Origin of the sequence: Streptomyces sp. SS7 (assembly GCF_037993025.1) — a bacterium.
GTDB lineage: Bacteria > Actinomycetota > Actinomycetes > Streptomycetales > Streptomycetaceae > Streptomyces.
The window spans coordinates 2440172-2670857 of the sequence record NZ_CP141223.1; the positions used below are offsets into that span (position 1 = coordinate 2440172).

Here is a 230686-nt window from a genome sequence, read left to right on the forward strand (position 1 = left end):
CCGCCGTAGCCGAAGGTGTCGCTGCCGCCCGGCCGGACCGGGGTGACCTCGGTCCAGGTGCCGGTCGTCGTCGCCAGCTTGTGCACGCTGCCGTCGGACTGACCGTTGGGGCCGGGCGCGTCGGCGTACGTCACGTACAGCTCGCGGGCGTGGCGGTCGTACGCGGCGCGGACCGGGACCTTGGCGGAGGTGCCGGCCGGCTGCCCGGGGACGGCCTCCCAGGTGCTGCCGTCGGTGGTGCGGTAGAGGTTCGTGGACCCGGCGGTGCCGTCGGAGTCGCCCCAGCCCGCGTAGAGGGTGCGGCCGGCGGCGACCAGGAGGGTGACGCCCTGGCCGGTGGCGGTGGGGGTACCGGGGAAGCCGCCCGCGGCTGTCCAGCCGGCCCCCCGGTCGGTCGAGACGAGGAGCCCGTCGTGCCGGGTGCCCAGCCACAGGGTGTCGCTGTCCCGCGGGTCCACCAGCAGCCGCTCCCCCGCGCCCCGGCCGTCCTCGTTGGCGCCGAGCTTCACGGTGAGGTCGGTGCGCGTCCAGGTGGCGCCGCGGTCCTCGGAGCGCAGGAGCGCGCCGTTGCCGGCCCAGGACTGGGTGTAGGCGCCGAGGGCCAGGTAGAGGCGGTCCGGGTGAGCGGGGTCCACGGCGAGGGCCTCCACCCCGAGGAGGTTCCAGTCGTCCCAGCCGAGGTGGTCGGTGAGCGGCGTCCAGCGGGCGGCCCGGTCGTCCCAGCGGTAGGCGCCGCCGATGTCCGTACGGGCGTAGGCGAGGCCCCGGACGGAAGGGTGGAAAAGGACACCGGTGATGAATCCGGTGCCGCCGATGACGGCGTTGCGCCAGCGGTAGGCGCAGCCGGCTTCGGGGACCGCGGCCGCCTGACCGGCGGGAAGGGCGGCGAGGGCCGCGGCGGCTGCGGTACCGGCGAGGACGGTGCGGCGGGTGACGGGCATGGGGGGGACCTCGGGGGAGTCGGAGGGGTGGATGTGGGGTGCTGTGGGGTGCTGTGGGGGTGCACTCGCCTGCGCCGGCGGGGTGCGCGGGGTCTCTCGGGGGGCGCGGGGAACCACGCGATCAGCCCCCGCGCACCCGGACCCGCACCTGCACCCGCACCCGCACCCGGGGCTCAGCCCTTGACCGCCCCCGTCAGCATCCCCTTCTTGAAGTGCTTCTGGACGAACGGGGACAGGACGGCCACCGGCAGCAACGCCATCACCATCACCGCCATCTGCACGGCCAGTCCCGACAGCTCACCGGTCTTGATGGCCTGTCCCAGCCCGACCGGCGCCTCCTGCTTCTGCACCAGCTGGATCATGACGTTCTGCAGCGGCATCATGTCCTGGTCGTTGAGGTACAGGGACGCGTTGAACCAGGCGCTCCAGTACCCCACCGCGTAGAACAGCGTGATGACGGCCAGCACCGCCCGCGACAGCGGCATGACGATCTGCCAGAGGATCCGGACGTCCCCGGCCCCGTCGATCCGGGCGCTGTCGATCAGTTCCTGCGAGATGCCCATGAAGAAGCCCCGCAGCACGAGGATGTTGAAGACGCTGACCGCGCTGGGCAGGATCAGCGCCAGATAGGTGTCGGTCAGCCCGAGCGACTGGACCAGCAGGTAGGTCGGGATCAGACCGGCGCTGAAGAACATCGTGGCCAGCAGGAGCAGCAGCAGCCAGCGGTGTCCCAGTGAGCCCGAGCGCGAGAGGCCGTAGGCGCACAGGACGGACACCGCCATCGAGAACAGGGTGCCGACCAGGGTGATGAGGACGCTGATCACCGCGGCCCGTGTCACCTGCCCGCCGCTCAGCAGCTCCCGGTAGGCGACGAAGGTGACGCCCTTGGGGATCATCACCAGGCCGCCCGCCCGGTCGATGGTCCGGCGGGAGGACAGGCTGGTGACGACGACGATCCAGATCGGGAAGAGGATCCCGAGGCAAGCCAGCGCGAGGACCAGCCCCTTGCCCGCCACCCCCGCCCTGCTGGGCTCCTCCTCCCAGGCCGGCCGGGGCGGGGCGGACCACGGACGGGTCTTCTTCTCCAGCACCGTGCTCATTTCTTGTACACCCCCTGCTCGCCCATGAGATGGGCCACCTTGTTCGCGGCGAGGACCAGCCCGAGGCTGACGACGCCCTTGACCAGCCCGGCGGCGGCCGCGTAGCCGAAGTCCTGGTTGCGCACGCCGTTCCACCAGACGAAGGTGTCGAGGACCTCCGAGGCGCCCGGTCCCACGGCGTCGCGCTGGAGCAGGATCTGTTCGAAGCCCACGGTCAGCGCGTCGCCGACGCGCAGCACCAGCAGTAGCGCGATCACCGGGCGCAGCGCCGGGAGCGTCACGTGCCACATGCGGCGCCGGCGTCCGGCGCCGTCCATCGCGGCGGCCTCGTACAGGTCCGTCGGGACGGAGGACAACGCGGCGAGGAAGACGATGATCCCCCAGCCGGCGTCCTTCCACACGCTCTGTGCGGTGATCAGGTACTTGAAGGTCTCGGGGTCGGTCATGATGTCGAGACCGTCGTAGCCGTGCTGGCGCAGCAGCTGGGAGAGGATGCCCGCGCCGCCGAAGAGCTGTTGGAACACCGCGATGACCAGCACCCACGAGAAGAAGTGCGGCAGGTACAGGATCGCCTGCGACAGCGCCCGCACCCGCGGCCTGACCACGCTGTTGATGAGCAGCGCGAGGAGGATGGGGATCGGGAAGTACAGCACCAGTTGCAGGAAGAACAGCACGAGGGTGTTGGTGACCGCGCCGCGGAACGCGGAGTCCTCGAAGATGCGCCGGAAGTTCTCCAGGCCCACCCAGGGGCTGTGCAGCATGGAGACGATGCCGTTGTCGCTGATGTACGGGTCGTAGTCCTGGAACGCGACGACGTTGCCCAGGATCGGTACGTAGTTGAAGAGCAGCACCAGCGCGACGGCCGGCAGGGTCATCAGGAGCAGGACGCGGTCGCGTCGGAACCGCAGGCGCAGACCCGGTCTTCCCGCGGAGGGCTTCTCCCGGGAGCCGGTGACGCCGTCCGACGCCACCGCGGTCCTCGCCGTCTCGTCTGCCTCGGTCCCGCTGCGAGGCACCGTGCTGTGGGACACGGCCGTTCTCCTTGCCTCGGTGCCGGATTTCAGCTCGTCGCCGTGCCGTTGTCGTCGAGCAGCTTCTTGTACCAGTCGCGCAGGGCGTCGCCGCCCTTGCTCTTCCAGTCGGAGACGGCCTGCTGCATGTCGCTGATCTTCTTGCGGCCGCGGGTGATGTCGTCCTCGAGCTGCTCGAAGTCGTTGGAGAGGTTGGTGTAGCGGGCGGGCTCGGTGATCTGCATGCCGTAGAAGGAGGACTTCCTGGTGAAGCCGCCCATCCGCTGCTGCCACTCGACCTGCGCCTTGGCGACCTCGGGGAAGTCGGGGTGCGCCAGGGTGGCCGCGGGGCTCGCGACCATGACGTAGGCGTTCAGGACCTCGTTGTTGCCCTTGTCGGTCTTGACCGGGACGCCGTCCTTGACGGTGTAGTGGGTGCCCTCCACGCCGTAGTTGGTCATCATGTACTCCTTGGTGCCGTACGGCGCGGCGGTGACGTTGGCGACGGCCAGCACGTCACGGACGACCGACTCGGACGCCTTCTTGTTGACGAAGGCGAAGATGCCGGCGGGCTGTTCGGCCCACAGGGAGGGGTCGCCGCCGTCGTGCCCGTAGACGTCCATGCCCCAGATCTTGAACTCCGGGTTCTGGGTGGCCTGTTCTGCGGTGCGGCCCCACCACTGGCTGATGTTGTTGGAGTAGATGAGGAACTCGCCGGCCGCGAACTTGGGGCCGGGATCGGGCGCCGTCTTGCCGAGCTTGCCGTCGGGGTGCACCACGCCCGCGGCGAAGAGCTTGCGGGTCCACTCCAGGGCCTCGAGGTACTCGTCGGTCTCGATGCGGTTGATCAGCTTGCCGTCGACGAGGTTCCAGCCGAGCGGCTTCTCGCTGCCGGAGAACACGCCGAACATCTGCCAGGCGGTCCACTTCATGTCCAGACAGGCCCACCGCTTGGCCTTGGCGTTGGTGATGTCCTTGGCCAGGGCCAGGAACTCGTCCGCCGAGCGCGGTGTTGCGTACCCCTCCTTGTCGAAGATGTCCTTGCGGTACAGGGGCACGATGCCGGTGACGTACGACTGGGGCATCGGCAGGCCGCGCAGTTTGCCGCCGAAGATGGAGCGCTGCCAGGCGTCCGTGGGGATGGCGGCGAGGTTCGGGTAGTCCTTGACCGCGTCGCCGGAGAGGTAGGGGCCGAGGTCGGCGAACTTGCTGATGATCGCGCTGGGTATCTTGCCGTTCATGTTCCAGCCGGGGACGACCACCACGTCCGGTACGTCGCTGGAGGCGAGGACCGCGCCGAGCTTCTGGTCGTAGGTGTTGCCGTCCTGGTTCTGCCAGACCACGTCCACGCCGATGAGGTCGTTCATCCCGGTGTAGTAGGCGTTGTCGCCCTTGGGAGGGGAGCCCCAGAACGGCGACATGACGGTGACCTTGCCGCCCTTGCCGAGCTTCTTCGGCACCGAGGTCTTCAAGGTCGCCAGATCCAGCTTGCTGGTGAAGCCGACCGGGGAACCGTTCTTGGAGGGGATGTCGGGCGTCACCACGTTGCCGGCGACGTACGTCGGCAGGATCTTCTTGGCGTCCTTGCCGGAGGTGGTGCCGTCGCGCGAGCCGCTGTCCGAGCCGCCGCAGGCGGAGAGCAGCGGCAGCCCTCCCGCCACCGCTGCGGTGGCGACCGCCGTGGAGGCGAGGAAGCTTCTCCGGCTCGGGCCGGAGGAGCCGGAAGAGGCGGAAGCGGCGTTCGGCGTCATTGCGTCAACCCTTCGTGGCGCACCAGGACACCCGGCGGTGGCCGTCGGCTGTGGTGTCTCGAGTGGAACTGGCTGAGCTGAAGCGGATCCTCCGACCCCTGCAACGGAGATTTCCAGTCGAAGCGCTTCGATGTTGCTGCGAGGTTAAGTGAACACCCGGGGGCGCACAAGGGTCGCTCCCAACATTCCTCGGAGGCATCCGAGGCGACCTGTTCTCATGTGCTGCTTGAAATCAGCGTGAGGTCCCCTTGACACTCGGCGGTCCGCCGAATGAGCATCGAAGCGCTTCGAAAGCGTCTCCTCCGCTCCATCGCAAAGGGATTCCACGTGACCGCACCCGCGCCCCCCACGCCGCCTTTCCGCGATCCCCGGCTGCCGTTCGCGAAGCGCATCGACGATCTGCTGGCGCGTCTCGCCCCGGACGAGAAGGTCGCCTTCCTGCACCAGTTCGGGCCCGCCGTGGAGCGGCTCGGCGTCGCCGCGTTCCGCACCGGCCAGGAGGCCCTGCACGGCGTGGCGTGGATGGGACCGGCCACGGTGTTCCCGCAGGCCGTCGGACTGGGGGCGACCTGGAACACGGATCTGGTACGGCGGGTCGGCGAGGCGGTGTCCAGGGAGGTCCGGGCGATGCGCGCCCGCGACGACCGGGTGGGCCTGAACGTGTGGTCGCCCACGGTGAACCTGCTGCGCCACCCCCTGTGGGGCCGCAACGAGGAGGGCTACTCCGAGGACCCGAAGCTGACCTCGGCGATCGCCACCGCGTACACCCGGGGTCTGCGCGGCGACCACCCGACGTACTGGCGCACGGCCCCGGTCCTCAAGCACTGGCTGGCCCACAACAACGAGACGGGCCGGGACGTCACCTCCTCCTCGGTCCGCCCGCGCGTCCTGTACGAGTACGATCTGCGCGCCTTCAAGGAGACCGTCGAGGCGGGCGCGGTGGCCGGGGTGATGCCGGCCTACAACCTGGTCAACGGCCGCCCCAACCATGTCTCCCCGTATCTGCGCGAGGAGCTGCGCACGTGGACGGCCGAGGAGCTGCTGGTCTGCTCGGACGCGGGAGCCCCCTCCAACCTGGTCGACTCCGAGCACTACTTCGACACCCACGAGGAAGCGACGGCGGCCGCCCTCCGGGCGGGCGTGGACAGCTTCACCGACCACGGCACCGACCGTACGGAGATCGTCGCGCGGATCCGGGGGGCACTGGAGCGGGGCCTGCTGACGGAGGCGGACCTCGACACCGCGGTCCGCCGTCAGCTCTCGGTGCGTTTCCGGCTGGGCGAGTTCGACCCGGACCACGACCCGCACGCGGGCACCGGGGAGTTCGACACCCCGGCCCATCGCGCACTCGCCCTGGAGGCCGCCGAGCAGGCGATCGTCCTGCTGCGCAACGACGGGGTCCTGCCGCTGGCGGCCGGCACCCGGATCGCGGTCGTGGGCCTGCTCGCCGACGAGTGCAAGCTCGACTGGTACAGCGGCACCCTGATCCACCGCTCCACCCCGCTGGAGGGACTGTACGAGCGGTTCGGCGCGGAGCGCGTGGAGTTCGCGGAGGGGGTGGACCGGGTCCTGCTGAGGACCTCCGCGGGAACGTTCCTGAAGGTCCCGGCCGCGCCCGAGGCCGCCGACGCGGTGCGCGGCGCCGCGGGCGCCCTGGACCCGGCGCTGCTCGCGGGCCGCACCGACCTGCCGCCGCTGACCGTGGACGACACCGGCACGGAACTCGCGCTCGTCGACTGGGGCGCGGGGGTGCTGACCCTGCGCGCTCCCGACGGCCGGTACCTCTCGGTCGCCGCGGACGGTCTGCTGCGTGCCTCCGCCGACCAGCCGGGCGGCTGGATCGTGCAGGAGGCGTTCCGGCTGGAGCCCCACGCGCACGGTCACCTCCTGCGGCACCTGGGAACGGATCGCCCGGTGGGTGTCGCCGCCGACGGCGTCCGGGTTGCCGGGGACGGCGCCGAGGCCGCGGTCTTCGAGGTGGTGATGGTCGAGCGCGGCGAGGAGGCGGTGGCGCGGGCCGCGGGCCGGGCGGACGTCGTGGTGGTCGTGGCGGGCAACGACCCGCATGTGGGCGGCCGTGAGACCGAGGACCGTACGACCCTGGCGCTGCCCGCGCACCAGGAGCGGATCCTGGCTGCCGCCCGGGCCTCGGGCGTGCGGACGGTGCTGGCACTGGTGTCGTCGTACCCGTACGCGGTGGAGCCGGGCCGGCTCGGCGCGGTGCTGTGGACGGCGCACGGCGGACAGGCCGGCGGCACCGCCCTCGCCCGGGTGCTGGCCGGTGACGTCTCCCCCGCCGGCCGGCTCCCCCAGACCTGGTACGCCGACGACGCCGATCTCCCCGACCTGCTGGACTACGACGTGATCGGGTCCCGCCAGACCTATCTGTACTTCGAGGGCAGACCGCTCTTCCCGTTCGGGCACGGGCTGTCGTACGCCTCCTTCTCCTACGCCGACCTGAAGGTGGAGCCGGACGAGGAGGGGGAACGGGCGCGGATCGCCTTCTCGGTGACCAACACCGGGGACATGACCGCCGACGAGGTGGCCCAGCTCTACACCCGGGCCGTGGACCCGTCGGTGCCCCGGCCGCGCCGCGAGCTGCTCGACCACCGCCGGATCACGCTCGCGCCCGGCGCGACGGCGGCCGTGGCCTTCGACGTGCCGCTCTCCGCGTTCGCGTTCTGGGACGTGGCGCGGCGGGCCTGGCGGGTGGAGCCGGGCCCGTACGACCTGCTGGTCGGCGGCTCCAGCGAGGACGTCCGGCTGCGCGGGACGCTCGTGCTCGACGGTGAGGCGGCCGTGGCCCGTCCGGCCCGTCGGCTCGGGGTGCCGGCCGCCGACTTCGACGAGCAGAGCGGTACCGAGATCGTCGATCTGACCCGGGTGGCGGGCGACGCGGTGACGCCGGTCGGCGGGGGCTCGGCCGAACTGGTCTACCGGGCCTGCGACTTCGGGACCGGGACGACGGGGGCGACGGTGACGGTGGCCGGGGCGGGCGCGGTCGAGCTGTCGCTGGGAGGCGGGGGGTCCACCGCCGTGCTGACGCTCGGGACGCCCACGGCGGGGCCGTACGACTACGTCACCGTCGAGGCGCCGTTCGCCGCCGACGGCGTGCACGATCTGCACCTCAGGCTGCGCGGCCCGCTGCGGCTCGCGCACGTCGGCTTCTCCGGTTGAGGGTCCGGAACAGGCCGACGGCAGGAAGGGGTCCGGCACCGGAAGGCAGCGGTGCCGGACCCCTTCGGGGAGCCTATATGAAAATGATTCCCGTTAGCTAGGGAGAGTCGGGCGCGTGGCCGGGGGCCGCTACAGCGCGAGGCCCGTCAGGACCAGGACGCGCTCGTAGGTGTAGTCGTCCATCGCGAACTTCACGCCCTCACGGCCGACGCCGGACTGCTTGGCACCGCCGTACGGCATCTGGTCGGCGCGGTAGGAGGGGACGTCACCAATGACGACGCCGCCGACCTCCAGCGCGCGGTGGGCGCGGAAGGCGGCCTGCAGGTCGTGGGTGAACACGCCCGCCTGGAGGCCGTACTTGGAGGAGTTGACCGCCGCGAAGGCCGCGGCCTCGCCGTCCGCCTTCTGCACGGTGAGGACCGGCCCGAAGACCTCCTCGCAGGCGATCTTGGTGTCGGCCGGTACGTCGGTGAGGACGGTCGGCGCATAGGAGGCACCGTCGCGCTTGCCGCCGGCGAGCAGGGAGGCGCCCGCGGCGACGGCCTCGTCCACCCAGGTCTCCACCCGCTTGGCCGCGTCCTCGCTCACCAGCGGGCCGACGTCGGTCGTGGGGTCGGAGGGGTCGCCGGTGACCTGGGCCTCCACGGCCGCGACGATCCGCGGGAGGAGGCGGTCGTAGACGGAGGCGTCGGCGATGACCCGCTGCACCGAGATGCAGGACTGGCCGCCCTGGTAGTTGGAGAAGGTGGCGATCCGGGTCGCGGCCCAGTCCAGGTCGGCGTCGGAGGCGTAGTCGCCGAGGACGACCGCCGCGCCGTTGCCGCCCAGCTCCAGGGTGCAGTGCTTGCGCGGCACCGAGTCCATGATCGCGTAACCGACGGTCTCGGAGCCCGTGAAGGAGATGACCGGCAGTCGCTCGTCCTGGACGAGGGCGGGCATGCGGTCGTTGGAGACCGGCAGGATCGACCAGGAGCCGGCCGGCAGGTCCGTCTCGGCCAGCAGCTCACCGATGACCAGGCCGGACAGCGGGGTCGCGGGGGCCGGCTTGAGGATGATCGGCGCACCGGCCGCGATCGCCGGGGCGACCTTGTGGGCGCACAGGTTCAGCGGGAAGTTGAACGGCGCGATGCCGAGCACGACACCCTTCGGGAAACGGCGGGTGAGCGCCAGCCGGCCCTGGCCGCCGAGGTCGGTGTCGAGCCGCTGGGCCTCGCCGCTGTTGAAGCGGCGGGCCTCCTCGGCCGCGAACCGGAACACGGAGACGGCCCGGCCGACCTCGCCCCGGGCCCACTTGATCGGCTTGCCGTTCTCGGCGGAGATCAGCCGGGCGATCTCCTCGGTGCGCTCGGCGAGCCGCTTGCTGACGTGGTCGAGGGCGGCGGCGCGGACGTGGGCGGGGGTGGCGGCGTACTCCTCGCGCACCGCGTAGGCGGCGGCCACGGCCTCCTCGACCTGGGCGTCCGTCGGCACGCCGACCCTGGCGACGAGCCGTCCGTCCCACGGGGAGGTGACGTCGAAGCTGTCCTCGCCGTGGGCCTGGCGGCCGGCGAGCCAGAAGGCGTGGGTGGCAGTCATAGTGGCGTTACCGGCCCTTCCGCATGGGGGTGAGCTGTGTGCTGGGGTCTGCGCCCTCCACGGTAGGCGCGCCGGGCCACGGGAGCGCTTGTCCGAGTCGTACGGGTGGACGGTCGGCGTACTACGGTTTGGCACGGTCGGGACGAGCGACACGGCCGGGCTCGGCGGAGCGGGCAGGACGATCGGGACCGATGACGCGCTCGGGCCTGGCGGAGCGGGCAGGACCCGCGGAGCGGTCGGGACGGGCGGGGTCGGTGGCGGGGCCGGGACCGGGGGCACGCTCGGGCCCGGCAGCGCGGTCGGAATCGGCGGCACGGGCCGGACCCGCCGCGCCGTCGGAATCGGCGACGCAGGCCGAACCAGGGGCACGCTCGGGCCCGACGGAGCGGTCGGGACGGGCGGGGTCGGCAGCGCCGTCGGAACCGGGGCCACGCGCGGGACCAGCAGCGCGGTCGGAATCGGCGGCAGGGGCCGGACCAGCGGCACCCTCGCAACCGGCGGAGCTGGCGGAACCGGTGGCAGGGTCGGGATCGGCGACATGGGCCGGACCCGCCGCGCCGTCGGAATCGGCGACGCAGGCCGAACCAGGGGCACGCTCGGGCCCGACGGAGCGGTCGGGACGGGCGGGGTCGGCAGCGCCGTCGGAACCGGGGCCACGCGCGGGACCAGCAGCGCGCTCGGAACCGGCGGCACGGGCCGGACCAGCGGCACCCTCGCAACCGGCGGAGCTGGCGGAACCGGTGGCAGGGTCGGGATCGGCGACATGGGCCGGACCCGCCGCGCCGTCGGAATCGGCGGCACGGGCCGGACCAGCGAGATTCTCGGGACCGACGGAGCGGGCAGGACCGGCAGCACAGGTCGGACCGGCCGCGCGCGCCGGACCCGCCGCGCCGTCGGCATCGGCAGCACAGGCCGGACCCGCCGCGCGGGCGGAAGCGACGGCGCGGGCCGGGCCAGGGGCGCCCTCGGAAGTGGCGGCGCGGGCCGGACCAGCCGCACCCGCGGCGGCGTCGGCCGTGCGGGGTGGGTATGCCGCGTGGTCGGCGGAGGGCGCCGTGCGCAGGAAGAGTCCGAGCGTGGTGAGCAGTGTCGTGCACAGGCACCAGCTCGCCAGTACGTCCAGCGGCCAGTGGTAGCCGTGCCGGACCAGCCCGTAGGAGACGGCGAGGACGAGCAGGGCGGCCGTGGCGACCGCCAGGCGGCGGGCCAGGGCCGTACGCAGCCACGGGAGCAGGATCATCACCGCGCTGCCGTAGGCGACGGCGGCCGTGGCCGTGTGTCCCGACGGGTAGTAGCCGGTGGCGGGCGGCACGGCGGGGGTGCCGGGGCGCGCGGTCCACTCCTTCAGGGGGACGACGATCAGCGGCACCAGCGTCAGCACGACCAGGGCGGCCACCGGCGGCAGCCACCAGCGCGGCCGGCCCTCCCACTGGCCGTGCAGGGCGACGTACACCGCCACCAGCACCAGCACGGGCACCGCGACCTGCACGTTCCCCAGGTCGGACAGCAGCTCGGAGAAGCGGTCCGGGTGGCGCAGGGCGTCGCTGAGACGGGCGTCGAGGGCGAGGAGGGGGCCTTCGGCGATCACCTGCCAGGTGATCAGGGCGAGGAGCAGCGCGGGGAGGGCGAGGAGGAGGCCCCACAGGCCGAAAGGCCCTCTCGGGGCGGTGGCGGGGGCCGTGGGACTGCCGTCCTCGGTCTGCTGGTGAGGGCTGATGGCCATGGGGTACAGCCTCTCAGCACGAACTGCTGCGGGCTGCGAAACGCTGCGGCGACCGGCGGAAAGGAGGTCGGCCACCCCGGAACAGGGGGGATGGTTCCGAGGTGGCCGTCCGGATCGGAGTGCCGGCCGCCCCGGGGGGTTTGGGGCGGGCGACCGTCCGATCGGTGAGGAGATGCGGAGCCCTGGGGCTCCTGTTGTGTGCGCGAGGGCACGACCAGGTCGAAGCTGGGGAGGCCCCGGCCTGGAGTCCGCCCGCAGTCACCTGCGGGCGGGTGTATCTCTCATCTGGGAAGAACGTACGGCAGTGACGGGCGGTACGACAGCCCGATGCACGACCCGCCATGCTCCCCGCACACCTTCTTCACACCGCCTGCCGTCCCTGGGGAACGGCTGTGCGTCAGAGCCCGGCCAGGCCCTGCTCGATGATGTCGAGGCCCTCGTTCAGCAGGTCCTCGCCGATGACCAGCGGCGGCAGGAAGCGCAGGACGTTGCCGTAGGTGCCGCAGGTCAGGACCAGCAGGCCCGCCTGGTGGCAGGCCTTGGCGAGGGCGCCCGTGGCCTCGGGGTTCGGCTCCTTCGTGGCCCGGTCCTTGACCAGCTCGATGGCGATCATCGCGCCGCGGCCGCGGATGTCACCGATGACCTCGTACTTCTCGGCCATGGCCGACAGCCGGGCCTTCATCGTCGCCTCGATCGCCTTCGCCCGGGCGTTGAGGTCGAGCTCCTTCATCGTCTCGATGGAGCCGAGCGCGCCCGCGCAGGCGACCGGGTTGCCGCCGTAGGTGCCGCCCAGGCCGCCCGCGTGCGCGGCGTCCATGATCTCGGCGCGGCCGGTGACGGCGGCGAGCGGCAGACCGCCCGCGATGCCCTTGGCGGTGGTGATCAGGTCCGGGACGATGCCCTCGTCCTCGCAGGCGAACCACTGGCCGGTGCGGCAGAAGCCGGACTGGATCTCGTCGGCGACGAAGACGATGCCGTTGTCGGCGGCGAACTGGCGGATCGCCGGCAGGAAGCCCTTCGCGGGCTCGATGAAGCCGCCCTCGCCGAGGACCGGCTCGATGATGATCGCGGCCACGTTGTCCGGACCGACCTGCTTGGTGATCTGGTCGATGGCCTGCGCGGCGGCCTCGGGACCGGCGTTCTCCGGGCCGGTCGGCCAGCGGTAGCCGTAGGCGACGGGGACCCGGTAGACCTCGGGCGCGAAGGGACCGAAGCCGTGCTTGTACGGCATGTTCTTCGCCGTCAGCGCCATGGTGAGGTTGGTGCGGCCGTGGTAGCCGTGGTCGAAGACGACGACCGCCTGGCGCTTGGTGTAGGCGCGGGCGATCTTGACGGCGTTCTCGACGGCCTCGGCGCCGCTGTTGAAGAGGGCCGACTTCTTGGCGTGGTCGCCGGGGGTCAGCTCGGCCAGCGCCTCGGCGACCTCCACGTACCCCTCGTACGGGGTCACCATGAAACAGGTGTGGGTGAAGTCGGCGAGCTGCGCGGACGCGCGGCGTACGACGGCCTCTGCGGAGGCACCGACGCTGGTCACGGCGATGCCGGAGCCGAAGTCGATCAGCCGGTTGCCGTCGACGTCCTCGATGATGCCGCCGCCCGCGCGCGCCGTGAAGACCGGCAGCACGGAGCCGACGCCCTGAGCGACCGCGGCGAGGCGGCGGGACTGCAGCTCCTGCGACTTCGGGCCGGGGATGGCGGTGACGATCCGGCGCTCCTGCGGAAGGGCGGTCATGTCGGGCTCCTGGGGGTTTTCACGCACGCGGTGCGCGGACGCGGTCCTTCGTCGTTTCCTTTCTCGCAGGCTAGGGCGGGGAACGGAGGGTCGGCATGCTCCATGTGGGCGTTGTCGGCGGGGCCGGTTGTCCGCCGTGGACAGTGGCGGCTGTGCGGCGATCCGTGCGGTCCGGCCCCGTATGCGGTGAACTCCCCTTGCGGGAGCGTTAGATTGACCGCTGATGGTGGACGGAGCGGCTGGTCAGGGGGCAAGGGCGATGGACAGCGACGGGATGCGGGACGCGCGCGGCACGCATGCGAATCCTGTGCCGCGCCCGGCGGGACCTCCGGCGGTGCCGCCGCGGCCCGTGGCCCCGCCGTCCGCGTCGGCCGTGGGGAGCTGGCTGGACGAGCCCCGGCCGGCCGCGAAGCCCGGCATCTGGCGGTTCGGGTACCGGCCCCCGAAGGGGGATCGGGCGGTGGAGCGGCTGGCGCCGGTGACGGTGATCGGGATGCTGGTGCCGCTGGTGGTGGCGCTGGTGCTGTGGTCGCTGTGGCGGCGCGGCAGCCTGCCGTACCAGTTCACGCTGCTGCGGCTGTTCACGCCGGGCGACTGGTGGTGGGGCGGCACGATCGCCTCGCCGAAGACCAACGAGGGCGCCGAGGCCCGGGTGGTCTACGACGGCGTCTTCCTCGCGGTCCTGCTGTTCACCATGGGCCGGCTGGGCGGCTGGCCGCAGGCGCTGCGGCACTTCGTGGGCCGGCGCCCGCAGCCCGCGCGCGCCCTGCTCGCGCTGCTCTGCGCGCTGGCCGCCCTCAGTTTCGTGTTCCCCGGCGCCTTCGGGGTCGGCTGGGACGCGCTGCCGGTCGTCGACCCGCTGTTCTCGCTGATCGTCCTGATCAGCGGGAGCTACGAGCTGTTCGCCTCCGTCCTGTTCACGGACACCCTGTACGCGGTGATCACGCTGCTCGTGGTGTGGCCGTTCGCGCTGGCCGGCGGCTGGTGGCCGTACCTGAAGGAACGACTCGCCGCCCGCGGGAACCCGAAGGCCGCCGCGCCCACCGCCGTCCGGCCGCCCGCCCAGTGGCCCGAGCTGCGGGACGCCGGGCAGGTCGAGGCCGCCGAGCTGCTGACCGGTGAGGTGGCCGCCGGACGGATGAACGACGTGGACTGCGCCCGGGTGCGGCGGGCGTGGACGGTAAGGCTGCCGGAGTTCCGGGAGACCGTGCTGCGCCAGGGCGGGGCCGCCTGGGTCCACCCCTCCGGCGCCCGTGACCTGCCCCGCCGCGCCGCCCGCCACGACCTGCTCGCCGGTCAGGTGCGCATCGGCCGCTGGGTGGCCGGCGAGCGCGCCCCGGCCGCCTACCACGACGCGGGCGCCGCGCTCGGCCCGGACGTGCTGGGCACCTCGCTGCTCGCGATCGGCCCGTCCGGCTCCGGCAAGACCCGCACCCTGGTCGAACCGCTGACGGAGTCCCTGGCCCTCCAGGCGCTGACCGGCGGCTGCGCGGTCGTCGCGGTCTCCTCCCCCGGCGGCGGCCCGCTGGGCGCCGACTCCTCCTACGACGTGATCGTCCGGATCGGCGACCCGTCCTCGGTGTACGACCTGGACCCCTACGCCGAGTCCGACGACCCCGACGAGGCGGCCGCGATCCTCGCCGAGGCGCTGGTCGGCGACCTGGACACGGTGGGCGGGCAGAGCGCGGCGACCGCGCTCGCCCAGTTGCTGGGCCCCTACCGGGCCGCGCACGGCCGCTTCCCGGCCCTCGCCGACCTGCGCGAACTGCTGGAGGGCGAGCCGGGTGCGCTGGGCGCGCTGCGGGACGCGGTGGCCGGGGACGAGGTGATGCGCCGGGAACTTCAGGCGCGGATCCGCCAGACGGGGACACCGGGTGACCCGGGCCGCGTCCTGGCCGACCGGCTCGCGCTGCTGAACCGGCCCGTGTTCGCCGGGTTCTTCGGCGGCGGCTACGGCGACGACGACGGCCACCGCGCGTTCTCGCTGCGCGCGGTCGCCCACCATCCGCTGCGGGTCCGCGTCGACCTGCCCGAGCGGGGCCACGAGGAGGCGGGCCGGCTGCTCACCCGGCTGCTCCTCGCCCAGTTCCGGACCGTCGTACGGGAGGGGCGGCGGGCGCACTTCGCCTGTCTGGTCCTGGACGACGCCACCGGCACGGTGACCGCCGGCTCGGTGCGCGGCATCCAGCGGCTGCGCTCGCAGAACGCGGGCGTGGTCCTCGCGCTGCGCTCGGTGGCGGACGTGCCGGAGGCGCTGCACGGGCCGCTGTACGCGGCGGTGGGCTGCCGGATGGCGTTCTCCGGGATCACCACCTGGGACGGCGGCCGGTTCGCGCAGACCTGGGGCACCGAGTGGGTGGAGACCACGGAGGTCGCCCGGCACACCGTCTTCGCCGACCAGCCGATGACCCGGGCCATCCACGCCCTGCGCAAGCTGGTGACCGGCAAGGCGGTGACCACGGACGCGGTGACCGTGCGCCAGGTCGAGCGGGAGCGCTGGTCGGCGTCCCAGCTGGCGCACGAGGTGCCGCCTGGCCACGCGGTGCTGTCCCTGACGAGCGTCGGCGGCGAGCACACGCCACCGCTGCTGGTCGATCTGAGGGGCTGAAGGGACGTACGGGGGACCGTACAGTGAGGCAGAATCGGCACAGGCCCCTCATACGAAGCGGCCAAGGATCACTTCTCCGTCGCCCCCGGTCCCTCCCCGTCTGAAGGCCCCCATGCCTCCCACGCTCGCCTCGCTCGTCCACCATTCCGCGCTGAAGCTGACCGTGCGGGCGGGCGGGGACCGTCTGGACGTGCCGGTGCGCTGGGCGCACGTCAGCGAACTGGCCGACCCCGTGCCGTACATGGAGGGCGGGGAGCTGCTGCTGATCACCGCCGTGAAGCTGGACGCGGAGGACCCCGAGGCCATGCGGCGCTATGTGAAGCGTCTGGTCGGGGCCGGGGTGGTGGGGCTCGGCTTCGCGGTCGGCGTCACCTACGACGAGGTGCCCGAGGCGCTCGTGGACGCGGCCGAGGAGGCGGGCCTGCCGCTGCTGGAGGTGCCGCGCCGCACCCCGTTCCTCGCGATCAGCAAGGCGGTGTCGGCGGCCATCGCGGCCGATCAGTACCGGGCGGTGACGGACGGGTTCGCCGCGCAGCGGGAGCTGACGAAGCAGGCGCTGACGGACGGCCCGGAGGGGCTGCTGTCCGCGCTCGCCGCACAGGTCGACGGCTGGGCGGCGCTCTACGACGCCTCGGGCGCCGTCGCCGCCGCCGCCCCCGAGTGGGCGGGCCGGCGGGCCGCGCGGCTCACGGCGGACGTGGAGCGGCTGCGCGAGCGCCCGGCGCCCGCCTCGGCGGTGGTCGGCGGGGCCGGTCCGGCCGACGGCGGCGAGGGCGCCGAGAACACCGACCGGATCGAGCTGCACACCCTGGGCACCGGCCGCCGCCCGCGCGCCGTGCTGGCCGTCGGCACGGCGGCCGCCCTCGGCACGGCGGAGCGGTACGCCGTGCACTCGGCGATCGCCCTGCTCACCCTCACCACGGAGCGCTCCCGGTCCCTCCAGGCGGCCGAGCAGCGCATCGGCACGGCGGTGCTGCGGATGCTCCTGGCGGGCGAGCCGGACCACGCCCGGGCGGTCGCCGGCGATCTGTACGGCGCGCTGCTGGACGCCCCGTTCCGGGTGATCGTGGCGGAACCCGGTCCGGCCGGGCCCTCGGGGGCCGAGACGGACGGGGACCCTCTCGGCGGTCTCACCGAGGTGGTCGAGTCCGCCGCCGCCCGGTCCGGCGAGGCCGTGCTGGTGGTGCCCGAGGGCGGGCGGCTCGTGGTGCTCGCGGCCGACGGGGGCGGCGCGGTCGCGGCGGTCGACCGGTACGCGGCGGCGCTGGAGGCGGACCGCGCCGAGGGCGGGGAGCGCGCGGACGAGGAACCGGTCGTCGGCCTGTCGGCGCCCGCCGGTCCGATCGCTGCGGCAGCGGCCTACCGCCAGGCCGACCAGGCGCTGTCGGTGGCCCGGCGCCGCGGCCGGGTCCTCGTCGAGCACGAGCGGCTGGCGGCGGGGTCGGTGCTGCCGCTGCTCGCGGACGACGCGGTGAAGGCGTTCGCGGACGGGCTGCTGCGGGCGCTGCGCGAGCACGACGCGACCGGCCGCGGCGACCTCGTGGCCTCCCTGCGCGCCTGGCTGTCCCGGCACGGGCAGTGGGACGCGGCGGCGGCCGACCTGGGCGTCCACCGGCACACGCTGCGCTACCGCATGCGGCGGGTCGAGGAGATCCTCGGGCGTTCTCTGGACGACCCGGACGTGCGGATGGAGCTGTGGCTGGCGTTGAAGGCGACGTCTGGGGAGTAAGCGGTCCGGTGTTTCGGTGCCGCGCCGTCGTGGCTGGTCGCGCAGGTCCCCGCGCCCCTTCAGGGCGCTCCTCCCGCCGGCCCCGCCGCCGCCTCGTGCATGGCCAGTTCCAGCAGGGCCGGGTCCGTCAGCGTGCCCGTGCCGTCCGGGGGGACGAGCCAGCGGACCGTGCCGGTGCAGCGGCCCGGGTGGGGGACGACGACCCAGGTACCCGCGCCCGCCGTGCGGATGCCGGTGCCGAGCCAGTTGGCGGCCGTGCCGGGCGGTACGAAGAAACCGATGCGGTCGTCCCCGACGTCGACCAGCACCGGTCCGGGCCGGTCGAGGATGCGGGTGAGCACATCGAGCGTGGGGCAGCCGAGCGCGCCCGGCAGGATGAGCACGTCCCAGGCCCTGCCCGCCGGCAGCAGCGCGACCCCCAAGGGGCCCCGCTCCCACTCCCAGCGGCAGGCCCCGGGATCGGGTGCGACGGATGCCAGCCACTCGGCCGCCGACTTCGCCCCAGCCATGAGAAGACCTCCCTCTCTCGTCGACGCGGTCGCGTCAGGAGGGAGAGGGAGGTCCCGGCCGGGCATTACGCGGGTTCTCGTCACCCGTCGGAGTGAAGCAGGTCACCCTGTCCACCGCCGCGGGGGCGGGGTCAGCTGTCGAAGCCGAGGCCCAGCCGGTCCATGGTCCGCAGCCACAGGTTGCGCCGCCCGCCGTGCGCGTCGGCCCGGGCCAGCGACCACTTGGTGAGGGCGATGCCGGTCCAGGCGAACGGTTCGGGCGGGAAGGGCAGCGGCTTCTTGCGGACCATCTCCAGCCGGGTCCGCTCGGTGTCCTCCCCCGCCAGCAGGTCCAGCATCACCTCGGCACCGAACCGGGTGGCCCCGACGCCCAGGCCGGTGTACCCGGCGGCGTAGGCGACCTTCCCGTGGTGGGCCGTGCCGAAGAACGCGGAGAAACGGGAACAGGTGTCGATCGCGCCGCCCCAGGCGTGCGTGAAGCGGACGCCCTCCAGCTGCGGGAAGCAGGTGAAGAAGTGGCCGGCGAGCTTGGCGTACGTCTCGGGCCGGTCGTCGTACTCGGCGCGCACCCGGCCGCCGTACGGGTAGATCGCGTCGTACCCGCCCCACAGGATCCGGTTGTCCGCGGACAGCCGGAAGTAGTGGAACTGGTTGGCGGAGTCGCCGAGGCCCTGCCGGTTCTTCCAGCCGATCGCGCCGAGCTGCTCCGGGGTGAGCGGCTCGGTCATCAGGGCGTAGTCGTAGACCGGGACGGTGTACGCCCGCACCCGTTTGACCAGGCTCGGGAAGATGTTGGTGCCGAGGGCGACCTGCCGGGCCCGGATCCGGCCGTACGGCGTGCGGACGCTCATCCCGGCGCCGTACGGCTTCAGGTCCAGCGCGGGGGTGTGCTCGTGGACGCGGACACCGAGCCGGACGCACGCCTCTTTCAGGCCCCAGGCCAGTTTGGCGGGGTGGAGCATCGCCACGCCCCGCCGGTCGTACAGGCCCGCCTCGAAGGTGGGTGAGGCGACCTGCTCGCGGACCTCGTCGGCGTCGAGGAACTCCAGGCCGTCGGCGAGGCCCTTGCGTTCGAGTTCCTCGTACCAGTCGTGCAGTTGCCACGCCTGGTACGTCTCGGTGGCGACGTCGATCTCGCCGGTGCGCTCGAAGTCGCAGTCGATGCCGTGCCGGGTGAGGGCCGCCTCGATCTCGTCGAGGTTGCGGGCGCCCAGCTCCTGGAGGGTGCGGATCTCGTCCGGCCAGCGGGCGAGGCCGTTGGGCAGCCCGTGAGTGAGGGAGGCCGCGCAGAAGCCTCCGTTGCGGCCCGAGGCGGCCCAGCCCACCTCGCGGCCCTCCAGCAGCACCACGTCCCGGCGCGGATCGCGCTCCTTGGCGACGAGCGCGGTCCACAGTCCGCTGTAGCCGCCGCCGACGACCAGCAGGTCGCAGCTGTCGGCGCCGGTGAGCGCGGGTTCGGGGCGGGGCCTGCCGGGGTCTTCCAGCCAGTACGGCGACGGCTGGGCGTCGGAAAGAGAAGTGATCCACCGGTTCATGGCGCTCGGGGCCATGATTTCAACTCCCTACGCTTTTTGTCGGTTGCGGCGGTTGCCGATGACCATCGAGGTCAGGACGAGGAGGACGGCGATCAGGAACATGGCCGTACCGATGACGTTGATCTGGACGGGCGTGCCGCGCTGGGCCGATCCCCACACGAACATGGGGAAGGTGACGGTCGAGCCGGCGTTGAAGTTGGTGATGATGAAGTCGTCGAAGGAGAGCGCGAAGGCGAGCATCGCGCCGGCCGCGATCCCGGGGGCCGCGATGGGCAGGGTGACCCGCAGGAAGGTCTGCGCCGGTCCGGCGTAGAGGTCCTGGGCGGCCTGTTCGAGGCGCGGGTCCATGGAGAGCACGCGTGCCTTGACGGCGACCACGACGAAGCTGAGGCAGAACATGATGTGCGCGATCAGGATCGTGTAGAAGCCCAGCTGCGCGCCCAGGTTGAGGAAAAGGGTGAGCAGCGAGGCGGCCATGACGACCTCGGGCATCGCCATCGGCAGGAAGATCAGCGAGTTGACGGAGCCTCGCGCGCGGAAGCGGTAGCGGACCAGCGCGAAGGCGATCATCGTGCCGAGCAGGGTGGCGCCGATGGTCGCCCAGATCGCGATCTGGAGGCTGAGCGACAGCGAGCCGCACATTCCGGCGACGCCGCAGGGGTCCTTCCAGGCGTCGAGGGAGAACTGCTGCCATTCGTAGTTGAAGCGTCCCTTCGGTTTGTTGAAGGAGAACACCGTGACCACGACGTTGGGCAGCAGGAGATAGCCGAGGGTCAGCAGTCCCGCGATGACGACGAGATGGCGCTTGAACCAGTTGAGGACAGGCATCAGACGAGATCCTCCGTCCCGGCCCGGCGGATGTAGAGGGTGACCATGAGGAGGATCGCGGCCATCAGGATGAAGGAGAGGGCCGCGGCCGTCGGATAGTCCAGCACGCGCAGGAACTGCGTCTGGATCACGTTGCCGATCATGCGGGTGTCGGTGGAGCCGAGGAGTTCGGCGTTGACGTAGTCGCCGGCCGCCGGGATGAAGGTGAGCAGCGTGCCGGAGACGACTCCGGGCATCGACAGCGGGAAGGTCACCTTGCGGAAGGTGGTGAGCGGCGTGGCGTACAGGTCGCCGGCCGCCTCGTGCAGGCGGGCGTCGATGCGTTCCAGCGAGGTGTAGAGCGGCAGGATCATGAACGGCAGGAAGTTGTACGTCAGTCCGCAGACCACCGCGAGCGGGGTGGCGAGGACCCTGTCGCCGGAGGTCCAGCCGAGCCAGTCGGTGACGTCGAGGACGTGCACGGTGTTGAGGAACGACACGACCGGTCCGCTGTCCGCGAGGATCGTCTTCCAGGCGAGGGTGCGGATCAGGAAGCTGGTGAAGAAGGGCGCGATCACCAGGATCATGATCAGGTTCCGCCAGCGTCCGGCGCGGAAGGCGATCAGGTACGCCAGGGGGTAGCCGAGGATCAGGCACAGGATCGTCGCGGCGGTCGCGTAGAGGACCGAGCGGAGGAACTGCGGCCAGTACTCGCTCAGCGCGTCCCAGTAGGTCGCCAGGTGCCAGGTGACCTTGTAGCCCTCCTCCAGGGAGCCCGTCTGCACGGACGTGGAGGCCTGGTAGATCATCGGCAGGGCGAAGAACACGACCAGCCAGAGCAGGCCGGGCAGCAGCAGCCAGTACGGCGTCAGCCGGCCCCGCTTGCGCGGCGGCTTCTTCTGGGGCTCCGCCGGGGAGAGCGGCGGGGGTGCCTCGGTCAGTGTGGCCATCTCAGACCGCCGCCTGTTCGTCGATGCCGGCGTCGATGTCCTGGGCGGCGTCCAGCCCGAAGGTGTGGCCGGGGCTCCAGTGCAGGACGACGTCGGCGCCGGGGGCGAGTCGGGCGTCGCGGTCGATGTTCTGGGCGTAGACCTCGAACTCGGGGCAGACCGCGCTGTCGATGACGTACTGGGTGGAGACGCCGATGAAGGAGGAGTGGGCGATCTTCCCGGTGATGCGGTTGCGGCCCTCGGGGATCTCGCCCGCGTCGTCGGCGTGGGTGAGGGAGATCTTCTCCGGGCGGACGCCGACCAGGACCTTGCCGCCCGCCGTCGTGGGCGCCGAACAGCGCGCCTCGGGCAGGACGAGCTTGCCGCCGCCGGCCCGGAGCACGATGTCGTCGCCGTTCTTGGTGTCGACCTCGGCCTCGATGAGGTTGGAGGTGCCGAGGAAGTTGGCGACGAACGTGGTCTGCGGGTTCTCGTAGAGGTCGGTGGGCGAGCCGAGCTGCTCGACACGGCCCGCGTTCATCACGGCGACCGTGTCGGCCATGGTCATGGCCTCCTCCTGGTCGTGCGTGACATGCACGAAGGTGATGCCGACCTCGGTCTGGATGCGCTTGAGCTCCAGCTGCATCTGGCGGCGCAGCTTGAGGTCGAGGGCGCCGAGGGGCTCGTCGAGGAGGAGCACCTTGGGGTGGTTGATGAGGGCGCGGGCGACGGCGACGCGCTGCTGCTGGCCGCCGGAGAGCTGGTGGGGCTTCTTGCGGGCCTGCTCGCCGAGCTGGACCAGTTCCAGCATGTCCTCGACCTGCTTCTTCACCGACTTGATGCCGCGTCGGCGCAGGCCGAAGGCGACGTTCTCGAAGATGTCGAGGTGCGGGAAGAGGGCGTAGGACTGGAAGACGGTGTTCACCGGGCGCTTGTACGGCGGCAGGGCGGTGACGTCCTGGTCGCCGAGGTGGACGGTGCCGCTGGTGGGCTCCTCCAGGCCGGCGATCATGCGCAGGGTGGTGGTCTTGCCGCAGCCGGAGGCGCCGAGCAGGGCGAAGAACGAGCCCTGCGGGACGGTCAGGTCGAGCGGGTGCACGGCGGTGAAGGCGCCGTAGGTCTTGCCGATGCCGGAGAGGCGGACGTCGCCGCTGCTGTCCTTGGTCATGATCGTCACGCCCCTGTGAGCTTCGCGAACTTCTGCTGGTAGGCCGTCTCTTCCTTCGAGCTCAGGGAGCGGAAGGCGTGGGACTTGGCCTGCGTGGCCTTGTCGGGAAGGATCAGCGGGTTGTCCGCCGCCGACTTGTCGATCCGGGCGAGGTACGGCCTCACGTCCGCGACCGGACTGACGTAGTTGATGTACGCGGCGAGTTCGGCGGCCGGCTCGGGCTCGTAGTAGTAGTCGATGAGCCGCTCGGCGTTGGTCTTGTGGCGCGCCTTGTTGGGGATCAGCATGTTGTCGGTGGACGTCATGTAGCCGCTGTCCGGGATGACGTAGGCGACGTCCGGGTTGTCGGCCTGGAGCTGCACGATGTCGCCGCCCCAGGCGACGCAGGCCGCCAGGTCGCCCTTGCTGAGGTCGGACGTGTAGTCGTTGCCGGTGAAGCGGCGGATCTGGCCCTTGTCGACGGCCTTCTGGAGGCGGGCGATCACCGCGTCGTAGTCGTCGTCGGTGAACTTCCCCGGGTCCAGGCCCATGTCGAGCATGGTCATGCCGACGGTGTCGCGCATCTCGGTCAGCAGGCCGACCCGGCCCTTGAGCGCCGGGTTGTCGAGCAGGTCGGAGACCGACTTCACCTCGACGCCGTCGAGCGCCTTCCTGTTGAAGGCGACAACCGTCGAGATGCCCTGCCAGGGGTAGGAGTAGGCGCGCCCCGGGTCCCAGTCGGGGCTCCTGAACTGCTCCGAGAGGTTGGCGAAGGCGTGCGGCAGGTGGGACGCGTCGAGCTTCTGGACGTACCCGAGCCGGATCATGCGGGCGGCCAGCCAGTCCGTGAGGACGATGAGGTCGCGTCCGGTGTCCTGGCCGGCGGCGAGCTGCGGCTGGATCTTGCCGAAGAACTCGTCGTTGTCGTTGATGTCCTCGGTGTACTTGACGGAGATGCCGGTCCGTTTGCGGAACGCGTCCAGCGTCGGGTGCCGCTTGCCGCTGTCGTCGACGTCGATGTACTCGGGCCAGTTGGAGAAGTTGACGACCTTCTCCTGCGCGGAGTGGTCGTCGGCGGAGACGCCTCCCTGGCTCTTGCCGGCCGCGGGGATGCCGCAGGCGCTCAGCGCTCCGACGCCGCCCAACGCGAGCGCGCCGCCCATCAGCGACCGGCGAGTCATGGCGGCCCTGCCACTGCGGAGACTGCGCCGCACGGCGGCCAGTTCGACCGGGGTCGGGCGGTCGGGCTCGTACTGCCTCATGCGCTTGATGCCCTTTCGGGAAGCCGGCCGCGGTGGGCGGCCGGGGCTGTGACTATCGGTCCCCGAAGATCGTGCGGTGCCAGGGCTTCCGGGCGACCGCCGTGTTATCGAACATAACGTGCTTGATCTGTGTGTACTCGTCGAACGAATACGCTGACATGTCCTTGCCGAAGCCGGAGGCCTTGTAGCCGCCGTGGGGCATCTCGCTGATGATCGGGATGTGGTCGTTGATCCACACGCACCCGGCCTGGATCTCGCGTGTCGCGCGGCCCGCCCGGAAGACGTCCCGGGTCCACGCGGAGGCGGCGAGCCCGTACGGGGTGTCGTTGGCCAGCCGGATGCCCTCGTCGTCGGTGTCGAACGGCAGGACCACCAGCACCGGGCCGAAGATCTCGGACTGGACGACCTCACTGTCCTGGGCGGCGTCCGCGACGAGCGTGGGACGGTAGTACGCGCCGTCCTTCAGCTCTCCCCGGTCGCCCTGCGGGGCCTCGCCGCCGGTCACCACGCGCGCGTAGGCACGGGCCCGCTCCACGATCGCGGCGACGCGGTCGCGCTGGACGTGGGAGACGAGCGGGCCGATGTCCGTGCCGGCCGCGAACGGGTCGCCGACCCGGACGCCCGCCATGAGGGCGGAGGTCGCCTCGACGAAGGCCTCGTACAGGGGCCGCTGCACGTACGCGCGCGTGGCGGCCGTGCAGTCCTGCCCGGTGTTGATGAGGGCGCCCGCCACGGCGCCGTGCACGGAGGCCTCCAGGTCGGCGTCGTCGAAGACCACGAAGGGCGCCTTGCCGCCGAGCTCCAGGTGGAGGCGCTTGACGGTGGCCGTGGCGAGCTCGGCGACGCGCCTGCCGACGGCGGTGGAGCCGGTGAAGGAGGTCATCGCCACGTCGGGGTGGCCCACGAGGTGCTCACCGGCCTCCCTGCCGGTCCCCGTGACGATGTTGATCACCCCGTCGGGGATGCCGGCGTCGGTCGCCGCCTGCGCGAAGAGCAGCGAGGTCAGCGGGGTCAGCTCGGCGGGCTTCAGGACGATCGTGTTGCCCGCGGCGATCGCCGGGAGGATCTTCCAGGCCGCCATCTGGAGGGGGTAGTTCCAGGGGGCGACGGAGCCGACGACCCCGATGGGCTCACGGCGGACGTACGAGGTGTGGTCACCGGAGTACTCCCCGGCGGCCTGGCCCTGGAGATGACGGGCGGCGCCCGCGAAGAAGGCCGTGTTGTCGATCGTCCCCGGCACGTCGAACTCACGCGTCAGCTTCAGCGGCTTGCCGCACTGGAGGGACTCCGCGCGGGCGAACTCCTCGGCGCGGTCGGCGAGGACGGCGGCGAGGCGGTGCAGGGCGTCCGAACGCTCGCCGGGCGTGGCGCCCGACCAGCCGGGGAAGGCCGCGCGGGCGGCGGCGACGGCCGCGTCCACGTCGGCGGCGGACGCCAGCTCGTACGTGTACACCTCCTCGCCGGTGGCCGGGTCGATCACGGCGTGGGTGCGGCCCGAGGTGCCCCGGGTGAGGCGGCCCGCGATGTACTGAGCGCCTTCCGTGAAGCGTTCCCGCGCGGGGAACCGGTCGGGGGTGTCCGGGGTGGCGGTGCCCGGGTTCTGCATGTCGCTCTCCTCCGCCTTCGCCCCGCCTTGCGCGGGGGCCGGTGGCGTAGCTCCAGCCTGATTTGAGTGCCGATCCTGACAGAGCAATGCCACTCCAACAAGTGATTCCGTTGTTGCCTTTTGGTTACGCGACGGAATCTGTCGACCAGGTGTCGAGTCGGGACGGAAAAGGCAGGACGCAGTGTCAGTGGTGCCTGCCATGCTGGCGTGCATGGAGACGATCGATGGTCTGGACACCCTGGTCAGGGAGGTCCGGGCGGGGGCGAGGATCAAGTACCTGCACTTCTGGGGACACCGGCCGCGACCGGACGGCCGGCTGGGTCCGGGCTGCCTGAGCCAGTGGTGGCCGTCACCGTTCGTGGTGGACGGGGTGACCTATGCGACGGCCGAGCACTGGATGATGGCGGAGAAGGCCCGTCTCTTCGGTGACCCGGAGGCGGAGCGGCAGGCCCTGGCCGCCTCGCACCCGTCCCGGGCGAAGAAGACGGGCCGCCTGGTGCGCGGGTTCGACGAGGAGACCTGGCAGCGGGAGCGGTTCCGGATCGTCGTGGAGGGCAGCGTCCACAAGTTCCGCTCCACCCCCGAACTGACCGGCTTCCTCCTCGGCACCGGCGACCGCGTGCTGGTCGAGGCGAGCCCCGTGGACCGCGTCTGGGGCATAGGTCTGGCAGCCGCCGACGAGGCGGCGGCCGACCCGGAGCGCTGGCGGGGGCCGAACCTGCTGGGCTTCGCGCTGATGGCGGCGCGGGCGCGGCTGCGGGAGGGGTGACCCGGCCTCAGACCGGGATCAGGAAGACCAGGGTGCCCAGGCCCGCTCCGAGGAGGACGCCCGCGATGCCCAGGATGATGCCGGCCAGGGCCTGCCCCGGGTTGGTGGCCTCGCCCCGGCTCGCCTTCCGGCGGCCGATCGCGCCGAAGACCACGCCCATGAGGCCGACCACGATCGCCGCCGGCCATATGCAGAAGAACACGGCCGAGGCGATGCCCAGCACCATGCCGGTGACACCGATCCCGTTGCTCTCGACGGGAGGCATACCGGGCCAGTGGTAGCCGGCCTGGGCGAGGGCGGGGTGGCCGTAGGTTTCGGGGTGGCCGTACGGCACCCGGCCGGGACCGTCCGGCGAGATCGGCGGCGGGGGCACCACGCCGGTGGGGGCGAGGGGCGGCGCAAAGGGGTGGGGGGGCGGTCCGGCCGCCAGCGTCGCCGGGTCCGGCGGCGGGAAGGACGCGAAGGCACCGTGGGGCTGCGGGGCGACGGGGGCGACCCAGGGGCCGGGCAGCGTGGCGCCGTCGGTGGGGGGAGGGGGCACGGGCGCGGGGTCGGGGGCGGAGCCCTCCGCGAGGGGCAGGTCGTCGGGCCGCACGTCGTCGCACCGCACGTCGTCGGACCGCGCTCCGCCCGAGGAGGCAACGTCCGACGGGGCAACGTCCGACGGGGCCGCGTCCGAGGGTGTCGCGTCCGAGGGTGTCGCGTCGGCCCCGCTCCCTTCCGCCGCCTTGCCCAGCGGCACCCCGGGGACAGCGTCCCCAAGACCGGCCGGCTCGGCGGGAGCGGGGGCGGGCCATGTCTCGCGACCGGCGTCACCGGCCGGAGTCGGCGCGTCGTCGGACATGCACGGGATCCCCTCTGTCGAACGTTCCGTCATGCTAAGGCCCGAGCAACGGCCCCGAAGGCCGGGCCGCAGAGCCGGCAGCGCGCAGGCCACGCCCACCCGTGACCGTCCGGCCTCCCCCGCACGCGGTCGACCGGGCCGCCTACGATGATCCTGACTCACCGATCAGCCGATCACCCGCGTCCCGTCCGGCCCCTCTCACGGCCGGGGACGCCGTCCCAGGGGAGGACCCCTTGACCGACCGCCTCGACGCCTCCGCCGCGTCCGGCACGCCCGCCGGCCCCACCGCGTACGCCGGAGCCCGCGATCTGCACGCGTTCATCGCCGGGCTGCCCAAGGCCGAACTGCACGTCCACCACGTCGGCTCCGCCTCCCCCCGGATCGTCGCCGAGCTGGCCGCCCGGCACCCCGACTCCAAGGTGCCCACCGACCCCGAGGCCCTCGCCGACTACTTCACCTTCACGGACTTCGCGCACTTCATCGACGTGTACCTGTCCGTCGTGGACCTCATCCGCACCCCGGAGGACGTCCGGCTCCTGACGTACGAGGTGGCCCGGGACCTGGCCCGCCAGCAGGTGCGGTACGCCGAGCTGACCATCACGCCGTACTCCTCGACCCGGCGCGGCATCGACGAGCGGGCCTTCATGGACGCGATCGAGGACGCCCGCAAGGCCGCCGAGGCGGAGTTCGGGACGGTGCTGCGGTGGTGCTTCGACATTCCCGGTGAGGCGGGGCTCGAGTCCGCCGAGGTGACCGCGCGGCTGGCCACCGACGACCGGCTGCGGCCCGAGGGGCTGATCTCCTTCGGTCTCGGCGGCCCCGAGATCGGTGTACCGCGCCCGCAGTTCAAGCCCCACTTCGACCGGGCGATCGCCGCGGGCCTGAGGTCCGTGCCGCACGCCGGCGAGACGACCGGCCCGCAGACCGTGTGGGACGCGCTCACCCACCTGCGCGCCGAGCGGATCGGGCACGGCACCAGCTCGGCCCGGGACGAGAGGCTCCTCGCGCATCTCGCGGAGCACCGCATCGCGCTGGAGGTGTGCCCCACCTCCAACATCGCCACGCGCGCGGTCCGCACCCTCGACGAGCACCCCATCAAGGAGTTCGTGCGGGCGGGCGTGCTGGTCACGATCAACTCCGACGACCCGCCGATGTTCGGCACCGACCTGAACAACGAGTACGCGGTCGCCGCCCGGCTCCTCGGCCTCGACGAGCGGGGCGTGGCGGAGCTGGCGAAGAACGCGGTCGAGGCGTCCTTCCTGGACGCGCCCGGCAAGGTGCGGATCGAGGCCGAGATCGACACGTACACCGCCGGGTGGCTGTCCGCCTGATCGGCGGACTCCCGCCCCGGACACAATGGGCCCATGCAGACGCTGACTGCCGTGGCCCATCGCGGCGCCCCCTACCGCTTCCGTGAGAACACGCTCGACTCCCTGCGTTCCGCGCTCGCCCAGGGCGCGGACGCCGTCGAGTTCGACGTACGCCTCACCCGGGACGGTGTGCCCGTGCTGTTGCACGACGAGACGCTCAAGCGGCTGTGGGGTGCGGACCGGCCGCTGCGGTCGCTGTCGGCGGCCGAGGTGCGCGGGCTCACGGACGGCGGGGTACCCACGCTCGCGGAGGCGCTCGCGGCGACCGGGGAGAGCCGGGTGATGATCGACCTGCCGGGCACCCGGGACGTACGGCAGGCACGGCGGGTCGTGGACGCCGTGCGCGAGGCGGGGGCGGCCGACCGCGCCTACTACTGCGCCGGTGCCGAGGAGATGCTCGCCGTCCGCGCGGCCGACCCGGCCGCCGAGATCGCACTGACCCGCACCAGCCTGGCGCCCACGCGTCCGGTCCTGCTCGACGCGGTCAAGCCGCGCTGGCTGAACTACCGTTTCTCCCTGGTCGACCGGGCCCTGGCCGACCGGGTCCACCGGGGCGGCCATCTGCTGTCGGTGTGGACCCCGGACACCCGCCGCGCGATGCGCCGGCTGATCGCCCTGGGCGTCGACTCGATCACCACCAACCGCATCGACGTCCTGACCGTCCTCAGGGACACCCGTCAGCCCCGTCGGTCCTCCGGCTGCACGGAGACGCGGGAGGCCTGAGGGACCGTCGCCGGGTCGGCCGGGGTGTCCCGGGTGGCGTACTGCGGGACGGGGGTGTCGTCGCCGCCGGTGTCGCGGACCAGTCCGTAGCGCCCCGCGCCCTCGGGCGGGCCGGTGACGATGTCCTTCTCCACGGCGTCCCAGGTGCTGGGGAAGACGCTCACGCCGTAGTCGGCGCCGCGCTCGTTCACGGTGAGGGTGACGCTGCCGTCGACGTAGAAGTACTCGTTCTGCCACATCTGCTGGGTGCCGGGGGGCAGGACGGCGTAGCCGGTGGCGGCGCTGCCCATGCCGGTGGCGGTGGGGTCGGTGGCGCTCGTCCGGTCGTCCATGCGGCGGCCGCCGCCCGAGGCCACGTGGAACAGCCGGCCCTTCAGGCCCGTCCAGGCGGGCGGGACGAGGCTGCCGGCCCGGTACTGCGGCGAGATCTGCCAGCGCACCAGGACATAGCCCTGGCCGGTGAGGGTGACCGCGTCCCCGCGGTGGTTCAGGACGGCGTGGGCACCGCCGGTGCTGGTGACGCCGGACGCGGGCCGGTGCGGCAGGGCGCCGGGCGCGGTGCCGGGGGCCGGCGCGGTGTCCACGGCGTCGACGACACTGCCGTACACCGCCTTCTCCGTCTTCTCCGTCTTCTCCGTCTTCTTCGTCTTCTTCGTCGCCGAGGGGGACGGGGAGGGCGAGGGGGACGCCGACGGTGAGGCGGACGGGGTGGCCGGGCCCGGCGGCCGCCCGGTGGTGCTCGCCGCCGTGGGCAGGGTGGCGGTGCGCGGGGGCGGGTCGTCGGGCGTCTGTACGGCGACGTAGACGCCGCCCGCCGCGAGGGTGGCGCCGGCCGTCATCGCGACGGCGGGTTTGGTGAGCGCGCCCAGCACCTTCGCGGACCAGCCGAGGGAGGCGGAGCCCGCCGCGGCGGCCGCGGTCTTGCCGCCGAGGCCGAGGGCGAGCGTGAAGCCGACCGGGACGGGGACCAGCGCGATGCCGACGAGCAGCCGCTCCGCCGGTACGACGCTCTCGCGGGTGTCCCCGCAGTAGCCGCAGCCGCGGATGTGCCGGGCGAGCCGTTTGCGCCAGACGGAGTCGGGGCGGCCGTTCCAGCGGGCGGTGACCTCGCGCAGGTCGGGGCAGGCGCCGTCGAGGGCGCGCACGATGCCCCGGGAGACCTCCAGGCGCTCCTTCACCCGCTGGACGCGCACGGCGGCGTGCTGCCGGCTGATGCCGACGGCGGCGGCGAGCTCACGGCGGGTGAGTTCACCGGCGACCTCCAGCCACCAGAGGGACAGCAACTGCCGGTCCTCGTCGTCCAGCCAGCGCACCGCCTCCGCGACCTCGCGTCGCTGGCCCTCCAACTGGAGCCTGAGCACGGTGAGTTCGGCGAAGTCGGCGGCGCCTTCGGGGGCCGTGCTCTCGTCGAGGCGGGTGGCGGTCCGGCGGCGCGCCCGGTCGCGGATCTGGCGCATGGCGATGGCCACCAGCCAGGAGCGGAAGCTGTCGGGGTCGCGCAGGGAGGCGAGGTTGTCGACGGCGCGCAGCATGGTCTCCTGGACGACGTCGTCGACGTCGGCGTGGCCGTTCAGGGCCCGGCCGACGATGTTGTAGACCAGCGGCAGCCAGCCCGCGACCAGTTCGTCCAGCGCCTGCCGGTCACCGGCCTGCGCGGCGGCGACGGTGGCCCGCCAGTGCCGCCCGGCCTCGGCGTCGGCGTACGTCCTCATGTCCGCACCCTCTCAGCCGCGACCCCGCTGTTGGCAATGTCGCAGATCACACCGAGGGGACGGCCGAGCCGGCCACGGGATAACAGTTTTTCGCCACCCGTAGGGGACGGCCCGCACAACTCCCCCATTCAGCAGCCGAGTTGACCCAGGGACCGATCAGGGCCGACGCCCTCCCCGCTGAGGATCCGCTCTCGCCCGGTCTGCCCGAAGCTCATCACGCGCCCCTGTCGATCACCGATGCACCCCACCCCCAGGAGTTCCCGTATGCGCGCCCGACGCCGCACGACCGTCCTCGCCACCGCAGTCGTCCTGGCCCTCGCGACGGCCGGACCGCTGGCCGCGGGCCCCGCCTTCGCCGCACCCGTGACCCGGCCGGCGAGCACGCTCGACGAACAGGCCCTCGCCGCCGCGATCACCGGCCTCCCCGACGCCGACGCGACCGCCGCCCTCGTCCGCGTCGGCGGCACGGACGGCACCTGGCGCGGCAGCTCGGGCGTGCACGACCTGGAGAGCGGTACGGCGGCGGACCCGGACGGCCGGTTCCGGGCCGGGTCGACGACGAAGGTGGTGACGGCGGCGGCCGTGCTGCGGCTGGCGGCCGAGGGGAGAATCGACCTCGACCGGCCGATCCAGCGCTATCTGCCGGGCCTGCTCGGCAGGCAGTTCCGGCCGGTCACGGTGCGGCAGCTGCTCAACCACACCAGCGGCATCCCGGCCGGGGACGGCCTCGGCGAGACCTTCGAGGAGCTGTACGCCCACCGCTTCGACACGCTCACCCCGCAGCAGGTGGCGGCGTCGGCGGGGGCGAAGCAGCCCGAGTTCTGCCCCGGGAGGAAGCAGCACTACCTCAACATCAACTACACGTTCCTCGGGCTGCTGATCGAGAAGGTGACCGGGCGGTCGTACGCCTCCGAGGCGACACGGCTGGTGCTGGCGCCGGCCGGGATGCGGGACACGTACTTCCCGGGCGCCGATCCACGCATCCTCGGCCCGCACAACCTCGGCTACCAGGCGGTGGAGAGGGCCGACGGGACGACGGAGTTCCTGGACGTCACCGAGTGGAACCAGGCGGACCGGTTCGCGGCCGGGGACATGATCTCCACGACCGCCGACCTGGAACGGCTGCTCGTCGTCCTCTTCAAGGGCCGGATCGTGCCGGAGCCGCAGCTCCGGGAGATGTTCACGGTCCCGGCGGACATCCCCGGCGCCGCCTACAGCGCGGGGCTCACACGGTTCGAACTCGGCGGGCGGGTCTACTGGTTCAAGTCGGGCGGCCGCTACGGCTACAACGCGGCGATCGCCGCCACCCGCGACCTCGGCCGCACCCTCGTCTACTCGGTCAACGCGACGGACGCGAAGAGCGAGGACGCGAACCCGGTCGTCGGGCGGATCATCGCTGCCGCCCTCCGGTGAGCGACGGGGCGGGATGACCGGATACCGACGATCAGGTACCCCCAGGGGGTATATTCTCCTTCACAGGATACCCCCCTGAGGTACCCAGCGACGACGGGAGCCCGCCATGACACCCCTCCGGACGATCGGCTCGTTCTCCGCCGCGCTCGCCGTGGTCTTCGGCGCCGCCTACGGCATCGGGGCGGCGGTCGGGCCGGGCTCGGCGGCGGCCGGGCCCTCCGGCCACGGTCACGCGCGCTCCGAGGCGGCGGAGTCCGTCGACCCCACCCCCGCCGGGCTCCAGGTCTCCCAGGGCGGCTACACGCTCGACCTGGAGACCCGAAGCCTCACCGCCGACCGCCCCGGCATCCTGCGCCTCACCGTCCGGGACGCGCACGGGCAACCGGTCACCGCCTACGCGACCGAGCACACCAAGCGGCTCCATCTGATCGTCGCCTCCCGCGAGCTCACCGCCTACCGCCACCTCCACCCCACTCTGGCCGCGGAAGGCACCTGGAGCACCCCGGTCGACCTCCCGGCGGCGGGCTCCTACCGCGTCTTCGCCGACTTCCGTCCGGCCGGGGCGGAGGAAGGCCTCACCCTGGGCGCCGACCTCACCGTCACCGGGCGGTACACAGCGACCGCGCCGCCCGCGCTCTCCGCCACCACCAGCGTCGACGGCTACACCGTCACCCTCGACGGCGGTCTGAAGGCCGGGGCGGAGAGCGACCTCACCTTCACCGTCGAGCGCGGCGGCCGGCCGGTCACCGCCCTCCAGCCGTACCTCGGCGCCTACGGCCACCTGGTCGCGCTGCGCGCGGGCGACCTCGCCTATCTGCATGTGCACCCGCACGACGAGGCGACGGCGGGCCGGACCTCGGGCCCGGACGTCTCCTTCGCCGCGACCACGCCCGGCGCGGGCACCTACCGCCTCTTCCTGGACTTCGAGGCGGCCGGGACCGTGCACACCGCGGCCTTCACCGTGCGTACCCCGCACTAGGCCGGGTCCCGGGCCTCACCTCAGCGGCTCCTCGGGTGCCACGTTCCGGACCCCCGGAAGATGGCCGTCCAGCTCCCCCGGCTCGAACCGGCACATGCCGACCGCGTGCCAGAACTCGCCGGTGACGTCACCCTCGTACTTGTAGCCGCCGGAGGGTGCCAGCGCGGCCCAGCCGCCCGGCAGGCCGACCAGGGTGGCGCGCAGGGCCGCCGGGCCGTCGGCCGGGACCTCCCACAGCCTGACCGTGCCGTCCTCGCCGCCACCGGCCAGCAGGGAGCCGTCGGGGCTGAAGGCGACCGCCAGGACCCGGCCGGTGTGGCCGCGCAGCACCGCCTTCTCCCGGCCGGTGTGGGCGTCCCAGAGCCGGACCGTGCGGTTGTCGCCCGCCGTCGCCAGCAGCGGGCGCAGCGGATGCGCGGCGGCCGTCCACAGCTTGCCGGTGTGCCCGGACAGCCGGTGCACGGCCACCCCGTCCCGCCAGATCACGGCGTCCCCGTCCCAGGAGGCGCTCGCGAGCCAGGAGCCGTCGGCGGCGAACGCCACCGCGTACACCCGGTCGGTGTGTCCGTCGAGGACGGCGGTGATCCGGCGCTCGTCCAGCTGCCACAGGCGCACCCGGCGGTCGTCGCAGCCGGTGGCGAGGACCTGCCCGTCGGGCCGGAAGGCGATGGAGCGGACCCGGCCGAAGTGCTCGCCGATGGTGACGACATGGGCGCCGGTGGCCCGGTACCAGAGCCGGACGGTGTCGTCGTCGTTGGCGGTGGCGAGGAGTTCGCCGTCGGGGCTGAACGCCTCGGCCCAGACGTGGTCGGTCTCGACGTCCATCTCGCGCTGGTACTCGCCCGTCGAGGCGTTCCACAGGTACATGTCGCCGTCGCTGCTCGCGGTGGCGAGGAGGCTGCCGCCCGGGCTGAACACGGCCGAAACCAGCCGGTCGCTCTGACCGGTCAGCTCGCGCAGCCGCTGCCCGCTGCGGGGGTCCCACAGCCGGATCACGCCGTCGTTGCCGCCCGCCGCCAGTATCGAGCCGTCGGAGCTGAAGGAGAGCGTGCCGATCCGCCGCCCGTGGCCGCGCAGGATGCGCCGGCCCTGGCTGGTGGCGGGGTCGTGCAGCCGTACGACCCCGTCGTTGCCGCCGGTCACGAGGAGGGCGCCGGCGTCCGGGGCGGAGCCCTCGCCGTGCGGGCGGAACTTGCAGACCCAGACCGACCCGCGGTGCTCGGCGGGCTGGCGGGTGAGCGGCACCGCCACCGGGTCGGCGCCCGGCTCGACCCGCCAGAGCCGGACCACGCCCTGGCTGTCCCCGGCGGCGAGCAGGGTCCCGTCCGGGGCGAAGAGCACCTGGTAGACGGCGCCCCGGCAGCCGCCCAGCAGCCCGGCGCCGGCCCCTTCGGCCAGATCCCACAGCCGCACCTCCCCCTCGGTGTCGCCGCTCACCAGGTAGCGGCCGCCGGGGTGGAAGTCGAGGGTGTAGACCCGGCCGGCGTGCCCGGTGAACTCGTGCCGCAGGCTGCGGTCGGCGGTGTCCCAGATCCGTACCGTGCCGCCCTGCCGCTCGTCGCCGCGGTCGCCGGTGGCGAGCAGCGTGCCGTCCGGGCTGAACCGCGCCCGGTACACCGCCTCGTGATGGCCCGGCAGTTCCCCGGTCCACCGCCCGGTCGCCAGGTCCCACAGCCGTACGGAGGTGGAGGCGTCCCCGGTGACCAGGGTGGCGCCTCGGGGGTCGAAGGCCACGGTGTAGACGGGTGCGGCGTGGCCGGGCAGCCGGTGCAGCGGGGTGCCGGTGGCGGTGTCCCAGACGGTGACCACGCCGTCGGCGTCCCCGGTGGCCAGCAGGGAGCCGTCGGCGTCCAGCACGACGGGCCACACCCCGCGCGGATGGATGTCCAGCAGCCGCAGACAGCGCCCGGAGACCGGGTCCCACAGGCGGACGGTCCCGTCGGCGCTGCCGGTGGCGAGGACCCGCGCGCGGAACTTGACGGCGTAGACGCGGTCGGTGTGGCCCTCCAGGGTGCGCAGGGCGGTGCCGGTGGCGGCGTCGCAGACCAGCACCCCGCCGTCCTCGGCGCCGACGGCGAGGAGTTCGCCGTCGGGGCTGTACGAGATCGGTTCGGGCAGTCTGCTGGTGCGCATGTCGAAGCCGTACGGCACGCCCACCGCGGAGGGCCGGAAGCCCGAGTCGACGGCCATGCCGGGGGCCAGGGCGGCGGCGGCCAGTTCCGGCGCGCGCAGCAGCCGCTGGTCGGCGGTGGCGGCGACGAGGGCGGCGCGCTGCCAGCGGCCGCCCTCGACCCGGGCGCCGGTCAGGTCGGTGCGGATCAGCCGGGCCCGGCGCAGGTCGGCGCCGCGCAGATCGGCGTCGGAGAGGTCGGCGCCGTCGAGCCGGGCGCCGGTCAGCCGGGCGTCGCGCAGGACGGCGCCGGCCAGGTTGGCGCCGACCAGCCGGGCGTCGGTGAGGTCGGCGCGGGTGAGGTCGACGCCGGAGAAGTCGCGGTAGGAGAGGTCCTCCCCGGCGAGCGCGGCGCCGCGCAGATCGGTGTGGGCGGGCACCCGCAGCCGGGAGAGGATCTTCACGGCGTTGGCGCGGGCCACCTCGTCCTCGTCGTCGGCGAGGGTGCGCTCGGCCCACTCCTGGCAGGCGCGGTGGTCGGCGAGGTCGCACAGGAACTCCACGGCGAGCTGGCTGAGCCGGCGCCGGGTGAGCAGGGCGCTGTCGCCGCCGATCAGCCTGTTCGCGCACTCGCGGGCGATGAGCCACTCCACCACCGAGCCGTGGATGAACCGGAACACCCCGTCCTCGCTGCGCACCAGCAGACTGCCGGAGCCGACGGCGTGCGCGGCCTGCCCCGGGGAGAGCCGGCTCGCGGCGAGTCCGGTGAGGGTCTCGGCCACATCGGTCAGCTCGTCGAGCCGCAGCGACTCCTGGCCGGTCTGCCACAGGCGCAGGGCGAGGGCGGTGACCGCGCTCCACAGCTGGTCGACGCCGAGTCCGGGGGCGCGCCCCGGGCCGCCGGTGGCGCGCTGTTCCTCGAAGGTCAGCCAGGCGGTGAGGACCTCCTGGTAGAGCCCGGCGGGGCTGAGGGCGCGGCCGGCCCCGGCGACGGCGCGCAGCTGGTCGTCGTCGAGGTCGGCGACGAAGCCGAGGAGGCGGGGGTTGCGGCACAGGGCGAGCAGATCGGGGATGGCGTCGAGCAGCCGGATCCGGCGGTCGGCGGCGCGCTCGTCGCCGTCGTAGCGGTTGACCAGGAAGGCGCGGATCTGCTGCGGGGTGAACTCCTGGACGGCGAGCACCCGTCGGTGCGGCAGCATCCCGACCCGCTCGCCCAGCGCGGTGAGCACCTGGCCCTGGGAACGGAAGTGCTGGGTGCGGCTGCTGACGACGATCTTGGCGCTGTCCACGGCGGAGTCCAGCAGCACCTGGAGCCGCTCGGCGGCCCGGTCGTAGGTGACGCGGGTGACGAGTTCGTCGAAGCCGTCGAAGAGCAGCACGATCCGGCCCTGCTGGAGCATGTACCGGAAGGCCCGCAGGTCGATGTTGTCGACGCCGTGCGCGGCGAGGTGGGCGGCGACCAGGCCCTCGAAGGAGTAGGCGCGGTCGAGTGTGTTCAGCTCCACCAGCACCGGGACGAGGTGCGGCAGTTCGGCGGGGACCCGGCGGGCCAGCTCGCGCAGGGCGAAGGTCTTGCCGTGGCCGAAGTCGCCGAGCAGCAGCAGGAAGCGGCCCTGGTCGGAGTCGAGGAGGCGGAGCATGGCGTCGACGAGTCCGTCCCGGTCCTCCGCGTCGAGCCGCTCGATCTCGCGGTAGCGCTGCGGGAGGTACATGCCCGGGGGGTAGCGGGGGTCGGTGCGCAGCCGTTCGCTCTGGGCGTCGACGTAGGCGCGCAGGTCGAGCAGGCCCTGGAACTCGGTGAAGCTGCGCACCCGGACGCCTCTGCGGCGGGCCAGGTCCCTGAGGTCGCGGGCGGGCGGGGGGCCGTCGTGGACGAGTTCGGCCTCGGTCTCGGAGTCGGCGGCGTGCACCAGGGCGACGACCCGGTCGACGTCCTGGGCGGTGGGAGTGCCGGTGTGGACCGCGACGCGCTGCTGGCGGACGAAGCCCGACTGGGTCCAGGTGACGAGGAGCTGGGGCACGGGCCCGTCGACCGGGCGGATCTGGGCGCCCTCGTGCCGGGTGCGGCAGACCTCGGCGACCCGGGCGAGCAGCACCTCGGCCGGGGACTGCACGGCGCGCGGCTCGGGGTCCGGGGCGCGGGCGGCCTCCGGGTCGGCGGCGGTGGCGTCGGCGGGGCCGAAGGCGCGGTGGGCGCGGTGCCATTCGACCCGGTCCTGCCGGGGTTCGCCGGGGCCGGGCCAGGTCGCGAGTCCGTCGCGGCCGATGCGCAGCAGCCGGTGCCGGCCGGGTGCGGCGGTGCCGAGCAGGGGCAGTTCGCCGGTGGAGGTGGTCAGCAGCGGGCGGGTGCCGGGGCCGGCCGGGCCGTGCAGCAGCAGATGGAGGCGGGGTGCGGTGAGGCGGGCGAGGACGTCGGTGTCGCGCAGCGGGCCGGAGCCGTCCCGGGCGGCGGTGCGCAGGACGCCCTGCGGGGTGGTGCCGGGGGCGTGGCGCAGGGCGCCGATCCGCAGCCAGCCCTCCTGTTCGTACGGTCTGAGGGCCTGGGCGAACCAGGCGGCCTGCTCGCGGCCGACCATGCCGTACTGGTCGTCGAGCCGGTGGCTGTACGCCATGGAGGAGTTGAGGCCGGCGACGACGGTGTGCAGTTCGGGCACCGGGAAGAGGGTCCAGGGCTGGTCGCTGTCGAAGACGACGTCGAGCCCCTGGTAGACCTCCTGGAAGATGCGGGCGAAGTGGCGCCACTTGGGCCAGTAGGGCGGCCGGGGCGGCATCTCGTCGGCCTCGCAGGTGCTGAAGTAGGCGCGGCAGGCGGCCTGGTTGACGTCGTGGCCGCCGGGGACGAGGGCGACGCGGTGCGGTTCGAGGCCGAGCAGGGCGCGCAGTCCGGTGAGGAAGGCGAGCGCCTGGTCGAACTCGCGGGGGCTGCCGGAGGCGGTGAGGTCGCCGGTGACGACCAGCAGGTCCGGGGAGGGTGCCCCGGCGTCGGTGTGTTCGACGAGGTCGCCCCAGATCGCCGCCTGGAGTTCGGCCGGGTCCTGGCCGCGTCCGAAGACGGGTCCGGCCAGGTGCATGACGGTGACCGCCTCGCGGACGGCGGGGTTGGTGCCGGTGCGCGGGTAGGCGGGCGGGGCGGGGGGTCTGCGGCGGCCGGCCCAGCCGAGACCGCCGAGCGGGCGGGGCGGCGGGGGTGCGACGGGCACGGCCGGTGCGGGCGGCACGGGCTGTCCCTCGCCGGGGTAGCCGGGCCGCAGACTGGGGCGGGCCCGGCCGTCGAGGGCCTGCCGGACCCGGGTGAGCAGCAGGTCGCGGGCGGCGGCCTGATCGGTCACCGGGACGAGGTCGACGTAGGTGATGGTGGCGAGGAGCCCCTCGACGGGGATGTCCTCGACGCGGACGGTGATCAGCCGCCGCTCGGGCACGTCCGGGTCGGCGCGCAGGGCGGCCTGCCACTCCATCCGGCCGTACCGCGACCGCTCGTAGTTCCGCGACAGTACGGCGATGACGGCCGCGGACTCGCTCACCCCGCGGTCCATGAAGTCGACGAAGTTGGTGCCCGGCACGAAGTCCCAGGCCTGCAGGACGGTCCGGTAGCCGGCCTCCTCCAGGGTCCAGGCGATCCAGGACGCCCAGCGCTCGTCGGCGGGCGAGTAACTGACGAAGAAGTCCAACGGCCCGGTGCTACCGGTCATCTGACGGTCCCCCATGTATTCATGATGCAATGGACGAGCGTCGTTTTGGACTGATTTCGCGCCAACCCCCTGGTCCCGCGGGAGCACAACTGTGCGACCCTTCCCCCGTGTCTGTCATACGGCGTCTGCATGTACTGGACCGGGTGGCGGTCGCCCTGCTCACGACCGGACTGCTGTGCGTGGCCTCGGGGCTGCTGCCGGCCGCGGACGCGGGGGACGCGATGCGCCGGATCGCGCCGCTGCTGGCGTTCCTCGCCACGGTGATCGTGCTGGCCGAACTGACCAGCCGGGCCGAGGTGTTCGACGTGGTGGCGGCGCGGGTGGCACGGGCGGGCCGGGGCAGCTACCCCCTGCTCTTCCTCCTCTGCGTGGCCTTCGCGTCGATCACGACGATCTCGCTGAACCTGGACACCACGGCGGTGCTCCTGACGCCCGTGATGCTGGCAATGGCCGGCCGGGTCGGCATCGCGGCGGTGCCGCTGGCGATGACGACGGTGTGGCTGGCCAACACGGCGAGTCTGCTGCTGCCCGTCTCCAATCTGACGAACCTGCTGGCGGCGGACCGGGTGGCGCTGTCCTCCCTGGGCCTGGCCGGCCGGATGTGGGCCCCGCAGCTGGCGGCGATCACCGTGACGATGGCCTGCCTGTGGGGCTTCTACTGGCGCCGGGACAGCCGGACGCCACCGGCACCGGCACCGGCACCGGCCGACGCGGCGCGAGTCGACGTGGAGGGGGGCGCGGACGGGGGCGCGGAGAGCGGCCGGCGCTATGTGCCGCCCGGGGTGCACCGGCCCGGTGATCCCGTCGTGTTCCGGGCCTGTGCGCTGGCGTGCGCGGGTTTTCTGCTGGCCATCCTGGTCGCGGACGTGGAGCTGTGGGTGGCGTCGGCGACGGCCGCCGCGGTGGCCGTCGTGGCGTTCGCGGCGCGGGAGCGGAAGGCGTTGCGCTGGTCGCTGGTGCCGTGGCGGCTGCTGGTGATGGTGCCGGGGATGTTCCTGGTGGTGGAGACGGTCAACGCGCACGGGCTGCACGCGCTGCTGTCCTCCGCGGTCGGCCACGACGGCGGCGCCCTGGGCCAGTTCCGTGCCGCGGCGGTCGGCGCCGGACTGTCCAACGTCCTGAACAACCTGCCCGTCTACCTGGCGGGCGAGGGCGCGGTCCCGGTGGGCAACCACGACCAGCTCCTGGCCCTGCTGATCGGCACCAACGCGGGCCCGGTCATCACTCCGTGGGCTTCCCTGGCGACCCTGCTCTGGTACGAGCGGTGCGTCGCGTACGGCGTACGGGTGCCGGTGGCCCGGCTGATGGGCACGGGCGCGGTGCTGGCGGTCAGCGCGGTCGCGGCGTCGGTGGCAGCGCTGGCGCTGACCCGCTGACCGCGGCGGCCGCGGCGTCGGTGGCCACCAGGTCCAGCAGCCGGGGCAGCAGCTCGGGGCGGGCGGCGACGAAGGAGCGGTCCGTGTCGGGGCCGGTGAAGGACGCCGGGAAGTCACGGCCGTCCAGGTGGCACAGGGTCACCCCGGCCTCGCGGGCGAGCAGCGCGCCGGCCGGGAGGTCGATCGCCTCGGCGCGGTAGCCGACGAAGCCGTCGATGTCACCGCGGGCGAGCATGGCCCAGGCGACCAGGGGCGCCCAGAGCTGGAGCAGTCGGCGCGAGCGCAGTTCGAGGGTGTGGCGCAGGGCGCGGGCGGCGGGGTCGTCGCGGCGGACCGCGTGCCCCTGGGTCCAGGCGAGGAGCGGTCCGGCGGGTGCGGCCGGGCGGCGGAGGGGGGCGAGCCTGCCGTCCGGGCCGTGGGTGCCGGCCCCGTGCACGGCCGACCAGGTGCGGCCGGTGACCGGTTCGTGCACCACGCCGACCACCGGCAGCGCGTCGACGCAGAGCGCGATGCCGACGACGTAGACGGGCAGCCCGATCACCACGTTGTTGCTGCCGTCGAGGGGGTCCACGAGCCAGGTCCGGCCGCCGCCGTCCGCGGCCCCCGTCCCACCGGACTCCTCCGCGAGGATCCGGTCGTGCGGGAAGTCCTCCCGGATCCGGTCCGTCACCAGCCGTTCGGCCAGCAGGTCCAGGTCGGTGACGACGTCACCGCTGCCGCCCTTGGGCCGGGCGGTGAAGCCGTCCGGGAAGCGCGAGCGCAGCAGGGCGCCCGCGGCCTCGGCGGCCGCCACCGCCGTACGGCACTCCGGGCCGAGGTCAGCCGGCACAGGGGGGTTCGGACTCATGGATCCTCCTGAGCGCGGCCTGGGCGATCCGGGCGGTCTGGGCCGCGTCGCACATCCTGCGGACCACCCGGTGCCCCGGTGCCCGCAGCGGGCCCAGGGAGAGGTCCGCCCGGCCGGGCAGGGTCCGGCCCAGCACCAGCGTGGCGGTCGGACGGCCGTCCGGGACCACGGTGGTGTGGAACTCCCCCGCCGGGAGGGCGTAGGTCTCGACCCCGGGAGCTGGTCTGGCCGGGGCCCGGCACACAGCGCACCAGCCGTCTGGTGGGCCGCAGTTCGTCCACGCCGGTGGGACGGCTGAGCACCTCGAAGACCCGGTGGGTGGGTTCCGCGACCCCCTCGGCCACCCCCATCCGCCGGTTGTCCAGGCGGCCGTACAGCACCGTGCTGATCAAGTCCCAGCTGTGCGAGTGCACCTGATGATCGGTCAGGATCGGGTCCGTCGGTCCGAAGACGTGGACGCAGACGCCGTCGGCCCCGTCCCGCAGGACGGGCAGACAGACGAACCCCAGGGGATGGCGCACCGCGCGCAGCACGCGGTGGCCGTTCACGACCTGTCGCAGTTCCGATGCGGCGTGCCGCACCAGCTCGGCGGACTCACCCCGCCGGGCGGCCCGTTCCAGGGCCGGGTAGTCCATGGTCGCCCCCCAGGGCCGGAGTCGGACGCGCTCAGCTGCGGTAGGGGTCCTCGGCGTGCAGTGCCTTGTCGACGATCTCGCCGACGTCGCGGTCGGTGAAGCTGGTCGGCAGGGGCACCCCGAGCCGGTCCATCAGGCGTCTGACCTCGTCGACGGTGGGCTCGTCGCTCAGCTCGCAGGCCTCGCGCAGATCGAGCTTGAGGCCCTGCTCGCGGCTCTGGTGCAACTCGGTGACGTAGTAGTCGTACAGCGGCCGGTCCCGTTGCACACAGAGGCTGACGCGGCGCGGGTCGTCCTGGGTGATGATCAGGCAGCTGTCGGAGAGGTCGAACCGCAGGGCGGGGGCCACCGAGTTCAGGTGCACGTCGATCTCCAGGGTGTCCAGCCGCTGCCGGTGCCAGACGGCGGCCAGGACGGTGGCGTACGACTCCTTGCGGGTGCGTTCGGTGGTCCAGCCGCCCGCGTCGTCGTGGCCGAAGGTGCGGCGGAAGCGGGCGTAGGCCTCGCAGACCCGGGCGTCGGCCGGATTGACGATGTCGATCTTCATGCTGAGGGCGCGGCGCTGCCGCTGGGCCTCCAGGACGCACTGGGGCAGGGTGACGGCCCGCAGATAGGTGCCGGTGCCGCCCTTGAACACCCAGCGGGTGGTGGAGCGGCGGGCCTGTTCGTGGGCGAGGGTGACCTCGGGTCCGGCCAGCGAGCGCACCATGGCCAGGTCCTCGATGGCCCGGCCGGTCGCGGCGGTGGCGGCCCGGATGTCGGCCATCCGCCGCCGGCGCTCGGTCAGCGAGCCGTACACGAGGGCGGCCAGCACGAGCAGGATGGACCCGGTGACGACGTTGTTGTCGCGGTCGAAGGCCTGGCCGGTGATGTCCAGCAGACCGACGGTCAGGGCGACCCCGATGGCGACGACCCCGTCCGCGTTGCGGACGGCCCAGGCGATCGAGTCCTCCAGCCGGCGTCCCGGCGGCTGCGGTTGGCTGCGCGACACGTCCCTCACCCTCCCCCGACGGCGACTTCCAGGGTAGGAGCAGGGACCGGTCCACGGCTACGGCGTACGAATCGGCCTCAACGGCGCGTACTCGCCGCCGAGGGCGCGCCGGACGGCGCGGCGGCGCGGGTCCGGCGGTCGGTTCCGGCGACGGAGGGGGCGTCGTGGGCCTCGCGGGGGGTGGAGCTGCGGGACGCCTTGGACGGGGTGGGGGTGTCCGGGCGTTCGGTGGCCGAGGTGTCCGGGACGACGGAGGGGAGCGGGCTGGCCGACGGGTCCGGTCCGGTGGAGGGGCTGACCCTCGGGGCCGGGGCCAGCGGGGCGACGGGGCGGGCGGGGGCGCCGGGCGTGGCCGGCCGCAGCGGCAGCAGGACGGCGAGCGCGGCGACGGCGCAGGTGGCGGCGGCCCCTGCGGCGGTGCGCAGCAGCCGGCGGCGGGACGCGCCGCGGCGGATCTCCTGGTAGCGGCCGGGCGGTGGCGCGAGATGGCCCGCGGCGGGGCGCAGGATGACGGTGAGCGGATCGTCGGGGTCGGGGCGGTCGAGGTCCGGGCCGTCGTCGAAGTCGTCAGCGGGTGTGATCAAGGCTTCTCCTCAAGTGGGCGCGGAGCAGTTCACGGGCCGCGTGCAGGTCGGCCTTGACGGTCCCTTCCTTGCGCCCGGTCAGCACGGACACCTCCCGGATCGGCATGTCAGCGTAGTAGTGCAGCAGGAGCGGCACGCGCAGCCGGTCCGGAAGCGACTGCACGAGCAGCCGGACCGAGGGGTCGTCCGGTTCGGCGGGTGGGATCACCGCGGCCTCGGCGGTGGCCCGGCGCACGGCGCGGCGTTCCCGCTCCAGCTTGCGCCAGTGGTCGCGGACCAGGTTGGCGGCGGTGACGTAGAGGAAGCCCTGGGGTTCCGCGACGGACGTCCAGCGGGCCCAGAGCCGGGTGAAGGCCTCCGAGGCGATCTCGTGGGCGGTCCCGTCGTCGTCGACGAGCCGGCGGCACCAGCCGGCGAGGCGGGGGTAGAGGGCGGCGAACAGGTCGGACGCCGCCCTCTCGCGCTCCCGGGAGCGGGCGGGCCGTTTCAACGTTCTCCCGCAGAGGTGTGGGTGGAGTCCGAGGTCAGCGCGGCGAAGACGATCACGTTGTCTCGGTAGCCGTCCCCGCTGCGGGGACCGCCGCAGGTGATGAGACGCAACTCCGGCCGGTCCACGTTCCCGTAGACGTCCTCGGTCGGGAACCGTGCCTTGTCGACGGTCCGTACCTCGGTGACGGCGAACGCGGCCGTCGTGCCGTTCCCCAGGCGCGCCGCGATCCGGTCGCCCCGGTGCAGCCGGTCCAGGTGCCGGAAGACACCGTCGCCGTACTCGCCGACCGTGACGTGGCCGAGGATCACCGACGGCCCGGTCTGGCCCGGCGTCGGCGAGTGCCCGTACCAGCCCGCCCGGTCGTGCGCCTCGACCGGCGGTACCTCCACGGTGCCGTCGGCCCGCAGTCCCAGCCGCATCAGCGGGGTGTCGACCCCGATGGCCGGGATGCGCAGCGCGACCGGCACCGAGCGCGCCAGGGGGCGCGCGGCCTGGGCGGTGCGGGTCGGGGACGCCGCGGGCGTGCGGGGGGCGGCGGAGGTGCCGGCCCCGTCGGTGGTGCGGCCGGCCGGACCGCCGCAGCCCGTCAGCACGACGGTGAGGGCCGCGGCGGCCAGGGCGCGCCTGGAGAGCGGGCTCATGCGCCGGTCGCCCTCCGGCGCCGTACGACGAGGAGGCCCGCGCCGGCCGCGGCGAACACGGCGGCGGCCGCACCGCCGCCGATGAGCGTGCCGTGGCCCTCGGAGTCCTCCGCGACACCGGTGTCGGCGGCGCCCCTCGGCACGACGCCGACCTGGCCGGGCGCGGCGGAGGGGGCCTTGGCGGCGTCCCGGGCGTCACTGCCGACACCGGAGTCACGGGTCTCCTCGGCCGGCGAGGGGACGACGCTGGCCTCGGTCGCCACGGAGCGGGGGACGGCGGACGGCGCCGCGTCGGCGAAGGCCGGGGAGGCGCCCGCCAGGAAGGCGGTGCCGAGGGCCAGGGCGGCGACGCCCGTTCGGGAGATGAGTCGCATCTGTCGCTCTCTTTCGTCGGTGCGTGGTTCGTCGGTGCGCGGTGGTTCGCTGCGCGGTTCTTCCGTGCGGTGACGGATCGAGCGGAGAGACGAGGCGGCCCGGACCCGGGTTGTAAAGAACTGGCAAAGCGAGAAATGCTGTCCTCTTCCGAGGGATGAGAGGGAAGTTCGATGAACGCTCGTTCGGTACGCGGTGCGGTGGCGGTCGCCGCCTCCCTGAGCGCGCTGGTCGCGCTCTCCGCGTGCACCGTCCGGCCCGACACCGGCGCCGAGGACGTGAGCGGGGCGCCCGCGCAGGCGAGGAACCTGAAGGTCGGCTGGTCGACGACCTCGCTGACGACCGCGTGGATGCGCCAGACGCTGACGACGCTCCAGGGGGACGTCGACCGGCTGCGATCGGCGGGCAAGGTGGGCTCGTTCCAGGCCTTCGACGCGGACGGCGACACCGCACGCCAGATCGCGCAGATCCGGGCCATGATCCGGCAGACGTACGACGTGATCCTGGTCGACGCCGGTTCACCGACCGCGCTCGACCCGGTGCTGGAGGAGGCCGTCGCCTCCGGTATCACCGTGGTCGCCTTCGACGCGCTGCCGACCAGCCCCGTGGTCCTCAAGGTGGGCACCGACCGCCGGGCCTGGGGCTCGATGCTGGCCGAGTGGCTGGTGGACGCGGTCGGCGGCCGGGGCGACATCATCGCGATGACCGGCCCCGCCGCGACCGCGGGCGAGGACGAGCGGTGGGCGGGGGCCGCCGCCGTCTTCGCGCGCCACCCGGGGATCAGGGTCGTGAAGACCGTGCACAGCCCGTACTCGACGGCCCCCGCCGCCAAGGCCTTCGCCTCGGCGTACGCCGAACACCCGGACGTCCGGGGCGTCTTCGCCCTGGGCGGGACGCTGTCGGCGGCCGCGCTGCGGACGCTGGCCGAGGAGGGCGGCAGGCTCGTCCCGGTCGCCGGCGAGAACTACAACGGCTTCCTGAAGCTGTGGCAGAGCAAGCGGCCGGAAGGATTCTCCGCACGGGCCACGGCCCAGCCCGCCTCCCTCTCGGTGGTCGCCCTGGAGGCGGCCGTCGCCCAGCGCGAGGGGGTCAAGGTGCCCGCGGCCATCGACGTCCCGCTCCCCGAGATCACCGACGACAACCTCGACGCGTACGCGGAGCCCGGCGCGCCCGACGACACCTACCCCGTCGACGCCCTCCCGCAGGCCCGGATCGACCAGCTGATCGGCCGGTCGACGGGGCCGGCCCAGGGGTGAGTTGCGGGGGGATCGGGGGCGGGCCGAGCGGGTCGTGGCGAACCTGTAAGCGTTTTCTGAAGCACCTTGCGGCAGCCTCCCCCGTGCCGTAAGCACGTGCATCATGAACCTGTTCAACCGTGCTGCGTCCCGGCGCCGCCCGGCACCCCCCACGCCTCCCCAACTCCCGCACCAGTTAACGCCGTTGCCCCGGAACGACAGACCGGCCCCGGACCCCCGGCTGGCCGCGCTGACCGGCGAGTGGATGATCGACCCGGCGCACAGCCGGATCGGTTTCTCCGTGCGCCACGCCCTGGTGACGACGGTGCGCGGCGCCTTCACCGAGTACCGCAGCCGCCTCTGGTTCGACGGACGCGACCCGGCCCGCTCCCGCGCGGAGATCGTGCTGGCCACGGCGTCCGTCCGGACCGGTGTGGACCAGCGCGACGCCCATCTGACCGGGCGGGACTTCCTGGACGCCGCGGCCCATCCGCGGATGCGCTTCGTCAGTACGGCGGTCCGGCTCACGGGTGCCGACGTCTACCGCATGAGCGGCGACCTCACCATCAAGGGCACCACCGGCCCCGTCGAGCTGGAGCTGGCCTACCTGGGCCATGTCGTCGACGCCTTCGGGGACGAGCGGGTCGGCTTCGACGGGACGACCACCATCAACCGGTCCGAGTGGGGACTGACGTACAACCAGCGGCTGGCGCAGGGCGGTGCGATGGTGAGCGAGAAGGTGCGGCTCCAGTTCGACATCGCCGCCCTCCGCACGCTCCCCGGCGACTGAGGGACGCACCGGGGGCGACGGCGTGGAGGCGGCCCGAGGAACCGGCCGCCGGGGCCGGGCCGCTCAGGGGCCGTCGACGGACCGGGCCAGCGCGTCGGCCGCCGCCGTGAGCTCCGCGTGGATCGCGCGCTCGTGCGGAAGCAGGTCCTGCTGTCTGCCGACCACGGACACCGCGGCCCGGATGTGTCCGCCGCCGTCCCGCACCGGCACCGCGTACTCGGTGACGCCGTGCTCGAACTCGCCGTGGGCCGCGACGACCCCCCGCAGCCGGTCGCGGTCGCCCGCGGCGACGAGTTCGGCGACCGAGCGGGCGGCGTTGGGGCCGCCGACGCCGATCAGCTCGTAGTCGTCGAGGAGCGCGGCGAGGTCCTCGGCGGTGTGGTCGAGGAGGAGCGCGCGTCCCGCCCCGGTGCACCAGCACGGGGTGACCAGACTCGCCCGGCCGAGCCAGTCCGGGGCGGTGCCCGCGGCGGACTCCGACCGCAGCAGCCGTACCTGCACCCCGTCGCGGACCGACAGCCGCGCGCCGGCGCCGTACGCGACCGCGAGCCGGCGCAGGACGGGACGGCTGCGCCGCAGCAGCCCCGGGTGCAGGGACGCGGCCACCGCGAAGAACGACTCGCCGGCCCGCAGCGTCGCGTCCTCACGGCGCTCCAGGAAGCCCCGGTCGCAGAGGTCCTGGGTGGTCCGGGAGGCCTTGCTGCGCTCGACGCCGACCTCGTCGGCGAGCCGGCTGACGTTGAACCCGCCGCGGCCGGACGTCTCCCGGTCCAGCACCGCGCTCACCATCCGCAGGGCCATGCGCAGGGAGGAGGCCGTGGTCGGGCCCGGGGGCCGACCGGGCGCGGGGCCGTTCGTCGTCACCTCGGCACTATAGCCAGCGGCCCCCGCACGGCGACGGGCCGAGGCCGCAGGACGAACGCCCGGCGGCCCGAGCACATCGGCAGCCCTCCCGGGCGGATCGGCAGGGCCGCACTGACGCCCCGCGGCCCGAGGCTGAGCGTGTCCCCGCCGGTGGCCCGACACCGGCGGACACGAGAGGGAGAGGAAGGTGACGTCCCGATGGCCCGTTACGACATCGCGCTCATCGGATTCGGCGGGGTGAACCGCGCGCTCGCCGAGCTGATCGCCGCACGCTCGGACGCCCTGGAGGCCGAACTCGGCTTCGCCCTGCGGGTGGTGGCCATCACCGACCTGCGGGCCGGATCGCTGGTACGGACCGAGGGCGACGGCATCGCGCTGGCCCCGCTGCTCGCGGCCGCCCCGGGCGAGCTGGACTTCTCCGGCATGCCCGGGGGCAGCCCGGAGCCGCGCAACGAGTGGGTGATCCGCGAGGTGCCCGCCGACATCGTCGCGGAGGCCACCTTCACCAACCCCACCGACGGCGAGCCCGCTCTGTCCCATGTGCGCTGGGCCATCGAGGCCGGCAAACACGTGTGCACCACCAACAAGGGGCCCGTCGCGCTGCACGGTCCCGCGCTGAAGGAGCTGGCGCGGCAGGCCGGGGTGTCCTTCGAGTTCGAGGGGACGGTGATGTCGGGGACGCCGGTCCTGCGCACCGCGCGCCGGATGTTCGGCGGCCTCGCCGTGAACGGCTTCGAGGGCATCATGAACGGCACCTCCAACTACGTCCTCGGCCGGCTGGAGTCCGGTCTGTCCTTCGCGGACGCCGTCGCCGAGGCCCAGACGCTGGGGTACGCCGAGGCCGACCCGACGGCCGACGTCGAGGGGTACGACGTCCAGCTGAAGGTGATGATCCTCGCCAACGAGGTGCTCGGCGCCGAGCTGACCCGCGCGGACGTGCCGTGCGCCGGGATCTCCGCCCTCTCCGCCGAGGACGTCCGGCGGGCCGCCGCCGAGGGCCTGCGCTGGAAGCTGATCGGTTCCGCCGAGCGGCACGCCGACGGCACGGTCACCGCCCGGGTCGCCCCGGCCGCGCTGCCCGCCGAGCACCCGCTGGCCGGGGTCTCGGGCCCCACCAACGCCCTCGCCTTCCACACCGACCTGCTGGGCACCGTCACGGTCGGCGGCCCCGGCGCCGGACGCACCGAGACGGCGTACGCCCTGCTCTCCGACGTCATCGGCATCCACGACCGGGCCGTCTCCGGCACCGGCGTCCTCCAGGAGGCCCACCGTGGCTGAGACCACCGTGTACACGGCCCCGCTGCCGGTCGGCGAGGGCATGTCCCCCGTGCGCAGCCCCTACAACGGCGAGACCATCGGCTCCGTCTGCCTCACCGCGGCGGACGCCGTGGACGAGGTCCTGCGGCGGGCCCGGACGGGCCGCACGACGGCCCGGACGCTGTCACGCGCCGCCCGGGCCGCCGTCCTGGACGGCGCCGCCCGCCTCATCGAGGAGCGCGCGGAGTCCTTCGCCCGGCTGATCGTCTCCGAGGCCGGCAAGACGATCGTCCAGGCCCGCAAGGAGACCGGGCGCGCGGTGAACACCCTGCGCCTGTCGGCGGCCGAGGCGCGGCGCAACGCCGGCGAGGTCGTGCCGTTCGACGCGTACGCCGGTTCGGAGGGCCGCTCGGGCTGGTTCACCCGCGAGCCGCTCGGGATCATCGCGGCCGTCACGCCGTACAACGACCCGCTGAACCTGGTCGCGCACAAGCTCGGGCCGGCGATCGCGGGCGGCAACGCGGTGGTGCTGAAACCGTCCCTGCTGACCCCGCTGTCCGCGCTGCGGCTGGTCGACACGCTCGTCGAGGCCGGGCTGCCGGAGGAGGTGGTGACCGTCGTCAACGGCGGCGCCGAGCTGGGGGCGGCCCTGGTCGCCGCGCCGGACGTGCGCATGGTCTCGTTCACCGGCGGCTTCCGCACCGGCGAGGCGATCGCGCGCTCGGCCGGGCTGAAGAAGCTCGCCATGGACCTCGGCGGCAACGCGCCGGTCGTCGTCCTGGCCGACGCCGACCTGGACGCAGCCGTGGAGGCCTGCGTCTCCGGGGCGTTCTGGGCGGCCGGGCAGAACTGCATCGGCACCCAGCGCATCCTGGTCGAGCGGGGCGTGTACGCGGGCTTCCGGGACGCGTTCGTCGCCCGGACCCGGCTGCTGCGCACCGGTGACCCGGCGGACGAGCGCACCGATGTCGGCCCGCTGATCAGCGAGCGGGCGGCGGTCGCGGCCGAGACCACGGTCGCCGCGGCGCTGGCGGACGGGGCGCGGCTGCTGTGCGGGCACGAGCGGGACGGCGCCCTGTACCCGCCGACCGTGCTGGAGGACGTGCCGGGCACGGCGGCCGTCTGGCGGGACGAGGCGTTCGCGCCCGTCGTCGTGCTCCAGGCCGTCGACTCCTTCGAGGAGGCGGTCGAGCGGGCCAACGAGATCGACTTCAGCCTGCACGCGGGGATCTTCACGTCGTCCCTGGACCGTGCCATGGCGGCGGCGCGCCGGCTGGAGGCGGGGGGCGTGATGGTCAACGACTCCTCCGACTACCGCTTCGACGCGATGCCGTTCGGCGGTTTCAAGTACGGCAGCATGGGCCGCGAGGGCGTGCGCTTCGCGTACGAGGAGATGACCCAGCCGAAGGTCGTCTGCCTCAACGGGGCGGGGACGTGAGCGGATCCGGCGCCTTCCGGACCGAGTCCGACTCCCTGGGGGAGGTGCGCGTGCCGGCCGAGGCGTACTGGGGCGCGCACACCGCCCGCGCCCTGGAGAACTTCCGGGTCAGCGGGGTGCCCGTCGCCGCCCATCCGCACCTCGTCCGCGCCCTGGCCCAGGTGAAGCACGCCGCGGCCCTGGCCAACGGCGAGCTGGGCGTGCTCGCGCCGCCCAAGGTGGCGGCCATCTCGGCGGCCTGCCGGGCGATCGCCGGGGGCCGGCACCATGAGCAGTTCCGGGTGGACGTCGTCCAGGGCGGCGCGGGCACCAGCACCAACATGAACGCCAACGAGGTGATCGCGAACCTCGCGCTGGAGCACCTCGGCCGGCGGCGCGGGCAGTACGAGCACCTGGACCCGCTCGACGACGTCAACCGCTGCCAGTCCACCAACGACACCTACCCCACGGCCCTGCGCATCGCGGTCGCCGCGTCGCTCGACGAACTGCGCGCCGAACTCACCCTGCTCTCGGGGGCGTTCGCCGCGAAGGGCGAGGAGTTCGCGACCGTCGTCAAGGTCGGGCGCACCCAGTTGCAGGACGCGGTGCCGATGACCCTGGGCCGGGAGTTCACCGCGTTCGGCGTGACCGTCGCCGAGGACGTCGAGCGGCTCGGCGAGACCCTGCCGCTGCTGGCCGAGACGAGCCTCGGCGCGACCGCCATCGGCACCGGCATCGCCGCCGAACCGGGCTACGCCGAGGCCGTCGTACGGCATCTGCGGGCGCTGACCGGCATGCCGCTCACGCCCGCCGCCGACCTGGTGGAGGCCACCTCGGACACCGGGGTGTTCCTGCTGGTGTCGGGGGTGCTGAAACGTACGGCGGTGAAGCTGTCGAAGGTGTGCAGCGATCTGCGGCTGCTCGCCAGCGGACCCCGGGCGGGGCTCGCGGAGATCCGCCTGCCCGCACGGCAGGCCGGCTCGTCGGTCATGCCGGGCAAGGTGAACCCGGTGATTCCGGAGATGGTCAACCAGATCGCGTTCGCCACGGCCGGCGCGGACGTCGCGATCACCATGGCCGCCGACAACGGTCAGCTCCAGCTCAACGCCTTCGAGCCGCTGATCGGGCATCTGCTGCTCCAGCACATCGCCTGGCTGACCCGCGGCTGCGAGGCCCTGCGCACCCTGTGCGTGGAGGGCGTCACCGCCGACGAGGACCGCCTCGCGCACTCGGCGGACGCGGCGGTCGGCGCGGTGACCGCGCTGGCCCCGCGCATCGGGCACGAGGCCGCGTCGGCGGTGGCGCGGGAGGCCCTGGCGACCGGGGCCGGCGTGCTGGAGGTCGTCACCCGGCGCGGGCTGCTCGACCCCGGGACCGCGCGGGCCCTCATGGCCGCCGCCGGCTGACCACCCGGGACAGCGCCAGCGCTGTCACCGTGTCCCGTACACCGGGCATCTGGGCGATCTGCTCCCAGATGCCCTGTACGCGTTCCAGGGACGCCGCCTCCACGCTGACCAGCAGGTCGAACTGGCCGCTGAGGACGTCGCAGGAGACCACCTCGGGGATGCGCCGGAGCGCGGCGAGGACGTCTCCGCCGCGCATCCGGTCCTGGCGGTAGACCAGGACGTGCGCGGTCACCGTCGCACGGTCCGGGCCGTCCGACGGACGGACGATCGTGTAGCCGCAGATGTGTCCCTGCCGTTCCAGCCGCTCGACACGCTGGCGCACGGCGTTGCGGGAGAGGCTCACCCGCTGGCCCAGTTCCGCGTGCGAGATACGGGCGTTGCGGGTGAGTTCGCTGATGATCTGCTCGTCGATGGTGTCCATGGTGCTGTCGGTCTCCTGACGGGGTGTCTCCTGACGGGCGAAAGCTCCGGCGGCCGGATCAGGACTGCCGCCGGAGCTGGTGCGGGGAGGAGCCTCAGTCCGCGGGGTGCAGGGCGAAGACCCGGGCCGGGAAGCCCGAACCGCCCTGCGGCTTGGGCCAGGTGGCGACGATCAGCGCGCCGGCCTCGGGCACCCGGTCGAGGTGGGCCATCAGCTCGATCTGCCAGCGGTCCCGCTCCAGGACGTAGCTCTCCAGGCTGAAGTCACCGGCGGAGGTGGCGAGTCCGGGGTCAGTGTCGGTCTGCTCATGGCCGATCGCGGTGACCCCGGCCTCCTCGAAGAGGTACCGCAGGACCTCGGCCGACCAGCCGGGGTAGTGGCTGACGCCCTGCTCGTCCTTGTTGGCCATCGCGGCCGGGTCGGGCCAGCGCCGGCCCCAGCCGGTGCGCAGCGCCACGAACGCCCCTTCCGGGACGCGTCCGTGGCGCGCCTCCCAGGCGGCCACGTCCTCCAGGGTCGGTACGGCGTCCGGGTCGGCGGCGACGCGCTCGGTGATGTCGAGGACCACCAGAGGCAGGATCATCTCGTCGACGGGTATCTCGTCGAGGGGACGGGCCCCGGCCACGAAGTGCACGGGCGGGTCGACGTGGGTGCCCCACTGGCCGACGATCGTGTACAGGTGCACGTTGAAGCCGTCACCGCGGGACATGTCGAAGGGCATCTCGCGCTTCTCGTCCGGGAAAGCGGGGAAGTGCGGCTGGCCCGGGTGGAAGGCGTGGGTGAGGTCCGTCCGGACCGTCTTCGCGATCAGGTCCCGGTGCAGGGCCCACAGCGGGGGCTCGGTGGTGGTGAAGGTCATGGCTGTCCGTCCTCTTCGGGTCTACTCGGCTCGGTCGTGCGCGACGCTGTCCAGCAGGTCGATCAGGTGGGCGGGTGCGGTGACGGAGGCGACCGCGCCGGCCGACTCCGCCGGGCCGCCGTACCCCCACCGCACATGTACGGCGGGGATGCCCTCGGCGGCGGCGCTCTCGATGTCGTAGGCACGGTCGCCGACCATGAGCGGCCGGCGGACGTCCGCGCCGCGCGCCCGCAGCCGGGCCACGCACTCGCGGATGACCCGCCGTTTCGTCGTCCGGCCGGCCGCGTCGGAGACCCCGCAGACGGCCTGGAGCCGGGGCGCGAGGCCGAACCGGCGGGTCATCAGCTCGGCCTGGTCCTCCACCTTGGAGGTCGCGACGCCCATCGGGAGTCCGCGCCGGGCCAGGGCGTCGAGCAGGTCGGGAATCCCGGCGTACGGCGCGGCGGCCGACGCCCCGCTGCGGGCGTACTCGGCGCGGTAGGCCGTGAGGGCCGCGCGTGCCGTGGGTTCGTCGAGGCCGACCACGTCACGGAAGCTGTCGTACATCGGCGGGCCGACGAGGGAGCGCAGGGCGCTCGCGTCGGGGACCGGGGCCCCCACGGACCGCAGCGCGTGGGCCGCGCTCGCGATCACGCCGGGGGCCGAGTCCAGCAGGGTGCCGTCGAGGTCGAGGAGCACGCAGGTGGGCGGCTTCACGCGGTGGCCCCCGGGGTGCGGTGCCGGCCGAACCGCAGCCAGTGGTACAGGTAGCAGCCCGCCACGAACGGGACGCCGAAGTACAGGGCCGTGGCCTGGGCCGGGTCCAGCGCGATGCCGATGAGCGAGGCCAGGCACAGGGTGAGGGCGAGGAGCGGGACGACCGGGTGGAACGGGGTGCGGTAGGCGAGGGTCCGCGGATCGCCGCCCGTGCGCAGGAAGGCCCGGCGGTGCATGAGCTGGGAGGCGGCGATGGACATCCACACGCCGACCGCGGCGAACCCGGCGATCGACACCAGGACGAGGTAGACCGTCTCGGGCGCGGTCACGCTGCTCACCAGGGAGGCCAGGCCGCCGAGCATGCTCAGCGAGAGCGCGGTCAGCGGGATGCCGCGGCGGCTGAGCCTGCGCAGCGCCTGCGGGGCCTGCTTCTCCTCCGCGAGGGAGAACAGCATGCGGGCGCAGGAGTACAGGCCGCTGTTGCCGGCCGAGAGCAGCGCCGTGATGATCACGAAGTTCATGACGTCGGCGGCGTACGGGATGCCGACGGAGGAGAAGACGGTGACGAAGGGGCTCTCGTCCAGGCCGACCTCGTCGTACGGGATGGTGGCGGCGATCACCGTGATCGCGCCGACGAAGAAGACGAGCAGCCGGACGACGGTGACCCGCAGCGCCTTGGGGACGGCGGTGGCCGGGTCCTCGGTCTCACCGGCGGCGACGCCGATCAGTTCGGAGCCGGAGAAGGCGTAGAAGGCGGCCAGCACGGTGACGAGGACGCCGGAGAAGCCGTTGGGGAAGAGGCCGTCCGGGGTGTGGAAGTTCTCCAGCAGGAAGGGGTGCGAGCCGTCCGGGGCCATCGGGTGGAAGCCGAACAGGGCCGCGCCGCCGAGCACGATGAGGGCGACCACGGCGACCACCTTCACCAGGGAGAACCAGTACTCGGTCTCACCGAAGACGCGGGCCGAGAAGGCGTTCACCGCGAAGACGACGGCGGCGAAGACCACGCACCACACCCAGACGCCGACGGAGGGGAACCAGCGCTGCATCAGCAGCCCGCACGCGGTGAACTCGGAGCCGAGGGCGACGGCCCAGGTCAGCCAGTACAGCCAGGCGGTGGTGAAGCCGGTGGCGGGGCCGATCGAGCGGGAGGCGTAGATGTGGAAGGCGCCGGAGACGGGGTAGGCGACGGCGAGTTCGCCGAGGCAGGCCATCACCAGCCAGACGACGAAGGCACCCACCAGATAGGCGAGGACGGCGCCGAGGGGGCCGGCCTGGGAGACGGTGAACCCGGAGCTGAGGAAGAGTCCGGAGCCGATGACGCCGCCCATCGCGATCATCACGAGGTGCCGCGAGCGCATCGTACGGCGCAGTCCCTCGTCGGGCGGCCGGGGAGCGGAGTCGGCGGCGGCCGGTGGGTTCTCCGGTACGGCTGAGACGGACATGACGGTCTCCTCTGCGGAGCGGGGACGGGGGTGCGGAGTGGGGTGTGGGGGGTGATCGGGAGGTCATGGCTGGGGGGTGGGGCCACTTTCGACGGGGGTGTGGAGCCGCGGTCGGCGGCCTGGGGTCACGGGGCGCGGGGCGCGGGGCGCGGGGCACGTGGTGGGTGGGCGCGCGGGGGCCGTGGCCGGGGAGGGGGTGAGGCGAGGGGCGGGTGCTGCGGGGTGCGGGGGGGGGCGCGTCGGCGGGGTGTGCCGGAGGGGCGTGCCGGGTCGGTCAGGCGGGGGTGACCAGGTCCAGGGGGGCGGACAGTTCGATGACCGGGATCTCCCAGGGGTGGGCGTCGATGAGGCGGGCGAGGATCCGGGACAGCGCGTCGTCGTCCGTCGCGGCGTCGACGTGCGTCGTCACGGCGAGGGTCGAGGAGAGGAAGCGTCCGCCGACCGAGCCGAGGGCGGGCCGGGCGCCGGGCCGGACGGTGAAGCCCTCCGCGCCGAGGGCGACCTCGAAGACATCGCCGTAGACCCCGAAGTCACCCAGCTCGGGCGTGGTCTCCAGGACCCGCAGCAGCGAGGCGAAGGACTCGTCCGCGCGCAGGACGTCGAGGTCGCCCCGCCCGCACGCGGCCAGCGTCGCCGCCGCGACCGGCCAGTAGACCTTGACCGTCCGGACCGTCCGGCGCCGGACGCCCTCGCGGGCCCCGCCCCCGGCGGAGCCCCGGTCGGGTCCGGCGGCTTCCGGCGTGATCGTCGTCGTAGCCATGCGTATGCGTCCCTCGGTGTTCGGCGGCGGCTGATGCAAGGATGCTAAGCGTGCATTAAATGCACGGCAAGATGCAGATGCTGCACGATTCATGATCTCGAGCGACGGGAGCGGTACAGTGCGCACGTGGACTCGACCGTGGTGAAGGGCCTGGAGGCCTTGTCGGCGCTCGCCCGGGGAACGGCCGAGGGCCTGCGGCACGGCTCCGCCGCCTCCGTCGCGGAACTGGCTCGCCGGATGGGCCGCGACCGCAGTCAGCTCTCCCGTACCGTCACCGCGATGACCGCGGAGGAGTTCGTCACCCGTGACGACGTCTCGGGCGGCGTCACCCCGCACTGGCGGCTCTACGCGGCGGCCCGCGATCTCACCGCACACCGGCTGCGCACCGACGGGCTCACCGCCCTGGAGGGCATGGCCACGGAGACCGGCGAGAGCTGCTACCTGGGCGTCCTGGTCGGCGACACCACCGTGACCGTCGCCGAACGGGTGCCCCCGGGCAGCCGGCAGCTCGGCTCGTGGATCGGCCGCCCCTACCCGGCCTACTGCAGCGACTGCGGCCAGGCACTGCTGAGCGACGCCGACGACGACGAGGTCGCCGCGGTCTTCGCGCGCACCGAGTTCGCGCCGCACGGCCCGAACACCCCGACGGGCCTGGACGACTTCCTGCACCGGCTGGCCGTGACCCGGGAACGCGGCTACTCGATCGTCGACGAGGAGGCCGAACCGGGCCTGTACTCGGTCGCCGTGCCGGTCCGCGACTTCACCGACGAGATCGTCGCCGCCGTCCAGGTCGTCGGGCCGCGCCACCGCCTGGAACCGAGGACGCAGGAGTGCGTGACGGCGGCCCTGCGCTGGGGCCGCCGGCTGGAGGCGGCGCTGCGCGGCGCCTGAGCGCCCGGCCCGGGGCGCGAGAGACCACCGGACCGTCACAGGCCGACGGTCACAGGCCCACGATCGCGTTCCAGCGCCGGGTGAACTCCAGCCGTTCCGTGGAGGTGATGTCGCGGGCGACGGCGAGGCGGGCGCGCATCTCCCGGTCGGGGAAGATCAGCGGGTTGGCGGCGAGGGCCGCCGTCTCCTCGTCGTCGGAGTCGGCGAGGACCGCCTGGGCGGCGGGGACGGGGCAGACGTAGTTGACCCAGGCCGCGAGTTCGGCGGCGGCATCGGGCTCGTAGTAGTGGTCGACGAGCCGCTCGGCGTTGGTCTTGTGGCGGGCGAGGTCGGGGATCATCAGGGAGTCCGACCACAGCTCGCCGCCCTCCTCGGGGACGACGAAGCGGATGTCGGGGTTGTCCGCCTGGAGCTGGATGACATCGCCCGAGTACGCCTGGCAGGCCAGGACGTCACCGCTGACCAGGTCCTTGGTGTAGTCGTTGCCGGTGAAACGGCGGATGTGGCCGTTCCCGACCTGCTTCTCCACCTGCGCGCACACCGTGCGGAAGTCGTCGGCCGTCCACCGGGTGATGTCGACGCCGTTGCCCTGCATCAGCAGCGCGAAGGCCTCGTCCAGCCCGGAGAGCAGGGTGACCCGGCCCTTGAGGTCGCTCGCCCACAGGTCGGCGACGGCCCGGATGTCGCGGCCCAGCGCACGCCGGTTGTAGGCGATGCCGGTGATGCCCGACTGATAGGGGACGCTGTACCTGCGGCCCGGGTCGAAGGCGGGCGAACGCAGCAGCGGGTCCAGGTACTCGGCCACGTGCGGCTGGCGGTCGCGGTCCATCTCCTGGACCCAGCCCAGCCGTACGAACCTCGCGCACATCCAGTCGCTGATGACGATCAGGTCCCGGCCGGTCTGCTGACGGTTCATCAGCGAGGGGCTGATCTTGCCGAAGAACTCGTCGTTGTCGTTGATCTCCTCGACGTAGTCGACGGCGATGCCGGTGCGCTTCGTGAAGGCGTCCAGGGTCGGCCGCCGGGTGGGGTCGTCGTCGTCCGTGTCGATGTACAACGGCCAGTTGGCCCAGGTCAGCCGCCGGTCGCTGGCGGACACGTCGGCTCCGGCCCGGTCGCCGGGCCGCACATAGGCGGCCCGCACCCCGCAGCCGGCGAGGGCGCCGAGCGCGGCGGTGGAGCCGAGGGAACGCAGCACGGAGCGGCGGGAGGGGAGGGGCGTGCGCGCGGCACGCCCCTCCCGGCGGTCGCCCGCCAACTACGCGTCCAGCGAGGTCATCACGTGCTTGATGCGCGTGTAGTCGTCGAAGCCGTATCCCGAGAGGTCCTTGCCGTAGCCGGACTTCTTGAAGCCGCCGTGCGGCATCTCCGCGACCAGCGGGATGTGGGTGTTGATCCACACACAGCCGAAGTCGAGCTTCTTGGACATGCGCATCGCACGGCCGTGGTCCCTGGTCCACACCGAGGAGGCGAGGGCGTACTCGACGCCGTTGGCCCAGGTCACCGCCTGCTCCTCGTCCGTGAAGGACTGGACGGTGATGACCGGCCCGAAGACCTCCTTCTGGATGATCTCGTCGTCCTGCTTCAGCCCGGAGACCACGGTCGGCGCGTAGAAGTAGCCCTTGTCGCCGACCTGGTGGCCGCCGGCCTCGACCTTGGCGTGCGCGGGCAGCCGCTCGATGAACCCGGAGACCTGCCGGAGCTGGTTGGGGTTGTTCAGGGGGCCGAACAGCACGTCCTCGTCGTCCGGCTGCCCGGTCTTCGTCTCGGCCGCGGCCTTGGCGAGCGCGGCGACGAACTCGTCGTGGATCGACTCGTGGACGAGGACGCGGGTGGCCGCCGTGCAGTCCTGGCCGGCGTTGAAGAAGCCCGCCACCGAGATGTCCTCGACGGCCTTCGGGATGTCGGTGTCCTCGAAGACGACGACCGGCGCCTTGCCGCCCAGCTCCAGGTGGACGCGCTTGACGTCCTTGGCCGCGGACTCGGCGACCGACATGCCGGCGCGCACCGATCCGGTGATGGAGGCCATCGCCGGGGTGGGGTGCTCGACCATCAGCCGGCCGGTGTCCCGGTCGCCCGTGATGACGTTGAAGACGCCCTTGGGCAGGATCGAGCCGAGGATCTCGGCGATCAGGACCGTGGAGGCGGGCGTGGTGTCCGAGGGCTTCAGGACGACCGTGTTGCCGGCCGCGATCGCCGGGGCGAACTTCCACACGGCCATCATCATCGGGTAGTTCCAGGGCGCGACCTGGGCACAGACGCCGACCGGCTCACGGCGGACGATCGAGGTCATCCCGTCCATGTACTCGCCGGCGCTGCGGCCCTCCAGCATCCGGGCCGCGCCCGCGAAGAAGCGGATCTGGTCGACCATCGGCGGGATCTCCTCGGAGCGGGTCAGCCCGACGGGCTTGCCCGTGTTCTCCACCTCGGCCGCGATCAGTTCCTCGGCGCGCTCCTCGAACGCGTCCGCGATCTTCAGCAGGGCCTTCTGCCGCTCCGACGGGGTGGTGTCGCGCCAGCCCGGGAAGGCCGCGGCCGCGGCGGCCATCGCGGCGTCCACGTCCGCGGCACCGGACAGCGGTGCGGTCGCGTACGCCTCGCCCGTCGCCGGGTTGACCACCTCGGTGGTCCGCCCGTCGGCGGCGTCCCGGAACTCACCGTCGATGTAGTTGCGCAGACGACGCAGCTCGGTGCTCACTGACCGGCCCTCCAGGGTTCGGGTGTCCATTGACTGAGACACCCACAGTAATCCGCGCGCCCACGTTTTCAACACCCCTGGTCCGGCAATGACTGCGGAATCCGCAGATCTCGATGGCGTAAACAACGAATTTCATCGCCACGACCTTGCGGAACTGTCGATACGTCGTGCACAGTGAGGCCGTGGCCAGTCGAAGCGCAGAGCACAGGGACGGCGGGAGCTCCCGCGAGTCCAGGAACGGCACCCCGCATCTGGATGCCGTCAGCCTCGGCATCATCGAGCAGCTCCAGGAGGACGGCCGCCGGCCGTACGCCGCCATCGGCAAGGCCGTCGGCCTGTCCGAGGCGGCCGTGCGCCAGCGCGTGCAGAAGCTGCTCGACCAGGGCGTGATGCAGATCGTCGCCGTCACGGACCCGCTCACCGTGGGCTTCCGCCGGCAGGCGATGGTCGGAGTGCACGTCGAGGGTGACGTGGAGTCCGTCGCGGAAGCGCTCACCGAGATGGCCGAGGTCGAGTACGTGGTGATGACCGCGGGCTCGTTCGACATCCTCGCCGAGATCGTCTGCGAGGACGACGACCACCTGCTGGACGTCATCAACAAACGCATCCGTGCCCTGCCCGGAGTGCGCTCCACCGAGAGCTTCGTCTACCTGAAGCTGAAGAAGCAGACCTACATGTGGGGAACCCGATAACCGTGACCGAGAAGGACCTCAGCCGCACCGCGTACGACCACTTGTGGATGCACTTCACCCGCATGTCCTCGTACGAGCACTCCCCCGTCCCGACCATCGTCCGGGGCGAGGGCACCCACATCTACGACGACAAGGGCAAGCGCTACCTGGACGGGCTCGCCGGCCTGTTCGTGGTCCAGGCCGGCCACGGCCGCACGGAGCTCGCCGAGACCGCCTTCAAGCAGGCGCAGGAACTGGCGTTCTTCCCGGTCTGGTCCTACGCCCACCCGAAGGCCGTCGAGCTGGCGGAGCGCCTCGCCCACCACGCGCCGGGCGACCTGAACAAGGTCTTCTTCACCACCGGGGGCGGCGAGGCCGTCGAGACCGCGTGGAAGCTGGCCAAGCAGTACTTCAAGCTCACGGGCAAGCCGACCAAGCACAAGGTCATCTCCCGCGCGGTCGCCTACCACGGCACGCCGCAGGGCGCCCTGTCCATCACCGGCCTGCCGGCCCTGAAGGCGCCCTTCGAGCCGCTCGTGCCCGGCGCCCACAAGGTGCCCAACACCAACATCTACCGCGCCCCGTTCTTCGGCGACGACCCCGAGGCGTTCGGCCGCTGGGCCGCCGACCAGATCGAGCAGCAGATCCTCTTCGAGGGCCCGGACACCGTCGCCGCGGTCTTCCTGGAGCCGGTGCAGAACGCGGGCGGCTGCTTCCCGCCCCCGCCCGGCTACTTCCAGCGGGTCCGCGAGATCTGCGACCAGTACGACGTGCTGCTCGTCTCCGACGAGGTCATCTGCGCCTTCGGCCGCCTCGGCACGATGTTCGCCTGCGACAAGTTCGGCTACGTACCGGACATGATCACCTGCGCCAAGGGCATGACCTCCGGATACTCCCCCATCGGCGCGTGCATCGTCTCCGACCGGCTCGCCGAGCCGTTCTACAAGGGCGACAACACCTTCCTGCACGGCTACACCTTCGGCGGCCACCCGGTGTCGGCGGCGGTCGGCCTCGCCAACCTCGACCTGTTCGAGCGCGAGGGGCTGAACCAGCACGTCCTCGACAACGAGTCCGCGTTCCGCGCCACCCTGGAGAAGCTGCACGACCTGCCGATCGTCGGCGACGTCCGTGGCAACGGCTTCTTCTACGGCATCGAACTGGTCAAGGACAAGGCGACCAAGGAGTCCTTCGACGCCGACGAGACCGAGCGGGTCCTGTACGGCTTCCTCTCCAAGGCGCTCTTCGAGAACGGCCTGTACTGCCGTGCCGACGACCGCGGCGACCCGGTCGTCCAGCTCGCCCCGCCGCTGATCTCCAACCAGGAGACCTTCGACGAGATCGAGCAGATCCTGCGTGCCACGCTGTCGGAGGCCTGGACGAAGCTGTGATCAACTGACCCTGTGATCAACACCGGCCCCGGTGTCCGCCGTGCGAGTGAGAAACGGCGCACCGGGGCCGTGTGCTGTCCGCAAGCCCGCCGCGACCTCCTTAGCGTGCTCGTGACCGATCGGCCCTGCCTTCGTTCCCCGTTCGTTCCCCCGGACGGGGGATACCCAGGGAACTCACGGATCTGAACCGAGGTGTACGCCCATGGAGGCCCCGCCGGACAACGACGTGCTCTGGGCACGCTCGCTGCACTTCACGCACCGCGACGGATCCCCGGCGCTCGGCGGGGTCTCGCTGGGCGTGCGGGAGGGCGAGTTCCTCGCCGTCAGCGGGCCGCGCGGGAGCGGCAAGACGACCCTGCTGCACTGTCTGTCCGGTCTGCTGCCCGCCCAGCGCGGCGAGGTCTGGTTCAACAGCGTCCCCGTGCACACCATGGGCCCGATGGCCCGCGAGCGGCTGCGCCGCGACCGCTTCGGCTGGATCGACCCGGTCCCGGTGCTCGTTCCCGAGCTGAACATGTGGGAGAACACGGCCCTCCCCCTGATGCTGCGCGGAACCAGTCGCCGCCGGGCCAAGGCCGCCGCGCTGGAGTGGCTGGAGCGCCTCGACGTCGGCCCGAAGGCGCGCAGCCGGCCGCGAGAACTGACCCAGGCGGAACGCCAGCGGGTCTGCATCGCCCGTGCGCTGGCCCCCGCCCCCTCCATCCTGTTCGCGGACGAACCGACGGCCCCGCTCCACCGGGCCGACCGCGCGCACGTCCTGCGCACCCTCACCACCGCCGCCCGCTCCCACGGCATCACGGTCGTCCTCGCCACGCACGACCCGGAGACCGCCTCCCTGGCCGACCGCCGCGTCACCCTGCTGGACGGCCGCCAGGTGACCACCCTCCACCTTCCCCCGGTCCCGAGCGACCGAGGGGCCGGGCCGCGCCGGGCGAAGCCGGAGGCCCCGGACGCGTCCAGGGGCCGGGGGGACTCGGCCGGTCCCGGCGAGCCGGACGCCGGGGCGGGCCCGGACGGCCCCGGGCCGGCACAGCACGTGCCGGGCGATCCGGAGCGGCCGGCGGGCGGGTCCGGGGCGTCGGACGGTCGGGGTGAGGCGGAAGGGCGGGGGGCCGCGTGCTCGCTCTCCGTCTGACCCGCAGCGCGCATCCCGCAGTACAGGCGCGCCGCCTCCTGGTCGCGGCGGCCTCGGCGGCCACCGGTTTCCTCCTCCTCTCCACGCTCGGCCACGCCCTGACCCACCCCGAGGGCTCCCCGGGCTCCCTGCTCCGCCTCGCCTGGTGCGCGGTCCCTCTGGCCACCACCGTCCACCTCGCCCTCGCGGTCGCCCGCACCGACCCCGGCACCCGCCCCCGCCCCGGTCTCGCGGCCATCGGCCTGGGCCCTGCCCGTCTGATGGCCGTCTCCGCGACCACGACGGCCCTGTCGACCCTGCTCGGCTCGATGCTGGCCCTCCTCGTCTTCCTCCACCTCCGGGGCGACCTCACCGGCATGCCCTTCGACGGAGCGGCGACCGACTTCCTGGCCGCGGACCACCCCCTGCCGCTGCCGGCGGCGCTCACCCTGCTCTCCCTGGTCCCGGCCACGGCCTCCGCCTCGGTTGCTCTGATGCTCTGCCCGAGGGACACCCTCGTGGCAGCCCGCCGGGCCTCCGGAGTCCTCAGGGCCCGCCCGCCCTGGGGGTCCGCGGCCCGCCCTACCGCCGGGGCGGCACCCGCGGGCGCGGACGGCACCGGGCCCGCGCCGGACGGCACCCACGCCCCGGACGGCACCGAGCCCGCGCCGGACGGCGCCGCGGATGTCCCCGGCCGGCCGCCCCATCCCACCGCCCTGCCCTGGGGCGCCGCCCTCCTGGCCACCGGCCTCGCCGTGGAGGGCTACGCCAGCCGAACCTCCACCGCCGCCGCCCTCCCCCTGCCCACCGGTCTGCCCACCGCCCCCACCGCCGTCCTCCTCGGGTGGAGCCTGACGGCGATCGGTCTGGCCCTCGCCGGTCCCGGCCTCACCCATCTGTGCGGCCGTCTCCTGCAGACGGCCCGCCCCGGCGCCCTGCGCCTCCTCGCGGGCCGCGGGCTGATGCAGGAGGCCGCCCGGATCGGCAGCCCGCTGGGCGTGGTCTGCGCGGTGGCGTCGGGCGCGTACGCGGTGGCCGCCCTGTACGACCCCGCCGACCCCTCCTCCGGCCCCCTCACCACGCTCGGTGCAGCGGTCGTGGTGTGCTGCACGGTCGCCACGCTCCTCACGACCGCCGTCGAGGCCCGGCAGGCCCGCGCCGACACCACCGCCGCCCTGCTCCGCCTCGGCGCACCCGGCAAGACCCTGCGCACCGCCGCCGTCCTGCGCGCGGCCGCCCTCCTGAGCCTCTTCACCCCCCTGACCCTGATGGTGGCGGAGCTGGCGTCGCTCCCCCTGGTCCGCTGAGAACGACTCGTACGAAAAAAGATCGCGCTCGGCGATGAGTTCCGCGCGACCCCGCGGTCTACCCCACCGCACACCGCAACCACCCCGATGGGAGAGACCGATGACCGCCCCCGCCTACCAGCAGATGATCTTCGTCAACCTGCCCGTGAGCGACCTCGCCGCCTCGAAGGCGTTCTTCACCGGCCTGGGCTACGCGCTCAACCCGCAGTTCAGCGACGAGAACGCGGCCTCGGTGGTCATCAGCGACACGATCGTCGCGATGCTGCTCACCAAGCCGTTCTACGCGACCTTCACCAAGAAGGAGATCGCGGACGCCACGACGACCAGCGAGGTGCTCGTCGCGCTCAGCTCCGAGAGCCGCGAGAAGGTCGACGAGCTGGTCGACCGCGCGCTCGCCCTCGGCGCCACGCCCAGCGGCGAGACGCAGGACATGGGCTTCATGTACGGCCGTTCCTTCGACGACCTCGACGGGCACACCTGGGAGATCGTCTGGATGGACCCGGCGGCCGTCGAGGGCTGACCCGCCCGACCGCCCGGCAGTGCCCGAGGTGGTCCGCGACTTCGGCACCCTCCACCTCCCCCACTCTCGGCTTCGCTCGAGCGGGGGGTCCCCCCGCTCGAGCGGGGGGACCCCCATCGGGTCCAGTCCGTCGACCTGACGGGCCGTACGGACGTCCTGCTCTCGCCCGACACCTCGGCCGCCCGGTTCCTGGGCTGCCCGATGGCGCCGGCTCCCGGGTGGTGGGCGTTGGGGGTACCTCCCGCGCGAGCGTGTTCGAGCGTGGGGGAGGGCGGCCACGCCATGGCGCGCGGCACGGACGCGTACGTCGGCGCGGCCCGCCTCGGCCGTGAACTGGCCCGCGAGGGGCTCATGGTGGCCACCGGTGGCGGACCCGGCGCGATGGAGGCGGCCCATCTCGGCGCGTACGCCGCCCCGTTCGACCCCGCGATGCTCACCGAGGCCCTGCGGCTGCTCGAGTACTTCTCCGGCCCGCCGCAACGCCGGTGCGGTCTTCCTGCCGGGCGCCGCCGGGACCGTACAGGAGATCTTCGACAACGCGACGCCCAACTACTACGAGTCGCGCGGCGAGCCGACGCCGATGGTGCTGGTGGACCGGGAGCACTGGACCGAACGGCTGGCGGCCTGGCCGCTGTTGCGCTCGCTCGCCCGGGAGCGGTCGATGGAGTCCCGTATCGCCCTCGTTGACCGGATCGAGGAGGCTCCGGCGGCATTGAAACGTCTCGCTGGTTAATAAGCGGGTAAAGCCAACCGCTGGGAGCGGTCCCCGCATTGACACTTCTTATGAAACGCTTATAGATCTGTGAGTCTGCTGGGGATGGTGACGCACTCGGCATCACCGGGGGCGCCATCTCCCCCTCCACCCCCCGCAGTTGCGCTTCCCTTTAAGGACAAACGTGTCCCTTTCCCGCCGTACCGCCGCCCGTTCGGTGCGTTTCCTCGGTGTCACCGCCGCCTCCGCCGCACTCGCGCTCACCGCCGCGGGCAGCGCCCTGGCCTGCGAGATAGGTGACTTCTCCGCCGCTGCCGGATGCGACGGCGCCAAGGGCGTCATCACGGTGACCGACAAGGACGCCACGGGCGTGCCCGCCGTCGTCACCGTGTTCCTGGAGAACAACGGCGCCGACCTCCGCCAGGTCGGCGAGCAGACGGTCGAGGGGTCCAAGAAGGGCGCCGTCATCACCTTCGAGGAGGACTGGGCGCCCAACGCGGTCTACCGGATCCACATCAAGGCCGTCAAGAACAAGAAGATCCTCGTCGACGACGACATCGCCGGCAACCTGACCACCCCGGCCGAGGCCTGCACGACCGACGAGGGCACCGCCTCGCCGTCCCCGAGCGCCTCCGCGTCGGAGTCCGGGACGCCGTCGAGCACGCCGTCCACGCCGGCCGACACGATCTCCCCGAGCCCCGCGGACTCCTCGTCCCCGGACGACAGCACGGTGCCCTCCACGGACAACGCCCCCTCGCCCGCGGTCCAGGAGTCCAACCTCGCCGAGACCGGCGCCTCCAACACCGGGCTGATCGCCGGCATCGCCGCCCTGCTCGTCGTCATCGGCGGCGGCGCGGTCTTCTTCGGGATGCGCCGACGGGGCTCCGGCAACCGCTGACGCGCCCCCCGCACCACCCCTGTGGCCCGCCCTCCGACCCGGAGCGCGGGCCACACCCCGTGGGCGGCCGCTCAGGCCCGGCCCAGCACCGCCGTCTCCGTCGCGTCGAAGGCCACTCCGACCAGGTCTCCGGTCGCCGGCGCGTCCCGCAGCGCGCACGCCGCCTCCAGACGCGGCGCGCCCTCCGGCTGCAGGTGTACGGCGACATGGGTGCCCCTGAAGGTACGGGCGGCGACCGTGCAGCGCAGGCCCTCGTCGGCGGGGACGAGGCGGACCCCGGCGGGGCGGACGAGGAGCGTGCGCGGGCCCTGCGGCGAGCCCTCCGGCACCGGCACCTTGCCCCAGGGCGTGACCGCTGCCTCTCCGGTGACGTTCGCCTCCACGACGTTCTCGAAGCCGAGGAACCGCGCGACGAACGCGTCCGCCGGCCGCTGCCACACCTCCAGGGGCGTACCGGACTGGGCGATCCGCCCGTCCCGCATCACCACCACCCGGTCGGCGAGCGCGAACGCCTCACCCTGGTCGTGCGTCACCGCCAGGACCGTGGTGCCCAAACGGCCGAAGAGCTCCCGCAGTTCCACCACGAGCCGCTCCCGCAGCGAGCGGTCCAGCTGGCCCAGTGGCTCGTCCAGCATCAGCAGCCGGGGGCGGGGAGCGAGCGCCCGGGCGAGCGCCACGCGCTGCTGCTCACCGCCGGAGAGCGCGGCGACCGCCCGGCGGTCGGCACCCGGGAGACCGACGAGGTCGAGCAACTCCGCCACCCGCTCCCGCTGTTCCCGCCGGGACGCGCCGTGCATGCGCAGCCCGAACGCCACGTTCCCGCCGACGTCCCGCTGCGGGAACAGCTGATGGTCCTGGAACATCAGCCCCAGCTCCCGCCGGTGAGCGGGCACCCCCGCCTGGTCCCGCCCGTCGAGCAGCACCCGGCCCGAGTCGAGGGGCTGGAGACCGGCGACCGCCCGCAGCAGCGTCGACTTGCCGCTCCCGCTCGGCCCCAGCACACACACCACCTCGTGCTCGCCGACCGCCAGATCCACACCGTCCAGCACGGCCCGCCCGCCGAACCGCACGGTGGCCGCCTCAAGTCCCAGCAGCATCAGAACTCCCCCGTCCGGTCGGTCCGCAGCCGCTCCAGCACCAGCAGGGCCGCCGCGCACACCAGCATCAGAATCGTCGACAGGGCCATCGCCTGACCGTAGTTGAGCTCACCGGCCCGGCCCAGCAGCCGCGCCACCGCCACCGGCAGCGTAGGACGGTCCGGCCGCGCGATGAACACGGTCGCCCCGAACTCCCCCAGCGACACCGCGAAGGCGAACCCGGCGGCGACCAGCAGCGCCCGCCGCACCATCGGCAGGTCCACCTCCCGCCACACCCGCCACGGCGACGCCCCCAGCACCGCCGCCGCCTCCCGCAGCCGGTGGTCCACCGCCCGCAGCACGGGCAGCATGGTCCGTACGACGAACGGGACGCCGACCAGCGCCTGGGCGAGCGGGACGAGGATCCAGCTGGCCCTGAGATCCAGCGGGGGCTCGTCCAGGGTGATCAGGAACCCGAAGCCGACGGTCACCGCCGACACACCCAGCGGCAGCATCAGCAGCGCGTCGAAGCCCCGGACCAGCCGGCCCGCGTCGCGCCGGGTGAGCGCCGCGGCGGCCAGGCCGCCGATCAGCACCGCGATCGCGGTCGCAGCGACGGCGTACTCGAGCGAGTTGCCGATCGCCTCGATCGGCGGCACCAGGAAGACATTCCCCTCGTCGCCGGTCAGCGCGCGGTAGTAGGCGAGGTCCGGTGCGTCCAGGGACCGCTGCACCAGCACGGCGAGCGGCAGCACCAGCAGCAGCGCGACGCTCACCAGCACCCCGGCCAGCAGCGCCCACTGCCCGGCACCGCGCGGCCGCCGGGCGGTCAGACCCGCGTCCACCAGCCGCAGGGCTGTCTCCCGCCGCCGTACCGTCCAGGCGTGCACGACGAGGATCGCGCCGACCGCGGCGAACTGCACGATCGTCAGGACGGCCGCCGTGGAGAGGTCGAAGATCTCCGAGGTCTGGCGGTAGATCTCCACCTCCAGGGTGGAGAAGGTGGGCCCGCCGAGGATCTGGACCACACCGAAGGAGGTGAAGGTGAACAGGAAGACCATCAGCGCGGCGGCGGCCGCGGCCGGTCCGAGCGCGGGCAGGGTCACCGTGCGCCAGGCCCGCAGCCGGGACGCGCCCAGCATCCGGGCGGCCTCCTCCTGGCGCGGGTCGAGCTGGGCCCACAGCCCGCCGACGGTCCGCACGACGACGGCGTAGTTGAAGAAGACGTGCGCCAGCAGGATCGCCCACACGGTCGTGTCCAGCCGTACGCCCCACAGGTCGTCCAGCAGACCGCCGCGCCCGACGAGCGCGAGGAACGCGCTGCCGACGACCACCGTCGGCAGCACGAACGGCACCGTCACCACGGCCCGCAGCACCTGCTTGCCCGGGAAGTCCAGACGGGCGAAGACATACGCGCCCGGCAGCGCCACCACCAGGGTGAGCGCGGTGGAGACGACCGCCTGCCAGGTGGTGAACCACAGGACGTGCCGGATGTCGGCCTGGCCCAGGACGTCGGCCACCCGCCCGAACCGCCAGACCCCGTCGACCTTCAGCCCGCGGGCCACGATCGCGGCGACGGGATAGGCGAAGAACAGCCCGAAGAACGCGACGGGCAGGGCCATGAGCCCGAGCCGCGCCGCGCTCCCGGAAGGCCTTTCGGCCCGCTTGGTCACTTCAGTACGAGCGAGGTCCACGACTTGACCCACTGGTCGCGGTGCTGGGCGATCTTCGCCGGGTCCATGGTCTCGGGGGCCTTGGCGGCGGGCCCGTACGCGGTGAACTCGGCGGGCACGCCCACCCCCTCGACCACCGGGTAGACGAACATGTTGAGCGGCATGTCCTTCTGGAACTCCTGGGAGATCAGGAAGTCGATGAGCGCCTTGCCGCCCTTGGCGTTCCCGGCGTTGCTCAGCAGCCCCGCGAACTCGATCTGGCGGAAGCAGGTGCCGGTCGCGACCCCGGTGGGGGCGGTGCTGGGCCTGGGGTCGCCGTAGATCACCTCGGCGGGCGGCGAGGAGGCGTACGACACGACCAGCGGCCGGTCCGCCCCGGCCTTCCTGCCGCCGGCCGACCCCGAGAACTCCTCGTTGTAGGCCTGCTCCCAGCCGTCGACCACCTTCACCCCGTTGGCCTTGAGCTTCTTCCAGTAGTCCGCCCAGCCGTCGTCGCCGTACTTCGCGGCCGTGCCGAGGACGAAGCCGAGGCCCGGCGAGGAGGTGGAGGCGTTCTCGGTGACGAGGAGGTTCTTGTAGGCGGGCTTGATCAGGTCGTCGTAGGACGTCGGCGGGGCCAGCTTGTGGTCGGCGAAGTACTTCTTGTCGTAGTTGACGCAGATGTCGCCGTAGTCGACGGGCGTGACCCGGTGCTTGCCGGAGTCCAGCTGGTACGCGCCGCCGACCCGGTCGAGTCCCTTGGCCTCGTACGACTGGAACAGACCGTTGTCGAGCGCCCGCGACAGCAGGGTGTTGTCGACGCCGAAGAAGACGTCCCCCTGCGGGTTGTCCTTGGTCAGGATGGCCTTGTTGACGGCCTGGCCCGCGTCGCCGTCCGTGAGGACCTTGACCTTGTAGCCGGACTTCTTCTCGAAGTCGGCGAGCACGTTCTTGGAGACGGCCCATGAGTCGTGGCTGACGAGGGTGACGGTCCTGGAGTCCGCCGCGCTCGAGGTGCCGGACGACTCCGCGCCGCACGCGGACAGGGTGACGAGGCCGAGGCCGACCGTCGCCGCCACGAAGGTCTTGATGTGCACTGGATGTCCTCCTGGGGTTGGCCAGGAAGAACGCGGCCCCGCCCGGGGACGCCCGGGCAGGGCACAACAGCTTGAGCGATGACCGAACTTCCTACCCAGAATGACCTGGGCGAGGTTCAGAGGGTCTGCGGCCCGATTGCCGCACTCTCAGCGCTGTGGCGCTCCCCTGTCGGAATATGAAGATGTGACGTGGCCAGATCTTAGCGCTCGGTGGCCGCCAGCTGACCACAGGCTCCGTCGATCTCCTGGCCACGGGTGTCCCGGACGGTGACGGGCACCCCGTGGGCCGCGATGGCCTCCACGAACGCCTTCTCGTCCTCGGGCCGCGAGGCCGTCCACTTCGAGCCCGGGGTCGGGTTCAGCGGGATCAGGTTGACGTGCACGGGCTTTCCGCGGAGCAGCCGGCCGAGCCGGTCACCACGCCAGGCCTGGTCGTTGATGTCACGGATCAGCGCGTACTCGATCGACAGCCGCCGCCCGGACTTCTCCACGTAGTCGAAGCCCGCGTCGAGCACCTCGCGCACCTTCCACCGCGTGTTCACGGGGACGAGGGTGTCGCGCAGCTCGTCGTCCGGGGCGTGCAGCGAGATCGCGAGCCGGCACTTGAAGCCCTCGTCGGCGAACCGGTGGATGGCGGGCACGAGCCCGACCGTCGAGACGGTGATCCCGCGCTGCGACAGCCCGAGCCCGTCCGGAGCGGGATCGGTGAGCGCACGGATCGCGGTGACGACCCGCTTGTAGTTGGCGAGCGGCTCGCCCATCCCCATGAAGACGATGTTGGACAGCCGCGCCGGCCCGCCGGGGACCTCGCCGTCCCGCAGCGCCCGCATCCCGTCCACGATCTGGTGCACGATCTCGGCGCTGGACAGGTTCCGGTCAAGCCCGGCCTGCCCGGTCGCGCAGAACGGGCAGTTCATCCCGCAGCCCGCCTGCGAGCTGATGCACATCGTCACCCGGTCCGGGTACCGCATCAGCACCGACTCGACGAGCGTCCCGTCGAACAGCCGCCACAGCGTCTTGCGGGTGGTGCCCTCGTCGGTCGACAGATGCCGTACGACGGTCATCAGCTCGGGCAGCAGCGCCTCCCGCAGCTTCTCCCGCGCACCGGCGGGGATGTCGGTCCACTCCGCCGGGTCGTGCGCGTACCGCGCGAAGTAGTGCTGCGAGAGCTGCTTGGCGCGGAACGGCTTCTCACCGATCTCCGCGACGGCGTCCTTCCGCTCCGCTGGCGAGAGATCGGCAAGATGCCGCGGCGGCTTCTTGGCTCCGCGCGGCGCGACAAATGTGAGTTCTCCGGGCTTAGGCATGGCCTAACCAGTGTCGCAGATCGAATCCGGTGCCCCGGTCGCGCGACGGGAAGGCCTTCCTCCGTGACAGGTGCTAGGTAGCCCGCTGCTCCAGGTGGCTCTTCAGGAGGCGTTCGTTCAGTGGCAGTTCCTTGCGGACCTGGGGGCGGACGATCAGGGGGAGGAGGACCTTGCCCATGCCCCTGCCCTCGAAGTCGAGTTCCATCGTCACGCGGGAGCGGCGGCCGTCCTCGAGCGGGGTGATCTCGCCGTGGACATGGCCGCGCACGGGACCGTCGACGCCTCGCAGGCCCCAGGCGTGCGGGGGGTCGTACTCGGTGTACTCCATGGTCATCGGGATCTCCCGGCGGCGGCCCACGTGCCGGGTGACGCGCAGCCGGGAGCCGACCTGGACCGGGCCGGGGTCGAGCTGTTCGGCCGAGACCGCGCTCGCCTGCCATTCGGGCAGGTGGGACGGGTCGATGAGGTACGCCCAGACATCGTCGGGGCTGCGGTCGACGTCGATCGATTCACGGAAGCCGGACATGACGTCTGCCCCTTTCCGGATGATTGGCCATCAAGCCCATAAAGGGCCTCGGGGAAAATCGTCCCACTGTGGGCGGTACCGGGCAAAGGACGCGGGCCCCCGGCCTGAGGGTTCAGGTCGGGGGCCCGCGGGCGAGGTGGACGAGCCGGCGCCGGTCAGCCCGATCCGACGAACAGCACGAGCAGCAGCCAGACGACCGGAGCCGTCGGCAGCAGGGAGTCCAGCCGGTCCATGATGCCGCCGTGGCCCGGCAGCAGCGTACCCATGTCCTTGATGCCCAGGTCCCGCTTGATCATGGACTCGCCGAGGTCGCCGAGCGTGGCGCTGGCCGCGACCGCGAGGCCCAGCAGCAGCCCCTGCCACCAGTGGCCGCCGTCGATCAGGAACTCCATGCACAGCGCGCCCACGACCATCGCGAACGACACCGCGCCCAGCAGGCCCTCGCGGGTCTTGCCGGGGCTGATGCGCGGGGCGAGCTTGTGCTTGCCGAAGCGCCAGCCGACGGCGTAGGCGCCGGTGTCGCTGACGACCGTGAGGAGGAAGAACGCCAGGACGCGCTGCGCGCCGTCGGCCGCGGTGAGCATCAGGGCGACGAACGTGGCCAGGAAGGGGACGTAGAAGGCGGCGAACACACCCGCCGTGACGTCCCGGAGATAGCCCTCCGGCGGTTCCGTCATCCGCCAGACCAGGACCGCCAGGGCGGTCAGGGCCATGGCGACCCAGGCACCCTCGGGCCCCCGGACGTACCCGGCGACGACCATCGCGGCGCCGCCGATCGCCAGCGGCACCAGCGGTGCCTTGATCTGCTTGCGCTCCTGGAGCCTGCTGGTCAGTTCCCACAGCCCGACGACGACGGCGACCGCTATCACGCCGACGAACACGGCCTTGACGATGAACAGCGACGCGACGATCACCACACCGAGCCCGACCGCGACTCCTATGGCCGCGCCCAGGTCTCGGCCCGCACTCTTCTTCTGCGGTGCGGGCGCGGGCTGTGGGGCTGCGGGCATGGGCTCCGGATTCTGCGGCACCGCCGCATGGGGCGGTGCCGACGGGGTCTCGTGGCGGAACGTCTCCGCACCGAAGGACGCCTGGTCGGGCGCCATGGGGCGGTACGCCTCGTCGCGGAACGAGGGGCCGCCCAGCCGGGCGGCCCCCGGGTCGTCATCCTGGTTTCCGCCGTGCGCGGGTACGTCGGGGACGATGGGCATGGGGCGAGTCTGCTGCGCCTCAGGCGCATCGTACGCGGGACCCGCCGGGGCGGCTCCCTGGACAGGTCCCTGGCCCTGGTAGGCCCCCTGGTCGGTGGGCCCCCAGTACCCGGCCTGTGTCCCGGCTGGTGGCGGAGAGGCCCAGGAAGAGTCGTTCATCAGACCTCGAGCAGCTCCGCTTCCTTGTGCTTGAGGAGCTCGTCCACCTGAGCGACGTACTTCGCGGTGGTGTCGTCGAGCTCCTTCTCCGCACGACGGCCCTCGTCCTCGCCGACCTCGCCGTCCTTGACGAGCTTGTCGATCGCGTCCTTGGCCTTGCGGCGCACGGAACGGATGGACACCCGGGAGTCCTCGGCCTTGCCCTTGGCGACCTTGATGTAGTCCCGGCGGCGCTCCTCGGTGAGCTCGGGGAACACCACGCGGATGATGTTGCCGTCGTTGCTCGGGTTGACCCCCAGGTCGGAGTCGCGGATCGCCTGCTCGATGTTGCGCAGCGCCGTCTTGTCGAACGGGGTCACGACCGCCATGCGCGGCTCCGGCACGGAGAACGAGGCCAGCTGGTTGATCGGCGTCAGCGCGCCGTAGTAGTCGGCCACGATCTTGTTGAACATCGCCGGGTGCGCACGGCCGGTGCGGATCGCGGCGAAGTCCTCCTTGGCGACCACGACGGCCTTCTCCATCTTCTCCTCGGCCTCGAGGAGGGTCTCTTCGATCACCACTTGCTCCTGCGTGTCTTGAGTAAGGCCCGGCTGCGGTTCACTGTCGGTGGCGGCGGCCGGCTGCGTCGCGTCTTCTTCCTGCACGGTTACCGTCCGGCAGGACATTGTCCATCCTCCGACCGGGGTCCGTCCCCCGGTCAGGTGTTGTCGTACGAACCCGGGGACTTCCCGGTCAGCCCCGGCTGCCCTGCTCACCCACCAGCGTGCCGATCTTCTCACCCTTGACGGCGCGGGCGATATTGCCCTCCGCCAGAAGCTCGAAGACGAGGATGGGGAGCTTGTTGTCGCGGCACAGCGTGATGGCGGTGGCGTCGGCGACCTTCAGCTCGCGCGTGATGACCTCGCCGTAGCCGAGGGCGTCGAACTTGACGGCCGCGGGGTTGGTCTTGGGGTCGGAGTCGTAGACGCCGTCGACCCCGTTCTTGCCCATGAGCAGGGCCTCGGCGTCGATCTCCAGGGCTCGCTGGGCGGCGGTCGTGTCGGTGGAGAAGTACGGCATGCCCATACCGGCGCCGAAGATGACGACGCGGCCCTTCTCCAGGTGGCGCACGGCCCGCAGCGGGATGTACGGCTCGGCGACCTGTCCCATGGTGATGGCGGTCTGCACGCGGCTGTCGATGCCCTCCTTCTCCAGGAAGTCCTGGAGGGCGAGGCAGTTCATGACCGTGCCGAGCATGCCCATGTAGTCCGAGCGGGCGCGGTCCATGCCGCGCTGCTGGAGCTCGGCGCCGCGGAAGAAGTTGCCACCGCCGATGACGACGGCGATCTCGGCGCCGTCCCGCACCACGGCCGCGATCTCACGGGCGATCTTGTGCACCACGTCGGGGTCCACGCCCAGGCCCCCACCGCCGGAGAATGCCTCACCGGACAGCTTCAGCAGAAACCGGCCGTGTACTTTGCCGTCGTCGCTCTTCTGGGCCTTGGTGGTCATGGGAGATCCCGCCTTTTCACGTGGTGCACATACGAAGAAGGCCATTGCCGGTGGGGTGTCGTTCGCAACCCGTGCGCGGCAATGGCCTCCTTGTCAGATCTGCTGTCGTCCGTCACGCACGCGCGCGCGACGGCGTACCGGGACGACTGCCTACGACCCTATAGGGACCGGGCGTCCGTCGCGGTACGGACTCAGATGCCGACCTTGATGCGCGAGAAGCGCTTCAGGGTGACACCGGCCTCGTCCAGGACCTTCTGGACGGACTTCTTGTTGTCGAGCGCGTACGGCTGACCGAGCAGCGTCGCGTCCTTGAAGAAGCCGTTGAGGCGACCCTCGACGATCTTGGCGATCGCGGCCTCGGGCTTGCCCTCGGCGCGGGTGGTCTCCTCGGCGATGCGGCGCTCGGACTCGACGACCTCGGCCGGCACGTCCTCCTTGGCCAGGTACTTCGGCGCGAAGGCGGCGATGTGCTGGGCGACGCCGCGGGCGACCTCGGCGTTCGGCTTGTCGAACTCGACGAGGACGCCGATCTGCGGGGGCAGGTCGGGCATCGTGCGGTGCAGGTACGCGGTGACGAAACCGTCGTTGAACTGCGCGAAGCGGTCCAGGACGATCTTCTCGCCGAGGTTGGCGTTGGCCTCGTCCACGAACGCCTGGACGGTCTTGCCGGCCTCGATCTCGGAGGCGAGGAGCGCGGCGAGGTCGGCCGGGGAGGTCGCGGCGACGTGGTCGGCGATGGCCTTGGCGACGCTCTGGAACTTCTCGCCCTTGGCGACGAAGTCCGTCTCGCACTTCAGCTCGACCAGGACACCGGAGGCGTTGTCGTCGGCGATGATCGCGACGACGGCGCCGTTCTCGGCGGAGCGGCCCTCGCGCTTGGCGACGCCCTTCTGGCCCTTGATGCGGAGCGCCTCGACGGCCTTCTCGACGTTGCCCTCGGCCTCGTCCAGCGCCTTCTTGCAGTCCATCATGCCGGCGCCGGTGAGCTCACGGAGCTTCTTGACGTCGGCGGCGGTGTAGTTCGCCATGAGTCTGTGAATCTTTCTCGAAGTCTGGAAGATCGGAGATCTGCACGGTCTGGGAACTCCAGTGGGCAGGAGCTCTCCGACTCTGTGCCGACCTACGGGTGAACGGCGGGGGCGGACTTGATGTCGCCGCCCCCGCCGTCAACCGTGACGCTGGACGGTCAGGCCTGCTCGGCGTCCGCGGCCGGAGCCTCGGCGGGGGCCTCGGTGGCCTCGGCGGCCGGAGCCTCGGCAGCGGGGGCCTCGGCGGCGGGGGCCTCGGCAGCGGGGGCCTCAGCGGCCGGAGCCTCGGCGGCGGGGGCCTCGTCGGCCTTCTTCTCGCCCTCGAGCAGGTCGCGCTCCCACTCGGCGAGCGGCTCGCCCGCGGCCTTCTCACCCTTGTCGCCGGTGGCGACGCCGGAGCGGGCGATGAGGCCCTCGGCGACGGCGTCGGCGATCACACGGGTGAGCAGGGTGACGGAGCGGATCGCGTCGTCGTTGCCCGGGATCTTGTAGTCGACCTCGTCGGGGTCGCAGTTCGTGTCGAGGATGGCGACGACCGGGATGTTCAGCTTCCGGGCCTCGCCGACCGCGATGTGCTCCTTCTTGGTGTCCACGATCCAGACGGCGCTGGGGACCTTGGACATCTCGCGGATACCACCGAGGGTCTTCTCCAGCTTGGCCTTCTCGCGCGAGAGCACGAGAAGCTCCTTCTTGGTCAGACCGGACGCGGCGACGTCCTCGAAGTCGATCTGCTCGAGCTCCTTGAGGCGCTGCAGACGCTTGTAGACGGTGGAGAAGTTGGTGAGCATGCCGCCCAGCCAGCGCTGGTTGACGTAGGGCATGCCGACGCGGGTGGCCTGCTCGGCGATGGCCTCCTGCGCCTGCTTCTTCGTGCCGACGAACATGACCGTGCCGCCGTGGGCGACGGTCTCCTTGACGAACTCGAAGGCGCGGTCGATGTACGACAGCGACTGGAGCAGGTCGATGATGTAGATGCCGTTGCGCTCGGTGAAGATGAAGCGCTTCATCTTCGGGTTCCAGCGACGGGTCTGGTGACCGAAGTGGACGCCGCTCTCCAGCAGCTCCCGCATCGTGACGACGGCCATGGCCGTTCTCCTTGGGTTTCTCGGTTGTGCCGCGAGAACCGGACGGCTCCCGCGCCTGACGCCCGCGGTGCGCCGAGCCACGAAGGACCGAGGGGCGCGGATACCGGGGACCGACCTGGGCCGGGCTCCCGATACCGGGGCGTGCGAAGTCGACCCGGTGACCCGGATCGCCAGAAGAAGTGTACGGGACCGACGGAGCACCGGGTGACGCCGCTCTCCACAACCGGCGGGTTGTCCACAGCCCCGAACATGATCGGCGCGGCCGCGGGACGGTTCTCGCATGAACGCGCCGCACCGCACCTGCCCGCTGTTGCTCCTGCTGCTCGTCCTGACGGCCCTGCCGGCCTGGGCGGACAGTCCACCCGGTCCCCCGGATCACCCCGCGCGCCCCCCGGCGATCGCCCGGACCTGGCCGGTGGGCACCCGTCCGCCGGTGCTCCGCGGCTGGGAGCCGCCCGCGACGCCCTACGGCCGCGGCCACCGGGGGGTCGACCTGGCGTCCGCGCCCGGCACCCCGGTCCGCGCGGTGGCGGCGGGCCGTGTGTCGTACGCGGGGCGGGTCGCGGGACGGGGCGTGGTGTCCGTGGAGCTGACGGGCACGGACCTCAGAACGACGTACGAGCCGGTACGGACCCTGGTCCGCAAGGGCGCCGAGGTCGCCGCGGGTGAGGTGATCGCCGCAGTGGAACCCGCGGGCTCCCACTGCGCGACGAGCTGTCTGCACTGGGGCCTGCGGCGGGCCCGGGCCTATCTGAACCCCCTCGACCTGCTGCCGTCCCGGCTCCTGCGGAGAGGCCCGGCACGGCTGCTCCCGCTCGCGGTTCAGCCGCAGACGCCCCGCAGGACCATCCGCACGGTGGCCTCGGTGATCGTCTCCGGTGCCTCCGCGGCCCCCAGCTCGATCCTTCGCACCGCCGAGTCCACGACACCCTGCACCAGCATCGCTGCCAGCCGGGGCTCGGCATGCCCCATCTCCGCCAGCGCGTCCACGATCATCGCCACCAGCCCGCCGTGCGCTGCGCGGATCTTCTCCCGGGCGCCGGCGTCCAGTTCGCTGGCCGAGATCGCCACCACGGCCCGGTGCCGCCGGTCCCCGACCAGCGCCAACTGCCGCCGCACATAGGCCTCGATTTGGGCCCGCGGCCCGTCGGCGGCGGCCATCGCCGCCTCGACCTCCGCCGCCCATACGGGGAAGTCGACCTCGCACAGCTCCTCGACCACGGCCGCCCGCGAGCGGAAGTACTCGTAGACGGAGGAGCGGGCGAGCCCCGTCCGCTCGGCCAGGGCGGGGAAGGTCAGCGCCTCCGTCCCGCCCTCGGACAACAGGGAGCGTGCCGCGTCCAGCAGGGCGGCACGCTGCATCGACCGGTGCTCGGCCACGGAGGCCGCTCGAATCCTTGGCACGTCGACCACTTTACGGACGCTGCCCGCCGTAGGGGAGTGACTGCGCCCGCTGCGCCGCCCGTTGCCCCGGTCAACTGTGGCTCAGCGACCGAAGCTCGCCAGTTTCGCGCGCAGCTGGAGCACCGACTTGGTGTGGATCTGGCTGACCCGGCTCTCGGTGACCCCGAGCACGTTGCCGATCTCCGCCAGGGTCAGGCCCTCGTAGTAGTAGAGCGTGACGACGGTCTTCTCGCGGTCGGGCAGGGTGTTGATCGCCCGGGCCAGGAACCGTCGCAGCTCGCGGTCCTCCGCCACCTCCACGGGGTTGTCCGCGGCGGTGTCCTCCAGGGTGTCCATGAAGCTGAGCCCGTCGCCGCCCTCGTCGCCGACGTGCAGCAGTTCCTCCAGGGCGACCACGTTGGCGAGCGAGAGCTGGCTGAAGACGGCGTGCAGCTCGTCGACGCCGATGCCCATCTCGGCGGCCACCTCGCCCTCCGTGGGGGTCCGCCGCAGCCGTGCCTCCAGCGTCGCGTACGCCCGCTCGACGTTGCGCGCCTTCTGACGCACCGACCGGGGGATCCAGTCGAGCGCCCGCAGCTCGTCGATCATGGCGCCCCGGATTCGGGTGATCGCGTACGTCTCGAACTTGATCTCCCGGTCGAGGTCGAACTTCTCGATCGCGTCGATCAGCCCGAAGATCCCCGAGGAGACGAAGTCGGCCTGTTCCACGTTGGGGGGCAGACCGACGCTCACCCGGCCGGCCACGTACTTGACCAGCGGTGAGTAGTGCAGGATCAGCTGCTCCCGCAGCCGCTCGTCCCCCGTCGCCTTGTACGACCGCCACAGCTCGTCGAGCGTCGAGGGAGCGGGCGGCCGCACGCTGCCACCGTCGCGGGCGGCTGGGGGGACCGCCGCCCGGTCGGACCCGGAGGTGTGCTGGGGCATTCGTCGCCTTGTGCCGTTCTGCCGTGAAGTACGTGGAGTCGGGGGTACCTGGGTGTCCTGCTGGTCTGAAGTCGGTCTGCTGCCGTTCTGTACCGGAATCCTCGTGAGCGTAGCGTGACTGGAGTGTCGCGGTGCGCGAAGGACGGGTCCGCGCGGGTACGCAGATACGTTCCGCCGACCGCCCCGCCGGGTCACGGCGGTCGCGGCGGGTGACCCTCGCGGGGTGTCAACTCGGCCGAAACCGCAAGGCCTTCGGCGTTCCCCCGGACGGCCGAACACCGTCGGTCAGCACGGCCCGGGAGCCCCTCGAACGGAGACGATCGCCTGGCGTGTCAACTTCCAGCCGTCGCCGTGTCGTTCGACGTAACCGAGTGCCCTGAGTTCGTACAGCCTCGCGATCGCGTCGTCCGGGCTGGTCCCGGCGCCGCGGGCGATCTCCTCGGCGCGGGCGGGGCGGCGGGCGGGGAGCGCCGCGAGGACGTGGCGGGCACCGGGCTCCAGGAGGTCGCGCGGGAGGACCGGGCCCCGCCGGGCCGGGGCGAGTTCGCCCATGTCACCGACGAGTTCGACGACTTCCGCGGCGTCGGTGACGAGTTCGGCCTCGCCGCGCAGCAGCTCGTGCACCCCGGCGGACAGTCCGCTGGTGGCGGGGCCGGGGACGCCCATGGTGTGCCGGCCGAGCCGCTGGGCCGCCCGTGCCGTGACGAGGGAGCCGCTGCGGTGGGCGGCCTCGACGACCACGGTGCCGCGGGTGAGCGCGGCGATCACCCGGTTGCGCAGGACGAATCTGCTGGGCGTCGGATGGTCACCCGGCGGCAGCTCCCCCACGACCAGTCCCTGCTCGGCGACCCGGTTGATCAGTTCGGTGTGGCCGCGCGGGTAGGGCCGGTCGACCCCGCAGGCCAGGACGGCGACGGTGGCGCCGCCGGCGCCGAGTGCGCCCCGGTGGGCGGCACCGTCCACGCCGTAGGCGCCGCCGGAGACCACCACCCAGCCGCGCTCGGCGAGGCCCGCGGCGAGGGTAGCGGCCATGTGGGCGCCGTACTCGGTGCAGGCGCGGGCGCCGACGACGGCGACCGAGCGCAGGCCCCACATCCGCAGGCTGGGCCGGCCCCGCACCCACAGCCCGAGCGGGCGGGCGTCCCCGAGGTCGTCCAGGGTGCCGGGCCACTCCGTGTCCCCGGGGCACAGGAACCGCACCCCGGCGGCCTCGGCCACCGCCAGGTCCCGCTCCGGTCCGGCCGCCGCGGCCCGTGCCCTGAGCCCCGCCCACCGCCGCTCGCCCGTCCCGGCGGGCGGCTCCCGGTGCTCCCGCAACCGCCGCACCACCTCCGCGCACCCCCACTGCCGCACCCACCGCCCCCCGACCTCGTCGCCGGGCTCGAACACCCGGGAGAGGAAGACCCGGGCGAGGCGGTCGGACTCCGGCTCGCCGACGCGGTTCACGCCCGGGCCCCGAGGGCCATCGGCACACCGCGCGGGACCCCGGTCCGCAGTTGCAGGGCGAGGGCGACGTCGGTGGCGTCGGGCCGGTCGTGGCCGACGAGGTCGGCGACGGTCCAGGCGACCCGCAGGACGCGGTCGAGCCCGCGCGCGGTGAGCACACCCCGCTCCAGGTTCCGCTCGGCCTCGTCCATCGCGCCGGACCGCGCGTGCCAGCGGCTGCGCAGCTCGCGTCCCGGCACCTCGCTGTTGGTCCGCCAGGGGGTGCCGACGAACCGGGCCGCCGCCCGCTCACGCGCGGCCCGGACCCGGTCGGCGACCGTCGCCGTGGACTCGCCTCCGGGGCCGCGGTGAGCGAGCTCGTGCCGGCCGACGGGGTCCACCTCGACCCGCAGGTCGACCCGGTCGAGGAGGGGCCCGGAGAGCCGGGCGTGGTAGCGGCGGATCGCCGAGGGCGGGCACTCGCACAGCGTGTCGCGCTGCGAGAAGCGGCCGCAGGGGCAGGGGTTGGCGGCGAGCACCATCAGGAAGCGCGCCGGGAAGCGCACCACACCCGCACTGCGGGCGATCACGACATGGCCCGCCTCCAGGGGCTGACGCAGGGCGTCCAGGGTCTGGGTACTGAACTCGGGCGCCTCGTCGAGGAAGAGCACGCCCCGGTGGGCGAGGGAGACGGCGCCGGGACGGGCGATCCCCGGCCCGCCGCCGACCAGGGACTGCATGGTGGCCGAGTGGTGCGGGGCGCAGTACGGGGCGGCGTCGATCAGCGGTTTGCCCGGTGGCAGGAGCCCGGCGATCGAGTGGACCGCGGTGACCTCCAGGGAGTCCTCCCTGGTCAGCACGGGCAGGACGGCCGGCAGCCGCTCCGCGAGCATGGTCTTGCCCGCCCCCGGAGGTGCCTGCCCTAAAGAGAAAATGCGCTCTGAACTGGGCATTTATGGTTCTTCGAGCCTTGACGCTTTGCCGTGGTACGTCCCAGGTCGCTTCCGGCACGGCCTGGAGCAGGTTGTCGCTGAGTCACTCCACGGGAGAGGTTCACGGGGCGCTGCAGTGCATCGCTGGGGTTTCATGAATCGATGCGCCGATAGGGTGATGATCGACTTGGCTTACCCGTTCACTGGCCGCTGGCTTGTCCAGAACAGTCCAGCCAATCGCGTTCCCAGCCACGGCACGGCCTCGTTCGCCACGTCCTATGCTATCGACTTCGTTCCCGTCGGCTACGACGGGCGCACAGCGCGGGTCACCCTGAGCTCCCTCGTGCGTCCGGGAGCCGTCGGGAAGTCGGGAAATTAGGGATGCGTGTCGGGTCAAGTTGCCGTTGACCTCTACGGTCGGCGAGTACGCGGCGCGGGCCGATTCAGCGGCCCTGTCCCCAAGCCGATCTCGGCCCGGTCGCGGCCCCGAAGCAAGCCGGCTGAGCAATAGGTGGAAACGTATGGACGAAGTGCAGGCTGGGACCGGGTGCCGGGAATGTGGGCGAGTCCCGGCGGATCAGTGGCTGAGCAACGTGGGCCCGCTGTGCGACCAGTGTCTGGACGTGCGGATCGCAGCGCTGACGGGCATGCCGCGGCTCCCGGTTGCTCCCGGTCCGGTGGAGGTCGTCGGTGAGGATGGGAGTCGCCATGTGCTGCGCTACCGGCTCTGGCGCGCCCCCACCGGGATCTCGGTACGGCTGGTCGAAGAACGCCGGGACACGGACGACGGGTTCGAGTTCGCGGTGCTCGGCGATCACGATGCCGACGTGGACCAGCTGGCCGCGCGGGTGCGCGCTGAGGCCGAAGCGGAGATCGGCCGCTGCTACCTGGAGCCGGACCCGCACGGCGCGGGGTGGAAAGTGGCCAACAGGGAGGCGGCGGGCCGGCTGGTCGCGGATCTTGAGGGCGGCCCGATGCGGGTCGTGGTCGACGGCCGGACGCTGTCGTGGGACGAGCTGGGCGAGGCGTTGTCCTCGTTCGAGGGCTGGCGGTTTCACCTGATCATCGACGATCCCCTGACCGATACGCGATCGGATGCGGGCAAGGCTGCGTTCAGCGAGCAGCACCGGCCGGGCTGAGCACGCCCGCCTGGGCAGCCGTGGCAGCGGGCACGTCACGCCCAGCCACCGGGGTGCGGCCGCTCAGCTCTCTCGGCGGCGCGCCACCTCTACCAGGAGGGTGTGGAGCGCGGGCCCGCTCGGCGTCCTCGGGATCGACCGTGGCGGCGATCGACTCGCGCCGCCGAGGACAGCCGCCCGATGATGCGGCGCCGGCCACACGAAGGGGCGCGCTGCCCGTGGTCCACGACCCCCAGCCGAGCGTGACGGCGGCCAGATTGACGGAGCCCGTGACCAACGGCATGATGACGGATGGCGTGGCCTACGCCGAACCTCCCGCGACCGTCCCCAGCACGGTCTCCCATCGGAGGCAAAGGGACCAGCGTCTCAGGTCGCTGTCGCAGCCCGATCGCCTCGGGCGAGGTTGCTGGGGAACCGTCGCTCAAGGCGTGGAAGGCCGCGATGACAGCCCGCAGGAACTTCAAGCGCCAGGTACGCGCCCGCACCGCCAAGACCGGCGAGTCCTACACGTCTGCCCTCCGGCACTTCCGTCCGACTCCATCAGGAGACGTCATGTCGGAAGCAAGGAACCCCAAGAGCGTACGGCTCGCCGTCACGCAGACCCCCGTTCATGAAGACCCCCGAGATGTTGACGCGCTGCGCGAAAGCGGCCGTCAGGTCCGCGCTCTGATGCGTGAGGCGAGTGATCGGGGCGCGAGGATCGTGCACTTCCCGGAGGGCGCGATCTGCTTTCCCAACAAGCTCGTCATGTCCGTCGACGGCCCGGACGCGGTCGGCCCGGCGGACTGGGATCGGTGCCAGTGGCCAGTTCTGCAAGCGGAGTTGGCTGCGATCGTCGAGTTGGCACGGGAGTTGCGGCTGTGGACGGTGATCGCCTCGGTGCACCGCTTGACCGGGCCGAACCGTCCGCACAACAGCCTCTACGTCATCTCCGATCGCGGCGAGGTTGTCACGCGTTACGACGAGCGTCTGCTGTCGAACACGAAGGTCTCGTACATGTATTCGCCGGGCATCTCGCCGGTGACCTTCGACGTCGACGGTGTGCGCTTCGGCTGCCTGCTCGGCATGGAGATCCACTACCCGGAGTTGTTCGCCGAGTACGAGAAGCTGGACGTCGACTGCGTCCTGTTCTCCACGACCGGTATCTCCCCGGGCAACGCCGCAGCCCAAGCCCAAGGCCACGCTGCGGTCAACAGCTACTGGGTCAGCTTCTCGGTGCCGACGCAGCACAGCGCCACTGCGCCGTCCGGAATCATCGCCCCCAACGGCCACTGGCTTGAGCGGTGCCCCGAGGACGGATCACCGTCGGTGGCGGTCATGGACCTCGACGACGGTTCCGAGGCCGCCGCCAATTCAGTGACCCACGCGCGTCCCTGGCGTCGTAAGTCGCGCGCGGGCGTCTACGCCGAGCACCAGGTGACCGATCCGCGCAGCGAAGACCGCACTGCGGCCTTCTAATTTAAGGGCAGCAAACTGAGGGGTTCGCGGTACGGGGTGGCTCCCACGCCGTGAACCCCCCCGGATCCACGCTCACCCGGTCACAGCGGCGCGTCACGCGTGCAGTAATGCAGCGGCCCGCAGCCGCGCCGACCGCACGGCGTCCAGATGTCCGCGAGGAAGCGGGCCGTTCCGGCATCGTCGAGCGTCACGAACTTTCGCTGCTGTGACTTGGCCTGCCGGATTGTGGGCGGGTTAGCGGTGGCCGCCGGATTGACCGGGATGAGTTTCTTCGTGACCGCGGCATCGAACGCGCCCGACAAGATGTTGTGGATGTGGCGAACGGACTTGGCCCCCAGAGGCTTGCCCTTGTTCGTCGCACACGGAACCGTCTCCAGCATCCGGTACAGGGCGTCAAGGTCGTCGCCGGTGACGTCCCTGAGCTTCTTGGCTTCGATATGCGGCTTAATATGCAGCCGGATCTTGGGTTCGTATCCCGCGCGGGTAGTTGCCTCAACCCGTAGGCCGGCGAACCACTTTTCTATCCACTCTCCGAGTTTCACGTCGGATCGTGCGACGACTTTCCCCGCCTCATGGTCTGTCAGCCACTTGCGAAGTGCGCGCTGCGCTTCGGTATTTGTTCCGAACTCACACCCAGTCCAGTACCGAACCTTTTTGCCTTGGGTCGGGTCAAAGTGAAACGGCGTTCGTATCCCCCAAGTATTCGGCCTCCCACGGCGCTGGATCTCGACGGGAGAGCCACCCAACCCGTTACCCTTCTTAACCACTCAACCTCATTTCATTTTAGCCGAGTTGACCTCGGAACTTACAGCCAATCCGAGCCCTCAAGGGGTTTGCTGATCGAGCCATTCATTAAGGTCTACCAGCCGACACCGAAGAGGGTTACCGACCTTCTTGAACGGAATTCCCTGGCTTCGCCAATCTCCGTAAGCCCAACTCTTCGGCTTGGCCAGGTACTTCGCGACATCATCGGGAGACATGAGTGCGGGTGATGGATAATTGATGCTTGTCTCTTCGGTCGCCCTGGCGAAATCTTTCGGCAGACATGGACCTGGGGAAGGGTTCCAGTCCTTTGGGGCTTTTTCTCGTCTGCCGTGAGCTGAAGGCTCCGGTCGGCCCTTGCTCAGTGCTCAGCGCTGCCCGCTGTTCTGGTGGAGGGGGCTCGGAGCCAGGCACCCATCGGGCAAGCGGTCGCTGCCGGGGACAGCTACGAGGACGTCCTGGGACGTCCAGCCGATACCAGCCGCCCACCGGGCGTTCCGGCTTAGTCTTCCAGCATGGATCTGAGCGTTTGGGCCCGCGACCTGGCCAAGTCTCTCCTCGCGGAACCTCTGCCGCGCCGCTGGACGCACTCCCAAGGCGTAGCTGCGAAGGCAGGGGTTCTAGCAGAGATCCTGGGTGTCGATGCAGAACTGCTGTGGGCTGCGGCGATGTTGCACGACATCGGCTACGCGCCGACGCTGGCGGTGACAGGGTTCCATCCGCTCGACGGGGCTCGCTACCTGCGCGACCACTCGGCCGCGGACGAGCGGCTGGTGCGGTTGGTCGCCAACCACTCGTGTGCCGTGCTGGAGGCGGAGGAACGCGGGCTGAGGGAGCAGCTTGAGGACGAGTTTCCCCTTCTCGATCACCCCGCGCTGGTCGACGCACTGGCCTACTGCGACATGACCACGACGCCGGACGGCGAGCCGACCACGGTCGATGCCCGCTTGGCGGAGATCCTTGGTCGGTACGGTCTCGACAGCATCGTCGGTCGGTTCATCCGTCGAGCGGAACCCGAGCTGTGCGCGGCTGTACACAGGGTCGAAGCCCAGCTCACTGCGGTCGGCGAGTAGGGGCGCGGACTTCTAGTCCACGTGCGGGTACGCCCCGTTGACGAAGTGAGCGATCTGCTTCCTCATGGAGGGGTGGATGTCGTAAGAGTGGAGGTCGCTGGGCCGGATCCAGCGGACGTCGTCGGCTTCGTCGTTGATGGTGGGCTCGCCACCGACCGGCCGACCGATCACCGTCACCTCGTACGCCTGCCGGATCTCTCCGTCCGTGTAGGCCACGACATGTTCAGGGGGCGAGTACACGCCGAGAAGCCCGGTGGGTTCGGCGTCGATTCCGGTCTCCTCCTTGCATTCCCGGACCGCACATTGCGCCGGGGATTCCCCGATGTCCATGGCTCCACCGGGAAGGGCCCACTGCCCCGTGTCCCGGCGTCGCTGCAGGAGGATCGCCCCGTCGGACTCGCGAGCGACGAGCATGTTGCACGCCGGGATCAGCGTGTTCGGCTTCGGTGCGTTCTCGTCGTACCAGTACTCCGTACGTCCCATCGCGGGCCGTGCTCCTCACATGGACTCGGGTGACCAGGGCTTCGCAGTCTCCCAGACCGCGTCGAAGCTGCCGGCGTAGTGGTCGAACCAGCCGTCGTCCCCCAGGCGTCGCAGTTCGAACAGGGGGTTGGCGCTGGCAGGCTGCCCCCACACATGGGGGTTGACGAGGAGTGCGTCGTCGAAACGGAAGAGGCTGCTGTACAGGGTCGTGTCGTGCAGGCGCACCTCGCAGCCGGGGGTGCCGATCAACTTGCGGTAGTAGGTGAGCGATGCCCTGATCTTCGCGGAGAGCGTGCCGCCGATCCCTTCTTCCTCGTCTCGGACGGCGACCGCCTTGCCGGACGGGTCGCCGAAACAGAGGCGGACCCGGACCCCGGCGTCGGCGCGCTCGGCGAGCATCGCCGCCACGCGCGGGTTGGTCTGGGCGAAGAACGTTCCGCTGAACACCAGGACATCGATGTGCTCCTGCGCGGACTTCAGGAGGCGGACCCAGGTCTTCTGCGGGACGCTCGCGCGGTTAGGGAAGGCGGCGACCAGCTCGGTCTGCTCGGTCGTATGCGCCTGCTCCTCGTCGTCTTCCTCGGGCGGCCACAGGTAAGAGGCGTCCACGCCAAGTAGTTCCGCGACCGCCCATTGGTGCCGGCGCAGCGGCTGCCGCCCCAGGCTGATCCAGCGTTCCACGGTCTTGACGTCTACATGGCATGAGGCCGCGAGCTTCTCCGGAGTCACCTTCCGCTGGAGCATTACCGTACGCAGCCGCTCGTTCACGTTCGCATCTTTCCAGGACGTCCTGGGACGCGGCAAGATCTTGCGGGACGCCAGGACGTCCCAAGAGGGCACTATTAACAGGCAGTTCACGCTGCATACCCTGGGCAAGTGCAGCTCATCGTGCTCTGGGACGTGGACCACACCCTCGTCGACAACGCCGGCGTCAGCAAAGAGATCTACGCCGGCGCCTTCAAGGCCCTCGCGGGGCGGGATGCCGAGCTGCCTGCGCCGACGGAAGGGCGCACGGACCGGGCGATCATGCATGAGATGTTCGTCCGGCATGGTCTGCCGGTTCCCGGATGGGCCTCGGCGCAGCGGGCGCTGGAGGAAGCGGGGCGGGGCCGCGAGGAGGATCTGCGGCGACGGGGCCGGGTTCTGCCCGGTGTCCAGGAGGGGTTGAAGGCGCTCGCAGCGGACCCCGAGATCTGCTCGTCAGTCCTCACGGGCAACATCGCGGCGAATGCGCGCGTCAAGCTGAGGGCGTTCGGTCTCGACGATCTCCTCGACATGGCCGTGGGTGGGTACGGCGAGGACAGCGAGGACCGGGCCTGTCTCGTCGATGCTGCCCGCTCCCGGATTCACGCCGCCTACGGCGTGGCGCTGACGATGCCGACCGTGCTGATCGGTGACACGCCTCGCGATGTGCAGGCCGCGCATGACGCCGGGGCGCGCTGTGTTGCGGTCGCCTCGGGCATCCACTCGATGGCGGAACTCCGTGCCGCTGGCGCCGACTTCGTCGTTCCGGATCTGACGGATACGGAGGGCCTGCTGGCTCACCTGCGCGCAGCAGCGGCCTGAGCCGGCCTTCCCTGCCACCGGAGGGCCTCGCCGAGGTCAGGATTGGGATCGTGGCGGGTCAGGGGCGCAGAGCGTAGCAGCGCATCGAGTCCAGGTCTTCGCTTCGTACCAATGACCAGGACGCGGTCAGCAATTCCGCCTGCTGCACGGTGATTCCGATCGATTTCCGTTCCTCCGGGAGGCGTTCAGCAAGAGGGGTCACCAGCCAGAGAGTTCCGCCAGGCGGGAGGAGACATCTGATGCGGTCGAGGAAGGCGGGCTTGTTTTTGATGAAGGCGAACACCAGGCGGCAGGTGACAAGGGCGTAGCCGGCGTCGGGAAGCACGCTGATGTCGTCGGTCTCGATGTCCAGCTGCTGAAAGACCAGCCCGTCGCTCCCGTCTTGCTCGGCCTGCGCGATCTTCAGAGCGGCGGAGGAGCAGTCGATCGCCGTTGTGCGGTATCCCAGGTCGGCGTGCAGGTACCGGGCGAGAGCGCCGTCGCCGCAGCCGATGTCGAGCGCGGGCCGGCCGCGGCCGGCGCCGAGGAAGCGGCGGGTCAGCTGCTGTTCCTGAGGGCCGAGGCTGCGGTAGCGGCGTCCCGATGCCCACAGCGGGTCCCAGTACCCGGCCGGGTTGGTGATCGTCATGGGTTGGCGGGCTCCTCGGTCGGGGTCAGTGGGAGGGGGGCGGCGGTGCTGAGCGCGCGGACGGGCGAGTTCCACAGCACGAGGAACGGGATCACCAGGGCTGCGGTGACGAGCGTGAGGGTGGGGCGCAGTCCGAGCAGGGTGCCCAGCGCGCCTGCGGCGAGGGCGGCGAACGGGCGCAGGCTGAAGGCGAGCCAGGCTCCGGTGGCCTGGGCCCGTCCTTGGAGATGGTCAGGTGCCAGTTCCTGGCGGACGGCGCGCTGGAGCCCGCCATGGCACACCGCGGCACCGGTCTGGAGGACCATGCCAGCGCCGATGGCGATCTGCCCGCCGAGCCCGGGGCCGGCGAGGACCAGGGGAATCTGGGCGAGGGGGTTGAGGGCGAGCGCGCCGAGCATCACCCGGCCGGGACCCCAGCGTCGTTCCAGGGGCTGCCAGACGAGGGCTCCGAGGATGCCGCCGATTCCGCCGGCGCCCATGACGATCCCGAGGGCGGTCGGGCTCCAGTGCAGTTCGCGCAGCAGGTACAGCGACCACAGGGCACTGCTGGCGGCCAGGACGAAGGAGGTGGCCGTATTCGACAGCACGATCGAGCGCACGACGGGGGTGCGCAGGGTGTAGGTGAGGCCCTCGCGGATTTCCGCCCAATGGTTGGTGCCCGCTGTGCGGGCGGGTGGCGGGTCCTCGCGGTGCTTGACGCGCCACAGGAGCAGGGCGCTGGCCAGGTAGGAGGCGGCATCGACGGTGACGGCGCGGGCCGCGCCGAGGACGGTGACGAGGACGCCGCCGGAGTTGGTGCCGATCAGGTCGGCCAGGGAGTTGTTGGCGCCCATCTTGGAGTTGCCGTCCTTGATCCGGCCTGGGCCGAGGAGGGAGGGCAGGTAGCTGATGGACGCGTTGCTGCCGATGACCTGCAGGGCGGCCACCGTGAAGGCGACCGCGTAGAGGTGGATCAGGGTGATGCGGGCGAGGAGCTGCGCGGCGGGGAGGGTGAGCAGGACGGCGGCGCAGAGCAGGTCGCAGGTGATGATCACGGGACGTTTGCGGCGGCGGTCGGCCAGGACGCCGGCGTGGAGGGACAGCAGCAGGGGTGGGAGTTTGGAGGCGAAGGAGATCAGCGCGACGTTGAAGGTGGAGGCGTGCAGGTCGACGACGGCCAGGACGGACAGCGCGATCGTGGTCACGCCGCTCCCGGTCACGCTGATGCCCTGCGCGAGCGCGTAGTGCCGGAAGTCCCTGTCCCGCCACAGGCTTCCCCGGGCGTCGGGTTCGGATCGGTGCGGCACGTCAGTGAACTCCCCTCGTAAGTATGGCTTGTTACGGTCCCGCCGTAACGGCATCGCGTCCCGTAGTGGGCTGCCGCTGGCGATCGGGGCCGCGTGGGTCAGCGCGGCAGGAGCCGTTCGACTCCTTCGCCATGCAGCAGCTGGGTGATGTTTTCCACGAGGCCGCCGAGGTCGTCGGCCGGTCCGGTGGCGGCGACGTGGATCGCGTCGTCGCCCAAGGGGTGGAAGACGGCGGCGTCGACTCTGATCCGGTGGGGTTTGTCGGTGTAGTGGGCGTGGACGGAGCAGGCGGTCTGGCAGTTGCCTTTGAGCTGGGCGAGGACGCCGCGTTCCACGGCCAGCAGCCGGGCGGTGGCGGAGTGGTTGATGGCGTCGAGGAGGTGGGTGGCGGTGGTGTCGCCGCTGCGCTGCTCGACGACGAGCGTGCCCGCGCCGGTGGCCGGGGCCAGCAGCGTAGGCGGGATGAGCTGGGTGGCACGGTCCGCCTGGGACACCCGGCACAGTCCGGCGTAGGAGACCACGAGGGCGTCGAGCGGCTTGTCTCCTTCGCCGGCGTCGAGGCGGGCGAGGCGGGGTAGCAGGTTGCCGCGCACCGGCTGGATGGTGAGGTGGGGGTAGCGGGTGCGGAGTTGGGCGATGCGGCGCGGTGCGCTGGTGCCGAGGATGCTTCCGGGTGGGAGGTCGTCCAGGGTGGCGGCGGGCTGTCCGGCGGGGAGGACGAGGGCGTCCCGGGCGTCTTCGCGGGGCAGGACGGCACCGATGATGGTGTCGGTGCCTCGTTCGTGGGGGCCGGGGAGGTCTTTGGCGCACGAGACGGTGACGTCGACGCGCGCGGCGGCCAGGGCCCGGTCCAGCTCGCGTACCCAGACGGCTTTGCCGCCGATCTGGGACAGGGGCCCCTGGTGCAGGTCGCCGGCGGCCTTCATCGGGGCGACGTGTACAGCAACTTGAGGGAAGGCGCGTTCGAGCAGGTCGGCGACGTGGGCTGCTTGGACCAGGGCCAGGTCTGAGTCGCGGGTGCCGATGACGAGTTTGGGCGGCAGGTTGGTCACGGACGGATCCTGTGGTCGGGGAAGTGGGCGGTGAGCAGGGCGACGATCGTGGTGATGGCGAGGCCGGCCGCGATTACGCCGACGCAGCCCAGCAGGTCGCGCAGCGTGCTCCACAACGGGTCGGCGGCCCATTTGCTGGGCCGCCGCGTGGCAGGCCGGGTGGTGTGCGGCGGGTGGTGGCGGTTAGTCGGGGGTGCTGGCGGCATGTGATTCGCCGTTGGCCGAGGGAGTAGGCAGCACCAGCAGTGCGGCGTTGCTGTACTGGTTGGCCTGCATGAGGTACATGCGCCGGTATTGGGAATCAGGCCGCGCCATGAGCTCCTGGTGGGAGCCACTCTCCACGAGGCGCCCTTCGTCCAGGACATAGATGATGTCGGCGTGCTGGACGCCGGCCATGCGGTGGCTGACCAGCACGACGGTCTTGCCCTCATCGGCCAGGCGGCGGATGCGTTCGAAGGACTCGATCTCGGCCTCGGGGTCCAGGGCGGAGGTGGGCTCATCGGCGATGACGAGGCTCGCCTGCCGATGCCGCAGCCGGGCTTGCCCAACCGTCTGCCACTGCCCCCCGGACAGTTCCTGGCCGCCGCGGAACTGCCGGGCCAGCAGGGTGGAAAGACCGCGGGGAAGAGCGGCGGCGAGCTTGTCGGCGCCAGAGTAGGCGGCGGCGCGGGCGATGTCGTCGTCCGCGTTGCGTTCCGGCTGACCGATCTGGATATTGGTCCGCAGAGTGAAGGGCCAGCGCTGGAAGCCCTGATCGAGAGCGGCCACGTGCCGGAAGATGTCCACCCGGTCGGCCTCGACAAGATCGGTTGGCCCCCACAGGACGCGGCCGGCAGTGGGCCGGTGCAGCCCGGCGAGGAGCTTCACCGCGGTGGACTTGCCGCTGCCGTTCGCGCCGACCAGGGCGATGACGGCTCCGCGCGGGAAGGTCAGGGTCACCTCGCGCAGGGCGGGAGTATCGCGGTCGGGGTAGGTGAAGGACACGTTGTCGAAGGTGACCTGGTCGGGAAAGTCGCTCACGCGCTGGCCGCCCGTGGGGATGGCCCGGCGTTCGGCTTCCTCACGGAAGCGGTCAAGGTCGCGGACGTAGAGGGACTCCTCGTGCAGCCGCAGGACGTTGTCGACGAGGACGCCGAGGCTGGCGGAGCCGCTACGGATCGCGAGGGCGGCCGTGGCCACGGTGGCGGCGCTCATGTGGCCGGTCAGCCACAGCGCGCCCAGGCCCGCGAACGTGGCCGCCGAGGCGAGGCCGGCCATGGCCGCGGCGATCAATTCGGTGACCGCGCGGCCGTCGGCAAGACGGGTCTGTTCGGCCTCGGCGGTCTCGCCCATCTCGTGGAAGTGATCGAGCAGGAACGGGCCGACCTGGTGAACACGGATCTCCGTGGCGGATTCCCGGGCGGTGATGAGGTTGTTGACCAGACGCTTGGCCCGCTCATGCTCGATCCACTGCATCCGGGAGGCGTAGCGGCGCTGGGCCACATGCATGGCTCCCCAGCCACGGGGCAGCGCGATGAGCAGCAGCAAAGGCAGCAAGAGGGGGCTGAGGACCGTAACCACGCCCGCCGCGGCGACAAGCGAGAACACACCGTTCACCACGGCCACGCAGATGCCGATCATGGTGCGGGAGGACTGGGCGCCGAAATAGGCCGAGTCCAGGAGCGTGCGGAACTCGCCGTCTTCGATGGCCTCAAGTTCCGCGTGGGCGGCGCCCTCCAGGAACTGCTCGGTGGCCAGCCTCTCCACCTTCGGCTCAAGCCGCCCGGTCCCCGCCGTCGACAAGCAGGCCAGGACGGTGCCGACCACCGCGATGATGCAGCCCGCGATCAAGGCCGGCAGGGCGGCGTGCAGCCGGGAGACGTTGTCCCCGTCCTTGAGGAGGGCTTGGATGACCTGGTTGGTGACCAGCAGCCCGGCGCCCTGGGTGATGCTCTGGCCCACCTCGGCGATCCCGATGGTCAGCAAGGCGCGGCGGTCCGCCTGCCAGGCCAGGCGCAGGGTGCTGCCCACCAGGGCCGGCACCATCCGGGCGGCCTGCGCGAATTTGGTGTCCAGCCGCGCGTACTCGTGGCGTACCCATCCGAGGTTGTAGCGCAGCGCCCCGCCGAAGAGCGCGGCCTCGGACTCAGAGACGGTCTGTTCCGTCTTCCAGACCCGTTTCAGGAGCCGCTTCATCGCGCCTCCGATACGGCCGGGCCGGGCAGGAGGTGGGACGTGCCGTCGATCAGCACGGCCGGCACGCCCGAGAGCAGCGCGGTGTGCGCCGCCTGGATGCGGCGGGCGAGGCGGTGCGGCAGCCGCGCGAGGGCCTCCTCGACGGGCAGGAACTCGGCGGCTCCGATCTCCCCGTCCACAAAGCGCAGGGACTGTGTCTGCTGGTCGGTGAGGGGACCCACGTGGAACACCGTGACGACCATGGCCCGCCCGTACCGGGCAGCGGGGACCTGGTCCAGGACGAGGAACCGGCCGATCGGCACGCCGGTCAGGTCGAGTTCCTCGGCCAGTTCACGTTCCAGGCCCTCGATCTGCGTTTCGCCCGCCTCCACCATGCCGCCGGGCATGTCGAAGCCGTCCTTGTAGGTCGGGTCGACCACGAGAATCCGGCCGTCAGCATCGGTGATCAAGGCGGTGCAGGAGGCCATGGGCGCCTCGACCTGGGCCCAGTACGCCCGTTGCTCGTCGGTGACCACGCGGTCAGGGCCGCCGACCGTCTGTGCAGCGGTGTCAGGTTCGCCGGACATGAGAGTCCTCCTCCAGGGCCAGAAGGGCAGTGCAGGGCATCGCGCCGGCAGGACTCCGGCACGAGGTGGGCGTCACGTGCGGACGTCAGGGCAGGAGGGCCGCCATGCCCGTGTGGGGAATCTCGATCGCGGCCTGCGGCGCACTCAACGGAATTCCCCAGCGGGCTGCTGCCGTTTGGGCCGCGTACTCGGCCTGTTCGGCCCCGGCGCGTCCGAGGCCGAGCAGCTCGCTCGCCTGCACCGGGCTGACCAGCAGCCGGCCGTAGGTGATGCCGGTCGCAACATCCGGAGCGGCGGGCCCCAGGGAGTCGATGCGTGCGACGTACCGTGCCCGGGCGTTCGCCCCAGTGTCTGGGCCGTAGACCGCGCCGTCCGGATCGTGGAGGTAGCCGAGGTAGGCGGCATCGTGCAGGCGCAGCGCCGCCTCTTCTGCGGCTTCGCGCAGAGCCGCCGCCTTCGGCCCGTCGTCGTCCATTTCGACCGTTCCGCCCGGCAGGACGACATGGCCGTCGCGCGGATCCACGAGGACGACGACCCTGCCGAGCGGATCGAAGGCCCACACCCACGCTTGCTTCACGGGAAGGCTAGCGGCGGGCTCCATGGCCGGGTGCCAGGCGATGTCCTGGTAGCCGGTCGCAATGCGCGGGACGACGTCCAAGCGCTGCAGCGCCTGTCCGAGCCCGGCCGTCTCTCCGTCTTCCAGCACGGCGGGGCCGGAACGGTCGATCCGGGCACGCAAGGCAGCGAGCATCCGTCGCCGCTCGATCGGGCGCATCCTGCGTGCGGCCTGCGCCGGCGGAAGGAAGTGGAACGAGGTGATTTCGTCTTCGGGCAAGCGAATCCGGGCGATGTCGCTCTCCTCCAGGACGCCGCCGTCCCAGATGGAGACGGTCTCACCGGGGAAGCCGTGCACCTTTCCGAACTCCGGATGGCCCTTGCTGACCCAGTCGACCGCCAGGAGCTGGCTCACGCTGACGGACAGACCGAGTTCCTCGGCCACCTCGCGCACCGCTGCGGCCGATGGCTGCTCCGCCTGGTCCACGCCCCCGCCGGGCAACAACAGCTTTCCGGGCCGGTACGCGGGATCCAGGAGCAAAACCCTGCCCTCCGCGTCGGTGAACAGCACCGCGGCCCCGCCCCAGAAGACCGCGCGTGAACTCGCATAGTCCTCCGGCGCCATCAAACCCACCGGCTCACGCACCTCCTCAGCAGGCATCGGGCCACCCCAGCGTGCTCGCGGTCTGGCCCCGCTGAATACAGATCAGGGCCTGGCGGGTGTAGCGCACCAATTTCTCCGGCAGCTCGGAGAGCGGCCACCACCGCCACTCCGCGCACTTGTCCGGTTCCGCAACACAGGGTCGGCCCGAGTACTGCTTGGCGGTGAAGAAGACTTGCAGCCGACTCTGACCGGTTTCGGGATCGTGGTCGTGAACGGTGTGCGCGACCACCAGGTCCTCCTCCGCGAGGGCGATGCCCAGCTCCTCCCGAGCCTCACGGACCATGCCGGCAAGGAAAGACTCCCCGTCCTCAAGATGGCCAGCGGGGACGTGCCACCATCCGTCACACCAGGCAGTGCCCGCACGCAGGCCGAGCAGCACCCGGCCCTGCTCGATCAGAACCAGGTGAAGTCCGATCACGGACCGGTATGGCAATGCCTTCTCCTCCTCGACATAGCGGTGCGTTCGGAGGGCAGTTGACCGCGCGGGCCACAGGGCAACTGCCCAGGCACAGGGTGATCCGTGCTGCGAACGTGACAACTGATGAGCACGCGGCCTTGTGACAGGCGACGGAATAGGTTCGGTCAACGCCCCAGCAGGAGCGTCGGGGTGATACCGACGGCGCCTAGCAGGCAGCACACACGGCACAGCGGGCCTCCCGAAGCATGAGGAATTCAATGCGTACGCCGCCTGTGACCGCAGCGACTCGGGTGCCCGTTGCCGGACTCCGCCGAGTCTATCCAGCTTGAGCCGTAAGGGTGTTGGGCGAGTCCGTGTTCTCGACGCTTCCACTCGTTGCGGTGCTTCTTCGAAGCCTGGGCGCGTCGAGGCGTGCGAGGGCAGGGCTGCCCGCGCTCACCGCTGATGGGAACAGCCGTGACAGCCCTACGTCCCCAACACATTGCGGAACTCGGCGCTCGCATGGACGAACACCAACGCATGCGTATGCTGCCCACGGCCGAGCAGCCGCAGGAGTACCTCAGTCCGTTGCGCACCATCGACGCCGGCAACACCGCCGTGCTCTCCCGCACAGCCGACGAGTTCAGCCGACCGGGGATCGACCTGGTTGACAAGACGAGTCCTCACGGGACGAGGCTGGCGACCATCTCCGGATGCGGCTCCGCCTGCTTGCTACGGTCCCGGATATGACGCTTCCTGTGCCTCGCTCCGTTGATCTACGCCGAGAACCGATTGGCGGGGTGCTGGACCGTGTGGAGCGGTCGCTGCAGCTGCGTCTCGACCGGGAGACGGTGGTACGCAAGCGCCGGACCATCGGGGCTCGAACGGACCGCGATACATGGGTGCGCATCGAGCGGCGGGGGTTCGACCGGATCGGCGTCCAGGGATGGAGCGGCCCCGAATCCGCTGCTGTACTGAGCGGGGTAGTCATGCCCTCGTGGTACGCAGGGTGTGCGTGGCGCGAGCCGGGTGAACCGGTGATGTGGCGCGCGGATGAGATGGAACTGGTCAGCGCCGCGCCGGTTGGTCAAGCCGCTGTCGTGATCGAAGACCCCCGTCTCCCGGCTGAGTGGTGGTCCGCGCTGAATGCCTCACTGGACGCCCTTGCCGCCCAGTCGGCACCTCGCCTCGCTACGCCGGACACTCAAACCATCACGCAGGAGCTGGTGACAGCAACCCTCGGGGATGCTTTCCCCGAGGTGACCGACACCGCGGTGAAGGAGTGGCTGCCGGCCCACGCCGACCTGACGTGGGCAAACGTGACCGGCCCGCAGTTCTGCATGATCGACTGGGAAGACTGGGGCATGGCGCCACGAGGGCTGGACGCGGCAACGCTATGGGGCCATGCCCTCGCCGTCCCGGCCTTGGCGAAGCGCGTGTGGAGCGAACGTCGGCCAGACTTGGAGACCAGGTCCGGCCGGCTGATGGCCCTGTTCGTGTGCGCGAAGATCGCGGGGCCACACGCGCACCCCGAGGATCCCCGGCTGGAGCCGGCCAGGAAGGAAGCCGCGCGGCTCATTGCTGACCTTCACGACGCCGGGCAACGCCTCCGGGGCAGCTGCCCGGACTGACCGTCATCCGACCTCTGGCCAGCCGTCGAACGAAAGGATCGGGCCGCCGTCGAGGTGCCGCTTGACGGCGACCAGGGTGGTGCGTGTGAACGGTTGCGGCAGGTCGTCCGGAGGCACCCAGGCGATGGTGTCGTGTTTGTGCGGCTCCGCATTGTGGGGAGTACCGCTCCACCGGTCGGTGTGAAAGACCAAGGCCATGAACATCCCGGGGACCTCCGCTCCCCAGGAGCCGTGCACGACGTGGACGAGGCGCAGGTCCGCCTCGGTGGCCACGATGCCCGTCTCCTCCTTCAGCTCCCGTACCGCAGTCGCGGTGATCGGTTCCCGGGGCTCGCCTTTCCCACTGGGGACATCCCACTCACCAGGCGCGAAGTCCAAGTGGCGGCTGCGCCGCAGGATGAGGAGTCTGCCGCTATCCGGATCCGTGACGAGAACAGCAGCGATGAGCCGCGTCGTCATCGGCTCGCTCTTCCACCGGGCCGCCGGCTGATCGGACTCAGTCAAATCGCCTTCCTCCAAACGATCTTAAGGTGTGGGAGGGATACATCCAGCGAAGGGATCAGCCAGTCTGCCGCAGAAGCCGTATGGCTCGCCTCGCCTTTTCGCCGCAGAGCCCGCTGGTCGAAACTGGTACCCCTTTCCCGACGCTTTCGATGCGACCCGACCGCGAGGTGCGCAAGCGGCTCGGCGGCACGTTCAGCCTCCGGCCCGTCTGACCGCAGGCGCATCCGCGGGGCCCGCGCCAGCTGACGGTCACCGTGGCCGTGATCTTCGGCCTTGGGCCCCTCCGTCCCACACCATGGCTACAGCCATCGAACAAATGGCTGAATCACCCGCATGAAAAGGCTCAACACCCCACGTCACCGGAGATAGACTCACCAACGTCCGGCAACGGGCACCCGAGCGTCGCGGTCACAGACGGCATTGGACAGGATTCGTCGTCCCCTGGAGCGCCGCCTCGTGACGTACACGCGCACGCTTATGCCAGAGCCGACTCGCCGGCGAACTCACCCCTGCTGGCGTCGGGCACCTCAGCGCGGATCCGGGCCGGCTGGAGGCCGCCGTACGCCAACTGCCGGCCTTGGCCTGATCCGCCTCACCGAGCACTCTGCTGCGCGGCCCGACACAGAGGCCGCGCCCCTCGGCCGATGCGCTGGAGCCCCAGCCACTCCTGCGGGGGAAGCAGATCTGGTTCCGGCTCAGCGGCACCGCCGCCGAGGGCGGCGAGGAGGGGTGGTGCCGACGCACGGCAAGGGCTGCCGTTTCAGCCCATCTCGCCTATTCCGTAAGCCAGTTCGACCATTTTCAGGCTGTCTTGATGTGCGTTCGCGCGGCCTAGACTCAAGGTCGTTTGCCCGGCGTCGGCCCTCCGTCATCAAGGGGTGCCTGCCGTGCGCCCTGGCTTTGGGCGCCGCCGGGTGCGCGACCGATTCCATCGAATGAAGAAGGGTGTTCTCGTGCCCGAGAAGGTCACCAAGGACAAGGTGCTGTGCTACGTCGTGCGTGACGGGAAGCTGCTGGTCTTCCGGCACACCGACTACAGCTACGAGGAGGTGGGCATCCAGGTCCCGGCCGGCAGCATCCGCGAGGGCGAGACGCCGGAGGCGGCGGCGCTGCGCGAGGCCCGCGAGGAGACGGGCCTCAAAGACTTCAAGATCGTGCGGAAGCTCGGCGAGGCCGAGTACGACATCAGCCCCTACCGGTTCGAGCTCCAGCACCGGCACGTCTTCCACCTGGAGCTGACCGAGCCCACCCCGGAGCGCTGGATGAGCCAGGAGGATCACGACGGGCAGCAGGAGCCCACGCACTTCGAGTGCTTCTGGATCCCGCTGGAGGCCGCCCACATCCTGCAGTCCGGCCAGGGCGCCCTGCTGGGTCGCCTGTACGACTGATCCCCTGCCGGTCACGGCCATCCCGGGAGGCAGCCGATGTACCGCACCAACGAACAGCACGACCCGATAGCCCAGCTGTACCGCGGCCTGGACACCCAGGATACGGACAGCGCCGTATCGGTGATCTTGAAGTTACGCGGTGAGACCTGCGACGTCGACTGCCTGTACTGCTACGAGAAACGCAAGGAGGCCCCGGGCGGAGCGCGGATCGACGCCGGCCAAGTGCGCCGGCTTGCCGAGCTCTTCCGGGGGCGTCCGCTCGCTGTCGAACTCCACGGCGGCGAGCCGCTGACCGCTGGCCGCGACCACGTCGCCGACGTCCTGCGCGAACTCGCCGCCCAGCCCACCGTGGTCCGCGTCTCCCTCCAGACCAACGGCGTGAAGCTGGACGAAGAGTGGCTGGACCTCTTCGACGCCCTGTACCCGGACCTCCAGATCGGCATTTCACTGGACGGGGACGCGACGGGCAACGCCTGGCGTGTCGGCTACGACGGCCAGCCGGTCTACCCGCGCGTCGCCGCCGCCCTGCGGCTGCTGGCCGCTCGCGGCAGGAGGGTGGGTGTGATTGCCGCGGTCACCCCGCTCGTGCTCGGCCGCGCGGCGGCGGTTCTGCACCACCTCGCTGGGTTCGAGGCGGTCAACGCCGTCAGCTTCGTGCCCTGCTTCGACGCCTCCGTCCAGCGTCCGACCACCGCTCAGGGGCGGCGCCTCCCGGCGAGCCGACTGCTGCAGGAAGCTGCGGTCCGCGGTTCCGATGGGCCCGCGTGGGCGATCAGCCCGGCTGAGTACGCCGAGTTCACGCTCGCCGCGGCCGTTCACTGGATCGGCGCCGGGTATTTCGCCCGCCTGAAACTGGAACCGGCCGTGTCCACCATCCGGCGGCTGCGCGGGCTGGACAGCGGCTTCTGCCACTTCTCCAGCATGAAGTGCGACCACGTCTTCACGCTCTACCCGGACGGACGGCTCGGCAGTTGTGACGAACTGCCCTGGCCGGAGGCCAAACTCGGACGCCTGGACCGGATCCCCGACGAGGCGGTGGTTGTCGCCGCTCAGCGGCGGCTTCCGCTGCTCAACGCGGGCAAGGCCCTGATGGAGCGGTGCACGACGTGCTCGTACCGGTCCGCGTGCGGCGGCGGCTGTGTGGCCACCCGATGGCGCCAGGACCAGGCCGAGGACCAGGACGCCTACTGTGACTACCGAATGCGGGTGATCGACGGCATCGCCGCGCTCCTCGCCCAGCCCGCTCACCCGGCGGGTGTCTGGTGCCGCACGGTGCGCTGGCGCCCCCGCAGCCCGAACAGCATGCGCAACGTCGCAGCGTTCCTCGCCCGTTGGGATCGCGTCGACGCCCATCGCGCCCCGGTGCGGCTGCACACCAGCGCGCACGGCAATATCAACACCGTTGGCCTGCCCGGCGTGCACGAGGCCGACGATCTGGACCCGGCCCACCCGCAGTGGCACGAAGCGATCGAGCCCGGCGTCCGCCCCCTGGTCGACGCCCTCACCCGATCGTGGGGGCTGGTCACGTACGACAGCTGCCAGGGCCACCCGTACACCGGCCTTGACCTTCCGCCCGCCGAGCGCCGCGTCGGCATCCTCCCCCGCGACCGAGCCGAGTACGCCCAGGCTGCCGCGGCTCTGTGCCGGGCGGTCACCGCAGCGGCCTCTAAGCTGCCCGCCCCGGTGCAGGTCACCGTGGGGCGGGCTGAGTTGACGTGCGAGACCACCGGGGCCACAACACCCGTGCTCGACCTGGCGCTACACCCGGCCCTCGAGCACGACTGGCCGGCGTACTTCCAAGCCCTAGAGGCGGCCACCCACCTCGTCGCGGACGCACTGCATAGTGAACGACCCGCCGCAGGCGACGCCTGCTGCTGCCCGGTCCCGCAGACGACTGCCCCTACGAAGGAGGGGCCGGCGTGAGCAGTGCCACCGACGCGATGACGATTCACCAGTTACTGGGGCGGATCGTGTACTTCCACGCCCTATTCATCGAACCCGCGCTCCAGCCCGGCCCATCGCCCGGACCAGGCCCGGCGTGCTGCAATCACCGTGCAGCACCATGCCGCCAACCCACCGTCGGCGAATTGCTACCGGACTCCGCCTGGGCAGCCCTCATCGAAGCCGCCGCCACCCTCCCGGCTCATCACACGTCATGCCCGCAGACCGGCAGCGGGTGCTGCGCCACCTGCCGCGTCGCTGCCGCATCAGGGACGGTCGCCGTCGGATGGGCACGGACCGAGTACCGCACCTACCAGCGGACCGATCCCACAGAAACGCTTCTGCGCTCTTGCGCCCGCGCAGCGGCGGCCCGGCTCGGACGGGCCTTCGCCGCCCAGCACGCCGTCTCGTGCCCTGCGCTGGACCAGCTGACCGTGCCGCAGGAGCTGCCCAGCTCCGAGGAGCTGCCGCTGACCGGCGAGCTGTTGGCCCTGTGGGCCAACCCGACCGACACCACCCGCCGCCCTGTGGCCAGTTGGCTCAACCACTGCACCGGCCTGGACGACGTCCGCCGCGTGCTAGAGACGAGGAGGACCGGCTCGTGATCCACATAGCCGAGACCGTCGCGGTCGGCAGCATCGAGGACTTCTTGCATCCCGAGGAACGCGCCCAACTCGCCGCCATGATGAACGCTTTCCTCACCGAGGAGAACCGCGCCCACTTCGGCACACAGCGGTCCAGCTCTATCCACGAGATCCCCGGCCACTCTCACGAGCAGGCCATGGCCGTCTACGAGCCGGCCGGCCGAGTCGAGGTCCCCAAGATCCCGGACGAACCCGAGAGCCTGCTCCAGCACGCCTTCGACCGCGCCCGCCCCGCCCTGTCCCGCGTCATGCCGTCGATCACGGCCTGCCGCCCGTGGACTTACGTCGAATACGGCCCCGGCCAGCACATCACCGGCCACCTCGACGGGATCGCCCCCGACCCACTCGCCTGGCCCCGGCAGATCGCCGGCATCAGCGTGATCATCCACGAGGCTGAGGCCGGCGGCGCGTTCTACGTCGAAAGCACCTCCAGCGACCGCCTGTGGAACACACGCCTGCACCACGACACCCAGGGCCACGGGTATGCGGACGGCATGTGGCTGGCCCACGACGGCGCCGACCACTCCGCCGACTGGTACGCAGCCATGCCCCGCACCCGATGGAGCGTGAATCCCGCACAGGGCACCGCCCTGCTCTACGGCTCCCAACTCACCCACGGCACCGAACCGGTCACCCATGGCCGGGTCGCGAAGTTCATCAGCTGGCTCATCGCCGAGAAACCCGAGGGGTGAGGCCCGTGCTGCTGGCCCTGGAAGGAATTGCCGGAGCCGGGAAGAGCACCCTGCGCGACCGGCTCCTGGCCGCCACCGCGGCCGACGATCGCGCCCTCGGGCACATCGGCCAATTCTCCTGGCTGTCGCTGCCGGCCACGCGCACCATCATCGGCCTGCGGGCCGGCCGCCCGGCGGCCACCGCCGAACACGCGGTCGCCGCCGCCCGGTTGGACCTGGAGCTCCACGCCCGCCACAACCTGGCCCCCGCCCTGTCCCTGGGCCCGGTCGTCGCCGACCGCCTCATCCTCTCCACGGCATGCCTGCTCGCCCTGCTCCACGACCGCCCCGTCACCGACTACGTGAAACAACTCGCCGACGTGAAGGCCGCCAGGGCAGAGCTGACCGTCCTCCTGACCACCGCGCCTGAGCTGTGCCACACCCGGCTCTCCCACCGGGCCACCACGCGCCGCTTCGGCGAGGACCCGCCCGCCGCCGCCCGGCTCGCCGACCTGTACGAGCAGGCCGCCACCGCGTGGACCGAGGCGACCGGGCTGCCTGTGCTGCGCCACCCGTGCACCAACGAGCCCGACCTCGACCTGCTGACCGCCGACTGCCTGAACCAGCTGCGCAACGCCGCCCCGCCCACGGCGCACATATGAGGAGCCGCCCCATGGACCTGCACCCGATGCACCCCGCTGCCTGGGTCCTCGACCAGCTCCGCCACGACGGCTGGCACGTCCACGACCTTCTCTCCTTCACCCGTGCCAGCACCCTGGTCCTCGCCAGCCACGACGATGCGCCCCCGGTGGTCCTCAAGGCCGGCTTCGGCAGCAACCACGTCCTGGCCGAACTCGGCGAAAGCGCCCGCAAGGCCGCCTACGGTTTCTACTGGTACGCAGAGATGACGGAAGCCGAACGGGCCCTGACCCGCGAGGACTTTCGCCATGAGATTGCCGTCACCCGCGCCGCCAAAGGCGCGCAGCACGTCGTACCGCTGCTGGAGGAGGGCAGCACCGACCGGTTCGACTGGTACACCATGCCCTTCTGCCCCGGCGGCAACTTCCGCTCCCATCTCACCGCCGCCCCGACTCTCACCCCTGGCGAGAAGGCTGCCGGGCTGGGCCTCCTGGCGGACGTCGCCGAGGGCCTGCGCATCCTCCACGAGCGCGGAATCGTGCACCGCGACGTGTACCAGGAGAACATCCTCATCCACGATGGCCACGGGCTGATCACCGACCTCGGCGCCGCACGCCACACCGACACCCCGTGCGGCCCCACCGCCCGCAGCCCGGAAGTGCACTGGCCCCCCGAGTACGCCACCTCCTACAACCGCGCCACCCCGGCCGCCGACGCCTTCAGCCTTGCCGTCCTGACCTACCGCTTCCTGTGCGAGGACATCCCCCGGCACGGCCACTCCCGCCTCGACGCCGCCCCAGCGGATCTGCGCGTGCCTATCTCGGCCGCGCTCGCCCCCACGCCCGAGGACCGGCCCACCATAAGCGAGCTGCGCGACGCCCTGCGCCGGGCGGCCACCCCCGCCGCCGCGCCGGCCCCGCGCAGCCAGTGAACCCACCACCGCCCGGAAGGAGACCGCGATGCCCACCGCACGTCCGCCGCCGCACCACCTGGCCCCAGAAGGTGCACCGCCCTATCACCCCTGATCGGAAGGACGAGCACACTCATGACCGACGACCGGATCAGCGAGTTCCTGGCTGCCGTGGACGACCTGCGCGGCGACGACACCACCGTCCGTACCACCGCTCACACCTCCAGCGTCTCCGCCGAGGGCTGGCCGACCACCGAGGCCCCCACGATGACCGAGGCCCCCGCAGGCACCAACGCCTGAACACCACGCACCACACCGGCAGCACATCGCCGGTGAGCACCTCCTGGGGCCGGCCCGCCAAGGGCCCGGCCCCAGGCCCAGCTGCTGTCGGAAGGACCCGCCCTGTGGACGCTCCCGCCACTGCCCTCTCCTTCGCCCCCATTCAGGCCCAGCACCGCGACCGCACCCGCCGGATCCGCACCGTCCTCAAATCCGCCGCCCAGCGCCAGGCCGGCACACCCGATTCCGCAGAATCGGCCGCCGACTACTGCCTGGCTCACCATGTCCTCGAAGGCGCCGAGACCGCCGCCCGCGCCCGCGACACCGCTACCTTCGACTGGTACGGCGCCCACCCGGACACGAACGCCCCGGCGCTGTCCACCTCCACCGTCATCGGCCCGCGTATCGTGGTCGCGACCGACCCGGATCGCATGCCCCGCTCGGCGATCTCCGAGACCCCCTACTATGTACTGGGTCCCGGCACCGTCTCCGCCCCACCGGACCTGCGGGAACTCGCCGCCGCCGCGTACGCTGTCGGCGTCCGCCACGGTTTCGCTGGTCTGCTCGCCAGCCACGCCGTCGTCCTGTGCCTGCTGCACCGCAAGAAGCTCGGTGACACCCTCGACAGCTGGACCATCACCCGGCTGCCCGGCACGATCTACTGCGACCACGTCGACGAACCCGTCGTGCTCGCCCGCGACCTGATCCACGAAGCGGGCCACAACTGGCTCAACGACGCCCTCGCCGCCACCGCCTGCAAGATCAGCGAGGAGACCACGTTCTACTCCCCGTGGAAGAGGACGATGCGGCCCGCCTTCGGCTTCCTTCACGCCTGCTTCGCCTTCCCCCTCACCATGATCTACACCGCCCGCGTCCTGCCCTCCACCAGCGGCGATCTCCACCGGTTCCTGTCCACGTATCTGGACCAGCAGCGCGGACTGCTCGCCGGAACCGTCGACGACCACGCCCACGCGCTCGGCCTGATCACCGATCCCGACCTCCGCCGACGCCTGCGCACCGTCCACCACGAGGCGATCGGCCTGTGAGCCTCGACCGCACCCCGACCCCAGTCACGGACCGACTGGCTCAGCCCGGCGTGATCCTGCTGGCTCATCCCGCCGACGGCCCGCGAGTCCAAGCGCACACCGGGGCGGCCAGTCTCGAACTCGCCGTGCCCATCGGGGAGAACACTGCCTTCAACGCTGGCTCCATCGCCAAACAGATCACCGCCTACCTGTGCGTACGCGCTACCCGCGACGGCCTCCTCGCCCTAGACAGGCCGGTGCGCGACATCCTGCCCAACTTCCGCATCCCCGACGTGACCGTCGCCGACCTCATCCGGCACCGCGGCGGCATCCGGGACGCCGAAACTCTGCTGTCACTGGCTGGCTTCCGCGACCTCGACCACTACACAGCCGACGACCTGCTCCAACTCGCCTACCGCCAGCAACGCCGAGCCGTTGAGCCTGGCCGCTTCCTGTACAGCAACACCGGCTACCTCCTCCTTGCGGAGGTCCTGACCCAGGTCCACGGCGCCGGGCTCCAGCAGATCGCCGACCGGCAGGTCTTCACGCCCCTCGGCATGACCGCGACCCGCTTCAAGACCGATCCCCGCGATGTCATCCCCGGTGCTGCCGCCAGCTACCACGTCACGGCCGACGGCTGGCAGCACCAGCAGCGCCCGGTCGCACTGCCCGGCCCCGGCTCCCTATGGTCTACCGCCGCTGACCTGGACCGCTGGCTCGAACACCTCTGGGAGGATTGGAACGAGTCAGCCGACGACGGACTTCCGCACGGGCGCCACATCGACTACTGGCCCAGCGACCACCCGCCGTTCACGTACGGGCCCGGGCTGTATGCCGACACGAGGCCCGGCCGAGCGACCCTCTTCCACTACGGCCACGAGCAGGGCTTTTCCGCCGCCGCACACCTCACCCGCGCGGGGCTCCGCGTCATCTGTCTATCCAATCACGCCGGCATAGACGCAGCCCAAGTATCTGCCGCTGCCCGCGCCGAACTCGCTAGCACACTCGATTCCGATCTGTCCAAACTCCTGCACCACCAGCCCAGCCCCCCACCTACCGTCGCGAACAGGAGCGGCGCCGACACGCCACATATCCCGCTCGGCACATACACGTGCGACGAGGTGCCCGGCACCCTACGCCTGACGTGCAGCAAGAGTTCGCTCTACCTGTGGCGCAGAGGAACCCACGACTGCCTTACCCGCACCGGGGCCGCGACGTATGCGGCGAAGGGCTACAGGCTCACGCTCCCGACTGCGCCAGCCGACGATAGCGCCTCCATGCCCGACAGCTTCATACTCGATCTCGACCGCGCGCCAGGACTGCGATACCGGCGGCAGCCGGACTGACCAAATTCCCACCGCAACCGCGTAGGTGGCTTCACAAGGTCCGCGAGGCCCTGGAGACCGGCGTATGGCCGAGATGTCACTCCATCTTGCCCTCGAAGACGAAAGCGATGACCGCTGTTCACTAGATGATCTAGTCCAAGGGGTCAGTGATCCGTAGGCGATCAGTGAGCGTAGGACGGTTTGTCCGGTGGCGTCGTTGTGCCAGATCACGGCGGTCAGCGCGAGGATGCGTTGCATGACGCGGGCTATGACACCTCCGGGTGTGCGTCCTCGGTGCCGTTCGAGGTCAAGCTGTCCCTTGAAGGTCTCGTTGATCGATTCGATGATCTGTCGCAGCGGCTTGAACAGGGCTGCGCCAGGCCGTTCCCGTTCACCTTTACGGGCAGGCCGCAGTAACTGGACTCCATGCTCGGACAGTTCGCGTTCGAAACCACGGCCGAAGTAGTTCTTGTCGCTGATGAGAGTCTGTCGGGGGCGCTCTCGCAGATGCTCGCATTCGGCGGCCAGGAGGTCGAGGAGGGTCTCGCGTTCGTCGGCCTTGGCCCCGGTCAGGGCGAAGGCGATGGGCAGGCCCTGAAGGGTGCAGACCAGATGCAGGCGCAGGCCCCAGAAGAAGCGGCTGTGGCTGGCGCAGTAGCCGTATTCGGCCCAGCCTGCCAGGTCGGAGCGTTTGACGGTCTCGCGGGAGCGGCCGCATTCCACCGGGGTGGAGTCCACGACCCATACGTCGTCGCTCCACACCGCGGTGGTGGTGGCCAGGATCCGGTTGACGCTTCGCATCAGACCGGCGGCCTTGCGCAGCCGCTTGTTGTAGCCGGGCTGCTGGGGCAGGTAGGGGAAGAGGTGGCGCAGGTGGGCACGGGCATGGCGGAGCCATTTGGCCTCGGAGGTGTAGCCGAGTATGGCCTGCATCGTGGCGAGGGTGACCAGTTCGGCATCGCTCAGGCGGGGCGTGATGCCGACCGGCGGGCGCCACGGCGCCAGGTCGGGATGCTCCTTCAGGATGTCGTCGGTCGTCGCATAGAGTGCTGTCGCGAGGGTGTCCACGTCGTTCGTCACAAAACGATCTTGGACACCCTCGTTCTCGTCTCCGCAGGCACCCCTTGGAGCACACCACCAGGAGGAACCAGTGTCATACCCGCGACTGCTCACCCCCGAGGAGAAGCTCGCCGACGCGAAGAAGCTGTTGAGCCTCCCGCGTATCGTCGTGATCTGCGGCTCCACCCGCTTCATGACCGAGATGAACGAGGCCGATCTGCGGGAGACCAAAGCCGGAAAGATTGTCGTCAAACCGGGCTGTGACATGAAGTCGCCGCACGAACTTTGGTCCGATCCTGTCGAGGCCGAGGCGCTGAAGGTTCGACTCGACGATCTGCACCGGGCGAAGATCCGGCTCGCTGATGAGGTGCTCGTTGTCGGCGACTACATCGGAGACAGCACCCGAGCCGAAATCGCCTACGCCCGGTCGCTGGGCAAGCCCGTGCGGTTTACGCACCCCGAAGTCGACCCTGACGCCTGACCGCCCGCTGCCACCTCGACAACCAGAACCGGCAGCCTGCCACCTGACCGTCTCGCGGTGGCTTCGGCCGCCGCCCACCCCACACCCTCCGCAGGCATCCCTTGGAATTGATCATCTAGGGCGGTCACCCGGCCGGCATGGACCGCCTCTGGCGCTTCGCCCACCATGCTGGTGCCGTTCGGACAAGCAGTCGGGTCGGGCATGCTGCTCGACGACCCGTCGGAACTTGCCGATGTCGTACATGCAGTGGAGAAGATCCACGACAACTGCGGGCAACTCCACGAAGCGGAGCATCAGCGCGCCACGACTCGTGTTCCATCCGATTCCTAGCCAAGGAGAACCACATGCCCCGAGCACCATTCCAAATCCTCGTCGTCCCGTTCCGCCGGGTCGGCGAGCAGATCGAATTCGCCGTTCTCCGCCGCCAGGACATGGACGTCTGGCAGGCGGTAGCCGGCGGCGGTGAGTCAGGCGAGAGCCCACAGCAGGCCGCCGCCCGCGAGGCGCGTGAAGAGCTCGGACTCGACCGGACAGTCGCGCTCTACCCGCTGCAGACCACGGCCAGCATCCCCGCACGATTCTTCGCCGATCGCCACAGTTGGCCGACGGGAACCTACGTTGTGCCTGAGCACTCATTCGCTGCGGACCTGACCAACGTGGAAATCAAGCTCTCTGACGAACACACCGCCGTCCAGTGGCTGGACTACAAGGCAGCCAGCGAGCTGCTGCGATTCGACAGCAACCGCACTGCTCTGGGGGAGCTTCACGAGCGCCTGCTGGCCGCCGATCTACCCCGGCCGGTCGAGTGATGGGGCCGCACCCTCCGAACCACTGCGCCAACGGAATCTGGAAATGATCACCGCTGGGCAAACCTACTTACGACAACCCGACCCCAGCCGAACTGCGCCCCTTTCAGCCCTTCTCTGCCCAGTAGTTCTCCAGCATCTCGCCAGGCCACGCGGGCTCGTGAACCGGGCCGCGCGGCCCCATCTCAATGAAGAACGGAGAGAGGTCGTAAATTTTTGTACCGACCACGGCGTCCAGGTCGGTCACCCGCAGACGGAGGCCGTCGACTCCCAACAGGCGAGGAAAGGACTGCGCGAGCTGATTGGGGCGCCGGTGGTTGCGGTGCGCGAAGGTGCCTGTTGCCGGCCACTGCGGGTTTCCGCGCGGGCTGCGGGCGTGGTACTCGACGTCATCCCGGGACGCTTGATCAAAGTGCCACACGACCACCAGATGAGAGAAATCCTCAAGGCCCTGCACAGAGCCGATTGGAAACTCTTCCTCGTCGAGCCGAATTATCGATTCGACGCCACCCCAATAGTCATCGACGACCTCCCTGCGGCCCGCGACAACTTCCCCAATCGGCTTGATCTCCAAAGCCATGGCCCAGCCTTTCGACATCGTCTCAACGACACTTGTGATCAATCTACTTGGGCTAGATATGTGGATGGGTGCGTAGAGGACGTGGCTAGGGCGGAGTTCGCCCACCGCGGGGATGCCGCACGTGCGGTAGGGCCACCCGTGCACCTACGAGAAGCGGCTGGCTAGGGTCGGGCTACTCCCGGCTTGAGAGGCAGTGACATGACCGACATCGTGGTTGCTCAGACGACCATCGACGACGAAGACCAGGCTAAGGCGCTGGCTCAGGGTGCGGTTGAGAGCAAGTTGGCAGCGGGCGCTCACATCGATGCGCCGTTCACCGCCGTCTACTGGTGGAAGAGCAAGGTCGAGACGGCACGGGAGTGGCGGATCTCGTACATGACGACCACTGATCGGCTGCCGGAACTGGAGGCATGGGTAACCGAGAGGCACGCGTACGAGGTACCGCAGTGGATCACACTTCCTGTGACAGGCGGATCGGGTGCTTACCTGTCCTGGGTCATCGAGGAAACGACCGAACGCTGACGTGCTGCGCGGCGCGTTCGTGTCTTAGGCGAGTTCCAACCAAGCGGACGCCGGTTCGAGTAGCCGCAGGGTTCGACAGTCACGCGACCGCCTCCCACCCCCATGGCCGTGGCCCCCGTCGCCCGCGGACACAGTCGATGCGGTAGCGCGCTTGACTCAACGCCTGGGGGGCTTGATCAGCGATCTGCGTCGCGAAGGTCACGAGTCTCAATTCGCGGATGCCTCGCAGCGTGGCATAACCTGCCCAGCTCATCACGTCGTAGCCGTACAACTCACAATACCGGTCGTATTGATCTCGCGGCAGGTTGCCGAAGGTGTCGTACGCGACCGCAGTTGACGTCAGGTCCCATTCAGGAACTCCCAAAGAGGTCCGCTCGAAATCCATGAGCAGAGCCCTCCTGTGAGGAGTTTCGATGACCGCGCAATTCCCGCGCCAGGCATCTCCGTGGATCACGCACTCCGGCCTACCAGTTGGTAGGTTCTCCCACTCTCCGTGAAGATCGGCAAGCCGTCCAAGGAGCCATTGCCGATCAGTTTCGCCCAGTGAACGCGCCGACTTGAGTCGTTCGGCGATCCGGACGAACGGATCCAGCCTGCCAATCGGAAAATCCGGTTTGGGAAGGTCGTGCAGCTGTCGCAGCAAGGGTGCGAGATCGGCCTCCGTGCCATGCTGGTGCTGCGGGAGAAGCTCCCAGAAGGTTGCGGTTCGTCCGCCCGCATGGACGGGTTGTTCCATGGGCAGGGGCCGAACCGCCGGCACGTCGTTCTCGGCAAGCCAGCGGGCCACGGCCACCTCCCGTGCCGCGGCAGCTTCCTGGCCAACCCGCGCGATACGGACCACCACCTCGCCAGGTAGCCGCCACAGGTCGTTCTCGGCGAGTCGGATGGGTTCTGCCCCAGCCGTCGTCAGCCCTACGGCGGCGGTGATCTCCTTCAGGGCGGCGAATGACTCCTCGGTGTGCGTGGTGGTCATACGAGAACGTTAGTGGCGATACGGTCCCGCAAGGCAGCGACCTCAGAGTTGCGGGCGTACCGCGCGGATGTCTTGGACAAGGCCCTGACATCGTCAATGGCCCGCCTGGATCGTAGACGGCCGACTTCGTCGAGGGCCTGGTGAGCGATCGACACTGCCTGCTGCGGGTCGCCCGTAGCCATGATCAACGTTGCCAGCTTGGTGCCCGAGATCGCCCGCGAGCGCACGTACGCGTCAGTGTGTTCGTCGATCGCGGTCTGGAGCCGGCGCCTGGCCATCGTGGATGACTGACCAGGCAGGAGAGCGACGTCGAACGCGGCGTGACCGGTGTCGCCATGGTGTTGGGCATTGTCGTAGTAGGCCATCCAGGACACGTCTTCGCCGCTCCGCGCCAGGCTGAAGACCTCGTCCGAGCGGCCAACGGCGGCCAGCGCATCTTGCGGACGCCTCATCTTCGCCAACGCCCGAGCCCTGGCGTTATGGAGCATCGATTGCTCGCGGGGGGTGAGACGATCAGCCCGCAGCAGCCCGTTCTCCGCATGGGTCAGACCATGGTCCGGCTCGCCGCACCAGATCGCCTGCCTTGCAAGCCAGTTCAACGCAGTCGCACGAAGATGCCAGTTGTCGGCATGTTCCGCGCATCGTTGGCCGAGCCTCAAGAGCCGGGCCGCATCCCGATGCGCGTAGGCGTCGAAGGCACTGGCTCCCATCACGATGGCCAATCGGCCAACCTCGGTGAAGAGTTCGGCTTCGATGTCCGGAGCGTAGTCAGCCTCGAGGAGGCCCCTGGCCCAGTTCAGTTGCCCGATCAGGGAACTACGGACGATGCCTCCGCCTCCGTATAGATTGTCCCATTTAGCAAGAACGGATGAGGCGGATCGCACCTGCTCGATGTCCTCGGGGCGGACAACGTCGGGAAGAGGGGGTTGGTCGAGCGCTGGGACCAGATCGGCGAACGAGTCAGGTGCAACAGCGGCGAGGCCGCCAAAGGCGAGCAATGCGCGGCGCTCCACGGGTGACAGGCTCCCATCCAAAAGTGTGTGCGGGTCCGTCTCAAGCATGCCCGTGGCCGCTACACCAGAGTCGTCCGCATCGACGGCAGGGCGCGGCTTGTCCGCATCAGCATGGTGCTTGTCCGCTTCCTCTTCCACGAGCCGCCAGAGCCGAACCAAGGCTCCGCCGGCCTCAAGGGCGTCGTCCAGCTGCCGTGCCAATGCCGCGTCACACGGTCGCTCGTTCTTCTCGATGCGCTCGATCGTGGTGCCGCTGACGTGCACCATCAGCCCTAACGCCTTGGAAGACAAACCTCTGACGTTCCGCCAGTTCCTGAGTTCCTTACCCCACCAGGCACGCACCGACCTGGTCTCGTCCAGAGGTCTCGGCTTCTGCGGCACGGCTTCTCCCTTCGAAGCCCTGATGCGGACAACATCGGTGACTCTCAGCTGTCCGCATCATCGTTCGGCATCGGGAACTTTCAGGGCCTATCTGCGGTCCTACCCACTCTGAATACCGCACGCAGCGGCGCCGGTTCAGGTGTTCCGTCTGAACCAGTAGCGAGGAGGCGCGGCAGCGGTGCCTCCACATGAACTCCGGCCCGGAACCCACGCTAGTGGGCCCGGGCCGGCGCAATAGCGGCGCAGGTCAGCGCCGCTCCAGGCGGCTGCCGACGCGCACCGCCGAAGCGAACGTGGCCCATGCCGCATGCGTGAACGTGAGGGTTGCCCGCTCGGCGCACTTCGAGTCACGCACGTGGATGGTGCCCGGCTGTACGGCGCACTCCACACACTCGTTGCTTGGCGAGCCGCTGTAGGTGCTCTTGAACCATGCGGGCTGGGGCTTCTCGGCCACGTGTTCTTCCTCGCTACTTCCGGTCTCGCAGATGCGTCTTGCTGGCCTCGGCGATCAGTTCCGCCGAGGAGCGTGTATCCAGCGCCTCTTGGCGCAGGTAGGCGAAGCCCTTGGTGTACTCCTCCACAGCTGGCGCCTCCTCCAGGAACAGCGAACCGACCTGGTTCTCAAGGAAGACGACATCCAAGGAGGGGTCAGGTCCAGCGAACCCTCCGAAGATGATGAAGCTGTTGAGCGCTGCGGTGTGCGCGCCCTTGCTGAACGGCAGCACCTGGATGGTCACGTTCGGCTCCTGGCCACGGGCCAACAGGTGGTCCAACTGGGCAGACATGACATCAGGGCTGCCCACCCGGCGGCGCAGCACCCCTTCGTCCAAGATCACGTGGTAGGTGGGCGGAGCCGGCCGGTCGAGGATCCGCTGCCGCTGCATACGCATCGCCAGATACTCCTGAAGCTCTTGTTCTGGGAGGGCGTTCTCCGGCGTCGCTTGGATCGCTTGCGCGTACTCCATCGTCTGAAGAAGGCCAGGGACCACACCCACTGTGTGGTGGCTGATGGAGGACGCCTCGTTCTCAAGACCAAGGAGCATGCGCATCTGGTCCGTCAATTTTCCGGCGAAGGGTACCCACCACGCCTCGGTCGCTTTGCTGTTCTTCGCCAGCTCCACCAGGGCTTCTCGCTCAACATCCGGGGCTCCGTACACCCGACACAGCTGATCGACCTGATTCCAGCGCACATTGCCCTTGGCGCGCTCGTAGCGGCTGACCGTTGCCTTGGATACGCCTGCCCGCTCGCCAGCTTCCTCAGCTGACAGCCCGGCCGCTTCCCTCAAGGCCAGTAGGCGAAGACCGAGCTGTCGCCGTCGCGTTGTCGGTCCCGCGTCGTCGGCAAGCTCGTTCGTAATGGCCGGCGTCGTCGGCCCTGTCGTCATGACGATGCTCCCTTGAACGAGTACTGCCAGTCTCCCCGCTGGCTCGTAGCCGCCACAAGGAAGTTACACGGCGGAACAAGCCTCGCGTTACGGCCAGGCATCTACCCGGAACGCTCATGCGGACACTTTCCAAATGAGCGTTACATGGCGAGAGATCCGGAGCCATACTCCAACTCGATCGCAGCCGACGGCAGTTCGAGCGCGACCGTGAGTGATCTTGAGCGATGCATCACGACCCCACGACAAGGACTTCCGTGATGGCCCGGACCCTGATCAAACCCACAGCGGTACAACATGGCGAACGTTGGCTTCGCCCCACTAACGCGAGTCAACGCTGTCGGATCGCGACACAGGCCACTCGGCCCAGAGCCGGCTGGGCCGCAGGGCGCCAGCAGATCCGGCCACGTTTTTTTCGACAGTGCCGGGCACTCGCCCATCACCCCGTACCTGGACGAGTACGAATTCCAGCTCACCCGGGTCAAGGAGCACGGCGGGTTCGTCGCGCTCCTGACGCCCGACACCGCGAAAGGGCAGTCGTGCAGCCGGGGGCTAGCGCCGGGCGGCCCGTCCGCGTCGGTCTACACAACGGTGACGCAGCGGAACCCGGTGTCGTTGTCCTTCATCGAGATGCTGGCTGCGTTCTCAAGCGCCGGCGCGGCACGCTCGAACGGGCTGCTGAACGCGGACCCCTTCAACTGGTACCGGTCCGGCCCGTCAGTTCCCGGCGTGGAGCACCACTCCCACACGTTTCCGCACAGGTCGAAAACCCCGTAAGGGCTTACTCCGGACTGGTAGCGGATGACGGGTGTCGTGCCGCCGATGCCCGACTCTGCGGTATTGCACTTCGCGGCGGTGGGATCGCTGCCCCAAGGGTAAGCGCGTCCCTTCGGGCCGCGGGCCGCCTTCTCCCACTGGCTGACGGTGGGCAGCGCCTTGCCCGCCCAGCGAGCGTACGCATCAGCGTCGTGCCACGTCACCCAGACCACGGGATGATCGTGCAGGCCGCTGGGGCAGCGCTGGCCGGGCCAGTGCTGTGGCGGCCGGTGCCCTGTGGCGCGGACGAACCGCTCGTAGTCGAGATTGGTCGTCGGGTAGACGTCGATCCGGTACGCGTCCACCCAAACCGACGTGTCCTCAGGGCCGGACAGGTAGATGCCTTCCTCGATCAGCACCATGACCTTGCCGTCGACCGGATGCCTTATGGTGCGCGGGTCGCGGCGCAGCAGCTCCTCGGTTCGCTCGTGATGCCCCACCGCGGCCTGCTCGGTGAGGAGCTGAGCGAACCGCCACTGGGCGTCGGGGGACGATGTGGAGAGCAGGGTGTCCAGCGCGGCCTGGTTGTTGGGGTGGGGCTTGATCGACTCACCTCGCCCCTCCCAGTTCACGAGTTGCCTGGTGCTGATGCCGACCTTGGCGGCGAAGTCCTTGCCGTTCATGCGCAGCGCTTCGCGCAGCAGAGCTACTTCCCGGCCGGTCCACCGTGTGACCCCCGTTGTCACGCTCGCCCCCTACGGCTACAGGGCCTCGCCGGGGATGGACAGGTACGCCTCACGGAGTGCGCTGAGCACCGGGTGCTCAGTCGGCAGTTCCTTGTCGTCGATCGCCGCCAGGGCCCGAACCCCGATGCTGGTGTTCGTTGCGAAGGCCGCCGCCATGCGCTTGGCCTGGTCGAGGGTGACAGGGGCGGTGCGGTGCTCGACGTCGTGGGCGTGCTTCTGGAGGAGGGCCATCGTCACACCGGGCAGGACCGGTGCCTGCGGCCACACCACCGTCCCGTTGCCGTCAATGAAGGCGACGTTCCAGGTGCCGCCTTCGCTCACGCGACCGTCGCGGCCGACGAAGAGGGCGTCGCCGAATCCCGCGCGCTGCGCTGCCCCGCGGGCGTGCAGGGCGCCGAAGAGACCGACGTGCTTCACCTCGGGCAGGTCGCGCTCGTACGGCACACTCATGGCGCGCAGCGGCTCCGGGGGCAGGGCGCCGGCGCCGCGCACGGACACCATGATGTGCGGTTCGTCAGCGTTGGCCGGGTGTCCCATCTCGACCTTCGGGTCGTAGATCGTGACTCGGACGACGCACGGACGGCTCTGCCCTTCCAGGCCCCGGCGGACGTACTCGCGAACGAGCGTGGTGTCCAGGTCCGCACCCCACACGGTCTTGCAGTCGCGTACGAGCCGTTCCATGTGCAGCGTCAGGCCCCGGATGCTGCCATCGGCATCGACGCGCATGGACGTGAAGTGACCGAAGTTGGTCAGGGCCAGGGGGAGCAAGTCGTCTGCGGACACGGGGTTTCCATCAAGAGTTGCCATGCCACCCAGCATGTCAGGACCGTCCGTTCCTCCGGCACCCCAATCGTAGTTACTGACGGGTCAACTTCACTGAAACTTCCTTCCCTCTTCGGTGTCGCACGGTGTTCGCTTGTCACTGTGCGAACACGCTTGGTGATCGACGGAACGAGGCGTGTCCCGCGACGCAGTGACGCCGCATGCCGCACGCTCCCCCACACCGCCCGCACGGGAGGCCCTCGATGAGCCCCGCCACAGCCGTCGCGCCGACTGCCACGAAGGCGCCGCCGCAGGCGTCGCGCGCCTTCGACGTGGCCTTCACCTCTGACCCAGCATTTGTCGGCCAGGCGCGGCTGATCACCCGCGCCTTCCTGGGCCTGTGGAAGGTGAACGGCGAACTGGCCGAGAACATCGTGCTCGCCGTCTCCGAGCTGGTCACCAACGCCGTCGAGCACGGGACCGGCGACGTGGGACTCCGGGTCCATTATCCCGACGGTGAATTGCGGATCGAGGTCACTGACGACAACCCGACGCCTGCCGAACTGCGCCCCGCTGACGACGGGGATGTGTCGGGCCGCGGCCTGTTCCTCATCGCCGTCCTCGCGCGGAAATGGGGCGTCAGCAACGACGGCAAGACGACGTGGTGCGTCTTCCGCGTCCCTGCGAGGAGGCCGTGATGGCCCCAGTCACGCCTGAAGCCGCAGCTGGACTGAGCCAGCGACGCTCCGCCGACGATGTGAATCCCTTACTTGCATCCTCATCCCCTTCAACATCCTCAGCATCGCCATCTGAGGGCCGCAACGGAACGCCTTTGCCTCAACGGCGTACCCCTGTTGGGTTGCTTGACCCCGAAATTGATCCGGACAGCGGGACGTCCCGGGACGTCCCAACCGAGTCCTGTGCGGCGGTACCGGCGTCTCCGAACTCCCTGAACGATGCCCGTGTGGCTCGCCGCGCCGTGTCCCTCCTGAACGAACTGCCCTTGTCGGCGAGTAGCGGCTCGAAATGCCTCGGCGGTCCCCCTTTGGGGGCCGCGGAGGTGACACCCCGATCGTCAACTTCGCATCTCACTATTGGAGTTTCCCTTATGCCTCGCACCACGACCTCGGCCCCCGCAGTCGGCGGTGGGCAAGTGGACGGCGTGTCCTGGCCGGAGGGCTCACTCGGGGAACTGGGCCGTGACCTGAGCACCGTTTTATCCACCCTCGCACCCGGGCCTTCGCCTCTCGTGGTGCAGGAGACCCTTCATCACGAAGTGACCAGATTGGTCTTCGCCGAGGCTGCCTCAGTCAGCGAAGACGCGGACGAGCGGCACGTGCAACTGCTGCTCATGCGTGGCCACCTGATGCGGTTGCTCGGAGCAGTCATTCCGGTCGATGCCAACGAGTTTCCTCTGGAAGGGGATCGACTGGTCGTACGCGTGCGTGCCCTGCTAGCCGAAGAGATTCCCGGCGACGCCGTGCGTGCGGCGTCCCTGCATCGGCGGATGTCCGAGGTCGGGCGGGAACTGCTCGCCGTCCTTCCTACTGCCGGCGCCTCTGACAACGTGGGTGACGGCTGGGGCAGGACTGTGTGCGCCAGGTTCGATTCGACGCGTATCCGCGAAGCCATTCGTGCGGCGAAGTCCTGGGAGCAGGCGGGGGTGTACCCGCACCCGCACATCCTTGCGGCGGTCACGCGAGCGCTCAGCGGCTACGTGACGACGCTCGTCCCCTATGTCTCGATCCACTTGGAATCGCTCTCCGCCGGGAGTCGAGGGTGGTCCGCATGCAGTGAGGCGATCGAGCGCTCGCAGGAGGCCCGCGACGTCGCTCCGGGAGAGGGGCTCGAGGCTGCGAGGGAGCACGCCTTCCGTCTCGCGGTCCACACCGAGGTCCTGCTGCGCTACGCCGAGCAGGACTGCGGGCGGGACGGTGAGTGACGTGACCGGGTCCTATCGTGCGGCGCACCCTGAGCGGCTTCACCGTGCTCCGGCCTCTCAACCGAATTCGGGCCTACCCCGGAGAGACAAGCCGACGCCAGGGCGCGTTCGCCGTGGCTGGCGACAGGCCTGTGCGCACTGGGGCGCCGTCCTTCTCGCTGCCGCCATCAGCCTGCCCACCATGTGCGTCCTCGCCGAACTCGCCCTGCAGCTCTACGGCGGGTCGTAGCTCACTCCTCCACGAGCCGACCAGCGAAGTGGGCCGGCCCCGATATGACGACGACTGTTCCAGAACACCGAAGGAGTAGGACCATGCCGGCCCCGGACGAGACCATCTCGCCGCCGTTTACCCCTAAGGAGCGGGAGGCTCTGTTGGGCATCTCCCAGGGACGGACGACCACAGAGACGGCCTGCGATATGGGAGTGTCCGACAGCACGGTCAAAACGTACCTCCTCCGGATCGGTGGAAAGCTCGGGATGTCGGAGCGGGCGGGCTTGGTGGATCTCGCCTACCGTCACGGGCACTTGGACGTCCCCGAGCACGTGGACTACGTCGTTGAGCTGCCCGAGGAGCAGCTCACCGTCTTGGCAGGGCTCGCGGGCGGAAAGACCGTCGAGGAGATCGCCGCCGACGAGCAGCGTCCGGTGGACGACGTGCGCAAGGACGCTCGACGCCTGCTGCGGGCACTTGGCGCTTCCTCGGCCGCGCACGCGGTCACGCGCGGGTGGCAATTCCGCCTCCTGGGCCCCGCGACCGGCCGTGAAACCTCTGCAGACGTCGTCGCCGTGGCAGGCCAGGCATGAACGCCCGCGTGGCGGCCGGCAGCCTGCGACCCGAGGGTGGCCGCGTTCACGAGCACGCGGGGGACGTGATGGCCTGCGATCGGCGACAGGACTTCGTGCCCTACGTGATCCGTACGCACCGAGGTGGTCGCTGGCGCAGGGTGGACCGGAGCAAGAATGCCGGCGAGTGGGCGAAGTTCGTCCATCGTTCCGAGATGCTCGTGTTCGACATCGACGACGGTGGGGAGGGCGGCCCCGGCCTCGTCACGGGAGTGATCCCATCCAAAGAAGACGTTGAAGCGCGCCTGGCCGCGCTCGCTCCACTGCCGGGGACAGCCATTGCCGAGATCGGCACCGACTGCGGCTGGACGGCAGCCTCTCTGGATCACCACCTCCAGGGCGGCCAGGTGGTGACGGTCGCGGACACCGAACGTCTCGCCGAGATCGCCCGGCAGCGCCTGCGCCCCTACCCGCGGGTGCGGGTGGTCAGCGGTCCGGACGCGGGGGTCTTGGGACCGGCGGGCTCGTTCCACGGGCTGCTGTCCCATCGTGCGGTACGCCGCGTGCCGTGGGAGTGGGTCACCCGGGTTCGTCCGGGTGGCCGGCTGTGCCTGCCCGTCCGTACCGCCCTGGGCGGATCCAGCACTCTGCTCGTCCTGACCGTGGCGCGCGACGGGGCATCGGCCAGCGGGCGTTTCCACGCCGGACCAGCCCCGCAGACCGTGTGGCTACGCGAGCACCGCCCCGGCGAGGGCACACCCGTCGAATCGCAGGGCAGCCCGAGGGAGTCGGAAGCCCTGGACACGAGGGGGGCGCACGTACGGCCGGCGGCCCGGTTGTTCGCCGGCCTCGTCCGCCCTGACCTTCGGATGCAGGTCGTGCGGGGCGTTACGCAGCTCGAAGGGAACGTTGCCGACCGTCTGCGTCTTCATGACCACCAGGCGTCTCGGGCAGTGGTCTTCCTCCACTCCCCCCGTATCTACGAGTGGGGTCCGCGTGATCTCGGCTCCGATCTGTTCGACGCGCTCGGTCAGTGGCACGCGGCCGGAGAACCAGAGGTTGAGCAGTTGGGCGTGACGATCACGGAGACCGTGCACACGCTGTGGCTCGGCGCACCGGACGGTCCGTCGTGGCGTCTGCCCGAACTCCATACGTTCACCGGCGGGGTGGAGCGAGATGCGACCTGACCACCCGATGCTCCTCCACTCCTCCGGCGCGGTCGCCGAGTTGCAGTCGCGGCCGTCAAGCGCCCGGATGCAGAACTACTTGCTCGGCGGGCGGGACAACTACATCGTCGACCGGGACGAGGCCCTTCGGGCGGCTGACCGGATTCCGTTCCTGGAGAGTGCCGTCCGCCACGAGCGCCTGTACGTGCTCCGGATGGTGCAGGCCCTGGCCGTAGCGGGCATCCGGCAGCTGGTCGACTTCGGCTGCGGCCTGCCCCACGCCCCAACGCCGGTGGATGTCCTGACCCGCATTCATCCCGCCGCCCGCGCCGTGTGTATCGACAACGACGTGCTGGTGCACACCTGCGCCGACGAAATGATGGGTGGCAAGGCGCCCGCAGTCGTCGAGAGCTTGTGCGCCGACGTTCGCGATCCCGAGTCAATCCTCGCCTCGCGAGAAATCCTGGAGACGATCAACTGGCGAGAACCGGTCATCCTTCTCTTCGGCAGCGTGCTCCACCACATCGAAGACGCCGCGGCGCAGCCCCTGACCGTCCTCGTCGACCAGTACAAACACGTCGCCGCCACCGGCAGCGCTCTCGTCATCACGCACGCCAGCGCCGACGTCTCTGGCAAGCCCGTGCGCAGATTCGCCAAGACCATGACGACGGCCGGCTGCCCCGTCCACTTGCGGACGAAGGAGCAGATCGCCCGGCTGTTCGACGGCTGGCAACTGACCGCCCCGGGCCTGACCGCGCCACAGACACTAGCCCTCGAATACCCGGTCCCGCCCCAGGCCGCCTCGTACGCCGGTACCGCCCGAAAGGAGTCCGCGCATGGCCGCGCTGTCTGATCAGCGGACCGGCGTGATCAAGCCGGTGACCAGCCAACTCCCCATGGTGTCCCGGCTAGACTCCGTGGCGTCCGGAAACGGGCACCCGGGCGTCGCGGTCACTGACGCTGGACGTCACGTCTGCACCCCGGAGATCCGCATGCCCAACACCCGCACGTTCCCGCGCGTTGCTGTAAACCCCCTTGCGGGGCGGTTGGCTGATGCCACGCCCTGCTGCCCGGACGCGAGTCGGCTCCGGACGCACCCCCGTCGAGCAGGCCGGCGGTGAACGGGCAGATGGCCTCGCATCGGGGCGGGGAGGACACAGCGCAGGGCGAGTTCGTACACGCCGCGCTGCTCCACGGCTTCGGGGCGCAAGCAACCGCAGTGACGCGTGTGCGAGCCGGTACGGACACCGTCAACCATCGCGCCGTACTCGACGACGAACAGCAGGTCTTCGTCAAAACCATGCGCCCCGGGCAGACCGAGGCCGAGGTACGGGCGGCAACGCATCTGACCTGCTTCGCCCGCAGCGGGGGCCTGCCAGTGCCACGGTTCTGGCTCGGCCGCGACGGCATGCCCTTCGCCCGGCACGACGGCCGCCTCGTCACGGTGCAGGACTACATCGACGGCGCCCCGGCCTCCGCCCGGCCCCTGACGATCTCCCTGGCCGAGGAGATCGGGTCCGTCATCGGGCGTCTTCACCGGCAGCTAGCCGCCTACCCCGGCACCCTGCCGGTCCTGTCCGCCCGCTGGTGGACCGACGCGGGCCAACAGCGATTCGACAACGACTACCAGCGACTTCGCGACGTTCTCGCCCACCATGAGGGCGCGGCAGCCGCGACGCATACGCAGATGCTGGAGGAGCGTCGTCAGGACCTGCTCGCCCACGCCGATCCCCTTCGGAAGGGCTTTCCGGCCGATCCGGTGCAGCAGCCGTTGCACGCCGATCTGACCACGCCCAACGTGCTCTTGAGCCCGGCTGGCCGGGTGGCCGCGGTCATCGACTTCTACGCGCGCACGGGGCCGGCGGCGTGGGAGGTGGGCCGGATCGCCCTCGACCCGCGGACCGTGGCGAGCGAGAGCGACTGGGTTCCCGTCACCCTCGCTCTGATCACCGCTTACCGGGAGGAGAACCCGTATCTGCCCGGACAGGATCTCGTCGCATGCGTGCGTATGGCCCTGGTCCACGCGCTGCACTCACTGTTCGGGCTGTACGAGCACTACGTCGAGCCCGGCACGTACGCCGTCGGAGACGTACTGCGCTACTGGGAGCAACGGCACATCATGACCCGCCGGGTGCTCCCCCAGCTCGACCTCCTGGAAGAAGAAATCCAAGCCGCGGCAGGTGCGCGATGAAGCCCGGCGGACACGTTCACGCGTACGGCGAGTCCGGCGAGCAGGAAAGCACGGGGCACGAGAATGCCCCCGCCCACCTTGAGCTGACGGCGGGCCCGCGCCACCGGGAACCGGTCGACGTCCATCTCATCCTGCGGCGCGGCGGCGAGGTGCTGCTCAGCCGGCGGGCGGGCGACACCTACGCCTCGGGCCTGCTGCACATGCCCTCCGGGCACCTTGACGGCGACTTCGAGGACGTGGTCACCGGAGTGATCCGGGAGGCCGAGGAGGAACTCGGGATCATCATCCGCGCGGAGCACGTCCGGTTCGCGTTGGTGATGCAGCACCGCTCGCCCGGGGGCGAGAACCGTACCGGCTGGTTCTTCGAGGTCGCCCAGTGGTTCGGCGTGCCGCGCATCGCCGAACCGGACCGCTGTTCCGAACTCGGCTGGTTTCCGATCAACGAGCCGCCGGATGACATGGTCGCCTACTGCCGGGCCGGCCTGGAGGCGTACCGCGACGGCCACACCGCGGCCCTTCACCTCCAGGAGCCGGACGACCCCATCGCCTACGACCCGGCCGGGCCCATCCGTCTGCGTCCGCTGCCGACCCGGGCACCGGATGCGCGCGCCGTGCTCGGTGATCAGCTCGCCGACTTCGCCGAACAGGCCATCGGCCCGCTGGTCGGAGCCACGGACTCGTCCTGGGCGCGCGAAGGCTCCTGCGTGTGGAAGGTGACCGGCCGCGGCGGCGGCAGCTGGTTCCTCAAGGTGCACCAGAACAACAGGTTCCACCGGCGCGAGGTGGGGGCCTACCGACGCTGGGTTCCGGCGCTCGGCCGGGAGCACGCGCCCCAGCTGGTGGCCGCCGACCCCGACCAGCTCGCTGCCGTCGTCACCGCCCGGGCGGGTATCAATCTGCACGGCGCCGAGCTGAGCGAGCCGACCTGGCAGGCGGTCTACCGCCAGCTCGGCCAACTGCTGCGCGCCCTGCACTGCTGCGAGCCGCCCATGATGGCGCAGGCCGTGGGCGGCCTGGCGAAACTGGAACGCCATATGGCCGCGACCGACGGACTCCTGGAGGACGGCGAAGAGGAGCTGATCCGCCGCCTCGCCCAGCGCCTGACGACCCTGCCGCCCATCCCCCACGGCCCGCGCCACGGCGACCTCCAGCTGCGCAACCTGCTGCTCGACGACAACATGGTGCTGGTCCTGATCGACTGGGAGCGGGCCGAAGTCGGCCCCCTCGTCAGTGACTTCATCCGCATCGCCGACACCTGGGCGAACGCCCCTGCCCGGCAAGCCGCCTTCTTCGACGGCTACGGCCGCCTTGTGTCGCCGGATGAAGCCCAGGCGCTGCAGGGCCTGTCCGCGCTCGATGCGCTCAGCGGCATCCAGTACGGCGCCGCACACGGCGACCCCGAACTCGTCGAACGCGGCCACCGCACCCTGCACCGACTCCGCAAGGAGGCAGCGTGAACACATCCGATGCCACGACGCCGGAAGCGGTGAATGCGAATGCCTGGCTTGAGTACGGGCGCCGACAGCTCGACCGCGGCTATCAGCCCCCGGAAGTCGCCGAGATCGACTGGGGCTTTTGGGGTACCGGTCCCGGCACAGGCGTCCTCGGCGACGTCGCCGGCTACCGCCTGCTGGACATCGGCTCCGGCACCGGCATCCACGCCGCGCATCTCGCCCGCGACCACGCAGCCTTCGTCGACGCCATCGACCTCTCCGCCACCCAGCAGCAGCGCGCCCAGGGCCGGTTCGCCTCACTGCCGGGTGTGCGGTTCCTGCTCGGTGACGCCGCAGCGCACCTGCGCGACGCCGAGCCCTACGACCTCGTCTACTCCGTGCACGGCCTGTCCTACATCGACCCGTACCGGCTGCTGCCCGCGCTGCGGGACGGAATCCGGCCGCACGGACGACTAGTCTTCTCCGCCCTGCACACCGACCTCAACGAGGGCCCCTCAACGACCGTCACAGCCCGCCACGGGGAGGTACGGCTGGCGAAGACCGCGCCGATCCCGGTGCAGATGTGGGTTCTCGCCCCCGACGTCTGGGAACGGCTGCTGGCCGAGCACGGCTTCGCCGTGGAGTCCACCGACCTCCTGCAAGCCCCGGGCCCCAGCAACCCGGTGGTGGTCCAGCTCATCCAGGCCCGCCGCCATCAGCACACCACCCCACCCCGCATCGCGGCACAGGAGCGCAGCCATCGCCCGCCCCTCGCGCAGGCCGCCCTGGGCGTCGGCATCATCGTCACCAACCCGGACGGCCACGTGCTGATGGGACAACACCGCCTGGGCACATTCGAGTTGCCCGGAGGCACGGTGGACGCCGCAGACACCGCGGGCGAGTCGATCGAGACAGCCGCGATCCGTGAGCTCGCCGAGGAGACCGGGCTCGTCGCCAACCCCGGGGACATCCGAGTGCTCACGCTGCTGCTGGACGCACGGCACAGCCTCAACCGCCTCACCGCCGCCGTCCTGGTCCGCCGCTTCGAGGGCACCCCGACCGCCAGGGAACCGAACCTGGTCGCGGAATGGCGGTGGCACCGCCTGGACGCTCTTCCCGGCCCGCTATTCGTGCCCTCCGCCCAGGTCCTGAGCTGCTGGCATCCCGACCTGCCCATCGACCATCCCCCCGCCCACCGCTACCCCGTGTGTGTCCACCCGTCCGCCTCGGCCGCGCACTGACCACGACGAAAGAGGGAGTCCGCCGTGACATCGGCGCTGTTCCGATTCGGCACGTACAACCTGTTCAACCTTGAGATACCGACCACGCCCGACCAGAAACGCCGCTACGAGCTGATCGTCGGCATCATCCGCGCCGCCTTCCAGAACCGCACCGGCGTCCTCGGCGTCCAAGAACTCCTCGGCCCGACCAAGACCGACGCCCGGCGGCTCTTACGCATGCTCGGCCAGGACACCGGCCTCTCGTGCGAGGCGATCCCGGCCCACCGCAGGAAGGCGATCCCTGCCCTGGCCAGCCAGGCTCCGGGAGCGAGCGCCCACCGCTTCCACGTCGGCCTACTGTGGACGCCCGACGTCGAGCCGGTGCCCGGCACATTCCGGGCGTACGAGGGCGGCAGCGATTTCTGGCACGGCCTGGCCATGGCCGACTTCCATACCGGCGGCCCGGTGCCTACCCGCTGGTGCTCATATCACGCCGACCCCTTCCGCCCGGAGCGGCGGCTGCAGGAGGCCCACCGCGTGCTCTCGGTGTTCCAGGAGCCCGATGTGGCTGGCGGCGTCGCGGCCGACTGGAACTCGATCAGCGCCGACCGGCGCCCGGACGGCTCGTACTACGACCCCGAGCCCTACCTGGAGCAGGAGCACCGCAAGCTGCGCTACCAGATCCGCTTCGACCCAGACAATCCCGATGCACCCAAGCTGGCGAACCGTGATGCCGGGGAGTTCCTGCGGCGCGACCCCGGCGGGCTCCGGGACAGCGCCGCCGTCCTGGACGCGCCGTGGCAGTGGTCGTGCGGGCACTGGATCGATTCCAAGGGCCGAGCCGACGACTTCGGTCTTCGCCGCATCGACACCCTCCGCGTCACCGAGAACGTCGCCGCCACCGCCCGCGCGCACCGCACCCACTACGGTCCCGACGCCGAGGCCGCCGCGGACCACCTGCTGGTCACTGCCGACTTCGCCCTGCACGAGCTGGAGGTGACCGCCGCATGAAGGCGTTCATGCATCCCGGACGGCTGTGGCGTGCCGAGGGTGCTGCCACCGAGGACAGCGTCCGCCCGCATGTGCTGTGGCTGCCGCCAGCCGCGGTGGTCGACTACTTCCGGCAGGTGCGTGAAGTCCTCGCCTCGTACGAGGACCTCGTGGCCCCGGTCGCCGACGAGGACCTGCACTGGACCATCCAGGGCGCCCTGTCGCACGACTACGCCGACGAGCGTGTCGGCCCCCGCCAACTCAAGGACGCCGCAGACGCCCTTCGCACCGAACTGGCCCACCAGGAACCGTTCACACTCGACATCGGGCCAGTCGCACTCAGCCGCAGCGCGGTACTCGCTCGCGTCTGGCCCCATGACGTGCCCGCCGATCCACCGCTGCACCTGAACCTGCGTGTACGGGCCGGTCTGTCAAACGCCGGCCTCGTCCTGCCCGAGGCCGCCGAGGCGTACTTCCCTCATATGTCGGCCGCTTACGGAAAGGTCGACACCCACTACCTCGCTCAGATGGACCGCGCCGACTCGCTGGCCTCCGCCCTGCTGCGCCGCGCCCGCCATCACGTGACCACCCGCGTTGACTCGGTGTGGCTGGTGATGGAAACCCAGCACCCTGACCGCCACACCTACACGTTCGAACGCATCCAGGAGGTGCCCTTGGGCCGCAGCGCCAACCGCTCCTGACCAACCGGCATCCGCCAGCGAACCGCGCGAGGCCCCTCTGCCTGCGCAGTTGTGCAAGAACACCACGTAAGGAACCCCTTTCCATGACCGATGTGACCGTGGACCCCGACGAGGCCACCCAGCTCCGCAACAAGGTCGTCGACCAGCTCAAGGAGGACGGCACGATCGTGTCGCCCGCGGTCGAGGCAGCCATGCGCAAGGTGCCCCGGCACCTGGCCGTGCCCGAGGCGCCGCTCAGCGACGCATACAGCACGTACAACGCCGTGATCACCAAGGAGGACGAGCACGGCAATCACACCAGCTCGGTCTCCGCCCCGCAGATCCAGGCGATGCAGCTGGAGCAGGCCGGCATCCGCCCGGGCGACAACGTGCTGGAGATCGGCACCAACGGGCCGAACGCCGCCTACATGGCAGAGCTGGTGGGATCCACCGGTCAGGTCACCACCGTCGACATCGACCCCGCGCCCGCCGACCGAGCCAGGCAGTTCCTCACCGAGACCGGCTACACCAACGTCAACGTCGTGGTCGCCGACGCGGAGGACGGTGTCGCCAAGTACGCCCCCTACGACGCGATCGTGGTGACGCTCGGCGCCTGGGACATCCCGCCCGCCTGGATCGACCAGCTCAAGGACGACGGCCGGCTCGTCGTACCGCTGCGCATCAACGGCCTGACCCGCACGTACGGGTTCATCCGGCAGGCTGACCACCTCGTCGCCGCCAGCGCCCACGTGTGCGGGTTCGTCGCGGTGCAAGGCGCCGGCTCCCACGCCCAGCAGGTCATGCAGCTCCCCGGAGCGGAGGACGTCACGCTGCGCTTCGACGAGGGCTTGCCCGCCAACCCCTCCCTGCTGGACGGCGTCCTGAACAGCGCCCGCGCCGAGACGTGGACCGGGGTGACCGTCGCCAGCCAGGAGCCCATCGGCAACCTCCAGATGTACCTGTCCACGCAGGTCCCGACGTTCTGCTTCATGTCCACCAACCCCGAGTTGGCCACCGGCAAGATCGGCCCCACGGGCAACAGCTGGTCCATGGTCGCCATCGACGGGCCGCACTTCGCCTACAGCGTCGTGCGCCGCGACACCGAGAAGAAGACCGCAGAGTACGGCGTCCACGCCTTCGGACCCGACGCAGCCGAGTTCGCCGAGCGAATCGCCGACATCTTCCGCACCTGGGGCGAAAAGCTCCGCGGCGCTGACGGCCCGCACATCACCGTCTACCCGGCGGGCACGCCCGATGACCGGATCACCGGCGACCGGATCATCGACAAGAGGCACAGCCGGATTTCGATCTCCTGGCCGACTGCGTAAAACACGGCGCCGGGCCAGGCCGTCCTGCACCATCCCATCGGACAAAGAGAGTGATCGCCATGACCACTGCCGTACTCGACCACCCCACCGCCCCGGCCAACCTGCCGGTCGACGGCCTCGCCGACGACGACTTCGAGCTGGACATCAAGGTCGTCATCTCCGAGAGCCCCCTCACCGTCTTCATGTGCCCCACCAGCGACGGCTGCGGCAACACCTGCGAGAACGGGGCCAGCGCCTGCCAGTCCTCCATCGAGGACGCCGCCTGACACGCGGCGTTAGCCGGGGCGGCAGCCGATCACCGCTGCCGCCCCGGCACCACCCGTCCGCGCACCCCACAACAGGAAGGGACACCGGTGGCCCAGGGATCACCCCTCACGTATCAGTGGCAGCCCGGAATGCTGCTGCGCGCCTCCACCGCTTCGCGGCCGATCCCCGTGCCGGACTTTGACCTGCACGGGGACGACGCCACGATCCGCGGTCGGCAGTGGCTCGAGGAGGTATGGCGCGCCCCGGTGCCGACGGCGCTGTCCGCAGCCAGCCCCGTCCTGTGTCAACGCGTCGCCGAGATCCTGAACGGCACCGTCACCGACGGCCGCCGTATCAGGCGGGCCGTCCGGTCTGTAGCCGCGTACCTCCTGCGGTGGAACCACCGGCCCACCCCGTTCGGGGTATTCGCAGGCGTCGCCCCCGCCGAGCCCGCTCAAGCCGCCCACATTCTGTGGGGTGAGGGGTACCGCACGGTTCTGCGCCCTGATTCCGACTGGCTGACGGACGTCATTACCCGCCTGGAGAGCCACCCCGCCCTGCTGGCCCGGCTGACGGTCGTGGCCAACAACACCGGCCGCTCCCGAGGCAACCGGCATGTGGTCGAGGGCATGCCAGCCGACGCGCACACCTCCGGCTACGCCCCGATCGAGCTGTCCCTCCGCCAGACCCGGGCTGTGGCTGCCGTGCTGGCCGCGAGCCGCTCCCCCATTCCGTACGACAGGCTCGTGCATCAGTTGGCCCGCCAATTCCCTACGGCGCGCCCAGAACGGCTCACCGGCCTGATCTTCAACCTGTTGAGCAAGAACATTCTGATCAGCAGCCTGTGGCCCCCGATGACCTCGATCGACACCCTCGCACACCTATGCGACGAGCTGGACAAAGCTGATGCCTCCAGCATCCCCGACCTCGCCGGATTGACCTCCCAACTCGCCTCAATCCGGGCTGACATGAACCAGCCCAGCACGGCCGCGCCTTGGATGCCCAGCGACCGGCTGACGCAGAGCATGCAGCGCGTGAGTTCCACCGGCCGCGTCCCCCTCCTGGTGGACGCCGCACTGGATTGCACCGCCCACATTCCCGAAGCCCTCCTGGCCGAAGCCGCCGAAGCCGCCCAGGTCATGCACCAGCTGTCGCCCCATCCGTACGGGTATCCGCAATGGCGCGACTACCACCAGCGGTTCCTCGACCGGTACGGCAACGAGGCCCTCGTGCCCGTACTGGATGTGGTCGCGGACAGCGGCCTCGGCCTGCCCGCGGGCTTCCTGGGCTCCGAGCGCGCCCGCCCGCCCTATCAGGTGACCGACCGGGACCAGAAGATCCTGCGCCTGCTCCAGGACGCGATGCTCGACGGGAGGCGCGAGCTGGTCCTCACCCGGGCGACGATCGCCGACCTGACCGCCGACCACGCCGAACCGCTGCTGCCCCTGCCCCGGGCCGAGATCGCCGTGGAGATCCACGCCCCCACTCTGGACGCCGTGCAGAGCGGCGACTACCGGCTGCTGGTCACCGGGGCCCCCCGCCCCGGCAGCAGCATGCTCGGCCGGTTCGCGCACCTGCTCCCACCGTCCGCGCAGACCGCGCTCACGGACTCCTACGCGACCGCCGCCCCCGGCGCCGTCGCGGCGCAGCTGTCGTTCACCCCTCGGCGGCGGCGCAACGAGAACATCGCCCGCACCGTGCAGGTACTGCCCTTCACCATCCCTCTCGGCCAGCACCACGAGTCCGGCCCCGGCGTGATCCCGCTCGACGACCTGGCGGTGACTGCGGATACCCGCCGGTTCTATCTGGTGCGCAGGTCAACGGGGCAGCACGTCGAGCCTCGCGTCACCCACGCGCTGGAAGCGTCCGTCCACACGCCGCCGCTCGCCCGCTTCCTGGCGGAGATCACCACCGCCCGCAGCGCCGCCTACCGGCAGTTCACCTTCGGCGTCGCCGCCACCCTGCCCTACCTGCCACGCGTGCGGTACAAGCGGACGATCCTCGCACCTGCCCGTTGGCTGCTGTCCGCCGAGGAACTGCCCAGCCGGGCCACCCCCATGGCCGACTGGGACAAGGCCCTGACCCGATGGCGCGAGCGGCTTTGCGTCCCCGAACACCTGGCTCTGGTCGAGGACGGCCAGCAGCTGCCCCTCGACCTCGACCAGCGCATCCACCGGGCGCTGCTGCGCGCCGGCGTGGACCGCAACCGCGTTGTCGAACTGCGCGAAAGCACCACTGCACAGGACTGGGCATGGATCGGCCGCCCCCACCACTCCTGATCCCTCTGGCGAACTCCACCCCCGCCGACCCGCCCCGCCTGCCGGATGCCGCTGCCGCCGCCCCCGGGACGCCCAGCCAGTCCACCGTCTTGTATGCCCGACTGTTCGCGCACCCCCAGCGGTACGACGAGATCCTGACCGGCCACCTGCCCGATCTGCTCGGCCAGTTCGCCACGGCGCCGCCCTGGTGGTTTAGGCGCCGCCGCGACTCTGCCCGCCCGGACTCCGACCAGTACCTGGCCCTGTACCTGCTCCTGCCCGGCCCCGACGCGTTCGGGCCGGCCGCCCAACTGGTCAACTCCTGGGCAGACAACCTCAACAGCCAACACCTCTCCGCTCGCGTGGAGTTGGTCACCCGCCAGCCGCAGACCGGCCCGTACGGAGACGGCCACGCTCTGGACGCCGCGCACAGGGTGTTCGCCGCGGACTCGGCCGCAGGCGTGGCGCAGATCCGTGCCGCCGGGGAGGACGCCGCCACCGGGCAGGCCCTGACCGCGGCGAGCATGTTCGACCTGACGGTGCAGTTCTTCGGCGACGCGGACCGGGCGGCCAACTGGCTGACCCACGCCCTGCCCCAGGAACGCGGCCCGCTTCCCCGGGACCGTACCGCGCTCACCCTGGCCCTGGCCGAGCCCAGTTACGCCACTGTCCTGAACCTGCCCGGCGGCCCGGACGTCGTGGCCGCCTGGCACCAGCGCACTGCCGCCCTGACCGCCTACCGCCAGCAGCTGGCCCCCGAGCGCGAACCCGACGGCGTACTGCGGTCGCTGCTGCACCAGCACTACATCCGGGCCCTGCCGGTCGATGCCGATCACGAACGCGCCACCGGCCGCCTCGCCCGGGCCTGCGCCCTGCGATACCGGGAGCGGCAGCCATGACCATCACAACCAGCCCAGCCCTGCTGGTGGACGCCTTCGCCCGTCGCCTCGCCCTCCCCTCCCCGGCCCCCGCACAACAGCCATGGCAAGCGCAGGACCTGGCCGTCGGCGCCGCCGGAACCGCGCTCCTGCACATCGAGCGCGCACATATCCGACACCGCACGTGGCCGCAGGCCCACCGGTGGATCAAGACCGCCGTCGCCACCACCATCAGCGCCGCCGACACCAGCGGCCTGTACCTGGGGGCACCCGCCGTCGCCTTCATACTCGACTGCGCCACCGCCCCCGACGCGCCTCGCTACCAGGACGCGCTCTGCGCCGTGGACCGGCACGTCGCTGAACTCGCGCACCGCAGAGCCGACGCCGCTCAGGCACGCATCGACAGCGGCCGTCCGGCTGGCTTCCACGAGTACGACATCTTCTACGGCCTGACGGGGATCGGCGCGTACCTGCTGCGCCGGTCCCCCTCCGGCTCCGCAACGCAGCGGATCCTGGACTACCTTGTGCGGCTGACCGTTCCCGTCCGGCACGGCGAGGACGGCGCTCTACCCGGCTGGTGGGTCGCTCACCAACCCGACCTCACGCCTTCCGCTGTCGGAGACGGCCACGCCAACTTCGGTACAGCCCACGGCATCACCGGCCCGCTCCTCCTCCTGGCCCGCGCCCTGCGCGAAGGCGTGCGCGTCGACGGCCACGAAGACGCCATCGACACCATCCTCCACTGGCTCGACACCTGGCGCCAGGACGGGCCCTCCGGATCCTGGTGGCCCGAGCACCTCCACCTCGGCGAACTCCGCTCCGGCCGACCCGCCCAACGCGGCCCGGCCCGGCCCAGCTGGTGCTACGGCACCCCCGGCATCGCCCGCGCCGGACAGCTCGCCGCCCTCGCCCGCCGCGACAGGGCACGCCAGCACCTGTACGAGGACGCCATGGTCCGCTGCCTCACCGACCCCGACCAGCTCGCCAAGATCACCGACGCGGGCCTGTGTCACGGCTGGGCAGGCACCTACCAGACCGCCTTCCGCGCGGCCCACGACGCCGTCACCCCGGCTTTGCGCGCCGCTCTGTCCGACGTGGCCGCCCGACTGATCGGGCAGGCCCGTCCGGGCACCGGCCCCGGACTCCTGCAAGGCGACGCGGGCACCGCCCTGGCCCTGATCACCGCAGTCCACGACGCCGCGCCGACCTCGGGATGGGACACATGCCTGCTGATCGACTGAACCAGCCCGCCCGCCTGGACGCCACCCTGTACGCCGTACTAGAGGTCCTGGCCGGAGTCAGCACGGACACGGCCGCAGCCCGAGCCGGACTCGAACCCGCCGATCTGGACGCTGCCGTCACCGTCTACCAGCAGGCCGGGCAGCACGCGCTCGCCCAGCAGGCCGGGCCCCCGGCGTGGCGTCAGCTGTACGTCCAGTTCACCGACTGGGACAAGGCCGAGCAGACCGCCGCCGACCACATCGCCCCCATCCTGGACCTGACCCAGCAGAACAGGCAGATCACGAGCTGGTGGTTCATACGCAAACACCCATGCTGGCGGATACGGCTGCTGCCGGTTCCCGGAACGCAGCTGCCCGCGGCACTGGCCGACGCACTGGACGAACTCGCCACCGGCGGGAGAATCCACCGCTGGTGGCCCGGCACCTACGAACCCGAAACCACGGCGTTCGGCGGCAACGCCGGCATGACGATCGCCCATGCCCTGTTCGACGCCGACAGCCGCGCCATCCTCACCGCATCTCACGGCGAGCTGGGCCGCCGGGAGCTGTCATTGCTGCTGTGCGCCACGCTGATGCGCGCCGCCGGACTGGAGTGGTTCGAGCAGGGCGACGTCTGGCACCGCGTCACCGGGCAACGGCCCCTCCCCGCGGACGTACCGGCCGACAAGGTCCACACCCTGGCCGACACCCTGCGGCACCTGCTCCTCGCCGACACCAGCCCCGCCGGCCCCATGCTCCAGTCGGACCGCTCACTCAAACCCACCGCCGACTGGGTCAGCGCGTTCCGGCACGCGGGACGAGAACTCGGCGCAGCCAACCGCGACGGCACCCTCGGCCGCGGCCTGCGCGAGGTCATCGCCTACCACGTGATCTTCCACTGGAACAGGCTCGGCCTGCCCGCCCGTACCCAAAGCGTCCTCGCGCACGCGGCGCGTACCGCGATCCTGCACCAGGACGCCTCCACGGAAAGGGTCACACCGTGACCGCCTCGCCCCCGCCAGCCCAACTCCAGCGGTTTGCCCGGCGATTGCCCCTGGTCAGCCGACGCCACCTCGTCTACCCCAGCTTCGCCACCCGGGTCGAGGAAGTGCACACCTGCGCGGAGAAGTCAGCGCAGGACGGGCCGCTCCTCGACCGAATCAACCTCGCGTGCGCCACCTGGAACCTGTCCGCCCTGATCGCCTCCGACTGCGGCATGACCGACCTGGCCACCGATCTGTGCCTGCGCCAACTCCGCCTCTTCCAGGCGGCATGGCCCGTCACCGGGGACACCGCCATCGCCGCTCTCCAGCCGATCGTCAACCTCGTACGCCTGACCGCCCGCGCCGGAGACCCGCACGCCGCCTATCAGCAGCTGATGAGCGTGCACCGCGCCGCACACGACGGCGGCACCGTGACCGTCCACGGCCATCCCATCGACCTCACGGGCTTCACCACCCACGCGACCCTGAACCACATCCAGCCCTGGCTGAACGCTCTCCTCCTCGAAGACGGCACCCGGTTCCTCGTCGCCACCGGCCAATGGGCCGAGGCAGCCGCGCACGCGACCACCTACGACACGGCCCCCGACCGGCTGCACGACGGCAGGCAAGCGCGCGTCATCGCGAGCCTGCACTCGGACACCCCGGACACAGCCAACTCCCTGATCGAAACGGCCACAACCACCGAACCGGGGGAGAAAGCCGTCGCCCACCTCCTGCGCCGCTACGCCGACTACCTGACGGGCTGCGCCACATCGGAGGGGTTCACCGCTGTGGCACACGCCGTGCACAGTGCCCTGGCGCCGGCCCCGCCCCACCTGCGCATGTTCCGGGTGAGACTGGTCCTGGCGGCGATCGATCTGGCATCGCAAGGCTGCGAGGCCGAGGTGCACGCCCTGCACAACACGATCGTCATCGACACCGTTCAGGCCGGCGACGCCTACGCCGCGCGCGCGATCCTCCACCACCCGTTTCCACCGGCCGGCGAGCGGTCACGCCATGAGCTGGAGGAGATCGTCCGCGATGGCGGCCTCGGCCGGGGAGCCCTGCCGGAGTCGGCGCAGTCCACGCTCATGCGGGCCGTCCACACAGCTGGAGCGAGCCTCACCCACTGCCTCACCGCGGAGGAAGGAGTACCACCGGATGTGATACGCCCCGGCGTCAGCTGACGCAACGGTCGCCGACGCTCCGCTGACCTGCGCCGCGCCCTGCGCTCCCCTCTCACCCGATCGACGTCTTGGACCGTGCCTCAACGCTTTCGACGAGCGGGAGGCTACGGCACTGACTGCGTCAAGTCGCCTGTGCATACAGGCGGAAGCCGCCGACGCGCCTCCCCGCCTTCCCACCTCGCAGCCCTCTAACCTCACCTGGATGGAGACCACCGTGACGCCCGCTCCCGACCCCGCCGTGTGGGGCGAAGACCTCGTGAACCGCCTCATCGGCAGCGGCCACCTGCGCACCCCGGAGATCATCACCGCTTTCCGGAGCATCGAGCGCCACCGGTTCCTCCCTGGTGTCGCTCTTCAAGACGCCTGCGTCGACGACGCCGTGGCCGTCAAGCACGACGAGACGGGCGCGATGATCTCCTGCATCTCCGCCCCCTCCATCGTCGCCACCCAGCTCGAACAACTCGACGCCCGGCCCGGCCACACGATCCTCGAAGCCGGGGCCGGCACCGGCTACAACGCGGCGCTCCTCGGCCGGCTCGTAGCACCCGACGGCCACGTGTGGACCGTGGACGTCGACCAGGACCTCGTCGACGGCGCCCAGAAGAACCTCGCGCAGGCTGGGGCCACCAACGTGCAGGTCGTGCTGGGCGACGGCGCGGCCGGCCTTGCCGAGCATGCCCCGTACGACCGCGTGCAGTTCACGGTCGACGCCGGCGACATCCCCCCGGCGATTCTCGACCAGCTCGCACCCGGCGGGCGCCTGGTCATCCCGATGCGGATTCGCGGCAGCATCTCCCGCAGCCTGGCCTTTGAACGTGACGGCCAGACCTGGAGGACCGTCTCCACCGAGATGATGACGTTCGTTCCTCTGCGCAAGGGCGTCTGCAACGACATCCGCACCATGGTCGACATGTCAGGCGAAGGCGACGTCCGCCTGGAGACCTACAGCGAGCAGAACGTCGACCGCGAGGCAATCCGCACCGTCCTGGACCAGCCCCCGGCCGAGATCTACACCGGCGTGAAGTTCCGCAAGGGCGACTCCTACCAGTGGCTCTATCTGTATCTGGCGTATGCGCTTGCCAACGGTCTGTCCCGGATGCCCGGCTCCCGCCCCGGTCTCATCCCGAACTTCGGCTGGGGCTCCATGGCCGCACTCGATGACGACACCCTGGCCTACCTCACCAAGCGGGAAGGTGAAGACGAGGAAGGCGTGTTCTGGCAGATCGGCGTTATCGGCCACGGTCCGCGCGCCGCAGACCTTGCCGACCAGGTCGCCACCGCGATCGACGAATGGGACCAAAGCTGGGGTAACAATGCGCCCGCCCCCGTCTTCCGTATGGCCGTCGGTGACAGCATTAACCAACTGCGGGGATCCGAACCGCGCTTCGTCATCGACAAGGCCCACAGTCGTCTCGTTGTTGACTGGCCGCGCAGGAACTGATCCCACCGTCCCCGCGATAGCCAGTCAAATGCCGTTAATCCGTAGACTAAGGACGCCTTCGATCCTGCTGGATGAACGTCAGTTGGATGATTCTCGGCATAGCGGTCTACGTCCCCAAGGCCACAGCACAGCGGTAATTCCGTTCTGGATGCGATCACCCTGTTCATCATGCATCTTTCACAGGATTCTGGTCTGAGACCGTCGAATACTGTGCTGGTTTACCTATAAACTCAACGAAGGCCGGAAACGGTCACCCGGGCGTCGCGGACATGACGCAAGACGACAAGTCTGCACACCCGGAGGAGACCGTGCCCGCCCTGTTCCCCGCCTTTCCTGGCATAACGGCCCGTTTCGGCCGCGCCGGGACGATCGCGGCCACAACCTGCGCAGGCACGCCACCCCCAAGGTGGGCGAACGCCCCAAGTCCCGCAGCCGCGTTGGCCGTCATCGCTGGCCCGACTGCCCCTGCGGGACTCCTCGGAATCACCCCCCTGGCAGAAATCCACGTCCGTGAGCATCAACGTCTCCCTGGTCCTCGTGCTGGCCGTGGTGGTGTGGTTGCTGATCCGCAAGGGTGGCCTCAAGGCCGGCCACGCAGTAGCGGCCGTGCTCCTGGGCTTCTACCTCCACGACAGCTCCCTCGCTCCGTCGATCAGCCGCATCGTGCAGAGTGCGGCCGACGCGCTCAGCAACATCCGCATCTAGACCGGCTGCCGGGGCACTCCCGTGGGCCCCGGCCGTACGCCGATTCCCCCGTCGGGTGCGGTCTGGTGCCTGTGCCCCGGCAATTACTCCTCAACAGGTCCCGGCCCGGACGCCACAGTGCCCGAAGCCGGAGCTGGGGGGTGTTGAACCTGCCGTCGGCCACAACCGAGCAGGGCGGACGAAGGCAGCGCGACCTTCTCGCCGCGGCCCAGTGCGCCCGCCGGGACGTGGGCTCCCTCCGCTCCCCGGGCCATACGCCTCATCCCGGCGGTCCCCTCCTTGTCCGTTGCCCAGGCCACGTGGCTGGCGCTCCCTTCTGGCCGTCCGTCCCCGAGGTTTCCGATGTCTGATGCTTCACGCCCGTCCCGTTCTGCTCGGCGGCGGCACGGCAGGCCGCCCGGCCAGAGTCTTGCCTCCGCACGGGGTCTGCGGTCGCGGATGCGGCTGATCGCTGTGCTGCCGCCCGTTGCCTCGCTGCTATTGCTGTCCGCCGCGGAATACGCAGTCAGTACCCGGGCTGTGGGGTCCGTTGGCATCGCATTGATGTGGTCCGCGGCAGCCGCCGGGTTCCTGATCGTGGTGGCAGTGGCATGGCGCGTCGGTGATGTGACCGCCCGCGAAGTGCACCGCCAGCGGGCAGCGAACACGGACGCGGTGGAGCAGTGGATCGCCCGGCTACTGGTGGTGGCAGCCGACGGCAGTAAGGTCATCCGCCAGACCATGGACCGGCTCCAACGCGGTGAGTGGCCTGCCCTGCATGAACTCCCCATGCCCCCGGACGATCGGGACCGCTTCGCCGTTCTGGAGTACGAGCTGCACCGGTTCGTACGGGACGCGCAGGCGCTGGTCCTGGGCGCTTCCGCCCAGCAGGAAAAGCGCGCGCATCTGACGCTCGGGCGGCGGATGTTGACGTTGCTCAACCAGATGCTGGCGACGTTCGACGAGTTGGAACGCGAGATCGAGGACCCTGACGTCCTGCGCCCTCTGTGGCGGCTGGATCACATGGCGACGCGCGCTCGCCGTTTCGCCGAGAGCATCGCGGTGGTGGGCGGTTCGGTGCCACGGCGGTCCGACAAACCGACCTCGCTGTCCGACGTGATCAGCCACGCGATCGCCGAGGTCGAGCAGTACCCGCGCGTGAAACTGGCGTCGCCGGTCGAGGGCGAGATCCACGGCCGCGCGGCAGCCGGCCTGATTCACCTGCTGGCCGAACTCATCGACAATGCAACGAACTTCTCGCCGCCCGACACACCGGTGCTGATCCGGGTTGTCCGGGTGTCGGCCGGGATCGCCATCGAAGTCGATGATCACGGACGGCTGATGCCCGATCGCACCCGGGAACAGCTGAACGGACTGCTGTCCGACGTGTCACGGCACAACGTCGGCGAGTACGTGCACGACGGACGCATCGGGATGTGGGTGGTGGCTACCCACGCCAGCCGGATCGGTCTCCAGGTCAGGCTGCAGACCAACGTCTACCGCTCCAACCAAGCGGTCGTCGTCATTCCGTTCGACCTGTTGCACCACACGGCCGCCGACGGGGAGGAGCCTGGCCAGGCTGTCCCTGCGTCCAGCCGTCCCGCACCGGGTGTTCAAGGTGTGCGGCCACGAGGCCGAGGCGATGGCCATCGCCGGGCCTCCGGTTCGGGCGGGCTTGCGCCCTCTGCGCGTCCCGTGCGCGGGGCACTGCCACACTCAGTGGCCGCCCCCGGGCAGGGAGCTGCCCCTCTGCCCCAGCGCAGGACCGCTCCCCAGCCCATATCTCCAAAACCGTCCTCCCCCGTCCAGGGGAACACGCCCGCCGCGGAAGACGAGACTCCTCCGCCGCTGGCGGTCCGTGACCCCTCGCGCTCCTATCTGGCCGAGGGACTGCGCAGGGGCGCCGCGAGCCGCGCAGAGCCTGCTCGGCCCCCTGACGGCGGACTGCTGGCGCGGATCGCCGCAGGCCGCCGGCGCGCAGACCAGCACGGCTCTGCCGGTGATCACCCATCCCCTGACCATTCCGAATCCCCCCATGCCTTGGAGGCATCCGATGAAGCCCGACACCCCGGCGAATGACCTGACGTGGCTGCTGAAGGACTTCGTCGACAGGACGTCCGGAGCGCAGAGCGCGCTGGTGACGTCCCGAGACGGTTTGAAAGTGGGCTACTTCAGCAGTCGCGAGGAAGCCGAGCCGGACACCCTGAGCGCAATCGCGAGCGGGATGCACTCGCTGGCCATCGGCGCCACCGTCGAGCTCCAAGTCGCCGGCGGCGTCCGCCAGGTCACCGTGGAACTGGACGAGGGCTACCTGTTCATCATGGCGGCCGGGGCAGGCGCCTTGCTCAGCGTCCTGGCCGACAGCAGCACAGACGTCGAGCAGATCTCCTACGAGACGGCGCTGCTGGTCAAGCGCATGCCCGAGCACCTCTCCGTGGCACTTCGCAACCAGGGCGCCGCCGGCGGCCAGCCGGTCCTGTGAAGTGGCGCACGACGACAACGCGGTCTGGATCGAAGACGATCTGGGCTCAGTCAGGCCGTACGCACTCGTCCACGGGCGCGTCCGCGCCACGCACCCCGAACTCGACCGGACCTCCCTGGTCCAGGCCAGCCGGGAACCGCCCGCAACGGCCCTACAGACCCACTACGCGCAAGTATTCAACCTGTGCCGTTCCGGGCCCCGCTCGGTCGCCGAGATCGCCGCCACGCTGGAAAAACCCCTGCAAGTGATCAAGATCTGGCTGTCCGACCTGCTCGACGACCGCTACCTGACGGTGCCCATGCCGACCGGGTTCACCACAGCCACCAACGACCTACGAGTACTGGAGGACGTCCTTGCCGGGCTACGCAGAAGCCTCTGACCTGACGATCCCGGCCAAGGTCGTGGTCGCGGGCGGATTCGGGGTGGGCAAGACCACCCTGGTCGGCACCGTCAGCGAGATCAAGCCGCTGCGGACTGAGGAAAACCTCACCATGGCCGGCCTCCGGACGGACAGCCTGTCCGGAATCGAACACAAGTCGCAGACCACGGTGGCCATGGACTTCGGCCGCATGACCTTCCCCCTCAGCGCCCGCACGCTGAGGGAGCTGCGATTCGGCCCGACAGCACAGGTCCAGCTGCTGCTGTTCGGCACGCCCGGCCAGGACCGCTTCTGGTTCATGTGGGACGACCTGTCGGAGGGCGCCGCCGGCGCCATCGTTCTCACCGACACGCGCCGCCTCGAAGACTGCTTTCCCGCAGTGGAGTACTTCGAGCGCCGCGGAACACCGTTCATCGTGGCGATCAACCGCTTCGACGGGGCCCACCCCTATGCCGAGGAGGCCGTCCGAGCGGCTCTCCATCTGGCTCCGCAGATCCCGGTCGTCTCCTGCGACGCGCGCGAGAAGACCTCCGCCCGGCGCGTGCTGATCGCCCTGTTCGAGCACGTCTGCGAACGCGCCCGACCCACCTCATTGCTCACCCGACCCTGACCCTTGTCCCGGAGACCACCGATGACCGCCTTCGACGACCAGACCGCCCGCCCCGAACTCGTCCCTGTCGACCGTGAACTCGGCGCGCGTATGCGCCTGTTGCCTGCCCTGAACCTGGCCGAGGACCAGCCGATCCCGGTGTTCGACGACCTCGCTGCGGCGCTCGCGGCCGAGGCGGCCGAACTCGTCGGCAGCCCCGTCGGCTTCTACAGCATGGTCAACATCTTCAAGGACGGCTACCAGTACTTCGCCGGCATGTACGTCCCCGCCGGGCAGGGCAGTGGCCCGAGCCAGACCGCCGCCAGCGAGATCCCGCCCGTGCAGCGGTTCATGCCCCGTGACCAGGGGTGGTGCGTTCACACCCTGGACCGTCGCAAGATCCTGCCCCTGGAAGACATCTACGACTCCCCCCGCTGGGCCGGAAACGGCGCCGTCGCCCGACTCGGCGCCCGCACCTACCTCGGCGGCCCTCTCATCCACCAGTCCACGGACACGGGCATCGGAACCATCTGCCTGGTCGGAGACCGTGTGACCGCCTGGGGCCGTTCCAGCGTCAGCCTCATGAAGCACTACCAGCAGCAGGCCCTGGCCCTGATCGACGAACTGCCCGCCCAAGCGCCGCACCTGCTCACCCCGCCGCGCTGACCGCACACCACGGCAAGGCTGTTGGGCCCGCTGGCCCGAGGAAGGGGAAACACAGGATGTCTTCTGTCGACGCGTATCTGACCGACGCCCACCGAAGCCTGCGCGAGCAAGTCTGGGAATTCGCCCGCGCAGAGATCGCCCCCCGCATCGCCAAGATGGAGGCGGCGGGCACCCACACCGACCACGACCTCGCACGCCTCATGGGCGAGCGAGGCTGGTTCGGCGTGTTCATCGGCCCCGAGTACGGGGGCCCGGCCGCCGGACACGTCGCCAAGACGATCCTGCTCGACGAACTCTCGTACATCAGCGGCGCCGCCGGCGCGATCCTGCAGGCCCCGCTCATCCCCACACTCGCCCTCCTACACCGAGGCAGCCCCGAGCAGAAACAGCGGTGGCTCCCCCCGATCGCCGCCGGCACCCTGTACATGGCCATCGCGGTCACCGAGCCCGAACACGGCAGCCACGTCATCGGCATGACCAGCACCGCGCGCCGCAAAGGCAAGGACTGGATCATCAACGCCGACAAGTGCTTCGTCGGCGACTCCGGCATCGCCCACCTCTACGTCGTCATCGCCCGCACCGGCAAACGCGACGGCCCGCGGAGCCTGTCGGCCTTCCTCGTCGAAGCCGACCAAGAGGGTCTCGAAGTCACCCAGCCGCCCCTGGTCGGACTGCACGGCTTCACCGCCGGCAACGTACAGCTGCGCAACGTCCGCGTCCCCGCCAGCGCCCTGCTCGGCGAGGAAGGAGACGGACTGGACATCGCCTACACCGCCTCCCTCGTGTGCGGCCGACCCAACCTCGCGGCCGTCGCACTGGGCCTTCACCGCCGCGTGCTGGACGTGACCACCGCATTCACCACGGGTCGCCCCCGCTACGGGGGTGTCCTGGCCGACCTGCCGGTCGTCGGCCACCACCTCGCGGAAATCAAGTCCCGCCTGATGACCGGCGAAGGCGCTCTCTATCACGCAGCGCACCTGCTGGACCAAGGCGTTCCGTGCGACGCCGAGCTGCTCAACAGTAAGCTCGTCAACAGCCGGGCCGCCAAGGCTTCACTCCAGGAAGCCAAGGACACCCACGGCGGATACGGCGGACGGGCCGACTACGAGATATCCCGCCTCTCCCGCGACATCGACCTGATCTCAGCCCCCGCCGGCCCGGACGACCTCCAGCTCTACCGCCTCGGTGAAATCGCCCGGGGCATCGACCGCATCCAGTGGTCCGAACGCTACCTCGCACGCATCGCCCCTCGGGCACCCCTTGCCTGACCTTCCGTTCCCCACTGCCTGCTGACCGACACGGAGACCTCCATGACGAGCACAACTCCCGCCGCGAGCCCGGCCGACACCGACGTGACCGCGTCGATCGTTGCCGCGCGGCGGGAGCTGGACAGCATCGCGAACCGGGGCATCGTCTCCGCGCCACGCGCCGTCGCCGACACGCTCACCACACTGGAGGCGCTTGCCCCCACCCTGATCACGCACGCCCGCGCCCTTGCCGCCCAGCCCGGCGACACGGAGCAAACCGAACTCCACGAACTGATCGAGCGGACCGAGCACCGCGCCAGCTCCCGGCCGCGGGCGGACCTGGCGTACGAACACCTGCTGGTGCTGGTCAACCAGTTGCAGGAGCTGCTGCGCAGGCTGGAACGCGCGCACGGCATCCCGTACCGACGCACACAGGCCGGCGCCGCCACGCGCCGCAGCAACCACGACTCCAGGCGGCCCCAGATGTAGCGCCCTGCACGTCGGCTGTACCAAATCTCCACAGCATTCCCAGCCGAGCCACGAACGCCCCGGCTTTCCGAAGCGCCACCCACACCAGTCCGACCGCATGCTCGCGAACCGCCACCCCCAGTCGCCCCTCCGCACCCCGCTGCCACCTCCAAGGAAGGCCATGACCATGCCGCGCCAAATCACTGTCGTCAGCTGCAATTTCGAACTGAACGGCAACGGTAACTACGACATATGGCTCGCCACGCACCAGCGACTGGCCAAACTGCGCCCCACGATCCTGTGCCGGCAGGAGACCTTCGGCTACACCCCCACCGGGCGCGGAGCCACCCTGTTCGCCGAGTCCAAACGCATACTGCGCCTGGCTGGTGAACTCGGCCCGAAAAGGCACGCCACCGCGCTGTACTACGACCCCGAGGTGTTCGAGCAGCTCACGCTCTGGGACACCGAGTGGCCCGGCTGGCTGCTTCACCCCACCGCAATGACCCTGCGCGTGCGCGGCACCGACGACATCGACGTGGTGGCCGCCTCCGCCCACCTCTCCTACAACTCACCGACGAAGCGCAGAGGTGAGGCCGAGGACCTGACGCGGCTCGCCGACCGGGTCGAGACCTACCAGGGTCCCCACGGCGTGATCAAGCGCAAGCTCCCCGTGCTCGCGATCGGCATGGACCGCAACAGCTATGTCTCGCCGGACCGTCTGGTACCCGGCGAACTCCCGATCCCGACGCTCGACGAGATCAAGGATCCACAGCACCGGGCACACCGCAGCTACGAGATCGCCCCCGGCCAGCGGGTTATGGACTCCGAGCCGGACCGCATCCTGCTCACCGCGCATCTGGAAGACACCGCCCGCTACGCCGCCCTCAAGCCCAACGGGCCCGGCCTGGCAGCCGTCGCGCCCACCGTGCCCGCATCCGACACCCACGGCCCTGCTCACCGCGTGGACCACATCCACGCCACCAACTTCCTGCTGCCCGCCGTCGTCCACACCGAGGTCATCGAAATGAAGGGAAAGTCGGACCACGACACCGTGGTCACGGTCTTCGACCTCGACGTGGTCATCGAGATCTGCCGCAACCAGACACCGCTGGCTGCCTGACCCGCCGGCCCGGTCTCGAACCGCCCACGCCGCGCACATACAGCTGCCGCCGAGCGGTCGCACGCGGTACACGCCCGCCACCTCCGTGGTCGCTCCCGCGAGAAGGCAGCCGCTGTGCCGTGTGTCCCGTCCTCGAACAGGTGCGGTCGCGCCCCGGCCCGATGCGCACGATTCATCCGCCCCTTTTGGGCGCCGGAACATGTCCCCGGCGCGAGGGCTCATTCACGATCAAAGAGGAGGCACAAATTGACCGCAGCCGCCGATAGGGACGAGCTGGTCGCAGCGGGATGGAATATCCAGCACAACGGCCACGGGCGTACGGGAAAGGAAGACCACCGTGATGCCGCACGCGCCATCCTCGCGTCCTACAAACCCCACCTTGTGTGGCGCCAGGAACTGACCGGCGCCTGGGACAACGGCCGCAGCGAACTACACGCCGAGGCTAACGCGCTCGGCGGCCTCATCCCGTACATGTCGTCCCCGAAGGAGGGACGAAGCCGCAACCCGGTGGGCGTGATGATCGATCCCAACGTCTTCACCATCGACAACGACTTCGAGCACGACGGGCCCTGGAAGTCGTTCCGCCACGTCAGGGTCCGTCTCAAGCGGCACTGCACGTCCAGGCCCCTCAACATCGCCTCAGGCCACCTGTGCCACTTCGATCCCGCGATCCGGGCGACGGAGGCCAGGAGACTGACGGCCTTGGCCGACCACGGCCAGAGTGCGCTGCTGGAAATCGACGGCAACAGCTACCCCCACCGCGACAGCGAAGGCGCCGCACACCACCCTCACCTGAACGGCTACGTCACCGCTCTGCCCGACTGGGAGCAGGTCGACGACCCCGTTCACTATGAACACCGCACCATCGAACGCAACGGCATCCGCGTCTCCGATACCGTGCCGGACGAGATCCTTTCCGGCGGCAAGGGCGTCTTCACCGACCTCGCGCTGTACGCGGCCACCGCCCTTGGGCAGCGGGCGGCTCTGGCCCCGACGGCGAGTCTGCAGCGCACCGACCAAGGGCCACCGCAGCGCATCGATCGTCCCTACAGCACACCCGACCTCGCCCCCGCCCTGAAAAGCGTCGAGATCGTGGCCACCGCCGAGGTTGCCGAGGTGACCGACCACGCCCTGGTCATCGTGCGGTTCGACCTTCCAACACTCGGCAGCATCCTGACCCCCACCGCCTGACGGCACAGCTACACGTTTCCACATACGATCACCGGCCGGATCGCCAGCCAATCGGCATGCCCTCCAGCCGAGTTCCACCATGACACCGAACTGAAAGAACTCCCCTCATGGCCGCTACCCGAAGCACCGCACGGCGTGTGCCTGCACTAACTCTCACATGTGTGCTGGTCACGGGCTGCGCGAGCATCACCTCGCAGCCGAAAGCGCCTGCCACCTCCACCGCGGCTGACTCCGCCTCCGAGACACGGCAGGCAGCCGCGGCCCAGCCGCTGGCCCGGCTCCGCGATGGAAACGGGTTCCTACTCCAGGTCGACACCGCCGTCAAAGATCCGGGCGGGGTCCTCACGGTGAGCGGCACTCTCACGAACGCCTCGCCCAAAAGCCGCGTCGTCACGGCCTTTCTGCGCGGCGATGAAACCGAAATCCTCGTGCACGGCCTCTCGCTCGGCGGCGCCACCCTCACCGATGCCCGGGGCAAGAAGCGGTACTACGTGCTGCGGGATACGGACGGCCGACCGCTGACGACCACCGGCCTCTCCATCCTCGATGCCGGGCAGACGGTTCCGATCTACATGCAATTCCCTGCCCCTCCTGCGACGACGACCCAGGTGACCCTGCAACTGCCCACGTTCTCCAGCGCCACGATCGCGCTGTCCCAGTGAGACGGTTCATGTTCCACCCCAGAGTCCCGGCCTCATCCCCGCACCTCACCCTGGCCGTCGCCTCCGCGATCACAGTCGCGGCCGCCACCACCGTGTGCACTGCCGCCCCCGCGCACGCCGCCGGCCCCAGCACCCCCCGCTCCGGCGCATCGGCCACCATGACGGCCTGGGTTGATCCACACGACCCCACCCTCAAGCTGGCCACGGGAGCCACGCTGGCACCTCCCAAGATCCTCGACATCAAGTCGGTCACAGAAGACCTGGGCGGAGACGAACGCCGTGAGGACACCCCCACCGACGTGACCTTCGCACTGCAGGCCGAGGTCCTCTTCGCCAAGGACAGCGCCCATCTCACCGGCAGCGCGAAGGCCCGCATCGGCGCCATCGCCAAGGAGATCAAGCAACAGGGGGCAACGCAGGTCCGCGTCTTCGGCTTCACCGACAACCTCGGCTCACACGCCCACGGCCTCGTGTTGTCGAAGCAGCGGGCCAGCGCCGTACAGGACGTCCTCGCGGACGCTCTCAACGCCCCGGACATCACCTTCGAGGTACGCGGCTACGCCGAGCAGTACCCCATCGCGGACAACGCGACCGAGGACGGCCGCAGGAAGAACCGCCGCGTGGAGATCGCCTTCCCGCGGGCCACGAAGTGACCAGCCCATGCCGCCCACAGCCCGCCGTGAGAGCGCGGCAGTGGCGCGGGACATTCCGATGACGAACCCAGGAACCTCATGACGATCGACTCCTCCAATGCCGAAGACAGTGAGCTGGCCTCTGCTGTCGAGGACTCCGCCCCCACGCCCGACACGGCGTTGTCGCACAGGCAACGGCAGATCCTCGATTTCATCCGCACTGCAGTCCAGCTGAAGGCTTACCCACCCTCGATGCGCGAGATCGGCACCGCGGTGGGCCTGAAGAGCACCGCATCCGTCCGCTACCAACTCAACCAGCTGGAAAAGAAGGGGTGCCTCGTCACTGACCCGAACCGTCCCCGTGCCATCCGGCTCACGGTCGGCGGCTGGGAGGGCTCAGGCGGTTCAGCTCCGAAGCACGGCCGATGCCCTCGCTGTACCAGCGACACCGGCGCAACCGTAAACCCCCTTGTTCTCCAGGTCGTACTTGACCCCGAGACCAGTTGTGCCCTGCTCGACGGTGCGCTGCTGACCGTGCGCCAACTACCCGAATCCGTCACCAGCTGCGCTACCTGCAAGGACGCTGCCCTCCTCGGCCAGGTCACCGCCGTAGCCCTCGCCCACCCAGTCCCCGACCACACCTGACTCCCGTGCACGGCAGCCCCATGCTCATCCCGCACGCGTCCGCCCCTACCTGAACTGAACGCACCCCACATGGCCCTTGGTCTCGTCCACAAAGAAGCCGGACGTCGGTCCGCCGCGCTCGCCGAGCGTCTCGATGCCCTCGCCGTCGAGAGGCCAGACGAAGCGCCCTGACAACCGGACTGCACCCTCAACCCACAGCTCTCGAAAGGAAATGCATGTCCCTGCGCATCGGCAACTTCGACGCCTACAAACTTCGAATCAACGCCCGCGGCACTGCTGCTTGGAAACCCCCTACCGCTGCTGTACGCGAACTCGCCCCCGATATCCTCGGCCGCACTGAACCAAGGTATGGATCATGAAGCAGTTCGTGCCGACCTTCCGAGGCCAGGAGTGGGAATCCGGGGCCGGAGCACTCCATCTCTACGTCCGGCCTGAGCCGGTGGACAGGGAGTTCCACGACCTCGCCGCGGCCTGCCGGGAGGTCCTGGGCGACTATCCCATCTGGTGTGTGCCCGACGACCTCGTGCACATCACCATCGAAATGGACGCCGCCGCCCCCAGCACCGACATCAGCACCACCGAGCGCACCCGCCTCATCACCACACTCAAGGACCGACTCACACGTATCGAGCCGTTCACCGTGCTGTGCGGCAGTGCGCTAGCCAACCGCACCGGGGCCATCCTTGACACGCATCCCGACCAGGGCCTCGTAGCCCTGCAGAACCTCGTCCGTTCCGCGCTGTGGGAGGCCCACGACACTTCGGCCATCGCTCATGAGGGAGGCCGCGGGCACGCCTCCCTCGGCTATGCCTACGACCAAGCCGACTCCGACCCACTCCAGAGCGCTCTGCGCCGGATCAGCCCCAGTCACGCCCCGCTGACCGTGTCCCGCCTGCACCTGCTCGACGTGCGCTGGACCGCCCACCCACGAGCGGACGGCGGCGTCCGGTGGGAGATGGACTGGGACCCCGTCGCCGTCCTCCCGCTGGGAACCGCGTAACCGGCCCCGCAGACGCCAACACCCGTAGAGCATGGCATGAGCATGCATCGTTTTCGTCGAAAGGAACGACCCGCCATGAACGCGTCCACGCTGGAAGACGACCTCCGCCGACATGCCGAACGTGCCCTTCAGACAGGTGACTTCGCCGCCTCGGCCCACCTGTACGAGCAGTTCCTCCCAGATATATCCCCGGCTTCGGGCACCGAGGACGCCGATACCCTCGCTGCGCGCGTGCAGTACGCGCTCGCGCTGTACGGTCTCGCCGACTACCCGGCCGGCGAGACCCAGCTCCGGCATGTCCTGCACGTACAGCAGCAGGACCTGGGCCCGGAACATCCCGACACGCTGACCACGCTGGCCCGGCTCGCCGACAACCTGGGCGAACAGGACCGCTGGACGGAAGCGGAGGAGCTGGCCTCCACTGCCGTCGAACGCGCCACCACCGCCCTGGGCGCCGAGCACCCGGCCACCCTGTCCTGCCGCCTCACCCTGGCCTGGGTCCTGTACCGCACCGCCCCGCACGAGTCCGAGGAATCCATCCGCGCCACCGTGCGGGACATCGTCGCCGCACACGGTGACGGCCACCGCGACAGCTGGGCCGCCCGCCACCTGCTCGTGGAAACGCTGTGCGTCCTGGGCAAGACAGACGAAGCCGAGTCCGAGGCCCACGCCCTCATCTCCCTGCGGGAAGAGCGCCAGGGCGCAGGGCACCCGCACACCTTGCGCGCCCGGGCCGACCTCGCCCTGGTCCTGCACACCGCGGGACAGACGGCTCGGGCCCGGACACTGATCGACGACGTGGCGGAGACGAGCAGTCGTGTGTTGGGCGGCGACCATCCGTATACGACCGGCATCCACGCCACCCGCAACACCATCGCCGCATGAACGCCCCCATGCGGCAGATCATCGCCCGCATGTGCCGGGGTGGTCTTGCCACTCTCGCGATCACCCACGACGATCAGGCGGCAGGACCCGGACGCCCCCTGGAGGAAGCGTGATCGTGCTGCTCGCCGTGAATGCCGCGCTGATCGCCGCGTCGATCGCGCTGTTGGCCGTGTCTGTGGCCCAGTGGCGCACCCGGAAGCGGGACGATCTGCGCCTGGAAGCCCGCCGGATCCACATGGAACTCCTGCGTCAGGGGGTCGCGGACCCGGGCCTGGCCCGGCTGTGGGTCACCGAGCGGCTGGAGGGTCTCAGCGACGACGAGATCCGGGCCCACCTTTACATGAACGCACGCATCATGGCGCTGGAACTCCAGTGGGAGACCGGCGCGCTGACGCCCGTGCATCTCCACGAAGCGGCCGAGTCGTTTCTCGCCACGCCGCAGGCACGGCAGTACTGGGAGCGTGCTTGCACTGTCCGCGCGAGCGTTGCCGAAGAGGCCACGCAGCGCACGTTCCACGCAGCCTTCGAGGACGCCCACCGCAGCCGCTACGGAACCCCTGTCGCTGGCTGAGCACCCTGCCATGCTGACGTCATCAGTTGTTCCCCCCTTCCACGCTGGAGGGGGGAACAACCGATGGCTGCCCCTTCCACGACGGTGCTGTTCGGGCAGCAAGGAGGGAACCACGACGCTTCCTCCTCGGGGCCGACGCCGAGTCCACCAGTTGGCCAGCACAACACGGTGCACCCGCCCTGCCGGTCGTACGTCCCGGCGAGGCGGGTGCAGCTCCAGGCGGTGGCCGCGCTCGGCCAGCAGGATGCCGACCAGGTCAGGCACGAGCAGGCCGAGTGCCGGCGCAGAGATCCACCCGGCACGCGGACACCCGGACGAGCGGCACCGCTGCGGGCTCAGCCGGTCCTACGTTGTGCCGCACGGCCAGCCTGCACGAAGGTGCCAGGCGGCGAAATGTGCTCGGCACACAGCGGGCACACACTCCTCCCCTGTCGCCGGGCTTACGAGTGGGCTGGGCTAGGCCGTATGGAGGAGACATACACGCGCAGCGGGCCGGTCGGCCCGGATGGACTGTTCTCGGTGGAAGGCATGACCGTCGTGGTCACCGGGGGCGCCACGGGGATCGGTCGGATGGTCGCAGGCGGCTTCGCGGCCGGCCGCGCCCGGGTGGTGCTGGTGTCGCGCCGGCCGGAGGCGGGTGAGGAGGCCGCGGCACAGCTACGTGCGTCGGGGTGCTGTGAGGTGGTGATCGGCGATCTGTCCACAGCGGAGGGCGTGGACCGGGTGGTCGCGCGGGTGCTGGCGGTGGCGCCGGTGGTGGATGTGCTGGTGCACAACGCGGGCGCCACCTGGGTGGGACCACTGGAGGACCATCCCTATGACGCGTTCGATGCGGTGTGGGCGGTCAACGTCAAGGCCGTGTTCCGCATGACGGTCGGGCTTCTGCCCGGTCTGCGGGCAGCGGTGGCCGCTCGGCCGGGTGAACCAGCACGGGTGATCACGATCGGGTCGATCGACGGCGGGCCAGTGGTCTCGCCGGTGGAGAACTACGCCTACGGCGCAAGCAAAGCGGCAGTGCACCAGCTCACGAGGCACCTGGCCCGGCGGTTGGCCGGGGAGCGGGTGACGGTGAACGCGGTGGCGCCGGGGCTGTTCGCCACCTCGATGACCGCCGAGCTGCTGGCCGACCCCGCCCAGCGTGAGCGCCTCGTGGCAGGGATCCCGCTGGGCCGGCTCGGGCGGGCGGAGGACGTGGCGGGTGCGGCGCTGTTCCTGGCGTCCCGGGCGGGTGCGTACGTGACCGGCGTGGTGCTCCCGATCGACGGCGGCGAGTCCGGCTGCGGGTGAACCAAGGCGGACTCCGCGTGGCAGGAGAGCCTGGTCGCTACCCTGGACGCGATGACCCGGCCTCCGGTGGAAGCCCTCGACGGCGTTCCGGAGCCTGGGCCTGATTCCTGTACACAAGCGAGTGATGAGAAGCGGACGGATGACTGGGACTGTGAACGTGGCGGATCTGCGGCTGGTCGACTGGGGCACGGCGACGGCCGAGGAGCGCCATCGGATCCTGGCCCGGGGCAGTGACCACGACGGCGTGGACGAGGGCCTGCGGGCCTCGATCGCGACCATCGTGGAGGACGTCCGCAAGCGCGGGGACGCCGCGCTGGTCGACGCGCTCGGCCGGTTCGACAAGATGACTCTGCCGGCGGAGCGGCTGCGGGTGAGCGAGGAGGAGTTCGCCCAGGCCCGTGCCGCGGTCAGCGAACGGCTCATCGAGGCGATCCGCACCTCGATCACGCAGGTGCGGGCCTTCAACGAGCTGATCGTCGAGCGTGCATCGTGGACGGCGGAGCCGCGGCCGGGGCTGCTGGTCGGCGAGCAGGCCACGGCGATTCCCTCGGTCGGGCTGTTCGTCCCCTCCGGCAAGGGCTCCTTCCCGTCGGTGCTGATCCAGATCGCCACGCCGGCCGTGGTCGCCGGGGTGGAGCGGATCGTGGTCATGGTGCCGCCGGTGCCCGGCGGCAGCGGTCAGGTGGATCCGGCGACCCTGGTCGCCGCGCAGGAGCTGGGGCTGAGCGAGGTGTACCGCAGCAACGGCCCGGCCGGGATCGCGGCCCTGGCCTGCGGCACCGAGACCGTCCCCAGGGTGCGGAAGATCGTCGGCCCGGGCTCGCCCGCGGTGGCGTGCGCGCAGCTGGAGGTGCAGCGGCTGGGCTGTGTCGTGGAGGTCGGCTTCGGCCCCACCGACGCGCTGATCGTGGCCGATGACAGCGCCGATCTGCGGCTGCTGGCCGCCGACCTGATCAACGAGGCCGAGCACGGCCCGGACTCCTCCGCCGTCCTGGTCTCCATCTCCCGCCCCGTGTTGGAAGGCGTCCGCGCGCACGTCGCCGAGCAGCTGGCCGAGCTGCCCGAGCCGCGCCGCACCTATGCGACGACGTCGATCACGGCCAACGGCGGCCTGGTGCTCGCCGCCGACCGTGAGGAGGCGATGGCGGTGGCCAATGCCTACGCGCCGGAGCACCTGCAGCTGGCCGTCGAGGGCCCGAAGACGTGGCTGCCGCTGGCGAAGTACTCGGGCACCGTGCTGCTGGGCCAGTGGACGACGTTCGCAGCGTCCAACTTCGCCATCGGCACCCCGGCGACGCTGCCAACCACCGGGTTCGCGCAGGTCTCCAGCGGCGTGACCGCCTCGACGTACCTGGTGCGGGCCGCCATCGCGCAGCTGGACGAGGCCGAGTTCCGCCGGCTGGCTCCAGTGGTGACGGAGCTGGCTGGCCACGAGGGCTTCCCCGCGCACGCCGCGACCGTGACCGTCCGCGAGGACGCGTCCGAGTAACCGGCCCTGGCCGCACGCACGGCGTCCCGCGCCCGGCCCCGGGGGCAGGGACGCCGGCGTTCTTATGCGGTGGCGGCGAGGAAGTCCCTCACGTCGGGGATGGCGCGGTGGGCGGCGAGTTTGCCGCGCAGGGCGGTAATCGTGCTGCTGCCGCGGGCGGAGGCGGTGCCGCCCATGCGGTCCACCGCCTGCTGGGCCAGGTCCACCGCGGCGTCGATCTCGCCCAGCGCCAGGTGGGTCTCGGCTCGGCGGGTCAGGTAGATCGCGGTGCCGCGCGGCTCCTTCTCCGTGTCGTACGGGTCGTCGGCGTCGCCGGCGGCCTGGAAATGCTCCAGCGCCCGGCGGTGCTCACCCAGATCGAGAGCCGCGCTGGCCGCCACCTGATGCAGCTCGCCCTCCGTGATCCAGTACATCGAGGGCACATCCTGGTCGGCCGGGGTGGCACAGGCGTAGGCGCCGAACGCAGCATCGACGGCTTGGTGGGCACCGTAGCGGTTGCCGGCCTTGGCGTGAGCGCGGGCGGTGCGGGCGTGCAGCAGGGCGGTCACCCGCGGGGATCCGGTGCGACGGCCCGCCGTCGCGGTGACGGCGTCGAGGATGCCGAGGGCGCCGTGGGGGTCGTCGCGGTTGTAGCGCAGCCCGGCCCAGAACGCGAGGACGGTGGCGCCGACGGCACGGTCATCGGTGTGCCCGGCCGCCCGCAGGGAGGCGAGGTAGTGCCGTTCAGCGGCGGCGTGGTGGGAGGAGTCATAGGCGGTCCAGCCGCAGATCCGCCCGGCTTCGGCCGCCGCCGCGTACAGGCGCTTTCCGGTGTTCTCGCTGTAGGAGGCGTCTTTCAGCGTGGAGGTGATCAGGCGGAGTTCGGCGCGGGCGGCCTGGTGGACCTCCGCCGAGCCGAGCCGGTCGTCCAGGCGCCGTAAGCCCTCCAGGCGGGCGTCGAACAGGTCGGCGGTGGAGGCGCCGATCCGCCGCCCGGCCGTCGGGGAGGCTGCGGCGAAGGGGACGTTGCCCGCCCAGGTGGCGGCTGCCGCCGCGACGGCGGTGGACGAGGCGATCAGGAAGCTGCGGCGGTCCATGGGTCCTCCGGTGACGCTCTCCAGGGACTCCACCGTAGCCGCCGGTGACCAGGTGACAACAGAGCGGCCCGGAAAGTCCCACAGCGGCTCGTCCAGGGTGTAGGCGGGCAGCCACCACGGCCAGCCGAGCGCAGCCACCACGTCGAGCGGCACGTCCAGGACCTCGGCGAGGAGTTCCTGGGAGAAGGCGTCGGGCTCCTCCACCCGTCCGGATTCCCACTTCCAGATCCGGTTGCGGTCGGTGCCGTTGCGCAGACCCCGCCGCTCGGCGGCCTGGCGGATCAGCCGGGCGAGGTCCTCCTGGGACCAGTTGCGGATCATGCGCACATACGCCAGGGGGTGGTGGCATAAGTCCGGCCACATGCCTCGCTCCTTTTCGGGTCGGCGGCGGGTGCGGCGGCGCGACCCCCCAGTGTGGCGGTCGTAGCCACACGGTTCCAGGGAGTTATCGACCGGGCACACGCGAGGCACACGGCCGGAAGACGGCGGGCACACGGTTATCCCCTTCAGCAGGCCCCTGGTCTGCGCGGACGCTGTCGGGCATGCCTATCTCGTCCGGTCTTCCCGGCACTGCCGCCGCGCACACCAGCACCGCCGCGGCGGTGCGTGCCGGACACGTCCTACTCGCGTCCGCCCCCGACGACCCGCACCCGGAGGCGGCCGGAGGGGCCCTGCTCGCCTCGTCCCCGGCGGTGGTGCTGCGCACCGTACCCGCCGGGGACGAGGCGGCGGTGACCGCCGCACTGACAGGCACGGGCCGGGCCGTGTGCCGCTACCTGGACCGCATCGTCCTCACCGCGGCCACCGGCCCCGACTGCCGGGCCCTGCTGCCGGCCTTGTACGACGTACTCGGCGAGGCATACGAGCTGCTGGCCGACACCGGCCGCAACGTCGCCGCCGCCGAATGGGCCCTCGCTGCCCTGGCCACGCGTGCGGGCCGCCCGCCGCGAGCGGTGCTGGACGTGGGGTGCGGCAGTGGCCTGGCCCTGCGGGCCCGCAACCGCCCGCCCGAGCTGACCGGCTGGGATCCCAGCCCCGTCATGCGCCACCTGGCCGCCGCCGCAGGCATGCCCGTCCTGGACACGCTCACCCCCGCGCCGGACCAGGTGTGGGATGCCGCCCTGGCCTGCTACGTCCTGCACCTTCCCAGCGCCGCCGAGACCGTCCCGCAGGTGCTGCGGCTGCTGCGGCCCGGCGCCCCGCTGGCCGGGAACGTGCACCGCAGCGCCGACCCCGGCGCGCTGCCGGCCGTGTGTGCCCGCTACGGCATCGCCCGCCAGACCGTGGACCGGCACCCGCTCCACGGCGACCTCGTCGTCCTGTCCCTCACCTGCGATTCCGGAGCCGTCTGATGCCCACCCGAACCCCATCACCGCCCACCGCACGCCCAACCGCCGTGCGCGTCTTTTCGACTCTGACCCCGTTCCGGGCCGAACCGCACGCCCACGACCCGCGCGACGTGCAGCGTCTGGCCCTGTCCGAAAACCCCCACGGGGCCTCCCCGCACGCCCTGGAGGCGGCGCGCCGCGAGGTCGAGCGGGCGCACTGGTACCCGCACTCCGACGGCGAACCGCTGCGCAGCCTGCTCGCCGCCCACTACGGCCTGGATGCCGAGCAGGTGATCGTGGGCAACGGCGCGGACGAGATGCTCCTGCTCGCCGCGCTCGCCGCCGCCCCGTCGCCTGCCGTGATCACCGCCCGCACGTTCGCCGGGTATGCCGCGTCCCTGGAGGCCGCCGGACGCCCCTTCCGCGAGATCCCGCTGCTGCCCGGCGGCGGCATCGACACGGACGCGGTGTGCCGGGCGGCCGAGGGGGCCGGGTGCGTGATGGTGTGCAATCCACACAACCCCACCGGCACGGCCCTGAGCGCCGGGCAGGTGACCGGGCTGGTGGCGGCCGTGCGCGCCGCGGGGGCGGTGCTGGTGCTGGACGAGGCGTACGCCGAGTTCGCCGGCCCGGACCGCTTCGGCACCGGCCTCGCGCACCTGGACGCCGGACGGGTAGTGGTGGTGCGGACCTTCTCCAAGGCGTACGGGCTGGCCGGGCTGCGGGTCGGCTACGCGCTGGGCGACGGCGAGGCGGTCGACGCCATGACCGCCCTGCGCACCGCCCTGCCGTACAACACCAACCGGATCGCCCTGGCCGCCGCCGCGGCGGCGCTCGCGGACGAGGACCACCTGCGGATGGTCGTCGCCGACTGCCGCGCCGCCCGCCAGGCCCTGACCGGCGAACTCGTCGCCATGGGCGTGCAAGCGGTGCCCTCCCAGACCAACTTCGTCCTCGCCCGCTTCGGCGACCACGCAGCCCAGGTCGTGGCCCGGCTGGCCGACGACCACCGGGTGCACATCCGTCACACCGCCGGCCTCGGCTTCCCCGACTTCGCCCGCATCAGCGTCCCCGCCGCCCGCGACGTGCCCCGCCTGGCCGCCGCCCTGCGGTCCGTCCTGTCCGACCGACAGCTTCTGGAGGCCCGCCCATGACCACCACAACGGCCACAACGACGATTCCGGGGGCCGAGGTGCTGGCCCGGCACCTGGCCGAGGCGGGCATCGGCTGCGCCTACGGCATCCCCGGACAGCGGATCCTGCCGCTCTTCCACGCCCTCGACGACGCCGGCATCCCGATCGTGCTGACCCGTCACGAACAGGGCGCGGCGTTCATGGCCGACGCGCACGCCCGGATCGCCGGGATGGGGGTGTGCCTGGCCACCTCCGGCCCCGGCGCGATCAACCTGCTCGGCGGGCTGGCCGCCGCCTGGATGGACAGCGTGCCGCTGCTGGCCATCACCGCTCAGGCCGAGCGCAGCGAGTTCGGCCGCTACGGCATCCAGGAAGGCACCGGGCTCGGGCGCACCCCCGACATCCCGGCCATGTGCCGAGCCACCGTCAAGGCATCCTGGCAGCCGACCAGCCCGGAAGAGCTGGGGCCGATGCTGGCCGAGGCGCTGGCCACCGCCCGCTCCGGGCGCCCCGGACCGGTCCACCTCGACATTCCCTCCGACCTGTTCACCGCCCCCGCCCCACCCGCCGCCCCGACGCACACGGGGGCGGCGGTGGACGCGCCGGACCTGGTCGACGGCGCGCTGGTTCAGGCCGCCGCCGACGCGCTGCGCCGGGCCGAGCGGCCCCTGGTGCTGGCCGGCGGCGGGCTCGCCGATGTGGCCACCGCCCGCCTGCTGATGGAGGTCGCCGAGGCCGCCGACCTGCCGGTGGCCGGCTCGTTTGCCGCCAAACGCTATGTGGACGAGCACCACCGGCTCGCCCTCGGTCCGGTCGGTACCTACGGCCGAGCCGCCGCCAACCACGCCCTGCACCACGAGGCCGACCTGGTGCTCGCCCTCGGCGTGGCCTTCTCCTACCTGACCACCGCCGGATGGACCGCGCGCCTGCCCGCCGACCGCCTCATCCGGGTCGACATCGACCCCCGCGAACTCGGCAACACCTACCAGGGCGGCATCGCCGTCCAGGCCACCACCCGCGCCTTCCTGACCGCCCTGCACCCGCACGCCGACAGCATCCGCGGCGACGGCGTCCGGCGGGCCACCGCCCTGCGGGCCGAGCACCCCGACCCGCCCGCGACCGCACCGACGGACGGGCTGCACCCGATCACCGTGTGCGAGGCCGTGGGACGGCACCTGGACGAGGGGGCGACGGTGCTGGCGGACGTGGGGCAGAACGCCTACTGGGTGGAACGCTACTTGCGCACCCGGGGCGACAACCGGTTCTTGATCAACGCCGGACTCGGGTCCATGGGCCATGCGGTCGCCGGCGCCGTCGGCGCCTTCAAGGCACGCACCACCAGCGGCGGACCCGGCGAGCGGGTGGTGGTGACCACCGGCGACGGCGGGTTCCTCATGGGCGCGCTGGAGATCTCCACCGCCGTCGCCGAGCACGCGGCGATCACGTGGGTGGTCTTCAACAACGGCACGCTCGGCACCCAGCAGGCGTGGTTCGACCGCACCGGCCACCGGCCCGTCGCCTGCCACCTGCCGGACACCGACCTGGTCGCCCTGGCCCGCTCGCTCGGCGCCGACGGCCGCCGCGTCCACACCGCCCAGGATCTTGATGCCGCCCTCGCCTGGGCCGTGCAGCGGGCTGCCCCCACCGTCCTGGACGTGCACATCGACCCCCACCCGGCCCCCGTCCCCTACACCCCCGAAACCGAACAGGAGTCGTGATGACCCGCCCCCTCCCCGGCCAGGTGCCGCCCGGCGCCGACGGCATGGTGTGGCTGACCGAGACCATGAGCATGCGCACCCTCGGCGACCTCGGCACGCTGTCCATGGACTACCTGGAAATCCACCCCTTCGCGGTGCGCACCCCCGTCGTCCACGACGACGGCGAGGAGATCCTCTACCTGATCGACGGCGAGCTGGAGTTCACCCTCGGCACCACCACGTTCACGCTCACCGCCGGGCAGGCGGTCGCGGTGCCCCGAGGCACGCCACACGGCAGCGTCAACCGCTCCGGCCAGCTGGTGCGGATGCTCGCCGCCAACAGCCCCGCGTTCCGCGCCGACCAGGAACGCACCGCCTCCCCGCCCAACCAGCCCCCGCAGGGCGGCCCCGCCGAGCCGGGAGGCACGCGGTGATGGAGGCGTGCATCATCGCCTGCGGACGCAGCTCCCGCCTCTACCCGTTCACCCTCGACCGGCCCAAGGCACTCGTGCCGCTCGGCGAACAGACCGTGCTTGCCCACCAGTTGAGCATCCTGCGCGGCTGGGGCGTCGAGAAGATCACCGTCCTGCACCGCGACGACCACGACCCGGCGCTCGTCACCCGCACCCTCGGCCCGGAAGACCGGCGCACCGTGCGCATCGCCACGGCGCCGCCTCACTGGCCCGGGGTGTATGCGTGGCTGTGCGCGCAGTACACGGCCGCCCGCACGCCCGTGGTGACGCTCAACTGCGACCTCGTCCTCGATCCGGCCTGGGGCGGCATCCTGGCCGACCACGCCTCCTCGGGCGCCGCGTTGACGCTCGCCGCGACCGACGGCCCCGGCCCGGAAGAGGGCCAGTACGGACGCCCCCGCCTGCTCACCCTCACCGGCGCCGGCATCCTCACCGCCACCCGGCCGCCGGGCAGCGGCCCGCCCCAAGGCGCCGGCGAGACTCCCCTGCACGAGATCGGAGTCAGCGTCGTCTCCCCGGCCGCGTGGCCCCAGCTGGACGGCCTGCCGCACCACGCGGAGGATCCATGGGCGGACGAGTTCGTCCCCGCCCTGATCCGCTCCGGCCACCCGGTACACGTGGCCGTGCGTACCGCGCCGTGGCGGGATGTCGGCACCTGGTACCGCCTCTGGCTAGCCCACCGCGACCTCGCTCACGCCCGTCCCGGCCAGCAGCATCTCCACCCTGGCGCGCACATCGCGGACAGCGCCCGGATCGAGGGCTGGGCCTGGATCGGTCCCGGCGCCCGGATCGGCGATCACGCCGTCGTCAAGAACAGCGCCGTGCTCGCCGGCGCCGAGCTGGCCGGCGACAACTCGCTCATCGACGGCCTCGCGCTGCCCGGCGCTCACCTCGCGCACGGCGCACACCACCACGGCACCGTCCACCTGTCCGGCGCTGCCCCGCACCCCATGCCGCAGGCCCCCCACACCTAAGGAGTTTTCGTGGACCACGCCGCACTCACCACGCTCGCCCTGCTGGCCGATGCCCAGCACTTGGCCACCCTCACGGCCATCGACCCCGCCGACCTCGCCACCGGGCACCCGCTGGACTACCCCACCCACATGGCCCTGCGTGAGATCCACCAGCATCAAGGCCCCGACGCCACCGAAGACTTCCTCACCCGCCCCGACGTCCGTCCGGGCCTGCTCGACACCGCGATCCAGCGGCTGAACATCATCGATTACCGCCCCCTGGCTGACCACGGCATCGACCCCAAGGCGGCCACCGGCGATCCGCGCACGGCGCTGGAAGCCGCCCAGACTCTGCTGCCCGGCGCCGAGCAGGGCCGCCACGAGGACGGCATCGCGCTGTGGGCCAACCCGCGCAGCTTCGCCGCTCTGCGCATCACCGGCCCCACGACCGTCCGCTACGGGCACCGCTTCCACCCCACCACCGAGATCGCTGCCTCCAGCTACGGCCGCGGTTACTACGCCTTCTCCCTGCCCGGCCACGACGGCTTCCTCCTCCAACCCGCCGCCATCGCCGTCGTCGCCCGCGCGTACGCGTACCTCGCCCGCACTCCGGCCGACGGCCTGCCGCCCGGCCTCACCCCCACCCAGCGCATCGGCATCGGCCGGCTCAAGGCCCTCGACGCCTGGTACGACCGGCCGCTGGAGGACCTGGTGGGCGCCATGTTCACCGCGCACGAGGCCGGCCACACCCTCCGCGTCGACGGCCAGGCGCCCCTTCGCGACCTGCTCACCCGCACCGGCCACAACCCCGACGACGCCTTCCAGCACGGCTTCCCCACCCGGCACCAGCTCAGGGCGTGGCGACGGCTTCAGGCTGGCACCGCCTCCACCGCCGACATCACCTTCGTCCTCGGCGACGCACTCGCCAACGCCACCTCCGCGCTCGCCCTGCCCCCGGCCGACCCCGTCTCCGCCGTCCGCGCCGCCTACCTGTGGCAGGTCATCAGCCCGCCCCGCACAGGTGGAGCGCCCCGCGGCATCGCCACCAGCCTGCGCGTCGACGAACGCATCGCCGTCGACGACCTCCTCGACGACCTCGCCGGCATCCTCACCGCCGCCCACCACCAGCCCGACACCGTCGCCGACCGCATCCGGGCCCTCGAGCACACCAGCTGGGACCTGCTCACCGAGCACACCCCCCGCGGCCTGACCGCCCCTCACCCTTGGAGTCTGCCGTGACGTCCCCTCAGCCGATCAGGCACCTGTACTTCTTCGACGACCTCACCTACCACCTGTGCCGCATCAGCCGCCGCCAGCGTCTGTCCGCCGAGGACACGGCCCGTCTGCTGACCACGGCCGCCGACCAGGTCGGCCAGGCCCTCACCGGTTTGGAGCCGGCCTGCCAGGATGCCGTCCTGGTCACCTGGGACCACGCCTGCACCCAGCTCGCCTGGGACCTCGCCCACCACGCCGCCGCCCACAGCGGCTTCGACCTCCTCGTCTCCCAGGGCTGCAACGGCCAGTACGCCGCCGACGCCCTGCTCGCCGAGTTCACCGCCGCCTACGGCCGGCCGCTGGCCGCCGCGACGGCGAACGTCCGCTCCACTCACCTGCTCACCGACCCCGCCGACGCCTTCCACTCCGATTTCCGCATCGCCGTCAGCAGCGGCCCCTCGCTGGACGAGCAGTGCCGCTCCGCCGTCGCCCCGGTCCACACCCAACACCGTGACCCGGCGCAGCGGCTAAGGATTGCCGTCTTCGACGACTGCATCCAGACCGGCCAGGGCACCCAGGCCGTCACCGAGCAGCTCATCAAGGACCTGCCTGTCGGCAGGGACGTCGAGATCCACACCATCGGATTCATCGCCTGCCAGGCCACCCAGCAGCGGTTCACCGAACGCGGCTGGCACCCGGCCCAAGGCGTCCTGCTGCCCGGCCAGACCTACCCCGCCAGCTGGGACACCGACATCTACTTCCTCAAGGACCTGATCCTGGGCAACGCCATCCGCTACACCGACGGCACCAGCCAGGCATACCTCGACAACCCCGCCTGGATGGAAAAGATCTTCGCCCGCGATCCGGACGCGGCCACCCGCGCCCTGGACGGCCTGCGCACCGCTCTCACCGACAGCGGGATCTACCAGCACCTGCTGGACCTATAGCACCGCCAGCCTCACACCCCCGGGGGCACGGCAGGATCCGTGAATGCCGCCACGTCCTCCCGCCACGGCCCGCGCGCCGAACCGGCTGGCAGACTCGGGGACATGACAAGGACGAGGATCGACATCGCCGGCCTTGAGCGTGCCGACGTGCTGGCCGCGCTGTACAACCACACGAAGCCCTTCGGAGCGGCCGGGCAGCTCGTTCCCTTCGCGCTGGAAACCCTCGCCCCCGCCGATGCCCAGGTCTTCATCAACGCCGCGAAGCAGCGCAACATCCGCGAGGCGCCGGCCCGGGACACCGTGTATGTCGAACTCGATGGCACGCTGTCCCTCGACTACTTGTGGGGGCACTCGCTCAAGCTGGCCTTCGACGGCGACGTTGTCGACGCCACCGTCTACGACATCGACAACGGGGCAGGGCTCGCGGCACGCGCCATCGAGCACCTGCGGGCCACCGGATCGGCCATGCCAGCGACGGCATGAGCCACCGCGACGTCGCGTCAGGGATTTCGTCGGGCGGGGCTGCCTGCGGCGTCCCTGGCCGACCCCACCGAGCGTGGTCGCAGCGACTCAAGGGTGTCAGGCCGTGGCTGTGATCCAGAGGGCATACTGCTCACGCACGTAGGCACGGGGATCCCGAGGTGCAGGCTCACCGTCCGGTGCTGTGCTCGCCGCCGCATGGTCCTGGTCATGTTGAGGTGGCTGGCGCCGCCGTTGAAGGGGCGGTGGCGGCGGTAGACGTCCATCGGCGGGCGCCGTCGCCTGTGGTACGCGGCGAGCGGGTCGTCGGGATCGGCATTCGGCCTGGCGCGGGACGGCTGGTTCGGCGGCCTGGGTCGGGAGTGCTTGCCCATGTGCTCGGCACTCTCACGCCGCGATCGTGGTCGGTCGGGTGGCGAGGTCCCGGGCGCGGGTGCGGACCTCGTCGACCGCAGTGGTGCGGTAGGGGCGGGTGGCGTCCAGCAGGGAGTTGAGGCGGGAGGTCACGAGGGTGGAGTCGAGGCGGGCGGCCTGGTCGAGTGCGTGGTGGGCGGCGTCGGTGGCCTGTTCGGCCTCGTCCTCGTGGAACAGCGCGGCGGCCAGACCGATGCGATCCATGGCCTGGACGCAACCGTCATCCGTCCATCCCCCTCACCAGCGCCGCCCCACGCCGATACCGTGGCCTCAGCCATTGAGTTGGGAAGGAACGACCTGATCCGACGGCCGCACGAACATCACTATCGCCCGGAGGATGGTCGACGCGGCGTTGGAACGCGGATACGGCACGTCCTTCCGCACGCACGTCCTCCTGTGGAACGACGACCCCGACCGGTGACCCCTTGCTCAGGCTCCGGGCGATCGGGGTCGGCGGCTGCATGCTCGAACAGACGGATGAGATGCGTCGCATCCCATGGCCGGGGCAGAATTGTTCCGTGACTCCTTGGCAGATCGTGATCGTCGCCGTCGGGTCGGCGTTGGCCGGCGGTCTGGTGACCTACTGGTTCGCCCGGCCAACCAGTCGGCTTGCAGCCGAGGGAGAGGAGCAGCCCCTGGCCGCCGTGGCCCCGGCCCTGGCAGCGATCGCTGATGCTCCTCGTCATGAACGAGAGCGAGACATCGAACGCTCGGCGTATGTCGAGTTCCTCGTATGCGTCGAGGCCGCACTCCGTCATGCCGCGCCCGGCAGCGCAACGCCCTTGGCCCACCAACGAGCCGTGGGCGCAGCACTCGACATCCTCAGTCTGGTCGGTCCCAACGAAGTCGCCGAGGCAGCGCAGCGCCTGGCCGCGCTCGTAACCGCCGACCATGGGCGCTCACCTCACGATGTGGAGGACGCGAGGAATGTGTTCCTCAACGCCGCCCGCAGCGCCCTGCACCCTTCTTCGTTCCTCACCCCTGCTGGAGGGCCGGACGCCCCCGCTCCTCTGTGCTGAGCACGGACACGGTCAGGGAGCCGGTGCCGGCCGCGGGCCATCGGGGGTCCAGAGGAGAGCGTCGCGCTCAACTCATTTACGGACGAGGCCGATTCGGCAAGTTGGTCAGTCAACCCTCCGGCCCTGGTGCCGGCCAACCCGCCCCGCGTCCGTGGTCGGCGGGCCGCCAGACGCCCAGAGCCCCTGGGCAACGAAGAGCCGCTCGACCCGGCAGCGCACCTGTCCCTCGTGCGGTACTACCCTCGTCCCGAGCGGACCCCTCTGCCTCACTGTCGCGCCCGCGCCCCGGACCGGCACGTCGGGGCACGCTCCGGCTATACAGCCCGCTTTCGCTCTCCCGCCCGGGCCGCAGACCGGTAAAAGGGGCGAACTGTTGACGTGCGAGCACCCAACCGGCGCCCGCAGAAGGGATGGTGGACTAGTGGACGCCGCCGAGCCGGACTCCACCCCGCACTCGCCCCGCACCCGCTGGGAGCACTGCCTGGCCTGGGCAGATCTGCTCGTGATCAGGCACATCGAGCGCCCCCGGACCGACGACGGGCCGCTCACCGAGGCCGAGAACGCCGCCTTCCACGGTGACGAACGCGCGCTGATCGTGGTGCTCATCGCCACCGCCCTACACGAGCGCATGACACACTTCGCGCTGCCCGACGACGAGCTGCACCTGGTGCCGCTGGGCGCGCCCGGCGAAGACGGAGTCACCGGCACCCTGCGCCGCCACCCTTACCAGGCCCTGGAGAACACGCCCGTTCCCGCTGGCCCCGGCCAGGCGGAAGTGCACCGCCTGCTGAACGCCGCGCGCTCGGACCACCCCGATGACCGGGGACTGTGGGACCGTATCCGCTCTGTCGCGAGAGAGACGGTCGTCGATGTCGCCACCTTCGCCGGCAGTCGCCACGCCGGGCGCCGTCACCCCCTCGCCCAGCCGTCCGGCACCTACTGGGAACGCGGCGTGATGATGGCCGACGTCCTCCTCGGCGAGCAGCACCGACGCCAAGCAGCACTCCTGACCACCGTGTTCGGTGACGACGGCTGAACCCGCCCGATGACGCCCGTGCTCGGCGTCCGTCTGATCCGCTACACCGCGTGAAGCCATCACCCCGCCCGTTCATTCACCTCCTTCCGGCGGCCGGCCGTTCCGAAGTCCGCACCCGTCGTGCTCTAGCCTCCAGCTCGGCGGGGTGAAGACGCCGGTGGCCGCCCTGACCATCCGGGCAGGCCGCCTGTCACGCGCGATTCCGGCGGCGCTATCGTCGGCAGCCATGGATGACACGACGACGGCGCAGCCCCGTGACGATCGGCGCCTGACTTGCGGAAGGTGCGGGCAACGGGCCTACGCTGGCGTGCTGACCGGCGGTGGCACGGCCCGGCAGGTGTTCAGGCACGCGGAGGGCGAGGCAACGGCCGGACACGAGGTCGAGCCGGTCTGGGGCGAGATCTTCTACCGGTGCGATTTCTGCGAGCCGGATACCCCGGCCGTCTGGTCCTACCAGGTCATCCCCGTGGAGACACGGATCGGCATCACGGCAGGACTCCGGCCCGGAGAAATGTTCTCCTCCAAGGGCCTCAACGACACGCCCTGGTACGCGTGCCCGGCCTGCGCGGAGTTGATCGAGGCCAGGCAGTGGCGAGAGCTGCTGAAGCGATCGCTGTCCCTGTACGAGGAGCGGAAGGGGCACAAGGCGGCGACGGGACTGCGTATCCAGACCCACGAGACGCATCAGCAGTTCGTGCAGATGATGACCGGGCTCCGGCTGCCCCTGGACGGCTCCCAGTGATCGTGCTGTCCCTGGCGTGCTCCGTGATCATCTTCGCGTACATGATCTCCACCCGGCATCGCGCCCGTATCCATGGCGAGCGGATGGGGGCATACGCCGGTTCCGGGATGGCCTAGCGCGATCAGACCGACGCCGCGTACCGCGACTGCCACTTGATCACGATGCGCTCGGCCCAGCTGTCCCTCGTCTTCGCGGTTGCCGCGCTCATGTTCCTCGTCCTGCCCTAGCGATACGGTGGCCGTCATCCCTCACAGGACACTGCCCTTTGCCCTTTCGTGCGCTCCGGCACGAAGGGGGCGTCCCCTGAGCGACGATGGACCGCCGAGGACGGCCGGTGCCGGGCGCGGCCATCCCCAGCACTGGGCCAGGCAAGTGAAGGCCGGGCACCAGGCGGGAACGCGGCTGGGCGTGCCGGGCATCCGGTGCTTCAACGCTCCTGTGGGAGAGCGCCGTCCGGCTCCCCCATTGCTGATTCGGGCAGCCGCGCGTCCCTGGGGACGACAACGAGTTCGCTGCCGCTGATCAGTCGCCAGTCGAGAGGCGCTCCAGCAGCTTTCCGCGCCCGTCGGTACGTCAGGGCCCAGCCCATGTCCCGATCGGGTTTCCCGTCCGGTCCGAGGGTGGTGCGCCACCATAGCCAGCCGATCCAGGAGGTCCGCTCTTTGAGGAGAGGGGACGCGAAGGCGTAGGCGGTGGTGGTCGACTTCGCGAGCGCGCCGGCGAGTTGCTGCATCTGCCCCAGCGACACCAAGTCTTGCCGGATCGAGACCTGGGCCGCGCGTACGGCTCCGCGTACGACGGCCGCGACGAACAGGGCGACGATGACCCCGAGCAGGGCCCAGACCACGATCATCGCGACGCCCGTATGGCTGCGCGGCTCGCTTCGATCGTGTGCGCCAGCGTGGTGTGGACCTCAATCTCCGGGCGTGCGAGGGCGAGCTGCGTCACCACGTTCGTGCGGCGTACGTAGCCGGGATCGGTCCCGACGACCAGAGCGCCGCCCTCGCCGACGAGCGCCCCCAGTTCGTACAGGGCGATCGGCTGGTGGCTGGTGGGCGACTGAGGGAACCAGAACATGACGAGATGGGCACGGCGCAGATGCCGGTACTCCCAACCGACTTGCTCCGCTTCGGCGTTCGGGTCGTGCAGCGGGAAATTGCTGCGGCGCGGGTTAAGGATGGTGATGTCGAGGTCGTCGAGTGCGGCTGTGGCGGTCTTCTGCCAGTCGGGGCAATCTGTGATCCCCCCGGCGAGGAACAAGCAGGAGCCGGAGCCGGTGAACTCCTGGGGCGCTTCGACGTAACGCATCAAGCGGCTCCCTGCCCGGTGGTGACGTCGAAGCCGTAGAACTCGACGAGGGCGGCGTACAGCCGTCGCAGCGACGGCTCGGCGCGTTCGGCGGCGGCCTTGGCCTCGTCGGCTCTCGACCAGGTATGCATGGCCGGGCCGTTGATGTACCGCTGGCCGGTGTCACCGGACAGGTTCGCGGGCGCAGGAGAGTGCTCGTCGCAGTGCCGCATCCAGGCTGGGCACATCTCCGCGAGCACCCTCACCTCTCGCGCCGCCTCGATCAGCGGGGCGACGAACGGGGCGTTCGGGTCGACGAGGCCATGTCCCAGTGCGTCAAGGGAGCTGATGATCGGGCCGCTGTCGACCAGGACCTCCGCGACGTGGGAGGAGGAGTCCGGGTCGCTCGCAGTGTCCTTGCGGAGGAACGGTGTGCGTGTGGCAACGGCCACCAGCGCAGACCACGCCAGCCCCTGCTCCTTGGACCGCATCTCCTTCGTGGCCTGCCGCGCTTTCATACCGAGCCAGTCGGGCATTCGTCCGCCTCCTTCATCCTGGTCCGAAGACCATGGTGACTCGGCAACGGACGTCATCCCCTGCCTGGTCTTGGTGTCTGGTCGTTGTCGATGTGCCGGTCAGTGCGCCGGTTCGGCGGCGACGATCACTTCGCGCATCGTCTCGACGGTGTCCGTCCAGCTGTGCCCGTGCTCGCAGATGATCACGGCCGGACGAGTCCACGAGCCGCGTACCAGGAGCTGGGTGGATCCGCACACGCCGTCGGCGGACGGGCGCTCGCAGGCCACCATGACAGGGTCCGGCCACACAGGCAGGGGAGGCTCCCCGTCTTCGAAATAGGTGCTGTCGTCGAGAGCACGGTTGATGAACGACTCGTACTCTCTCTGCGCCTTGGACAGCGGCGGCTGTACAACCAGTCGTCCGACCTCGATCTCATATTCCGCGTCGGAGTCTCCCCACGGCGGCGTGGAGCGGTAAGTCGCCACGGTCTGGGCCTTGCCGCACACCACCTCGGGAGCCGAGGCGTCGGCCGCGGCGGGGCCGAGCGGGATCTCGGCGATCGGGGTCCACGTGTAGTAGCCGAGGTCGAGGTCCTGGTGCATGTGGACAGCCAGCAGACGGCGGATGGTGACCTCGACGCGCTCCGGTCTGCTCTTCCGCAGCCGGCGGTTGAATTCGGCGTCGTGCACGGACGGGGACCGGAAGTAGGCAAGCGTGGAGTGCGGCCAGTACCCGTCCCCGGCCTCGCGCAGCTGCACCCCGGGCGCCGCCGAGACCGCGTCACGGACAAGGGCGTTGATGGCGGCTAGCGGTTCCTCGGGATACATGGCGACGGTCACAGCGCTCGGGCCCGGCCATACCGGGCCTATCGTGACAGTTGCGGGCGCCGCCTGCTGCGCCGCCTCTCTGGCGGCCCGCACCGCACGCTCCACCTGCTCCTCGCCGAGCCGGTGGTGGACGCCCAGCACGGTCCAGTGCAGCCACGGCGCCGGCACGATCCCGACCCGTTCGCCGTACTCCGCCAGCAGACCGTGGTGGGCCTGGGCGAAGGCCACGTACTCCGGGTCGTCGAGCACCGCGATGAAATGCAGGTACGGGCCGTCCGCCCACGTGCGTCTCCGGGAGAAGAAGTTCTCCACGTCCTACCCTCCGCGTCTAAGGCTGCCTGACGGCACGCTACCCGCCTCGTGCCGCCGCTTCACCCCGATGCCCTGGTCGACGTGGCTGGTCGCACGTCCAGCCCGGCGGCAGCCTGGCCGATCCGGGGTACGGGAGCCGAACCAGCCGGGTTCGACGGAACGAGGGCCCAGGCGAGATCAACTCTGGTGAAATGGGCCTGTCTTATCCTGACACGGCGGATCGGGCAAGCGTGCGAGACAAGCGAATGGGGTGCGGGTGCAAGTGGTGCGACACGGAGTCACCAAAGAGCAGGACCTGTTCGGCGCAGGCCGGGTCGCTCTTGAAGTCCCCGGAGAAATCCTCGTAGAAGACCAGGATCCGGCCGTGTTCAAGCAATTCACGGCCACCCTCGCCTGTCCCGAGTGCCAGGCGACCACCGGCCTGACGCTGGCCGCACGCGATCAACTCGGCTTCCTCATCTGCCCCAGCGGGCGCGCCTTCGGTACTAGGCAGATCGACGCGGGCCTCGTGCGCAAGCTCTTCGTGATGCACCACAGCCCGAGCGGCCCCCTGGATCTCGATCCTCTGCGCGTGGGACAGTTGGGCCCGCTCGCCCCGCTTCCGCTCGACGAGGACCGCAGCATCGTCGAGCACTCCGCCGATACTGACGGCGAGGCCAGGGAACAGGTCACCTGGTCGATCGGGCACACGATGAGCTCGCTGGCGCCGTTGGACATGGCGATGGCCTGGTCCCGCAATCTGCTGATTCGGGCGCTGATGCATGAAGGCTTGCTCTTCGACGCCGTGTTCAGCCCACGTAACCAGTCAGCCCTCGACACCCACATGATCAGCGTGGCATTGGGACTGGCCCTGCATGAGGCCGCCTGGCGCAACCGAGTCCGCCCGATCGACAACGTGCCCTTGCCGGACGTCCTGGACCTGCTCGGGCGCGGTGAGAACCCGACTCAGAGCGTCAACGAGCGGGAGCTGCTGCGGTCCCTTCGTCCAGCCGGAGCCAAAGTCCGGGGCGGGCGCCTGCGGCTGACCGACATCGCACGGCTGGAGAACTGCACTCCCGAGGAGTGGGACCGCTGGTGCACCGGCGCGCTCCACGTCGCCTCCTTCCACATCCGGCAGCAGCACAAATGGCTCTCACACGACACCTACCAGACCCGTAGGGCCCTGTTCCGCCTGGTCGATCTCGGTTATGACCACCAGGACTCCGGACGCATCGATCCGTTCTGGTACTCCGCGGAGGACCCGAATCACAGCTCCTGAGCCGCACGAAGCAGCGTCGCGAGCCGTTCCGCCACCGCCAGCAGCACGCGGTCCGCGTATGGCCGGCCGATGATCTGGACGCCGATGGGTCACCCAGCTGTGCGGGACCTCGCCATCCTTCGTGTTCGTCCACGCCCTTCCCGGCGGACTCGAAACCGCGGTGGCCGCCTGGGCTCGGTTCGCCGGGCTCCAATCTGAGGGCCACACCCCCGACTGGGACACCTGTGGGCCGGACTGCCCCGCCGAAGATCCTGAACACCGGATGCAGCGGGCAGACCGGACGACGTTCTGTCGGGCTGCTACGCGTTGGCTGAACCGGCAGATGATCGATCTGGGGGCCGATATGGTTCTCGACCTCCTTCCACCGGGCCCACCCCACCGCCTTGTTGCCGATCTTCAGTACACGCGCGCTGCGCAGATCCCCGTGTGGGAAATCCATAGACCTGATGCGCCACCAGAGACCCGGTGAACAAGTCGAACGATCTGCACGACAGGCCGGTACGGCGATTGCTGCCGCCCTGCCCGAGGTGCCTCCAGGCATCAGACCATGCCGGCCGGCGTGGGGTCGTGGATGCTGTCGAGCAGCTCCCCGAAAGTGATCTTTTCGTCGGTGGGGCCGTAGTCGAGGGCCTTGAGCAGGGCTTTCCAGCGTTCCGACTGGGTGCCGCAGAGGGCGAGCAGGTGGGGCAGGGCGAGGGCGGGTTCGTTGCGGGTGAGGATCTCGTCCGCGGGCAGCTGGCGCAGGTGGTGCAGGGTGTGGTGGCGGGAGTCGAGGACGGCACGGTACACGTCCCGCCGCGACCAGAACCCTTCGGATTCGGGGGCGTCCAGCCAGGACTGCAGCACGGCGGCCGGGTCGGGGTGGCGGTCGAGTTCGTCGTCGGTGAGCAGCCGCAGTACGGCCTCGCTATCGTCGGCCGGGGCGAGGGCGGCCGCGGCCGTGTGCAGCCAGTCCGGGACGTCGTTCTGGTGGCCGATCCAGACGAGTTCCAGCGGGTGCAGCGTGGGGAGCGTGTCGGTGATCGCGGTGCGCGGGGTGTGCTGGTTGCCGGCGAGTGCGGTCAGCGCGGCGACCCGCCGGTGCTGGTAGTTGTGCTCCAGGAGGCGGACCGGGCTGAGCAGGTCGGTGTCGGCGGTGATGCGGGCCAGGCGGGGGCTGGGCGGGGTGGAGACGACGGCGGGTTGTTCCAGCGAGGCGAGCAGGGCGCAGGCCTTGGCCAGGTGCGAGGGGTTGATGCTGAGCAGGGCCAGGTCCTCGGCGATGGCAATGGCCCGGTGCTCGCGCTCGTCGTTGCGGGGCGGGGAGAGCAGGCGGCCGCGGCGGACGCATTCGTCGGCGGCCGCCTGCAGCTGGGTGGCCGCGATGTCGGTGAGGCGGGGGTTGTAGCGGACCCGGTTGGCGATGTGGTGGAGCCGGTGGCGGGCGGTCACGCTCGGCTTGGGCAGGTCGGCCATCTCCGGCAGGCACAGGGCGGGCAGGCAGGCCCGCAGCAGGGCGGTGTCGAGCGCCGGCTCCGGCTCGGGCTGTTCGGCCGGGCCGTCGTCCGTTTTCTGGGTGAGGTCGGAGCTGCTGGACGCCATCATGCGGCCACGACGCGCCTCTACTTCGGCCTGGTCCAGCAGGAGGTGCTGGACGGCTGCGCCGAGGGTGGGGTGTTCGACCAGGTCGTGCCAGCGGTCGGGGCAGGTCGCGAGGATGCGCCAGGGAGCGCCCTCGCCGAACTCGTGGGGCAGGCCCCGGTCGACACGTTGCGCGAACTGCCATCCCTCGTGCTGCGGGTTTTCGAGTAGCCGGGCGAGCGGGGTGAGGGCGTGCTCCAGGACCGCGTCGAAGAGCGCCGGAGGGATGGGCGGGGCGGGTTCGGCGTCCGGCCGGTGCAGGTGGCGGTTGGGGTCCCAGTCGGTGACGACGTCCTCGAGGTCGGTGTCGTGCATGCCGGGCAGCAGGTCGATCGCGGCGTCGACCTGGTCGGGGTGTCGGGCCAGACCGATAACGAGGCCGGGCGTCGGGCGGTGGGTGCGCAGGACCGTCGGCAGGTCGCCGGCCACCACGACGCCCTGGTCGGCGAGTTCGGCGAGCTGCTTGTCGTCGGCCTGCTGAAGGAGCTGGCGGCGCAGTCCGGGGCGGGTGACGCGGCTGAGCAGGGCGGGCATTGCCTCGGCGAGGGCCTTATTTCGGCGTTCCTCGCCGCGGCCGTCGACGCCGTAAGGGGCGAGGGAGGTCGAACACAGCGCCTCGATCACCATGGGCAGTGCCTCGTCCGGCAGCGCATCGCTCACGGCGAGCTGCTGCCACAGCCAGTACGTCCCCGCGTTCACCATGCTCTTCGACCCTCCCCGGCGCGTTGACTCGGCGTGACCAGCCGGTCACCGCCCTCCTTGGTGTGACCGTACGCGTGGCGGCAGGCCTACCGGCACGGTTTTGATCAAATGCCCGGCGCACCACCGCTATTGGTGCCGCCAGTGGTCATGGACCTCCTGCACGTCTGCCTCGAGCACGTCACGCAGATCGTCGTCGTCATCGGGCAGGTCCAGGCCCAGCGCACCAGCGACCTCGCGGTACGACGTGGACATATCCGGGTCTCCCGCAGCGACCAGACAGGACAGGAGCGCCTGGTCGGCAGGTGTGGCCCGGTCGACCAACGTCAGAACCTGGACGCGGTCCGCGAGCGTCATGTGGGGCAGCGCGGAGCCGAGTTGCTGCTCCAGGCGGTGCCAGCTGGTGGTGGTCTGCTCGCGGGCTGCCTTCTTGAGTGCCCCGCGTACGGCAGCGGCGGCGGATTCCAGCACGCCCGGAGCGAGCTCGCGGCGCGCCTGGCGTTCCTCGGCCCGCTTCTTGTCCCGGGTCATCTTCCTGATCCAGAAGCTCGCCTCTTGCCGCTCACTGTCGGTTAGCCAGTCACCAGCGGTTTCCACCGCAGGGGCCAGCTCTTCCGTCAGCCTCCGCTGCTCGTCAGCAGAGAGATGCCAACGCTGGTTCAGGCGCTGAAGGATGCTCCGGGCCTGGACCACGGCCGCGCGGCGTGCTCGCCGCTCCTTCCGGGCGCTGTTCGGCTCCTTCTTCGGCACCTCCTCCTTCTTCTGCTCCGTCTTCGGCGCCTTCTGGGGCCTGGGTGTTTCCTGCGGCTTGGAGCGTTTGCGCTTGGGGCGCGGCGGCGGGGGCAGGATGAGGGGAGTGAGCACAGTCCAGCCCGAGCCGGCGGCAGGCAGGCCGTCTTGCTCCCGGAGGAAGGCGCGGGCCGCGGCCAGGACACGCTGCTCGGAGACGCTGGCACCGCGGCGAGTGAGCGAGGCGGCGGTGGGCAGCTTAGAGCGCACGTCGAAGGCGCGCTTCTCGGTGACCGCCTGGTCGAGTTCGGCGAACACGCGCTGCTGGTAGTCCTCGTGGCCGGTCAGCCACGTCCGGGCCTCCCGAACGGCCTGCTCGGCCTCGGCACGGGCTGCGTCATCGAGGCTGTCGAGGAACGGACCGCTGCCGGCGCACAGGCGCCGCACGTGCTCAACAGTCCCAGAGCGCTGCGCGGTCTCCAAGCCGCGCACGAACCGGATGACGCTCTGCGGCAGTTCCCCGGAGCGGCGTCCAGCCTCGGTCGCCGTGCGGTCGGCAACAGCGGGACGTTCACGCAGAATCTGGGCGGCGGCCGGCGTGATCAGGCCATCGTCGGCCCACACGCAGTTGGCGAGGGGGACCCACTCGGTCGACCGGGCCAGGCTCTGCGTGCCGATCCAGACCCGGCGGTCGGCCCCGTCACTCGCGCACCGCACCCGATACACGTACGGGCAGCTCGACAGCACGCCCGGATCCGGCACCACGCCGGGGCCAAGGACGACGGTACGGCCGCCTGCCCAGTCCGGCGACACCGAGCCGTCCATGTGGACCCGCAAGGAGAGGCCATCTTCGAGGTCCACGTCCAGCAGCGAGCCGATCGGCTTCGGGAAGGCGAACCGGCCGGCCCGGCCGTGCTCCAGCAGGGACTGGGACATCGCCGACTTCACATACAGATGGTCGGCACTGGACTCCCCGACTTTCGGCCGGCGGCAGGCATGCGGGGCGCCGTTAGCCTGCGGAAAGTGCTGGAAATGACACTGCCGGTGTAGAGCTTCGTGGTCAGCTGCAGGCCGCAGCCCCCGAGCAGCAGCCCGCACCAGAACGTGTCGTGGGTATGCGTGCGGCGGAAGACGTCCAGTTCGATCGCCTCGGCAGGCAGCACAACCGGCACATCCGAGTGCTCATCCCCGATCACAGCCGTCTGCACCAGCCGCGTGTCCCGCACCACGATGCCCCCAATCGCCCCAGGTCAACGATAGGTCGGCAAGCAGCGCGGCCGACAGGGAGCATCTCGGCCGGGGCAGCACAATTCGCTGCAATTTCCTGGCGCCCGCATCACGTGGCCCGTCAGGCTGGTCTTCGCATCGGACCAGCTGGAAAGGGAGGACAGGCATGACGGTCGCGGACAACCCGGTGGCGAGCGACGAAGACGTGCAGTCGGTACGCCGGTGGGTGCGGCTGTCGTGCACCGAGGCGGGCACCCATCTGCCCGCCCTGGCCACGATCGCGCTGCAAGTCCAGCTGCCGACGGCCGTGGTCCGCTCCGCTCTGGAACAGCTCGCCGCCGAAGGGCTGGTGACCCTCCACGACGGCTACCGGCTCTACAGCGTCGGCACGATCACCCCGACCGAGCGCGCCTACCGGCTCATCCGCACAGTGATCCACCGCAGCTACCTGCCCGGCGAGCGGTTCATGAACCGCGACGAGATCGCCCGCACGTTTCAGATCGGCACCAAGGAAGCCGCGGCCGCGGTGCGCCAGCTCGTGGCCGAAGGGCTGCTTGTGGGGCCGCGCGGGCAGTACGTCAACGAGTACAGCCCGCAGCAGCAGCGCCGGCGCGTCCGGCAGCTACGCGAGCGCGCCAAGGATCTGCGCCGCGAGGCCCTCGATCTGATGAAGACCGCCCGGGAGATTGAGCAGCAGATGCTCAGTGGGTCATGCGGAATGGAGTCCACGGGGCCTCGGCGCCTTCGCGGAGGCCGTGCAGGCGGAGGCGGACCTGTTCTGCCAGACCGGGGCTGCTGTCAAGGACCGGCAGGACAGCAGTGAGGACCTTGAGTTCCCGCAGCCGGCGGAGAACGGTCCAACCAGACCAGGTCCGTATGTCGGCGCCGTAGAGCTGGCACAGGAGGTCGTAGTCGGCTATGGGGCGTCGGTACCGGATGCAGGCCACCAACTCCGGGACGAGATCCCACTCGGCGGGGCCGCGGCACAAGGAGTCCAGGTCGCACAACACAGGTTCGCCATGGGGGCCGCGGAGCAGGTTTCCGACGTAGGCGTCACCGTGGATGACGCCGCCCCGGTGCGGGAGTGGGTAGGTGAGATCGCCGAGCTGCTCGTCGAGTTCGTGGACGCTGTCACCGAGCCATGCCTGATCCCCGGGGAGGGAGGATCGACGAATCGGCCAGGCGTTCACGCATCTCCCGGATGGGCTCCCACCGGGGAAGGTCAAACTCCGGTGTGCGTAGAGCGTGCAACTGGCGTAGTGGGCCCGCGAGTTCGTACGCACGCGGCGTCGGGCGGCCATCTTGCGGCAGGTAGAGCCAGAACGTGACGATGTGGTCGGTTTCGTTGATGAGCAGCGGCTGAGGGATCTCGGGCAGCAGACGGACGGCGGGGAAGTCGACGGCGTCGAGCCAGCGCGCGACCTGAACGAGACGTTCAGTGTCCGCCAGGAGTGCGGCAGACGGGGCGATACGGACGATGACCGGGACGCCGGGGATCTTGAAGAGCGCGTTCATCGTGACATGGATCAACTCGGGTTTATCTGTCTGCGGCAGTCCGGCGTACTGGCACGCAAGTTGGACGGTGCGGTGGAGTCGGTGTTGGGCGAAGGGGCCACGGGACGTCACCAAGGGAGCCACCCGCCCATTTCACCGTCCGGTCGCGCGGGGCAGCAAGATGCTCTCTCTGGAGGCGGTCACCTCGTCGATGGCCGCCCGTCCGACCGGGGCGTCGCTGAACCGCCCGCGCAGAAGATCAAGGACCCGGCCGCAGCGTACGTCGACGCTTGCGACGCGCAGGTGGGGTGGCAGGTCGAGCACGGGGCGCAGGGCGTTCAGGGCCCCGTCGAGTTGTCCGCCTTGAAGGCGAGCCGCGGTCACGGAGTACGGGCTGCCATTTCCGGCAGCGGTCGCACGGGGATGGTGCTGCCAATCCAGGCAGATGCCAGACCGTAAGACCCACAAGGGTCACGGGACGAGGGATGATGGGGCTAGAGCTCGCCGCGCAGGGCGCGGACGCACGAGACATCTCAGCGATGAACGAGAGGTCTCCGATGCCGGCTCCATGACACTGAAGATCTGCGAGTCGGACCTCCTTCCGTCTGCCGAGCCGGTCGACGCTTCTCATTCCGATGGGCAGGTCGAGGAAGACCTCGACGTGTTGGCGGCGAAGCTCGTCGCCAACTGGCCGGAGGTCCCCGAGGAGCGCAAGGCTGAGCTCGGTCGCCTCCTGGCTGGCCCCTGACACGACCCTGATGCAACGAAAACTCCCCGGCTCACCGGGGCGTTTTCGTGTGTGCGCTCAGGTCAGCGCAGGCCGTCCGTATCGTCGCGCTCTTCGCCGACTGGGAGTGGCCGACGGTCGTCCCCCGGGTCCTCGCTGTAGATGACCGCGGAGACCGCGCTGTCGTAGGCACCGTTGAGGCCGTTGCCGCTTGTGCCGAGCATGTTCTCCCAGTCGATTCCCATGCCTACGAGCCTAGACCGTATGGAGAACCGGCGCCTCGCTCGCAGTTGGCGCGGGTTGCCGCCACTCTGAGTGACGATAGAGCCCCAATTGTGGGATGTGCCGGTCATGTTCGAGCGTACGTATGCCGGGCTGGATGTTCATGCGCGTTCGGTCGTCGGGGCCGCGATCGATGGAGTTTCCGGGGGGATCCGGTCGCTGCGGCTGGCGCCGCAGACGGAGGCGGTGTGGGGCCATCGAGCAGATGGCCGCCGTCTCGCCGTTCGCGCCGGTGGTGGGGCGGCTGGGGTGCCTGCGCGGGGTCAGCGTACTGACTGCCTTCGGGCTGGCCGTCGAGGTCGGCGACTGGCATCGCTTCACCGGCGCCACCATCAGCCAAAATATCGCCCTGCCCTGCACGTTTCCGGTTCATCTCTCAGGCCCGTGGCGGCGCCGGGGACGGCGTCTCAGGCGTCGGCCACTGCCCGTACAGGGGCACGGCCTCGAAAACGTCGTCCTGCTGGGCGCCGGCCAGGGCGTCCGCGCGGGTGTACGTGGTGTCGGTGAGCTGGGAGTCCGGGGACCAGCGGCCCTCTTCGTTGCGGCGGGCCCTGGAGACTCCGCCGCGCTTGAGGTCGTTGTTGGCGCCCACTCGCAGCGAATGCGAGCGCACCGGCAGCCCGCCGATGATCTCCTTTCCGGCGGCGGCCGCCCGGGTCTGGATGATCGTGTTGATGGTACGTCCGGACAGGCGCAGACCTCGGACGGTGGCGTGGCCGCGGCCGAGTTGGAGGTTGCCCTTCTTGGTCAGGGCGCGCAGGAAGGGCAGGTGAGGGGCATCCGCGCCGAGCTCAGCGAGGTCGGCCTTCCAGGCGGCGACGCGGGCGGCGAAGCGCAGGTCGTCGCGGTCGGCGTAGAAGCGCCAGGCGGCGGTCTTCGCGTCGGTGGTCTTGGTCTTGGCGACCCGGACCCATACCCCGGGCCGCGGGCCGGTGAGGGCCGGGCGTAGGTCGGCGTTGGGCAGGTCAGCGATCTCGATGCCGCGCAGAAGCAGCCGGTAGCCGACGACGAGCGCGGCCGCGTCCCGCCGTCCGATGCGGGTGGACTCGTCGATGGCGTCGAGCACCGGCAGCAGGTGCTCCAGAGTGAGCGCCGCGGCCTGGTCGCTCAGCCCGGCCGGGTACTCCAGGTCGCGGTAGTCCTCGATGATGTCGCGGATCTTCGAGCCGTCCGGGCGCTCGCCCTTGGGGTACCAGGTGAGGATGCGGGAAAGGTAGGCCAGCAAGGTGTCCGGGCTGTAGGGGGTACCGTTCGGCTGACCGGTGTCCATCAGGGTGCCGATGTACTCGGCGATGTGCGCTGCGGTGGTGGAGGGCTGGGCCATCCGCCCGTTGGCCTCGCACCAGGCCTGGAAGCGGTTCCGCGTGGAGTCGCGGTTTATCCGGGTGTTGCGGGAGCGGCCGCCCGCGGCGCGGCGGAAACGCTCGCGGGTGCGCTCGGAGACCCGGAAGTCGTCCTCGGTGAACCCCGGGTGCTCCTCGACGCGCGGTGGCAGTTCCCCCGGCCCCAGGATGGTGTCCCGGGTGACTCGGTAGCGGGGGGCGGAGGGCTCGTATGCGGCGCGGTCCGGAAGGTGCGCGGACACCACGTCGTTGACGAGCTCGGCGTCGAACACGTCGGCCGGTTCGACGGCGCCGGAGCCATCGGGTGCCTCGGCGGTGAGGGTCTCGCGGACGCGGGGCACCCCCGAGACTTCATTTCCGTCGCTAACTGTCAAGGTCTCAATCCTTGCTGACGCCCGGTTTCCTGACGGCACCTCACCTCCCGCCTCGTCGAGGATACCTCGCATTCTTCGAGGAATAGGAGGTAAGGACAGCCTAACTCGATGAAGATGGGTCCAGGCAGGAGAGGGGAGGGGCGAAAAGCGCTGTGCGACCCCCTAGCGGCCTGTCAGGGTGCCGGAGATCCCATCACCCCGGCACCGTGGAGATCGGCCGCTCACACCCCGGTTTTGTGGGTCGCATTTCTGGGGGTTCGCCGGAAAATTACTCTTCGGTAGGATTGCCTGTCTCGCCAATCGCGCGCAGCACTAGCGGCCGCGACATCGCCGGAGCCGCCCGCCGCGACGGCTCGCGCCCGTTGCCCGGGGCGTGCTCGGCGCGCAGCGCGGAGCACAACCTCTCCAGCGCCGCGGCCTCCGCATCGCGTGCCTTCAGCATCTCGGCGACCGGGCGGGCAGTCGTTGCAGTACGGGACGTGTTCAACCCCTCTTGTTGCATCCGATCGCACGTTGAGGGGCCCCGTCATGCCCAAGCGCGACACCTTCACGATCACGGCCGTCCTGGAGCGGCAGGACGGGCCGCCCGTGGCCATCGACGATGTCCTCCAGGCGCTCACCGACGCGCTGGAGGAGATCGAGGTGTACATCGAGGACCCGGACCGCGACACGGAGAGTCGGTTCGACACGGTCGGCGTGACGGTGGTCTACCCCGAGGACGCGCCCGCCCGCATGTGACAGCCCTCATGGTCAGTGCAGGTCAGAGGAGCAGTTGCGGCTTGTAGCGTGGGCGGCATGCGTGTCGATATACGAACTGTTCTGCGTAAGCACGAGGAGGAGCTGCGGCGCTTTCGCCGGGGCCTGTTCTCCACGGACCCGGCTGACAGCGAGCTGGCCTCCGCACTGCCCTCATCCGTGCTGGAGCAGTACCGGGCGGGGGGCCTGACGGTGCCGCACCGTTTCGGTCCGGTGCGCTCGGTGACCGATCGGCATGCCACCCTCAGCTTCGTCGGGGACATCAGCGACCAGGCCGCGCTCCTGGAGCAGCCGGGCCGGGAAGGGAGTCTGCTGACGCTGTCGGTCGCCGCGAAGCACAAGCAGCTCGGCACGCGCCAGCCGGTAAACCCGGCGGAGGCGCGGGCCTGGGTGGAAGCGATCGTGGGCCCCGAGTGGCTGCCGCACGTCTACTCGGCTGGCGCCCTGACCGGCGTCACCAAGGGTGGGTCCTCGACCTCGAAGCCGCTCACCACGCAGTTCTTCTACCTGTTCCTGAGCGCGGACGGTGTCCCGCACGCCGAGCCGGAGCATCACCTCAGCGTGCAGCTGACCCCGCTCGTCGACGCTGCCTGATGCGCCGCTAGGCCGCCTGCTCGACGAGCAGGCCCGGCACGCTGATGTAGTCGCCCGGCTCGCGCACCTGGATTGGCATGGTGAGCCCGAGCAGCGGCGCCACGTCCGCGAGCCGCCCGTAGACGATCTTGTATGTGTGCAGCCGGTGGAACCAGGCCGTCGACATCTGGATGTCGTGCCAGTGCTTGTCCAGCTCCTCGATCGCCCAGTACGCGCTGAGGGCCGCTTCCTTGGTCCGCTCGGCGTCGGCGGTGAAGAGCGCCTTCCACTGCTCGACGTACGGGGTGCCGTCCGGCGCGGGCCACTGCGCCGTGCCCGGGACGATGTCCCAGCGGAGCCAGTCGCGGGCTACTGCCTGTACACCGAAGAGGGGCAGGTCGCCTATGGGGAGAGCCCGTAGGGCCATGTCCAGGCGCATCCCCTCGGCGATGGCGAGGGTGAGTTCGTCGGGGCTGATCACCCTGGGGCCGAATCGGTTCGGGCCATGCCACATCGGAGGCGCCCCGTGCGGGTTGTCGTCACCCGGCAGAGCCTCCAGCCAGGACACGATCGCCTCAGCCCAGGGCATGCACTCCGTCAGCGGGTGCTGGCCGCCGTGCGCGGCCGCGTACCGCTCCGTGTGCTCGCGCACGCATGTAGCCATGTCCACCGGCACGTCTGCCTCCTGATGTCAGATCGCCAGCAAGACCCCCGTCTGACCTGACAGAGCGGGGGTCTTGCTGTCGTCCCTCGCGGGCTACGGGGGGAGAGCCCGGAAGGAGTCTGGTGGCAGCGTAGCCAGCACGTTCCCGGCCACGCCTGGGCGATCACGAGATATGGCCGAATCCCAGCGTTCCTCGGTCTCGTGTGACGGCTGAGCTGCCGGGTCGTTCCCGATCATGACGACGGAGAATCCGGTGCCCGAGCTGGGCACGTACCTGCAGAACCTCGTGCGCGACGGTCCTGCGCGGGTGCTGCCCGCGGCGCAGGACATCGTGGTGGCGTTGCACGCGGCGGCGCTGGAGTCGGTGAACGTGACGGCTGCCCCGGACCTGTTCGAGGTCGACAAGGGCCTGGCGCGCCTCGACGACGCGGGTATCGAGATCGTGCGCGCGATGGGGGAGCTGCTGGGCTCGGCCGGCGAGCGGCCCGATCCCGAGTGGACGTGACGCACCGGTTCGTGCCCGCGCCGGTTCGCCAACGTCACCGGCGTGATCACCCGGTACGCCGACGGGAGCGAGCGGGACAACATCAGCTACTCCGCCATCAACGTCGACCGGCGGCCCGTCGGGGCTCCAGAGATCCCGTCACCCCGGTGCTCCCGAGATCGGCCACGCACACCCCCGTTCTGCGGGTCGCTTTTCTGGCGCTTCGCCGGAGAATCACCCTCCAGGCGGATTACCCGTCTCGCCGACGGCGCGCAGCACCAGCGGCCCCGACATCACCGGGGCGGCCCGCCGAGACAGCTCGCGCCCGCTACCCGGGGCGTACGCGGCGCACAGGGCCGCGGCCTCCACGTCCCGCGCCTTCAGCACCCCGGCTACGGCATCCTCCATGGTCAGCGGGTGACCAATACCTTGACCACCCGTCTGTGAGCGCGCTCCTGATGCAGCGTGGTCAACGTCTTGACCGGACTCCGGGCCGCCCTGGCCCGGGCGGGTCGTACTACCGGCTGCCGTAGCGGAACTGCGGGGTGCCGGTGAACTGCTCGTCGCACGCGTCCACAAGCTGCTGCAGCATGGTGCCGAAGAAGTCGGTGTCGAGATCCTGGACCTGCCAGCCCTTCGCCTTCGGCCACGGCCCCTGCTCGGCGGCCTTGAGGATGGATCGGTCGGCGTACAGCTTCCACAGCCTGCGAGCTGGTCGCGTCACTCAGGCAAGGCGGAACGGCGCGAGCACCGAGGAGATCATGCGGGCCGGCCGGTGACGGAAGCCCGAGACGGTGAACGCCTACGACCGGGAGTTCAACCCGGCCACCCGCAACAGCGTCATGCGCCTGGGTCCGTGACCTCTCCGGCCGGCTTGTTGCGGACATCACGCATCCGGGCGTCGAGAGCGGCCTGCGTCTCAGGATCGAGCTCGTAGTCGCCGGCGGTTTCAGGGTTGACGTCCAGCGCGTGAGAGCGGAAGGCCTCCCGCTCGGCGGAGAGCTGCTGGATGGTCTGGGTGATCCGGTGGGTCTTCTGGCGCAGCCTCTCCCATTCCTGCTCGGCAAGGGCGAGCTCGGCGAGCTGATTCTGGATCTCAGCCTCGTTCTCGCGGGCGTAGTTGTCGCTGACCAGTGTGATCAGAGGGACCCCGAGAGCCTCGGCAGCGGTGACCGCCTCGTCAAGCCTGACCGCGCGGGTCTGCTGCTCGATGCGTGTGATGGCGGTGGAGTCGACGTTCGTGCCGAGCAGTGCGGCCATACGGCGTGCTAGCTCTGCCTGGCTGATGCCGAGGCGTTCGCGTTCTTGACGAAGTCGGCGGGCGAAAAGGTCCCCGGGCAGTGGGTTCATGGCGGTTTGGCACTTCCTGGTCAAGATCGCGATCGACGGGGTGTGTGAGGGTGGCCCGCCTCGAAATCGAGCAGGCCGGCGCCGCAGCAGTGCTGGAGCGGCACATTACACATCTCGCACTGCGGATTCCACAGGCGTCCACCACGGCCCTGCGGTCGCGCGTCGCGATGCCGATTCGCCTCGTTTCCGAGTCCCTTTCGGCTCTTTATTAATAGACCTTTCTTACGCCTCTGCAATACGCCATTCGAATGGGGTAGATTAGTCACTGCTGATGCGCACGTATACGAGCCAGCGGGGGGGAGCCGACAGCATGCCCACAGACCACTACGGCTTCTATCACTGCCCGACCGGGTGGATGGGCTGCGCTTGTTGCCTTGTGACTCACTGTCATGCCACCGAATGATTCGAAAGGCGAGAGGAAAGAACCGTGACGAAGATCTACGAGGCAGCCGTCCTCACGCAGGCCTCCCTGCCGAGTGCAGCCTGGGACCTGACCAGCTTCCTGCAGAACGCCAAGTCCCAGATCCAGCTCTGGGGCGGTCTTCTGCTCATGCTGCTCGGTGCTGTCGGCCTGGTCTGGGGCGGTGTGCTCCTGATCAAGAAGCTGATGGCCAACCCGCAGTCCGCGGGTCAGCAGCAGGGCTGGGGCACGATCGCGCTCCTCATTCTCGTCGGCGGAGCCCTGGGCACCGGCGGGTGGTCGCTGATCTCGACGGTCGGTTCCGGCGGCCAGCAGACCATCACGGATCTTGGCGGCGGCACGGTGATCGTCCAGACCGCCGATCAGTTCAGCGGGTTCCTGAGCGGCCTTTCCAAGTAAGAGGCCGTCACAGTCCGTGCACACGACCGGGGACAGAGGCGTCGAGCGAACCGGGTCGGTTGAGGTGCAAGGCCTCCTCCGGCCCGGTTCGCCATATCCGGGCCCGCAGCACGGTGCAGGCACGAGAGAGAGCAGAGCATGGGGATCAAGGACAAGGCACTGGCCTTCAGCAGGAAGTTCAAGCTCGACTCGCACCACGCGATCGAGCGTTTTGGGGTGTTTTTCGGCATCTTCGCGGTCACGGGCGCGATCGTGATCAGCGCATCGGGGGCCTCGGCGTACCAGGCGGAGCGTGACTCGCTGTCGCAGACGGCGCTGTACACCAGCGACTTCAAGACGTCGAAGACGAATCTCGACGGCACCGTCGACGGGGTCTACACCAACGAGAGCGGCAACAAGGCGCTCGTGATGATGCACTTCAGTCCGACCGCTCAGATCTCGTACAACGCCGCGGACTACAGGGCGTTCCTGCTCGGGTCGGACACCTCGCTGAACAGCGAGCCGGTCAGCACCAGCGGGATCAAGGGCTCCTTCTACGCCTTCGGTTCGACCGGCTATGTCGGGGTCCTCCTGAACGCCGACCGGCCCTTCGACCGCCAGGTGTTGAACCTGACGGTCCGCGCGAACGCCGAACTCACCACGCCCGGAGGGGAGCAGGCGCAGAGCAGCGGCAAGCTGGCCGGCGACGAGACCTTCTCCAAGTACGACCAGTGGCGGGTCTTCTTCAACCCCGGCGCATCCGGGGTTCAGAAGGTCGCGGCGCTCGACGCTGTGGCCTTCGACCCTGCGCAGGCCTACTACGAGGTCGCGCTCAAGGAGATGGAGGCCGAGGCCAGGGATGCTCTGGACCAGAAGCTCGTCGAGATGCGCACGAATCTGACGCAGATTCAGTCGTACACGTCCGACCTGCAGACGACGAAGATCGACGGCCTGTTCCTGCGTCCGCCGACCGTTCCGGTCTCGATTGCCACCGACAAGATCACGGGCGTCTCCGCGGCCGAGGCCAAGGACGGCGTCTCGACGCTGGCGCTGCAGACCAAGCACGTCGTCCCGGGCGGCTTCGACCTCAACTGGCGTGCAGGCAACGTCTACGACGGCTACCTCGACGCCCTGGTGCCGGCCGGTCAGAGCTACGCCCAGTTCTTCACCAAGAAGCGTGACGAGGGCTCGGATCCGACGAGCCAGCAGATCTCGGACATGCAGTGGATCCTCTCGGACGGCACCAGCCTCACGAAGGACTACCAGTCCTCTGACGTGACGATGCGCCCCCTCATGAACATCATGAACAACCTTTCACAGGCGTATCAGAACTACTCCCGGAACAAGTCGCAGTACGAGTCTGATCTGTCGCTCGACCTGCTCCGACTGGACGTGAGTCTGCGGGACGTGCAGTCCAACAGCACCATTCGCGACGACAAGGGCTTCCTCACCACTCTCCATTGAGTGCGGTGAGGAAGTGACGCATCCCGCTACCTGGCATTGAGCCGGAAAGGAAAGCGACATGGCCACCGACAAGCCGAATCGGAGTCCCAAGAAGGGGACGCCGAAGGACCAGCCGAGCACGTCGGTGAGTCAGGGGGTGCCCCGGCAAGGTCGCGGGACCAAGAGCCTCGGCCCCGAGGAGGGCATCGAGAAGCCTCCCGAGGGCAAGGCCAGCGTGCCCAAGCAGCTCCCGGGGCTGGGAGCTGCTTCTTCTGGTCCTTCTGGCGCGGCGAACACTGCGCCGAAGATGCCGGACGCGGCAAAGACCGCAGAGACCGCAGGCAAGGCGGCCGGTGCCGCGAATGCCGGGTCGAAGATCAAGCAGGGCATGAACGGCGTCGCCGGGAACATGGCCGGAGGCGCGGCCCAGAAGGCCATCGAGGGAGACGGCAGCAGCGCGGCCCGCCGTAACGCCGGGCGTTACGCGGGAGCTGCCGTCTCCGGTGCCGTGGCCGGCGCACAGGCTGGCGGGCTTCCGGGAGCCGCCGTTGGCGCAGCGAAGAACGTCGGCGTCGAGGGGGCCCAGGACTCGGTCAAGGGCGTGTCCAAGGTCACCGGCGGCAGCCCGGACGCCAAGCCTGCCGACCAGCGCGAGCTGGGCGCCGGCGGCACGGGCTACGAGCGCGGTGCGTCGAAGAACGACGAGGGCCTGGGCTCGAAGGCGGCCAAGGGCGTCGCCGTCGGCGGTGGCGCGGCTGCTGCTCCGCCGGCCATGGGCGTGGTCATGGCCATGGCCTTGCTGAACTGGTTGAAGTCCATGTTCTTTGCGGCCATGGCGATGGCCGTCAACGCAGGGAAGCTGCTGTGGACGCTGATCGTCAGCATCGCCAAGGCGGTTGGTCATGCGATCGCTGCGCCGTTCATGGCGATCGGCAGCTTTCTAGCCAAGGGGGTCGGCGCGGTCCTGGGCGTCACCGTCACGGCGACGATGGCCCCTGTGGCGGCAGCGATGTCGGGCGTGGTCGCGCTGACCGCCACCGTGGCTCTGCTGGGCACGGTCTTGACCGGCGTCCTCAACTCGACGGCGCTGACAGAAGGCGGCATCAAGGCGAACGGGACGGCGTGCGTCGTCAACGCGGGTAGCGTCGGCAACGGTTCCGGGGCGGCCGTCCCGGCGGGCGTGGAGAAGAACGCCAAGGAGATCTACTCGGTGCTCAGCAGCTGGGGGATGCCGAAGGAGAACATCGCGGGCATCCTCGGCAACTGGTCGCAGGAGTCCGGGATCGACCCGACGAGCGTACAGAACTTCCCCGCGGGGACGTATGCCATGACCGCCGGGAAGGCCAGCGCAGCGCAGAACACGGACAACGGCATCGGTCTCGGGCAGTGGACGTTCGGCCGCAACACGTTGCTGCGCCAGTACGCGAAGAGCAAGGGCGTCGACTGGTTCACGATCAAGGCCCAGCTGGCCTTCATGGTCGATGGCGACAACCCGGGCGATGTCACGGTCTTCAAGGACATGCTCAAGACGTCGCAGGGCTCCCCGCGTGCGGCGGCGCTGCACTTCCACGAGAACTGGGAGCGTTCGACTGACGGCGCGGCCGGGCTCACCGCACGAGGCGACAACGCCGAGATGTGGTTCGGCAAGATGAGCGGCTGGTCGGTCGACAGCTCGATCGTGGGCGACGTCAAGAACATCGTCGGCGGGATCATCGAGAACATCGTCAACGGCATCAACACGATCCTGGGCAACTGCAGCACCAAGGGCGGCAGTTCCGTCTCGTTGAAGGACGGCGGGATGACCCAGGAAGAGGCTCAGGCCCTCGTCGACCTCTTCAACAAGGAGGGCGACAAGTTCCTCGACGACCGCTACGGCGACCAGGGTGGTCCTGGCCCGTGCGGGAGCAATCACGCTGAGAACTGCGTGTCGTTCTCGACCTACTTCGTGAACAAGTACACGACGTTCCAGACCTACCCGGCCGGTGACGGCAAGGAGACGGCGTACACGATCGCGAGGGAGACCGGCAAGCAGTTGTCCTCGACCCCGACGGCGTATTCGGTGGGTTCCGGCCCGGGATCCACTCCCGCCGGCCACACTCTCGTGGTGCTCGGCGTCCAGGGCGACAAGGTCATCCTCGGCGAGGCCGGCTACTGCGCCTTCATGGGCCGGGTCCGTGTCGACAGCGCGGCGCGGATGGCGGCCGAGGGCTGGAAGTTCGTGGACATGTCGGATTCGATGCTCCCCTCCGGCAAGATCAAGACGGTCTGATGCACTGCATCTGATCTGGGAGTGAGAAGCCGGTGCCGGGCGATCTGGGCACCGGCTTCTTCATGTCCGGTGCAGGCCCTGCGTTGCCGGCTTCGCTTTTTGGAGCCCTTATCGAATGGATTCAGAGTCGGTCACGAATGCCTTTAGAGATAGACTTGAGTCGTTTATGAGAGCAACGTGGAGTGAGGAGTGTTCCGTGACGACAGCCCATGACGAGTCCGAGAGCACGGGCCCCGAGCAGGAGACCGGGTCGATGCCCGAGGAGAAGCCCGCGGCACCGAAGACGCGCAAGAAGGTCACCGGAGCGGAGCTCGAAGAGCGCTTCGCGAGCTGGACGATGCGCCAGCGCGAACGGGTCCAGACACGCAGCCCGGAGGACAGCGCGCGCCTGATCCGACGCAGCGTGACCGCAGTGATGGGGGTCGGGATCCTCGCCCTGGTCGTCGCCACGGGCGTGGCTGGCGAGAGCTTCAAGGCGAGCACGGCGGACAACGAGGCCCAGATCATCCAGCTCAAGGGGCAGCTGGATAATGCCCGGTTCACGCCCGTGAAGGCGGACGCCGGCGCGCAGTTGTCCAAGCTCACCGAGGCGGCAGCCGCCGACGCGAAGAAGGTCGCGACCGGGGAGCAGACCTTCGCCACGTTGTACCACCAGGCCAGCGTCCAGCCCAGCCGGAACAACGGGGCCCCTAACCAGGCCACGCTGGAGATCATCAAGCACCGCCGGGACATGGCGCCGCTGTTCAGCAAGGACTCCTTCCTGGTCAGTGACAAGGAGGCGTACGGCACCTCGTCGTTGACGCCGTTCGATGCGACTACCGAGATCGATCCGCGCTACGCCTGGTACATCCGCTACGCCGGCCAGAACGCAGCCGCCCCGAGCACGTACGCGTGGAAGGTCGAGACGGTGATGCCCGATCTGAGCGTGAAGGACGGCTCGGGCGCGACGAACCAGGCAAAGGTCGTCTGGCTGTGCCGGGACACGAAGAGCGGCGAGGTGCTCGCCTGGGGGAGCGCGCGCTACGTGCGCAACGCCACGACGGGGGCCTTCGGCCACTTGGCGCTCGTGGTGACCGCTGCTGGGGCTCAGTACGAGAACCCCGCGATCAAGATGCCGGCCGGGTCCGGAGTCCCTGAACTCAGCGGCACGGGCACACAGAAGAAGGGCGGGAGGCGATGACGGAGCAGACGGCAGCATCCACGCGGTGGGGATTCTTCCGGCGCAACCTCTCGGTCCTGGTGACGGCAGCGGTCCTCACGGTCGTCGCGACAGTTGCCGGTGTGACCTGGAGCAGCCAGCACGCGGCCCTGGCTGAGCAGAAAGCCCAGATCAACGACGTCGAGGGACATCTGACAGGCATCCAGAACAAGAACGCCGAGCAGGTGAACGCGGACGTTATGGCGGCCCTGGGCGTCAGCCAGAACCGGCTGAGCACCGACGGTGAGCGCATCAAGTCGCTGCTCTCGATGGCCTTCACATGGGACTCGGGACAGAGCTACGAAGCGGCGCGCGAGAGCCTGAAGAGCCGGTTCGGCCTCACCGAGAACGAGACGTTCCTGAAGTCGTTCATGCCTTCGTCGAGGTTCAACGAGGACTCCCAGGGGCGGCGTTACTACTACATCGACACGGTCGGCCTGAACTCGGCCCTCGGCGCGGATCCGGACATCGAAGTCGTCGACGTCAAGGCGGGCGTCTACACCTACGCCGCCCTGGCCGATGTCGAGGCCACCTCCGACGCAGTGACCCAGAACAAGTCGAGCAAAGCCAGTGTCACGGCGCACCGGCGCGCGCTGCTCTTCGTCACGGTCGACGCCCAGGGCAAGGTCTCGAATCTCTCCGGCGTCCCGGCGAGTGGCGAGACTCGCTATTCCGGATAACCAAGACCCCCTTTCGACTCGTCTCATTGATAGAGTTGCACTGATATTCGAGTGAATCAGCGAGTTGAGGGCCAATGGCATCGACACAGACCGATGAGTCGGGTGGGAGCGCAGTGCGCAAGACGCGCTTCGTCGCGACGTCCGCGTCCTCGCAGGAGGGCGCGGACACTCCTGAGCAGACGGAGCCCGCGGGCGGCCTGCGCAAGCGCACCCTCGTGGCCGGCGTGAGCATGGGTGTGGGCGCACTGGTGTGCTTCGTACTCTCCGGCGGGGTTCTCCGGCGGTCAGAGCGCGGTGAGCGATACGGCTGCGCCGGAGATCTCCTCTCTGCAGGAGCAGATCAGGATCGCCGAGGCGAAGACGGCGGCGCTGCCGAAGGCCGACGACGCCGAGCGTGGTCTGACCGCGGCCCTGACGGCGGCTGGTGAGGTCGCAAAGCTGCAGAACAACTACCGCTACCTGACGCCCAGCGTGGCAGCAGACGGCGGCATGCTCGACACGGCGACGTCTCAGTCGACACTGCGCAACCTCATCCCCTACTTCGCCCCCTCGGTGCATCAGTCGAACCTGGGGCCGTGGTACCTGCTCGCCAGTGACAAGGACGTGGCAGCCGGCGTCGGGATCCCGATGAGCTTCAACTCCGGCTTTGAGTGGGTCGCCCAGGTGCCCTATCTGGTCAACGACGACAGCACCATCACGGTGACCTGGCTGGCGATGGAGACCAGGACCGGTGCGGGCGAGAAGCCGGCGGTGCTGGCCTGGGCCCGCGCCGACTACGACCTGGTCCGCAAGGCGTTCGTGAATATCCAGACCGGCACGACGGCCACCGGCGAGGCCCTGAAGCAGGAAGTGAAGGCACCGTGAACGAGGAGATCAGGGACAAGCTGCGCCAGCACGCCGGGAAGATCCTGCTCGGCGGTACCGGGGCGCTGCTCGCGCTCTCGGTGGTCACGCTCGGAGCCGGTCTGCTCAGCGACGGCCCGGCCGCGTCGGACACCCAGGCCGATGCGGTTGTTCAGAAGCTCGAAAGCAACCTCGGCGACGCGCAGGCCAAGCTCGCAACACAGCACACGGCGCTGCTGGTTCAGCTGCTGGGCATGGACATCGAGCGAGTGAACCGTGACAGGGCGACGGGCCGGTCTCTCCTGCTCAGCCTCACCGACAGCTCGACGTCGACCCGGACCGTCAAGGAGCAGCAGGTACTGCTCGACGCGCGCTACGACTTCCTCGACCACAAGTCCCGGGTGCTCACCGAGTTCGTACCGGAGTGGATGACGGCGACCGGAGCCACGAAGGGCGCTGGGACAACGTACACGCTCGCTGATCTGGACATCAGTGTGAGTCGGGTGCAGGGCCTGAACTACTCCTATACGGGGGTGGCCCGGCTCGATCCAGTCCGCGTCGGACCGGATCAGAACAGCGCTGCCAAGAGCGAGTTCCTGGTCTTCACCTACTCCACCTCTCACGACGGCACGGTGACGTCGCTGGACGCCTATCGGGCCTCCAGCAAGACCCGCGACGCCCTCGCTGCCGCCAGCGAGGAACAGCCCTCTCCCAAGCCGACCGGGTGAGCAAAGCGCCCACCGCTTCAGCACGCACCCCAGAAGACTCCGACGAGACATAAGGACACGAACATGTCGACCCAGACCCTGGAGAAGACCGAGGCGACCGCCCCGACAAGCACGGCCGCGACAGCGAAGAAGACCACGGCGAAGCCTGCGAAGGGACAGAAGGACTCGAAGCTGCGCACCGGATGGCGGCGTCTGGCCCCGAAGAAGGAGACCGGCAGGGTCTCCGTCGTGGTGTGGGCGGGGTTCTTCCGGGCCATCGTCCTTCTCGCCGACTACCTGCTGGCGTTCATCACGGCCACGGTCATCATCCCGGTTCTGGGCGCATGGCTGCACCAGCGGTCGGGCGCATCCCGGGGTGCGCTCAGTGCGGACGGAACCATCGCCATGTGGCTGATGCCGCTCCTCTTCCTGGTCGCACTGCTCGCCGCGGTCGAGATCGTCGTGATGCGCGGCATGTGGCGCTGGGCAACGCGGATGACCGCGAAGATCCGGGACGCCCGGGGCGAGGCGACCGGCGCCGACGTCACACCGAAGTCCACGACCAGGACCACCAACCAGAGCAAGACCAACCGCAAGAGGAGCAAGTGATGCGCACCGCAGGACTGACGATGAACGACGTATGGGCCCACCGTGTCCTGCGTGAACGGGGGGTGGAGACGTACCGGCTGGAGGGGGTGACCGCGGAGCTCGGCGTCATGGTCGAATCGCTCGATCTCAAGCACCGGGGCAAGGAGGAGAACTACCGCCCCTATCTGCACATGACGGGCGAGCTCCGCTCGGTCACCCCGGCCAAGGCCCTGCCGTTCGGCATCTCCCAGGTGACCTACTCCCCCGGCCAGGGCGAGAAGGTAGACGCCTTCTACGAGTTCGACGACCAGCAGCTGGTTGTGCTCGCCAGCAAGGGTTACTTCACGAGCGGCTTCGCAGTGCCCGAACAGGTCACCGGGATCGAGTGGGAGCTGCCGGCCACGGCGGACATGCTTGTCCTCGCTCCGTCGGGGGCGCAGACCGAAGACGATACGCCCGTGGTCTTCACCCAGATCCACGACATCGGAGGCCTGGAGATCGATCTCGAGTCCAGCGGCTACGACCTCGCCGGCTACTTCGCCGACCACTCCACGGACGGCGTCCCGCGGGCTGAGGCTGTGGTCGATGCACGCGGGCTGAAGGCACGTTCGGACGCGATCAACTCGCTGTTCACCGAGGACGAGCTGGGCCTGGACACCGAGGTCAAGCAGGTCGTCGGAGCGCCCGTGCCTGAGGCAGCGCCGGTCGCTGACGGCATGAGCGCGCGTCTGCAGCAGATCGAGGCGGAGATCGCCGCCGAGCGGGAGCAGTACCAGAGCGAGCGCGCGAGCACCGAAGGCACCACGGAGAACCTCTACCGGGAGCGCGTGGCGGCAGCGTTGCAGACGGCTGAGGAGCAGGAGGAGCCGTTCGCTCCCCCGGTTTCGGCCCGTGAGGCGCAGCGCGACCTGAACCTGGATCTCGACCTGGAGCTGGAGGAGCAGGAACAGGAGACCCGACGACGTGAGGTCAAGTCCGCTCCGAGCCTGGACGAGCGCAAGCGCCACGTGGCCCAGCGTGCGGCCGATCTGGACTTCGGCGAGGACGGCGAGCAGAGCCTGGGGTCCTGAGGACGGATCAGGCATGACGAGCGCGGCCCCGGTTGCTGGCGAACAGCAGCCGGGGCCGTAGTGCATCGGTACCGAGACAGGAAGGAGAGCGACGATGGGCCTGAAGCAGGACATCATCGTGGTCAACGAGTTCAGCGTGCCGCTGCCCGGCGGCAAGGGATCACGCGGTGCGACGCCAGGCGACTACGTCACCCGCTACATGGCCCGCGAGCAGGCGACCGAGTCGCTGGCTCCGATCCAGCGCCTGCGCACCGACGACTTCATCATGCGCTACATGGCGCGGGAGTCCGCCGTCGAGCGCGCCGGCATCTCGCGGAGTGCGGCGAAGCATGAGATGCGCCAGGCCCAGGGCGACGGCGGCGTGGCCTTCGGCTACGGATCGGTCTCACTCTCCGACGAGCAGCTGCGCGCGGCCAGTAACGACATCCAACAGCACTTCGAGAACGGCAAGACCGTGCTCAAGACGGTGCTGTCCTTCGACGAGGAGTACCTGAGGAAGCATCGCATCGTCGATCAGGACTTCCACTGCGAGGCACGCGGCGACTACCGCGGCCACATCGACCAGATGAAGCTGCGCCTGGCGATCATGCACGGTCTGGAGCGGATGAGCTCAGGCACCAGCGGCTTCGACGACCTGCGCTACGTCGGGGTCATCCAGGTCGACACCGAGCACGTGCACTGCCACCTGGCCATGGTCGACGCCGGCCGGGGCCAGGTGACGAAGACCGGTACGCAGCGCGGCAAGCTCCTGGACCGGCACAAGTCCAGGCTCCGCCGCGGTGTTGACGCCTGGCTCGATGAGAAGCAGGCGGTGGCTCATCTCTCCAGCGCCGTCGGCTACGAGCGGCGCAACGTCACCACCTTCATCAAGCGGTGGGCGCACGAGCGGATCCGCGCCGAATCCCTGCCGCAGTTCCTGCTTGCCTGCCTGCCGGCAGACCGAACGTTGTGGCGCGCCGGCTCGAATGACGCCCGCATGCGCAAGGCGAACCAACTGGTGACCGAACTCGTGAAGGAGCAACTCGACCGTGCCGGGTCCCCGATGCCGGAGGCCATGGAACGCATCGTCGACTACGCCAACGAGCGCCGCGCGAAGGAGTTTCTGAGCACGGAGGAATGGCAGAAGCTGGTCGAGCAGGGACGTACGCAGATCATGGAGCGCGCCGTCAACGGCGTCTACCAGATGCTGCGGGCCATGCCGGAGTCGGAGCTGCGGGTGCGCACGCCGATGCTCGAAGTCATGGGGATGGACTACCAGCAGATGGCGGTGCTCGCCGCGGACCGGCAGGGCGAAGACGAGAATGCTGAGGCCGACTTGGTCTCCTTCGGCTTCCGATTGCGCAGCTACGCCTCACGCCTGCAGCATCACCGGGAGAGGGCCGGGGTCTACCGCGACCTCGCGCACCAGTGGGAACAGGCCGAGAACGCCGGCGTCGCCGCCGAGGACTCGCGCCCGCTCTACGACTTCTACCGCTTCGAGGAGAACTACCACCGGCGGCTGATGAGCAAGTACCGGCACTTCCTGCCCTTCCTCGGGGACGTCGGCCAGTGGTACGAGCAGCAGCAGGACGTGGCGACCTACGGCCAGCGGCTGCTCTCGCTCATGGCGCTGCGCGCGGATGTCTCCCTGCAGCGGATGAAAGACTCCGAGGAGGCCGAGAACCTGGGCCGGACGATCTACGATCAGCCCGGCGGCCGGCTTCTGACCGAGGGCAAGCGCGGCCGGGCGGTGCTGGACGCGCGCATCCGGACGATGAAGCAGTCCTATGACCAGAAGCTGGACGGCCTGCGGGCTGATCTCGCTTCCTTTGGCCTGGTGCTGCGCGTGGGGTCGAGCGCCGAGGACCAGGCGAGTACGGAGACCGACGAGGTCAGCACGGACTTCAAGATTGTCGCCGGTGCCGCGTATGACTTCGACGAGGTCAAGGCCCTGGACCTGCACCACCTGGGCTACGACTTCGTCACCGACGTCGAGATCGGGCTGCACGCACACCAGACCTTCGTCGAGACGACCAGGGACCGCCGGCGGCTGCTGCTGGCGGCGATGGACTACCTGGACCAGTCCGGCCAGGCCGAGGCAATTCCCGATCTGCCGGTGGACGATGTCGCGGCGATGACACGGGTCTCCCGGGAGCTGACGCCTCAGCAGACGGACGAGGAATCCGGCACGCGCGTGTTGCGCTCCCGGATCGCGGAGCTGCGCGCCGGGCGCGAGCAGGTTGAGCGGATGCGGCGGTCCAAGGCTTCGTCACTGGACGCCGGCCTCGTCGTGCGGGTCCAGGCCCAGGTCGATCAGGCTGTGACCACAGTGGATGCGGGAATGGCATTCGACTCGCAGTCACCTCCCATCAAGACCGACTTTGAACGCGAACAGAAAGACTAGTCGTGGTCTTGTCGAATGCTCTATGAGAGTATTAGCGTGAAGAGCGTTCGGCGGGACTCAATGCCTTGTCCGGGCGATGTGACTGATCGCGGCCGACTTGTCAGAGGGCAGTCGGAACAAGCGGAAGGAAGAGATCATGGCACTTCTCAAGGGCAAGGGCGCAATGACCGGAGTCAACCTCATCGCGAAGGTCTACAAGAACGGCGTCACCAAGGACGGCAAGTCCCAGTACGCCGACGTCCAGGTCGACGCTCGAGATCCGCGCGGTCCGGAGCAGACGAACCTGCATCTGAAGTCCGATCGGGTTCAGGGTGAGGACGGCAAGGTCCGCTACAACAACGGCGCTCCGTACTCCACCGGCCAGATGGAGGAGATCGTCAAGGCCGCGGGTCCGAACACCGAGCCGATCCTGAACAAGGACGGCAACGAGGTCGGCACCATCTACGGCTTCAAGGGCAACGTGATGCCCGCGACGCGCGGCACTGGCCTGGTGGTCAACACCAAGTCCCTCGAGGCCTCCGAGTTCAAGGTCGACGACAAGACGCTGGACAACCAGTTCGCGTCCATGCGCGCCGCCCGCGAGGCACGGGCGGCGGCCAAGGAGTCGCAGGCTCAGGCCCCGGCTCCCGAGGCCAAGCAGGAGCAGGCAGCCGAGGTCGAGGTCGACGAGCCGGCGGTCGGCTGAGACCGAGACCGAGTCAAGCCTTATTCGAAAGGCCCCTGGATGTCACTGGGCGAACTCGCCGTCGTCGCAAGCGGAATGCTCGCTGTCGGCCTCACTGCCGTGGGCGCCTCGACGTACTCGCGGCGCCGCTCCCAGCAGGGCGATCAGCCGGCTTCGCACGGCTGATCCACAGATCCCCAGCGCGTCCGCCGCGCTGTGCGGGGGCCGCTGGAGACGCGGCCCCCGCACCTCGACGAACGCCTCCAACCGAAGGGTTCTTCTCATGCGATCCGCCATCCGCAACGCCGTCATGACAACGACGGCCACCGCAGTCCTGCTCGGCGGGATCGCCGCGACGGCCACCCCGGCCTCCGCGGTCGGCTCCACCGCGTGCACCCGGAATGACAAGAACCACTCCGTGATCGGCCCCAACCTGGAATGGCCGGCCATCCGCACCGGCCCGGGCGTGGCCTACAAGAAGAAGGGCCAGCTCGACTCCGCCGGCGAGTTCTGGGTGGAGTGCTCCGCCAAGAACAAGTACGGCAACCGCTGGTACTACGGCAAGTCCCTGTCCAGCGGCTCGTACGGCATGAAGGGCTGGGTCGCCGCCAGCTGGTTCTAGCACCACCGCGCGCCGCCGACGCGACGCGCCCCCCAGACCGCACCCTCGGGGAGCGAACGGGCCCACGTGCCGTGACCTGACCACGGCCAGGCCCCCTTCCAGGCCTCGGCGATGCCGGCGCCCGACATCGCGTCCATTGCCTGACCACCGACCTCTCACAGAGGCACACCCCTACCCGACCGCACCCCTTTTATGGAGGTTTGTGTATGTCTGCACGTCGTATAGCCGTGCTCGCGGCCACCGCGGCCGCCGTCGCCCTGCCACTGCTGTCCGCCCCGGCGGCCACCGCGGCACCGACCACCGTCCCGGCGTCGACCGTCTGGCCCTGCCCCGACAAGCCGCCGCTGCCGTACACGGTCCACACCAGCGCCGTGACCATCCGCTCGAAGGCCACCACCAAGTCAACCGCCGTCGGCGTCCTCTACCGGTCGCACAAGTTCAAGGTGCACAAGAGCATCAACGGCGGAAAGTGGCTCTACATCACCGACAAGAACACCGGCAAGAAGGGCTGGGTCTCCGGCAAGTACGTCTACCGCGACGTGCGCATGTGCCTGGACTGATCCGCACCTGACCGCGGTGCCCCGGCAACCCGAGCTGCCGGGGCACCGCCCCCCCCCCTCTCGGTGGCCGCCGGCCCTCCCCCTTCTCGTTTCTCGACCGCGCAGGTATCGCCATGCTCCCCTCCGCCGTTCCTGCGCCGATGGCGCGCAGCTCGTTGATGCGCGCCAGCGACGCCCTGGCCACCCAGACCGCCACCTACGCCATCCCCCTGCTGATCCTGGTGACGACCCGCTCCACCGCCCTGACCGGCGCCGCCTTCCTGCTGGAATGGCTGCCGCGGCTGGCCGCCTTCACCCTCGGCGGACCCCTGGTGGACCGCTTCCGCGCCGACCGCATCTTCCGCACCGCCGCCCTGGCCCGCACGCTGTTGTGCACGGCCGCGGCCGGTGCCCTGGCTGTCCTGCCCGCCGCCGGCACCGCGGCGACCGCCGTCGTGATGAGCGTCGGCGCCGCTGGCGGACTGCTCTCCCAAGCCTGCTTCGTCGCCGTCGAGACCCTCGGTGCGCACGCCAGCCGCGCGGCCGGCCCCGACGCCCACCGCGTGCAGTCCGTGCAGATCGGCATCGACCAGAGCGCGCTGCTGGCCGGCCCGCTCCTGGGCGGCCTGCTGCTGGCCGCCGCCCCCACACTGATGCTCACCGTCGTGGCCGCCCTGTCGGCCACCGCCGCCGCCAGCACGATCCCCGCTCCAGCCACCGAGGCGAGCACGTCCTCCGGGGTTCGCGCCGTCGCGGCCAGCCTGCGCACCGGATGGCACACCGTACGGTCCATCCCCGCCCTGGCCTGGCTCGTCACCGGACTCGTCGCCAGCAACCTCGCCCTGGCCGTCACCCAGGCCAGCGCCCCGATCACCGTCATGACCGGCTACGGCCACTCCTCCATCGCGGTCGGCGCGGTCTGGAGCACGGCCGGCCTGGCCTCCCTCGCCGCCGTCGCCGCCTGCCGCCACGCCATCGACCGCTTCGGACTGTGGCCCGTCGGAGCCGCTGGCGCCGCCACCGCCTGCGCCGCCTGCCTGGCCACCGCCCTGGCCCCCAACCTCACCGTGTACGCGATGACTATCGGCGTCCTGATGGCCGGCGAGGGCGCGCTGACCGTCGTCCTGCGCACCCTGCGCGCCCGCCTCATCCCCGCCGCCGTCTTCGGCAGCACGCTCAGCGTGACCATCGTGCTCGTCGTACTGCCGATGCCCGTGGCCGGCGCCCTGGTCGCCGTCCTGCCCGCCGGCACCCTGCCCGGCCTGCTCCTGGCCTGCGCCGTCCTGCAGGGCGCGGCCATGGCCCTCGCCTTCCGCGGCCTGTGGCACCACCGCGCCTCCTACACGCCGACCCGAACAGCCGCCGATCCCGCGGGCACCGGCCACCCGGCCGCTGCCCAGGCCGACGCGCCGCGCACGGCCTGATCCCGCCTCCAACCCGCCCGTCTCTCCCGGGAGTTCACCGTGTCCCACCCCATGCTCCTCGTCATCGGCTCCGGCCCGCGCCCCCTGCGCGGCTACCTGCTGGAGCAGACCGCCGCCCACTACCCGCTGCTGCTGGTCAACGACGCGCCCCTGACCTGGCAGAAGCCGTACGTCATCGACCACGAAGTCGCCGATCTCAGCGACCCGATCGCGGTGAACACCGCCGCCGCCTCCCTCGCCGTACGTTGGCCCATCGCCGGCGTACTGACCTGGGACGAGTTCCATCTGATGGCCGCCGCCCGGCTCGCACACAGCCTCGGCGGACGGCCCGGCAACACCCTCGCGGCCGTCGCCGCCGCCCGGGACAAGGCCACCTCCCGGCAGCGCTTCGCCGCCGCCGGAGTCCCCTCCGCCGCCTCCACCTGGGTGCACTCCCTGGACGCCGCGGCCTCGGCGGCAGAACGCGTCGGCTACCCGGTCGTCCTCAAGCCCGCCGCCTACGCCGGCAGCATCGGCGTCATCCGCGTGGACGCCATCACCGATCTGCCCGCGGCCTGGGCCATCGCCTCCGCCGGCGCCGCCAACCAGGGCCCGGAAGGAGACGGCGTGCTCGTGGAGGAGTACCTCGACGGCCCCGAGGTCTCCGTGGAGACCGTCACCCACCGCGGCGTCACCAGCGCCGTGGCCGTCACCCGCAAGTCGGTCGGCTTCGCTCCCTACTTCCTGGAGACCGGACACAGCGTCACGGCCGGCGACCCGCTCCTGTACGAGGTGGCCCCCGTCGCCTCGGCCGCCCTGGAGGCGGTAGGCATCAACCACGGCGTCAGCCACGTCGAGCTCCGCCTCACCCAGGATGGGCCGAAGGTCATCGAGGTCAACGCCCGCCTGGGCGGAGACCTCATCGGCGAACTCGTCCGCCTGGCGACCGGGATCTCCCTGCCCCTTGCCGCTGCCGCCCTCGCCTGCGGCGAAATCCCCAACCTGCGCCCCACCCGGCAGCGCAGCGCCGCCATCGGCATGATCTACCCGGCCGCCGAGGGCATCGTCACCCACCGCGGCCTGCGACCCGGCAGCGACCAGTACCTGGAGCACTTCCAGTGGCTGTGCGACGTCGGTGACACCGCCACCCTCACCCCCTCCAGCACTACGCCGAACAACATCCGCGCCGGATACGCGGTCGTCAGCGGCGACAGTGCGCACGAGGCCCAGCAGCACCTCGCCGACGTCCTCGCCCGCGCCGACGTGAAGGTCACCTCCGCCGTCCCCCGCGCCGCGTGAGCAACCCCGGCCCCCCGTACGCCGCTTGAAGGGACCCCCCATGACCCGCACCGCCCCCGACCGTCTCGCCGCCGCGCTCTCGCACCCCCAGCCCGCCCTCGGGGCCTTCTCGGTGGCGGGCTATCCGGATCTCCGCAGCAGTGTGGACGCCTTCGTCGCCTTTGCGGAAAGCGGCGCGGCGATGCTGGAAGTGGGTTGGCCAGTGGCGGATCCCTGGCTCGACGGTCCGGCCATCGCAGCAGCGCATAGTTGTGCTCTTCGTGCTGGTGATGGCATCAGAGTCACGCTGGAAACGGTGCGGCGCGTCTCTGCTCGATGTGACACGCCTGTGGTCGTCATGAGCTATTGGTCGACGATCCAATCTCTTGGTCTGCAGCGGATGGCCGATGAGCTGGCCGCCAGCGGTGCTGCGGGGTGCCTCGTGCCGGACGTTCCGCCGGAACGCGTTGAGGCGTGGGTGGCGGCAGCGGCGGAGGCCGGAATCAGCGCCCCGCCCCTCGCCAATCGTGATGCGTCGTATGCCGAGTTGGGCGACATATGCCGAGCCGCAGCGGGGTTCGTCTATGCGCCCGCGGCCGCTGGCCAGCAGACGGGATACTCGGCTGAGATTGACCTGGACGGTCTTGCTGCTTTCGTTCAATCCGTCCGGCAATTTGCTCCGTCGACCCCGATCCTGACCGGCATCGGAGTCTCCACGCCTGAGCTTGCCTCCGCCATCGTGGGGCGAGTCGACGTTTCTGGCGTCGTGATCGGCTCACCGCTCGTCCGCTCTCTACGCAGTGGCGCAGATAGCCTCCACCAAACGGCGGCCCTGGTCGAGGAGTTCGCGGCTGCGCTCGCCGCCGGCGGTGCCGCATGACCCTTCATCTGGTGCCTGTTCGCTTCCGTGAGGCTGCGGCATTCGTCCAGGACTGGCACCGTCATCACGCACCTCCCCCTGGACAGATCTTCGCGATTGGCGCCGCCGACGAGGATGGAGTTCTGCGAGCTGTCGCGATCGTGGGGCGTCCTGTCGCTCGCCACCTGGACGACGGAGCCACTCTCGAAGTCACACGCACATGCAGTGACGGAGCCCGGAACGCGAATTCGCTCTTGTACGGCGCCGCGTGGCGAGCGGCGAAAGCCTTGGGTTACACCCGCTTGATCACCTACACCCAAGACGGGGAGAGCGGTGCAAGCTTGCGTGGAGCCAACTGGCGGGTAGTCGCCCATCGGCTCCCTCGCCGCGGGTGGCACACGCCGTCTCGTCCACGGCTCACCCGTGGCACGGAGTGCGTCGCCCGCACTCTGTGGGAGGCGGTGGACGCCTCGTGAACTGGTATGGGGTAGGCGGCCTACTCAAACTTCTGGTCGACGAGTCCGGCTTCGAGGTCGGCAATCCGCTTCTCTGCGAACCGGAGATTCTACGCCGACGCCGTGGTGGTCGGCTCCGCCGCGATCCGGTCCATGCACGCCCGGCCGGCCGCACCCGCTTTCGCGGCCGCGGAGACGGCCGCCGCCTTCGCGGCCGGAGTCCGCCGCGGCCACAAGCCACCGGCCTGAACCTCAACCACGTCCACCGCACGCAACACACCGCACAGAACACCTCCACCGTCGCCGTTCCCGGAAGGAACTCAGCATGTCCCCATCCACACGCCTTGCCCACCTGCGTCCGCTGGCGCTCACGGCCCTGAGCGCCGCCGCGGCGCTCGCCCTCGGCGCGTGCGGCGCAGGCTCGGACACCGGCAGCGCCGGCAGCCCGACGCCGAGCGCGAGCCGCACCCCCGCCCCTAAGGGAGCGATCAGCAAGGCGGCCGCCCAGCAGGTGGTCGACCACTTCCAGGCCGTGAACAACGCCGCGAATGCCGCACGGGACGCCAAGCTGCTGGGCACCGTAGAAGCAGGGGTTCCCTACGCCCAGGACCAGGGCGTTTACAAGCAGTGGAAGACGTGGACTGCGAAGAAGCAGAAGACCTACTCAAGCCCATTTACGTACGAGAACCGCCAGTACATCATCCCGGCCGCCCCCGCCACGTGGTTCGCCATAACGGCCACCTCCTCCGACGGCGACAAGTCCCGCGGCGTGTTCGTCTTCGACAAGGCGGACGGCGGCCCGTACAAGCTGTCCGGGGCGGTCTGGCTGGGCAAGAAGACCACACTGCCCAAGATCGCCGTCGACCGGCACGGGCTCGCCGAGAGCGTCGACCCCGCACAGCAGGTCGGTGCGCTGGCTCCGAACCAGCTCCGCACCGCGTACGAGGACCTGTGGGAAACCGGAGGGGCGCAGGAGGGCAAGAAGCTGGCCTCCACCGCGGAGACCAAGGAGGCCATCAGCAGCTACCGCCACTACAAGGCGCACGGCACCGGCAAGGACGACCGGACCGGAAAGAACATCGCGGACAGCTGGTTCGTCACCGCGGAGCCGGCCTCCGGCACGGTGTACGCGCTGCGGCTGGCCAACGGCGGAGTCCTTGCTGTCGCCGGGACCGCGCACACCCAGAAGACGGTGGTCAAGCCCCAGTACCCCAACGGCTACCTCCATGCGGGCGAGGCACAGACCGCCCTCGGCGCCAGCGGGAGCGGCGAGATCTACTCGATCAACGACACGTACCAGGGGCAGCTCCTGGCCGCACTCACCCCGCAGAGCGCGCAGGTGATCGACGGCGAGTGGGAGCAGGTGGGCTCCGCGAGCACCCTGCGGTAGCGACGCGGCGGACATGCCGCCCTCCTCTGTTCCGTCCCGGGCCACTTGGCTCACTACACACAGGAGCCGTTTTGCTGCACCACAAGATCGCGCTGCGTCTCACTGCACCCGCGGCCGTCCGGTACATGAGCGGCGAGACGATCGTCCCGGGCAAGCAGGAGGCGGTCTACGACTCGACCGAGCGGCCCGTCGTCGTCGACGTGTACCGGGGACAGGCGTTCGCGGCGCTGTCCCCGACCGGCAAGCCGCGCGTGCTCGGCGCCGCAGAGAGTCTGGTGGACTCCAAGTGACCGGCCGCGAGAGGTCCGGCACCGCCGCAGGGCCACCACGCTGAACGGTTCGGTGCGCGCAACGAGCCGGTCAGAGCGTCCTAGGCCTGCGGTCCGCGGGCGCGGCACCGTGTCTGTCGGCTGCCGATGCGCAGAGGGCGTCCAGACACCGACCGTATCGAACCTTCCCAGCAGCTCACAAACGACCCCTTCACAGCCCATGTGGATCTCTGTTGAGAGGAAGATGTGTCAAACCATCCGCAATACCCCACCGCCTCGCCTCACCCGTCCGACCCTGCGGGCGGACCCCACGGGGGGCACGCCAACGGGCACTTCGCGCCGTACGACAGCCCAGCCCACTCGGGCATCCCACCGTTCCCGGCAGGTCTTGCCGACCTCGGATCCCGGCTCGGAGCGCGCGTATTGGATCTGATCTTCTGGTACGTGGCCTACATGGCGACGGGAGGCATCTGGCTAAGCATGTGGATCGATGCGGGAGGGGGGTCCACTGCTCAATCGCTCCTGGCGGCATGGCTCCTGGTTTCCGGCACTCTGTACTTCCCCGTGTGCATATGGAAGTTCGGGCAAACGCTGGGCAAGCGGATCTGCCACGTACGCATCGTGCGCCGCGAGAGCGGACAGGCCATCGGCTTCTGGCGTGCGATGGGACGCGAGGTGCTCTGGCCCGTGGTCAGCTTCATTCCCGTGCTCGGGCTGCTGAATACGCTGTGGTGCTGCTGGGACCGGCCGTATCGCCAGTGCCTTCACGACAAGGTCGCGGACACTGTGGCGGTGGCGCGGTGAGAGCGTCTCACGTGACCACAAACTCGCCAACACCACGGAACCGGCACGCCCGGACGGGGACAGCGAGTACGGTGATCGAGGCCCGGCTCCGCTCCCCCGTCGGCGCCGGGAGCAACAACCCAGGGCGCTGTGCGCCGGTCCAGCACCCAGCGGAGTCGGACACGTTCAGACCGAAGACGACCACCCCCGCGTGTATGGCCTCGCTCTCCGTCGGTAACCAGGCAGTTGTGGATAACCCCGTCACCCGTGTGGGAACGCTCTGTCGTACCCGGATGGCAGGATGGGGCACATGGCTGGACACGTAGACGACTTCCTTGAGCAGAACGCCTCGTTCATCGCGGGTGAGCCCGTGGTGAAGGCGATCGTCAGGCGCTACCGCGAGGCGGTCAGCGCTCGCAACAACGCCACCGCCACGGCGCTCGGTGAGCTGATGCTTGAGGTCGCCGAACCGCTCAAGGGCTTCCCCGGCCACCACGAGGAGTGGCCGAAGCCCTGACCCGCGACACGCCCGGAGCCCCCTGGAACTTCAGGGGACTTTTTGGTGCCCGGTATACGTTCCGACCTGCGGTTTCAAGCAGCCCGGCAGAGTTGCATCCGCCTTCAGCAAGCTGCGGGCTCCGGCGGCGAACTCGCAGGCCGGGCCCAGCACGCACGGCGGGCCGCGTCACGGCTATCCGTCGGCGCCGGCATCAGGCGAGCCGGGATCGCAGTTCAACCCGGTGGTGCGTGAGCGCCAGCCGCAGACTCGGCAGGGGGCGGCTCCTGCCCCCGGGATGATCACCTCCGCGGACACGCCGAAGGCTTCACTCTCGTTCGGCGCGGACCTGGTCGGACGCATGGGCGCGGTGGTGGGCAAGGCCGGCACGGAGGCGAGCAACGAGGCCCGCCAGCGAGCGCTTCAACCACCAGTTCGAGCAGCCCCCGACGCCGGAGGGCAACGAGTCCGAATACGGTGGGTGAGCGACCCGCGACCAGTGCACGGAACGAAAGGGCCCCGGAGTGGACTCCGGGGCCTTTCACATTACCCATTCAATGCCCTATCGAATGCGACTCATGATAGGATTTCGACTGATTTTCCAGTTGAATCCTCAGTCCAGTCGAGAGGTCTTGCGCGGCATGTTCCACGAGGCACAGCTCGATGAGCGCTACCCACTCCTGTCCAAGCTCTCGGAGCCACTGAAGAAGGCCGAGCGCGACATCGTCGGCCGTGAGCACGAGACGATGCAGCTACTGGCCTCGATGAGCCGCCCCGAGCTGTGCAATGCGCTTCTGCTGGCCGAAGCCGGAACGGGCAAGACCGCATTGGTCCAGGCCACGATGCTCATGGATCCGGATCGCCTCTATCTCGAAGCGGATCCGGCACGCATGATCTCCGAGGCGGGCAACGCCGAGAACATGGCCGCGATGCTCAAGGGCCTCTTCGACGAGGCTGAGCGCTTCGTCAAGGACGAAGCGCACGAACTGGTCCTTTTCATCGACGAGTTCCACCAGATCATCCAGCTCTCCGACGCCGCCGTCGAGGCGATCAAGCCGGTCCTCGCCGCCTCGGGGACCCGTGGCATCAGGATCATCGCGGCGACGACCTACGAGGAGTTCCACCAGCACATTTCGTCGAACCAGCCGCTTGTCGAGCGCTTGCAGCGCATCAACCTCAACCCGCCGGGCCAGGAGACGACGATCACCATCCTCAAGGGGATGGCCGAGCGCTACGGGGTGGCCGACGAGTTCTACGACGACCACATCTTCCGGCAGATCTACGAGTACACCCAGCGCTACATGCCGGCCAGCGCCCAGCCGCGCAAGTCCATCCTCGTGCTCGACTCCATGGTCGGCTGGCACCGGTTCACTCATCGGCCGATGGACCGGGACCTGCTCTCGGATGTACTCCAGGAGTCCCTCGGCGTCAATGTGGCCTTCAAGGTCGACGGCGCAAAGATCAAGCAGCAACTGGACACGAAGGTGTTCAGCCAGGACCTGGCGACACGTGCGGTGGCGAGACGGCTGCAGCTGTCGGTGGCGGACCTGAACGACAAGGGAAAGCCGATGGCGAGCCTGCTGTTCACGGGCTCCACGGGCGTCGGCAAGCTCTGCGTCGATTCGACGCGTGTTCCAGTCTATTCGTGGGACGGCACGGTTGCGTGGAAGCGTCATGGGGATCTGGTTCCCGGGGACTTCGTGTTCGGTCGTCACGGTCGACCGATCGAGGTGCTCGGCCACTTCCCGCAGGGCATGCAGGACGTCTACCAGGTCACGCTGTGGGATGGCCGCACGCTCGACGTCGGCGGTCCGCACCTGTGGACGGTCTACACGGCTAAGCAGCGCTCCAACAAGCACGCCGGCAAGGACGTGGAGCCGGTGACGTTGACGACCTTGGAGATGCTCGAGCGTGGCGTGGTGCGCACGTACGCCGGGGACCCGCGCGAGCACCTCAAGTTCTTCATTCCCGCCAACGAGGCGGTCGAATGGCCCGAGCAGAACTTGGGGGTCGACCCTTACGTCCTCGGTGTGCTCATTGGCAACGGGTGCCTTACGGAGTCGCAGCTGACGCTGTCCTCGGCCGCGGACGACGCGGATCAGACCGTGTGGACGGTCGGCGAGTGGCTGGGGTCGGAGCCGAAGCAGGCAGGCAACGGCTACAGCTGGCACTTCCCGGCCGGATGGGCGCATCCCAATGGCCGGGGCGAGGCTCTGCACCAGACGAAGGACGTTCTGGCTTCCGTCCCGGAACTCGTGGGCACCTACTCCGCTGACCGCCGTATCCCGGAGGCGTACAAGCACGCCTCGGTCAAGCAGCGCTGGGCGTTGGTGCGGGGCCTGTTCGATACCGATGGGACTATCGACGGCACGTCTGGGCGCTTCAACGTGTCGTACTCGACCGTTTCGAAGGACCTGGCCGAGGATCTGCAGGACGTGCTCTTCTCGCTCGGCGTCTCGAACTCTCTGAAGACATGGCGGCGGACCAAGGAGGATCGTCGCGAGCTGGTCGAGTACAACGTCCACGTCAAGGTGGGCAACGCGGACAAGGTGCAGTTCTTCGAGCTCCCGCGCAAGCGTGAGATCGCTGCGCGGGCGGCGCGAGAGACGTCGGGGCGCGAGCGCGTGAAGAAGTTCGACATGGTGGGCGTCAAGTCGATCGAGAAGCTGCCGGAGCAGCAGAGCTCGTCGTGCATCTACGTCAACGACGAGGAGCACCTCTACCAGGCTGGTCAGTTCGTGGTCACGCACAACACGGAGCTCACGAAGCAGCTGGCACGACTGCTGTTCGGTGACGACCAGCGGCACCTGATCCGATTCGACATGACGGAGTACGCCGAGGACTCGTCGTTCGCGGCGTTCCGTTCCGAGCTCACCAAGCGCGTGTGGGACCTCTCCCACGCCGTGCTGCTTTTCGACGAGGTCGAGAAGGCCTCGGCGATGGTCACGCGCGTACTACTGCAGGTGCTCGACGACGGCCGGCTCAACGACGACAACAACCGCGAGGTGAGCTTCCTCAACACCTACATCGTGCTGACGACGAACGCGGGCTCGGAGATTTACAAGGACATCGCGCAGTACGCGGCGGACGACACCGGGTCGGGCAAGCAGCTGCTGGAGTACGAGAAGCTCATCCGCCGCTCTGTCTCCTCGACGACGGGCGACAACCGGTTTCCGCCCGAGCTGCTGGGCCGTATCGACGCGATCGTGCCTTTCCAGCCGCTGTCGCTGCCGACGCAGCAAAAGATCGTGCGGAAGAAGCTGCGCCAGATGGTGCAGGAGGTGTTCGTCAAGCACAACGTGCGGGTCGACGTCGATGCGAGGGTCCTGCAGTACCTCATCGAGGACAAGGGCGACACTGACTCTGATGCCGGCGGTGCGCGTGCGGCTGTGGCGAAGCTGACCGACGAGGTCACCACCGCGGTGGCGACGTTCCTCAACGAGCACCCCTCGGAACGACGGATCCGCATCGACGTCGTCGGCGACCTGGTCAGTGACGACAAGAACCTGCTGAGTTCCGACGCCTACGTCGAGGTCAGCGCGGTGCGATGAACCGGTCGAGGACAGCGGGAACGAGTCGACTCGTGCACCAATAACCATTCCATGCCCTATGATTGCCCACTCTGATAGGGCGGCGATAAGATACTCATAAATCAGGCGAACTGTGTTGAATTAGCGAAGGGATCGAGCGTCAATGGGCATTCTGGGAGCGGTAGCGGTCAGCCAGAAGAAGGAACGGAAGAAGAAGCCCGACGAGCTTCTGGCCTCCGTGGTGAGAGAGACGGCGATCCCGGCGGCGGTCGAGCTGCTGCGGTCGAACACGCGGTTCGTCTTTCCCAGCGGTACGGCCTGGGTGATGCTCGTGCTCGCAGCCGACGAGATCGGCGGCTTGAGCAAGCGGCACGGCCGGGACGAGGCGAAGGGCTCGATCATCGAGCTCATCAGCTCCGACCAGATCCGCACGGTGGCCACGGCGGAGATGCTCGAAGAGGAGGTCTTCGGCATCATCCCCACCGACGAGACTCTCGCGCGCATGGAGGAGTACTCGCTGCTCACCGGTGCCACCTACGCCTGGGCCGTCGTGTGGCAGAAGCCCAGCGGCGACCTGCTCGTCGATCTGGTGAACGATGCGACCTTCGCGCAGGCGCGCTTTGTCGCTGCAGGTACCACGAGCCTCGAAGAAGCCGTGGGCAAGAAGGCATGGGAAGAGCACAGCGGCCTGGCCGCCGAGGCTGGAGCCACTGCCCCCGCGGTCCTCGGGGAGGACGAGGGCGATGCGATCTTCGACGAGATCCCCGGTGTCGAGGGGGCTGACGAGGGCCTGGACGACGAGCCGCTCTTCAGCGACGTCGTCGACGCGGATGAAGGGGCGGACGCACCCATGTTCGACGAGGACGCCGCAGGTATCGACGACGCGGGCACCGTCCCGGTCGAGTCGGCGCCGGACTACGACGGCGACGAGGTGGCCGGCTACGAGGGCTTCGACGAGACCGACGCCGGCTACGGCGTCGAGGGCGACTACCAGGAGGCCGGCGACACTGTGCTGCTGGCCGATCAGGCCCAGGTGCGCGACGTCATCGCCCGTCGGTTCCTCTCCGAGGAGCTGGACCTGGACGTCCGGCTCGATGAGTTCAACGCGACCTTCGCCATCGGCGCGCCGGTCGTGCAGATCGCTGTGCCCGAGGGCGCGACGGAGTGGTTCGGGGACCAGGTCGCCCAGCTCAACCGGCAGGCCAACGCAGACCTGATGCAGCTCCGTTCCGCGCATGAGGATGAGCTGCGTGCGCTCTACGTCAACCTCATGTCGGCGCACACCGAGCAGGTCATCCGCGATGTGGCCACCGACCGCGCGGGCTCCCGGTACAAGCTGCTGAAGGACGCCGCCGAGGCCGAGCACCAGCAGCGGCAGACGGAGAAGGATGAGAAGATCCGGGCCCGCCGGGCGGAGATCGCCAAGGACTACGAGTCGCAGGCCTCCAAGGTGGCCCAGCAGGCGGCGCTCTCGGCGGAACTGCAGTACAAGGAGCGCAACCGCTCGAAGATGGAGCGCGAGCAGATCGACTCCGTCGCCGAGATCGAGCGGGACATCGAGGATACCCACGCGCACAACCAGCAGGAGATCCTGCGGGTCCGGCGTTCGGACGCGACGCTGAAGATGCAGACCGGGCAGACGCGGATCTTTGAGGTGCTGGCCGAGCGGCAGTCGGAGTACCTGGCGGCCGAGGAAGAGCGCCTGAACCAGTGGAAGTCCGAGATTCAGCGGATCGTCGACGACAACCGCAAGGCCGACATCGCCCAGTCCGAGGCGCTGGCCGAGCACCTGCGGACCACGGACGAGATCGGCGTCCTGCGCCGGGAGCAGCAGGACCTCCTGGAGTCGGTGCGCTCTGAGCACGCCGACCGGATCCGCCGGATGGAGGACGAACTCGAACGCAACCGCAAGGACGCCATCACGCAGATGACGGCTCGGGACGCCGAGTGGCAGCACAACCTCGACCTGGAGAAGGAGAAGACCAACTCCCAGGTGGCGCGGGTCACTGACCTGCTCCAGCAGCTGTCGACGGTCGAGGATTCAGTGGCCAGGCGGTATGAGGTGCGCCTGGCGGAGATGCAGGCCGACAAGGAGTCCTACGCCAACGAGCTGGCTCGGGCCTCCGAGATGCAGAGCCGCTCGAACAAGATCCTCGTCGTCATGATCGTCACGCTCTCGCTTCTGATGGGCGTGGCCGGCTTCATCGTCGGGGTGGTCTTGACCCGTTGAGCGGACCGGTCATGACCGACGGGGTGATCTGACGGCGCATGGGGCGCGTTCCCCATGCGCCGTCGTCGTCTGCGCAGGCAGGCGCACTGGACAGCAGGACAGCAGAACGAGCGAGGCTCGAGAGTAAGGGATCACGATGGCCACGAACAGGCGGAAGGCGGCACGGCCGAAGGCGAGCAGCTGGGACAAGATCTCGGCGCGGACGCCCGGCGAGACGCTGACGAACCGAGACGTCTACGACAACCAGCAGCTGGACCGCAGCAAGTTCCTGACCCTGAGGTCGACCAGACCGGGCGTCGTCGTCGCGGTGATTACCGGCGTGCTGGTGACGATCGTCGCCTGGGTCTTCTACTCGCTCATCGCCACGGCGGTGCTCTCGGTGGGCACGTCCGTGGGTTCGGGTGTGCCCGGCAACGGCGCCGGCAAGCCGAGCGCGTACTACGTCCAGGACACCACGACGGGTGCGGGCGGCTCGGTCGTGAAGTGCTACCGGCCCCTGACCAAGGACGGCAACCCGGACGTGAAGGCGAAGTGCTACCCCAGCGCTGAGGCTGTTCCGGTCCCCAGCTGGTACACCGCGGCGAAGGACGGCAAGCCCAGCGCCGAGAGGCCGGCTGAGCCGGAGAAGAGCGCGACGACGGTCGGCGAGCAGCTGGCCGACGTCTCGGGGTTCAAGCTTTTCATCACGCTCGGCTCGGGTCTGATGGTCACCCTCATCATCGGCACGTGGTTCTCGCGGAAGGTCGCCGCGGCGAACCTGATGAACACCACGAGCGACATCAACCAGTACCAGAACGACCAGCACATCTCCCTGCCGGAAGAGATCCAGCAGAACTACGACTGGTTCCCCGACGCCGGTGCTCACTCAAGCGTGCAGGTCAGCTCGATGCTCAGCCACATGATGCTCAAGAAGAAGGGCCTGGGCACCGTCGAGGTCGCCCAGCGCGCCAAGAAGGACGTCATCGATGAGGAGGGGAACCTCGTCTATTACGCCGGCGAGGTCATGGACGACGACGAGGGCAATCCGCTGACGCAGACTCTGCCGATCATCGACGAAGACTTCGGCGACGAGCTGTTCGAGGCATCCGGGCTCCCCGATGACAAGACCCTGCGGCAGAAGTACGACCCTGCGCGGGTCCCGTACAACCCTGACGGCAAGAACCGGGACAAGCTCGGCTTCGGGTCGCATACGTACAAGACCGTCGCTGACCTGATCAAGGAGGACTGGACGTTCCCGGCGTACGAGGTCCAGCGCCCGGCCGGGGCGTACGTGGTCGATACCGCGCCGGTGAACACCATGGTGCTGGCCATCACCCGAGCCGGTAAGGGCCAGACGTACATCGAGCCGATCATCGACATGTGGTCGCGGGAGAAGAAGCCCTCGAACATGGTCATCAACGACCCCAAGGGCGAGTTGTTGGTGAAGAACTACGTGCCCCTGGTCACACGCGGGTTCGAGCCGGTGCAGTTCAACCTGATCAACCCCATGAAGACCGACATCTACAACATCCTGGGGCTGGCGGCCGACGCGGCGCGTGAGGGCAGCTTCACCAAGTGCGCGCTGTACGTGGAGAACATCGCCGGGATCTTCTTTCCGCTCGACGGCGGCGAGGACCCGGTCTGGCCCAATGCCGCCAACAACGCCTTCAAGCGCGCGGCCTACGGACTCATCGACTTCTACCTGGAGGAGGAACGGGAGCTGCGCAGCGGCGCAGCCGTGCTGAATATGGACCCGGCACTGCTGGAGCAGAAGCTCGATGACCTCTGGGGCAAGGTCACGCTCTACAACTGCTACCAGCTCTTCGTGCAGATGAGCTCGAAGAAGATCAAGAACCCTGAGGCCGAGCTGGAGAAGCGGGTCAAGGCCGGCGAGTTCGAGAACAACGAGGACGCCCTGGCCGAGGAGCAGGAGAAGGCGGCGGCCCAGGCCTTCATGTGGGAGGGCAAGGCCGATCAGGACATGCTCAGCCTGTACTTCAACGCGAGCGAGGAGCTGCCCCGCAACAACATGCGCACGCTGGTGGGCAACGCCCACAACGCGCTGCGCTCGATGGCCGGCGCGGAGAAGATGCTGGCCTCGGTGTACGGCATCGCGATCACCGCCATGTCGTTCTTCACCGACCCCACGATCTCGACGCTGACCTCGGGCAAGCCCTCGCAGAACACCGACCTGGCCGGCCTGAGCTTCCCGCGTCGCCTCGGCGTGCGCTTCGCCCCGAACTACGTCAAGCGCGACCACCTCGTCGGTCAGCAGGCCGTGTGGTCGGCCTACGCGGACCCGATGTTCACCGAGAACCTGGGTGAGGACTTCGAGCACGAGGAGATCGTCGGCCGCGAGGGTTGGGCCCGGTACAACTTCAAGGGCAAGTTCCCTGGCGACGAGGCCTGGCTCAAGCTGGAGCTGGTCAACCCGCAGACGAAGATGCTGGTGCGGACCTTCTACTTCAGCTTCACGAAGAACTACCAGGTCTCGCTCAACGGCCGGCACTACGTGGTCGAGCCGGTGACGGGCAAGAAGATCGTGAAGAACGGCGTGATGCGTGAGCTGAAGCCGGTGCGTGAGGGCGGCAACCGGGACGGGAAGATCCTGTCCTTCCAGGCCGGGGACACGCTCTACCCGGACACGCGACTCGACTTCTCCGGCGGCGGCAACCCGGAGAAGGTCTCGTATCAGGCACGGGCGATCACGCAGACGCTGTCGCGCTACTCGGAGTCCCCGAAGGCGCTGTTCCTGGTGACTCCGCCTCACCTGATGAAGTACGCGAAGCTGATCCTGATCTTGGTCAAGCAGCTGTTTGACGTGAGCGCCGACCAGGCGTACATGACGAAGTCGAACCAGAAGCCGCTCTACCGCACGCGGTTCATGCTCGACGAGCTCGGCAACCTGCAGTCGGAGGGCAAGGGCATCGACGGCTTCGAGACGATGCTCTCCATCGGCCTGGGCCAGGAGCAGCAGTTCACGCTCATCCTGCAGACCCTGCAGCAGCTGCGCGACGTCTACGGCGAGAGCGTCGACAAGATCGTGCAGGGCAACACCTCGAACATCGTCTTCTTGAAGTCCACGGACGATTCGATGATCGAGACGCTGGAGAAGATGAGCGGCAAGACGCACCGGTCGTACAGGGACAGCAAGCAGATCAGCCAGGATCTCGACAAGGTCATCGGCGGCAAGACCGAGGGCCGGGTCTCCTACACGATGAACACCAAGGAGGAGCCGCTGATCAGCTACAACGACATGGCCTTCCTCTCGCCGCGCAACTCGATCGTCTTCCGGGCCGGCGATGCGCCGATCTGGAACCGCAACCAGACGATCCTGCCGATGTCGTTCCGGCTGCTGGGGAACACGATCAAGCACCCGGGGCACACGTACTCGCTGCAGACGATCCCGACGCTGTCCAGTGCCATGGACTTCGACGTGCGGATGAACCAGCCGGACTTCGTGAAGATGCTGGAGAAGCGCATGCGGCAGGCGGTCAAGGCCGCGGACGCGAAGGCGCAGTACAAGGAGATCTACGGCTACCAGGCGGTCGACATCGAGCGCCTGGACCCGGATGTCTACGCCGACGAGGTCATGGAGGTCATCACGACGATGACCACGGTCGACGAGGGCCAGGACCCCAACGCCCCGGTGGTCGTCGACCCCGACGAGTACGAGGGGATGAGCATGTTCGACGAGGACCAGTTCATCGAGAACGTCGAGGTCGGGGTTGCGGTCGCCGAGAGTCAGGCGGTCAGCGCCGAGCGGCAGCGTCTGCTCTACGCCGAGGGAACGATCAGCAAGGAGATGCTGGTCAACCCCGACGGCTCGGCGAAGGTCAAGAGCCTGGACATCGAGATCGGTGAGGCCTACAAGTCGGCGCAGACCGAGTTGGAACAGGATCGCGAGCACTTCTCGGTCGGCGGCGACGGCGAGCTGCGCAGCGCCGACGGGTCTCAGACGTACATCAGCCAGATCCGCTCGGACGCGTACGCCCATGCGGCCCGCCGGATCAACGGCCATGTGAACGACGAGGACTCGCGGGTGTTCGCGGAGGAGGACGTCACCGAGGAGGACCTGAAGTCCCTGGCGACAGTGAAGGTCCACTCGGCCTTCTACCAGTACCTGGCCTCACTGCCGAGCTGGGAGGTGCTGGCCGACGGCCGGTTCGACCGGGCCATGGCCATCGAGATGAACTCGAAGTAGCCGACGGCCACTTGGGGGCCAGCCCAGGGTCACGACCAGTGCCGAGGTCGTCTCTCGACTAAGGGAGACCGCCTCGGCACTGACCTTTCCGAATAGCCTCTCATCTCCTTTCGATAAGCGGGGTAAGCTCTATACATACTTATGTAACCCCGAGCGTCCACAGGAGGCTGATTGGCCATGAAGAAGGCACACGGACTGCGCAGGTACTTCTACGAGTACGTCTACTACAAGGCAGTCGAGCAGGCCCGGGATCAAACCGGACAGGTCATTCCGATCTCCCAGGCCAAAGCGATCCGAGCCCGGGTCGACGAGATCCTCGGCCAGCGGGGCACCGCGCTGGCCGACCCGCGGCTGGGCGTCACGGACTGCCTCACCGCCATCGACCAGGCATTCGCGGAGAAGGTATCCGACTACGAGCCGCAGTTCGGAGACCACTCCCCACAGAACGAGCGCTACCAGCAGTCGCAGCGGGAGTTCACCCGTGCCACCGGCGTCGGTGTCCAGGCCGACCCGAAGTCGGCCCGACTGCCGATCAGCCCCTACGACCCCGACTGGTCCGAACGCGCGACCGTGAAGCGCGCCGGGACCGCGCTGGTGTACCTGCCGGACGAGACGATCGGACGCGTGGCCGGCGGCGAGGTGGAGACCCTGGCCGATCCCCGGCGCGGGAACATGGTGCTCTGGCGCATCGACGACGAGGGCAAGCCTTTCGAGGCCGGCCGAGCGATGACGAACGATGACGCCGCTGGGCTCACCGCGCTGATGGACAAGATGAGCCAGCAGGAGTACGACCAGGTGCGCGAGTGGGTCGTCGACGGCGGCCGGGATCCCCAGACGAACCGTGTCGACCGCAACCGCTTCATGTCGCGGCGCGCCGTGGCACGCTCGGCAGCACTGCTCGAAGAGCTGAAGGCCCAGGGCGTGTCCTACGAGGTGATGCGCGACCGCGAGCCGGGGCAGATCAAGGCGAGGATCGCCGGAACCGGCATGGAGATCCGTCTCACCGACACGCGCCAGGAGGAGTACGCCGGAGCCCGGATCTATGACAACGGCACCGTGCTGCGCTACTCGACGAACTACCGGGTCCCCGGCGGCATGGCGGTCTACTCCCCCTCGCCGGCGGAGGCCGTTCAGCTGCTGCGCTTCGCCCAGGGCCACCGCGTCGAGCGCACTGATCTGCCAGGGCACGCCGCCGGGGAGACCGGCACGACGCACCAGGAGCGCGGCCGTGGCCGCGCGGTGGTGGATGTGCCCGACAGCTACCACGTCGACCGGGAGTCGATGTTCGTGGTCGGCGACTACGTGGCGCCCGGCGAGTCCGGTCCCCGGCCCGGGTCGAAGGTGATGCTGCGCCGGGACGCGAAGAACCGCTCCCTGCCGGCCTTCTTCGTCGACGCCGAGCCCGCTGAGGCCTACGCGAAGGCCGCCGTCGAGAGCGCGCGGGAGAATCTGCAGGCAGCTCTTGGCGTCGAAGACCTCATCGCTCGTGCTGAGGCCGAGCTGGAGCGAACCGGCGGACAGCTGGATGCGATCGAGCCGCCGGAGTACTCGGCTGACTCTGAGGTCGCTGCGATCCAGCGCTCCTACTGGGACGTGCTCACCGGCGCGCACAGCGATCTGCTGCGCCCGGGTGCGACCGAAGAGATGTACCAGGAACGGCTGGAGGAGATCGGCGAGTTGCAGGCCGACGGGGTGCCCGAGATGGGCAACCTCGTCTACGGCGGCACCGCCGTCGAGAAGGTGCGGCAGCACGCCGAGGACGTCCCCTTCGAACTCATCGGGACCTGGGAGGCGGAGCCCCACGACGTCGACGGCGAGTGGGTCGATCAGCGCTTCAACCCGGACCGGGTGGCGCGGTACATGACCAGCCCCACCGGGCAGTGGTCGAACCTCGACAACCTCGCCTCGGCGCTGCGTCGTTGCGGGATCTCCCCTGACGAGATGATGGGCTCGACCTTCCAGACGACCCGGTTCAAGGACCGGCTCGTCCGCTTCGACGCCGAGCGCTCCGTGCCGATCGCCGATCACGAATCTGCGTTCATGCGGCGCATTGGGGCCACCGTGCGCGAGAGCATCGAGCGCAACGCGGCGACGGTCTCCGAGATCCTGGTCGACGAGCAGGGCGTCATCCGCTGGAGCGGCGAGAAGCTGCGCCGTGACGGCAAGGGGACTCCGATCTCGGGTGAGATCGGCCAGGTCTTCGATGTCGGCGAGTACGGCGAGATCGCCACCGCCTTCGCCAGCGGGGAGAACGCTCTGGTCGTGCCGGGCTACGAGGCCACGATCACGGCCCAGACTCCGGGCGAGGCTCCGACCTCGGTCGAGGAACGCACGCGCCTGCGCGGCTACGAGCAGCTCATGCACGAGCGCATCCAGTACCAGATCGCCGGCGACCTCATCGCCGGGCGCAGCGAGACCGGCGAGCCCTCCTCGCTCAACACGGTCTACTCGCAGCTGTACGGCACGAAGCACCCGATCGACTTCATCGAGCGCGCCACCATGTACCAGCTCGACGAGTCCACCGGCGAGATCAAGAAGCACGTGGACGGGTGGACGGCCGCGATCCTGCAGACCGAGGCGCGCCGTGTGCGCTACTCCAACGAAATCAAGGCCGGCTCGACGGTCTACGCCGAGTACCGGGCCCAGCGCGACCGAACTGACCCCGCTGACGACAACCGCTTTGACGCCTGGCGGCTCACCGGCGGGCGGAACATGACGGTGCTCACCGGCAAGGACCGGAACAACGTCGCTGCGCCCAGCGGCTACTTCGACCCGGTGATGACTGGAGGCGCGACCAACCAGGGCATCGTGCGGTACCTCACCACTCAGGCCCAGGTCGACGCCGACGGAAGGATCGTGCCGGGCGACGAGAGCGTGGCCGGGCGGCGTGCGCCGCTCATGGCTCTCCCCGAACTCGAGACGCTGCGGTACGACCCGTTCGACCGCCAGCAGATGACAGCATCGACGATCATGCAATCTTCTGAGGTCACCGCGCCAGCGAAGACGGCGCTGATGACCTTCGGCGGCTGGACGGCTGATGACCCGATCGTGGTGTCGAAGGAGTTCGCCGAGCGTCACCGCATCCGCGGGGCCGGCGGCCAGGAGCGCGATCTCGTCGTGGGCGACAAGATCTCGGATCTGCACGGCAACAAGGGCGTGATCTCGCTGATCGTCGACCGGGACATGCCGCTGCAGGACGCGCAGGAGCAGGATGTCGTCGAAGAGGTCAACTGGTTTAGGGCCAACCCGGGCCTGGACGTGGTGATGAGCCCGTTCAGCCTGATCTCCCGGCGCAACGCGGGCTCGGCGCGCGAGCTGATGAGCGGGAACGTCTCCGACCTGCGCTCCCCCAACGGAGAACTGCGGCCGAGTGCCCTGGGCGAGATGCGCTTCGTGGTCACCCACATGGCCGTCGACGAGAAGACGAAGATCTACGACGACGAGCAGGTGCGTGCCGGCAAGGGCCGTAAGGCCTCCTCGCAGCTGGCCTGGGCGCTGCAGTCTCAGGACTGCCCGGCGATCATGCGCGAGTTCTACGGCCACAACAGCGGGGCCGAGTCGAACCTGCGCGAGTACCTGCTGGTGACCGGCATGGACATGGAGGCTGACGGCACGCTGCGGGTGGTCGGCCAGGCCGAGGACCTCGACGAGCGCCCCGAGCGCCGGTTCATCCCGATGCCCGAGCTGCTGCGCACTCAGCCGCGCAAGGAGGGCCAGCTCCCGGGACTGAACACCACGGCGATGCGCAAGTCCTTCGGCGATCTCATCGGCGACCGCGGCGGCGACATGGAGATCCCGTTCCCGCTCACGTATCCGACCGGTGAGCAGACCGAGACGGTGAGCGCGAACTCGTGGAAGCTGCCGGTGATGTCCTCGCATCTGCGCAGTGGCCAGGAGTTCGAGGACGGGTCCTCCGTCACGCACGACTACACCCGCAGCTACCAGGACGTCTTCGTCGAGGCCTGCCGCTACCGCTACATGACCGAGCAGCTGGACGGCCAGGGTCTGTCCGCGGAGAAGCGCGCCGAGGTGCGTCGCGGCATGAGCGAATCGGTCTCGCGCGCTCAGCGCGCCTTCGAGGCGATCACGACCGACGTGCAGAACCGGGTACTCACGGGCAAGAACAACATCTTCAAGACCGGGCTGATGGCCTCGCGGCTCACCGACTCGGCGACGATGGTGTGGACTGCGGACCCGCGGCTGGACGTCGACCAGGTTGCGCTCAGCTCGGTCAAGGCCGAGCAGCTGGGGCTGACCGAGGGCGACCACGCCCTGGTATGGCGTGACCCGGTGCTCCGTGACGCCGGCGTGCGCTACATGCGGGTCGCGATCGACGACCGGCTCACCGGTGCCGCGATCAACCCCGTGATGGACGCCTGCTTCGACGGCGACTTCGACGGCGACGCGGTCGCCGTGGTGAAGCTGCACAGCGAGGCCGCCAAGGCGGAAGCCCTGGCAAAGCTCTCGGTGCCGGCCAACCTGCTGGACACCGGCGTGGTCAAGAGCGACGGCTCGCACCCGCTGGCCATGCAGGTCTCGCTGGACACCCAGGTCGCGCTCTCCAAGGACGCCGGACTGGCCGATGAGCTGGAGAGCTCGCGGAGCGAGGCGAACCGGCTCAGGCTGCAGGCGCTCACGGGCGCAGAGTCGCCTGAGGACATCAAGCTCGGCCAGCAGGTCGTGACGGAGGAGCTGAGCGCGCTGTACCGCCATGCGCAGCGCGGCGAGTTTGGCGCGGCACTGACGTTCTCTGATCGTGAGGCGCACCTGCGGAGCGTGCGCGAGGTCTGCGTCGAGACCGGTGCCAAGGGCAGCGTGAAGAAGCTCACCGACTACGCCCGGAACCTGGGCGATGCGCAGGGCACGCCCGGCATCACGCAGGCCGACCAGGAAGCTTCGATGTTCGCCACGGCGATCAAGGCCCACGGCACCGGCCTGGGCGGCTCGTTCAGCCAGCGCGCCGTGCGCGCGCTGCGCGGCGAAGACCTCAAGGCCGTCCTGGAGGTCACCTACCCGGTGACCCAGTCGATCCTGCAGGCCAAGCACGACGCCGCCGAGGCCCGGCACAAGTACGAGATGCTCCAGGGCCCAGGCCGCGAGCTCTGGAGGGGCCGCAGCATCGAGCACGTCGGCCCCGGTCAGTGGCGCACGGCGTTCCTCGACGGTGAGCCCGTCCAGGCCACGGCCGAGGAGTGGGAGAAGCAGTTCATCGAGTTCTACGAGTCCAAGGAGGGCTTCGGCGTCACGGTCAACCCGGACTACGTGGCCCGCGTGGCCAGTGCGCTGGAGGACCCGAAAACCGGGCTTATCCGCAACCTCGAAGAGGACCCGTCGCTGGCCGGCACCGTGATGGACCGGATGGCCTACGGCGGTGACTTCAACGCGCTCGTGCAGGCGGCCAAGAACCGTGAGAGCGTCTACGACGGCGAGAAGAACGAGCAGTTCGCGTCCTCGGGGACCCGGAAGGCCCGGGCGGAGATGTCCAGGCAGCTCGATCAGCTGGGCTCCGCCGAGGCGCACAGCCTGGACAGCGCTGCGACAGCCGTCGATAACTCGGTGGTCAAGCGCGACGTGATCTCTCAGGACGCAGGGGCCTCCCGCACCCGCGGCTCGCATCGCCGCTCTGCGCATGCCGTGGGCGTGGGCGCGTCGCGCCCGGTCTACACGCCGAGCATCGAGATCGATCAGCCGCAGAGCGACGACGACTACGGGATGGGGCGCTGAGATGGCACAGCACAAGGAACTGGGAACGGGACCCGCGGGCCGCCGGCGCGCGACCAAGGAGCTTCCGGTGGACGACGATCGGCAGCAGGCGGACGAGCCTCAGGGCAACGCGCACGCCTACGGGGACTCGCGTTCGGACGAGCCGATCGACGCCGAGGTGATCGACGAGCCCGGACCGGAGGACGCAGACGGTTCGCGCGCCTGGCGCGAGCGGCTCCGGGACCGCACCCGCGGGTTCTTCGGCGCGAAGACCCAGGAGCGGATGGCCGACCGCGAGCGCGTGCGCTGGATCGACGTCGACCGGGCCGAGGACGCGAGCGAGGACCTGGACCAGCGCGAGCAGCTGCTCAAGCTCCGGGCGGAGACGCGGCTGGCCGGCGAGAAGTACATGGCCTCGCTGCGGGACTCGAAGCTGCTGGTGCCCGGCTTCAACGACGAGGAGCGGGCGCAGGAGCTCGGCGTCATGCACCACGTCTACATGCAGATGATGATGCAGTCATGTCTCAAGCCGCTCTCGCGCGGAGTGAATGCCAACTCGATCATCCAGGCCGTCGGCATGGTGATGGCGATGCGGATGCTTGCCCCGGACTTCAAGAAGGAGATGGACAGCTACCTCCAGCCCCTCAAGGACAAGATCCAGGAGCGCATCGACACCAGAACGCGCGGTATGGTCGCCTCTGCCGAGAGCGGCATCGCGCACCGGCAGAGGATCTTCAAGGACGTGCCGAGCGACGCCCGGCGCGAGCGCCTCATCGGCAGCACCGATCCGCGTGATTACCTGACGAAGAAGTGGCGCAAGCGCTTCGACGCCATGCAGCACCGTGACCGCGGTCACCGGGAGATGTTCACGCCGGACTCGGCAGCCATGACCGAGGTCGCGCTCATGGAGAACGCCTTCTGGAAGATGCGTGAGCCGGGCGCGGATGCCGGCCTGATCCGCGACAGCTACCGGGCGATGCGCAAGCGGCTGCACGAGCAGATGGGTGAAGACGGCCTGGAGCGACAGGAGGTCGTCCAGCGCGCGCGGATGATCATCGGCGAGCGGATGGAGTACGAGCCCGAGCTGCGCACGATGTTCAACGGCGTGGCCCACGGCCGGATCGTCAAGGCCCCTGCGCACGAGGAGCGGATCGCGGGCTCGGACCGGGTCCGCACGGTCTGGAGCGGGGAGTTCGACGACCAGCTGGGCCAGCGTCTGCCTGAGGACGGGATGTTCACGCTGCGCCGGCCCATGGACGCGGACGCCCACCAGGTCCAGCTCGCCGAGACGATGAAGACCTCGATGCTCGACGCGCTGGGCCGCGGCGATCAGGAGGGCTACGGGGGCAACATGCTGGGCTACCTGGTCGGCTTCGCGGCGCAGAAGCAGGGCTTGGACACCAGCGGGCTGCCCGACATGCTCCAGCACCGCCTGGACCAGTCCGAGGTGATGATCGCGAGCATGGACATCGACGGCCTGCCGCCCGAGGAGCAGCAGCGGGTCTATTCCAACGCCTACGTCGACGCGATGGAGGCGGTGAACGAGAAGTACCCGGATCTCGAAGCCGAGCTGAAGCGGAGCCTCGGAGAGAACTGGCAGCAGACGCTGCAGACGGCGGTCAACGACCCGGGCGCCTTCTTTGAGGAGCAGCGGCTCAAGCCGCGGTCGCGCCCTTCGGGCCCGTCGGCCGAGCGGGAGGCCGGCCCGCAAAACGAGAGCCCGAACGCTAAGGCCGATGCCGAGGACTACCAGCCCGCCTGAGGGCGATCCGAGAACACGAACAAGGAGCAGGAGGGTCATGAGCCGGGAACAGAATGAGGGACAGCAGGTCAGGTTCGGATCGCGTTTCGCGCGGATGTTCGGCTATGTCACGCCGGAGGACAGGAGCCGATGGGAGCAGATGCGGGCGCAGAACAAGCCGCACGTCAACGCGATCAAGCAGGGCACGAAGTCGGCGCTGGGCTCGATGATGGAGTTCGGGGAGCGCAACATCGGCGCGAAGCTCGATGCGGCCCACCGCGTGGCGGCGCAGCAGCGGTTCGAGGAATCCCACGACAAGGTCGTGAACCAGCGCCGCGATCCGAACACGCGGAACATCATCGAGTCGGTCGACTACGAGCCCAAGGACGACCGGGAGGAGATCGAGCCGGACCTGGAGCTCTAGCCGAATGAGCCACGACAAGCGTAGCGAGTGGCACTCAATAAGCCCGGAGATCCTTCTCGACTCATGACCGTCTTCGATAGACTGGTTTCTAAGCGAAACCGCGGCTTGAAGGACGACAGGACAGGGTGTAGGCATGGAGACGACGACAAATCCGCGTGTCAATAAGCGCGAGTTCATCTCACGGGTCGCGACTCGCAGCGAGTTGCCGGTCCGAGTGGTGAACAAGGTGTACGAGTCGCTGCTCAGTGAACTCACGGGCGCGGTCAACTGCGGGGAGACGGTCGTGCTCACGAGCTTCGGCCGCTTCTACCGACAGGACCACAAGGGCCACAAGGTGCGCTTCGGCAAGAGCAACGTCGACGACTACGTGGTGCTGAAGTTCTCCGCGTCGAGCAGCTTCAACCGCCGGCTCGGGGGCAACGAGGACGAGATCTCACCGGAGACCTACGGGATGATCGAGGATGTGGACGAGTTCGAGAACGTCATTGAGGATCGTGGGCTGCGGGCGGCATCGTAGGCAACGAGGAGCCAGCAGAAAAAGAGAACCCCCGTGATGCAAAGGCATCACGGGGGTTCTCCTCTTTATGGCGGGACGAGCCCGGTTGCAGGCTCAGCCGTCGGCGATGGCAAAGATCAGCACGAGCACGATGATCGGGACAATGAGCACGCCGGCCCCGGCGAAGAGGTGCTCCCACCCCAGCGGCGAGCTGATCCAGCCCGTGAAGTCGTTCCACAGGCCAGCGACGGTGCTCGCAATCGAGGTGATGAAGCCGGTGACCCATCCGACGATGACCGCCAGACTGACGCCGCCGATCAGACCGAGGGCGATGATGGCACGCGCGCTCTTGAACATGGCCCCGAACATGACGCCCCGCCCTACTTCCGGTCCTCGAAGAGCAGGTAGTACAGCCCGATGTGCGGGATGACGAGGGCCGCCAGTGCGATCCATGCCCGACCTGGGTCCTCGACCACCCAGCCGATGAAGTCCTTGACGGGTCCGACGTAGGCCAGTACGGGGGCGAGCACCTCAGTGCGGAAGATGATGTGGAAGATGCCGTAGGCCATGCCGAGGGCGATTGCCAGTCCGATGCCGCGCCGTACGAAGAGGGCGGAACGAGGACCGATCCGCCGGCGGCGTCCCATGGCTGCACTGGACTGGGGTTCGACATCAGGAGCAATCGCCTGAGCCACTGGGTCGCAGTCGTACATCGTCACCATCTCACCCTTATCGAATCACCATTGCTTCCATTCTATGAGAAACCATCAATGGTCAGCAGAATCGCGGATTACAGGTCACTCGAACTGGAAGTCAGGCTCGCTCATGGATGGCATGTCGAAGCTGCTGATCGAGCGCTGCCGGGGTCGTGAGGGACTCGCGATCGGCTCGCGCTGCGCAGCCAGCTCGGCGAGAGTGAAGCCCACGGGGCGACCGAGGCGCTGGCCGGCCATGTAGTAAGCCTGCCCGTTCGCGCGTTCACCCAGGGCGATGACCTCGCGGGTGACGGGCTCGCCCGGGCGCTGGGGCGCGCGCTCCCGCCAGACGATCCGGTGCGAGGGCTTCGCATTCGGATCCGCGCCGACGTACGTGGTCTCACAATCAGAGAGGTCGGGATAACTGGACATGTACTCCAGCGGGTGCGTGCTCGGCGCGCCCTGCTGGATCCGGCCCAGCTGATTGAGAGCCACGCGCAGGAGCCGGTCCTCCGGTCCACGAGGGTGCATCACTGCGGCGTCGTGGAGCGTCTGGAGGTCCTGCTTGAGACCGGTCGTCGGCAGAAGGCGGATGGGAGGCTGACGCTCATTCATCACGCTCCTCCTGCTGGGCAGCACGATGCTCATCCGCCCACCGCTGACCGAGCGGGCCGAGGCTCTCGGCGAGCTCTTCGATGGTCATGCTCGCCTCGCCGGAGGCGTCGGACTCCTGGATGCGGCGGGAGAGCTCGGCCTGGAAAGCAGCCTCAGCGTGGACGTGGGCCGCGTGGTCGTACTTCATGAGGCGCACGAACGCGGCGAAAGGGATGATCGCGGCCTCGGGCTTATTGCCGTCCCCGAAGATCAGCGGCGTGATCTCGCCGCGGCGATAGAGGTTCAGCATCGTGCCGAGGTCCTCGCGCCTGAGCTGGTCGGTCGGGACGACATTGACGGAGAACTTCGGGAGCTCGGCGCCGGGAGTGCCGTTGCCGTGAGCGTTGCTGTTGCGAGTCATAGCTTCAGCCTAATCAGTCGGGAATAACTTGTCATCGACTCACATACGACTTTGTTCGCCGAGTCGATAAGGACATCGAATGGTCGATCGCTCCGCCTCTGAGAGACGGAGCGGTTAGGAGAAAGAAGAGACCCGTGCCCCAGTCCCGCACGGTGCGGAGCCGGGGCACGGGCCCTGATGGATGGACGGTCGCGACTTCAGAAGTTCCCCTCGTCGGTGAGGTCGACGGCGAGTCAGCGCCCTCGTCGGGGCGCAGCAGCGCGAGGGTACCGAGCGCCGCGGACAGAACCTCGTCATCCAGGTCGGCAGTCCCGGCCGGGGGTAGAGGGGCGGGCGGCCTGCTCGTCGCGGACGGCCATGGGCAGCATGGCGGCAGCCTGCGACCGGTAGTCCTCCAGGCCCTGGGCGTACGTCCCGGCCGCGGTGATCCAGCCGTACCGGGCGGAGTGCAGGCGGCCGGCCCGGAACGTGTAGCCGGTCAGCCGACCGCGCTCGGTACGCTCGGCCTGGAATGCCTCGGCGTGCGGGTACGTGCGTTCCACGCGGGCGCGGGCCTGGTCCTCGGTCAGCTCGTCCGGCTGCGGGCGGTCGCACAGGCCGCACAGGCGGGTGTTGGGCACGCCGTCGACCACCTCGTCCACCTCTATGACCACGTACACGCAGCACTCCCGGCACGGCACGTCCACGCGGCGCACGCGCCGGCGGAACTCCAGCCGGTCTTCGAGCGTGAAGCGGAGCGGCCCGGCGCTGATGCCGTCCAGGACCAGCCACACGTGAGCGTTGGTGGTCTTGTCCACCTGGAGGCCCTTGACCTCCATCGCCTGGCCGTCGACCACTACCAGGTCGCCGTCCTTGGCGTGGCAGGCCAGGCCGCGGGGGCGCGGCGGGTTGTGGAAGACGGCCGTGGTGTCGCGCATGGTCAGCTCCTCGCGGCTGCCGCGTGCGGGGCGGCAGCTCCCCGGGCACACCCACATGACGCCCTGCTGGCGGTCGTGCTGGGCGAGCCTGCCGGAGGGCAGCAGGGGCGCGGTGTGGTCGTCGTAGCCGCACAAGCCGGTCGGGCCGTCGTACTCGGCCGGGCCGTGGAACGGCACGGCCAGGCGGCTGCGCACCTCGACGGCGGCGGCCTGGGTCACCCGGCCGTCCGTGCCCGTGTACGCCTCGGCACGCAGGACGGCGCGGCGTCCCTGGACCTTCCATTCCTGGTCGACCTGCTCGGCGACCTCCATCACCTGGGTGACCGGCACGCCCAGTTCGCCGGCGATCTCGGCGACCTCCACAGGCCACGCCTGGGCCACGGCGTCCTTGGCGGCGTCCAGGTCGTGGTGGAACCCGACCTTGCCGTCGCGGCGCTCAGCGTAGGGGGCCCAGGCGGCGTAGCGGCCGCGGCGCATGCGGGCGCCCTCATCATGGACGGTGCCCAGGAAGGTGCCGCCGCGGACGACGGCCCAGCGGGCGGCGCCGTCCGGCTCCAGGCGCACTGCGTCCGGGTCCAGGGCCGCGGCCATGCACTCCAGAACCTCGGTGGGCTCGGCGGTCACCACGGCGATGTGCTCAGCCATGGGGGCGTCGTCCAGGCCGGTGCGGCGGGCGAGGCGGGCGGCCTGGTCAGCCTGCCACCGGTACTCGCTGCCGTCGCCCTGGCTGATGATGTTGCGGACGGACACCCAGTGGTAGTGGGCGCGGGCGCCGTGGCCGGTGCGGAACGTCCAGGCGATACGCTCGCCGTCCGGCAGGTCGACCGGCTGGAACGCGTGGGCGGTGGCGTGGCTGGCCAGGACGAGCGTCCGGGCAGCGACCTCGGTCACCAGCTCCTGACGGCGCGCCTGGTCGTCCTGGTCGGCGCGGTGAAGGACGTGGGGGGCGACCAGGTCGGCGCCGCCGTCGTCCCAGCGCACGGCCTGGTAGGCGTAGGGGGCCGCGCCGTCCGCCACGCCGAACGTGGTGCCGGTGCGCTCGGTGTCCTTGGCGCGCATGACCACCCGGGTGCCGTCCGTGTAGTAGGTCAACTCCGGGTCGAACATGGTCGCGGTCGTGACGGTGTCGGCATCCAGGGGGCGCACGCGCCGCTCGATGTCGGCGACCTTGGCGGCCTGGTCGTCCTCCGCCGGGGCTGCCTGGGTCTGCTCGGCGGTGTCGGCGGCGGGGGCCTCGGTCTCGGCCGGCGGCTCGGTAGCCAGGACCTCCACGGCGCGCTTGCAGGGGCCGCACGCCTTGCGGTCGGCGGCCTCCTCGGTGGTCAGCTCCCGGGACACCAGTCGACCGCAACCGATGGTGTGGGAGTGGAACGTGTCCTTGCGGACGTAGTGCACGGCCTTGCCATTGCCGACCTGGGCTGGGGCGGTGGTGATCGCGGACATGGCGCGGTTCTCCTGGTGGGTAGTGAAAACAAAGGGGTGCAGGGCGCGCATGGTTCGTGTGGCGCGCGGGCCAGAAGCGCTGCGGCGAGGCGCCCTCGGGCGACCTCCTAGGCCACGCGCGCCCAGCCGTTTCGGAGTACGGGGTCAGTCGGTGAGGTCGACGGCGAGGTCCGCGCCTTCGTCGGGGCGCAGCAGCCCGGCGAGAGTGCCGAGCGCGGCGGACAGGACATCGTCGTCCAGGTCGACGGTCGCAGGCCCGCCCTCGTCCTCGTCTTCGTGCTTGTTCTCGTCTTCGTGCAGCTCCACGTCGTGGAGGCGGTAGTCGGCATGGCCCATGCCCAGCTTGGAGTCATAGGCCGCGAAGACGGCATGCGTGTAGCGGGGGCCGTCGGTCGGCGTGAGCAAGCGGACCCGGCGGGCGATCGTGTCGCGCAGGGCGGCTTCCTCGGCCTCGGCGACGGTCTCCCGCAGCTCGGTCAGCATCACCGGGCCCACGGTGTCCAGGAGTGTCCGCAGGGCGGTCTTGCGGGCCCGTGCGCGGGCGTAGTCGGTGGCACCCTGGGCGCAGCACTGCGCGCGCCAGCACACGCAGCGGTGGCAGTCGAGGCAGTTCTGGGCCCGGTCGCAGCCGCACCGGCAGTCGAAGGGGCGGCAGTGGGCACCGTGTTCCGTCTTCGGTGCGGCGGGGATGGCGGCCAGGGAGCGGGATATCTCGGTGAAGTCGCGGTTCTCGTCCACGAGATCGGCGGCCAGAACCTGGCCATCATTGCGGAGCTCCCCCGCAAGGTCATCGCAGGTCTGGCGGCGGACCACGAGGGCGTACGCCTCGATCTGTTCACCGATCAGCAGCGGGGGCAGAGGCCGGTCCGCAGGCGGCGCGGCGGCAGGCGGGGCAGCTTGCGGCCTGCCGGTGACCAGTGCCAGCGACACGCCGATCAACTCGGGGTCCGGGCGCGGGTCCTCCCGCCAGCGCAAGATCGAGCAGCCGGACACCGACCCTTCGTCGATCTCATGCAATGTCGGCTCCTGCGCCCACGCTCGGTCCTGCCAGCCGTCCGGTGGCGGCGTGGCCCCGCCGCCGTCGTTGTCAGGCCAGGTGACGCGCACGGCGCGCTCGGCGATGTCGGCGGTGAACACCTTGGTCCGTTCGGTCATCGGTGCGCTCCGGGTGTCTGGTGGGTGCTGATGCTTGCTGCCCAGCCGGCGAGAGTGGTGAAGTCGTCCTCCGCCAGGGAGGATGAGCGGGGCACGGCATGGGTGCCGCGCCCCACCCGGCGGCGGGTGCGGTCTCACAGCAGCGTGTCCCGCTCGTCTTCCTCCCAGCGCGGCGGGCAGAGTTCGGTCAGGGCGTCAAGGGCCGCAGTCGTCTCGGGGCTGTCGCCGAGGTCGAAGGTGCACAGCTCGCTGCCGTCCTCGGCCACGAGACGGACGCCCGTGCCGTCCCAGAACGGCCCGCGCTTGCCGTCCAGGGCCCAAAACCGCGCCAGAACCGGCACCATGGGGTATACCGGGTGCAGGTAGGCCGGATGACGGCGGATCTTGTCGGCCAGGACTTCTTCCCACGCGGCCTCGGCGGCATCCCGCGTCTGCCGCCACCGCTGAACGAGATCCTCCGCCGTACGGCGGCGCGCCATGTGCCAGAGAGCCGGGTGGACCTCTGTCCCCAGAAGGGCAGGGCCCCGGGCGGCGAGCCACTCCCCGACGGTCATGGCGGGCGGTGCTTCGGCGAGCAGTTCGGCGAGGTAGCTCGTGCTTGACGGCGTGGTCGGAAGGAACTTGCGCACGACGGAGACCGGGAGTGGCACGAGGGTGCTGAACGGGCCCGCTGCGTGCTGCGTTCCGTGCGGGGAGGCGAGGGCGACAGGGTCCTTCGGCAAGGTCCCGGACTCGCCGCACTTGGGGCACGCCCAGGTCCAGCCGACGACGGGAGCGTGGACGAGCTGGCCGTCCTGAATGATCCAGTCGAAGCGGTCGGCCAGGCTGTGCTCGTCGGAGGCGACGAAATCGGCGTCGAACAGCTCATCGGGCACGGTGAGTTCAGGCATCGGTGGGCTCCTCTCGGCTGGTAGCTGGTCCCGGCAGCGCCGGGGCATCGAATGACGAGGCTTCGATGGAGGACTCGGCACCCGTCAGCCGGGCAACCTCCAGGACGTGGGCCTCGATGTCGGCGCGGGCCTGGGCGACGACCTGCTCGCCGGCCGCCACGAGTGAGTCGACGGTGAACTGGGCGTTGCTGCCCGCACCGGCGACGGCGTTCTCCAGTGCGCTGAGTGCCTCCTTGGTGGCCCTCACGCCCTTCTTCTCGTGGATCGCCTCGTGCAGGGCCGCCGTGGCGGCCTTGACACGGGCGTACATCCGGTCGGTGACCTCGCGGACCTCCCGCAGGCTCTCGGCGGTGCGGGGCTGATGAGGAATCTCGGACACGAAGGGTTCGTGCTCGGTACGCCGGATAGTCACCGGCACACCGCTGCCGAGCCCCATGGAGGACACGAGCGAGCCCCACTGGGCGAGGCTCATCTCGATCTCCACGAGCTCCCGGCCTGGATGGACCCAGTCGTGGTTGAGGTCGCGCTTGCGTGTGGCCTCGTGGACGGAGAGCGAGATGGTCTCGTTGTGGAGCAGGTCGGACTGGAACAGCGAACGACCCCCTCCGCTTCTTCGGGTCACGACCGCGACGCCGAAGGCAGGGTGGATCTCGCTGTCACCTTCTGCGTCGAACGCTGGGTCCTGGATCGGACGGCGGCTCATGACTGCACCGCCTCGGTCGCCGGGTGACTGGCCCGCTGTCGTGGGCGGCCGAGCGCGCGGAAGCTGCGCGCCAGGAAGCCGAGGAAGCGGTTGCTGAGGCGTGCGGACTCAGGGGGCTCAGCCTGCTGGGCCTGGTGCTCGCGGTAGAGCCGCACGGCCAGGTCGATGCCGTAGCAAGTGAACAGGAAGTGGATGTCGTAGTCGCGCAGGTCCCACTCCCAGGTGTCCTCGCCGAAGGTCTCGGAGTTCTCGTGCAGCCACTCGCGCGCCTCGTGCTCGTCGCCGGCGTACATCCGGGCCTCGGCGAGGATCTCGGCAGCACGCTCGGCCGGCAACTGCTCGGACACAGGCGCATCGGCGAGTTCGGACCAGTCGAACTCGGAGTCAAGCTTCTCGAACTGCTCGTCCGAGAGGTCGTCGGCTGCCCAGAGCTCGACGTCGCTGAGCTCCTTCCTCCAGTGCGCCCGGAGGCGCTCCTGCATTGCCGCTTCGTCCAGGCCGCGTAGTTCGTGCACCCTGAGCAGGAGCGCGAGCTGCCGTTCACGGAAGTGCTGCGCCTCGTCGCCGAGGTCCTCGTGTTCACCGAGACTGTCCTTGACGTGCCGCAGGAACACATCCTGGTCGTACTTCTTCACCTCGTGCGCGCGGCCGCCGCAGAGCTTCTCGGCCCAGTAACGCACGTCGATGCTCGGCGCGCCGTCGGAGTAGTAGTCGCGGCACCTCCTGGAGACGCTAAGAAAGTCGATCATGTCCAGCTCGCGGGTGAACATGTAGCCGTCAGCGATATCGCCGGAGGTGGCCAGGTGCCCCGGCCAGGTGGTGATGTCCCAGGACCACATGCGCGTGCCGGGCTTCTGGATCCGCAGATGGCGGTAGAGGCCGTCATCGTGGAGCACCACGAGCTGGTGCTCGGCGGTTTCGCGCAGGAAGTCCGCGTAGGCGTGGGCGTAGGGGTTGGTCGGCTTGGTCATGATGAGTGTGCTGCGCTTTCTCTGACGTGCGGTGGGATGTTGTGGGGAGGCGGCGAGCACGACGGCATGACGAAGCCGGGGCCTCCGTTGAACGGAGGCCCCGGCTTGTCGTACGGGGCTCAGCTGACCAGCACGCTCTGCTTCTCCTGGGCCGGGAGCGTGGCTAGGACGGCGTCGGCCACTTCCTTCGCGGGGGTGTTGAGCGGCATCTCGCGCTCGTACCCGTGGCCCCAGAAGAAGTCCTGGAACTCCGCGGTGTCGGTGAGCGTGGTCGCCTCGATGGGATACGAGCTGTCCGGGAGCCAGACGTTCACGGTGGCGCTTTGAAACTGGCGCCGCCGCACCATGCCCGCCAGCGCAGCGGCTGGGTACTCGTCGTCGCGCCGCCGGATTTCGACGAGGTGGACCGGGCGCCCGGTGCGGGAGAGGGGCGTCAACGGTCGTCATCCAGGGGCTCCAGGACGTCGGCCGCCGTGATGTCGCCCCGAATGAGCAGGAGGGCGACCGCATGGGCCCGGTCGTGGGCGCCGATCTTCTTGAAGAGGCGGCGCGCGTGGGTCTTGACCGTGTCCTCAGAGATGAACAGCTCCAGGCCGATGGCCGCATTGGACAGGCCGCGCGCCATCCGGGCACCGACCTGCTTTTCACGCTCGGAGAGGGGGGCTTTCAGGCTGGGGACCGTGAGGCCCTGGTCGCGCAGGCGGCCGAGCCTGCCGCGGTGGAAAGCCGCCTCCAAGTGAGGCTTGACGGTTTCCAGGAAGGTTGCGACGACGCTGCGCTTCGTCAGCCACCCTTCCCGCGTCCGGTCGGCGGCGTCGCCCAGGTCATGGATCAGCTCCTCGTACCGCGTACGGGGACGCGTCTCGGTGGGTTGGGCTGAGGACATGTCAGCGCTCCTTGCGCTTACGGATCTTCGAGAATTGCTGGCCACGCGTGAGCATCGGGTCAGCCAGGGCTTGGGCCGCCTCGGGGCGACAGTTGGGACACGGGCGCGTCGTCTGGTGGGTGACGGGCTGGCCGTCCCGGGTACGGGGTCGGCCGTCGGCGCCCCGCTCGGGCTCCCGCTCGTCGGTGTCGATCCAGCCCGCCACGCACGGAGGCTCGTGCGTGCACCTGCACTCGGCCCACGGGCACGGGGCCCGGCCAGCCGAAGTGGTGCTCTGCGGGCCGCTGGAGGCCGGGGCCGCGGACGTAGTCGGGGACGTCGCTCACCACAGCACCTCGTCCACTCCGCGGCCGTTGACCGAGGTGCCGGGGTCGTCGACCGTGCGCGACTGCCGCTCGAACGTCGGCGGCCCTTCCAGCTCCCACCGCAAGGTGCCGAGCGTCACGGGCTTGCCCGCCTCGGTGAGGGCCTTGAGGGCGCGGGTGATGCGCGGTTCGTCGTAACCCGCCTGAATGGCGCGCGTGGCCATCGAGCGAGCGTCGTGGAAGCTGTGCAGCGGGTACTTGTCGCAGAAGCCTTTGGCGACCTTCATGGCGCGCTGGCTCACGGTCGGCACGCTGCCGCCTGGGCGGCAGAACCCGAAGGGTTCTCTTTGTGGTTACCGTCTTTATCTTTGAGCGCCTGGTTTACCGGGGCCTGATTTCCCGTCCCTGGTGGCCCCGATTCCGGCGGATTCTCCGGCGCCGGATTTTCAGGCGCTGGTGGCTCGCCCTGAAGCAGCTCCGAGTCGTCGCACACCACCTGCTCGTGCCGGAAGGTGCCCTTGTCGGTGGGCTCCCTGGTCCGCCTCCAACGGCGGCCTGGGTGGTCTCGTATCCGGCCTCTTCGAGGTGGTGCTTGAGCTGGTTGACCAAGTGCTGCAGGTTATGGGTCGTGCGAGCACTGTCAGTCCTCGCTCTCCTCTTCGCCGACCTTGCCGATCTCTTCGTCGATGTACGCCGAGAGGAACTTGCTCGACAGCGGGTCGAAGCCGTACCGCTCTGACCAGCGCTTGAGGTACTCGACGGGCTCAGCGTTACCGGGTTCGTCACGCACCTTGCCAATGGCCTCGGCGATCCGCTTGAGGGTGTCCGTGCCGGGCCACTCCGGCGAGGTGCCCAGGCCGAGCGCGATCGCGTCGACCACGTCGGTGTCGGTGAGGGGCGTGTGGTCCCCGCTGCCGTTCGCGCGGGAGAGCGGCAACTCGTAGTCCGGGATGAAGCCCATGGCGAGGAGCACGCTTTCGGGCAGCTTGTAGGCGTCCCAGATCGCGCCGGTCGCGTCCGTGGGGCTGCCGCCGCTGGAGAGCCCTCCGGAGATGTAGATCCTGTAGTCGGCGACCGTGAGGAATGTCGTCTCCCGGGAGTCGAGGGCCTCTTCGAGGTTGTTGATGATGACGAGACCGGCACGCCGGGCGTACTCGATGAGCACTTCGCCGTTCTCGTCGACGATGTCGGACTCGCCGTCCAGATCCGGCAGCAGCTCCTCCAGTTCAGCCTCAGGCTCGTCGAAGGTGAAGAGCGAGGCGTCTGTGATCTCTTCGAGCAGCTGACGGCCTCGGTCGAAGTTCGGCGGCTCGGTGCTTTCAGCAGGGAAAGCGATGGTGGCGGTGAGCATGCTCGCGCCCATGATGATCTACTCCTTCGGTGGCGGGGGAAGCTGCGAGTCGGATCAGTCCTGGATCCAGCCGAGGACGTCATCGACGTCCTGGTCGCAGCTGGCCTCGATCGCCTGGCGCAGTCGCGCCGGGGTTCTCGAGGTAGTGCAGCGCGGCGCTGTCGATGAGGTTGGCCGCGTCACGTTCTCGGGCGCGAGATCGCTCACGTCGTTGGCTGCTCGGCTCACGGCGTCGCTGATGCCCTCCTGGAAGAAGGCCTTCGTGCTGGCTGAGCCGTCGAGGCCGTCGCTGAGGGACCATTCGGCGACCGACCGCGCACCACCGCTCGCGCGGGCCTTGGGCCCGTCGGTGAACGCCCGTGCCCTACCTCTCCTCCGGCGACCGAGGCGGGCTGACTGTCGTGCGCGGCGGACGTCGCTGGGAGGAGGTACGCACGATCAGTTCGGTCGGTATCACCTGCTCGACCGGGTGATCAGAGTCCACCCCCTCGATCGCGTCGATGAGGAGCTGCACCACAGCCGTGCCGATCCGGCGCGGCTTCAGTGACAGTGTCGTGATGGGCGGTTCGGTGTTGGCGTACACCGTGGACTCGCTGCAGCAGACCAGCAGCAGGTCTTCCGGGACGCGCAGGCCGTAGCGGCGGGCCGCGGCGAGCAGGTCGGTGCCGTTCGGGTCGAACAGACCGTAGACGGCGTCCGGCCGGTCGGGTCGGGCGAGCAGCCGGTCGGCGGCGACGGCGCCCGCGCACGGGTCGTGCGCG

General features: G+C 70.1%; 216 protein-coding genes, 6 pseudogenes and 1 riboswitch (2 of these 223 cut by a window edge). Of the genes and pseudogenes, 124 read left to right on the forward strand and 98 right to left on the reverse strand.

Translation table 11 applies throughout. From position 1 onward, the window contains the following. The 4 genes from U5640_RS10845 to U5640_RS10860 all read right to left on the reverse strand — a co-directional run. On the reverse strand, positions 1-941 hold the 5' end (the start) of the coding sequence (locus U5640_RS10845) for a 1,4-beta-glucanase (RefSeq protein ID WP_340375579.1). 1246 nt of this gene lie to the left of the window's left edge; only the first 941 of its 2187 coding nucleotides appear in the window; it begins with the start codon at positions 939-941; its stop codon lies off the left edge, out of view. Between the two features lie 173 nt (positions 942-1114). Next, positions 1115-2041, reverse strand: coding sequence for a carbohydrate ABC transporter permease (locus U5640_RS10850; protein WP_340375580.1), 927 nt, complete (start codon positions 2039-2041; stop codon positions 1115-1117). Beyond that, complete coding sequence (locus tag U5640_RS10855; RefSeq protein ID WP_340375581.1) at positions 2038-3072, reverse strand: ABC transporter permease subunit; 1035 nt, start codon at positions 3070-3072, stop codon at positions 2038-2040. The genes U5640_RS10850 and U5640_RS10855 overlap by 4 nt, the downstream gene beginning before the upstream one ends. Positions 3073-3101: 29 nt before the next feature. Further along, the gene (locus U5640_RS10860) at positions 3102-4802 is read right to left on the reverse strand and encodes an extracellular solute-binding protein (protein WP_340375582.1); all 1701 of its coding nucleotides are present in this window, start codon (positions 4800-4802) and stop codon (positions 3102-3104) included. A gap of 327 nt (positions 4803-5129) precedes the next feature. On the opposite strand from U5640_RS10860, the gene U5640_RS10865 reads away from it, so the two are divergent. Continuing rightward, entirely contained in the window at positions 5130-7979 is a 2850-nt protein-coding gene (locus U5640_RS10865) for a glycoside hydrolase family 3 C-terminal domain-containing protein (RefSeq protein ID WP_340375583.1), read from the forward strand. A 129-nt stretch (positions 7980-8108) separates the two neighbouring features. Here the strand turns inward: U5640_RS10865 and U5640_RS10870 are convergent, their stop codons facing one another. From U5640_RS10870 to gabT, 3 genes are all read right to left on the reverse strand, one after another. Beyond that, positions 8109-9554, reverse strand: coding sequence for an aldehyde dehydrogenase family protein (locus U5640_RS10870; RefSeq protein ID WP_340375584.1), 1446 nt, complete (start codon positions 9552-9554; stop codon positions 8109-8111). Between the two features lie 121 nt (positions 9555-9675). Then, entirely contained in the window at positions 9676-11277 is a 1602-nt protein-coding gene (locus U5640_RS10875; RefSeq protein ID WP_340375585.1) for a phosphatase PAP2 family protein, read from the reverse strand. Positions 11278-11674: 397 nt separating this feature from the next. Then, a complete protein-coding gene (gabT, locus tag U5640_RS10880) occupies positions 11675-13009 on the reverse strand; it encodes a 4-aminobutyrate--2-oxoglutarate transaminase (RefSeq protein ID WP_340375586.1) in 1335 nt (444 codons plus the stop codon). A 259-nt stretch (positions 13010-13268) separates the two neighbouring features. Here gabT and U5640_RS10885 point away from each other — a divergent pair, with 259 nt between their 5' ends. Both U5640_RS10885 and U5640_RS10890 read left to right on the forward strand, forming a co-directional pair. After that, entirely contained in the window at positions 13269-15617 is a 2349-nt protein-coding gene (locus U5640_RS10885; RefSeq protein WP_340375587.1) for an ATP/GTP-binding protein, read from the forward strand. A 112-nt stretch (positions 15618-15729) separates the two neighbouring features. Beyond that, positions 15730-17346, forward strand: coding sequence for a PucR family transcriptional regulator (locus U5640_RS10890; RefSeq protein WP_340375588.1), 1617 nt, complete (start codon positions 15730-15732; stop codon positions 17344-17346). A 59-nt stretch (positions 17347-17405) separates the two neighbouring features. Here the strand turns inward: U5640_RS10890 and U5640_RS10895 are convergent, their stop codons facing one another. From U5640_RS10895 to U5640_RS10925, 7 genes are all read right to left on the reverse strand, one after another. Beyond that, entirely contained in the window at positions 17406-17855 is a 450-nt protein-coding gene (locus U5640_RS10895; protein WP_340375589.1) for a hypothetical protein, read from the reverse strand. Positions 17856-17986: 131 nt separating this feature from the next. Continuing rightward, positions 17987-19405, reverse strand: coding sequence for an FAD-dependent oxidoreductase (locus U5640_RS10900; RefSeq protein ID WP_340375590.1), 1419 nt, complete (start codon positions 19403-19405; stop codon positions 17987-17989). Positions 19406-19417: 12 nt separating this feature from the next. Next, the gene (locus U5640_RS10905; protein ID WP_340375591.1) at positions 19418-20218 is read right to left on the reverse strand and encodes an ABC transporter permease; all 801 of its coding nucleotides are present in this window, start codon (positions 20216-20218) and stop codon (positions 19418-19420) included. After that, on the reverse strand, positions 20218-21147 hold the full coding sequence (locus tag U5640_RS10910) for an ABC transporter permease (protein ID WP_340375592.1): 930 nt from the start codon (positions 21145-21147) through the stop codon (positions 20218-20220). The genes U5640_RS10905 and U5640_RS10910 overlap by 1 nt, the downstream gene beginning before the upstream one ends. A 1-nt stretch (position 21148) precedes the next feature. Continuing rightward, positions 21149-22294 carry an ABC transporter ATP-binding protein gene (locus tag U5640_RS10915; RefSeq protein WP_340375593.1) on the reverse strand — a complete coding sequence of 382 codons (1146 nt, stop codon included), beginning with the start codon at positions 22292-22294 and terminating at the stop codon, positions 21149-21151. A gap of 5 nt (positions 22295-22299) precedes the next feature. Next, entirely contained in the window at positions 22300-23535 is a 1236-nt protein-coding gene (locus U5640_RS10920) for a spermidine/putrescine ABC transporter substrate-binding protein (protein ID WP_340375594.1), read from the reverse strand. Positions 23536-23587: 52 nt separating this feature from the next. Beyond that, a complete protein-coding gene (locus U5640_RS10925; RefSeq protein ID WP_340375595.1) occupies positions 23588-25141 on the reverse strand; it encodes a gamma-aminobutyraldehyde dehydrogenase in 1554 nt (517 codons plus the stop codon). A gap of 211 nt (positions 25142-25352) precedes the next feature. Here U5640_RS10925 and U5640_RS10930 point away from each other — a divergent pair, with 211 nt between their 5' ends. Continuing rightward, positions 25353-25910: an NADAR family protein gene (locus U5640_RS10930; RefSeq protein ID WP_340375596.1), complete on the forward strand. Its 558-nt coding sequence runs from the start codon at positions 25353-25355 to the stop codon at positions 25908-25910. A gap of 7 nt (positions 25911-25917) precedes the next feature. Here U5640_RS10930 and U5640_RS10935 read toward each other — a convergent pair whose 3' ends face one another. Further along, the gene (locus U5640_RS10935; RefSeq protein WP_340375597.1) at positions 25918-26754 is read right to left on the reverse strand and encodes a DUF4190 domain-containing protein; all 837 of its coding nucleotides are present in this window, start codon (positions 26752-26754) and stop codon (positions 25918-25920) included. Positions 26755-26855: 101 nt separating this feature from the next. On the opposite strand from U5640_RS10935, the gene U5640_RS10940 reads away from it, so the two are divergent. Together U5640_RS10940 and U5640_RS10945 are read left to right on the forward strand one after the other, a co-directional pair. Beyond that, positions 26856-28085, forward strand: a complete 1230-nt coding sequence (locus U5640_RS10940) for an adenosine deaminase (RefSeq protein ID WP_340375598.1) — start codon at positions 26856-26858, stop codon at positions 28083-28085. Between the two features lie 33 nt (positions 28086-28118). Further along, positions 28119-28847, forward strand: coding sequence for a glycerophosphodiester phosphodiesterase (locus U5640_RS10945; RefSeq protein ID WP_340375599.1), 729 nt, complete (start codon positions 28119-28121; stop codon positions 28845-28847). On the opposite strand, the gene U5640_RS10950 is transcribed toward U5640_RS10945, so the two are convergent. After that, positions 28802-30559: a sigma-70 family RNA polymerase sigma factor gene (locus U5640_RS10950; RefSeq protein ID WP_340375600.1), complete on the reverse strand. Its 1758-nt coding sequence runs from the start codon at positions 30557-30559 to the stop codon at positions 28802-28804. The genes U5640_RS10945 and U5640_RS10950 overlap by 46 nt on opposite strands. 264 nt (positions 30560-30823) lie before the next feature. Between U5640_RS10950 and U5640_RS10955 the strand changes: the two genes are divergently transcribed. After that, positions 30824-31972 carry a serine hydrolase domain-containing protein gene (locus U5640_RS10955; protein ID WP_340375601.1) on the forward strand — a complete coding sequence of 383 codons (1149 nt, stop codon included), beginning with the start codon at positions 30824-30826 and terminating at the stop codon, positions 31970-31972. A 106-nt stretch (positions 31973-32078) separates the two neighbouring features. Then, complete coding sequence (locus tag U5640_RS10960; RefSeq protein WP_340375602.1) at positions 32079-32951, forward strand: hypothetical protein; 873 nt, start codon at positions 32079-32081, stop codon at positions 32949-32951. Positions 32952-32966: 15 nt separating this feature from the next. Here the strand turns inward: U5640_RS10960 and U5640_RS10965 are convergent, their stop codons facing one another. Next, complete coding sequence (locus U5640_RS10965; RefSeq protein WP_340375603.1) at positions 32967-38750, reverse strand: TIR domain-containing protein; 5784 nt, start codon at positions 38748-38750, stop codon at positions 32967-32969. A 107-nt stretch (positions 38751-38857) separates the two neighbouring features. Here U5640_RS10965 and U5640_RS10970 point away from each other — a divergent pair, with 107 nt between their 5' ends. After that, entirely contained in the window at positions 38858-40126 is a 1269-nt protein-coding gene (locus U5640_RS10970) for an SLC13 family permease (protein WP_340375604.1), read from the forward strand. On the opposite strand, the gene U5640_RS10975 is transcribed toward U5640_RS10970, so the two are convergent. The 7 genes from U5640_RS10975 to U5640_RS11005 all read right to left on the reverse strand — a co-directional run bounded on the left by U5640_RS10975 (position 40080) and on the right by U5640_RS11005 (position 44679). Further along, complete coding sequence (locus U5640_RS10975) at positions 40080-40973, reverse strand: inositol monophosphatase (protein ID WP_340375605.1); 894 nt, start codon at positions 40971-40973, stop codon at positions 40080-40082. The genes U5640_RS10970 and U5640_RS10975 overlap by 47 nt on opposite strands. Beyond that, positions 40945-41217, reverse strand: coding sequence for a hypothetical protein (locus U5640_RS10980; protein ID WP_340375606.1), 273 nt, complete (start codon positions 41215-41217; stop codon positions 40945-40947). The genes U5640_RS10975 and U5640_RS10980 overlap by 29 nt, the downstream gene beginning before the upstream one ends. A gap of 422 nt (positions 41218-41639) precedes the next feature. Continuing rightward, positions 41640-42599 carry a hypothetical protein gene (locus U5640_RS10985; protein WP_340375607.1) on the reverse strand — a complete coding sequence of 320 codons (960 nt, stop codon included), beginning with the start codon at positions 42597-42599 and terminating at the stop codon, positions 41640-41642. A gap of 77 nt (positions 42600-42676) precedes the next feature. Continuing rightward, positions 42677-43183: a hypothetical protein gene (locus U5640_RS10990; protein ID WP_340375608.1), complete on the reverse strand. Its 507-nt coding sequence runs from the start codon at positions 43181-43183 to the stop codon at positions 42677-42679. Beyond that, positions 43167-43673 carry an RNA polymerase sigma factor gene (locus tag U5640_RS10995; RefSeq protein WP_340375609.1) on the reverse strand — a complete coding sequence of 169 codons (507 nt, stop codon included), beginning with the start codon at positions 43671-43673 and terminating at the stop codon, positions 43167-43169. Before U5640_RS10995 ends, U5640_RS10990 begins: the two co-directional genes overlap by 17 nt. After that, positions 43670-44314 (reverse strand): class F sortase, encoded by a 645-nt coding sequence (locus U5640_RS11000; protein WP_340375610.1) that lies wholly within the window; start codon positions 44312-44314, stop codon positions 43670-43672. Before U5640_RS11000 ends, U5640_RS10995 begins: the two co-directional genes overlap by 4 nt. After that, a complete protein-coding gene (locus tag U5640_RS11005) occupies positions 44311-44679 on the reverse strand; it encodes a sortase-dependent protein (RefSeq protein ID WP_340385047.1) in 369 nt (122 codons plus the stop codon). Before U5640_RS11005 ends, U5640_RS11000 begins: the two co-directional genes overlap by 4 nt. Before the next feature lie 180 nt (positions 44680-44859). Between U5640_RS11005 and U5640_RS11010 the strand changes: the two genes are divergently transcribed. Next, positions 44860-45942, forward strand: a complete 1083-nt coding sequence (locus tag U5640_RS11010) for a substrate-binding domain-containing protein (RefSeq protein WP_340375611.1) — start codon at positions 44860-44862, stop codon at positions 45940-45942. Positions 45943-46045: 103 nt separating this feature from the next. Then, positions 46046-46711 carry a YceI family protein gene (locus U5640_RS11015; protein WP_340375612.1) on the forward strand — a complete coding sequence of 222 codons (666 nt, stop codon included), beginning with the start codon at positions 46046-46048 and terminating at the stop codon, positions 46709-46711. 63 nt (positions 46712-46774) lie between these two features. Here U5640_RS11015 and U5640_RS11020 read toward each other — a convergent pair whose 3' ends face one another. Then, positions 46775-47575 carry an IclR family transcriptional regulator C-terminal domain-containing protein gene (locus tag U5640_RS11020; RefSeq protein WP_340375613.1) on the reverse strand — a complete coding sequence of 267 codons (801 nt, stop codon included), beginning with the start codon at positions 47573-47575 and terminating at the stop codon, positions 46775-46777. Between the two features lie 198 nt (positions 47576-47773). Here U5640_RS11020 and U5640_RS11025 point away from each other — a divergent pair, with 198 nt between their 5' ends. The 3 genes from U5640_RS11025 to U5640_RS11035 are packed head-to-tail and all read left to right on the forward strand — an operon-like array spanning position 47774 to position 51655. Continuing rightward, positions 47774-48853: a homoserine dehydrogenase gene (locus tag U5640_RS11025; protein WP_340375614.1), complete on the forward strand. Its 1080-nt coding sequence runs from the start codon at positions 47774-47776 to the stop codon at positions 48851-48853. Next, positions 48846-50270, forward strand: a complete 1425-nt coding sequence (locus U5640_RS11030; RefSeq protein WP_340375615.1) for an aldehyde dehydrogenase family protein — start codon at positions 48846-48848, stop codon at positions 50268-50270. Before U5640_RS11025 ends, U5640_RS11030 begins: the two co-directional genes overlap by 8 nt. Beyond that, a complete protein-coding gene (locus U5640_RS11035) occupies positions 50267-51655 on the forward strand; it encodes an aspartate ammonia-lyase (RefSeq protein WP_340375616.1) in 1389 nt (462 codons plus the stop codon). The genes U5640_RS11030 and U5640_RS11035 overlap by 4 nt, the downstream gene beginning before the upstream one ends. Here the strand turns inward: U5640_RS11035 and U5640_RS11040 are convergent. The 5 genes from U5640_RS11040 to U5640_RS11060 form a co-directional block, all read right to left on the reverse strand. Then, positions 51636-52076: an Lrp/AsnC family transcriptional regulator gene (locus U5640_RS11040; protein ID WP_067257526.1), complete on the reverse strand. Its 441-nt coding sequence runs from the start codon at positions 52074-52076 to the stop codon at positions 51636-51638. The two genes, U5640_RS11035 and U5640_RS11040, sit on opposite strands and share 20 nt — an antisense overlap. 94 nt (positions 52077-52170) lie before the next feature. Then, complete coding sequence (locus U5640_RS11045; RefSeq protein WP_340375617.1) at positions 52171-52935, reverse strand: cyclase family protein; 765 nt, start codon at positions 52933-52935, stop codon at positions 52171-52173. A gap of 21 nt (positions 52936-52956) precedes the next feature. After that, entirely contained in the window at positions 52957-53631 is a 675-nt protein-coding gene (locus tag U5640_RS11050; protein WP_340375618.1) for an HAD hydrolase-like protein, read from the reverse strand. Next, positions 53628-55073: an amino acid permease gene (locus tag U5640_RS11055; RefSeq protein WP_340375619.1), complete on the reverse strand. Its 1446-nt coding sequence runs from the start codon at positions 55071-55073 to the stop codon at positions 53628-53630. The genes U5640_RS11050 and U5640_RS11055 overlap by 4 nt, the downstream gene beginning before the upstream one ends. Positions 55074-55347: 274 nt before the next feature. Next, positions 55348-55833 carry a hypothetical protein gene (locus U5640_RS11060; protein ID WP_340375620.1) on the reverse strand — a complete coding sequence of 162 codons (486 nt, stop codon included), beginning with the start codon at positions 55831-55833 and terminating at the stop codon, positions 55348-55350. Positions 55834-55959: 126 nt separating this feature from the next. On the opposite strand from U5640_RS11060, the gene U5640_RS11065 reads away from it, so the two are divergent. Further along, entirely contained in the window at positions 55960-56724 is a 765-nt protein-coding gene (locus U5640_RS11065; protein ID WP_340375621.1) for an IclR family transcriptional regulator, read from the forward strand. Between the two features lie 49 nt (positions 56725-56773). On the opposite strand, the gene U5640_RS11070 is transcribed toward U5640_RS11065, so the two are convergent. Next, positions 56774-57982: a spermidine/putrescine ABC transporter substrate-binding protein gene (locus tag U5640_RS11070; protein ID WP_340375622.1), complete on the reverse strand. Its 1209-nt coding sequence runs from the start codon at positions 57980-57982 to the stop codon at positions 56774-56776. Then, on the reverse strand, positions 57983-59422 hold the full coding sequence (locus U5640_RS11075) for a gamma-aminobutyraldehyde dehydrogenase (RefSeq protein WP_340375623.1): 1440 nt from the start codon (positions 59420-59422) through the stop codon (positions 57983-57985). 167 nt (positions 59423-59589) lie between these two features. Between U5640_RS11075 and U5640_RS11080 the strand changes: the two genes are divergently transcribed. The 7 genes and pseudogenes from U5640_RS11080 (at position 59590) to U5640_RS11110 (ending at position 66032) form a co-directional block, all read left to right on the forward strand. Continuing rightward, positions 59590-60114, forward strand: coding sequence for an Lrp/AsnC family transcriptional regulator (locus tag U5640_RS11080; RefSeq protein WP_340375624.1), 525 nt, complete (start codon positions 59590-59592; stop codon positions 60112-60114). Then, positions 60099-61481 carry an aspartate aminotransferase family protein gene (locus U5640_RS11085; RefSeq protein ID WP_340375625.1) on the forward strand — a complete coding sequence of 461 codons (1383 nt, stop codon included), beginning with the start codon at positions 60099-60101 and terminating at the stop codon, positions 61479-61481. Before U5640_RS11080 ends, U5640_RS11085 begins: the two co-directional genes overlap by 16 nt. 202 nt (positions 61482-61683) lie before the next feature. Next, a pseudogene (locus U5640_RS11090) lies at positions 61684-62382 on the forward strand (ATP-binding cassette domain-containing protein); the annotation flags it as partial. Positions 62383-62597: 215 nt separating this feature from the next. Then, positions 62598-63902, forward strand: a complete 1305-nt coding sequence (locus U5640_RS11095; RefSeq protein ID WP_340375626.1) for a hypothetical protein — start codon at positions 62598-62600, stop codon at positions 63900-63902. A gap of 100 nt (positions 63903-64002) precedes the next feature. Next, positions 64003-64422 carry a VOC family protein gene (locus tag U5640_RS11100; protein ID WP_340375627.1) on the forward strand — a complete coding sequence of 140 codons (420 nt, stop codon included), beginning with the start codon at positions 64003-64005 and terminating at the stop codon, positions 64420-64422. Between the two features lie 114 nt (positions 64423-64536). Beyond that, positions 64537-65155 (forward strand): annotated as a pseudogene (locus U5640_RS11105) (hypothetical protein); the annotation flags it as partial. Between the two features lie 163 nt (positions 65156-65318). After that, a complete protein-coding gene (locus U5640_RS11110) occupies positions 65319-66032 on the forward strand; it encodes an LAETG motif-containing sortase-dependent surface protein (protein ID WP_340375628.1) in 714 nt (237 codons plus the stop codon). A gap of 71 nt (positions 66033-66103) precedes the next feature. Here the strand turns inward: U5640_RS11110 and U5640_RS11115 are convergent, their stop codons facing one another. The 10 genes from U5640_RS11115 to rpsB form a co-directional block, all read right to left on the reverse strand. Beyond that, positions 66104-67129, reverse strand: coding sequence for an ABC transporter ATP-binding protein (locus U5640_RS11115; protein WP_340375629.1), 1026 nt, complete (start codon positions 67127-67129; stop codon positions 66104-66106). Further along, on the reverse strand, positions 67129-68730 hold the full coding sequence (locus tag U5640_RS11120; RefSeq protein ID WP_340375630.1) for an iron ABC transporter permease: 1602 nt from the start codon (positions 68728-68730) through the stop codon (positions 67129-67131). Before U5640_RS11120 ends, U5640_RS11115 begins: the two co-directional genes overlap by 1 nt. A 47-nt stretch (positions 68731-68777) precedes the next feature. Continuing rightward, positions 68778-69857, reverse strand: a complete 1080-nt coding sequence (locus tag U5640_RS11125) for a thiamine ABC transporter substrate-binding protein (protein ID WP_340375631.1) — start codon at positions 69855-69857, stop codon at positions 68778-68780. A gap of 70 nt (positions 69858-69927) precedes the next feature. Then, positions 69928-70035: riboswitch (TPP riboswitch) on the reverse strand. Between the two features lie 22 nt (positions 70036-70057). After that, entirely contained in the window at positions 70058-71164 is a 1107-nt protein-coding gene (gene rlmN / locus U5640_RS11130; protein ID WP_067257479.1) for a 23S rRNA (adenine(2503)-C(2))-methyltransferase RlmN, read from the reverse strand. Between the two features lie 73 nt (positions 71165-71237). Then, positions 71238-71690, reverse strand: coding sequence for an SRPBCC family protein (locus U5640_RS11135; RefSeq protein ID WP_340375632.1), 453 nt, complete (start codon positions 71688-71690; stop codon positions 71238-71240). A 155-nt stretch (positions 71691-71845) separates the two neighbouring features. Then, positions 71846-73060 (reverse strand): phosphatidate cytidylyltransferase, encoded by a 1215-nt coding sequence (locus U5640_RS11140; protein WP_340375633.1) that lies wholly within the window; start codon positions 73058-73060, stop codon positions 71846-71848. Further along, positions 73060-73617 (reverse strand): ribosome recycling factor, encoded by a 558-nt coding sequence (frr, locus tag U5640_RS11145; RefSeq protein WP_055633754.1) that lies wholly within the window; start codon positions 73615-73617, stop codon positions 73060-73062. The genes U5640_RS11140 and frr overlap by 1 nt, the downstream gene beginning before the upstream one ends. 175 nt (positions 73618-73792) lie before the next feature. Continuing rightward, the gene (pyrH, locus tag U5640_RS11150) at positions 73793-74551 is read right to left on the reverse strand and encodes a UMP kinase (RefSeq protein ID WP_340375634.1); all 759 of its coding nucleotides are present in this window, start codon (positions 74549-74551) and stop codon (positions 73793-73795) included. 191 nt (positions 74552-74742) lie between these two features. Then, complete coding sequence (tsf, locus tag U5640_RS11155; RefSeq protein WP_067257470.1) at positions 74743-75579, reverse strand: translation elongation factor Ts; 837 nt, start codon at positions 75577-75579, stop codon at positions 74743-74745. Between the two features lie 158 nt (positions 75580-75737). After that, positions 75738-76664: a 30S ribosomal protein S2 gene (gene rpsB, locus U5640_RS11160; protein ID WP_067257468.1), complete on the reverse strand. Its 927-nt coding sequence runs from the start codon at positions 76662-76664 to the stop codon at positions 75738-75740. Between the two features lie 280 nt (positions 76665-76944). On the opposite strand from rpsB, the pseudogene U5640_RS11165 reads away from it, so the two are divergent. Continuing rightward, a pseudogene (locus tag U5640_RS11165) lies at positions 76945-77481 on the forward strand (M23 family metallopeptidase); the annotation flags it as partial. Between the two features lie 5 nt (positions 77482-77486). Here the strand turns inward: U5640_RS11165 and U5640_RS11170 are convergent. From U5640_RS11170 to U5640_RS11185, 4 genes and pseudogenes are all read right to left on the reverse strand, one after another. Further along, positions 77487-78044 (reverse strand): helix-turn-helix domain-containing protein, encoded by a 558-nt coding sequence (locus U5640_RS11170; RefSeq protein WP_340385049.1) that lies wholly within the window; start codon positions 78042-78044, stop codon positions 77487-77489. Positions 78045-78149: 105 nt separating this feature from the next. After that, on the reverse strand, positions 78150-78992 hold the full coding sequence (whiG, locus tag U5640_RS11175) for an RNA polymerase sigma factor WhiG (RefSeq protein WP_067257462.1): 843 nt from the start codon (positions 78990-78992) through the stop codon (positions 78150-78152). Positions 78993-79277: 285 nt separating this feature from the next. Next, positions 79278-80438 (reverse strand): DNA-processing protein DprA, encoded by a 1161-nt coding sequence (gene dprA / locus U5640_RS11180; protein ID WP_340375635.1) that lies wholly within the window; start codon positions 80436-80438, stop codon positions 79278-79280. After that, positions 80435-81331 (reverse strand): annotated as a pseudogene (locus U5640_RS11185) (ATP-binding protein); the annotation flags it as partial. The gene dprA and the pseudogene U5640_RS11185, both read right to left, overlap by 4 nt. A 539-nt stretch (positions 81332-81870) precedes the next feature. Here U5640_RS11185 and U5640_RS11190 point away from each other — a divergent pair. Then, positions 81871-82488, forward strand: coding sequence for a hypothetical protein (locus U5640_RS11190; protein WP_340375636.1), 618 nt, complete (start codon positions 81871-81873; stop codon positions 82486-82488). 552 nt (positions 82489-83040) lie between these two features. Then, the gene (locus U5640_RS11195; RefSeq protein WP_340375637.1) at positions 83041-83946 is read left to right on the forward strand and encodes a carbon-nitrogen hydrolase family protein; all 906 of its coding nucleotides are present in this window, start codon (positions 83041-83043) and stop codon (positions 83944-83946) included. Between the two features lie 80 nt (positions 83947-84026). Here U5640_RS11195 and U5640_RS11200 read toward each other — a convergent pair whose 3' ends face one another. Then, the gene (locus tag U5640_RS11200) at positions 84027-84488 is read right to left on the reverse strand and encodes a hypothetical protein (protein WP_340375638.1); all 462 of its coding nucleotides are present in this window, start codon (positions 84486-84488) and stop codon (positions 84027-84029) included. A 282-nt stretch (positions 84489-84770) separates the two neighbouring features. Next, positions 84771-84926, reverse strand: a complete 156-nt coding sequence (locus U5640_RS11205) for a helix-turn-helix domain-containing protein (protein WP_340375639.1) — start codon at positions 84924-84926, stop codon at positions 84771-84773. Positions 84927-85223: 297 nt separating this feature from the next. On the opposite strand from U5640_RS11205, the gene U5640_RS11210 reads away from it, so the two are divergent. Then, on the forward strand, positions 85224-85781 hold the full coding sequence (locus U5640_RS11210; RefSeq protein ID WP_340375640.1) for an HD domain-containing protein: 558 nt from the start codon (positions 85224-85226) through the stop codon (positions 85779-85781). A 12-nt stretch (positions 85782-85793) separates the two neighbouring features. Here the strand turns inward: U5640_RS11210 and U5640_RS11215 are convergent, their stop codons facing one another. Both U5640_RS11215 and U5640_RS11220 read right to left on the reverse strand, forming a co-directional pair. Continuing rightward, entirely contained in the window at positions 85794-86264 is a 471-nt protein-coding gene (locus U5640_RS11215; protein WP_340375641.1) for an NUDIX domain-containing protein, read from the reverse strand. Positions 86265-86279: 15 nt separating this feature from the next. Further along, positions 86280-87032, reverse strand: a complete 753-nt coding sequence (locus U5640_RS11220; protein ID WP_340375642.1) for an XRE family transcriptional regulator — start codon at positions 87030-87032, stop codon at positions 86280-86282. A gap of 108 nt (positions 87033-87140) precedes the next feature. Here U5640_RS11220 and U5640_RS11225 point away from each other — a divergent pair, with 108 nt between their 5' ends. Continuing rightward, on the forward strand, positions 87141-87830 hold the full coding sequence (locus U5640_RS11225) for an HAD hydrolase-like protein (protein ID WP_340375643.1): 690 nt from the start codon (positions 87141-87143) through the stop codon (positions 87828-87830). Positions 87831-87888: 58 nt separating this feature from the next. Here the strand turns inward: U5640_RS11225 and U5640_RS11230 are convergent, their stop codons facing one another. The 8 genes from U5640_RS11230 to U5640_RS11265 form a co-directional block, all read right to left on the reverse strand. Continuing rightward, positions 87889-88458 carry a class I SAM-dependent methyltransferase gene (locus tag U5640_RS11230; RefSeq protein WP_340375644.1) on the reverse strand — a complete coding sequence of 190 codons (570 nt, stop codon included), beginning with the start codon at positions 88456-88458 and terminating at the stop codon, positions 87889-87891. Beyond that, the gene (locus tag U5640_RS11235; protein WP_340375645.1) at positions 88455-89744 is read right to left on the reverse strand and encodes an MFS transporter; all 1290 of its coding nucleotides are present in this window, start codon (positions 89742-89744) and stop codon (positions 88455-88457) included. Before U5640_RS11235 ends, U5640_RS11230 begins: the two co-directional genes overlap by 4 nt. Before the next feature lie 98 nt (positions 89745-89842). Next, positions 89843-90796 carry a hydroxymethylbilane synthase gene (hemC, locus tag U5640_RS11240; protein ID WP_340375646.1) on the reverse strand — a complete coding sequence of 318 codons (954 nt, stop codon included), beginning with the start codon at positions 90794-90796 and terminating at the stop codon, positions 89843-89845. After that, on the reverse strand, positions 90793-91002 hold the full coding sequence (locus tag U5640_RS11245) for a hypothetical protein (protein WP_340375647.1): 210 nt from the start codon (positions 91000-91002) through the stop codon (positions 90793-90795). The genes hemC and U5640_RS11245 overlap by 4 nt, the downstream gene beginning before the upstream one ends. Then, entirely contained in the window at positions 90980-92971 is a 1992-nt protein-coding gene (locus U5640_RS11250) for an ATP-binding cassette domain-containing protein (protein WP_340375648.1), read from the reverse strand. Before U5640_RS11250 ends, U5640_RS11245 begins: the two co-directional genes overlap by 23 nt. After that, positions 92968-93537, reverse strand: coding sequence for an NUDIX hydrolase (locus U5640_RS11255; protein ID WP_340375649.1), 570 nt, complete (start codon positions 93535-93537; stop codon positions 92968-92970). Before U5640_RS11255 ends, U5640_RS11250 begins: the two co-directional genes overlap by 4 nt. An 85-nt stretch (positions 93538-93622) precedes the next feature. Beyond that, positions 93623-94753, reverse strand: coding sequence for an NUDIX hydrolase (locus U5640_RS11260; RefSeq protein WP_340375650.1), 1131 nt, complete (start codon positions 94751-94753; stop codon positions 93623-93625). Beyond that, a complete protein-coding gene (locus U5640_RS11265; RefSeq protein WP_340375651.1) occupies positions 94743-95174 on the reverse strand; it encodes an NUDIX domain-containing protein in 432 nt (143 codons plus the stop codon). Before U5640_RS11265 ends, U5640_RS11260 begins: the two co-directional genes overlap by 11 nt. A gap of 519 nt (positions 95175-95693) precedes the next feature. Between U5640_RS11265 and U5640_RS11270 the strand changes: the two genes are divergently transcribed. Both U5640_RS11270 and U5640_RS11275 read left to right on the forward strand, forming a co-directional pair. Continuing rightward, the gene (locus U5640_RS11270) at positions 95694-95903 is read left to right on the forward strand and encodes a hypothetical protein (protein ID WP_340375652.1); all 210 of its coding nucleotides are present in this window, start codon (positions 95694-95696) and stop codon (positions 95901-95903) included. Further along, entirely contained in the window at positions 95900-96784 is an 885-nt protein-coding gene (locus tag U5640_RS11275) for a hypothetical protein (protein WP_340375653.1), read from the forward strand. The genes U5640_RS11270 and U5640_RS11275 overlap by 4 nt, the downstream gene beginning before the upstream one ends. Positions 96785-96787: 3 nt before the next feature. Here the strand turns inward: U5640_RS11275 and U5640_RS11280 are convergent, their stop codons facing one another. Next, complete coding sequence (locus U5640_RS11280; RefSeq protein WP_340375654.1) at positions 96788-97243, reverse strand: NUDIX domain-containing protein; 456 nt, start codon at positions 97241-97243, stop codon at positions 96788-96790. A 998-nt stretch (positions 97244-98241) separates the two neighbouring features. Between U5640_RS11280 and U5640_RS11285 the strand changes: the two genes are divergently transcribed. The 9 genes from U5640_RS11285 to U5640_RS11325 all read left to right on the forward strand — a co-directional run bounded on the left by U5640_RS11285 (position 98242) and on the right by U5640_RS11325 (position 106131). Continuing rightward, complete coding sequence (locus U5640_RS11285) at positions 98242-98676, forward strand: NUDIX domain-containing protein (protein WP_340375655.1); 435 nt, start codon at positions 98242-98244, stop codon at positions 98674-98676. A 36-nt stretch (positions 98677-98712) separates the two neighbouring features. After that, positions 98713-100599, forward strand: a complete 1887-nt coding sequence (locus tag U5640_RS11290) for a radical SAM protein (protein WP_340375656.1) — start codon at positions 98713-98715, stop codon at positions 100597-100599. Beyond that, positions 100596-101222 carry a hypothetical protein gene (locus U5640_RS11295; RefSeq protein ID WP_340375657.1) on the forward strand — a complete coding sequence of 209 codons (627 nt, stop codon included), beginning with the start codon at positions 100596-100598 and terminating at the stop codon, positions 101220-101222. The genes U5640_RS11290 and U5640_RS11295 overlap by 4 nt, the downstream gene beginning before the upstream one ends. Further along, positions 101219-101953 carry a hypothetical protein gene (locus U5640_RS11300; protein ID WP_340375658.1) on the forward strand — a complete coding sequence of 245 codons (735 nt, stop codon included), beginning with the start codon at positions 101219-101221 and terminating at the stop codon, positions 101951-101953. The genes U5640_RS11295 and U5640_RS11300 overlap by 4 nt, the downstream gene beginning before the upstream one ends. Positions 101954-101958: 5 nt before the next feature. Next, entirely contained in the window at positions 101959-102594 is a 636-nt protein-coding gene (locus tag U5640_RS11305; RefSeq protein ID WP_340375659.1) for a hypothetical protein, read from the forward strand. 11 nt (positions 102595-102605) lie between these two features. Continuing rightward, entirely contained in the window at positions 102606-103502 is an 897-nt protein-coding gene (locus U5640_RS11310) for a protein kinase (RefSeq protein ID WP_340375660.1), read from the forward strand. Positions 103503-103616: 114 nt separating this feature from the next. Next, positions 103617-103781 (forward strand): hypothetical protein, encoded by a 165-nt coding sequence (locus U5640_RS11315; protein WP_340375661.1) that lies wholly within the window; start codon positions 103617-103619, stop codon positions 103779-103781. 104 nt (positions 103782-103885) lie between these two features. Further along, the gene (locus tag U5640_RS11320; RefSeq protein ID WP_340375662.1) at positions 103886-104806 is read left to right on the forward strand and encodes an HEXXH motif-containing putative peptide modification protein; all 921 of its coding nucleotides are present in this window, start codon (positions 103886-103888) and stop codon (positions 104804-104806) included. Beyond that, positions 104803-106131 carry a serine hydrolase domain-containing protein gene (locus tag U5640_RS11325; RefSeq protein WP_340375663.1) on the forward strand — a complete coding sequence of 443 codons (1329 nt, stop codon included), beginning with the start codon at positions 104803-104805 and terminating at the stop codon, positions 106129-106131. The genes U5640_RS11320 and U5640_RS11325 overlap by 4 nt, the downstream gene beginning before the upstream one ends. Positions 106132-106326: 195 nt before the next feature. On the opposite strand, the pseudogene U5640_RS11330 reads toward U5640_RS11325, so the two are convergent. Continuing rightward, positions 106327-107190 (reverse strand): annotated as a pseudogene (locus U5640_RS11330) (IS982 family transposase); the annotation flags it as partial. 70 nt (positions 107191-107260) lie between these two features. Between U5640_RS11330 and U5640_RS11335 the strand changes: the two are divergent. The 3 genes from U5640_RS11335 to U5640_RS11345 all read left to right on the forward strand — a co-directional run bounded on the left by U5640_RS11335 (position 107261) and on the right by U5640_RS11345 (position 108459). Beyond that, positions 107261-107650 (forward strand): hypothetical protein, encoded by a 390-nt coding sequence (locus tag U5640_RS11335; RefSeq protein WP_340375664.1) that lies wholly within the window; start codon positions 107261-107263, stop codon positions 107648-107650. A gap of 201 nt (positions 107651-107851) precedes the next feature. Beyond that, a complete protein-coding gene (locus U5640_RS11340; protein ID WP_340375665.1) occupies positions 107852-107980 on the forward strand; it encodes a hypothetical protein in 129 nt (42 codons plus the stop codon). Between the two features lie 14 nt (positions 107981-107994). Beyond that, a complete protein-coding gene (locus tag U5640_RS11345) occupies positions 107995-108459 on the forward strand; it encodes an NUDIX pyrophosphatase (RefSeq protein WP_340375666.1) in 465 nt (154 codons plus the stop codon). 103 nt (positions 108460-108562) lie between these two features. Here U5640_RS11345 and U5640_RS11350 read toward each other — a convergent pair whose 3' ends face one another. Next, positions 108563-109036, reverse strand: a complete 474-nt coding sequence (locus U5640_RS11350; protein WP_340375667.1) for a TrmO family methyltransferase — start codon at positions 109034-109036, stop codon at positions 108563-108565. 198 nt (positions 109037-109234) lie between these two features. Here U5640_RS11350 and cutA point away from each other — a divergent pair, with 198 nt between their 5' ends. Further along, positions 109235-109558 (forward strand): divalent-cation tolerance protein CutA, encoded by a 324-nt coding sequence (gene cutA, locus U5640_RS11355; RefSeq protein ID WP_340375668.1) that lies wholly within the window; start codon positions 109235-109237, stop codon positions 109556-109558. Between the two features lie 79 nt (positions 109559-109637). On the opposite strand, the gene U5640_RS11360 is transcribed toward cutA, so the two are convergent. The 6 genes from U5640_RS11360 to U5640_RS11385 form a co-directional block, all read right to left on the reverse strand. Next, complete coding sequence (locus tag U5640_RS11360) at positions 109638-110531, reverse strand: aminoglycoside phosphotransferase family protein (RefSeq protein WP_340375669.1); 894 nt, start codon at positions 110529-110531, stop codon at positions 109638-109640. Next, the gene (locus U5640_RS11365) at positions 110528-111925 is read right to left on the reverse strand and encodes a helix-turn-helix transcriptional regulator (protein ID WP_340375670.1); all 1398 of its coding nucleotides are present in this window, start codon (positions 111923-111925) and stop codon (positions 110528-110530) included. Before U5640_RS11365 ends, U5640_RS11360 begins: the two co-directional genes overlap by 4 nt. Positions 111926-112172: 247 nt before the next feature. Further along, positions 112173-112379 (reverse strand): DUF397 domain-containing protein, encoded by a 207-nt coding sequence (locus U5640_RS11370; RefSeq protein ID WP_340375671.1) that lies wholly within the window; start codon positions 112377-112379, stop codon positions 112173-112175. A gap of 13 nt (positions 112380-112392) precedes the next feature. Continuing rightward, entirely contained in the window at positions 112393-113310 is a 918-nt protein-coding gene (locus U5640_RS11375) for a helix-turn-helix transcriptional regulator (protein ID WP_340375672.1), read from the reverse strand. Between the two features lie 578 nt (positions 113311-113888). Next, on the reverse strand, positions 113889-114746 hold the full coding sequence (locus U5640_RS11380; protein ID WP_340375673.1) for an SUMF1/EgtB/PvdO family nonheme iron enzyme: 858 nt from the start codon (positions 114744-114746) through the stop codon (positions 113889-113891). Between the two features lie 78 nt (positions 114747-114824). Next, the gene (locus U5640_RS11385; protein WP_340375674.1) at positions 114825-115616 is read right to left on the reverse strand and encodes an aminotransferase class IV family protein; all 792 of its coding nucleotides are present in this window, start codon (positions 115614-115616) and stop codon (positions 114825-114827) included. A gap of 218 nt (positions 115617-115834) precedes the next feature. On the opposite strand from U5640_RS11385, the gene U5640_RS11390 reads away from it, so the two are divergent. The 36 genes from U5640_RS11390 (at position 115835) to hisD (ending at position 151514) form a co-directional block, all read left to right on the forward strand. Further along, positions 115835-116269: an ATP-binding protein gene (locus U5640_RS11390; RefSeq protein WP_340375675.1), complete on the forward strand. Its 435-nt coding sequence runs from the start codon at positions 115835-115837 to the stop codon at positions 116267-116269. A gap of 554 nt (positions 116270-116823) precedes the next feature. Beyond that, the gene (locus U5640_RS11395; RefSeq protein WP_340375676.1) at positions 116824-117513 is read left to right on the forward strand and encodes a DUF6415 family natural product biosynthesis protein; all 690 of its coding nucleotides are present in this window, start codon (positions 116824-116826) and stop codon (positions 117511-117513) included. Between the two features lie 312 nt (positions 117514-117825). Further along, positions 117826-118317: a LuxR C-terminal-related transcriptional regulator gene (locus U5640_RS11400; RefSeq protein WP_340375677.1), complete on the forward strand. Its 492-nt coding sequence runs from the start codon at positions 117826-117828 to the stop codon at positions 118315-118317. Beyond that, entirely contained in the window at positions 118314-119483 is a 1170-nt protein-coding gene (locus U5640_RS11405) for a methyltransferase (RefSeq protein ID WP_340375678.1), read from the forward strand. Before U5640_RS11400 ends, U5640_RS11405 begins: the two co-directional genes overlap by 4 nt. After that, the gene (locus U5640_RS11410) at positions 119473-120315 is read left to right on the forward strand and encodes an SAM-dependent methyltransferase (RefSeq protein ID WP_340375679.1); all 843 of its coding nucleotides are present in this window, start codon (positions 119473-119475) and stop codon (positions 120313-120315) included. The genes U5640_RS11405 and U5640_RS11410 overlap by 11 nt, the downstream gene beginning before the upstream one ends. A 366-nt stretch (positions 120316-120681) precedes the next feature. Further along, on the forward strand, positions 120682-121653 hold the full coding sequence (locus tag U5640_RS11415) for a phosphotransferase (protein ID WP_340375680.1): 972 nt from the start codon (positions 120682-120684) through the stop codon (positions 121651-121653). Next, on the forward strand, positions 121650-123110 hold the full coding sequence (locus U5640_RS11420) for a phosphotransferase (RefSeq protein WP_340375681.1): 1461 nt from the start codon (positions 121650-121652) through the stop codon (positions 123108-123110). Before U5640_RS11415 ends, U5640_RS11420 begins: the two co-directional genes overlap by 4 nt. Next, positions 123107-124327 carry an NUDIX domain-containing protein gene (locus U5640_RS11425; RefSeq protein WP_340375682.1) on the forward strand — a complete coding sequence of 407 codons (1221 nt, stop codon included), beginning with the start codon at positions 123107-123109 and terminating at the stop codon, positions 124325-124327. Before U5640_RS11420 ends, U5640_RS11425 begins: the two co-directional genes overlap by 4 nt. Positions 124328-124351: 24 nt before the next feature. Next, positions 124352-125317 (forward strand): hypothetical protein, encoded by a 966-nt coding sequence (locus tag U5640_RS11430; protein WP_340375683.1) that lies wholly within the window; start codon positions 124352-124354, stop codon positions 125315-125317. Next, on the forward strand, positions 125314-125997 hold the full coding sequence (locus U5640_RS11435) for a 2'-5' RNA ligase family protein (RefSeq protein WP_340375684.1): 684 nt from the start codon (positions 125314-125316) through the stop codon (positions 125995-125997). Before U5640_RS11430 ends, U5640_RS11435 begins: the two co-directional genes overlap by 4 nt. An 83-nt stretch (positions 125998-126080) precedes the next feature. Then, on the forward strand, positions 126081-127304 hold the full coding sequence (gene fxlM, locus U5640_RS11440) for a methyltransferase, FxLD system (RefSeq protein WP_340375685.1): 1224 nt from the start codon (positions 126081-126083) through the stop codon (positions 127302-127304). 59 nt (positions 127305-127363) lie between these two features. Further along, positions 127364-127570: an FxLD family lanthipeptide gene (locus tag U5640_RS11445; RefSeq protein ID WP_340375686.1), complete on the forward strand. Its 207-nt coding sequence runs from the start codon at positions 127364-127366 to the stop codon at positions 127568-127570. An 87-nt stretch (positions 127571-127657) separates the two neighbouring features. Then, positions 127658-129829 carry a lantibiotic dehydratase family protein gene (locus U5640_RS11450; RefSeq protein ID WP_340375687.1) on the forward strand — a complete coding sequence of 724 codons (2172 nt, stop codon included), beginning with the start codon at positions 127658-127660 and terminating at the stop codon, positions 129827-129829. Further along, positions 129802-130707 (forward strand): thiopeptide-type bacteriocin biosynthesis protein, encoded by a 906-nt coding sequence (locus U5640_RS11455; protein WP_340375688.1) that lies wholly within the window; start codon positions 129802-129804, stop codon positions 130705-130707. The genes U5640_RS11450 and U5640_RS11455 overlap by 28 nt, the downstream gene beginning before the upstream one ends. Then, positions 130704-131927, forward strand: a complete 1224-nt coding sequence (locus U5640_RS11460; protein ID WP_340375689.1) for a lanthionine synthetase C family protein — start codon at positions 130704-130706, stop codon at positions 131925-131927. Before U5640_RS11455 ends, U5640_RS11460 begins: the two co-directional genes overlap by 4 nt. Next, positions 131909-132910 carry a thiopeptide-type bacteriocin biosynthesis protein gene (locus U5640_RS11465; protein ID WP_340375690.1) on the forward strand — a complete coding sequence of 334 codons (1002 nt, stop codon included), beginning with the start codon at positions 131909-131911 and terminating at the stop codon, positions 132908-132910. Before U5640_RS11460 ends, U5640_RS11465 begins: the two co-directional genes overlap by 19 nt. Continuing rightward, positions 132907-134076: a hypothetical protein gene (locus tag U5640_RS11470; protein WP_340375691.1), complete on the forward strand. Its 1170-nt coding sequence runs from the start codon at positions 132907-132909 to the stop codon at positions 134074-134076. The genes U5640_RS11465 and U5640_RS11470 overlap by 4 nt, the downstream gene beginning before the upstream one ends. Before the next feature lie 202 nt (positions 134077-134278). After that, the gene (gene fxlM, locus U5640_RS11475) at positions 134279-135517 is read left to right on the forward strand and encodes a methyltransferase, FxLD system (RefSeq protein WP_340375692.1); all 1239 of its coding nucleotides are present in this window, start codon (positions 134279-134281) and stop codon (positions 135515-135517) included. A gap of 510 nt (positions 135518-136027) precedes the next feature. Continuing rightward, entirely contained in the window at positions 136028-136222 is a 195-nt protein-coding gene (locus U5640_RS11480; protein WP_340375693.1) for a hypothetical protein, read from the forward strand. Between the two features lie 438 nt (positions 136223-136660). Then, the gene (locus U5640_RS11485) at positions 136661-138280 is read left to right on the forward strand and encodes an ATP-binding protein (protein ID WP_340375694.1); all 1620 of its coding nucleotides are present in this window, start codon (positions 136661-136663) and stop codon (positions 138278-138280) included. Then, a complete protein-coding gene (locus U5640_RS11490) occupies positions 138255-138683 on the forward strand; it encodes a roadblock/LC7 domain-containing protein (protein WP_340375695.1) in 429 nt (142 codons plus the stop codon). The genes U5640_RS11485 and U5640_RS11490 overlap by 26 nt, the downstream gene beginning before the upstream one ends. A 1-nt stretch (position 138684) precedes the next feature. Next, positions 138685-139062 (forward strand): DUF742 domain-containing protein, encoded by a 378-nt coding sequence (locus tag U5640_RS11495; protein ID WP_340375696.1) that lies wholly within the window; start codon positions 138685-138687, stop codon positions 139060-139062. Next, positions 139037-139672, forward strand: coding sequence for an ATP/GTP-binding protein (locus U5640_RS11500; RefSeq protein WP_340375697.1), 636 nt, complete (start codon positions 139037-139039; stop codon positions 139670-139672). Before U5640_RS11495 ends, U5640_RS11500 begins: the two co-directional genes overlap by 26 nt. Before the next feature lie 21 nt (positions 139673-139693). Beyond that, positions 139694-140317, forward strand: coding sequence for a GAF domain-containing protein (locus tag U5640_RS11505; protein WP_340375698.1), 624 nt, complete (start codon positions 139694-139696; stop codon positions 140315-140317). A 56-nt stretch (positions 140318-140373) separates the two neighbouring features. Further along, positions 140374-141585: an acyl-CoA dehydrogenase family protein gene (locus U5640_RS11510; RefSeq protein ID WP_340375699.1), complete on the forward strand. Its 1212-nt coding sequence runs from the start codon at positions 140374-140376 to the stop codon at positions 141583-141585. Between the two features lie 42 nt (positions 141586-141627). Next, positions 141628-142053: a hypothetical protein gene (locus U5640_RS11515; protein ID WP_340375700.1), complete on the forward strand. Its 426-nt coding sequence runs from the start codon at positions 141628-141630 to the stop codon at positions 142051-142053. Positions 142054-142219: 166 nt separating this feature from the next. After that, positions 142220-143152, forward strand: coding sequence for a hypothetical protein (locus U5640_RS11520; RefSeq protein WP_340375701.1), 933 nt, complete (start codon positions 142220-142222; stop codon positions 143150-143152). A gap of 246 nt (positions 143153-143398) precedes the next feature. After that, on the forward strand, positions 143399-144343 hold the full coding sequence (locus U5640_RS11525; protein WP_340375702.1) for an endonuclease/exonuclease/phosphatase family protein: 945 nt from the start codon (positions 143399-143401) through the stop codon (positions 144341-144343). A gap of 161 nt (positions 144344-144504) precedes the next feature. Next, positions 144505-145005, forward strand: coding sequence for a hypothetical protein (locus tag U5640_RS11530; protein WP_340375703.1), 501 nt, complete (start codon positions 144505-144507; stop codon positions 145003-145005). An 8-nt stretch (positions 145006-145013) separates the two neighbouring features. Further along, complete coding sequence (locus tag U5640_RS11535; protein ID WP_340375704.1) at positions 145014-145658, forward strand: OmpA family protein; 645 nt, start codon at positions 145014-145016, stop codon at positions 145656-145658. A gap of 78 nt (positions 145659-145736) precedes the next feature. After that, positions 145737-146282: a hypothetical protein gene (locus U5640_RS11540; RefSeq protein WP_340375705.1), complete on the forward strand. Its 546-nt coding sequence runs from the start codon at positions 145737-145739 to the stop codon at positions 146280-146282. A 355-nt stretch (positions 146283-146637) separates the two neighbouring features. Continuing rightward, positions 146638-147282, forward strand: coding sequence for a 2'-5' RNA ligase family protein (locus U5640_RS11545; protein WP_340375706.1), 645 nt, complete (start codon positions 146638-146640; stop codon positions 147280-147282). Positions 147283-147357: 75 nt separating this feature from the next. Further along, a complete protein-coding gene (locus tag U5640_RS11550; protein ID WP_340375707.1) occupies positions 147358-148167 on the forward strand; it encodes a tetratricopeptide repeat protein in 810 nt (269 codons plus the stop codon). 109 nt (positions 148168-148276) lie between these two features. After that, positions 148277-148738 (forward strand): DUF6082 family protein, encoded by a 462-nt coding sequence (locus U5640_RS11555; RefSeq protein ID WP_340375708.1) that lies wholly within the window; start codon positions 148277-148279, stop codon positions 148736-148738. A 465-nt stretch (positions 148739-149203) separates the two neighbouring features. Continuing rightward, a complete protein-coding gene (locus U5640_RS11560; RefSeq protein ID WP_340375709.1) occupies positions 149204-150025 on the forward strand; it encodes an SDR family oxidoreductase in 822 nt (273 codons plus the stop codon). A gap of 139 nt (positions 150026-150164) precedes the next feature. After that, positions 150165-151514 (forward strand): histidinol dehydrogenase, encoded by a 1350-nt coding sequence (hisD, locus tag U5640_RS11565; RefSeq protein ID WP_340375710.1) that lies wholly within the window; start codon positions 150165-150167, stop codon positions 151512-151514. Positions 151515-151576: 62 nt separating this feature from the next. Here hisD and U5640_RS11570 read toward each other — a convergent pair whose 3' ends face one another. After that, a complete protein-coding gene (locus U5640_RS11570) occupies positions 151577-152953 on the reverse strand; it encodes a helix-turn-helix domain-containing protein (RefSeq protein WP_340375711.1) in 1377 nt (458 codons plus the stop codon). A gap of 179 nt (positions 152954-153132) precedes the next feature. On the opposite strand from U5640_RS11570, the gene U5640_RS11575 reads away from it, so the two are divergent. The 8 genes from U5640_RS11575 (at position 153133) to U5640_RS11610 (ending at position 160819) form a co-directional block, all read left to right on the forward strand. Beyond that, on the forward strand, positions 153133-153942 hold the full coding sequence (locus U5640_RS11575; protein WP_340375712.1) for a class I SAM-dependent methyltransferase: 810 nt from the start codon (positions 153133-153135) through the stop codon (positions 153940-153942). Between the two features lie 44 nt (positions 153943-153986). Beyond that, positions 153987-155072 (forward strand): histidinol-phosphate transaminase, encoded by a 1086-nt coding sequence (locus U5640_RS11580; protein WP_340375713.1) that lies wholly within the window; start codon positions 153987-153989, stop codon positions 155070-155072. Next, complete coding sequence (locus U5640_RS11585) at positions 155069-156769, forward strand: thiamine pyrophosphate-binding protein (protein WP_340375714.1); 1701 nt, start codon at positions 155069-155071, stop codon at positions 156767-156769. The genes U5640_RS11580 and U5640_RS11585 overlap by 4 nt, the downstream gene beginning before the upstream one ends. Next, the gene (locus U5640_RS11590; protein ID WP_340375715.1) at positions 156769-157182 is read left to right on the forward strand and encodes a cupin domain-containing protein; all 414 of its coding nucleotides are present in this window, start codon (positions 156769-156771) and stop codon (positions 157180-157182) included. The genes U5640_RS11585 and U5640_RS11590 overlap by 1 nt, the downstream gene beginning before the upstream one ends. Further along, positions 157182-158195: an NDP-sugar synthase gene (locus tag U5640_RS11595; RefSeq protein WP_340375716.1), complete on the forward strand. Its 1014-nt coding sequence runs from the start codon at positions 157182-157184 to the stop codon at positions 158193-158195. Before U5640_RS11590 ends, U5640_RS11595 begins: the two co-directional genes overlap by 1 nt. A 9-nt stretch (positions 158196-158204) precedes the next feature. Beyond that, positions 158205-159413, forward strand: a complete 1209-nt coding sequence (locus U5640_RS11600; RefSeq protein WP_340375717.1) for a hypothetical protein — start codon at positions 158205-158207, stop codon at positions 159411-159413. Then, positions 159410-160336, forward strand: coding sequence for a hypothetical protein (locus U5640_RS11605; RefSeq protein ID WP_340375718.1), 927 nt, complete (start codon positions 159410-159412; stop codon positions 160334-160336). The genes U5640_RS11600 and U5640_RS11605 overlap by 4 nt, the downstream gene beginning before the upstream one ends. 102 nt (positions 160337-160438) lie before the next feature. Then, positions 160439-160819 carry a hypothetical protein gene (locus U5640_RS11610; protein WP_340375719.1) on the forward strand — a complete coding sequence of 127 codons (381 nt, stop codon included), beginning with the start codon at positions 160439-160441 and terminating at the stop codon, positions 160817-160819. A gap of 384 nt (positions 160820-161203) precedes the next feature. On the opposite strand, the gene U5640_RS11615 is transcribed toward U5640_RS11610, so the two are convergent. Continuing rightward, complete coding sequence (locus tag U5640_RS11615) at positions 161204-161434, reverse strand: hypothetical protein (RefSeq protein ID WP_340375720.1); 231 nt, start codon at positions 161432-161434, stop codon at positions 161204-161206. Positions 161435-161748: 314 nt separating this feature from the next. Here U5640_RS11615 and U5640_RS11620 point away from each other — a divergent pair, with 314 nt between their 5' ends. From U5640_RS11620 to U5640_RS11630, 3 genes are all read left to right on the forward strand, one after another. Continuing rightward, a complete protein-coding gene (locus U5640_RS11620; protein WP_340375721.1) occupies positions 161749-162249 on the forward strand; it encodes a hypothetical protein in 501 nt (166 codons plus the stop codon). Positions 162250-162670: 421 nt separating this feature from the next. Next, on the forward strand, positions 162671-163285 hold the full coding sequence (locus tag U5640_RS11625; RefSeq protein WP_340375722.1) for a hypothetical protein: 615 nt from the start codon (positions 162671-162673) through the stop codon (positions 163283-163285). A gap of 307 nt (positions 163286-163592) precedes the next feature. Further along, positions 163593-164027, forward strand: a complete 435-nt coding sequence (locus U5640_RS11630) for a hypothetical protein (protein WP_340375723.1) — start codon at positions 163593-163595, stop codon at positions 164025-164027. A 427-nt stretch (positions 164028-164454) separates the two neighbouring features. Here the strand turns inward: U5640_RS11630 and U5640_RS11635 are convergent, their stop codons facing one another. The 4 genes from U5640_RS11635 to U5640_RS11650 all read right to left on the reverse strand — a co-directional run bounded on the left by U5640_RS11635 (position 164455) and on the right by U5640_RS11650 (position 166969). Further along, positions 164455-164880, reverse strand: coding sequence for a hypothetical protein (locus U5640_RS11635; protein WP_340375724.1), 426 nt, complete (start codon positions 164878-164880; stop codon positions 164455-164457). Next, positions 164877-165335 carry a nucleoside 2-deoxyribosyltransferase domain-containing protein gene (locus tag U5640_RS11640; protein WP_340375725.1) on the reverse strand — a complete coding sequence of 153 codons (459 nt, stop codon included), beginning with the start codon at positions 165333-165335 and terminating at the stop codon, positions 164877-164879. Before U5640_RS11640 ends, U5640_RS11635 begins: the two co-directional genes overlap by 4 nt. After that, entirely contained in the window at positions 165335-165850 is a 516-nt protein-coding gene (locus tag U5640_RS11645; RefSeq protein ID WP_340375726.1) for a hypothetical protein, read from the reverse strand. Before U5640_RS11645 ends, U5640_RS11640 begins: the two co-directional genes overlap by 1 nt. Before the next feature lie 99 nt (positions 165851-165949). Then, positions 165950-166969, reverse strand: a complete 1020-nt coding sequence (locus U5640_RS11650; RefSeq protein WP_340375727.1) for a 2'-5' RNA ligase family protein — start codon at positions 166967-166969, stop codon at positions 165950-165952. A 262-nt stretch (positions 166970-167231) separates the two neighbouring features. Between U5640_RS11650 and U5640_RS11655 the strand changes: the two genes are divergently transcribed. Then, positions 167232-168227 (forward strand): hypothetical protein, encoded by a 996-nt coding sequence (locus tag U5640_RS11655; RefSeq protein ID WP_340375728.1) that lies wholly within the window; start codon positions 167232-167234, stop codon positions 168225-168227. A 540-nt stretch (positions 168228-168767) separates the two neighbouring features. Here the strand turns inward: U5640_RS11655 and U5640_RS11660 are convergent. The 3 genes from U5640_RS11660 to U5640_RS11670 all read right to left on the reverse strand — a co-directional run bounded on the left by U5640_RS11660 (position 168768) and on the right by U5640_RS11670 (position 172483). After that, positions 168768-170549: a hypothetical protein gene (locus tag U5640_RS11660; protein ID WP_340375729.1), complete on the reverse strand. Its 1782-nt coding sequence runs from the start codon at positions 170547-170549 to the stop codon at positions 168768-168770. Positions 170550-170675: 126 nt separating this feature from the next. After that, positions 170676-172223 (reverse strand): hypothetical protein, encoded by a 1548-nt coding sequence (locus tag U5640_RS11665; RefSeq protein ID WP_340375730.1) that lies wholly within the window; start codon positions 172221-172223, stop codon positions 170676-170678. After that, positions 172220-172483, reverse strand: coding sequence for a hypothetical protein (locus U5640_RS11670; RefSeq protein ID WP_340375731.1), 264 nt, complete (start codon positions 172481-172483; stop codon positions 172220-172222). The genes U5640_RS11665 and U5640_RS11670 overlap by 4 nt, the downstream gene beginning before the upstream one ends. A gap of 185 nt (positions 172484-172668) precedes the next feature. Here U5640_RS11670 and U5640_RS11675 point away from each other — a divergent pair, with 185 nt between their 5' ends. Next, the gene (locus tag U5640_RS11675; protein WP_340375732.1) at positions 172669-173325 is read left to right on the forward strand and encodes a hypothetical protein; all 657 of its coding nucleotides are present in this window, start codon (positions 172669-172671) and stop codon (positions 173323-173325) included. A gap of 308 nt (positions 173326-173633) precedes the next feature. Here U5640_RS11675 and U5640_RS11680 read toward each other — a convergent pair whose 3' ends face one another. After that, positions 173634-174017, reverse strand: coding sequence for a hypothetical protein (locus U5640_RS11680; RefSeq protein WP_340375733.1), 384 nt, complete (start codon positions 174015-174017; stop codon positions 173634-173636). A 132-nt stretch (positions 174018-174149) separates the two neighbouring features. Continuing rightward, a complete protein-coding gene (locus U5640_RS11685; RefSeq protein ID WP_340375734.1) occupies positions 174150-174380 on the reverse strand; it encodes a hypothetical protein in 231 nt (76 codons plus the stop codon). Between the two features lie 184 nt (positions 174381-174564). On the opposite strand from U5640_RS11685, the gene U5640_RS11690 reads away from it, so the two are divergent. Continuing rightward, positions 174565-174744, forward strand: a complete 180-nt coding sequence (locus U5640_RS11690; protein ID WP_340375735.1) for a hypothetical protein — start codon at positions 174565-174567, stop codon at positions 174742-174744. Between the two features lie 62 nt (positions 174745-174806). Here U5640_RS11690 and U5640_RS11695 read toward each other — a convergent pair whose 3' ends face one another. Beyond that, positions 174807-174968, reverse strand: a complete 162-nt coding sequence (locus tag U5640_RS11695; protein WP_340375736.1) for a hypothetical protein — start codon at positions 174966-174968, stop codon at positions 174807-174809. A 413-nt stretch (positions 174969-175381) separates the two neighbouring features. Further along, positions 175382-176722 carry a hypothetical protein gene (locus tag U5640_RS11700; protein ID WP_340375737.1) on the reverse strand — a complete coding sequence of 447 codons (1341 nt, stop codon included), beginning with the start codon at positions 176720-176722 and terminating at the stop codon, positions 175382-175384. A 528-nt stretch (positions 176723-177250) separates the two neighbouring features. Here U5640_RS11700 and U5640_RS11705 point away from each other — a divergent pair. Together U5640_RS11705 and U5640_RS11710 are read left to right on the forward strand one after the other, a co-directional pair. Then, a complete protein-coding gene (locus U5640_RS11705) occupies positions 177251-177460 on the forward strand; it encodes a hypothetical protein (RefSeq protein ID WP_340375738.1) in 210 nt (69 codons plus the stop codon). 57 nt (positions 177461-177517) lie between these two features. After that, the gene (locus U5640_RS11710) at positions 177518-178072 is read left to right on the forward strand and encodes a hypothetical protein (protein ID WP_340375739.1); all 555 of its coding nucleotides are present in this window, start codon (positions 177518-177520) and stop codon (positions 178070-178072) included. Positions 178073-178079: 7 nt separating this feature from the next. Here U5640_RS11710 and U5640_RS11715 read toward each other — a convergent pair whose 3' ends face one another. Continuing rightward, the gene (locus U5640_RS11715; protein ID WP_340375740.1) at positions 178080-178703 is read right to left on the reverse strand and encodes a hypothetical protein; all 624 of its coding nucleotides are present in this window, start codon (positions 178701-178703) and stop codon (positions 178080-178082) included. Between the two features lie 247 nt (positions 178704-178950). On the opposite strand from U5640_RS11715, the gene U5640_RS11720 reads away from it, so the two are divergent. Beyond that, positions 178951-179220 carry a hypothetical protein gene (locus U5640_RS11720; RefSeq protein ID WP_340375741.1) on the forward strand — a complete coding sequence of 90 codons (270 nt, stop codon included), beginning with the start codon at positions 178951-178953 and terminating at the stop codon, positions 179218-179220. Between the two features lie 213 nt (positions 179221-179433). On the opposite strand, the gene U5640_RS11725 is transcribed toward U5640_RS11720, so the two are convergent. The 3 genes from U5640_RS11725 to U5640_RS11735 all read right to left on the reverse strand — a co-directional run bounded on the left by U5640_RS11725 (position 179434) and on the right by U5640_RS11735 (position 180549). Then, on the reverse strand, positions 179434-179607 hold the full coding sequence (locus U5640_RS11725) for a hypothetical protein (RefSeq protein WP_340375742.1): 174 nt from the start codon (positions 179605-179607) through the stop codon (positions 179434-179436). Between the two features lie 109 nt (positions 179608-179716). Then, positions 179717-179923, reverse strand: a complete 207-nt coding sequence (locus U5640_RS11730) for a hypothetical protein (RefSeq protein WP_340375743.1) — start codon at positions 179921-179923, stop codon at positions 179717-179719. A gap of 116 nt (positions 179924-180039) precedes the next feature. After that, positions 180040-180549, reverse strand: coding sequence for a helix-turn-helix transcriptional regulator (locus U5640_RS11735; RefSeq protein ID WP_340375744.1), 510 nt, complete (start codon positions 180547-180549; stop codon positions 180040-180042). A gap of 427 nt (positions 180550-180976) precedes the next feature. On the opposite strand from U5640_RS11735, the gene U5640_RS11740 reads away from it, so the two are divergent. The 29 genes from U5640_RS11740 to U5640_RS11880 all read left to right on the forward strand — a co-directional run bounded on the left by U5640_RS11740 (position 180977) and on the right by U5640_RS11880 (position 219615). Continuing rightward, positions 180977-181369: a hypothetical protein gene (locus tag U5640_RS11740; RefSeq protein ID WP_340375745.1), complete on the forward strand. Its 393-nt coding sequence runs from the start codon at positions 180977-180979 to the stop codon at positions 181367-181369. 138 nt (positions 181370-181507) lie between these two features. Further along, entirely contained in the window at positions 181508-182812 is a 1305-nt protein-coding gene (locus U5640_RS11745) for a hypothetical protein (protein WP_340375746.1), read from the forward strand. Positions 182813-182870: 58 nt separating this feature from the next. After that, on the forward strand, positions 182871-185060 hold the full coding sequence (locus tag U5640_RS11750; protein ID WP_340375747.1) for a phage tail tip lysozyme: 2190 nt from the start codon (positions 182871-182873) through the stop codon (positions 185058-185060). A 253-nt stretch (positions 185061-185313) separates the two neighbouring features. Further along, complete coding sequence (locus U5640_RS11755) at positions 185314-186240, forward strand: hypothetical protein (protein ID WP_340375748.1); 927 nt, start codon at positions 185314-185316, stop codon at positions 186238-186240. Next, positions 186237-186938: a hypothetical protein gene (locus U5640_RS11760; protein ID WP_340375749.1), complete on the forward strand. Its 702-nt coding sequence runs from the start codon at positions 186237-186239 to the stop codon at positions 186936-186938. The genes U5640_RS11755 and U5640_RS11760 overlap by 4 nt, the downstream gene beginning before the upstream one ends. 294 nt (positions 186939-187232) lie before the next feature. After that, complete coding sequence (locus tag U5640_RS11765; RefSeq protein ID WP_340375750.1) at positions 187233-187802, forward strand: hypothetical protein; 570 nt, start codon at positions 187233-187235, stop codon at positions 187800-187802. Further along, on the forward strand, positions 187799-188509 hold the full coding sequence (locus tag U5640_RS11770; protein ID WP_340375751.1) for a hypothetical protein: 711 nt from the start codon (positions 187799-187801) through the stop codon (positions 188507-188509). Before U5640_RS11765 ends, U5640_RS11770 begins: the two co-directional genes overlap by 4 nt. 63 nt (positions 188510-188572) lie before the next feature. Then, on the forward strand, positions 188573-189097 hold the full coding sequence (locus U5640_RS11775; protein WP_340375752.1) for a hypothetical protein: 525 nt from the start codon (positions 188573-188575) through the stop codon (positions 189095-189097). Next, positions 189097-190146: a hypothetical protein gene (locus U5640_RS11780; protein WP_340375753.1), complete on the forward strand. Its 1050-nt coding sequence runs from the start codon at positions 189097-189099 to the stop codon at positions 190144-190146. The genes U5640_RS11775 and U5640_RS11780 overlap by 1 nt, the downstream gene beginning before the upstream one ends. 94 nt (positions 190147-190240) lie before the next feature. After that, complete coding sequence (gene mobL / locus U5640_RS11785) at positions 190241-192529, forward strand: relaxase MobL (RefSeq protein WP_340375754.1); 2289 nt, start codon at positions 190241-190243, stop codon at positions 192527-192529. Positions 192530-192665: 136 nt separating this feature from the next. Further along, positions 192666-193214, forward strand: coding sequence for a hypothetical protein (locus U5640_RS11790; RefSeq protein WP_340375755.1), 549 nt, complete (start codon positions 192666-192668; stop codon positions 193212-193214). A gap of 262 nt (positions 193215-193476) precedes the next feature. Continuing rightward, positions 193477-193815, forward strand: coding sequence for a hypothetical protein (locus U5640_RS11795; RefSeq protein ID WP_340375756.1), 339 nt, complete (start codon positions 193477-193479; stop codon positions 193813-193815). 206 nt (positions 193816-194021) lie between these two features. After that, a complete protein-coding gene (locus tag U5640_RS11800; protein WP_340375757.1) occupies positions 194022-194375 on the forward strand; it encodes an SH3 domain-containing protein in 354 nt (117 codons plus the stop codon). A gap of 113 nt (positions 194376-194488) precedes the next feature. Beyond that, a complete protein-coding gene (locus U5640_RS11805; protein WP_340375758.1) occupies positions 194489-195778 on the forward strand; it encodes an MFS transporter in 1290 nt (429 codons plus the stop codon). Positions 195779-195817: 39 nt separating this feature from the next. Beyond that, positions 195818-197056 (forward strand): ATP-grasp domain-containing protein, encoded by a 1239-nt coding sequence (locus U5640_RS11810; protein WP_340375759.1) that lies wholly within the window; start codon positions 195818-195820, stop codon positions 197054-197056. Between the two features lie 40 nt (positions 197057-197096). Beyond that, positions 197097-197915 carry a tryptophan synthase subunit alpha gene (trpA, locus tag U5640_RS11815; RefSeq protein WP_340375760.1) on the forward strand — a complete coding sequence of 273 codons (819 nt, stop codon included), beginning with the start codon at positions 197097-197099 and terminating at the stop codon, positions 197913-197915. Beyond that, positions 197912-198370, forward strand: coding sequence for an XF1762 family protein (locus tag U5640_RS11820; protein WP_340375761.1), 459 nt, complete (start codon positions 197912-197914; stop codon positions 198368-198370). Before trpA ends, U5640_RS11820 begins: the two co-directional genes overlap by 4 nt. A gap of 102 nt (positions 198371-198472) precedes the next feature. Then, positions 198473-198598, forward strand: a complete 126-nt coding sequence (locus U5640_RS11825) for a hypothetical protein (protein WP_340375762.1) — start codon at positions 198473-198475, stop codon at positions 198596-198598. Positions 198599-198674: 76 nt separating this feature from the next. Continuing rightward, positions 198675-199739 (forward strand): hypothetical protein, encoded by a 1065-nt coding sequence (locus U5640_RS11830; protein WP_340375763.1) that lies wholly within the window; start codon positions 198675-198677, stop codon positions 199737-199739. A 71-nt stretch (positions 199740-199810) separates the two neighbouring features. Next, positions 199811-200029 carry a hypothetical protein gene (locus U5640_RS11835; RefSeq protein ID WP_340375764.1) on the forward strand — a complete coding sequence of 73 codons (219 nt, stop codon included), beginning with the start codon at positions 199811-199813 and terminating at the stop codon, positions 200027-200029. A 225-nt stretch (positions 200030-200254) separates the two neighbouring features. Then, positions 200255-200812, forward strand: coding sequence for an RDD family protein (locus U5640_RS11840; RefSeq protein ID WP_340375765.1), 558 nt, complete (start codon positions 200255-200257; stop codon positions 200810-200812). 289 nt (positions 200813-201101) lie between these two features. Continuing rightward, positions 201102-201308, forward strand: coding sequence for a hypothetical protein (locus U5640_RS11845; RefSeq protein WP_340375766.1), 207 nt, complete (start codon positions 201102-201104; stop codon positions 201306-201308). Between the two features lie 620 nt (positions 201309-201928). Continuing rightward, positions 201929-204838, forward strand: a complete 2910-nt coding sequence (locus U5640_RS11850; RefSeq protein WP_340375767.1) for an AAA family ATPase — start codon at positions 201929-201931, stop codon at positions 204836-204838. A gap of 142 nt (positions 204839-204980) precedes the next feature. Then, on the forward strand, positions 204981-207047 hold the full coding sequence (locus tag U5640_RS11855; protein WP_340375768.1) for a hypothetical protein: 2067 nt from the start codon (positions 204981-204983) through the stop codon (positions 207045-207047). A gap of 136 nt (positions 207048-207183) precedes the next feature. Continuing rightward, the gene (locus U5640_RS11860) at positions 207184-211230 is read left to right on the forward strand and encodes a type IV secretory system conjugative DNA transfer family protein (protein ID WP_340375769.1); all 4047 of its coding nucleotides are present in this window, start codon (positions 207184-207186) and stop codon (positions 211228-211230) included. A gap of 177 nt (positions 211231-211407) precedes the next feature. Then, positions 211408-216954 carry a hypothetical protein gene (locus U5640_RS11865; RefSeq protein ID WP_340375770.1) on the forward strand — a complete coding sequence of 1849 codons (5547 nt, stop codon included), beginning with the start codon at positions 211408-211410 and terminating at the stop codon, positions 216952-216954. Positions 216955-217021: 67 nt separating this feature from the next. After that, positions 217022-218695, forward strand: a complete 1674-nt coding sequence (locus U5640_RS11870) for a hypothetical protein (protein ID WP_340375771.1) — start codon at positions 217022-217024, stop codon at positions 218693-218695. A 37-nt stretch (positions 218696-218732) separates the two neighbouring features. Continuing rightward, positions 218733-219098 (forward strand): hypothetical protein, encoded by a 366-nt coding sequence (locus U5640_RS11875; RefSeq protein ID WP_340375772.1) that lies wholly within the window; start codon positions 218733-218735, stop codon positions 219096-219098. Between the two features lie 133 nt (positions 219099-219231). Continuing rightward, positions 219232-219615 (forward strand): HU family DNA-binding protein, encoded by a 384-nt coding sequence (locus tag U5640_RS11880; RefSeq protein ID WP_340375773.1) that lies wholly within the window; start codon positions 219232-219234, stop codon positions 219613-219615. Between the two features lie 93 nt (positions 219616-219708). On the opposite strand, the gene U5640_RS11885 is transcribed toward U5640_RS11880, so the two are convergent. The 14 genes and pseudogenes from U5640_RS11885 to U5640_RS11950 form a co-directional block, all read right to left on the reverse strand. After that, a complete protein-coding gene (locus tag U5640_RS11885; protein ID WP_340375774.1) occupies positions 219709-219951 on the reverse strand; it encodes a hypothetical protein in 243 nt (80 codons plus the stop codon). A 23-nt stretch (positions 219952-219974) separates the two neighbouring features. Next, complete coding sequence (locus tag U5640_RS11890; RefSeq protein ID WP_340375775.1) at positions 219975-220241, reverse strand: hypothetical protein; 267 nt, start codon at positions 220239-220241, stop codon at positions 219975-219977. 150 nt (positions 220242-220391) lie between these two features. Next, positions 220392-220937: a hypothetical protein gene (locus U5640_RS11895; RefSeq protein ID WP_340375776.1), complete on the reverse strand. Its 546-nt coding sequence runs from the start codon at positions 220935-220937 to the stop codon at positions 220392-220394. Further along, positions 220897-221304: a hypothetical protein gene (locus tag U5640_RS11900; RefSeq protein WP_340375777.1), complete on the reverse strand. Its 408-nt coding sequence runs from the start codon at positions 221302-221304 to the stop codon at positions 220897-220899. Before U5640_RS11900 ends, U5640_RS11895 begins: the two co-directional genes overlap by 41 nt. A gap of 293 nt (positions 221305-221597) precedes the next feature. Beyond that, the gene (locus tag U5640_RS11905) at positions 221598-223664 is read right to left on the reverse strand and encodes a hypothetical protein (RefSeq protein WP_340375778.1); all 2067 of its coding nucleotides are present in this window, start codon (positions 223662-223664) and stop codon (positions 221598-221600) included. Positions 223665-223808: 144 nt separating this feature from the next. Continuing rightward, positions 223809-224819 carry a hypothetical protein gene (locus U5640_RS11910; protein WP_340375779.1) on the reverse strand — a complete coding sequence of 337 codons (1011 nt, stop codon included), beginning with the start codon at positions 224817-224819 and terminating at the stop codon, positions 223809-223811. Positions 224820-224953: 134 nt separating this feature from the next. After that, the gene (locus U5640_RS11915) at positions 224954-225709 is read right to left on the reverse strand and encodes a hypothetical protein (RefSeq protein ID WP_340375780.1); all 756 of its coding nucleotides are present in this window, start codon (positions 225707-225709) and stop codon (positions 224954-224956) included. Next, positions 225702-226412, reverse strand: a complete 711-nt coding sequence (locus tag U5640_RS11920; protein WP_340375781.1) for a hypothetical protein — start codon at positions 226410-226412, stop codon at positions 225702-225704. Before U5640_RS11920 ends, U5640_RS11915 begins: the two co-directional genes overlap by 8 nt. Further along, positions 226409-227383 (reverse strand): hypothetical protein, encoded by a 975-nt coding sequence (locus U5640_RS11925; RefSeq protein WP_340375782.1) that lies wholly within the window; start codon positions 227381-227383, stop codon positions 226409-226411. Before U5640_RS11925 ends, U5640_RS11920 begins: the two co-directional genes overlap by 4 nt. 119 nt (positions 227384-227502) lie before the next feature. Continuing rightward, positions 227503-227697 (reverse strand): hypothetical protein, encoded by a 195-nt coding sequence (locus U5640_RS11930; protein WP_340375783.1) that lies wholly within the window; start codon positions 227695-227697, stop codon positions 227503-227505. Positions 227698-227816: 119 nt separating this feature from the next. Further along, a pseudogene (locus U5640_RS11935) lies at positions 227817-228032 on the reverse strand (helix-turn-helix transcriptional regulator); the annotation flags it as partial. A gap of 559 nt (positions 228033-228591) precedes the next feature. Next, the gene (locus U5640_RS11940; protein ID WP_340375784.1) at positions 228592-228876 is read right to left on the reverse strand and encodes a hypothetical protein; all 285 of its coding nucleotides are present in this window, start codon (positions 228874-228876) and stop codon (positions 228592-228594) included. Between the two features lie 338 nt (positions 228877-229214). Beyond that, positions 229215-229937: a hypothetical protein gene (locus U5640_RS11945; protein ID WP_340375785.1), complete on the reverse strand. Its 723-nt coding sequence runs from the start codon at positions 229935-229937 to the stop codon at positions 229215-229217. Between the two features lie 352 nt (positions 229938-230289). Beyond that, positions 230290-230686, reverse strand: the 3' portion of a protein-coding gene (locus tag U5640_RS11950; protein ID WP_340375786.1) for a LacI family DNA-binding transcriptional regulator. 692 nt of this gene lie beyond the right edge of the window; the window shows 397 of its 1089 coding nt (coding positions 693-1089); the start codon falls outside the window, past its right edge; its stop codon occupies positions 230290-230292.

Excerpts from the sequence above, each read along its gene's own strand:
- U5640_RS10850 (WP_340375580.1), bottom strand. The coding sequence starts at position 2,041 with ATGAGCACGGTGCTGGAGAAGAAGACCCGTCCGTGGTCCGCCCCGCCC.
- U5640_RS11115 (WP_340375629.1), bottom strand. The coding sequence starts at position 67,129 with ATGCTGCTGGGACTTGAGGCGGCCACCGTGCGGTTCGGCGGGCGGGCC.
- U5640_RS10870 (WP_340375584.1), bottom strand. The coding sequence starts at position 9,554 with ATGACTGCCACCCACGCCTTCTGGCTCGCCGGCCGCCAGGCCCACGGC.
- U5640_RS11210 (WP_340375640.1), top strand. The coding sequence starts at position 85,224 with ATGGATCTGAGCGTTTGGGCCCGCGACCTGGCCAAGTCTCTCCTCGCG.
- U5640_RS10885 (WP_340375587.1), top strand. The coding sequence starts at position 13,269 with ATGGACAGCGACGGGATGCGGGACGCGCGCGGCACGCATGCGAATCCT.
- U5640_RS11860 (WP_340375769.1), top strand. The coding sequence starts at position 207,184 with ATGGCCACGAACAGGCGGAAGGCGGCACGGCCGAAGGCGAGCAGCTGG.
- U5640_RS11250 (WP_340375648.1), bottom strand. The coding sequence starts at position 92,971 with ATGAAGCGGCTCCTGAAACGGGTCTGGAAGACGGAACAGACCGTCTCT.
- U5640_RS11290 (WP_340375656.1), top strand. The coding sequence starts at position 98,713 with ATGTACCGCACCAACGAACAGCACGACCCGATAGCCCAGCTGTACCGC.
- U5640_RS11710 (WP_340375739.1), top strand. The coding sequence starts at position 177,518 with ATGCGTGTCGATATACGAACTGTTCTGCGTAAGCACGAGGAGGAGCTG.
- U5640_RS11350 (WP_340375667.1), bottom strand. The coding sequence starts at position 109,036 with ATGGCTTTGGAGATCAAGCCGATTGGGGAAGTTGTCGCGGGCCGCAGG.
- U5640_RS11725 (WP_340375742.1), bottom strand. The coding sequence starts at position 179,607 with ATGGAGGATGCCGTAGCCGGGGTGCTGAAGGCGCGGGACGTGGAGGCC.
- U5640_RS11805 (WP_340375758.1), top strand. The coding sequence starts at position 194,489 with ATGCTCCCCTCCGCCGTTCCTGCGCCGATGGCGCGCAGCTCGTTGATG.
- U5640_RS11570 (WP_340375711.1), bottom strand. The coding sequence starts at position 152,953 with ATGTGGCCGGACTTATGCCACCACCCCCTGGCGTATGTGCGCATGATC.
- U5640_RS11775 (WP_340375752.1), top strand. The coding sequence starts at position 188,573 with ATGTCGACCCAGACCCTGGAGAAGACCGAGGCGACCGCCCCGACAAGC.
- U5640_RS11465 (WP_340375690.1), top strand. The coding sequence starts at position 131,909 with ATGCCTGCTGATCGACTGAACCAGCCCGCCCGCCTGGACGCCACCCTG.
- U5640_RS11845 (WP_340375766.1), top strand. The coding sequence starts at position 201,102 with ATGGCTGGACACGTAGACGACTTCCTTGAGCAGAACGCCTCGTTCATC.
- U5640_RS10910 (WP_340375592.1), bottom strand. The coding sequence starts at position 21,147 with ATGGCCACACTGACCGAGGCACCCCCGCCGCTCTCCCCGGCGGAGCCC.
- rpsB (WP_067257468.1), bottom strand. The coding sequence starts at position 76,664 with ATGGCCGTCGTCACGATGCGGGAGCTGCTGGAGAGCGGCGTCCACTTC.
- U5640_RS11695 (WP_340375736.1), bottom strand. The coding sequence starts at position 174,968 with ATGGGAATCGACTGGGAGAACATGCTCGGCACAAGCGGCAACGGCCTC.
- U5640_RS11025 (WP_340375614.1), top strand. The coding sequence starts at position 47,774 with ATGGCCCGTTACGACATCGCGCTCATCGGATTCGGCGGGGTGAACCGC.
- trpA (WP_340375760.1), top strand. The coding sequence starts at position 197,097 with ATGACCCGCACCGCCCCCGACCGTCTCGCCGCCGCGCTCTCGCACCCC.
- U5640_RS11760 (WP_340375749.1), top strand. The coding sequence starts at position 186,237 with ATGACGGAGCAGACGGCAGCATCCACGCGGTGGGGATTCTTCCGGCGC.
- U5640_RS10945 (WP_340375599.1), top strand. The coding sequence starts at position 28,119 with ATGCAGACGCTGACTGCCGTGGCCCATCGCGGCGCCCCCTACCGCTTC.
- U5640_RS10935 (WP_340375597.1), bottom strand. The coding sequence starts at position 26,754 with ATGTCCGACGACGCGCCGACTCCGGCCGGTGACGCCGGTCGCGAGACA.
- U5640_RS11100 (WP_340375627.1), top strand. The coding sequence starts at position 64,003 with ATGACCGCCCCCGCCTACCAGCAGATGATCTTCGTCAACCTGCCCGTG.
- U5640_RS11010 (WP_340375611.1), top strand. The coding sequence starts at position 44,860 with ATGAACGCTCGTTCGGTACGCGGTGCGGTGGCGGTCGCCGCCTCCCTG.
- U5640_RS11380 (WP_340375673.1), bottom strand. The coding sequence starts at position 114,746 with ATGAACGGCAAGGACTTCGCCGCCAAGGTCGGCATCAGCACCAGGCAA.
- U5640_RS11865 (WP_340375770.1), top strand. The coding sequence starts at position 211,408 with ATGAAGAAGGCACACGGACTGCGCAGGTACTTCTACGAGTACGTCTAC.
- U5640_RS11830 (WP_340375763.1), top strand. The coding sequence starts at position 198,675 with ATGTCCCCATCCACACGCCTTGCCCACCTGCGTCCGCTGGCGCTCACG.
- U5640_RS11885 (WP_340375774.1), bottom strand. The coding sequence starts at position 219,951 with ATGTTCAAGAGCGCGCGTGCCATCATCGCCCTCGGTCTGATCGGCGGC.
- U5640_RS11260 (WP_340375650.1), bottom strand. The coding sequence starts at position 94,753 with ATGCCTGCTGAGGAGGTGCGTGAGCCGGTGGGTTTGATGGCGCCGGAG.
- U5640_RS11575 (WP_340375712.1), top strand. The coding sequence starts at position 153,133 with ATGCCTATCTCGTCCGGTCTTCCCGGCACTGCCGCCGCGCACACCAGC.
- U5640_RS11215 (WP_340375641.1), bottom strand. The coding sequence starts at position 86,264 with ATGGGACGTACGGAGTACTGGTACGACGAGAACGCACCGAAGCCGAAC.
- U5640_RS11000 (WP_340375610.1), bottom strand. The coding sequence starts at position 44,314 with ATGAGCCCGCTCTCCAGGCGCGCCCTGGCCGCCGCGGCCCTCACCGTC.
- U5640_RS11195 (WP_340375637.1), top strand. The coding sequence starts at position 83,041 with ATGTCGGAAGCAAGGAACCCCAAGAGCGTACGGCTCGCCGTCACGCAG.
- U5640_RS11490 (WP_340375695.1), top strand. The coding sequence starts at position 138,255 with ATGAAGCCCGACACCCCGGCGAATGACCTGACGTGGCTGCTGAAGGAC.
- U5640_RS10955 (WP_340375601.1), top strand. The coding sequence starts at position 30,824 with ATGCGCGCCCGACGCCGCACGACCGTCCTCGCCACCGCAGTCGTCCTG.
- U5640_RS11890 (WP_340375775.1), bottom strand. The coding sequence starts at position 220,241 with ATGGGACGCCGCCGGCGGATCGGTCCTCGTTCCGCCCTCTTCGTACGG.
- U5640_RS11390 (WP_340375675.1), top strand. The coding sequence starts at position 115,835 with ATGAGCCCCGCCACAGCCGTCGCGCCGACTGCCACGAAGGCGCCGCCG.
- U5640_RS11550 (WP_340375707.1), top strand. The coding sequence starts at position 147,358 with ATGAACGCGTCCACGCTGGAAGACGACCTCCGCCGACATGCCGAACGT.
- U5640_RS11345 (WP_340375666.1), top strand. The coding sequence starts at position 107,995 with ATGCCCCGAGCACCATTCCAAATCCTCGTCGTCCCGTTCCGCCGGGTC.
- U5640_RS11135 (WP_340375632.1), bottom strand. The coding sequence starts at position 71,690 with ATGTCCGGCTTCCGTGAATCGATCGACGTCGACCGCAGCCCCGACGAT.
- U5640_RS11900 (WP_340375777.1), bottom strand. The coding sequence starts at position 221,304 with ATGACTCGCAACAGCAACGCTCACGGCAACGGCACTCCCGGCGCCGAG.
- U5640_RS11060 (WP_340375620.1), bottom strand. The coding sequence starts at position 55,833 with ATGGCTACGACGACGATCACGCCGGAAGCCGCCGGACCCGACCGGGGC.
- gabT (WP_340375586.1), bottom strand. The coding sequence starts at position 13,009 with ATGACCGCCCTTCCGCAGGAGCGCCGGATCGTCACCGCCATCCCCGGC.
- U5640_RS11680 (WP_340375733.1), bottom strand. The coding sequence starts at position 174,017 with ATGAACGCGCTCTTCAAGATCCCCGGCGTCCCGGTCATCGTCCGTATC.
- U5640_RS11855 (WP_340375768.1), top strand. The coding sequence starts at position 204,981 with ATGGGCATTCTGGGAGCGGTAGCGGTCAGCCAGAAGAAGGAACGGAAG.
- U5640_RS11420 (WP_340375681.1), top strand. The coding sequence starts at position 121,650 with ATGAAGCCCGGCGGACACGTTCACGCGTACGGCGAGTCCGGCGAGCAG.
- U5640_RS10975 (WP_340375605.1), bottom strand. The coding sequence starts at position 40,973 with ATGAGTCCGAACCCCCCTGTGCCGGCTGACCTCGGCCCGGAGTGCCGT.
- U5640_RS11795 (WP_340375756.1), top strand. The coding sequence starts at position 193,477 with ATGCGATCCGCCATCCGCAACGCCGTCATGACAACGACGGCCACCGCA.
- U5640_RS11735 (WP_340375744.1), bottom strand. The coding sequence starts at position 180,549 with ATGAACCCACTGCCCGGGGACCTTTTCGCCCGCCGACTTCGTCAAGAA.
- U5640_RS11545 (WP_340375706.1), top strand. The coding sequence starts at position 146,638 with ATGAAGCAGTTCGTGCCGACCTTCCGAGGCCAGGAGTGGGAATCCGGG.
- mobL (WP_340375754.1), top strand. The coding sequence starts at position 190,241 with ATGGGCCTGAAGCAGGACATCATCGTGGTCAACGAGTTCAGCGTGCCG.
- U5640_RS11315 (WP_340375661.1), top strand. The coding sequence starts at position 103,617 with ATGACCGACGACCGGATCAGCGAGTTCCTGGCTGCCGTGGACGACCTG.
- U5640_RS11230 (WP_340375644.1), bottom strand. The coding sequence starts at position 88,458 with ATGACGATCACCAACCCGGCCGGGTACTGGGACCCGCTGTGGGCATCG.
- U5640_RS10875 (WP_340375585.1), bottom strand. The coding sequence starts at position 11,277 with ATGGCCATCAGCCCTCACCAGCAGACCGAGGACGGCAGTCCCACGGCC.
- U5640_RS11800 (WP_340375757.1), top strand. The coding sequence starts at position 194,022 with ATGTCTGCACGTCGTATAGCCGTGCTCGCGGCCACCGCGGCCGCCGTC.
- U5640_RS11310 (WP_340375660.1), top strand. The coding sequence starts at position 102,606 with ATGGACCTGCACCCGATGCACCCCGCTGCCTGGGTCCTCGACCAGCTC.
- whiG (WP_067257462.1), bottom strand. The coding sequence starts at position 78,992 with ATGCCCCAGCACACCTCCGGGTCCGACCGGGCGGCGGTCCCCCCAGCC.
- U5640_RS10915 (WP_340375593.1), bottom strand. The coding sequence starts at position 22,294 with ATGACCAAGGACAGCAGCGGCGACGTCCGCCTCTCCGGCATCGGCAAG.
- U5640_RS11445 (WP_340375686.1), top strand. The coding sequence starts at position 127,364 with ATGACCACTGCCGTACTCGACCACCCCACCGCCCCGGCCAACCTGCCG.
- U5640_RS11045 (WP_340375617.1), bottom strand. The coding sequence starts at position 52,935 with ATGACCTTCACCACCACCGAGCCCCCGCTGTGGGCCCTGCACCGGGAC.
- U5640_RS11820 (WP_340375761.1), top strand. The coding sequence starts at position 197,912 with ATGACCCTTCATCTGGTGCCTGTTCGCTTCCGTGAGGCTGCGGCATTC.
- U5640_RS11635 (WP_340375724.1), bottom strand. The coding sequence starts at position 164,880 with ATGATCGTGGTCTGGGCCCTGCTCGGGGTCATCGTCGCCCTGTTCGTC.
- U5640_RS11720 (WP_340375741.1), top strand. The coding sequence starts at position 178,951 with ATGACGACGGAGAATCCGGTGCCCGAGCTGGGCACGTACCTGCAGAAC.
- U5640_RS11755 (WP_340375748.1), top strand. The coding sequence starts at position 185,314 with ATGCCCGAGGAGAAGCCCGCGGCACCGAAGACGCGCAAGAAGGTCACC.
- U5640_RS11895 (WP_340375776.1), bottom strand. The coding sequence starts at position 220,937 with ATGAGCATCGTGCTGCCCAGCAGGAGGAGCGTGATGAATGAGCGTCAG.
- U5640_RS10905 (WP_340375591.1), bottom strand. The coding sequence starts at position 20,218 with ATGCCTGTCCTCAACTGGTTCAAGCGCCATCTCGTCGTCATCGCGGGA.
- U5640_RS11925 (WP_340375782.1), bottom strand. The coding sequence starts at position 227,383 with ATGACCAAGCCGACCAACCCCTACGCCCACGCCTACGCGGACTTCCTG.
- U5640_RS11910 (WP_340375779.1), bottom strand. The coding sequence starts at position 224,819 with ATGACCGAACGGACCAAGGTGTTCACCGCCGACATCGCCGAGCGCGCC.
- U5640_RS10900 (WP_340375590.1), bottom strand. The coding sequence starts at position 19,405 with ATGGCCCCGAGCGCCATGAACCGGTGGATCACTTCTCTTTCCGACGCC.
- U5640_RS11645 (WP_340375726.1), bottom strand. The coding sequence starts at position 165,850 with ATGCCCGACTGGCTCGGTATGAAAGCGCGGCAGGCCACGAAGGAGATG.
- U5640_RS11875 (WP_340375772.1), top strand. The coding sequence starts at position 218,733 with ATGAGCCGGGAACAGAATGAGGGACAGCAGGTCAGGTTCGGATCGCGT.
- U5640_RS11435 (WP_340375684.1), top strand. The coding sequence starts at position 125,314 with ATGAAGGCGTTCATGCATCCCGGACGGCTGTGGCGTGCCGAGGGTGCT.
- U5640_RS11275 (WP_340375653.1), top strand. The coding sequence starts at position 95,900 with ATGACGCTTCCTGTGCCTCGCTCCGTTGATCTACGCCGAGAACCGATT.
- U5640_RS11705 (WP_340375738.1), top strand. The coding sequence starts at position 177,251 with ATGCCCAAGCGCGACACCTTCACGATCACGGCCGTCCTGGAGCGGCAG.
- U5640_RS11590 (WP_340375715.1), top strand. The coding sequence starts at position 156,769 with ATGACCCGCCCCCTCCCCGGCCAGGTGCCGCCCGGCGCCGACGGCATG.
- U5640_RS11360 (WP_340375669.1), bottom strand. The coding sequence starts at position 110,531 with ATGACCACCACGCACACCGAGGAGTCATTCGCCGCCCTGAAGGAGATC.
- hisD (WP_340375710.1), top strand. The coding sequence starts at position 150,165 with ATGACTGGGACTGTGAACGTGGCGGATCTGCGGCTGGTCGACTGGGGC.
- pyrH (WP_340375634.1), bottom strand. The coding sequence starts at position 74,551 with ATGACCACCAAGGCCCAGAAGAGCGACGACGGCAAAGTACACGGCCGG.
- U5640_RS11280 (WP_340375654.1), bottom strand. The coding sequence starts at position 97,243 with ATGACGACGCGGCTCATCGCTGCTGTTCTCGTCACGGATCCGGATAGC.
- U5640_RS11945 (WP_340375785.1), bottom strand. The coding sequence starts at position 229,937 with ATGGGCGCGAGCATGCTCACCGCCACCATCGCTTTCCCTGCTGAAAGC.
- U5640_RS11920 (WP_340375781.1), bottom strand. The coding sequence starts at position 226,412 with ATGAGCCGCCGTCCGATCCAGGACCCAGCGTTCGACGCAGAAGGTGAC.
- U5640_RS11640 (WP_340375725.1), bottom strand. The coding sequence starts at position 165,335 with ATGCGTTACGTCGAAGCGCCCCAGGAGTTCACCGGCTCCGGCTCCTGC.
- U5640_RS11535 (WP_340375704.1), top strand. The coding sequence starts at position 145,014 with ATGTTCCACCCCAGAGTCCCGGCCTCATCCCCGCACCTCACCCTGGCC.
- U5640_RS11780 (WP_340375753.1), top strand. The coding sequence starts at position 189,097 with ATGCGCACCGCAGGACTGACGATGAACGACGTATGGGCCCACCGTGTC.
- U5640_RS11340 (WP_340375665.1), top strand. The coding sequence starts at position 107,852 with ATGCTGCTCGACGACCCGTCGGAACTTGCCGATGTCGTACATGCAGTG.
- tsf (WP_067257470.1), bottom strand. The coding sequence starts at position 75,579 with ATGGCGAACTACACCGCCGCCGACGTCAAGAAGCTCCGTGAGCTCACC.
- U5640_RS11790 (WP_340375755.1), top strand. The coding sequence starts at position 192,666 with ATGGCACTTCTCAAGGGCAAGGGCGCAATGACCGGAGTCAACCTCATC.
- U5640_RS10860 (WP_340375582.1), bottom strand. The coding sequence starts at position 4,802 with ATGACGCCGAACGCCGCTTCCGCCTCTTCCGGCTCCTCCGGCCCGAGC.
- U5640_RS10950 (WP_340375600.1), bottom strand. The coding sequence starts at position 30,559 with ATGAGGACGTACGCCGACGCCGAGGCCGGGCGGCACTGGCGGGCCACC.
- U5640_RS11850 (WP_340375767.1), top strand. The coding sequence starts at position 201,929 with ATGTTCCACGAGGCACAGCTCGATGAGCGCTACCCACTCCTGTCCAAG.
- U5640_RS11405 (WP_340375678.1), top strand. The coding sequence starts at position 118,314 with ATGAACGCCCGCGTGGCGGCCGGCAGCCTGCGACCCGAGGGTGGCCGC.
- U5640_RS11520 (WP_340375701.1), top strand. The coding sequence starts at position 142,220 with ATGCCGCGCCAAATCACTGTCGTCAGCTGCAATTTCGAACTGAACGGC.
- U5640_RS11245 (WP_340375647.1), bottom strand. The coding sequence starts at position 91,002 with ATGCCGCCAGCACCCCCGACTAACCGCCACCACCCGCCGCACACCACC.
- U5640_RS11690 (WP_340375735.1), top strand. The coding sequence starts at position 174,565 with ATGACACTGAAGATCTGCGAGTCGGACCTCCTTCCGTCTGCCGAGCCG.
- U5640_RS11505 (WP_340375698.1), top strand. The coding sequence starts at position 139,694 with ATGACCGCCTTCGACGACCAGACCGCCCGCCCCGAACTCGTCCCTGTC.
- U5640_RS11120 (WP_340375630.1), bottom strand. The coding sequence starts at position 68,730 with ATGGCCCTGCCCGTCGCGTTCTTCGGGCTGTTCTTCGCCTATCCCGTC.
- U5640_RS11660 (WP_340375729.1), bottom strand. The coding sequence starts at position 170,549 with ATGGTGAACGCGGGGACGTACTGGCTGTGGCAGCAGCTCGCCGTGAGC.
- U5640_RS11560 (WP_340375709.1), top strand. The coding sequence starts at position 149,204 with ATGGAGGAGACATACACGCGCAGCGGGCCGGTCGGCCCGGATGGACTG.
- U5640_RS10895 (WP_340375589.1), bottom strand. The coding sequence starts at position 17,855 with ATGGCTGGGGCGAAGTCGGCGGCCGAGTGGCTGGCATCCGTCGCACCC.
- U5640_RS11385 (WP_340375674.1), bottom strand. The coding sequence starts at position 115,616 with ATGGCAACTCTTGATGGAAACCCCGTGTCCGCAGACGACTTGCTCCCC.
- U5640_RS11190 (WP_340375636.1), top strand. The coding sequence starts at position 81,871 with ATGGACGAAGTGCAGGCTGGGACCGGGTGCCGGGAATGTGGGCGAGTC.
- U5640_RS10890 (WP_340375588.1), top strand. The coding sequence starts at position 15,730 with ATGCCTCCCACGCTCGCCTCGCTCGTCCACCATTCCGCGCTGAAGCTG.
- U5640_RS11585 (WP_340375714.1), top strand. The coding sequence starts at position 155,069 with ATGACCACCACAACGGCCACAACGACGATTCCGGGGGCCGAGGTGCTG.
- U5640_RS11905 (WP_340375778.1), bottom strand. The coding sequence starts at position 223,664 with ATGTCCGCGATCACCACCGCCCCAGCCCAGGTCGGCAATGGCAAGGCC.
- U5640_RS11485 (WP_340375694.1), top strand. The coding sequence starts at position 136,661 with ATGCGGCTGATCGCTGTGCTGCCGCCCGTTGCCTCGCTGCTATTGCTG.
- U5640_RS11270 (WP_340375652.1), top strand. The coding sequence starts at position 95,694 with ATGCGTATGCTGCCCACGGCCGAGCAGCCGCAGGAGTACCTCAGTCCG.
- U5640_RS11410 (WP_340375679.1), top strand. The coding sequence starts at position 119,473 with ATGCGACCTGACCACCCGATGCTCCTCCACTCCTCCGGCGCGGTCGCC.
- U5640_RS11055 (WP_340375619.1), bottom strand. The coding sequence starts at position 55,073 with ATGTCCGTCTCAGCCGTACCGGAGAACCCACCGGCCGCCGCCGACTCC.
- U5640_RS11510 (WP_340375699.1), top strand. The coding sequence starts at position 140,374 with ATGTCTTCTGTCGACGCGTATCTGACCGACGCCCACCGAAGCCTGCGC.
- U5640_RS11015 (WP_340375612.1), top strand. The coding sequence starts at position 46,046 with ATGAACCTGTTCAACCGTGCTGCGTCCCGGCGCCGCCCGGCACCCCCC.
- U5640_RS10920 (WP_340375594.1), bottom strand. The coding sequence starts at position 23,535 with ATGAGGCAGTACGAGCCCGACCGCCCGACCCCGGTCGAACTGGCCGCC.
- U5640_RS11750 (WP_340375747.1), top strand. The coding sequence starts at position 182,871 with ATGGCCACCGACAAGCCGAATCGGAGTCCCAAGAAGGGGACGCCGAAG.
- U5640_RS11595 (WP_340375716.1), top strand. The coding sequence starts at position 157,182 with ATGGAGGCGTGCATCATCGCCTGCGGACGCAGCTCCCGCCTCTACCCG.
- U5640_RS10930 (WP_340375596.1), top strand. The coding sequence starts at position 25,353 with ATGGAGACGATCGATGGTCTGGACACCCTGGTCAGGGAGGTCCGGGCG.
- U5640_RS10965 (WP_340375603.1), bottom strand. The coding sequence starts at position 38,750 with ATGACCGGTAGCACCGGGCCGTTGGACTTCTTCGTCAGTTACTCGCCC.
- U5640_RS11255 (WP_340375649.1), bottom strand. The coding sequence starts at position 93,537 with ATGTCCGGCGAACCTGACACCGCTGCACAGACGGTCGGCGGCCCTGAC.
- U5640_RS11880 (WP_340375773.1), top strand. The coding sequence starts at position 219,232 with ATGGAGACGACGACAAATCCGCGTGTCAATAAGCGCGAGTTCATCTCA.
- U5640_RS11615 (WP_340375720.1), bottom strand. The coding sequence starts at position 161,434 with ATGGATCGCATCGGTCTGGCCGCCGCGCTGTTCCACGAGGACGAGGCC.
- U5640_RS11610 (WP_340375719.1), top strand. The coding sequence starts at position 160,439 with ATGACAAGGACGAGGATCGACATCGCCGGCCTTGAGCGTGCCGACGTG.
- U5640_RS11040 (WP_067257526.1), bottom strand. The coding sequence starts at position 52,076 with ATGGACACCATCGACGAGCAGATCATCAGCGAACTCACCCGCAACGCC.
- U5640_RS10925 (WP_340375595.1), bottom strand. The coding sequence starts at position 25,141 with ATGCAGAACCCGGGCACCGCCACCCCGGACACCCCCGACCGGTTCCCC.
- U5640_RS11140 (WP_340375633.1), bottom strand. The coding sequence starts at position 73,060 with ATGAACGACTCTTCCTGGGCCTCTCCGCCACCAGCCGGGACACAGGCC.
- rlmN (WP_067257479.1), bottom strand. The coding sequence starts at position 71,164 with ATGCCTAAGCCCGGAGAACTCACATTTGTCGCGCCGCGCGGAGCCAAG.
- U5640_RS11400 (WP_340375677.1), top strand. The coding sequence starts at position 117,826 with ATGCCGGCCCCGGACGAGACCATCTCGCCGCCGTTTACCCCTAAGGAG.
- fxlM (WP_340375685.1), top strand. The coding sequence starts at position 126,081 with ATGACCGATGTGACCGTGGACCCCGACGAGGCCACCCAGCTCCGCAAC.
- U5640_RS11675 (WP_340375732.1), top strand. The coding sequence starts at position 172,669 with ATGACGGTCGCGGACAACCCGGTGGCGAGCGACGAAGACGTGCAGTCG.
- cutA (WP_340375668.1), top strand. The coding sequence starts at position 109,235 with ATGACCGACATCGTGGTTGCTCAGACGACCATCGACGACGAAGACCAG.
- U5640_RS11745 (WP_340375746.1), top strand. The coding sequence starts at position 181,508 with ATGGGGATCAAGGACAAGGCACTGGCCTTCAGCAGGAAGTTCAAGCTC.
- U5640_RS10960 (WP_340375602.1), top strand. The coding sequence starts at position 32,079 with ATGACACCCCTCCGGACGATCGGCTCGTTCTCCGCCGCGCTCGCCGTG.
- U5640_RS11455 (WP_340375688.1), top strand. The coding sequence starts at position 129,802 with ATGGATCGGCCGCCCCCACCACTCCTGATCCCTCTGGCGAACTCCACC.
- U5640_RS11460 (WP_340375689.1), top strand. The coding sequence starts at position 130,704 with ATGACCATCACAACCAGCCCAGCCCTGCTGGTGGACGCCTTCGCCCGT.
- U5640_RS11205 (WP_340375639.1), bottom strand. The coding sequence starts at position 84,926 with ATGTCTCCCGATGATGTCGCGAAGTACCTGGCCAAGCCGAAGAGTTGG.
- U5640_RS11515 (WP_340375700.1), top strand. The coding sequence starts at position 141,628 with ATGACGAGCACAACTCCCGCCGCGAGCCCGGCCGACACCGACGTGACC.
- U5640_RS11915 (WP_340375780.1), bottom strand. The coding sequence starts at position 225,709 with ATGCCTGAACTCACCGTGCCCGATGAGCTGTTCGACGCCGATTTCGTC.
- U5640_RS11540 (WP_340375705.1), top strand. The coding sequence starts at position 145,737 with ATGACGATCGACTCCTCCAATGCCGAAGACAGTGAGCTGGCCTCTGCT.
- fxlM (WP_340375692.1), top strand. The coding sequence starts at position 134,279 with ATGGAGACCACCGTGACGCCCGCTCCCGACCCCGCCGTGTGGGGCGAA.
- U5640_RS11375 (WP_340375672.1), bottom strand. The coding sequence starts at position 113,310 with ATGACGACAGGGCCGACGACGCCGGCCATTACGAACGAGCTTGCCGAC.